Raw genomic sequence first — 230,686 nt, 5'->3', positions numbered from 1 at the left:
AACGCGTCGAGAAAAAATTGAAGGGTAAAGGCAGTTACCAACGCAAACCGAAATTCGTGAAATCCATATTTGAAAAGCCCGATGATAAAATGTCTCGTGTCAGAGATTTTATCATCGGGTTTTTCTTAATTAATAAACATGACATGCTAAATTAGAGGTGAATATGTCGGCAAACACAGAATTATTATTCAGCAATACATGGAATGTGCGTATCAGTGATCCGGGTGAAGAAGGTGCGCACAGCCATTTTTTCGAAACCGTTTATCTGACATTAGAAGCCCATGTGGACGGCGGAACGGTCAGTTACGAATTCACCCGAAAAGTGGAAAATGAAGTGAAAATCAACCGCACTTTTACGGAATTAAACGAACTTTTCATCTTTCTGGCGGATTATTTGGATCCGGTTTCATTGGGCAATTTAGGGGTGAAAATCGGGCAACTCGGTTTGGCGAAAGCTTAAGTCGGCGCTTATTCTGAAATATTCCCCGTAAAATCCTCCCGAAACGGAGGATTTGTACTATTCGAACTCACATTTCTCATCGGTACGGTATGGGATTTTGTCGTTTTTTCTTTTTATTTCTTATTTAAGATTCTGTATTTTCGAGAGAATGAAAATAATATGGGTAAACTTAGAAAATCCCTCTATATATTGACGGCGACGTTGCTGTCGGCGTGTAATTTAGTCACCTATCAACCGGTGGAAACTATCAGCCGGGTGAATGAACGGCAAGGATACCGTCTGCGTCCGGTAGTCGCGGAAAACACGCGGGACGGCAACCTGATTATAGTGATGTTTTCCGGCGGCGGTTCGCGTGCGGCGGCGTTAGGTTACGGCGTGTTGGAACAATTCAAAAATGCCGGTGTACGCCCGACGGCAAAAGGTATGACGTTGCTGGATAATATCGATTTGGTGTACGGCGTATCCGGCGGTTCCGTGCTGGCAAGTTATTTTGCACTGGAAGGACGGGAGGTCGTACCTAAATTCTCCGATAATTTTCTTAAGAAAAATTTTCAGCGCGAAGTCATCAGTCAGGTTTTCTCGGTATCCAATCTTCCCCGCTTGACTTCACCGCAATTCGGTCGGGGGGATTTATTGCAGGAACAGCTGAATATTACCCTTTATCACGGCAAAACCTTCGAGGATTTGGATAAAAACCGTAAAGGACCTTTTGCGGTAATTAGCGCAACGGATATGAATATGGGGCAAAAAATAACCTTTACCCAGGATGTGTTCGACGGTTTATGCTTGAATCTGAATGATTTGGAAATTGCCCGTGCGGTGGCGGCATCCAGTTCCGTACCTTTGGTTTTTGCTCCGTTAACGCTGAATAATTACGGCGGTAATTGTCATTTCGCTATGCCGAAAGAATTTGTTATGCGAGAAAAGACGGTTAACGGCTTGATTGTCAAAAATATTGAAGAAACCAAACATATGTTAACCCAATACCAAAATGCGCAGGAACGACCTTATATCCATTTGGTGGACGGCGGATTAACCGATAATCTGGGGCTGGCAAGTCTGCTGGATATGTCGGATGTACTGGGATTAGATCAAATGTATGAACATGTGCAGAAACTGAATTTGAAAAATATTGTGGTGATTAACGTGAATGCTCAAAACGAGGTTCGCAACGAAACGGATAAATCGGCGGATGTTCCGGGTATGAGCGAAGTGATTAATACTATAATTAATGTGCCGATTGACAATACTACACAAAATTCTCTGCGCCGATTCCGTGAGTTCACGGATAACTGGAACCGTTATAAAATGAAAAAACGCGGTCCGAAAGTATCGTTGCATTTCGTCGGGCTGAGCATGAAAGAGTTGCCTGAGGGAGAATTAAAACAAAAAGTCCTGAATATCGGCACGTCTTTTTATTTACCGAAATCCGATGTGGACGATTTACGCCGGGCTGCGCAAATTCTGTTACAAAATTCTGCGGAATATCGTGAAGCGCTGAGCGCATTACAATAATGTGCAAAGAGGAATATGTGCGGTTGGAAATTTATTGATTTTGCGCAATAGATCACAGTTTTTATAATGAAATACCCCATGATAGGTAATAAAAAAACAAGTGCACTGCCTTATAATTTGTAAACGATAATATAGGGATTCGGGTATTTTGGCAGAAACAATATTGCCTCGCCGTCAATTTTTGCGAGGAAAGTTTTTAACCGCATTGCAATCGGAAAGAGAGAAGACACAAGGTTTCAACGGTATACGGCCGCCTTGGGCGGTAGCGGAAACAGCATTTGTCGCAGAGTGCAGCCGTTGCGGCGATTGCGTGCGGTCATGCGAAACCGGCGTCTTAATCGTCGGTGCCGGCGGATTTCCCGAAATTGATTTTACCCGCTCGGAATGTACGTTTTGCGGACATTGCGCGACAGTATGCCGACAACCGGTTTTTCGCGCTTTGGACGAACCGGCTTGGCCGCATAAAATTGAAATTCAGTCATTTTGTCTGACATTTCGGGGGGTAGAATGCCGAGCCTGCGAAGATAACTGTGAAAGTCGCGCTATCCGTTTTAAGCGGGAAATAGGCGGTATCGCTAAACCGCAAGTGAATGTGCGAGCCTGTAACGGTTGCGGTGCCTGTTTGCGCGTTTGCCCGGTAAGTGCGGTCAAAATTTTAAAAGAATTAACAACCAATGAGTGATTTAAAAACAAGTGAAAACTGGTATGTGTGCAGTTTAGTCGTGCAGGCTAAACCGGTAAAACTGGAACAAGTTAAAGCGGATATTTTAAACATTCCGCACGCCGAGATCCACGGTGAAAAACCGGAAGAAGGTAAATTGATCGTAACACTGGAAAGCGATCAGCATTTAGCTTTATCCGATTTAATCAATGAAGTCAAAAATGTGAACGGAGTGATTGTCGTCTCACTGATTTCGAATTATATCGATGAATCGTAAATTTAATTTTTAATCTAAAATGTGGGAATAGTTATGGAACTTAATCGTAGAGATTTTATGAAAGCCAATGCGGCAATCGCTGCAGCCGCCGCCGCCGGAATCACGATTCCGGTAAAAAACGTACAGGCTGCGGATGACGGTATTCGCTGGGATAAAGCGCCGTGCCGTTATTGCGGAACCGGTTGTAGCGTGTTGGTCGGTACTAAAGACGGTCGTGTCGTGGCAACCCAAGGCGATCCGGATGCGGAAGTCAACCGCGGATTAAACTGCATTAAGGGTTATTTCCTGTCGAAAATCATGTACGGTGCCGACCGTGTTCAGCAACCGTTGCTGCGTATGAAAGACGGTAAATTTGATAAAGAAGGGGATTTCACACCGATTTCTTGGGAGCAAGCTTTCACCATCATGGCGGAAAAAATCAAAGACATTCTGAAGAAAAAAGAACCGAATGCGATAGGGATGTTTTCTTCCGGTCAAACCACCATTTACGAAGGCTATGCTAAAGTGAAATTATGGAAAGCCGGTCTGCGCTCCAACACTATCGATCCGAATGCCCGCCACTGTATGGCGTCTGCTGCGGTGGCATTTATGCGTACTTTCGGTATGGACGAACCGATGGGTTGTTATAACGATATCGAAAAAGCCGACACATTCGTACTTTGGGGATCGAACATGGCGGAAATGCACCCGATTTTATGGAGCCGTATTTCCGATCGCCGTTTGTCCGGAGATAACGTAAAAGTAGTCGTGATGTCTACTTACGAACACCGTTCCTTTGAACTGGCCGACACCCCGATTATCTTCAAACCGCAATCAGACTTGGCGATCTTAAATTATATCGCCAATTACATTATCCAAAACGATAAAGTCGACTGGGATTTCGTCAACAAACATACCAAATTCAAACGCGGGGAAACCAACATCGGTTACGGCTTACGTCCGGAACATCCGTTACAACAAGGGACTAATGCTAAAACAGCGGGTAAAATGTACGATTCCGATTTTGAAGAATTCAAAAAAATCGTTTCCGAATATACCTTGGATAAAGCTCATGAAATTTCCGGCGTACCGAAAGATCAGCTGGAAACGTTAGCGAAAATGTATGCGGATCCGGAACAAAATCTGGTTTCTTACTGGACTATGGGCTTCAACCAGCATACCCGCGGTGTTTGGGTGAACCAAATGATGTACAACGTGCACTTGCTTACCGGTAAAATTTCCAAACCGGGTTGCGGACCGTTTTCATTAACCGGCCAGCCTTCCGCTTGCGGTACGGCGCGTGAAGTAGGGACTTTTATTCACCGTTTGCCGGCGGATATGGTAGTGACCAATCCTAAACATGTCGCCAAAGCTGAAGAAATTTGGCAATTACCTGCGGGCACTATTCCGACGGTGCCGGGTTTCCATGCCGTAGCGCAAAGCCGTGCTTTGAAAGACGGTAAACTTAACTTTTTGTGGCAAATGTGTACTAACAATATGCAGGGCGGCCCGAATATTAATGAGGAAACGTTCCCCGGCTGGCGTAATCCGGAAAACTTTATTGTGGTTTCCGACCCTTATCCGTCCACCAGTGCGGTTGCCGCAGACTTGATTCTACCGACTTGTATGTGGGTGGAAAAAGAAGGCGGCTACGGTAACGCGGAACGCCGCACCCAGTTATGGCGCCAGCAAGTGAAGGGGCCGGGCGAATCCCGCTCCGACTTATGGCAAATCGTCGAATTCTCTAAATATTTCAAAACCGATGAAGTTTGGTCTGAAGAATTATTGGCCCAAAAGCCGGAATATCGTGGCAAAACGCTTTACGAAGTTTTGTATAAAAACGGTGAGGTGGACAAATTCCAAGTGCCGACAAACATTCCGGGTTACATCAATGATGAAGCGGATCATTTCGGTTTCTATCTGCAAAAAGGCTTATTCGAAGAATATGCAAGTTTCGGTCGCGGGCATGGCCACGATTTGGCTCCGTTTGATGTCTACCACCAAGTGCGCGGTTTACGTTGGCCGGTGGTTGACGGTAAAGAAACCTTATGGCGCTACCGTGAAGGTTACGATCCGTATGTAAAATCGGGTGAAGAAGTGGCATTCTACGGCAATCCGGATAATAAAGCTATTATCTTAGGCGTGCCTTATGAAGCACCGGCGGAAAGCCCGGATGAGGAATACGATTTATGGTTATGTACCGGTCGTGTGCTGGAACACTGGCATACCGGTACTATGACCCGTCGGGTACCGGAATTACACAAAGCGTTCCCGAATAACTTAGTATGGATGCACCCTACAGATGCGAAGAAACGCGGTCTTCGTCACGGTGACAAAGTGAAATTAATTACCCGCCGCGGCGAGATGATTTCCCACTTGGATACCCGTGGTCGTAATAAAACGCCGGAAGGCTTAATCTTTACCACTTTCTTTGATGCCGGTCAGTTAACCAATAAATTGACCTTGGATGCAACGGATCCTATTTCATTCGAAACGGATTATAAAAAATGCGCGGTTAAAGTCGTCAAAGCATAACAAAGTACGGTCGGAATTTTCTCTGTTTTTGTGAAAACCGACCGATTGAGGGGGCGTATTCGATACGTCCCGTAGGCTATCGACATTCGGTGGAACGTATATAGAAGAAGTACGTTGTTACCTGAAATATAGGAACTGCATATGAAATTGGATCCGAACCGTCGCCAATTCTTAAAGAATGTGACGAGAACCGCAGCCGGTGTTTGCGGAGTGGGTGTTATCCTCGGATTACAACAACATCAGGCAAATGCCAAAGAAGGTGTGGCGTTACGTCCGCCGGGCGCGTTGCCGGAGAAAGATTTTCTGGCGGCCTGCACCCGTTGCGGTCAGTGTGTGCAAGCTTGTCCTTACGATATGCTGCATTTGGCGAGTCTGCTTTCCCCCATGGAAGCCGGTACGCCTTATTTTGTAGCCCGTGACAAACCTTGTGAAATGTGCCCCGATATTCCTTGTATGAATGCCTGTCCGACGGGTGCGTTAAGTGAAGAACTGAAAGATATCGATGACGCCCGTATGGGACTGGCGGTATTGTTAGATCATGAAACCTGTCTGAACTGGCAAGGATTGCGTTGTGACGTGTGTTATCGTGTTTGTCCGTTGATTGACAAAGCCATTACTCTGGAAAACGTTCACAACGATCGTACCCATATCCATGCTAAGTTGATTCCGACCGTACATTCCGACGCTTGTACGGGATGCGGCAAATGCGAACAGGCTTGCGTGTTGGAAGAAGCTGCCATCAAAGTATTGCCGATGGATTTGGCAAAAGGCCTGTTGGGACGTCATTACCGTTTAGGCTGGCAGGAGAAACAAAATGCGGGCAAAGCTTTATTGGAAGAGCAGCACCCTGATGGTCTGCGTCCGTCTTTAGATGCGCGAATGCCGGAAGGATTGTCCGAACCGACATATCAACACATGAAAGTGAAACCGAATCAAAAAGTGGCGACGCCAAGTCGTGCCGCGGATGATTATGTTCCGCGTTCAACAACGGTTGATGCGCCGCAGCATTTCCCTGATTTAGAATTAAATACTAAGGGGGTGAAATAATGGCAATCACCAAAACGACCCCGAATAAACCCAAAAATGCGGGTTTGGAAGCGCGTCAGAAACTGGGCTGGTGGCATGCGTACCGTTTTTTGATTTTGCGTCGCTTAAGCCAGTTAAGCGTCATTCTGATGTTTTTGACCGGACCGCTTTGGAATGTCTGGATTTTAAAAGGTAACTACAGTTCCAGTATGTTGTTTGATGTAGTGCCGTTAACGGATCCGTTGATTACGGCAGAAAGTCTGGCGACCGGTTATTTACCGGAATGGACAACGATTATCGGCGCTTTAATTATTGTGCTGTTTTATGCCGTTGTCGCCAGCAAGGCTTTTTGCAGCTGGGTTTGTCCGATGAATATGGTAACGGATACTGCGGCATGGCTACGCCGTAAATTGGGGATTCGGCAAACGGCAAAACTTCCGCGTAATTTACGTTATGTTTTGTTAACCGTTATTTTGGCGGGAAGTGCCGTTTCCGGTACGTTACTGTGGGAATGGATTAATCCTGTAGCGGCGTTCGGACGTGTGTTTGTTTACGGACTGGGAGCGACCTTATGGCTGGTCGCGGTCGTATTTTTCTTCGATCTATTGGTTGTCGAACACGGTTGGTGCGGACATCTTTGCCCCATCGGTGCCGTTTACGGCTTGATCGGTTCGAAAAGTTTGATCAAGGTCAATGTGGTCGATCGCGCCCGTTGTGACCGTTGTATGGACTGTTACAATGTGTGTCCGGAACCGCAAGTGTTACGCTTACCGTTGCACGGTTCGGAGCACGACAGCCAAATTATACTGGAGAAAGATTGTATAACTTGCGGACGTTGTATTGACGTTTGCCCTGAAAATGTTTTTGCTTTTGGTTCCCGTTTCGAGAAGCAAGTGCATATAAAAAATATCGAATAACCTCTTCAGCAAAAGAGAATATAAAGAATTCTAAATTTAACGGAGTGATTTAATGATGAGAAAATATCTCGCCCTTATTTTGACCGCACTTGCGGGATTCGCGGTTGCCGAAACGCCCTCGTCAAACCTGACGATGGAGCAAATGCCGGAAAATGTCGCGCCTGCCTACACCAATCCGCAAAAAGACGTGGGCAATATTCCGACGACTTTCCCGCATCAACCGCCGTTGGTACCGCACAGTATTCGCGGTTTACAGGTGACTAAAAATGCCAACCAGTGTTTAGGCTGTCATTCGCCCGAAGTTTCGCCGACCACAGGCGCGCCGCGCGTACCGGAAAGCCATTTTTTGGATCGTGACGGTAAACGCACAGAAGGAACCTCTCCGCGCCGTTATTTCTGTTTACAATGCCACGTTCAACAAACCGACGTGAATCCGATTGTTCAGAATAAATTTGAAACTATTCGCAAAACGCAAGGTAAATAAGGAGCAAGGCAATGATCAAGAAATTCTGGAACTGGTTCCGTAGTCCGAGCAAAATGGCGGTCGGTGCGGTCGTATTATTATCTGCAATCGGCGGTATTCTTGCGTGGGGCGGTTTCAACGTCGGATTGGAACACACGAATACGGAAGAATTCTGTTCAAGCTGTCACATGAACGATGTGGTGCCGGAATACCGTCAAACGATTCACTATTCGAATCGCAGCGGGGTAAAAGCCATTTGTGCGGATTGCCACCTGCCTCATGAATTTATTCCGAAATGGACGCGTAAATTACAGGCCGCCGGCGAAGTGTACGCACATATTACCGGCAAGGTGGATACCAAAGAAAAATTCGAAGCGCATCGTTTGGAAATGGCTGAACGCGAATGGGCACGAATGAAAGCCAATAATTCGCAAGAATGCCGTAACTGTCATAATTTTGACGATATGGACTTCACGCAGCAGAAAAATGTGGCGCAGGAAATGCACGCCGCTGCGCAGGAACAGGGAAAAACCTGTATCGACTGTCACAAAGGTATCGCACACAATCTGCCTCATATGGAAAAAGTGCAAAAATCCTTCATTCCGGCAGATATGCTGGAAAAACAAGACGACGCTTCAAAAGCGAATTAATTTGAAGCGAAACGATAAAACTATAAAAAAATTGACCGCACTTTTGGTTGCGGTCTTTTTTTGTTCGCCGTTTTCCCCTAAACTATAAATTTTAATGAACATAAAATGTGATGGTTTATGCGTTTACTGATTATTATTTTGGCTTTTGTACTAATGCTGTTCCAGTATGATTTATGGTTTGGCAAGAACGGTTATTTGGATTACCAAGAAACCCAACAAGAAATCGCCGTTCATAAAGAAGAAAACACCAAATTATCACAACGCAATCAGGTGATTGCGGCGGAAATCAAAGATTTGAAGGACGGGGTTAACGCCATTCAGGAGCGCGCCCGTTTGCAATATGAAATGGTAAAACCAAACGAAACCTTTTATCGTATTACAAAAGAGCACAAATAATGACCGCACTTTCCCGGCAAATTGTTGCCGTCGTGCCGGCGGCGGGCGTGGGTAGCCGTATGCAGGCGGATAAACCCAAGCAATATCTGCATATTCACGGCAAAACGATTTTAGAGCATACCGTCGGCGCATTGTTAACTTATCCGCCGGTAAAATATGTGATTTTGGCGATCGCCGAGGATGATCCTTATATTCGCCGATTACCGCTGGTACGGGATGCGCGCATTCAAATTGTCGTTGGCGGCGAAACCCGTGCAGAGAGCGTATTAAACGGCTTGAAGGCTATTGAACATCCCGCCCGAGTTCAAGTGATGGTACATGATGCCGCTCGTCCCTGCATCACCCATGAAGATTTGGACAAATTATTGCGGATTAACGATGAAAACGGTGCTATTTTGGCTTTACCGGCAGTAGATACGATTAAAAGAGCCGATAAAAATCAACAAATTAGCCGAACTGAAGACCGCAATTTTATTTGGCTTGCACAAACGCCGCAGTGTTTTCGGGCGGAAGTGCTATGTCATGCGTTAGAACGGGCGCTGGCACAGGGACTCAATATTACGGATGAAGCTTCTGCGATGGAATCGGCGGGATTCCGACCGCACTTGGTGACGGGGCGTAGCGATAACATTAAGGTGACGCGTCCGGAAGATTTAGCCCTTGCCGAATTTTATTTAAGTCAACGAACTAACAGAGAAAACACGAATAAATAGGATAACGTTATGATTCGAATCGGTCATGGTTTCGATGTGCATGCTTTGGGTGAAGCGCGCCCATTAATTATCGGCGGAGTAAAAGTACCTTATCATACGGGGTTTATAGCGCACAGCGACGGTGATGTGGTGTTGCATGCGCTAACCGATGCTTTGCTCGGCGCCGTAGCATTGGGTGATATCGGTAAGTTGTTTCCCGATACGGATATGCAATTTAAAGATATAGATAGCCGGATCCTGTTGCGCGAAGCGTTTCGACGGGTAAAGGAAAAAGGTTATGCAGTCGGCAATGTGGATGTGACGATTATCGCTCAGGCACCTAAAATGCGTCCGTATATCGACGCTATGCGCGCGGTGATTGCGGAAGATTTGCAATGCGGTATTGATCAAGTTAATGTCAAAGCCACGACCACGGAAAAACTGGGGTTTACCGGACGGAGCGAGGGCATTGCAACCGAAGCCGTAGTGTTGTTAGTGAAGGCTTAGTTTTAATTTTCTTATTTTATAAAAAGGTTCAATATGCGTTGCACCTTAATCAATTGGTTATTTAGTCCAATTTAAGGTCTGAGCATGTCGAGCCTTTTTCCCATCAGTCGATAATTTATACTATTTCCTGGCTGTAAATCGATTTTTGTGATCGCTATTCCACAAAAGTGCGGTCGATATTGGCAAGGTTTTCAAATATTGATAGATTATGTCGCGTGAAATCTGTACAATCGCTGCCTAATTTTAAACAGACCCAAAGCCGCAAGGTGTAACAACGAGGCAACAAGATGTCAGAGAAAATCAATTTAATGGATTTAACCCGCCAACAAATGCGCGAGTTTTTTAAAGAATTGGGCGAAAAGCCGTTTCGGGCGGATCAATTGGTGAAGTGGATTTATCATTTCGGCGAAGACAATTTCGATAATATGACCAATATTAATAAGAAATTGCGTGAAAAATTGAAGCAAGTCGCTGAAATTAAAGCACCTGAAGTCGCGGTGGAACAGCGTTCTTCCGACGGAACCATTAAATGGGCTATGCAGGTGGGTGATCAGCAGGTGGAAACCGTTTATATTCCCGAAGCGGATCGCGCCACGTTGTGTGTTTCTTCACAAGTGGGTTGCGCCTTGGCCTGTACTTTCTGTTCGACGGCACAACAGGGATTTAATCGCAATCTGACCGTGTCGGAAATTATCGGACAGGTTTGGCGCGCCTCTAAAATCATCGGTAATTTCGGTGTAACCGGTATTCGCCCGATTACCAATGTGGTAATGATGGGCATGGGCGAACCTTTGCTGAATATGGCAAACGTAGTGCCTGCGATGGAAATTATGCTGGACGATTTCGCGTATGGTTTATCCAAACGCCGTGTGACGATTTCGACTTCGGGCGTTGTCCCCGCTTTAGATAAGCTGCCTGAGATGATCGATGTGGCGCTGGCGATCTCTTTGCATGCGCCGAACGATGAGTTACGCGATGAAATCGTACCGATTAATAAAAAATATAACATCAAAATGCTGATGGACAGCGTAAACCGTTATTTGAGCGTATCCAATGCCAATCACGGAAAAGTGACGATTGAATATGTTTTGCTGGATCACGTGAACGACGGTACGGAGCACGCGCATCAACTGGCGGACGTATTGAAAAATACGCCTTGTAAGATTAATCTGATTCCGTGGAATCCGTTCCCTGAAGCACCTTATGCCAAAAGTTCGAACAGCCGGGTAGATCGCTTCCAGAAAACCTTGATGGAATACGGTTTTACTGTAACTGTACGTAAAACCCGCGGCGATGATATTGATGCGGCATGCGGGCAGTTGGCGGGAGATGTGATTGACCGAACCAAGCGCACCGCACAGAAGAAACAATTCGGGCAGGTTATCGGCGTAGTCAATCAGTAAGCCTGCATAAGGAGAATGATATGAAACTTTGTAAATTTACACCGCATTTTTTGTTCTCCTTGTTTCTTTGCGCCTGCTCATCTTTACCGGATGAAGATTTTGATAAACAACAAGCGGCTAAAGCTCGGGTTGAATTGGCGTTGGGTTATCTTGCCCAGAATAATCCGATGCAGGCAAAATTAAATCTGGACAAGGCCTTAAATTACGCGCCGGATTATTATCTGGTGCATTCTGCACTGGCTTATTTTCATCATCAACAGGGCAACATCGAGCTGGCGGACAATGCATATCGTAAAGCGATTTCGTTGGATGACGATCAAGGCGACGTACATAATAATTACGGTACTTTTTTATGTTCCCTAGGCAAAGCCGAGCAGGGAATCGAACAATTCCGAAAAGCTTTATCCGCCAAGTATTATTATAATCAAACGGATACCTACGAGAATCTGGCAATTTGTGCTTATTCCGTGAAAAATCGTGCGGTTTATCAGGAAAGTATCGACTTATTACGTAAAATCTCACCGACACGAGCCGCGGAACTGGAGTCTCTACGGTTCTGATTTTTCTTTTTTCTGCGTAATAACGGTTGCAAAAGGTTTTTTTCGACTTTAAACTTTATCAGTTTTATTGTCTTTCATTTCAAAGAAATATTTATGGATACCGAAGAAAAAAACGTTGCCGCCCTTGGTGAACAATTCCGTCAAGCCCGTGAAAATTTAGGCTTGTCCCTTGAGGAGGCCGCTAAAAAATTAAATTTGCGTGTACAGGTACTGCAATTTATTGAAAATAATGAATTTGCACAAAAATCTATTCCGGCAACCTTCATGCAGGGGTATGTACGCAGTTATGCGAAATTGGTAAAATTGCCCGAAAGCATATGGAGAGGTGCGGTACCGAGTTTCGGTGATATGCCGAAAAACGATCTTAGTCGTGCCGCACGTATAGATAAAGCCATTAATCCCCATTCTTCTCATAATAACCGTTGGATTGGCTATTTTACGGCCATTATTCTTTTATTTGTCGCCGGTATGACGGCTCTTTGGTGGTGGGAAAACTATCAGCAGTCGAATAAAGAGCGTGAAACTTTAGTGCAAAATTATACGCCGGTAGAAACGACTTCCGTTCAATCGAAAGATCTTTTACCTGCTGTACAGGTACCGGTTAATCCGTCAGATACGGCGGCAGAAACGTTAATGCAATCTGAGCGGCCGACAGCTAGCACGATAGAATCCGGTACGGTTTCAACGGATACGAATAGTACGCAATCGTCGGTTGAGTCTTTGACGGCACAAAATAATGTCGAAAGTGCGGTGGAAAATTCCGATGATTCTCAACCTGCGGCAGCGCCTGTCGCGGCGGATGGCGATTTACAGATTGAAATCACTGCGGCAACTAGTTGGATTAGCGTAAAAGATGCGAAACGCAAAGTACTTGCCCAAAAAGAATATCGTCAAGGTGAAACCCTGAATTTTAAAGATGGTGCGCCTTATGCTGTCATCATCGGTGCGCCAAGCAATGTAAAAATTACCTATAAGGGCGAAAATTATCCGCTGAAAGTGGATGGTCGTGTCGCTAAATTTAAACTTCAATAACGATTATGTCAGCATTTAAACCAACCATTAAACGTCGTGAATCGACTAAAATTTACGTCGGTAATGTGCCGGTCGGCGGTGATGCGCCGATTGCCGTTCAGTCTATGACCAACACGCGTACCACCGATGTGGAAGCGACGGTAACGCAAATTAAAGCGTTAGAGCGAGTAGGTGCGGATATTATCCGTGTTTCCGTACCGACTATGGAAGCGGCGGAAGCGTTTAAATTAATTAAACAGCAAACCAAAGTACCGTTAGTGGCGGATATTCACTTTGATTACCGTATTGCCTTAAAAGTGGCTGAGTACGGCGTGGACTGCTTGCGCATTAACCCGGGTAATATTGGACGGGAAGATCGTATTCGAGCGGTGGTGGATTGTGCTAAAGATAAAAATATTCCGATTCGTATCGGCGTGAATGCCGGTTCGCTGGAAAGGGATTTGCAGGAAAAATACGGAGAGCCTACCCCGGAAGCTTTACTGGAAAGCGCATTACGCCATGTAGAGATCTTGGATCGTCTCAATTTTGATCAATTCAAAGTCAGTGTGAAGGCATCGGATGTGTTTTTAGCGGTGGAAAGTTACCGTTTATTGGCAAAAGCTATTAAACAGCCGTTGCATTTGGGTATTACCGAAGCGGGCGGCGCCCGTGCCGGCGCAGTAAAAAGTGCGGTGGGTTTGGGCATGCTTTTGGCGGAAGGGATCGGCGATACTTTGCGTGTTTCCTTGGCGGCGGATCCGGTGGAAGAAATCAAAGTGGGTTTTGATATTCTGAAATCATTGCGTATCCGTTCCCGCGGCATTAATTTTATTGCTTGCCCGACCTGCTCCCGTCAGGAGTTTGATGTTATCGGCACAGTAAACGAGCTTGAACAACGGCTCGAAGATATTATCACGCCGATGGACGTGTCGATTATCGGTTGTGTGGTGAATGGACCGGGCGAAGCTCTGGTTTCCGATTTGGGGGTGACCGGCGGGAATAAAAAGAGCGGTTATTATCTGAACGGCGAACGTCAGAAAGAACGCTTTGATAACGACGACATTGTGAACCAGCTGGAAGCCAGAATCCGATCGAAAGTGGCAATGCAGGAAAACCGTATTGAGGTGTCTCCGGTAGAATAAAGCCGGGTTGAGCGGCGAAACGGCACCGAATAATAGAATAGTATTAAATAGAATATAGGATAGAACGAAAACGTGGCAAATATTATTAAAGCAATTCGCGGAATGAATGATTGTTCCCCGACCGATTCACCGTTATGGCAATGGATTGAAGATAAGGTGCGTAATGTACTGGCGAGTTACGGTTACAGCGAAGTCCGTATGCCGATTGTGGAAAGTACGCCGCTGTTTGCGCGAGCTATCGGTGAAGTTACCGATGTGGTTTCCAAAGAAATGTATACGTTTTGGGACAACGACGAGCAACTGACGCTACGTCCGGAAGGCACGGCGGGGTGCGTGCGAGCGGCGATTGAAAACGGTTGGATTTATAATAACGAGCAACGATTGTGGTACATGGGACCGATGTTCCGTCATGAGCGTCCGCAGAAAGGTCGTTACCGTCAATTCCATCAGGCGGGAGTGGAAATTTTCGGGATTGCCAATCCTGAAATTGATGCGGAGCTGATTATTTTAACCGCTCGTCTGTGGAAAGAATTAGGCATTGAACAGCATGTTTCGTTACAACTGAATTCTATCGGTTCGTTGGCGGCACGTGCCGGTTATCGTACGGCGTTAGTGGCGTTTCTGGAAAACCATCAGGCTTTGATGAGCGATGAAGAGAAAGAACGTTTGTTAAAAAATCCGTTGCGGATTTTAGATACTAAAAACGAAGCTTTGCAGGAAGTATTAAACGATGCACCGAAATTGCTGGATTATCTGGATGACGAAAGCCGCCAACATTTTACGCAGCTTTGTGCGCTGCTGGATAACATGGGCGTGCAATATGAAATTAATCCGAAATTGGTAAGAGGACTGGATTACTACAATAAAACCGTATTTGAATGGGTGACGTCCGCTTTGGGTGCGCAAGGTACGGTTTGCGGCGGCGGTCGTTACGACGGTTTGGTCGAACAGCTGGGCGGACATGCTACCCAAGGGGTCGGTTTCGCTATGGGCTTGGAACGTTTAGTGTTATTGGTTCAGGAAGTAAATAAAAATATTTCCGTGCCAAATGCGGTGGATATTTATGTGGTTTTTTCAGGTGAAGGTACCACCCTGGCGGCTTTCCAAACCGCAGAAAAAATCCGTTCGGAATTACCGCACTTGCGTGTAATGACTCATTGTTCCGGCGGTAAATTCCAAAAACAATTCAAGCGGGCGGATAAGCTTGGCGCCAAACTGGCTTTGGTTATCGGCGAAAGTGAAGTGCAAACCGATCGAGTGGTGGTGAAAGATTTGTCCGGTGCAGTCGAACAACAAACTATTTCCGTAGTCGAACTTATTGACTATTTAAAACGCGTATTTTAAGGATTAAAAACATGGCTTATACCAGTTTAGAAGAACAAGAACTCAATGAAATTAAATCTTGGTGGAATGAAAACTATAAAAGTTTGATTGCTATTTTCGTTATCGCATTGGCAGGTGTCATCGGCTGGCGTTATTGGCAGGATTACCAAACCGTGAAGGCGCAGGAAATGTCGATGGCATACGAGCAAGCCATCAGTCACCAGGATGGTGCGAAAAAACAGACTCAGATTGATGCTTTTGTGCAAGCCAATGAGAAAACCGGTTACGCCGCATTGGCATTGCTGGAAAAAGCCAAAGACGCCGTGAATAAACAGGATTTTGCATCAGCGGCAGAGGTGTTGAAACAGGCGGCGTTTCATGCGCCGGAGCCGGTTTTAGCGGCAACGGCAAATATGCGCTTGGCGGAAGTACAATTTCAACAGAAAGATTTTGATGGCGCATTAGCCACATTGGCTCAGGTGAAAGAAACCGGTTTTGCTAATCCAAAAACATTACTGACTGCTGAAATTCAATTAGCCAAAGGTGATAAAGCGTCGGCAAAAGCCGGCTTTGAAGAAGTCTTAAAAAATGCCACGGCACTGGAACAGCAGGAAGCGCAAGTGCGGTTAAATAACTTATAGTTTTTCGCGAAAGACTTGATTGGTATCAGGTCTTTTTTATTGGTATCTGTTTATTGATAAAACCGATTAAACTGATTTATTCAATCGTTTTGCCTTTCTTTCATATTTTGGGCAGAATCAATCAAATTTTATGTAAATAGGAAATCTGTTATGACAAAACATTATGATTATTTATCCATTGGCGGTGGCAGCGGTGGGATCGCCTCGATTAACCGTGCGGCGAGCTATGGTAAAAAATGTGCTGTTATTGAAGCTAAATATTTGGGCGGAACCTGTGTAAATGTGGGGTGTGTGCCGAAAAAAGTGATGTTTTACGGTGCTCAGATTGCAGAAGCCATTCATCATTACGCGCCGGATTACGGGTTTGATGTGACAGTAAATCAATTTGATTTTGCCAAATTGGTAGAAAGCCGTCAGGCTTATATCGGTCGCATTCACACTTCATACAATAACGTATTGGCGAAAAATAATGTGGATGTTTTAAACGGTTTTGCAAAGTTTGTGGATGCTAAAACTGTCGAAGTGACTTACGCCGACGGTTCAAGCGAACAAGTGACGGCGGATCATATTCTGATTGCAACCGGCGGTCGCCCAACTATTCCGGCAGTGAAAGGCGCGGAATACGGTATTGATTCAAATGGTGTGTTCGCTTTAAAAGCGTTGCCTAAACGCGTAGCTGTGGTCGGTGCGGGTTATATCGCGGTGGAATTAGCCGGTGTGTTTAACAGTTTTAATGTGGAAACCCATTTGTTTGTCCGTAAACATGCGCCGTTACGTAATCAGGATCCGATGATTGTAGAAACCCTGCTGGAAGTGTTGGAGCAGGACGGTATTCGGTTACACACGCAGGCAATTCCGCAGGAAGTGGTGAAAAATACCGACGGTTCGCTCACCTTAAAATTGGAAGACGGGCGTGAAACGACGGTAGATTCCGTAGTATGGGCAATCGGTCGCGAACCGGCAACGGACGTGATTAATCTGCAAGCCGCCGGTGTGGAAACCAATGCCCGCGGGTTTGTGAAAGTGGATAAATATCAAAACACTACCGTAAAAGGTATTTATGCCGTGGGAGATATTATCGAAGGCGGTATCGAATTAACGCCTGTTGCGGTGGCTGCCGGTCGTCGTTTATCCGAACGTTTATTTAATAACAAACCGGATGAGCACTTGGATTATAATCTTGTTCCGACCGTAGTATTCAGTCATCCGCCAATCGGTACCGTCGGTTTAAGCGAACCGAAAGCCATTGAACAATACGGTGCGGAAAAGGTGAAAGTCTATAAATCCTCTTTTACGCCGATGTATTCCGCCGTGACTCAACATCGTCAGCCTTGCAGCATGAAACTGGTGTGCGTCGGCGCGGATGAAAAAGTAGTGGGATTGCACGGTATCGGTTTTGGTGTGGACGAAATGATTCAAGGCTTTGCCGTAGCGATTAAAATGGGGGCAACCAAAGCGGATTTAGATAATACGGTGGCTATTCACCCGACCGGTTCGGAAGAATTCGTCACCATGCGTTAATCGCAATAAAAATAGGCATAGAAGATTATGCCTATTTTTTTGTTTTTTTTCCGCCCAGTTCGGGATTGATGCAAAATTGCAGCTGTTTGATTTCCGGCTGCAGAATTTGAATATTCTGCAGTAATTCCTTTCGGCGAAATAAAAATCCCTGCCGAACGACTGCGCTTGCCGCTTCAATGATCAGCGTATCTTCAGTAAAATTTGCGACCCGGTATAAGCCCATAAACTGAGAAGGAAAAAGTTGTTGGATTTGTTGATTTAATTCATTGATAAACAAACCTTTTTTCATTACCTGCGCAAGGCTTGAAGTGTCCAGCAATTCTTTAATATTCATGACTTTTTGGTAGCGTTTTGTCCGTTCCATGCTTGATATTTCTCTTGTATAGCCCCATTTAAAGGAAAGTTTGAATAAACTTACGACATTGTAACGAATTTCCGTTATAATTTGACTACTTTTTTATGAGAACTTCGGAATGAAACTAACCAAAGGCAAACGTTATTTTTGGTCGCAATTGCTGTTCAGCATGATTGCGATGTTTGCTCTGCCTCAGGTTCAGCAGTGGCAACATGCCGAAGCTAATAATCCCACTTATCAAAATCAGTCGGTTCAACGGCAGATTGCCTGTGTCGCGCAGAATTTACAACAGAAACAGGCTCAGCAGCAGTTTTGGGCCGTATCGCCGATCGAATCGCAAAAACTTCTTGAATTTCGACCGCACTTTTCCGGCGCGGTATTCACTTTTCACGCACCGATTCGCGGTAGTCCCCGCATTTAATTGTCCGCCTTAAAAAATATAACGATATACGATAGGATAAACCGCCGTGCGGAGTCGTTATGCCGGTTTTTTCCTGAAAATAAGTACAGTCAAAAAACAGAGAAAATTATGTTAAGAACTATTGCAACGAAAATTTTTGGTAGCCGTAATGAGCGTATTTTGCGTCGCTTGAATAAAATTGTTAAAAAAATTAATGCTTTAGAACCTTCCTTTGAAGCCTTGAGCGATGATGAATTGAAAGCTAAAACCGATGAATTTCGTCAACGTTTAGCCAATGGCGAAACGCTGGAACAGTTGATGCCGGAGGCGTTTGCAACTGTGCGTGAAGCCAGTCGCCGGATATTAGGTATGCGTCATTTTGATGTACAGTTGGTCGGCGGTATGGTGCTGACCAACCGTAATATTGCGGAAATGCGTACCGGTGAAGGGAAAACCTTAACCGCAACCTTGCCTTGCTATTTGAATGCGTTAACCGGCAAAGGCGTGCATGTGGTGACGGTAAACGATTACTTGGCTCGTCGCGACGCGGAAACCAACCGTCCGTTATTTGAATTTTTGGGCATGAGCGTTGCGGTCAATGTGCCGGGGTTGGATCCGGAAGTGAAACGTGACGCCTACAAAGCGGATATTACTTATGCCACCAATAGCGAATTGGGTTTCGATTATCTGCGGGATAACCTGGCGCACTCGGCGCAGGAACGTTTTCAGCGTCCGTTGCATTACGCGTTAGTGGATGAAGTGGATTCCATTTTAATTGACGAAGCCCGCACTCCGTTGATTATATCCGGTCCTGCGGCAGACAGTTCGGAACTTTATATTGCCATCAATAAATTGATTCCTTCTTTGGTGGAACAGGAAAAAGAAGACAGCGATGAATTTCAGGGCAGCGGCGATTATTCCCTGGATTTAAAAAACAAACAGGCGAATTTAACGGAACGCGGCTTGGAAAAATGTGAAAACTGGCTGGTCGAGCAAGGTTTAATGCGGCCGGAAGACAGTCTGTATTCGGCCTCAAATTTAGGCTTGTTTCACCATATCTCGGCGGCATTGCGGGCTCACACATTATTCCAGCGCGATGTGGATTATGTGGTGAAAGACGGTGAAATCGTGATTGTGGACGAACATACCGGACGTACTATGGCGGGACGTCGCTGGTCAGACGGTTTACATCAGGCTATTGAGGCGAAAGAGGGTGTAAAAATTCAGGGCGAGAACCAAACCGTCGCCTCCATTACGTATCAGAATTTCTTCCGTTTATATGAAAAATTAGCCGGGATGACGGGGACAGCGGATACGGAAGCCTTTGAATTCCAACAAATTTATGGATTGGAAACTGTAGTGATTCCGACCAATCGACCAATGATTCGTGATGATAAAACGGATATCATGTTTGAAAACGAACAGTATAAATTTGACGCAATTATCGAAGATATTAAGGACTGTATCGCCCGCCATCAACCAGTATTAGTGGGGACGGCGTCTATTGAAAAATCCGAATTGCTCTCTGCTGCGTTGGATAAGGCTGGGATTGCACATAATGTGCTGAATGCCAAATTCCATGCGCAGGAAGCGGAAATTATCGCCAATGCGGGCTATCCGGGCGCAGTGACTATCGCTACCAACATGGCGGGACGCGGTACGGATATTGTCCTTGGCGGTAACTGGAAAGCGGAAGTGGCAAAACTGGAAAGTCCGACGGAAGAACAAATCGAAGCGATCAAAGTGGCATGGCAACAACGCCATGACGAAGTGATGCAGGCGGGCGGGCTACACATTATCGGTACGGAACGCCATGAATCCCGCCGGATCGATAACCAGCTGCGAGGACGTTCCGGTCGTCAGGGGGACCCGGGCTCTTCCCGTTTCTATCTTTCATTGGATGACGCCTTAATGCGTATTTATCTGAATGAAGGTAAGTTGAACATGATGCGTAAAATGTTCACTACTGCAGGTGAAGCGATGGAATCCAAATTACTGGCGAAAGTCATTGCCTCCGCGCAAGCGAAGGTAGAAGCGCACAACTTCGACGGACGTAAAAATCTGTTGCAATATGATGACGTGGCGAATGATCAGCGTCATGCCATTTATGAACAGCGTAACGTTTTGCTGGATAACGATGATATTTCCGAAACTATCGATGCAATCCGCGAAGACGTATTTAACAGCGTTATTGACGAATACATTCCGCCGCAATCCTTGGAAGAGCAATGGAAAATTCCTGAACTGGAAGAGCGCCTGCGTACCGACTTTACTTTGGACTTACCTGTCCGGCAATGGCTGGAAGATGATAATCAGCTGCATGAGGATACCTTGCGCGAACGCATTATTGATGCGGCGAAAGCGGAGTATCAACGTAAAGAAGAACTTGCCGGTTCGGAAAGTATGCGTAGTTTCGAAAAAGGTATTATGCTGCAAACGCTGGACGAACTCTGGAAAGAACATTTATCGGCGATGGATTATCTGCGCCAGGGTATTCATTTGCGCGGTTATGCTCAGAAAGATCCTAAGCAGGAATACAAAAAAGAGTCTTTCCAAATGTTTACGGAAATGCTGGATGCCTTAAAATTAAGCGTCATCCGCACCTTAAGCCGTGTTCGGGTGCGCACTCAGGAAGAGATAGAAGAAGCGGAACGTCAATATCAGGCGGCAATGGCGGCGCAACAGCAAGCCCGACAAGCACCGCTTCCGAACGCGCCGGCTTCATCCGAACCAACGCAAGGTAGTGAGTTATCGCCGGAAGAAAAAGTGGCGCGAGTTGCTGCGGAACGCCATATCGGGCGCAACGAACCTTGTCCGTGCGGTTCCGGTAAAAAATATAAATACTGCCACGGCAGTCGTGCCAAAGATCACGCCTAATCTTTGCATCAAGTGCGGTCAAAATTTTTGCGATTTTGACCGCACTTTCATATAAAGGTGGATATGATGAATAAAAAAATTGTCTCCGTTGCGGCGGGAATTATTCGTAATGAATTCGGACAGATTTATCTGACCCAACGTCTGGAAGGGCAGGATTTCGCCCAATCTCTAGAATTTCCCGGCGGCAAAGTGGATTCGGGCGAAACGCCGGAACAGGCGCTAAAACGGGAATTGGAAGAAGAGATCGGTATTATGGTGTTGGAGCCGGCATTGTATGAACAGTTTCTGTTCGAATATCCCAATAAAATTATCCACTTCTATTTCTATTTAGTTGAAGAATGGGTAGGCGAGCCTTTCGGTCGGGAAGGTCAAGAGGGATTTTGGACCGAACAATCCGATTTGGATGCCGGACAATTTCCGCCGGCAAACTTCAAATTGATTCAGCGTTTACTGGCGGAAAGCGAAGCGGATTAATAAACTTTTTTATTCGATACCGATCAATTTATGGGTTTGCAGGCTGAGTTGCCATTTAGGTCGGTTTGCCCGCTGATTGAGCTGACCGAGCAGCGTGACGGTTTCGTACAAATTCATTTTCCCATCCGTTTCACAAGGCGATAAATAATAGTGGTTCGCTTTGATCTTGTCTTCGATAAACGCACAAAATTTCAACACGTTTTCATCCGCTACAATGCGTACTTCATGAGCAAAAGAAATACACCGGGAGTGGTATTTTTCCCAATATAAACCTTTAGGACTGACGGCTATATAGTCGATTTGCGACGGAACCGTTTTTAATCCGTTGGTTTCAATGGCTAAAAAATAACCTTCCTGTTTTAGTTGTTCCAATAACAATGAAAGACGCGGCTGAATAGTGGGTTCGCCGCCGGTGATAATAATATTCTTGGCCGAAAACGACCGCACTTTTTGTATAATCTGTGAAAAAGTAAGTGCGGCGAATTCGTTGTAGGGCGTGTCGCACCAAGGACAGGCCAAATTGCATTTGCCGAACCGGATAAAAATGGCCGGCATGCCCGTATTCGCGCCTTCCCCTTGCAGGCTTTCGAAAATTTCCACGATAGGATAACTGTGGGTAGAGGCGATTACATTCATTCCCGATACTCGCAGAAAGAGGTGGGCGTTTCCCACAAACGGACAGCCGACAACGGCAATTCGGGTTTTAATCGGTTGAACATGAAACGTGCCATTTCTTCTGCTGTGGTGCGACTTGGAATACCGAAAGTTTTGGAGTTTAGTTCAGTCAGCAATGCGGCAATTTTGCATTCCCGTTCGCTGTTCGTATCGTAAATAAACGCATGATCCATCGGTTCTAGAATCAGGCTTTTAACGATTTCTTTCAAATCCGCAAAATCCATTACCATACCTTTTTTCGGACCTTGTCGGTAAAGCTCGCCGCTCACTTCTACTTGCAATTTATAGGTGTGGCCGTGCAGATTCTGACATTTGCCGTCATGACCGTCTAAAATATGTGCCATATCAAAACTGAATTCTTTTGAAACGCGAAACATAGTTACGCCTCCTTTGCCGTTAAAACGGATGATTTTTCGACCGCACTTTTTTGTGCTAAATATTGTTTCAATCCTTTTTCCCGCAACAAACAACTCGGGCAGGTGCCGCAGCCGCCTTCCACGCCCAGATAACAGGTGTGCGTATATTGACGAACGTAATCCAACGCGCCCAATTCATCGGCAAGCTGCCAGGTTTGCGCTTTGGTTAAGTACATTAACGGCGTGCGAATATTGAATTGGTAATCCATGGCAAGATTTAACGTTACATTCATGGATTTGATGAAAACGTTGCGACAATCGGGATAGCCGCTAAAATCGGTTTCGCATACGCCGGTGATAATATCCGTAATGCCTTGTCCTTTGGCATAGATGGCGGCATATAATAAAAACAGCGCATTGCGTCCGTCCACAAACGTGTTCGGCATACCGTTTTCATCTTGCTTGATTTGTGCATCGGACATCATTGCATTGGTCGTGATGGTTTTAATCACGGAGGTATCGATCAGCGTTTGTTTTACGCCGAGATCTTGGGCAATCCACTGCGCTTTCTGTAATTCAATGGCATGGCGTTGGCCGTATTGAAAGGTGACGGCTTCCACGTTATTGGGGCCGTAATCCCGGATTGCCTGAAGCAAACAGGTGGTAGAATCCTGTCCGCCGGAGAAGATAACAACCGCTTTACGGTTGCCGTTAGGATTTGAAATATTCATAGATTTCCTTAGTTTTTTTGCGTGGGAGGTTTGCGAACCACGATGAAAAGAGGCGTATTGTAGCGATTTTTGTAAAAACTTGCAAAAAATGACCGCACTACTACCGCATTCAGGGCTTTTCCGTTAAAATACGTGCAATTTTTATAGCACAATAAGGGAAGTAATTATGCGTTGGCAAGGTCGTGAACGAAGCACTAATATTGAAGATCGTCGCGGTTCGGGTTCGAGAGGCCTGGGCGGCGGCAAAAAAATGGGCGGAATCCTCGGGTTTATCGTGTTATTGATTGGTTCCTATTACGGCGTGGATTTGTCCGGATTAGTGGGATCATCAGGTATGGAGGGAATAGGCGGCGGTTCATCCTTAAGTAAGCAGGAAGAAGCGCATTTGGAAGAACTTTCCGCCGTTGTCTTGAAAGATACGGAAAATACCTGGCAAAGTTATTTCGCCGGTAGCGGACAACGTTATCAGGCGCCTACCATGGTTTGGTATAACGGCGGCACACCGACTTCTTGCGGTACGGGACAAGCGGCGATGGGCCCCTTTTATTGCCCGAGCGATCGTAAAGTCTATCTGGATCTGTCATTCTATAACGATATGAAAAATCAACTGGGCGCAGCGGGCGATACCGCTTTTGCTTACGTCATTGCGCATGAAGTGGGACACCACGTGCAAAATCTGCTCGGTATTCTGCCGAAAGTGACGGTGGCACAGCAGGCAAACAGCCGTGAAGCTAATGCGCTTTCCGTTAAATTGGAATTACAGGCGGACTGTTTCGCCGGTATTTGGGGGCATCAAGCCGCGAAGAACAAATTGCTTGAAACCGGCGATTTGGAAGAAGCCTTCAACGCCGCCGAAGCGGTCGGAGACGACCGTTTACAGAAACGCAGCCAAGGCTACGCCGTACCGGACAGTTTTACCCACGGAACTTCCGCACAACGTCTGGCATGGTTTAAACGCGGTTTGCAAAGCGGTGATCCGAAACAGTGCAATACCTTTGCGGAATAACTCGGTTAACCGTAAAAAATTAATCCTCCGACGTGAAAATATCGGAGGGTTTTTTTCGATGTTCATCAACCGCGTAAAGAAAAAATATGTATTTCGCTACTGAGTTGCAGGCGGTTCAACTAAGTTCTGTTCTGATTTTCCCTTAAAGCAAGCTTTTCCAGCCTGTTTTTTATCTTTCAAAACTTGAGCGCTAATGCTTAGTTTGTCAACGAAAACAACTATAAGGACAGCCATCATGTCTCTGAAAAAACAAGCAAAAAATCGATCTCACTTTAGCATTAAAGTGCCGCAGATTTTTAGCTTTTTTAATATCCGCCGTTATTGTCCTGCAATCCCTGAATAATCGCAATACCGGCGCTGGCACCGATACGTGTTGCACCGGCATTAATCATTGCTAACGTGGTTTGTGTATCGCGAATGCCGCCGGAGGCTTTGACGCCGATATTTTCTCCGACGGTTTGGCGCATTAATGCGACATCCGCAACGGTAGCGCCGCTTTTATTGAAACCGGTGGAGGTTTTGACAAAGCCGACGTTTAAATCGCGGCAGATTTCACAGGCGTGTACGATTTCTGCTTTCGTTAACAAGCAGGTTTCTAAAATGACTTTTAATAACGTTCCTCGACAGGCGTGTAAAACCTGTTCGATATCCGACCGCACTTCATCCCATTTGCCGGATTTGATTAGCCCCACATTAATGACCATGTCCACCTCTTGGGCGCCTGCTTTAATCGCTTCCTGCGCTTCAAAAGCTTTAACGGAAGAGAGATTTGCCCCCAGCGGGAAACCGACGACAGTACAGATTTTCACACCTGTACCGGTTAATTTTTGTTTTGCCAAAGGAATATAACCTGAATTGATACAAACCGACCGGAAATGATGAGCGACGGCTTCATCGCAAAGTTTAAGAATATCCTGTTCCGTTTTCTCGGTGGTGAGAGCAGTGTGATCGATGAATTTTGCTATTTCACGAGGTTGCATGATAAGGTCTCCGTTGTCTGTGTCTGTTTTGATTGAGATTATGATATAACAGAAAAACCCTTAAAAAAACAACCGCACTTTAGTTGCTAAAGTGCGGTCCGTTTTATCACTGTTTTTTAACGGCTTATTGTTTTGCCGCAATTTTACCGTCTTGATAATCCACCGTGACCGGTTTGCTTGGTAATAATTTACCGGACAGGATTTCGTTGGCTAACGGATTTTCGATTTCCTGCTGGATAGCCCGTTTTAACGGACGTGCGCCGTAAATCGGGTCGTAGCCCACTTCGCTGATGAAATCCAGTGCCGCATCGCTGAAGGAAATCTGATAACCGTGTTCTGCCATACGTTTTGCCAAACGAGCCAGTTGAATTTGGGCAATGGCTTTGATGTTTTCTTTGGCTAACGGATGGAAGACTACCGTTTCGTCAATACGGTTGATGAATTCCGGGCGGAAATGTTGTCCTACCACCGACATTACGATTTCTTTCATGCCTTCATAACCTAGGCTGCGGTTTTCCTGAATTAAATCGGAACCCAGATTAGAGGTCATAATAACCACTGTGTTGCGGAAATCCACGGTGCGGCCTTGTCCGTCGGTTAAACGTCCGTCGTCTAAAACCTGCAATAATATGTTGAACACATCGTGGTGCGCTTTTTCCACTTCATCTAATAAGATGACAGAGTATGGACGGCGGCGGACAGCTTCGGTTAAGTAACCGCCTTCTTCATAGCCCACATAACCCGGAGGCGCGCCGACTAAACGGGATACGCTGTGTTTTTCCATAAATTCGGACATATCGATACGTACCATGGCGTTTTCGTCGTCGAACATAAAGTTTGCCAAGGTTTTGCAAAGTTCGGTTTTACCTACCCCGGTCGGACCTAAGAACAGGAAAGAACCGATCGGGCGATTCGGATCGGATAATCCTGCCCGGCTACGACGAATGGCATTCGCCACCGCTTCAACCGCTTCGCTTTGTCCCACTACGCGTTTGTGCAATTCCTGTTCCATACGCAACAGTTTTTCTTTTTCACCTTCCATCATACGGGAAACCGGAATACCGGTGGCGCGGGAAAGCACTTCGGCGATTTCTTCGTCGGTAACGCGATAACGCAACAGTTTCATTTCCTTGCCTTCGGATTTATCGGCGTCGGCAAGTTGTTTTTCCAATGCCGGAATGGTACCGTACTGCAATTCGGACATCTTGTTCAAATCACCGGCTCGGCGCGCCTGTTCCATCTGGGTACGGGCATTTTCCAGTTCGGCTTTAATATGTTGCGTACCGGATAACGCGGCTTTTTCGCTTTTCCATACTTCTTCCAGTTCCGCGTATTCACGTTCTTTTTCCGCCAGTTCTTTTTCCAGCATTTCCAAACGCTTACGGCTGGCTTCGTCGTCCTCTTTCTTCAGCGCCTGTTGTTCCAGTTTTAACTGAATAATGCGGCGTTCCAGTTTATCCAACGGTAACGGTTTGCTGTCTATTTCCATCCGGATGCTGGATGCTGCTTCGTCGATTAAATCGATGGCTTTATCCGGCAGCTGGCGATCGGAAATGTAACGATGAGAAAGGGTCGCCGCCGCAACGATTGCCGGGTCGGTAATTTCCACGTGATGGTGTAATTCGTAACGTTCCTGTAAACCGCGCAAAATGGCGATGGTATCTTCTACGCTCGGTTCGCCCACGAATACTTTTTGGAAACGACGTTCCAACGCCGCATCTTTTTCGATGTATTGGCGGTATTCGTCTAAAGTAGTGGCGCCGACACAGTGCAATTCACCGCGGGCAAGGGATGGTTTCAGCAGGTTGCCCGCATCCATTGCGCCGTCTGTTTTACCTGCGCCCACCATTGTATGAATTTCGTCGATGAATAAAATCACCGAACCTTCTTCCTGTGCCAGTTCTTTTAACACGGCTTTCAACCGCTCTTCGAATTCACCGCGGTATTTGGCGCCGGCAATCAAGGCTCCCATATCTAAGGACAAAACACGTTTGCCTTTTAAGCCTTCCGGCACTTCACCGTTTACAATGCGTTGCGCCAAACCTTCTACAATGGCGGTTTTACCGACACCCGGTTCGCCGATTAGTACCGGATTGTTTTTGGTACGACGTTGCAGCACCTGAATAGCGCGACGGATTTCGTCGTCACGACCGATTACCGGGTCGAGCTTGCCGCTTTCCGCCCGTTCGGTTAAATCGATAGTGTATTTTTCCAGTGCCTGACGACTGTCTTCGGCATTTTGATCGTTCACGTTTTGCCCTCCGCGCACATGTTTAATGGCTGCCTCTAAACTTTCTTTTTTGGCACCGCACTTACGCAGTATTTCTGCCAGACTACCTTTTTCTTCGAATATGGCGAGTAAGAAAATTTCGCTGGAAATAAATTTATCGTGCTGGCGTTGTGCGATTTTGTCGCATAAGTTCAGTAAATTCACTAACTGGCGGGAAATCTGTACATCGCCTCCGTTACCGGAAACTTGCGGCAATTTGCTGATTTCCGCATTTAATTCGCTGCGCAACGTCGCCACATTAGCGCCGCTTGCCGTTAGAATCGGCGCAATGGAACCGTCTTGTTGATTCAAAAGTGCGGTCAACAAATGGGCGGGTTCTATAAATTGATTATCTTTTCCTAAAGCTAAGGATTGCGCTTCGCCTAAGGCTTGTTGGAATTTGGTGGTAAATTTATCGATGTTCATGTTTGCTCTCCTGAAAAGAGTGAATATTGTGTTTACGTTTATCTAAGTGAGAGCGGAATTTCGGATTTCAAGGGAAAAGTGAAAATATTTTATGTTAAATAAAAGAGGCAGCAGAAAACGAACGGTAGTCAGATACGAATAGTCGTTCGTTCTCAGGGAAAATTATGCTAATGCCGGCAACTCCGTCATTACCCAGCGGGGTTTAACATCGACTTCCAAACCGGAAGATTCACCCGCCTGTAAACGTAAGTGCCCGACATAAGCAATCATTGCGCCGTTGTCGGTACAGAATTGCGGAGAAGGATAGAATACTTTGCCACCTAATGCGTGCATTAATTGAGCGAGTCTGTGTCGCAGTTGTTTATTGGCGCTGACACCGCCGGCAATCACTAACGTATTGTAACCGGTTTGTTGCAAGGCACGTTTGCATTTGATTGCCAAGGTTTCTACTACAGCGGTCTGGAATGCGTGGGCAATATCCGCTTTGGTTTGTTCCGTCAGGTCGCCTTTCTGTTTGATTGTCTGACGAATCGTATTTGCCGCCGCGGTTTTTAAACCGGAAAAACTGAAATCCAAACCCGGTCGATCGGTCATCGGTTTCGGGAAAGTAAAGCGTCCTGCCGAACCTTTTTCCGCCAAGCGGGAAAGGGCGGCGCCGCCGGGATAGTCCAATCCTAACAGTTTCGCTGTTTTGTCGAAGGCTTCACCGGCGGCATCGTCGATGCTTTCGCCTAATAATTCGTATTTTCCTACGCCGTCAACCCGCACCAGTTGAGTGTGTCCGCCGGAAACCAGCAACGCGACGAAGGGAAAGTGCGGTCGGTTTTGCGGTGATTCCAGCATAGGCGCCAGCAGATGCCCCTCCATATGGTGTACGCTCACCGCCGGCACATTCCAGGCAAACGCCAGTGAACGCGCAATGGTTGCGCCCACCAATAATGCGCCGACTAATCCCGGCCCTGCCGTATAGGCAATACCGTCAATATCTTCGGCCGTGAGATCGGCTTCTTTTAATGCCGCCCGAATGAGCGGTGCGGTTTTACGGATATGATCGCGCGACGCCAATTCCGGCACTACGCCGCCGTAATCGGCGTGCAATGCAATTTGGGTATAAAGCTGATTTGCGATCAACCCTTGTTCCGAATCGTAAATGGCGACACCGGTTTCATCACAGGAAGTTTCAATACCTAATACTTTCATTCGATTCTCTTTTTTATACAAAAACTGGCGGGAATTCTACCGCACTTTTAGTCATTCTGCAGTATTTGATTTTTTTGACCGCACTTTCCCACCGCATTTTGATCTATTTCATGAAATCAGCCGATTAAGCGGTTTACGCCTTTGTTTAACTTTGTTAGAATCCGTAATCTAATTGAAACTGATTATCAATTAGACTTATTGTTTTTCTTATCTTTTAAAGGGTTCTCCATGCCGGCATTATTCGAATTTCTCAAAAATTACAGCGATTATATCATCCTCGGCTTATTAGGTTTAATGAGCTTTATTATGTTGTGGTTCGTGATCGAACGTTTTATCTTTTTAAGTAAAGTCAAAGTGAGTACGTACAGTAATATTCATTCGCTGGACATTGATTTAACCCGCCATTTAACCATTATTTCCACCATTGGCGCCAATGCACCTTATATCGGTTTATTGGGAACCGTAATCGGGATTTTATTAACTTTTTACGATTTAGGTACGTCTGCCGGCGATATTGACGCCGCCGCTATTATGCTGCATTTATCTTTAGCGTTAAAAGCCACGGCGGTGGGGATTTTGGTGGCCATTCCGTCTATGGTGTTTTACAGCGCTTTAGGGCGCAGAGTGGACGTGCAGCGTTTGAAATGGAAGGCGTTAAACAGCACCAAAAATATCGGTGCGTAACGGAGTCCGAATATGAAAAAATTTGATGAAATAAACATCATTCCTTTTATCGACATCATGCTGGTGCTGCTGGCAATCGTGTTGATTACGGCATCTTTTATTTCCCAGGGGAAAATTCAGGTGAACGTGCCGAAGGCGTCGCAAACCGTAGCGTTTAAGTCGGATGATTTGGCGAAATTATTAACCGTGAACGCGGAAGGTAAAATTTTCTTTAATGATCAACCGATAGAACAGGCGGCGTTGGAAAAAGAAATTGCCGCTTGGGATAAAGAACAAAAAGTGACATTGAAAGTGGACGCGGAATCTTCATTTCAGAATTTCGTTTCGATTACCGATTTAATGGCAAAAAATAACATTAAAAACGTCGCTATTGTAACAGTGAAAGATAAAGGTCAGTAAATGAAAGGTAATTCTTGGCTGGGTTTCATCGGTTCGGCGATTTTCCACGCGGGATTGGCGGTGGCGTTGTTTACGGCATTTAAGGATGAGGAAAGTGTCAACGGGCAAAGTGCGGAGGAAATTTCCACTAATATTTCTATGGAAATGCTGATGGCGACCACGGTGGAAAGCATTCCGTCGCAGCCGGAACCCGAGCCGGTAAAACAGGCGGAACCCGAACCGGAGAAAAAAGAAATGGTGGCGGATCCGACGTTGAAACCGAAACCGGAAAAACCAAAAGAAAAGCCGAAAGAAAAAGCAAAGGAAAAACCTAAAGAAAAACCGCCTGAAAAAAAACAAAAACCGGTGAAAAAAACGGTTAACGAGACGGCGCGAGCCGCCCCGAATCCGCAACCGAATGCCGTTGTGGCGGATCGCGTTCGTATGGGTAATGCTAATGTGAATTCGAAAGCGACCGCAACTTCAGCCAATGCCAACAGCAATAATGCAAATTTAACCGGCAGCGGGGCGAGTTCGTCGGAAGTGGCGGAATATAAATCCCGAATTCGCCGTGAAATCGAACGGCATAAAAAATATTCCCAGCGCGCCCGTATGATGCGTAAACAAGGTGTTGTGGTAGTGGCGTTTTCTATCGGTAACAACGGTGTTATCAGCGGAGCGCATATTGTTAAATCTTCCGGTACGGAGGATCTGGACAATTCCGCTTTAGCGGCGGTGAATGCCGCAAAATCCGTCGGTCCCAAACCTGCGGGTATGAGCAATGCCATCAGCGTGCCGATCAGCTTTAAAATTCAATAGGGTTTTTCATTGCGGAAAAATCGGCGTAGAATGTCAAGTGCGGTCAAAATCTTTCGAATTTTTGACCGCACTTTTTAGAGACCGCTTATTTTTCAGAAACGGTGGCGGCGTCGCCCGAAACAGCCGCAGGCTAGGCGTAAAACGCTGCGAATAACCGGCTCTATTAACAAGTTTTACAAGACCCTGATTATCGGAGTTTCTATGGTTGTCGGTCCTTTTATTAATGCGGGTGCCATTGTGTTGGGCGGTGTGTTGGGTGCGATGTTAGGCGGTCGGGTACCTGAACGGTTACGGACAAATTTAACATTATTGTTCGGATTATGTTCCATGGCGATGGGAATATCCATGGTGGCGAAAGTGCATAGTATGCCCGCCATGGTGCTTTCCGTGTTGCTGGGTACGATTATCGGAGAACTGATTTTATTGGAAAGCGGAATTAATCATTTGGCAGCGGGCGCCAAAGGTATTATGGAACGCATTTTCCCGACGAACGGCAGCCATCATTCCCATGAAGAATTTTTACAGAAATTTGTAGGTTTGTTGGTTTTATTGTCTTTCAGCGGAACGGGTATTTTCGGGGCCATGAACGAAGGTATTACTGGCGACGAAAGTATTCTGATCGTGAAAGCTTTTCTGGATTTCTTTACGGCTATTATTTTTGCCACCACTTTAGGCATTTCGGTTTCTATGTTGTTTGTGCCGCAGATTGCAGTGCAATTGATTCTGGCGTTCAGTGCTACGTTTTTGATTCCGTTGATTAGTGCGGAAATGCGGGCGGATTTTGCTGCAACCGGCGGGGTATTGATGGTAGCGACGGGGTTCCGTATTTGTGGAATTAAGAATTTTCAGGCGGGCAATATGTTGCCGGCATTATTTATTGCTATGCCGATTTCGGCCGTTTGGACAACGTTCTTTTGATGTGCAAACGGGTAATAAAAACGGGAACTTCAGTTCCCGTTCGGGTGTATTCGTCGAGTTATCGTGTTGCCCGTGCCGCCAGTAGCACGCCGGCGGTCACCGCTACGTTTAATCCTGTTTTCAGCGGATTGGCAAAACTCAAGTTCACTACTTCATCGCCGTTTTGCGCAAAGCCGGAAACATCACTTTCGCTTAACACAAAAACGGCTTTTTTCATCCGCATCAGTTTATTCATGCTTTTTGCCTGTTTGTCGGTGCTGGTGAAAATCACTTGATAGCCGGCCTGACGTAATTGTGCTAATGCCTGTTCCGTGTCATTTATTTGCAGAATGTTGACGAATTCCGCACCGCCCTCGGCAACGCGCATCGCATTGGCGGATTGTGTTAATTCCGGTTCGGCGGTAATCAGGGCTTTTACCCCGTATACCGCGCAAGTGCGGAGAATTCCGCCGATGTTTTGCGGGTTGCGGACGTTGTCAAGCAGTACGAGCGAATCTTCTTTTCGGGTAATATCCAGATAGCCTTTTAAAGTAAACGGATGACGTTTTTTTACCAGCATGCAAATGCCGCCATGGTGTTCCGTTCCGCTGACCCGTTCTAATTCTTCACGATCAACCACGTGATACACTTTTTTATTCGCCGCCAGATAACTGAACATTTCACCGGTTTTATGGGCGGTTTCCACCGTCGTCCATACGCGGATAATGCTTGCCGGACGTTGTGCAAATAAGGTGAAACAAGCATTTTCACCGAATACCTTCATTTCTTCCGCGCGATTTTTCTTGATTTTTTCCGGCGCACGCGGCGAAAGCGGTCCGGTTTTTTTCTTTTTAGTCTGGATGTCGCCGCCGGTAGATTTCGTTACCACTTTTACTTTGCCTAATTGAGTTTCTGTAATTTGCAGCGTTAATTCCGGAGTGTGGGCGGGGCGGTTTTCGGTACGCCCGTTACCCGATTTCGGTGAAAAGTGCGGTCGGTTTTTAGCAGGTTTTTGCTCAAAATCAAATTGCTGGCGACGACGGTTTGGTTGATTTTCCGCCATTCGGGTTGATGACCGCGGTGTGCGTCGCTCGCCGACGGAGCGTTCTTTAAAACGGTATTCGCCGGTAGCGGGTTGAAATTCGGGTTTGGTAAAGTTGCTCATTTACTGTCCTGTAACGTCAAAAATTTTAGGTATTATAACAAAAATATTGTAAACTAACCCATTAATTAAAAACGCAATTACGGCGTGAACAAAGAAAGAATATTATGTTTATTAATCGGATCAAACGGGCAAAACAGCACTTGCACAGCCTCGCGTATATCCCGCAAGCGGCGGCAGATATTGAGTTTCTGCATAGTGCGGCTCAATTTAAACAGACTATTATCGAATTAATTCGCCGCGCTAAAACGCGTATTTATGTGACCGCACTTTACTGGCAGCTGGATGAAGCCGGACAGCAGATTTTGGCGGAAATTTATCGGGCGAAAGCCGAAAATCCGGATTTAGATGTCAAAATTTTAGTAGATTGGCATCGGGCGCAACGTAATTTGCTTGGGGAGGCCAAAGGACGCACGAATGCGGATTGGTACAGTGAAGAGCGCGCTAAGCACGGAAATGACGCCATGTTTTTCGGTGTGCCGGTAAACGGACGGGAAGTATTCGGTGTGTTACATATTAAAGGTTTTGTTTTTGACGACACGGTACTTTACAGTGGCGCCAGTATTAACAATGTGTATCTGAATCAGCTGGGTAAATATCGTTATGATCGTTATCAAAAAATTAAAAATGCGCCTTTAGCGGATTCTTTTGTGCGGTTTATCCAACAATATTTTTTGAGCGCGGATTCCGTTTATGCCTTAGATGATGCGTCTCGTCCTAAAACTAAGGCGATTAAGCCGCAGATTAAAGTGTTTCGTAAGCAATTAAAACAGGCGAAATATACGGTTGATTCGCCGAACGCGACGGAATACGGCGAAGAATTAATGATAGCCCCTTTATTCGGTTTAGGCACAAAGCATAATGTGCTGAATCGGACTATCCAGGATTTATTCGTATTAGTGCAGGAGCGGCTGACGATTTGTACGCCGTATTTTAATTTTCCGCGTACGTTACAGGTAAAAATCCGGGATTTGTTGAATGACGGTAAAAAAGTGGAAATTATTGTCGGTGATAAAACCGCTAATGATTTTTATATTCCGCCGACCCAACAATTCCGTATGGCAGGCGCGTTACCATATTTATACGAACGAAATCTGCGAGCGTTCTGTAAGAAATTCGAACAGGATTTGAAGCATGGGCAGTTAACGGTACGATTATGGAAAGACGGCGATAATTCCTATCACTTAAAAGGCATTTGGGTGGATGACCAATATATTTTGTTGACCGGGAATAATTTGAATCCGCGCGCATGGCGTTTGGATGCCGAAAACGGTTTGTTGATTCAGGATCCTAAACAAGCATTGCAAACGCAAGTTGAGGCCGAATTAAATGAGATTCGCCAGCATACGAGCCGGGTAAATCATTATTCCGAATTGGAACAAATGGAACAATATCCGAGTGCCGTTCAGCGTTTGCTCAAGCGTTTTTCGCGGGTCAAAGCCGATCAAATCGTAAAGTGGATTTTATAGGCGTTACCGTAGGATACAACGGATACAGCGTTATCGTTAAAATAGCTTAAAAATGATGATAAATTATCCCGCTTTTTTACTCTGTTTGTTGTTTAAAACCGGGGTGATTGTCATATAAATGTTCTGTTGTTATCCGGTATTTGGTATTTGTCGCGGAATTATCAGAACTTTTCTAGACTTCATGTGAATATTTCTCTATAATCGACCGCACTTTTGAATGTGTATTCAACCGCCCCCATAGCTCAGCGGTCAGAGCAGACGACTCATAATCGTTTGGTCGCTGGTTCAAACCCAGCTGGGGGCACCATTTATAGATTTATCGGCCAAAAGTGAGAATTTCCCTTTGACTATTTTTAACTCACAAGGTAATATTCACGCCCTATGCAAAAGGTAAGACTACCCTTAACTGTTGATCCGGTTAAAGACGCTCAGCGCAGATTAGATTATGCGGGCTATTATGCCGCGAATCAGCTTGGTCGTTTGGCTGAATCAGTAGTGCAAGTGATCAGCGATGCACAGGTGACGTTATCGTTTTTCATTGATCCGCAAAAATTAGTGGTAATGAAGGGGCATGCGGAGGTTGATGTCGAATTAGAATGTCAGCGCTGTAATTCTTCATTCGTTCAAAAATTGGAATGTGATTTTTGTTACAGTCCGGTATCTAATTTAGATAAGATCGATGAGTTACCAGAGATTTATGAACCCATTGAGTTTAATGAATTCGGGGAAATAGATTTAATCGGTACGATTGAGGACGAACTGATGTTATGTCTGCCTATTGTTCCGATGCATTCATCTGAACACTGTGAAGTGTCCGCGCACGAACAGGTTTTTGGCGAATTGCCTGAAGAATCGGCAAAAAAACCGAACCCGTTCGCTGTATTAGCTAATTTAAAGCAAAAATAAATTAATTTAGGAGTATAGCCGATGGCTGTTCAACAAAACAAAAAATCTCGTTCACGTCGTGATATGCGTCGTTCACATGATGCGTTAACTACCGCTGCAGTATCAGTAGACAAAGCAAGTGGCGAAACTCATTTACGCCACCACGTTACTGCTGACGGTTATTACCGTGGTCGTAAAGTAATCAACAAGTAATTCCTTTTTTATTAAGGTATTCACTTGAGCCGTCTAACCCTTGCGTTAGATGTGATGGGCGGGGACATTGGTCCCCGTATTACTATCCCAGCATCCTTACAAGCATTGGAAAAAGATCCGATGCTGTCTTTACTTTTGTTTGGCGATAGCCGGCAAATCCAATCCGAACTAGATAAAGTTTCCGATAAAATTTCATCAGACGTCGGCGAACGTTTGGCGATTCGTCATGCCTCCCATGTGATAGATAATAATCAATCTGTTACCGAAGCTTTGCGCCATAGTAAAGGTACATCTATGCGTTTAGCCATAGAATCCGTACAGCGTGGGGAAGCGCAAGGCTGTGTGAGCGGCGGGAATACCGGTGCGTTAATGGGGTTGGCAAAAGTGATTTTGCAACCGTTAAAAGGTATTCAGCGTCCGGCTTTAGTATCGATATTACCTACGATTGATGGAAATCATTCAGTGATGCTCGATTTAGGCGCTAATATTGATTGTAATGCGGAAAATCTATACCAATTTGCCTTGATGGGTGCTATTTTTGCCGAAAATCAGTTAAACTTAGTTTTCCCGCGGGTTGCATTACTTAATATTGGCGTAGAGGCGATTAAGGGATATAAATCTATCCGCGAAGCTTCGGAAATGATTAAACAAAATACCGCACTTAACTATATCGGGTTTATCGAAGGCAATTATTTATTAAACGGAATTGCCGATGTGATTGTCAGTGACGGTTTTGCCGGTAATGTGGCGTTAAAAACTCTGGAAGGCGCCGCACAAAACGTGATCGGGTTACTAAAAGGGCATTCCCGCAATAATGTGTTAAAACCCTTATTCGGACGTTTAATGAAAATTCTGTTTCGGGATAGTTACCAGCGGTTGCGCAGTATTAATCCTGAACAGTATAACGGTGCGTCTTTAATCGGATTAACCTCCGTCGTAGTGAAAAGCCACGGCGGCGCCGGTATTAACGCTTTCTCTAATGCCGTTAAAGATGCCGCATTACAAGTGCGTCAACAAATTCCACAAAAAATTTTAGATGGTCTAAATAAATAAAATATTGTAATAATAACGAGAATGTTATGAATAGCAGAATTTTAGCAACCGGTAGTTATTTACCGACCCGAGTTCGTACTAATGCTGACTTGGAAAAGATGGTTGAAACCTCTGATGAATGGATTGTTACCCGTTCGGGGATTCGTGAACGCCGCCTGGCGGCAGAACATGAAACTGTTGCCACAATGGGCTTTGAAGCGGCAAAAAAAGCATTGGAAACAGCTAAAATTGATCCGAATGAGATCGAGCTTATTATTGTCGGTACAACCAGTAATTCCCATGCATATCCGAGTGCAGCCTGCCAGATTCAGGGAATGCTTAACATTAATGATGCTATTTCTTTCGATTTGGCGGCAGCTTGTACGGGGTTTGTCTATGCGCTAAGCGTGGCGGATCAATTTATTCGTGCCGGAACAGTGAAAAAAGCTTTAGTTATCGGTTCGGATTTAAACTCCCGAAATCTTGACGAAACGGATCGCAGTACTGTAATTTTATTTGGCGATGGTGCCGGTGCGATAGTTTTGGAAGCCAGCGAAGAAGAGGGGATTATTTCTACTCACTTGCATGCCGTAGCCGATAAAAATGATGTGTTAGTCCTTCCTCATGCGCAACGCAATGACGAAAAATCGGGTTACATCATGATGCAAGGAAATGAAACATTTAAATTAGCCGTACGTGAATTGTCAAATGTTGTAGAAGAAACCTTGGTCGCCAATAACTTAGATAAAAAAGATATCGACTGGTTGGTTCCTCATCAGGCTAATTTACGTATTATTGCCGCTACGGTAAAAAAATTGGATATGACACTTGAACAGGCTGTTGTTACATTGGACAAATATGCCAATACCAGCGCGGCTTCCGTACCGATTTCGTTGGATGAAGCTGTACGTGACGGGCGAATTCGACGTGGTCAGCTATTATTATTGGAAGCTTTCGGTGGCGGCTGGACTTGGGGCTCGGCATTAGTACGTTTCTAAATTAACGGATATTTATATTGGTGTGATTCAACATATGAGTACATATCATTTTCAGTATTAAAAGGATACAAAATGAAAAAATTCGCAATGGTATTTCCCGGTCAGGGATCTCAATCTGTCGGTATGTTAGCGGACTTAGCCGAACAATTTCCGGTTGTAACTGAGACCTTTAAACAAGCGTCAAACGTATTGGGCTATGATTTATGGGCGTTAGTGCAACAGGGACCGGCGGAAGAATTAAACAAAACATGGCAGACTCAGCCCGCACTTTTGACAGCTTCTGTGGCGATTTATCGTGTTTGGCAGCAACAATACCCGGATTTACAACCGGAATTGATGGCCGGACATAGCCTGGGCGAATATTCGGCTTTGGTTTGTTCCGGAGTGATTGATTTTGAAGACGCGGTTAAATTAGTGGAATTGCGAGGTAGATTAATGCAACAAGCCGTACCGGAAGGTGCAGGTGCTATGTACGCAATTATCGGTTTGGATAATGAGGCTATTATTAACGCATGTAAAAATGCAGAGCAGGGCGAAGTGGTGTCTGCTGTAAACTTTAATTCTCCGGGACAGGTTGTGATTGCCGGTAGTAAAAACGCGGTAGAGCGCGCAGCGACGGCCTGTAAAGAAGCCGGCGCGAAGCGCACCTTACCGTTATCCGTCAGCGTGCCGTCTCATTGTGCCTTAATGAAGCCGGCGGCGGATCAACTTGCGGTATCATTGGAAAGCGTTGCGGTAAAAAAACCTTTAACCTCGGTAATTAATAATGTTGATGTAAAAACCGAAAACGATGCGGAGGCAATCCGTACCGCATTAGTCCGTCAGCTTTACAGTCCGGTCCGTTGGACGGAAACCGTCGAAAAAATGGCGGCGCAAGGTATCGAAGTCTTAGTGGAAATTGGACCGGGTAAAGTTCTAACGGGCTTAGCCGGCCGTATTGTAAAAGGCCTTTCCGCTCAGGCGGTTAATGATGTGAAATCATTGACTGCAGTGGAAGAATTATTAGCGTGATACCGCTAGAACTTTTTATAAAATAACTGGTATAAATGACTTTGACGGTTAAACAGAGCTTTCAAAGTGCTCATTAAAACAGTGGGTTAGCAAGCCCATTCGACGAGAAGGAAGAAAAAATGCAAGGTAAAATCGCATTAGTAACAGGTGCAACCCGTGGAATAGGTAAAGCTATTGCTGAAGAATTAGCTGCAAAGGGCGTATTTGTTATCGGTACGGCAACGTCTGAAAAGGGCGCTGAAACTATTTCTGCTTATTTAGGCGAACAAGGGAAAGGTTTGGTGCTGAATGTCGCCGACAGTAATTCCATTGATTCCGTGCTGGAACAAATTAAGAAAGAACATGGCGATATCGATATTTTAGTTAATAATGCCGGCATTACGCGCGATAACTTATTAATGCGCATGAAAGACGATGAATGGTTTGATATTATTCAAACAAATCTGACCTCTGTTTATTATCTGTCAAAAGCTATGTTGCGTTCTATGATGAAAAAACGTTTTGGCCGTATCATTACTATCGGTTCGGTCGTGGGTTCAATGGGAAATCCGGGACAGTCCAATTATTGTGCGGCAAAAGCGGGTTTAATCGGTTTTAGTAAAGGTTTAGCAAAAGAAGTAGCTTCTCGCGGTATTACGGTTAATGTGGTTGCTCCGGGGTTTATCGCTACAGATATGACAGATGTGCTAACGGAAGAACAAAAATCCGGTATTTTAGCCAATGTACCGGCCGGACGTTTAGGTGAACCGAAGGATATTGCGAAAGCAGTTGCATTTTTAGCTTCTGAAGATGCAGGTTATGTTACCGGTACGACGTTGCATGTAAACGGCGGTTTATACATGGCATAATCCGAGAAAATTCCGGTGAAAGCATAGCCAAAATGAAAGGGATTTGCTAAAATCCGCAATGAGTATGTAATTCGTTTACGTATAGTCGGTTTTATTTAATCGGTGTTTTTAAAAAAGTGCGGTCGGATTTTTGCGGTTTTTACCTCTGAAAGAAATGGCTTGCAACTTTTGAAAAAATGCATACACTATCAACTCTATCGCATTGTGCGAGAACTACAATAGGAAACAAAAATGAGCATTGAAGAACGCGTAAAAAAAATCATTGTTGAACAACTTGGCGTTAAAGAAGAAGAAGTAAAATCCGAATCTTCATTCATTGAAGATTTAGGTGCGGATTCTTTAGACACAGTTGAATTGGTAATGGCTTTAGAAGAAGAATTCGATATCGAAATTCCTGATGAAGAAGCTGAAAAAATTACTACCGTTCAATCAGCGATTGATTACGTTCAAAACAATCAATAATTTTGAAATTAAGGCGACATTGCAGTCGCCTTAATTATTTTAAGGTTATTTCTTATTTTCCATTCTTTTAATTCGGTTTTAACATTTTTTTAACTCTTCTTTTTATTCAAATAAAATATTTAAAATTTGTTGACTTAGAACAATAATTGATTAAATACCGTTTATTGAGTAGTGAAATTAGTGCTACGATGTGCAGACCGTAATTAATAATAATGATCTTTGGAGTATGTATGGATTTTTTGATGAATCTAAGTGAAGGTACACAATTCACGATTCAACTTGCGATTGTGCTTATCTGTTTGTTTTATGGTGCGAGAAAAGGCGGTATTGCACTTGGGATGTTAGGTGGTGTCGGTTTAATCGTGTTAGTATTCGGTTTCGGCATTGAACCGGGTCAACCGGCGATTGCTGTTATGCTGACGATTCTTGCCGTGGTTGTGACTTCGGCTACATTACAAGCCAGTGGCGGCTTGGATGTTATGTTACAAATCGCCGAAAAAATGTTGCGCCGTAATCCTAAATATGTGAGTATTCTTGCTCCGTTTGTGACCTGTTTTTTAACAATTCTTTGCGGTACGGGGCATGTTGTTTATACAATGTTGCCAATTATTTACGATATTGCGATTAAAAATAACATTCGTCCGGAACGTCCGATGGCGGCAAGTTCCATTGCCTCCCAAATGGGGATTATTGCTTCCCCGGTTTCCGTTGCGGTTGTGACATTAACCGCTTTCTTAGTCAACGCTCAAACGCCGTTAGCCGGTTTCGACGGTTATCTTGATTTATTGAAAATTACAGTTCCTTCAACGCTTTGCGGTATTTTGGCAATCGGTATTTTCAGTTGGTTCCGCGGTAAAGATTTGGATAAGGATGAAGTTTTCCAAGAAAAACTTAAAGATCCGGAGTTCAAAAAATATGTTTACGGCGACAGTACTTCTTTATTAGGTAAAAAACTTCCGCGATCAAGCTGGAATGCCATGTGGATTTTCTTCGGCGCCATTTTAGTGGTTGCGCTGTTAGGTTATTTTAAAGAGTTACGTCCTGCTTTTGATAAAACCGTGCCGGCTCAAGTGGTTGAGGTTGTGTCGGCAGATCAAAGCGTGAAAAGTATTAACGTGGCAAACGGTAGAATCGTTGCTATGGCGCAAGACGGTAGAGTCGCTATTGACGTGAAAGAAAACAAAGGTAAAGTTAAAACGGCCTATAATGCGATTGAAATTTATGATGATAAAGGCGCGTTAACTCAAACCGTATCGACACAAGATAATAACGTCGTGATTTCTTCGGGAGATCAAACCGAAACTATCGCGAATGCATCAATCGTGCTAAAAGATACGATGAAGAAAAAAGCTAATCTGAGCATGGTTAATGTGATTCAAATTTTCATGTTATTAGCGGGTGCTTTAATCGTTATCTTTACGAAGACCGATCCGGGTAAAATCAGTAAAAATGAAATATTCCGTTCCGGTATGATTGCATTAGTTGCGGTATTCGGTATTTCCTGGATGGCGGAAACCATGTTTGCCGTTCATACTCCGATGATGAAAGCCGCACTCGGGGATATTGTAAAAGCGCATCCTTGGACCTATGCGGTGATGCTGCTATTAATTTCTAAATTTGTAAACTCACAGGCTGCCGCATTGGTTGCGTTCGTTCCGTTGGCATTAAGTATCGGCGTCGATCCGGCAATAATTCTTGCATTCGCGGCAGCTTGTTACGGTTACTATATTTTACCGACTTATCCGAGTGACTTGGCGGCGATTCAATTCGACCGTTCAGGTACGACCCGTATCGGTAAATTCGTAATTAACCACAGTTTCATTTTACCGGGATTAATCGGTGTGATTACATCATGTATCTTTGGTTATATCTTTACAGGCTTATACGGTTATCTTTAATCTATAGCGAAATACGAACGAAAAGTGCGGTCAAAATTTTTAAAGTTTTGATCTGACTTTAAATAAAATCTTAAATTACATATAAGGACTGGTTTCGATAATATATCGGACTCGGTCCTTTTAGTTTCAATTAAATGCATTGACGGTTGTCGTATTTAAGATAACCTTCCATCGCAACCGGGGCACCAGACTGTTAGGGATAAAATCGTTCCGTTTTTAATCGTTCGAGAAATTCTTCGCCACTGCATTATCCGAGCGTTTTCCTGTATGCGATAATCAAATATAAAATATACGTTATCTTTGAAAACTTTATCGGTTATATAATGTCGTAAATAACGTATTTTTTGCAAGTGAAAGGAAATATTTGATGAAACTTTTAAAAATAAGTATGGCACTGTTCAGCGCAGTTTTTTTCGGTAACGTATTTGCTTTGCCGCCATCACAAAATCCGTTAGGCGACAAACCTTTTGCCAACAAGGCGGCAGACGGTTACAACCTGGAATTCAATGATAAACAGTATACTGTTGAAACCGGGGAGGTGGATGGCAAAACGGTTAAATACCGTGCTTTTGAAAAAATAGTTTATGTAAAAAATCCTGTAGAACCTGATTATCAAACTATCAACTTTTATGTGCCTGAAGATTATTTTGCCGACAAAGAGATTAACGGATTTAATGCACAAACCGCACCGATTTTTCTACCTAATTCCATCGGCGGTTATATGCCGGCAATGGCGGCGACCGCCGCACAAAAAGGTATAGGCGGTAGAACCTCTACAATTTTGACCGCACTTTCTAAAGGTTATGTGGTAGCGAGCGTCGGTGCGCGCGGTCGTACCTTAGGTAAAACGGGTGCTTACACGGGAAAGGCTCCGGCAGTGATTGTAGATTTAAAAGCCGCCGTACGCTATCTTCATGCAAATAACGCCAAAATGCCCGGCGACGCCAACAAAATTATTTCCAACGGTACCAGCGCAGGCGGGGCCATGTCTGCCCTATTGGCGGCAAGTGGCGATAGTAACGATTATGCCGAATATCTTGATGAATTAGGTGCCGCAAACGCCAGCGATGCTATTTTTGCCGCTTCTGTTTATTGTCCTATTACCGATTTGGAACACGCCGACATGGCTTATGAATGGGAATTTAACGGGTTAAATCAATATGAGCGTATGGATATGTCGGAATTAAACGCCGAATCTTTCAATAATCGTTCCAAACCGATGAAAAAAACAGAAGGTACATTAAGTCCGGCGCAAGTCGCCGTTTCAAACGAATTAAAAGCACAATTTCCTGCCTATCTGAATTCATTAAATCTGAAAGATGAAAAGGGTAATGCGCTTAGTTTGGAGCAAGACGGTAGTGGTTCATTCAAGGATTTTATTAAATTTTATTTGATAGAATCGGCAAATAAGGCTATTACACAAGGAGCGGATTTATCACAAATCGGCTGGTTGAAATTTAACCGGAACAAAATTACCGATCTTGATTTCACCGGTTTCGTACATTCGAAAAAGCGAATGAAATTACCGCCGGCATTTGATGCTTTCGATTTAAGTTCCGCCGAAAATAATGAATTTGGCGACAGCAATATTAATAATAAACACTTCACGGTATATAGCTTAAAACGCAGTACGGTAAACGGTAAACTGGCAGATAGTGAAACGATAAAACTACTTAATGCGATGAATTATACGAATAACCGAAAAGCTGCCCGGCATTGGCGTATTCGGGCCGGTTCGGCGGATTATGACACTTCCCATGCTATTTCCGCTATATTAACGGTCAAACTACGTATGAGTGGAAAAAATGTTGATTATGCAATACCGTGGGCGATTCCGCATTCCGGCGATTACGATCTTGACGAATTATTCCAATGGATGGACGGCATAAGCAAGAAATAGTGAAACAGTGCGTCTTTTGTTTTTGGCATTTTTTCTTTTTTAAAGGGGGGCGTAAACGCCCGATTCCGCTTTCAGAATAAGAGCTACAACCGTAGCTCTTTCTTTTGGAATAGATTTTTTTGAGTGAGCCCTTTTGTAATGTTCTCTTTCGATTTTATTGACGGGAAATGGATTGGTTGCCGTAATATTGTTTTAAATAACGTACAATTTCATCACCTACCTGTGCGGTTGTCGCAGTGCCGCCTAAATCCGGCGTGAGTACGGATTTTTCCGTTAACACAAATTCAATGGCGTCCAGTAATCGTTCCGCCCATGGGGAATGTCCGAAGAAATCCAGCATTTGACTTGCCGACCAAACCGTAGCTAACGGATTCGCCAGTTGCTTACCGGCAATATCCGGCGCTGAACCGTGAATTGGTTCGAACATTGACGGATATCGGCGTTCAGGATTCAAATTTGCCCCGGCTGCCAATCCCATACCGCCGGAAATCGCCGCACCGAGATCCGTGAGAATATCACCGAATAGATTGCTGGTGACCACAATGTCAAAACGTTCGGGATGCGCCACCATTAACATAGCGGCGGCATCCACTAAATAAGAAGCGGTTCTGACATCCGGGTATTCTTTGCTTACCTGTTCGAAGATTTGATCCCAGAACACCATGGAATAATTTAACGCATTCCCCTTACTGATGCTGGTGACGGAACGGTTTTGTTTACGCCCTAATTCGAAAGCGTAACGGATAATCCGTTCACAGCCCACACGAGAGAACACACTGTCCTGAATCACTACTTCATGAGGTTTGTTTTTATAAAGCCAACTGCCGGAACCCGCGTATTCGCCTTCGCTGTTTTCCCGGATAAACAGCATATCAATATCTTTTTCCGTTTTGTTTTTTAACGGGCAAGGCGCACCTTTCAATAATTTAACCGGACGCACATTCACATATTGATCAAAACTTTTACGGATAGCCAGCAGCAATCCCTATAATGAAATATGATCAGGCACGCCGGGATAACCTACCGCACCTAAAAAAACGGCATCAAACTTACGTAATTGTTCAATGCCGTCTTCATCCATCATTTTGCCGGTTTGAGTATAAAATTCGCAGCCCCAGGGAAAATGCGTAAAATTAAATTGAATGTCCTTGTCTAATCGGGATACGCAGTTTAAAACTTTAATTCCCTCATTAATCACTTCCGGACCAATCCCGTCGCCGGCAACGACCGCAATATTATGTGCCATATCGATTCTCCTTTATTGATGATGTTTTCATCATAGTACAATCAGTGGAAAATGAAAGGAATTTATCGGAAAAGTGCGGTCGGATTGCCGTGCGTTTTTGAAAAATGAAATGCGTGAGCCGGATAGCAACTTCTTCCGCACGACAGAAACGATTAAGATTCGATTAAACCGGCTTTTAGCAGAAAATTATACACACCGTGTTCTTCAATGTGATCCGTTACGTAATCCGCTACGTTTTTTAATTGGGGATGAGCATTACCCATCGCCACACCGACACCGACCGTATTGAGCATTTCAATATCATTTAAACCGTCGCCGAACGCCATAACGTTATCCATGGATAAACCGAAATAATCAATTACTGCGCGAATTCCTCGTGCTTTAGACCCTTCCGCATCGAATAAATCCACGGAATCTTTATCCCAACGTACGACACGTAGTCCGTCTAAAATTTGTGCGTCTGCAACCAACTGATCCTGCGTTTCATCGTAAAACGGCAACAATTGGAAAACTTCATTGGATTTGAAGTAGTCTTTATCTACGATGTAATCCCGCAAAATAGGATCCAAGGCGGATTTTTGTTGCGGCGTGATGCCGGAAACAGCAATATTTTTATCCGACACAAAAGCATATTCAATACGGTGGGCATCAAAAAAATCTACTAACGTTTGAATTTTAGCAGTGGGAATGGTGTGTTTTTCGATGAAATGATCTTTATAGACGGCTAACTGACCGTTCATAGTGACAAATAGATCAATGGGTTCCTGCGCAAATAATGATCTGAGTTTTAACGGCAGACTGCAACGGGAACGCCCTGTGGCGATGGCGGGCATAATGTTGTTGGCTTTTAATTTACGGATAGCGGGTAAAACCGTATCTGGTAAGTAATCTTTATGTTTAACGATCAGCGTTTCGTCAATATCGAAAAAGACGATTTTAATCTTGTCGCGCAAGTTCGGTACCGCCATAATGACCTCGGATAATGATAAATTTAAGTGAGAATTTGCGTAATTCTACACTATTTTGCTATCGTTTAGGCAATAGAATCGGGTATTTAAAATCGACCGTATTGTCTTTTAAATCCGCATATTTCCCGGAGACACGTAAAGGCGTGTTTTTTGTTACGAAAAAACAATAAAATTTATAACATTTATGCTAGGATAACCTACTTTACGATTTCATTTTAGGAGGAAGGGTTTTGCGCTTTTTACGACGTTTTTTTCAATTAGAATCCTCTAGCGGAATTTTATTATTGATTTTTGCCATGTTAGCAATGTCTTTAGCGAATTCTTCGTTAAAGTCACATTATTTTAATTTTCTGGATATTCCTATAGTAATGCAGTTCGGTACATTCGCCATCGATAAAAGTTTGCTGCATTGGGTAAATGACGGCTTAATGGCTATTTTCTTCGTATTGGTCGGAATGGAAGTCAAACGGGAAATGTTGGAAGGCGCGTTGGCCAGCTATAGACAGGCGGTTTTCCCCGCGTTGGCCGCAGTCGGCGGTATGGTGGTACCGGCATTGATTTATGTTTTGATTACCCGTTCTTATGCCGAACTGAGTAACGGTTGGGCAATTCCTATGGCTACGGATATTGCTTTTGCGTTAGGTGTGGTGGCATTGCTTGGGGCGCGAGTTCCTTTACCGTTGAAAGTGTTTTTATTGGCGCTGGCGATTATAGACGACTTGGGTGCCATTGTCGTTATTGCATTATTTTTCTCCGAACAGCTTAGTGTGCCTGCATTGACGATTGCTGCTTTTTCTATTTTCGGATTATTGGTTTTAAACCGTATGAAGGTAGGTCACTTGTGCGGATATTTATTATTTGGCGGTATTTTATGGGCTTCGGTACTGAAATCCGGCGTACATGCAACATTGGCGGGCGTTATTATCGGATTTAGTATTCCGTTAAAAGATCGCCGGGGAAACCGTCTGTTGCATGCTTTCGAACATACTTTAGCCCCGTGGTGTTCTTTTCTTATTTTACCGTTATTTGCTTTTGCTAATGCGGGCGTTTCCCTCGGCAGTATCAATGTCGCCTCTGTTTTTTCTCCGTTACCGATGGGGATTGCGCTGGGTTTGTTATTAGGCAAACCGTTAGGCGTGTTCGGTTTTTGCTTTTTGGCGGTGAAACTACGATTGGCGAAATTACCGGAAGGCGTGGATTTCAAACAGATTCTGGCGGTAGCGGTATTGTGCGGCATCGGTTTTACGATGTCTATGTTCCTGTCCAGCCTGGCGTTCGGCGGAGAGAGTACAAGTACAATCAATACGCTTTCCCGCTTAGGCATTTTATTGGGTTCCGGTCTTTCCGCCGTGATCGGCTATTTGCTATTAAGAGCCTTTACTAAACCGGCAGAAAATTAATTTATATAAAAAACACGAGTTCAGGCTCGTGTTTTTACTATTTATTTGCGCTGTTTCTTCGTATCTTTATAAGAAAAGATTATAATAACAATTTTTCGTTTTCGGATTTTTCATGTCTTATTATACGTTGTGGGTGATAGCTTTCGGCTTGTCTATGGATGCGTTTGCGGTTTCTGTCGGCAAAGGGCTGACGCTGGCGGATTTCTGCTGGAAATTCACATTAAAAATTGCACTCTGTTTCGGTTTGTTTCAAGCGTGCATGCCGTTGCTGGGTTATTATGTGGGATCGCATTTCAGCGATTATATTAGCGAATTTGATCATTGGATTGCCTTTGCACTGTTGTGTGTGATCGGTATTAATATGATTAAAATGTCTGTTACGAATGAAAACAGTGACGACGACCCGTCCGATTTCAGTTTACGGCACTTGACCATGTTGGGAGTAGCGACCAGTATTGATGCGCTTGCGATGGGCGTTTCTTTTGCCTTTTTGAAAGTGAATATATGGACCGCGGCGGCGATAATCGGAATTACCACGACGATTCTTTCGCTATTCGGTGTCAAGGCGGGACATTGGCTTGGCGATAGAATTCATAAACAGGCAGAATTGTTAGGCGGTATCATTTTGATTGCGATGGGCGTAAAAGTTCTGATTGAGCACCGCGTTTTCGGCTAAAAGTATGAGAAAACCGACCGCACTTTTAAAGGGTGAATGATACTCGCAAAGTGCGGTCGTTTTTTTAATCGTTTTTATGCCGTTTAACCAACTGCGTCCAGTTGTAATAACCGTAAATGGAGTTGCAGAAGTACATAATATACATCACTAACAGCGGCAGGCTGGTTTCGCCCGTTTTGAAGTACATACCTATCCACAGTGCGATCGTAAGCGCATTCACGATAATCCATAATGCCCATTGTTCGCGATAACGCAACATCATCAGCACCTGCGCTACAATGGATACGATTACGGTGATACCGTCCAGTTCGGGAAATGCGCTGTCCAAATGAGTCAGCAATTTGATGTAACTATAAGTCCCGACTAACACTACGGCAATCACGATTAACCATTGTTTGAAGTTTAACGCTTTAGCGATAACTTCTTCCACGCCGGCGGTATTCACTGTATTTTTGCTGGTCATGTGTTTGCGCCATAAATAAAAACCGATGAATTGAACCGGCACATATACCAGCAAATTCAGTTGCATTTCGCCGTAAAGTTCGAAAGTGTAGGAAGTGTAAGCGTAAAGCGACACGCTGATAAGCCCGAATAAATAATTACTGATTTTGCCCTTCCCCACAAAAACCACACACAAAATCCCTGTGATAGCGGCGATGGTGGCAATCCAGCCGTCGGGTTGAATAGCAAAGATAACCAGTTGAATAGTCAGAAAAAAGCACAGCCACATGGCCTCGAATTTGGTCCAGCCGCCGAAGAATTCGTTTTTCAGTTTTGCGGTTAAGCTCATAACAAGCTCCTTTAGGTAGAACAGGGTAGGAATAAAAATCGATTGATTTTTGCACCGCACTTTTTTTATGTCAAGGATAAATTATATTTTTCTGAATTTAATTTGTTTTGAACGGTTATTTGTAAAGCATATTATACATAGAAAGCGGTTTGATTTTGTCGGAAGACCCGTTAAAATAGCCGCCTTTTTAATATTCAGTAGGTGAAAATTTATGGTGTTTGCGGTCGGTCAGCGTTGGATAAGTGAAAGTGAAAATAATCTGGGATTAGGCATTATCACCGAGGTGAATAGTCGCGCTGTCACGATTTTCTTCCCTGCCGCCGATGAAACGCGAATTTATGCCACGGCAAGCGCACCTTTAACCCGCGTAGTATTTAATGCGGGCGATATGATTACGCATCAGCAAGGATGGCAGGCACAGGTAACGGATATTATGGTCAATAATTTGACCGCACTTTATCTGGTCAGACGGACGGATAACGGTGAAGAAATCGTATTGAAGGAAATCGATCTGGCTCATCAAATCAACTTCAGTCAACCGCAGGATCGTCTGTTTACCGCCCAAATCGATCGCAGCGACCGTTTTGCCTTACGTTATCATGCGTTACGCCATCAGCAGGCGCAATTTAAATCGCCTTTACGCGGATTGCGCGGCATTCGGGCGGGATTAATTCCCCACCAGTTGCACATCGCTAAAGAAGTAGGACAACGTCTGCATCCCCGCGTATTACTGGCGGACGAAGTAGGTTTGGGGAAAACCATTGAAGCGGGCATGATTTTACAACAACAGATATTTGCCGGGCGTGCGGACAGGGTGTTGATTGTCGTACCGGAATCCCTGCAACATCAATGGCTGGTTGAAATGCTGCGCCGTTTCAATTTGCATTTTTCCTTATTTGACGAAGAACGGGCGGAGGATTTTGCCGCAACGGACGAGCAGGAAGAGTGCAATCCTTTCGACAGCGAAAACCTGATTATTTGTTCGCTGGATTGGCTGATTTCCCGACCTAAACGGAGAACACAGGCATTACAGACGCAATTCGATTTGCTGATTGTGGATGAAGCGCACCATCTGACATGGTCGCCGGAGGCGGCAAACCCGGAATATCAACTGGTCGAGTCTTTGACTAAGCAAATTCCCTCGGTATTGTTGTTAACGGCAACGCCGGAACAACTGGGTCAGGAAAGCCACTTCGCCCGTTTGAAATTATTGGATGCGGATCGTTTCTATGATTACGATGCCTTTGTTGCCGAACAGCGGCATTATCGACCGGTAGCCGATGCGGTGCAAACCTTGTTGGCGGAAAACCCCTTAAGTGCGGCGGAAAAAAACGCAATTTCCGATTTATTGGAAGAACAGGATCTGGAACCGCTGTTTAAAGCCTTGGACAGCCGGAACGAAGAGGAAAAAGCGACAGTTCGTCAGGAACTTATAGACAGTCTGATTGACCGCCACGGCACCAGTCGCGTGTTATTCCGCAATACGCGTCAGGGCGTGAAGGGGTTTCCCCGCAGGATTTATCGCCAAATCAATCTGCCGCTGCCGAAGCAATACATTAATGCCGTTAGAGTGGTTGGCCGGCTGGGAAAAAATCCCGAGGATGAATTGTTTTATCCGGAACGCCTGTTCCAGAATATGGATCAGAACGCTAAATGGTGGGATTTCGATCCTCGTGTAGAATGGTTAATCACTTTTTTGAAAAATCACCGTGCCGAAAAAGTACTGGTGATTTGTCGGCAGGCTCAAACAGCGGTTCAGCTGGAGCAGGCATTACGTGCGAAAGAGGGAATTCGCTGTGCCGTATTTCACGAGAGATTATCCATTATCGAGCGGGATCGTGCCGCCGCTTATTTTGCCGATCAGGAAAACGGTGCGCAGGTTCTGTTAAGTTCCGCGATCGGTTCCGAAGGGCGTAACTTTCAGTTCGCTTGCCGTTTGGTGTTATTCAATCTGCCGGAAAATCCCGATTTATTGGAACAATGTATCGGGCGGTTGGATCGTATCGGACAACGACGGGATATTCGGATTTACGTACCTTGTTTCGCGGATTCGCCGCAAGCGGTTTTGGCGGATTGGTTCCATCAAGGGCTCAACGCGTTTGAAGAAATCTGTCCTATGGGGATGGCGTTATTTGAAAAGTGCGGTCAAAATTTGCAGTATTTTTTACAAAATCCGACCGAATCGGCGGGGTTTGAAATGTTTCTGAAAAAAACCGCCGAACTGCGTTTACAGTTGAAAGCGGAATTGGAAAACGGTCGTGATCGCCTGTTGGAACTGAATTCGAATGGCGGTGAAGCGGCGCAACGGCTTGCCGAAGCCATTCGGGTGGAAGATAACGATACCGAACTGGTGAATTTTACTTTGAATTTGTTTGATATCATCGGCGTGGAACAAGAGGATTCGGGGGAGAAATCCATTGTGATTACTCCGACCGGTACGATGTTGGTGCCGGATTTCCCGGGATTGAAAGAAGAAGGCGTAACGGTCACTTTTGACCGAGAGCTGGCGTTAGCGCGGGAAGAATTGGAATTTCTTACCTGGGATCATCCCATGTTGCGTAACGGCATTGATTTGGTGGTTTCCGGCGATATCGGTAAAACGGCGGCGTCATTACTGGTGAACAATAAGTTACCGACGGGAACTTTGTTACTGGAACTGATTTATGTAGTGGAAAGCCAATCGCCGAAAGGCTTGCAGCTTAACCGTTTCTTACCGCCGACGCCGATACGTTTGTTGTTGGACGGTAAAGGTCAGGACTTGGCGGCGCAAGTCGGTTTTAACCGACTGGAGAAACAGTTGAAACCGATGGCTAAAAATATGGCGAGTAAAATGGTGAAAATGGTACGTCCGAATATCGAAAAAATGCTGTCTATGGCCGAACAACTGATGAGAGAACGGGCAAAAACGCTGATTGGCGATGCGCAACAACAGGCGGATTTCGTCCTAAGCCATGAACTTAATCGATTAAACGGACTGAAACGCGTAAATAAAAATATTCGCCAGGATGAAATCGACGGTTTGGAAAAGATTCGTATCCGGTCCTTATCGGAATTGGCGAAAGCAAGCTGGCGACTGGATTGTTTAAGGGTGATCGTGAGCAACCGAGCCTGATCTTTTGCGGGCATTTTTCAGTTTGTTGCCGAATAATGTTTTCAAGAATATTGAATACCTTTTAAATTTACCTTTTCTGTTTCTTCGTTTATTCAAAAAAAATAGATATTTTTAATTTTTTTCTATTTTAATGCGGTTTTTGATTGGAAATCATCAAAAAAAGAATAATAAATTGAAGAATCTTTAATGCCGTATATTTTTATTTCTGAAGGTATTGCAACCGTTTGTTTAAATCTGATATATCTAACGGCACGTCGGTCGGATATTTCCCTCCGTTTTGCCGGCGTAAACACAACATAATCTGATTAAAAGCGCTTATTACGGAGTGCAGCTCTATGAAAAAATTATTTAAACTTTCTCTTGTCGCCGGTATCGCTCTGGCTTCATTAAATGCCCATGCCGAAGAAAAATTCATTACTATCGGAACTGGCGGTCAAACCGGCGTGTATTATGTGGTCGGACAGTCTATTTGTCAGTTAGTGAACCGGGATACGGCTAAAACCGGCGTGAAATGTAATGCGCCCTCAACCGGTGCTTCGGTGGCGAACCTGAATGCTATCGCCGATCATCAAATGGATATGGGAATCGCACAGTCCGACTGGCAATATCATGCCTATAACGGTTCAAGTTCTTTTGAAGGCAAGAGAAACGAGAAATTACGTGCCGTTTTCTCACTTCATCCGGAACCGTTTACATTAATGGTGCGCGATGATTCCGGTATTCAGTCTTTTGACGATTTAAAAGGCAAACGTGTGAATGTGGGGGATCCGGGTTCCGGTACCCGCGCGACCATGAATGTGATTTTGGCGGCAAAGGGCTGGACCAATAAAAATTTCAAAGTGGCGTCCGAATTAAAACCGGCGGAAATGGCCTCCGTCATGTGCGATAACAACTTGGATGCGATTACCTATAACGTCGGTCATCCGAACGGTGCGCTGAAGGAAGCGGCGGCTTCCTGCGATTCTCATCTGGTTCCGGTAACGGGCGATGCGATCGACAAATTGGTGGCTGATCATTCCTACTATGCGAAAGCCGTCATTCCGGGCGGTTTATATAAAGGTACGGATAATCCGGTGGACACTTTCGGGGTGTATGCGACGTTAGTCACCTCCGAAGATGTGGAGGCGGATAAAGTTTATGCGGTAGTGAAGGCAGTGTTTGATAATTTTGACCGTTTCAAACGTTTGCATCCGGCTTTTGCCAACTTGAAGCAGGAAGAGATGATCACCAACGCGTTATCCGCACCTTTGCATGAAGGTGCCGTCCGTTATTACAAGGAACGTGGCTGGATTAAATAAAATCTCTCGTTTTTTTAACCGCACTTTTTCTTGATTTCGGCGCGCTGCGCGTAAGAATATCAACGTAAAAGTGCGGTCGTTTTTTTGTTATTTTTCTCCTGATCATCCGGATTTGTCCGAGAGGAGAATTAGCTTGGAAGGAATCCGTCTATGGCAATAAATGCATCAGAAAAAAAACCAATCGATTATGATGACTTGCAGGACATGGTTGCGTCAAATGATGCCGGAGGGCGTACGCCGCACGGTCTTGCCAAAAAAATCATTGTCGTCACCGCCATTTTGTGGTCTGTTTTTCAACTTTATTATACTTCGCCGGTGCCTTATTGGTTGCAGGAAGTGTTAACCCATCACGGTTGGGACATCAACGTCGTGGTGGACGACACCAAAGCGCGTTCCGTTCATTTGGCGTTTGCCTTGTTTCTTGCCTATCTGTCGTTTCCGGCGTTTGCCGGCTCGCCTAAGCAGCACATACCGACGCTTGACTGGATTTTCGCAGTGGGCGGCGCTTTTTTAGGGGCCTATTATCTGTTTTTCTACGAAGGTTTGGTGAAACGCTTCGGTGCGCCGAACCTGCAGGATATTATTGCGGGATGTTGCGGTGTCTTGTTATTACTGGAAGCCACCCGACGCAGTTTGGGCTTGCCGTTAGTAGTGATTGCCGTCGTATTTTTACTGTATAACTTTTTCGGGCAGTATTTACCGACGGATTGGATTATCAGCCATCGTTCCGGTTCATTGTCCCAAATTGTGAACCAGCAATGGATTACCACGGAAGGCGTATTCGGCGTGGCCTTGGGGGTATCGACCAAATATGTGTTTCTGTTCGTGCTGTTCGGCGCCTTATTGGACAAAGCGGGGGCAGGTAACTATTTCATTAAAACCGCTTTTGCTTATCTCGGACATTTAAACGGCGGACCGGCAAAAGCGGCGGTCGTTTCTTCCGCGTTAACCGGCCTGGTTTCGGGTTCTTCCATCGCCAATGTGGTGACAACCGGGACGTTCACTATTCCTATGATGAAACGGGTCGGGTTTACCCCGGAAAAAGCCGGTGCCGTCGAGGTGGCTTCTTCGGTGAACGGTCAGCTTATGCCGCCGGTTATGGGGGCGGCCGCATTCCTGATGATCGAATATGTCAATATGCCTTACAGCGAATTAATCGTTCATGCTTTTTTACCGGCATTTATTTCGTATTTGGCGTTGGTTTATATTGTACACCTTGAAGCCTGTAAAATGGGGCTGAAAGGATTGCCGAGAACGGATCCGCCGAAACCTTTGCTGATGGTATTGATTCGGATATTAGCGTCGTTTCTGGTGATCTGCATAACTTATTTTATTCTGGAATTTTGCTTCGGTTGGATCAAACGTGCCGTGCCTGATTTTTCTTTCCTGATTGTCAGCGTATTATTGTGTGCGGCGTATTTGTTGCTGATTCGTCGCGTCGCCCGCTTTCCGGATTTAGAGCCGGATGATCCGAATTCCAAAATAGCCGCTTTGCCGTCCGTGAAACCGACGGTTAACGCCGGACTGCATTATTTGCTACCGGTAGTGGTGTTGATGTGGTGTTTAATGATTGAACGCATGTCGCCGGGGTTATCCGCTTTCTGGGGAATTCTGGCGTTAGGTATGATTTTGGTGACGCAACGTCCGTTGCTTAGCCTGTTCCGAAAAAGTGACGAAAATCTGACCGCACTTTTGCGGCAAGGATTACAGGAACTGATCGACGGATTGGAAACCGGTGCGCGTAATATGATTGGTATCGGGATTGCCACCGCTACCGCCGGTATTATCGTCGGTGCGGTGTCGCTGACCGGATTCGGCGTACAACTGGCGAGTATTATCGAATACCTGTCCATGGGCAATATTTTGCTGATGTTAATTTTAGTTGCGGTGTTCAGTCTGATTCTCGGCATGGGATTGCCGACCACGGCGAATTATATCGTAGTATCTTCGTTAATGGCGTTGGTGATTATCGAGGTGGGTAAACAAAACGGACTTATCGTGCCGCTTATTGCCGTGCATTTATTTGTATTTTATTTCGGAATCATGGCGGACGTAACACCGCCCGTAGGACTGGCATCGTTTGCGGCGGCGGCCATTTCCGGCGGTAGCCCGATTAAAACGGGCGTTAACGCTTTTTATTATAGTCTACGCACCGCCGTGCTACCGTTCCTGTTTATTTTCAATACGGATTTATTGCTGATCGATGTGGGTTGGGCGAAAGGCATGTTGGTTTTTGCGGTGGCGATTATCGGAATTATGGCGTTTACCGCCGCCAGTATGGGATATTTTTTCCGTTTCAATAAACGTTGGGAAGCGTTGGCACTGTTATTCGCTGCGTTCATGCTGTTTCGGCCGGACTATTTTATGCAGTATATTTCGCCGACGGAGCGTTATATCGAACCGGTGAAATTGGTACAGGAAATCGGACAAACGCCGGTAGGACAAAATCTCACCATTAAAGTGGCGGGTGTGAATCCTTACGGTAAACCGATCGAATTCTATTCCCAACTCAGTGTGCCGGAAGGTAAAACCAGTGAGGAACGATTGGAAAATCTCGGTTTAACTTTGTTGGATACCGGTGAAAAAATTGAAGTTAACGGTATTGAAACGCCGAAAATCCTGATTGATAATGTCACCATTGATTCACCGGCTGCAAAAGCCGGCCTGAACTGGGATCAAACCATTATCGAAGTGGCGGTGCCGCAAAATTCCTTAGCCAAAGAGTGGATGTTTATTCCGGCCTTGCTATTGATTTTAGCGATTGCTTGGAACCAGCGTCGTCGTCCGGAATAGGAGATAAAAATGTATAAAAATTTACTGATAGCCATTGATTTAAATAATCTCGCGAGTGCGAAATATGTGGTCGATACTTGTTTGCAACTGACGGCGAACGAGGTTAATCCCGTGTATCGGGTGGTCACGATTATCGAACCTGTGGACGACAGTTTTATTTCCGCTTTTTTGCCGAAGAATTTTGATAAATCGGTGATGGAAGAAGCCTGCAAAGCTCTGCATGCCTTTACCGAAGCCAGTTTCCCGGCAGGAGCGAAAGTACAGCATATTGTGGCGCACGGTACGATTTATGAAGAAATCAACCGTATTGCGGAAGAGAAAAAGGTGGACCTCATCGTAATGCTTGCCAGCAGTAAACCTAATGCGCTAGGGCTCAGTACCAATACGGTGAAAGTGGCGCGGTTTTCGGATAAGCCGGTGTTGGTTTTGCGTTAGTCCGGGTACGGTCGAAAATTTATACGGATTTCCGACCGCACTTTTTATCGATTTTCATCAGAAATTTTCGATAAGCCGAGTTTAAAAGGAAATGTTCATGAGCAAAATAGCGAAATTTATCCTGTGGGCGGGATTGTCGTTAACGGCATTGTCGGCGCAGGCGAGAGACGGGGTGACAATCGGTACGGGAGGACAAACGGGCGTCTATTATGTGGCGGGGCAGTCCATTTGTCAGTTGGTGAACCGGCATACTGACTTTGCCTGCAAAGCGCCGTCTACCGGCGCATCGTTAGCCAATTTGGACGCCATTGCCGAACAATCGCTGGACATGGGGATTGTGCAGTCGGATTGGCAATATCATGCCTATCACGGTTCGGATGCGTTTGCCGGCAAAGCCAACCCGAAACTACGTGCGGTATTTTCCCTGCATGCGGAACCGTTCACCGTAATGGCGCGTGACGATGCTGAAATCACGATGTTCGACGACATCAGAGGTAAACGGGTAAATATCGGCGATGAGGGCTCCGGCACGCGCGCCACTATGAACGTTATTATGCGAATGAAAAATTGGACGAACGATGATTTCCGTATGCTTACGGAATTACAGCCGGGCGAGCTTGCCGAAGTGATTTGCCGCAATCATCTGGATGTGATTACTTACAGCGCGGGTAATCCGAACGGTACCTTCAAAGAAGCCGCCAACGAATGCGAAACCCATTTAGTGCCGGTTACCGGCGCTGAAATCGATAAGCTGGTGGCGGAGTATCCCTATTATGCCAAGGCTGTTATTCCGGCTAAAACCTATAAAGGCACGGATAAGCCGGTGGAGACCTTCGGTGTTTATGCTACGCTGGTGACGTCGGAAGATGTGGATGCGGATAAAGTTTATGCGGTAGTGAAAGCCGTGTTTGACAATTTCGACCGTTTCAAACGTACCCATCCGGTGTTTGCTCATCTCAGCCGGGAAGAGATGATTCGCAATGCCTTGTCGGCACCGTTACACCAAGGGGCCGAGCGTTATTATCGCGAACAGGGTTGGCTAAAATAATTCTGACGCTATAATGTCAGGCATTTTTATCACAATCGTGTTTTTCCGTGGGAAAGACACGATTTTACTTTTTCATCATATATGGCATTAATTGAATATCATCCTCCTAAAACGCCTTATTTGGATATCATTCACCATGATAATCACATTCTGGTCGTGAACAAGCCCAGCGGGTTATTGTCCGTGCCGGGCAATCAGCCGCAATATTATGACAGCGCCATGAGCCGCGTGAAGGAAAAATACGGATTCTGCGAACCCGCTCATCGGCTGGATATGGCTACCAGCGGTATTATTCTGTTTGCCATGAGCAAACTGGCGGACAGCGAACTGAAACGCCAGTTTCGCGAACGGCAAACGGAAAAGTTTTACCAGGCCGTGGTGTGGGGACATCCTAAACAGGATAGCGGTACGGTGAATCTGCCGCTGATTTGTGATTGGGAAAACCGCCCCCGTCAGCGCATAGATTTCAACGCAGGCAAAAGCGCGGTCACAAAATTTGAAGTTTTAGAACGCCTGCCTAATAACAGCACGCGGCTGAAGTTAACGCCGATTACCGGGCGTTCCCACCAGCTGCGATTGCATATGCTGGCATTAGGTCATCCTATTTTAGGTGATAAATTCTACGCCCATCCGCAGGCGAAAGCCATGGCGCCACGTTTATATCTGCATGCGGAAAGCCTGACGATTACACATCCCGTCACGGGCGAGGCGATGACTTTCCGTTGTCCCGCGGATTTTTAACTGCATGCGGACGGTTTAAAAACCCAACCGCCGAAGTTGTGCGATGACGGCGTCCGTTTGAATCTGCGCCATCAGATTGGGCGTTTTCAGCTTGGTTGCCCAAGGTAATTCGGCGGAAGGTTTGCCGAATTCTTTCCGGGCGTTTTGTTCGTAAACGGAAACCACGTTCGCTAAATTACGGTAAGGTCCTGTGCGCCAAGGGTTGTGATAGGCGTATAAACCGATAACCGGCGTGTCTGTCATAGTGGCGATGTGTGCCGGTCCGCTATCCGGCGCGATAAGCACATCCGCCAGTCCGATCAGCGCAACCAATTCCGCCAATGTGGTTTGTCCGCAAATATTGGTCGGCTGAAAATCGCAAAGTGCGGTGATTTTTTCCGTCATTTTGATTTCACGAGGTGCCGGCGAACCGCAAAGCACCACGTGCAGATTATGAGAATGAGCATAATTCGCTACCGCCGCGTACCCTTCCGCCAGCCAGTCTTTTTCCGCTTTACTTGAACAAGGTGCGATAACCAGATTTTTTTGATTTGCGCTCAAAAACGACCGCGCTTTTTCCTTGGCTTGTGACGGCAGAATTAATGACCAACGGGGCGTAAACGGCGGCACACCGATTTCCTGCGCGAACGCCATAAAGCCGTCGAGTACGTGGGGATTTTGCGGATCCCGGATACGGCGGTCTACAAAAAATTGTTGTCCTTCCCGGCTGCGTTTTTCACCAAAACCGATTTTATATTTTGCTTTAATACCCAAGGACAGTATGGACGCCCGCAATGCGGTTTGCATATTGAGTAGGGCATCAAATCTTTGGTTTTTCAGCTTTTTCCATAATGTAAACACTCCCTTCCAGCCGCTTTTTTTATCATACACTTCGAAATGGATACCTGTCGTGACAGCGGATAATAAGGCATTTTCCGCTTTACCGACGATCCAAGTGATGTTGCATTTCGGATAAAAGCGTTGAATTTCCTGTACCACGGCTAAAGCGTGAGTGACATCGCCGATAGCGGAAAGGCGCAGGATACAAAGGGAAGCGGGCGGATTCGCGGAAGTGAATAACGGTTTATGGAGCATACGGATTCCTAATGTTTTGCGGTTGGCGGTTATTTTAAAGTAGAATAACGCGATATGCTACAAGGAGTTGAAAATGCTCGAGATTAGACAAAATCATTGTTTTTATCTGTTTAATTGGGACGAACCCCGTCAGGATCAAACCCGTTTCTTTTCCCCCGAATTTTGGCGGCGGCAGGGACGTATCTCGGGGACGGCACAAGGGCGGGGAATTACGTGGTTTCTGCAGACCGTCGATTTGTTCGGCGTCAATGCCGCTTTGCGTCATTATTATCGCGGCGGTTTATGGGGAAAAATCAATCGGGATCGTTATACTTTCACATCCTTAGAGAATACACGCAGTTTTGCCGAATTTCGCTTACTGTCGCGTCTTCATCAGGCGGGAATGCCTGTGCCGAAGCCATTGGCGGCAAAAGTGGAAAAACTGTCGTTGGGCGGCTATCGTGCGGATATTTTGACGGAAAAGGTTGAAAATGCCCGTGATTTGACCGCACTTTTGCAAACCGAAAATTTGTCGGATGAGGCATGGCGACAAATCGGGAAACTGATTCGTCGTCTGCATGATTTGCAGATTTGTCATACGGACTTAAATGCGCACAATATTCTGGTTCAGCAGGTTAAAGAGCAGGAAAAATATTGGTTGTTGGACTTTGATAAGTGCGGTGAAAAATCAGGTGATTTTTGGAAAGCGCAAAATTTGGCGCGGTTGAAGCGTTCTTTTTTGAAAGAAGCGGCACGAATGGGGATTCGTTTCACCGAAGGGGACTGGAAAAACTTACTGAAAGGGTATCAAAATTGAATCCTTTCAGGCATTAAAAAACTCTACCGCGCAGGTAGAGTCTTAGAATTCGTCTGATCGAAGATTAGCCGTTAACTTCGTCTTTTAATGCTTTACCTGCTACGAATGCAGGGGCTTTTGATGCAGCGATTTTGATTTCTGCGCCGGTTTGCGGGTTACGACCGATACGTGCTTTACGTTCGTTCACTTTGAATGTACCAAAGCCGATTAATTGCACTGCATCACCTTTTTTCAAGCTTGCTGTGATTGCATCTAAAGTTGCTTCTAATGCTGCTTTTGCATCTTTTTTGGTTAAGCTTGCCGCACTTGCAATAGCATCAATTAAATCCGTTTTGTTCATAAATGTGTACCTTCTTTATTGTATTTGAACTTAGTTCTTTACCCGATTGAGAGTAAAGTCTTAACATTAAGTTATAACTGTTTGAACAGCAAGCATAGCTTAATCTAACTTTTCCCGAAAGCAAAGCGTAATTATGCAAAATTTTGTAAATTTTTTAGATTTTAATCCCGATATTTGAAACTCCGGTAATCCTAATTTCATTTTTCAGGTCTAAAATTACATGAATATCGCGTTCTTCACATTCGTTTAAGGTTCGGTAGATTTGCCATTGCACATCCAACTCGTCTGTAATTTCGACCGCATTTTTTAAATCTTGTTCATTAAAATTTCGATTTTCTTGCGTTTCCAGCATGGTAATGACGGTTTGAATAGACAACTGACTGATGCGAACCGCATGTTCCAGACAAAAGCCCGCGATCAGACCGTGCAGCAGTTCGGATAATGCTTCGCAGGCATCCAACGCGGGTACGATACCGAAAAATTCGTACTCATTCACATCGGGAATGATATTTTCTAATTTTTCCAGTTGATTTTCGAAATTAATTTTCGCACTTTTTACGGTGAGGAATTCCCACACCAGATTCAGAATATTTTGGTAAACTTTTGCATTTGCCTGTTGTTCGGTAACCTGACAGAACAACTGGTAATTAGGGTACATGCGTTCGCACAGACACGCCATAAAAGTGAGGTGTTGCCAGCTTTCAAAATGTTCCAGACGTTTATGAATCGGGTTTCTCATGATAATTCCTTATTTGTGATAAGCTTTGGAATATTCATGAACGGCATCCACGAAAATTTTCGGGTTTTCCACCGGCACATCCTGATGAATGCCGTGTCCTAAATTGAATACATGCCCGCTGCCGTTACCAAAATCCGCCAAAATCGACCGCACTTCCTGCCGAATACGTGCCGGCCGGGCATATAATACCGACGGGTCCATATTGCCCTGCAATGCTACTTTGTGACCGATTTTGGCTTTCGCTTCAGCTAAGTTGACCGTCCAATCCACACCGACGGCGTCACAACCGCTGTTTGCAATTTGTTCCAGCCACAGTCCGCCGCCTTTGGTGAAGAGGGTAATCGGTACTTTGCGTCCGTCGTTTTCGCGGATTAAACCGGCGACAATTTTTTGCATGTATTGCAGCGAGAAATCCGGATAGTCACGATGAGCCAGTACGCCGCCCCAGGTGTCGAAAATCATCACTGCCTGAGCGCCGGCTTTAATTTGGGCGTTCAGATATAAAATCACCGCATCGCTGACTTTATCCAATAATTTGTGTAAGGTTTGCGGATCAGCGTACATCATCTTTTTAATTTTAGTGAAGGCTTTGCTGGAACCGCCTTCCACCATGTAAGTAGCTAATGTCCACGGGCTGCCGGAAAAGCCGATTAACGGCACTTCGCCTTGCAATTCGCGACGAATGGTACGCACCGCGTTCATTACATATTGCAATTCCGTTTCGGGATCGGGTATCGGCAGATTTTCCACCATGGCGGCATTTTCGACGGGTCGGGCGAATTTCGGCCCTTCGCCGGCACCGAAGCTTAATCCGAGTCCCATCGCATCCGGCACGGTTAAAATATCGGAAAATAAAATGGCGGCATCCAAATCGTAACGACGCAACGGCTGTAACGTGACTTCACAGGCGAGTTCCGCATTGCGGCACAGCGACATAAAATCGCCCGCTTGCGCACGGGTAGCTTTGTATTCCGGCAGATAACGCCCGGCCTGACGCATCATCCATACCGGCGTGTAATCTACGGGTTCGCGCAGTAAGGCTCGGAGATAACGATCGTTTTTCAATTGGCTCATGCTGTTTCCTTCAAAATTTTCAAAAAAATGACCGCACTTTGCGGCAAAGTGCGGTCATTATAAAGGGAATTTTGAGGGTTGGCGATCTTATTCTTGCATTTACGCCTGACGGCAGATGTTTAACGTTGCGTTGATTAATTTTAACGCAATCGTTCCTTCCGGCGGGAGTTCGGGCAAGGGTTGATCACAATGGAACCAGCGGGCGTCGTTCAGTTCGTCCTCCTGCAAACGGATTTCTCCGCTGTCGTAATCCGCCAGAAAACCTACCATTTGTGAATTCGGGAAAGCCCAAGGCTGGCTACCGAAATAACGGATATTTTTTACTTTCAAACCGGTTTCTTCAAAGACTTCCCGTTCTACGGTTTGTTCGAAGCTTTCACCGATTTCCACAAACCCCGCCAATGTGGTGTACATGCCCGAACCGCCGTTTTTCGGCATGTGGCGGGTGTGATTTGCCAATAATATTTCTTTTCCTCTGCGCACGGCGACGATAATGGACGGGCAAATAACAGGATAAGTTCGGTAACCGCAGGCGTCATTTTGACATTGAACCGCCCATTCGTCGCGAGCCATTTCGGTTTGGTGACCGCATTTGCCGCAACGTCGGTGGGTTTTCAGGAAATAATTCAATTCCACTCCGCGGTTGAGCAGATAGAATTTTTCTTCGGGCAGACGCAGTAGCGAACGTAAAGCCGTCCATTCCCGTTGTTCGGCGGGATCTTCTTTCACCACGAATAAGGGATAGCCCTCCCATTCGCCGATTCGGGCGGCGTTACGATGAGTTAAATTTAACGATTCTGCCGTGCCGAAAGGTAAATTGTTATCGGGGAAATAAATATCCTGATTTACATGAATCAGCCAGAATCCACAATCCTGTATTTGAATAGCGTTCATAAAATCCTCATAAAACTGACCGCACTTTTTGAATTTCGGCGGGTATAAACGGGTATTTGTCTTGGGTAAAAGGTTGCGGCGGCAATCGTCCGTCGTCATTTATCCGGCAACTTTTACGGAAGATCAACAAATCGGACTATTATAGCCCTATTTTCATTCCGACTGAATCCTTTCAAATTTATTGGTGCTTAAATTTTAAATAAATATTATAATTGTTAAAAATTTGTTTAATTTATCTTTAATAGGAAACTTTATGAAAAATATTGTAATTGTCGGAGGCGGCGCCGGCGGATTAGAGCTGGCGACTTTCTTAGGGCATAAGCTGGGGCGTAAAAACCGCGCCAATGTTACTTTGGTGGATCGCAATCAAACCCATCTGTGGAAGCCGTTACTGCACGAGGTGGCAACCGGTGTGTTGGATGCGGAAACCGATGCCGTAAGCTATCGCGCCCATGCGTTTAATCATCATTTCAATTTCGAACAGGGTTCCATTGCACGGATAGACCGCACCAACAAATATGTGGAATTGGCGCCGGTTTACGGCAAAGAGGGCGATATGATCGTAGTGGCGCGTCGTATTCCTTACGATTACTTGGTGCTGGCTATCGGCAGTAAATCCAATGATTTTAAAACCAAAGGAGTGGCGGAAAACTGCATTTTCCTGGATTCGCCGGATCAGGCATTACGTTTCCAGCACAAAATGTTGGAATTATTCCTGAAGTTTTCCGAAAATAACGCTTTGGCGGAAATCGGCGAAGACGACAGCAAACAGTCTTTGGTTCAGGAAGGTAAAGTTAATATCGCAATCGTGGGCGGCGGCGCTACCGGCGTAGAATTATCCGCCGAACTGTTCAACGCTACCCGGCACTTGTCATCTTACGGTTACGGCAAAATCGACGCAGGGCATTTGCGGGTGACCCTGATTGAGGCGGGCGACCGTTTATTGCCGGCATTACCGCAACGCATTTCCGATTCGGTGCGTAAAGAACTGGAAGAATTAGGCATTACGGTGAAAACCGACACCATGATTACTGAAGCTACTAAAAACAGTTTGCTGACCAAAGACGGGGAAGAAATCAAAGCGGATTTAATGGTTTGGGCAGCGGGCGTACGGGTGTCCGCGATCACTCAGCAATTTGACGGCCTAGAATTAAACCGCATTAATCAAATCTGTGTCAAAAACAGTTTACAGACCACGGTGGACGACAGCATTTTCGCTATCGGCGATTGTGCGTTCCTGCTGCAAAAAGACGGCACACCCGTGCCGCCGCGAGGTCAGGCTGCGAACCAGATGGCAACGGTATGCGGACAAAATATTGTGGCGTTGTTCGATAATAAGCCGTTGAAAAATTTCAGTTATTTCGATAAAGGTTCATTAGTGTCCTTATCTAAATTCACCGCGTTAGGGAACATTACTACGGGCAAGAAAACCTCTATGACTATAGAAGGACGTCTGGCGCGGTTGGCGTATATTTCCCTGTATCGCCTGCATCAGCAAAAATTACACGGCTGTTTTAAAACCGGGCTAATCATTCTTATCGGACGTTTAAACCGTTTTATTCGTCCGTCGTTGAAACTGTATTAATTGACGTTGAAAACCGACCGCACTTTTATTGGCGTGCCATTTTTCGAAGTATGAAAAAAGTGCGGTTAAATTTTTGCTAATTTCTTGACGAATAAGGCTTTCGGGCGTATTATGCGCTCGATTTTTCTACTAGAGGACACACACTTTGGACAGTCACAGTCGATACCGACTTAAATTTTTCATGTAAGCTGTCGCCCGTCTTTCGACTTATCGGCGACAAGTTCGCGGATAAGCCTTTCCGCCTAAATTGGTATCCTTTTATTCGTTTTCCCGTCGGTATCGCCGGAAAAATGATTTTTGTTCACTTTGTTTGTTCATACCGTTCCCGAAGGAGTATGACAAAATGATTAATGCATTTGCACTTGAAAATGCACGTCTTACCCGTCTTGAGGAAGACAATGCCGCGCTTGATACGGCGATTTGGCTGGATTTATTGGAGCCGACTTTAGCAGAACGTGAAGAACTGCAGGAAGGCTTGGGACAAAGCTTGGCTTCGTTTTTGGAATTGGAAGACATTGAAGCGTCCGCCCGTTTTTTTGAAGATGAAGACGGTTTACATCTGCACTCGTTTTTTTATTGCGAAGACGAAAATGATTATGCGGATTTAGCCTCGGTGGCGTTTACCATCCGCGACGGTCGTCTATTCACTCTGCGTGATCGCGAATTGCCGGCGTTCCGTCTGTATCGAATGCGTTCGCGTTATCAGCGTTTGGACGAGTGTAACGCCTATGAAGTGCTGTTGGATTTGTTCGAAACCAAAATCGAGCAATTGGCGGACGTAATTGAAACCGGTTATGCGGATTTGGAAAAATTAAGCCGCGTGATTTTAGACGGCAAACAGGGCGAAGCTTTTGACGAAGCGTTAACCACGCTGACGGAACAGGAAGACACCGGTTCTAAAGTACGTATGTGTTTGATGGATACTCAACGCGCTTTGAGTTTTCTGGTGCGTAAAACCCGTCTGCCGGCTAACCAGCTGGAACAGGCGCGCGAGATTTTACGCGATATCGAATCTTTGCAACCGCACAATGATTCGCTATTTCAGAAAGTTAATTTTTTAATGCAGGCGGCGATGGGTTATATCAACATCGAGCAGAACAAAATTATGAAATTTTTCTCGGTGGTATCCGTGATGTTTTTACCGGCAACGCTGGTTGCTTCCACTTACGGAATGAACTTCGATTTTATGCCGGAACTGCATTTTAAATACGGTTATCCTATGGCAATCGGCTTAATGATAGCCGCCGCGCTGACACCGTATCTTTATTTCAAACGTAAAGGCTGGCTGTAATCCGAAGTGCGGTGAAAAATCATACGATTTTTGACCGCACCCGGCTTGAATTTTGCGAATACCGCCTCCATCTATCGCATTAGGTTTTAAAAAAGGAACGTTATGCAACTGAATTCCCTTCAATATTTATTAAATACCGCTATCGGTATTTACAGTCTGATCGTTATGTTGCGCATGTGGATGCAATACAGTCAGGCGGATTTTTATCACCCTATTTCGCAAGCTGTGGTGAAATGGACGGATCCGGTGTTGAATCCTCTGCGCAAAACCTTTAAAGCGCACAGAGGTATTGATATTGCCGCCTTAGTATTCGTGTTTGTGCTCGGAATGGTGAAATTGCCGTTATTGCTGATTCTGGGCGGCGACTGGACGATGGATTTCATCACTAATAATTTACTCGCCTTATTTTTACTCGGGGTGTTGAGTATCGTTCGCGCCTTCGGTGAAATGATTCTGTATGTTATTTTTATCGGTGCCGTTCTCAGTTGGTTCCGGCGCGGTAATGATTCGCTCAGTTATTTGCTGTATCAGTTGAGCGAACCCGTGCTGTCGCCGATTCGCCGGTTGTTGCCGAAAACCGGTATGATCGATTTTTCTCCCATGGTACTGGCGTTTATCCTGTTCTGGCTGAACCGCGTATTGTGGGATATTGCGCCGAGCGTTTGGCAATGGGCGTAAACGGATAGAAAGTGCGGTGAAAAAATGAAAGGTTTTTTGCGATGACCGCAGTAGAACAAACCGCAGACGGCATTCGTTTACGTATTATGTTACAGCCGAAAGCCAGTAAAGATGCGATTATCGGGTTACACGACGAGGAACTGAAAATTTCTATTACGGCACCGCCGGTGGACGGTGCTGCCAATGCGCATTTAATCAAATATCTCAGTAAAGCGTTTAAGGTGCCGAAAAGTGCCGTTCAATTGGAAAAAGGCGAACTCAACCGTCACAAACAAGTGTTCATTCCCGCACCCAAAATCATTCCCGAAGCGGTGCGACAGTTACTGGACAATCCTTGAGAAAGAGCATCATTATGATGCTTTTTTGTTATAATACGAATAAATTTCCGACCGCACCGTTAGCTTTTTATTGTTGGCGAGAGGGAAGCGGCGATAACTTTTTTAAGAAGGTATGAATGAAAGAAACGATTGTAGCGCAAGCTACGCCTATCGGACGCGGCGGCGTCGGTATTCTGCGGGTTTCCGGTCCGTTGGCGGCCGACGTGGCAAAAGCCGTCGTAGGCAAAGCACTGAAACCGCGCTTTGCCAATTATTTGCCGTTTAAGGATGAAGACGGTACGACGCTTGATCAGGGCATCGCACTATTTTTTCAATCGCCGAATTCGTTTACCGGAGAAGACATATTGGAATTGCAGGGGCACGGCGGGCAAGTGGTACTGGATTTACTGCTTAAACGCATCTTGCAGGTGAACGGTGTGCGTTTGGCGCGTCCGGGTGAATTTTCCGAACAGGCGTTCCTAAACGATAAATTGGATTTAGCTCAGGCGGAAGCCATTGCGGATTTAATCGACGCCAGTTCCGAGCAGGCGGCGCGTTCCGCACTGAAATCTTTGCAAGGCGAATTTTCCAATAAAGTCAATCAGCTGGTGGACGGCGTTATTTATTTGCGTACTTATGTGGAAGCCGCTATTGATTTTCCCGACGAAGAAATCGATTTTCTGGCAGACGGTAAAATCGAAGGGCATTTGAACGATATTATCGCTCAACTGGAGCGCGTCCGTTCGGAAGCCAAACAAGGTTCTATTTTGCGCGAAGGAATGAAAGTGGTGATTGCAGGGCGGCCGAATGCGGGTAAATCCAGTTTGTTAAATGCATTAGCGGGACGTGAAGCAGCGATTGTCACCGATATCGCCGGTACTACGCGTGATGTATTACGGGAACATATCCATATCGACGGCATGCCGTTGCATATCATCGATACCGCCGGTTTACGCGATGCCACGGACGAAGTGGAACGCATCGGTATTACCCGGGCGTGGAATGAGATCGAGCAGGCGGATCGTGTTTTATTAATGCTGGACAGTTCGGATCCGGATAGTCGACAACCGGAAAAAGTGCGGTCGGAATTTTTGGCAAAATTACCGTCGCATATTCCGGTGACGATTATTCGCAATAAAACGGATTTGAGCGGCGAGAATGAAGGGGTAACGCAGGAAAACGGTTTCACCGTAATTCGTTTGTCCGCGCAAACCCGGCAAGGTATTGATTTATTGCGCGAACACTTGAAGCAGTCCATGGGTTATCAAACCGGCACCGAAGGCGGTTTTCTGGCGCGTCGCCGTCATTTGGACGCCTTGGAAAAAGCCGCGTATCATTTACGGCAAGGGCATATACAACTGACGGAATTCCGTGCCGGCGAACTGCTGGCGGAGGAACTGCGTATGGTACAGTCCCACCTTAGCGAAATTACCGGGCAATTTACCTCCGATGACTTATTGAGTAATATTTTCAGTTCGTTCTGTATCGGTAAATAACGAATTAATTGAGTAAACAAAGCGAACAATATACGGTTTAACGGTGTACTGTTCGCTTTCTTTTTTGAATTCCGGCGATAGCCGGCGTTTAGAATAATTCGATTAATTGGACTAAATCCGAAATTTCCATGGTCGGTAATAGGGTGGCATCGTTGAATTCCCGTATGTTTTTATCGGACAGATTAACCCAACCCGCCTGACAGCCGGCCTGAACGGCGCCCTGTACGTCGGTGACCAGATCATCACCGATATGTAAGATTTCATGAGGCTGAATACCGAAATATTCGGCGGTTTGATGAAATAAATCCCGATGAGGTTTGGCTCTGCCTTGTAGACCGCCGCAAAAGACTACGTCAAATTGGTTAAAACCGACGCGGCTCGGCGAGACATTACCGTTGGTGATTACCGCCAGGCGATAACGTTGCTTAAGCAGATTGAGAACGGCCATACTTTTAGAGGGTATCGTAATTTTATGCCGCCATTGCAGGAAATGTTGAATCACGCCATAGGAAATATGTTTGATTTCCTCCGCATTTTTACCGTAGTGGGCGAGCATTTGCTGCATAGCCAATTTGCGCCAAGCCGTGACATCTTCGCATAAAACGGGTTCCTGCCGAGCGGCACGCTCTTTCCATGCCTGCCAAATTTCATCGTTCAATTCGCTAATTTGGCTGGCTTGACGTAGCCGCGACAGGAATTCATGATTAGCATTGCGAATGACCTCGCGGTTATCATAAAGCGTGTCATCCAAGTCGAAACTGATAACCTTAAACGGTTGCAAAGTGCGGTAAAATTTCATATTGTTTAACCTTTTCGTTTTGCGCGGGGATGCGCCTGATCGTACACATCCGTAAGATGTTTAAAATCCAAATGGGTATAAATTTGTGTGGTCGCCAGATTGCTGTGCCCCAGCAATTCCTGTACGGCGCGTAAATCGGCACTGGCTTCCAGCATATGGGTAGCGAAACTGTGGCGTAATTTGTGCGGGTTGAGATGAGTACTCAGCCCCTGTTTTACGCCCCAGATTTCCATTCGTTTTTGAATGGCGCGCGGCGTTAATCGTCCGCCCTGGGAACTGACGAATAATGCGTTATCTTTGGGATTAAACCGTAAGCGCACCTGCAGCCAATCCAGAACCGCGTCTAACGCTTGATGTCCTACCGGTAAAATACGCTCTTTCGAACCTTTTCCCAGTACGCGCACTTCGCGGGATTGCAGATTCACATGGTTGAGATCCAATCCGTGCAGCTCCGATAAGCGTAAACCCGAGCTGTACATCAGTTCCAACATGGCACGATCGCGGATATCGATCGGTTCGTTACTGCGATTATCCAGTAGTTTGCCGATCTGCTCCTGATCGATATTTTTCGGCAAATACTTTCCCTGTTTGGGGGCGGAAATACCGGTGGCGGGGTTGACTTTCAGTTCTTCCTGAACGACTAAATAAGCAAGGAACTGACGCAGTGCCGATAAACGCAACGCTAAACTTTTTTCATGCAAACCGGCTTTACGGCTTTCCGCCAGAATAAAACGCACGACACTAGGCGTCACCTGCTGCCATGAACGGATGCCGTTTTGCGTCAGCAACTCGGTGACCGCCGACAGCTGGCGCCGGTAGTTAGTCAGCGTGTACGGGCTAAGCCGGCGTTCTATGCGCAGAAAATCATAGTATTTTTGAAGGGCGTTTTGCATAGTGAATTCTACCTCGATGACGCTTATTCTAGAACAAAATCCGGCAAGAAAAAACATTAAAAACACGATAAAAAACGACCGCACTTTTTCCTTAAGAATAAGTGCGGTCTGATTTTATGACGTTTTATACCGCGGCGGTTTACAGATCGTCGATGACCAGATAAATTTTCGCCACCGGACCGTGCACGCCCACGACTTTAATGAGTTCAATATCCGCAGTGGAACTCGGACCGGCAATGATATTGATGCAGGAGGGCATACGTTCGCCGTTTTGCGCTTTTTCATGCAATATTTGGGCAAGTTGTGCGACGCGCGGCAGCACGGTACTTTTACGTACGACCACAATAGATTTTTCCGGTAACAGACTAACGGCGCGACCGCGGTCTTTTTCCGAAAACAGGACAATCCCGCCGGTTTCGGTTAATCCGTATTCGGCGTAAACGATACCGATATTGGCTTTTTCCGCCTGCGTCAGATTATTATCCGCCGCTTCCGGCGACCACAGATGAGTGGTATAACGTTTTTGTACCGCGGGAGTGATACCAAGCGCGGTCAATCTTTCGTCATTATTGATCACCAATTCGCCGCCGCCGTATTTTTCGCACAACTCGAGGATTTTTTCCGCCGCATTGGCTTCCGTGGCTTCTACCACGTCTACCATCATCACCTTGGCAAAATCCATAAATGCCCGGCAGCGTTCGGTTTGGTTCAGCTCGGTTAATCGGGTGGCGGCATAATTGTTTACTAACGGCGGCATAGGCTCCGCTTCGGTTTGACGCGGACGTCCCATGCGCTGCGCCAGTTTGTCTAAAAACGTATCGCGATTTTGAATAGCCATTAATTTTTCTCCCGATTTGCAAACCATGAACGGAAACTTTCGCCTTCAGGTTGCGGTAAATCCCGTGCTTTTGTCCATTCGGCCAAGGCGCCGGCTTGAACCGCCGCTTTGCCGTTTTTAATCAATTTGCCGGCCAGTTTTGCGCCGATTTTTACGCCGGTATCCCAAATGGCGGGGTGAGCGTTGGCAAAGTTGAACCCTTTGATAGAAAGGCGTTCCGCCAGTGGTGTCATGCCGCTTTGAGCGATGTTTTCGCGATGACGCAGAATTAATTGCGCCAACGGAATTTTAACCGGACAGACGCTGTTGCAGCCCGAACAGAGGGAACAGGCATAAGGTAACTCTTTAAAATCTTTGTAGCCGCCCAGTAACGGAGAAATCACCGCACCGATCGGACCGGGGTAAATAGAACCGTATCCGTGACCGCCGATTTGACGATATGCCGGACAAGTGTTTAAACAGGCGCCGCAACGAATGCAACGCAACACTTCTTTAAATTCGCTTTCCAGAATTTTGGAACGACCGTTATCTACGATGACCAAATGAAAATCTTCCGGACCGTCCGTTTCGCCTTCAAGACGCGGACCGGTCAGCCAGGTGTTATAACCTGTTAATTTTGCTCCTACCGCACTACGGCACAGCATGGTGATTAACACGTCCACTTCTTTAAAAGTCGGGGCGATACGTTCCATTCCCATCACGGCAATGTGGGTTTTCGGTACGGTGGTGGCTAACCGTAAATTCCCTTCGTTAGTGACCAGACAAAGGGAACCGGTTTCCGCTACTGCGAAGTTACAACCGCTGATACCGATGTCGGCTTGCAGAAAATCCTGACGAATCACTTTACGCACGAATGCCGTCATTTCTTCCGGCGTTTCGGTGCCCTGATAACCTAATTTTTCCTGCAAGTCTTTGCGGATTTGATGGCGGTCTTTATGAATTGCCGGCACCACAATGTGGGAAGGTTTATCGCCGGCAATTTGCAGTAAATATTCGCCTAAATCGGTTTCCACCACTTTAATGCCTTCCGCTTCCAATACATGGTTCATTCCGATTTCTTCCGTTACCATGGATTTGGATTTTACGATTTTTTTGGCGTTTTTTTCCAGGGCGATTTTGCGGATGTAATCCGTAGCTTCTTCTGCGGTTTCGGCAAAGAAAACGTGCCCGCCGTTTTGCGAGACTTTTTCGCTTAATTGGTATAGATAGGCATCTAAATTCGCCAATACATGGTTACGAATTTGTTTTGCCGCATCGCGCCATTCTTCCCAATGCCCGAGTTCGTCCACCATTTTCTGACGGTTTGCACCGATGGTTTCCTGGGCTTTAACCACGGCATGACGCATAATTTCATTATGAACCTGTTGTTCAACACGCTCTTTAAACGGGAGTTCGCTGGTTTTTAATGACATTTTAATTTTCTCCCTTTTCGTTTTGCATTAATACTTCGGCAATATGCATCACTTTCACCGTTTTACCTTCACGGCTTAAACGCCCGGCAATGTTCATTAAGCAACTGACATCCGCACCGACTAAATAATCCGGCTCCGCTTCGCTGATATTCACCACTTTTTCCGTAACCATTTCACCGGAAATTTCCGCCATTTTAACCGAGAATGTACCGCCGAACCCGCAACAGGTCTGTTGGTTGTGAATCGGAAGTAATTGCAAGCCTTTCACGTTTTGCAATAAGGTCAGCGGTTCTTGCACGATGCCGAGTTTACGGGTCAGACTACAGGAAGGGTGATAAACCGCTTTGCCGGTTAGGGTAGCGCCGACATTTTCCACTTTTAATACGTTCACGATGAAATCCGTAATGTCATAGAAACGGTCCGCCACTTTTTGCGCACGAGCCGCCCAGTCCGGTTCGCCGAAACGTCCGAAATATTCGGGATAATTTTTAACGGCATAAACGCAGGAGCCTGCCGGCGCCACGATAGGGTAGTCATTGACTTCAAAGGTTTCTATCAGACTTTTCATGCCGGGAATCGCTTGTTTGGCATAACCGCTATTAATGGCGGGTTGGCCGCAACATCCCTGTTTTTCAAGAAACACGACATGGCAGCCGAGTTTTTCCAGCAACAGCACCGAATTTTTGCCGACCCCGCCTTTGACGATATCCGCAATACAGGTGACGAAGAAATTGACGTTCATATTCACTCCAAAAAATAAATCGGCACAGGCCTTGTGCCGAGAAAAATAACGTATCGTTACAGGTTAAAGAATAACGGTAGTACAAATAATGCGACCAGTGCGGCAATAACACCATAAATAAACATCGGAATGACGGTTTGTTTGATGATGTTACCTTCCTGATTGTCAATATTTAATACGGAAGATACCGCTACGATATTATTGATACAAACCATATTACCCATGGCGCCGCCCACCGATTGTAAAGCAAGTACAAGTACGGTGGATAATCCGGTCAGTTCTGCGGTAGAAAGTTGTACGCTACCGAAAGTCAGGTTGGAAACCGTATTGGAACCGGAAAAGAACGAACCGACCGCACCGAGATAAGAAGAGAACCAGGTCCAGTGTTCGCCGGTGGTTTCCGCAAAGGTTTTACCGATGGTTTTTACCATGGAACCGTCTCCGCCGACCAACATTAAATTTACCATGATCAATGCCCCGACCAATGCGATAAACGGATTTTTACTTTGGCGCAAACTGACGGCGAAAATTTCCCGGGTTTGACGACATGACATAGAAAACAGCGGAATGGCGATCAATACGGTGACAATAAACGGAATCAACGCAGGAACGTAAAGCAGCTTGTAACTTACGCTGACCGGCGTGTCAAAAATATTTTTTAATGAGAACACCAAGCCGCGACTGACTTCGAAATCCCCGAGCGACCCGATACGGGTAACGAACCAGGTCGTTGTGTCGTTCATCCATGCTTTGAACGGTAACTGCTGGATACGGGTGATGATTAAAATGGCAATAAGCATAGCCGTCGGCAATAGCGCTTTTGCCACTTGACCGGCGGGTACCGTATTGCCGTCCAGCGTATTCTCCGCTTTCGTCAATCCAATCCCCCGGTTAGCGACAATAACGGAAATCAACAAACCGATGGCGCCGCCGACCAACGCAGGGAATTCATAATTGATTTGAGCAATCAGGAAATATGGCACCACACAGGCGAAAATACTGATATAGATAAATGCGAGATTTTGACGGATTTCCTTCCAGCTCACCAATATGCGTAATGCCAAAAGCGGGATGACGATTGCGGCGAAACTATGGATTAGAGCCGTCATGGAGCCGATTTGCAGGATTTGATCATCGCTTAATTTCAATGGACCGAAACCGAACCAAGTCGGCGTTCCCACTGCGCCGAAAGATACCGGCACGGAGTTCATGATCAAGGCTAAGACGGCGACTTTAATCGGGTTAAACCCCAAGCCCACTAAAATAGGGGCGGCGATGGCGGCCGGCGTACCGAAACCGCTGGCTCCTTCAATCATAAAAGTAAATGCCCAACCGATAATCATTAATTGTGCGACCGGATTCGGATTAATGCTGCCCAACCAACGGCGCAATACATTGGTGACCCCTGACATTTCGGAAAATTTATTAAACAAAATGGCTCCGAAAATAACGGTGATTGGCGTTTGCACGGCAACGATACTGGCCGTGACATTGGCGCTGATAGTTGCAATATCGGTACCGAAATAGGCAAGATGAATCATCAAGACGACCACGGCTATCCAGGGTAATGCCACGTAAGAGGGCAATGCGTTACGTTTTACCATGAGATAAATTAAAAGAATGATGGGAAAAATACTGAGAGCAAATGCCATGATAAGATCCTTTTTTGAGAACAACGAAGGCATTGTATTGAAAAAATGTTAAAAAAATAGCCTTGATTTGTAAAATTTTGATGAAGATCACAAAAAAATTTGTAACATTAGTGCAAGCTCACTCTATCTAGGTAGATTTTGAATTGACTGTTAATGAAAGTGCGGTCAAAAAAAAAACAACAGTTTTTGGGCGGCGAAAAGCAGCTGTATAAATATTCGCAGTTATACGGTGCTTTTAAATAAATTTCATACTTTTTCCCGGTTCATTAACCAACGGTGCAGATGTAAGTCCACAATATCAATCAGATGTTTTAAAAAAGCGGTATTCTGTCCCTGATAAAATTGTGCGGCGTCGCGTGAGGTAAATAACAACAGGGCGCTGGCGTGATGACGATTACTGCTTGTACCGAGCAGGCAACAGGCGAGAGAACCGATAGGCAATTCCTCCGGTAAAAACAATAAACTTTTTTCTTTACCGGACAACTCGCCTAAATAGATATTCTTTAATCCCATCCGTTCTAACCGAATAATTTCGAATGCTTTTCTGTCCACCCAGTATTGTTCCGGAACTTCATCGGTTTTTATCCAATGATCCTGAAACAGTAAAATTTTAGCTTGCTGTAAATCGTATTGTCGCGCCCAATCGTTAATTTTCCGTACGCCGTCGAGGAAATGTTCGGTATGGGATAATTGCTGTTGTAACGGCATTAACCCCAAAAAAATATCCTGATTTTGGTGCGCAAGTCCTTCGAAAACGGCCAGTTCCCGTTCCAGTTCCTTAATCTTTGCCCGTTGGCGTTCCAATTGCATTTCTACCAAAGACAACGTTCCTTTTTGCTGATGGGGAATCTGCAACGTATCCAGCAATTCCAGATGACGGTCAAAAAAGTGCGGATGATTTTTCAGATATTTTACGATTTCTTGTTCTGTTTCGTTCATTTGAGAGAAAAATACCGAGCTTTCACTCGGTATACCTTGTTAAAGTTTAATAACGCCGTCATAGATATGGGTGGCGTCACCGGTCATATAGAGCGGATGACCCTCGCCGTCCCATTCGATAATGAGCGAACCGCCGGGTAAATCCACTTGTACCGGCGAGTCAAGCAACCCCTGCATAATGCCGACAGCCGCCGCCGCACAGGCGCCGCTGCCGCAAGCCTGGGTTTCGCCTGCACCGCGTTCGTATACGCGCAGTTTAATGTGGTGACGGTCGATCACCTGCATAAACCCGGCATTGACACGTTCGGGAAAACGTTCGTGACTTTCCAGTAACGGACCTAATTGCGCTACATTTGCCGTTTTAATATCTTCCACTTGTATCACGCAATGCGGATTTCCCATGGATACCGCACCGCATAATACCGTTTGTATATCCGTACGCAAAATGTAGTTTTTCTCAAATTTGTTGGCATTAAACGGGATTTTTGCCGGTTCCCAGATAGGTTCGCCCATATTGACGCGAATCTGTCCGTCGTCTTTGACGGTGAGCACCATTCTGCCTTTCGCCGTACTGACGGCGATATCTTTTTTATTGGTCAGCCCTTTTAATGTGACAAAACGGGCGAAGCAACGGGCACCGTTACCGCATTGCGCCACTTCGCTGCCGTCCGCATTAAAGATACGGTAATGGAAATCCAATTCGGGATCGTAAGGCGGTTCCACCAGTAATAGTTGGTCAAAACCGATACCCCGATGGCGATCGGCAAGTTTTTTTATTACTTCTTCCGGAAAGAAGACGTTTTGCGTGACGGCATCGACCACTACAAAGTCGTTGCCGAGTCCGTGCATTTTGGAAAAGTGCATTTTTCCGTCCTAAATATAAAAGTCAAGATGCGTTTCATTATAGTGTGCTATTGAATTTGAGTAAATACGGCTTCTATCGCAAAAGAAAATGACAGCAATTAGGGGTTATGCTATATTTCATGCAATTTTGTAAGCGGAAAAGTGCGGTCGAAAAACGCCATATTTTGTGTCGTTTAACGGCGATTATCGGATTTAGACTGTGATTGTCGCTAATGAACGCTCTGTTTAGGGGTTATTAATAAATTTGAATAAAATGAAAGAACTGAACTCAAACAATATTCCGAAGCACGTGGCTATCATCATGGACGGTAACGGGCGTTGGGCGAAACAGCAGGGTAAAATCCGGGTTTTCGGACATTCTAACGGTGTAAAAGCCGTACGCCGTTCCGTGGCTTATGCGTTGCGCACCGGCGTGCAGGTACTGACTTTATATGCGTTCAGCAGTGAAAACTGGAACCGGCCCGAGGCCGAAGTTTCCGCTTTGATGACATTATTTATGCAGGCTCTGGATCGCGAAGCGAAAAAACTGCATAAAAATAATATTAAATTGCAGGTATTGGGAGATAAATCCGGTTTCAGCGAAAAGTTACAGGAAAAAATCGAGAAAGCGGAAAAATTAACGGAAAACAATACGGCGTTAATTATGAATGTCGCGGCTAACTACGGCGGTTGCTGGGATATCGTACAAGCGACGAAGAAACTGGCGGCGCAAACTAAAGAAGGCAAGCTTGAAGTCGACGATATTACGGAAGAACTTTTCCAACGAAACTTGGTCACAAAAGAGCAGCCGATGGTCGATTTACTGATTCGAACCAGCGGCGAACAACGCATCAGTAATTTTTTACTTTGGCAGATTGCCTACGCGGAACTTTATTTTTCTGATGTGCTTTGGCCGGATTTCGACGAAAAAGAATTTAATCGTGCAATTTTTACATTTCAACAACGCGAACGCCGTTTCGGCTGTTCGGAATAAAGGAGCCAGATTTTGCTAAAAGAACGTGTTTTATCGGCGATTGTGTTGATTGCCATCGTTTGTGCCGCATTATTTCTTTTTTCCCCTTTCTACTTTGCTCTGACGTTAGGTGCGATTGTCGTACTCGGCGTATGGGAATGGACGCAGTTTCCCCGTTTTAATCACAGTGTCTGGCGTTTTTCTTTAACGGCGATTGCTTCGGCTTTTCTGTTTTTATGGCTTTACAGCCAGGCGTCCTATTTAAATGCGGGAAAAGTTTTCTCCGGTTATGCGCAACCGATTTTATTGTCCGCCGTAATTTGGTGGCTTATCGCATTTCTGTTTGTCGTCAGTTATCCTAAATCCGCCGCAGTTTGGCGGAAATCCGTTATTTTGCAGTTGTTCTTCGCTTTTTTTACGTTAGTTCCGTTCTTAGTCGGTGTGCTGAAATTACGTTTGGAACAATATACCGCGGACAGTACTCACGGTATTCTATTACTACTTTATGTTTTTGGTTTGGTGTGGGCGGCGGACAGCGGCGCCTATTTCACCGGTCGTAAATTCGGTAAACATAAGTTGGCGCCGAAAGTTTCGCCGGGCAAAACTTGGCAGGGCGTTCTCGGCGGATTAATCACCGCCTGTATTTTGGCGGCGTTATTTATTCATTTCGTCGGCGGCAGTCTGTTTACGCACGGAACCTTGCCGAGTTTGACCGCACTTTCTGTGGCGACGGTTGCAGTATCCGTCTTAGGCGATTTAACCGAAAGTATGTTTAAACGGGAAAGTGGCATTAAAGACAGCGGCAATTTAATTCCGGGACATGGCGGGGTGTTGGATCGAATCGATAGTCTGACAGCGGCGACGCCGTTTTTCGCCTATTTCTATTTCTTCGTTTTATAAGGCGGGATAATGTCGTTTTTGTGGTCACTGATTTCATTCATTATTGTCATTTGCATACTTGTGTTTGTGCACGAGTACGGGCATTTCTGGGCGGCGCGAAAGTGCGGTGTTAAAGTACACCGTTTTTCCATCGGCTTCGGCAAAGTGTTATGGCGACGTAACGATAAATTCGGTACGGAATTTGCCGTTTCCGCCGTCCCTTTAGGCGGCTATGTGAAAATGTTGGATGAACGTAATGAAGAGGTTCCGCCGGAACTGAAACCGCAAGCTTTCAACAGTAAAACCGTATTGCAGCGGGCGTTTATCATTGCTGCCGGTCCGCTGGCGAATTTCCTGTTTGCCGTGTTGGCGTATTGGGTGATTTACGCGGTCGGTATTCCTTCGGTGAAGCCGGTTATCGCCGAGATTAAACCGAATTCCGTCGCTGCGGCGGCACAACTTCGACCGGACAGCCAAATTCTTGCCGTAGACGGTGAAGACGCTCCGGATTGGGAAACTATCAATATGCTGCTGGCAAGCAAATTAGGTAACGATTCCGTCACCTTAACCGTAACGCCTTTCGGTGAAAATCAGCCGCGGGATAGTGTGTTGAATTTGCGTAATTGGTCGTTTAACCCGGAAAAAGAATCGGCGTTTCGCGCTTTAGGCATTCAACCGGTCAGTAATAAAGCTAATAATGTATTATCCAATGTAGTGGACGGCTCGCCGGCGGAGCGGGCAGGATTAAAAGTCGGGGATATATTATTGCAACAGGACGGTTCTCCTGTAATTTGGTCCGATTTGGTGGCGCAAATTCAGACGGGACGGTTGATTTCTCTGCAGGTCGAACGGGAAGGCGAACGCCATACCGTTTCTTTCACGCCGATGGAAAAAGACGGCGGGTATTTTGCCGGCATAGCGCCGACTTTTGAGCCGGTGAATGAAAAGTATCGTACCGAATTAAAATATGATATTCTTGACGCACTTAAAAAAGGCGTTGAAAAGACAGTCCAATTATCTTGGTTAACGATTAAGGTAATCGGTAAATTATTTACCGGCGATCTGTCGTTGAATAACCTCAGCGGGCCGATTTCCATTGCTCAGGGAGCCGGCTTGTCGGCCAGTATAGGTCTGGTTTATTACCTAAGTTTTATGGCGTTGATCAGCGTAAATCTCGGTGTGATGAATTTGTTCCCGCTGCCGGTATTAGACGGCGGGCATTTGGTCTTTCTGGCGGCCGAGGGTATTAAAGGTAAACCCGTTTCGGAAAAAGTCCAGGATTTTTGTTATCGGATCGGCGCGGTGTTGCTTCTGATGCTGACCGTATTCGCTTTATTTAACGATTTCTTACGTTTATAAAAAACGTGAAAAATATAACCGCACTTTTATAGGTGATAAAAACAATGAAAAAACTTTTAGTAGCTAGTTTGTTATTCGGCTCTGCCGGTGCGCACGCAGCGCCATTCGTTGTGCAGGATATTCGGGTTGACGGCGTGCAATCGGGGGCGGAAGGGAAAGTTCTTGCGGGATTACCCGTGCAGGTCGGTAAGCGGGTAACGGATTCCGATATTGCAAATGCGGTAAAAACGCTTTATTTGCGCGGTTATGACAATGTACAGGCGAGCCGGGACGGCAATACTTTACTTATTTCCGTCACGCAGCATCCGATTATTGCGGATATTACGCTTGCCGGCAATGACTCAATTCCTTCCGAAGCGTTGAAAGAAAATTTAAATAACAACGGATTGAAAGTGGGCGAAGTACTTAACCGTGAAAAATTAAATGCTTTTGCTCAAAGTTTAGAAGAACATTACTATTCGACCGGCCGTTATAATGCGAAAGTCGAACCCGTGGTGAATAACCTGCCTAATAACCGCGCGGAAGTCAAATTACAAATCACCGAAAACGATGTGGCAAAATTGAAAGAAATTGCTTTTGACGGCAATAATGCTTTCGACAGCGATACCTTACGGGAACAAATGGAATTAAGCGAAGATGCCTGGTATAAATTATTCGGAGCGAAATTCACCACCGAAGATATGAACAAAGATCTTCAAACCTTAACGGATTATTACCAGAATCGCGGTTATGCAAAAGCCCGCGTGACGCCCGACGTTAAACTAAATGATGAAAAAACCGAAGTCCGCCTAGGTCTAAAAGTTGACGAAGGCGACCGTTATACCCTGAAAAGCGCACGTATCGTCGGCGATGTGGGCGGTATGCAGAACGAACTGCAACCGTTGGTTAACAGTCTGCATCTTAATGAAGAATTGCGGCGTAATGAAATTACCGATGTCGAACAGAATATTAAAAATAAACTGGCGGAACAGGGATACGCCATGGCGCAAGTGAATATCAGCCCGTCTTTGGACGAAGAAAATAAAACGGCGGATATTACTTATGTGGTGGATGCCGGACGTCGTTATTCCGTACGCCAAATCCGTTTTGAAGGCAATACCGTCAGTGCGGACAGCACCCTGCGTCAGGAAATGCGGCAACAGGAAGGAACATGGTTATCTTCTCAACTGGTGGAATTGGGTAAAACCCGTTTGGATCGTACCGGCTTTTATGAAACCGTAGAATACCGTAACGAACCGGTGGAAGGTTCGGATGATGAAGTAGACGTCATCTATAAAGTGAAAGAGCGGAATACGGGGAGTATCAACTTCGGTATCGGTTACGGTACGGAAAGCGGTTTAAGCTATCAAGCCAGCGTTAAGCAGGATAATTTCCTGGGAATGGGATCGTCTATCAGTTTGGGCGGTTCCCGCAACGATTACGGTACCAGTGTGGATTTATCCTATAACGAGCCCTATTTCACCAAAGACGGTGTAAGTCTGGGCGGAAACGTGTTCTATCAAACCTATGATAACTCGGACACGGACGATAACGTGGCATCTTATAAACGTAAAACTTACGGGCTGAATTTAACTCTCGGTTTCCCGGTTAACGAAAATAACGCTTATTATATCGGTGTGGGTTATGCCTATAACAAACTGAGTAATATCTCGCCGGAATATACCCGTAATTTGTACCGTGAATCCATGGGCTATGATTCATGGAGATTCACATCCCACGACTATACGGTTTCCGCAGGTTGGAATTACAACAGCTTAAACCGCGGTTATTTCCCGACCAAAGGGGTGAAAGCCACCATCGGCGGAAGCATTACCGCACCGGGTTCGGACAACAAATTCTATAAATTAAGTGCGGAAGCGACGGGTTATTATCCGTTAAACCGCGAACAGTCGTGGGTGCTTTCCGGTCGAGCATCGGCCGCTTATGCCAACGGGTTAAGCGGTAAACGTTTACCGTTCTACCAAAATTATAATCTGGGCGGTATCGGAACAGTCCGCGGTTTCTCTTACGGTGGTTTCGGGCCGCAGGCGATTTACTGGCGACCTTCAACCGAAGCTTTTGATTATGTCAACGGGGACGTTATCGGCGGTAATGCGATGGCGACGGCAAGTGTGGAATTAATCGTGCCGACCCCGTTTGTAGCCGACAAAAACCAAAACAGCGTGCGTACTTCATTATTTGTAGATGCGGGGAGTTTGTGGAATACCAAATGGAGCGATGCGGATAAAGCCAGATTCCCGAATTTACCGGATTACGGCGATCCGACGCGTATTCGCGCTTCCGCCGGTGTAGCGTTCCAATGGCAGTCACCGATCGGACCATTGGTGTTCTCTTATGCCAAACCGATCAAAAAATATGACGAAGACGATGTAGAACAATTCCAGTTCAGCATTGGCGGTTCGTTCTAATTCCGATGAACTAATTAAAGGTTTGTCAGTCGAAATAAATATCCGTGTCCGTCCGCAACGGACACGACATTAATTAACCATCAACCAAGGAAATTTATACAATGAAAACTGTCGTAAAAGCAACCGCACTTTCTTTAGCTTTAGCATTCGCTTCTTCCGCTGCCGTTGCGGCGGAAAATATTGCATTCTTAAATGCCGGCGTAGTTTTCCAGAATCATCCGGATCGCCCTGCTATCGCTAAAAAATTAGACGAACAATTCAAAGGCGAAGCCGACAAATTAGCGGCAAGTAAAAAAGCAATCGATGCCAAAATTAGTTCGCTGCAAAAAGAAGCGAAAAATTTACGCAGTGCGGATATCAAAAAACGCGAAGACGAAATCAATAAATTAATGCGCGAGCAAGATGAAAAAGCGCGAAAATTCCAACAAAAAACGCAACAGGTCGAACGTGAAGAAACCGCTAAATTGTTAGAAACTATTCAAAAAGCTACGAACAAATTCGCAAAAGAAAAAGGTTATACCTATGTGCTTGACGCTAATTCGGTAGTTTATGCGTCAGACGGCAAAGACATTACCGAAGACGTATTAACTGCCGTAGGCGGTAAATTACCGACCGAATCGAAAGACGGTAAACCGGCAGATGCTCCTAAAGCTGAATAATCAGTAAAAGGAAGTCTTTGAATGCGTTCTTATACTTTACAAGAATTAGCAGACCAAATCGGCGGTGCCACTCGTGGTAACGCCGATGTCGTTGTTAATAGTATTGCGCCTTTAGATAAGGCAAGCGGTGAACATTTAACTTTTATTTCCAATGTGAAATACCGGCCGTATTTATCACAGGCACAAGCGGGAATTCTGGTGGTGTCGCCGGCTGACGTGGAATTTTGTGCCGATAATGCTAATTTGATTATTGTGGAAAATCCTTATGTGGCGTATGCTCGATTGGCGCAATATATGGATAACGCACCGAAAGCGGCAGTTAATATAGCACCGAGTGCGGTCATTTCTGAAACCGTTTTATTGGGACAGAACGTGTCCGTCGGTGCTAATGCGGTAATTGAAGCGGGTGCGGTAATCGGCGATAACGCCGTGATTGGAGCGGGTTGTTTTATCGGTCAGAATGTCAAAATCGGTAAAAATACCCAACTTTGGGCAAATGTCAGTATTTATCACGAAGTGGAAATCGGCGAAGATTGCCTGATTCAATCCGGTGCGGTTATTGGCAGTGACGGTTTCGGTTATGCCAATGAGCGTGGCCAATGGATTAAAATTCCGCAAACCGGTCGCGTAATTATCGGCAACCGAGTGGAAATCGGTGCCTGCACCTGTATTGATCGCGGTGCATTGGACGATACGGTGATTGAAGATAATGTGATTATCGATAACCTTTGCCAAATCGCCCATAATGTACATATCGGCACGGGAACGGCGGTTGCCGGCGGCGTTATTATGGCGGGCAGTTTAACTGTCGGTCGTTATTGCCAAATAGGCGGCGCAAGCGTGATTAACGGCCATATGTCGATTTGTGATCAGGCGATTGTGACGGGAATGGGAATGGTTATGCGCCCGATTGACAAACCGGGTATTTATTCTTCAGGTATTCCGTTGCAACCGAATAAAGAATGGCGCAAAACCGCAGCCTTAACTATGGACATTGATAAAATGAACAAGCGGTTAAAAGCGGTTGAGAAAAAACTTGCCGAATAACGGTCTAAAAAACAGATTAATTTTGAACGCACTTTCGGGTGCGTTTTGTTATTTCTTGTAAATCAAATAAATTCGTACTTCCTGCTATCACATGACATATCTCTCTGTATTTTTGCTATTCTTCTTTGATGCCTGCGGCAAATTATTATTTTGTTATTATGTCTTTTAGCCAGTTTTATTTCCATGAAGTATAATTACACTTTCAATGTATAAAAGTGTATAACGTAAAAATATATTGCCTATTGATGTTTTTATCGCATTGCATTGAATAAACGTCAGCATTCGCTGACGTTTAATGTTATATGATTTCTTTCGGCACTTTAAACACGGCTTTTCGCACGGTATCGGGTTGCTTTACCATACATAGCGCTTGATGCGGTTCTCCCGGATAAAATGTAACGAAATCGCCAGCACGTAACAGGATACTATTAGTTAGCACAGGATTATCTAAAATATATAAATCAGGTTTCTTTTCGACCGCACTTTCTCCAATAGCATTGGTTAAGCTGTAGTTAATGATTTCTTCACCTTTCAAAATTAATTGAATATCAAGGTAATTTTCGTGAAACTCAGTATGGCGTGTTTCCGCCGGTGAAGTTTGGAAATCGCCTACATTACAAAACCATTTTGTGCCGTCGGGTTGGTATTTACCGTCGGGTAGCACCTGTAATTTTTCTAAGGTGAATTCAGGGTGCGATAAGATCTCACAGAGTGATTTTGGCAATGTCGCCAACTGTAAAATATTCATATTTCCGGCAATCATAATATCCTCCTATAAAAGAATGCCATTCAAAGGAATGGCATTCTTCGTGATTAAGCTTTTTTAACCCAAGATTCATCAACGCATACATATTTGATTGCCATACGATAGAATGTGTAGGCAATATGTAATTTACCATCTAAACCTTGTTTTATACTCGGATAAGAAAGTTCACGGTTAAGTTGTTCTCTTGAGTTATTCGACATGCAATAACCGTCGCCTTCGTCTAAATTACGAATATAAGGCCAGGTTGCACCGTTATCGGTTGAGATTGCCAATGACATAGGTGCCCGAGGAGCACCCCAAAAAGCGTTACGTTGTCCTTCGACTAGTTCGGCCTCTTTTTTCTGTTCTTTGCTTTCATCTTCGATTTCATCATAAAGCGAAAGACGACGTTCTTTGGCATCTTTTGCGCTGGAATTATTGAAAACCAAAGCAATATCGCCATTATCAAGAACATCAGCTTGAATTGAAGCATTATTATTTGGTAGCGGTAACGTTTTCGGTTCTGACCAGGTTTCACCGTTGTCAGTAGAACGGCTTTCATAAATATAATCGGCCCAGCGGCTACGATAAAGAGCATATAAGCTACCGTCTTTCAGTTTCAGAATGTTCATATGCACACAGCCCGTACTATTCGGTACATCGACGGAACGCCATGTCTTACCTTTGTCGCTTGAAATCATAACCGCACTTGTATCATAACTACCGACCCATTTTTCGCCCGGGCGTGCAATACAATAGAATACCGGTAACAGCCAATTGCCATTATCTAATACTACAATCGGTTGGCGAATGAATACACCTTTGTTCGGATCTTCCAATAAGACTTCAATAGGTCCCCAGGTTTCGCCGAAGTCGGTTGATTTGCGATAACGAACTATTGCTGTATCCTGGTTTCCTGAGATTTGAGCAGTGTATAAAATCCATAACACATTGTCAGGATCTAAGAAAAATACGGGATTTTGTTCTGAACGAGTAGGGTCGTCAGACAGTTTTACTGCAGGTGTCCATGTATCGGAGCCTTTTTTCAACCGGGAAAAATAGGCTGAAATGTCAGAGATTCCTTCTTGTGTCCCACCAAACCAAGTACAGAGCAAATCACCGTTTGGAAGCGGGAATAAATTTGCTGCGTGATTTTGCACACATTCTGTCGGTAAATAAGCATCTTTTCGAGCGGTATCATTTGGATTAACAATGACCTTACCCGATAAGTCTAATTTGATAATTTCTTCTGTCATTTTTTATCTCCTGAAAGTTATTCTTGAGCGGTAGGGGTAGATTTTGTAAACGGTGCAATAATAAATTTATCTAATATCATAATGATAGCAGGGCAAGCTAATGCGATATACATATTGTTAATTCCCCAAGGGTCGCCTAAATAGAACCAGACTGAGGTTACCACACAAGATAAAATCAAGGCGGCATTTGCAGCACGAGTACTATTTAAGAACGGCATGTAGAATGCAATCATTGCAACCACCGTAATTGATAAGCGAATGGCACGCGTAAAGAATGAGAGTTTCAGTACTTCCGGGAAAGCCAAAACAAGGACTAGTGGAGCAAAACCGATAACTAATGAAATTACACGGGTTACTTTAAATTCTTGTTCCGGTGTCGGGTTACGATAAGGCACATAAAAGTCTTTTACGATCAATGATGAAATCGCTAATGCTACAGTACTGACACTGATGAATATTGAGGCGACTAATGAAGTTGTTACGATACCTGCCATAACGGGATTCATATCCTGAATAAATACAGGTAACGCATATAAACTTTGAATATCAGGGTGTAAGAATTTTGCAGCTACGCCGATAATAGCAATGGCTAAAGCGATCGGGATACATAAGAAAAATGCGTAATAACAAGCGCGTTTTGCCGAAGCTACGTCTTTAGTTGAAGAGATTGCTTGAATAACATATTGTGTACAGAAAATTGCACCGATAGTACCAATTAACCAAGCAACAATCGTACTTAAAGTAATGGAACCGCCCCCGCTGAGATCCCAATAATATTCAGGCATTGTATCAAACATAGGTTTGAAACCGCCTGTCATATATAAGGCAGTACCTAGAATAAACAAGACACCGAAATATTTGATTGCACTGTGTATAACAGTAACATAGGCAACACCTTTCATACCGCCAAATGCAAAATAAAATGTACTTACAATTGCAGTAATTAATGCAGCAACGGGTAAGGTGATTTTTAATACCGTAGAGATTGCTGCTGCACCACTGATATAGTTACCGACGTTCACAAGAATTAGTGCATAAATCATAATGAGCGAAATGATATTTTTAGTGGACGTACCGTATTTTTGTGCGATAGCGCCTGAAATAGTAATCTGTCCGGAGGTATAGATTTTTTTCACTAAAATCCAACCGAAAAGTAGGAAACCGACTGCGGCGCCGAGCACAGACCACGATGCGGAAATACCGTTATCAAATGCGGATTGTGAGGTGCCGATAGTCGATTTTGCACCGATATATTCGGTCATTAACAGAACCCCGACAATCCATGCCGGAACAGCCTTGGAACCTTCCATAAAGTCGCTCGTATTTTTACTTCTTAAAGCATAAGTAAGCCAAGATGTACCGAGAATATAAAGAATTACAATCGATATAATTATAATGGTAGATGTTGTGTCGAAATAGTGCATAATTTTCACCTTTAAATGATTAAATGTTATTGCCTAACAATAATTATTTACTCCTGTTCGCTATAAACCTTATTCAATAAATTGAATAACGACGATGAGATTTCGCATAGATTTGGAGTTTAAAAATCTCTGTGATTGAAATAAATCACTCAAAGGTGATTATAAGAAATTTTAGTAGGTAAAAATGAGATCTAAATCACATTTTTGGGAAAAAATGATTAAATTAAATCAATGTGATTAATTGTATTCTTTTTTAAGAGATAGGTATAAACACTACAATGATGAGCCTCCACATACTGTCAACTCCTGTCCGGTAATCATATCAGCATAAGAAGATATTAAATAAAGAACTAATTGAGCTATTTCACTTAGCTCAATTAGTCGTCCAAATAATGGGAGGATAGGTTTACTTTCTGCTCGACTGGGATTTATGTGCATTGGAGTATTTGTTGCCGCGGGAGAAATAACATTAACAGTGATTTTTCGGTGAGCCAGTTCTTTTGCCCAACTTCTAGCCATAGCAACTAATGCTGCTTTAGTTGCAGCATATTGACACCTTTTGAAGTTCTACTTCCTAATAAAATAATTCTACCGGAATCCGATAGTTTGGGGATTAATTGGTTTACTAATATCTCTCAGCACCATGTACATTAATCTGCCAAATTCGAGTACTTAACGATAAATCTAGATTTCCAATTTTGCCTGACGCCATGATTCCTGCTGCATGAATTATGGCGTCAATATTTTTAAAATTATCAAGGATTGTAATGAAGGTATTTTCATTTGTTAAATCAATAGAATAATGCGTGAAATGTTTATGAGTAATATCGGGCTTAGTTCTACTAAGCCCGATAATTGTCCAATTTTGGTCAAGCAATAGCAATGCTATTGCATTGCCAATGCCTGAACTGACACCTGTAATTACAGCTGTTTTCATATTTTAGTCCAATAATTATTGATGTTTAACTGTGTGATGTAAGCGTTTTAGAACAATTGCGTGTTCCGGTTTTCCAACACCATGCGGACATCACAAGGGCTGCTCCTAAACCTGATAGCCACATTAAATTACCTGAATTTTCAAAAACAATACATAAACTAATTGCTAAGAAAATAATTCGTTCAACCCAATTAAGGTTACGTTTTAACCAACCTTGTAAAAATACCGCCCAACAAAATGTTGCAACTAGCATTCCTGCAAATGCGAATAAAATCATACCTATACTTCCTTGCCATAGTACTACAGGGTCGGTGACAAAACTGAATGGAATTAGGAAGATTACAAGCGAGTAAGTGAAAGCAATAAAACCCGTCTTTGATGAATCGGCATTACCAATTGCAGCTGCGGCATAAGAACATAGTGCGACAGGAGGGGTAACCATTGAAAGTACGCAATAATACATAATAAACATATTGGCTGCTAAACGATCCACTCCCATATCAGTTAATGCAGGAGCGAAAATAATCGCACCAATGATATATGCTGCGACAGTTGGTAATCCCATGCCCATAATGATACAACCCAAGATTATCATTAATAATGAAAGATAAAGATTACTTTGCCCCACCTCACTTAAAATTTCTACGAATTTAAAAGCAAGATTAGATTGGGTTGCGATAACCATAATAATTCCAACAGAAGCCAAAGGCACAGATACCCAAGCCATCTGTTTTGCAGTGTCCACAATCATCGGAAAAATTTTTTTGAGATTGTATCGAGTGTTTTTGCGGAATAATGGGACTATTAAGGCTACAACTGAACCTACAAATGCGGCATATGGGGCTGAAAACCCTAATATTAATGAAACAACAAGTAATAAAGGTGAAATCAAAAGGTGTAAACGAGGCATAATAGGTTCAATTTGCAAATCTTTTGCAGAAATATTTCCAACCCCTGTTTTTCTTGCTCTTAAGTCAACGACGACAAATAGCGCGAAATAGAATGCAATTGCAGGAATTAATCCTGCTGCGGCAATTTCAGCATAAGGAACACCAAGCATATCGGCCATAACGAATGCCGCGATTCCCATAATTGGAGGCATTAATTGACCGCCTGTTGAGGCAATAGCTTCTGTTGCAGCAGCTTGTTCCGTGGTATAACCTGAACGTTTCATGATAGGAATAGTTAGAACACCTGTTGAGGTTGTATTGGCAACCGCAGAACTACTGACCATACCAAATAGACAAGAACCTAATAACGACATTTTTGCTGCACCACCTTTTAATGGTGATGTTGCTTTCATAGCGAGATCAATAAATACGCTCCCCCCTCCGGTCATTGTAAATACGCTACCAAACATCACAAAATAGAAGACGAAATTTACCGCAGTACTTGATGTAATACCGAATAACCCTTCGGTTTGCATACTAATTAATTCAGTAAGAGTTTCTAAATTAAAACCTTCAAAAGCCGTCCATCCTGGAAAATAAGGTCCCCAATAACCATATAAAAGAAAGATTAGTACAACTGATAATAGTGAGAATCCAACACAACGTCTTACTGCTTCAAATAAGGCAAAAATACCTGCTAGAAATGCAAATTTATCAATAAATAAAACTTCATCAATCATTTCTAGTCTTGATTCTAATCTTGGAGTTTCACTGTAATAATGCCAACAAATGTATAGCGATAGTACAATTAATGTAGTATTAATTATGTATCCTATATATTTTAGAGCTGGATTTTCAAAATCTAATGGCTTAAAACAAAAAACTAATGCTGTAGCCATATAGACATGTACGCTTGCTTGAGTAAATGGAGATAACGGAAAAAAGAATTGTTGCAGTAAAAATGCGACATATACAGTACCTAATAAAGCCGCAAATCCTTTTAATATACGATTGTAAGTCATAATTTAGTTCCCCAATAGGGTCCGCGAATAAGAAATCGGCAGACCCGTAATAAGTAGTTTATTTAATCCATCCTTGTTCACGGAAGTATTTTGCAGCACCTGGATGTAATTCAAATAAATTTGGATTCTTTGCGATCTCTTCTGGTTTCCAGAATTTTAATGGTGGATGCGCTTCTTTTAACTTTTGTTGACTTTCAACAAGTGCTTTCGTGATGTCATATACTGTTTCTTCTGGTACTTTTGCATTACTCACAAAAACAGTTGCGCTTACCGGATTTATATAATCTTTATCTTGCCCTTTGTAAGTACCGGCCGGCATAGTACCTGTAGGCAATCCGACTTTCGCTAATTTTTCAAGGACTGTCTCATCATACGGGATGTAAACCATATCATTAGTTAATGTAATTTCAGTCAAGTTAGGATGCATAGCTGGTACATTATCAATGTAGGCATCAATGGTATTATCTCGTAACATTTGACTTGCCTGCCCGCTGCTAATTTGGATAACTTTTCCTTGTTTTTTCATCGTTTCAAAATCTGTACCTAATGCTTTAAAAATAAAGTCTGCGATAATAGGAACTTGTGAACCGGTTGGTTTTGTTGCAATTACAACTTTATCAGCGTTAATCAGTTTTTCTAAAGTGTCATTACCAGTGCTCTCAACCCAACTTTTTCTTGCTACGATAATGGTATAAGCTTCTTGCATATTATCGAAAACAAGGCGTAAGTCTTTATTGGCTTTATTTTTATAAATCTCTGTCATGCCTTCTTTTGCCCATACAATGGCATTTGAGGTAGCAAATCCAAAGGTCGCTTTATTATCATTTACTACAACAGGGTTTGTCATACCACCACCGCGTGGAATAACCTTTACTTTATACTCGTTATTCGAATATTCAGGAACCAAACGGTTAAAAGTGGTTGCGTATGTGTACCAACCGTTACCTGGTGGTTGACTAATTACCGATGTTTCCATAGTTGCTTGCGCCATATTCGAAAAACACAGTGCTGCGATTGCAATTTTTAGTGTTTGATGTAATTTAACCATAATATAAATCCTCTGAATGTTAAGAAGGATGGGATACAAGAAGCATACTATAATAATGATTGTATTTAATCATTCGAGTTGAATGATAGCGTAATTTGAATTCATAAAATGTGATGAAGATCGCAAATATAGAAAAAATGATTAAATTCAATCATGGTGACGTAAAAAAATAGCAACTGAGAAGTCGCTATTCACATTATAGGAAGTTAAATTAGAAATTAGATGATTCTTTTATAAATTTCTATAATATCCGCTTTTGTCATAACTTTCGGATTATTATCAAGCAAACGTTTTACAGTTAAAGCCGAGTCAGCTAACTGACTTAACGTTTCTTCTGTAATACCGACTGCGTTTAAATCACATTTGATATTAAGATCGCGAATTAAGGCATAAAATTCTTCAATTAATTTTTCTGCCGCTTGACGTTGTGTACAATTTTGCACATCTAACCCCATTGCTTTTGCAATATTTGCAAATTTTTCTTCGCAAGCATCAAGATTGAATTTCATCACATCAGGCAATAAAATCGCATTTGATAAGCCATGTGGAATATGATATTTCCCGCCTAACGGATAAGAAAGTGCATGGATTGCAACTGTGCTGGATGTTGCAATTGATGCGCCGCCAAAATAAGAACCCAGCAACATATCTTCACGAGCTTGTAGATTTTTACCGTCTTTATATGCAGTGCGAATACTACGTCCGATTAATTCCACGGCTTTTAATGCGAAGGTATCACTGAACGGGCTCGCTTTTTTAGAAATATAGCATTCTACAGCGTGACAAAGTGCATCAATACCTGTATTGGCCGTAATATGAGGCGGTAAACCAATAGTCATTTGGGGATCTAGAATGACACAATTCGGTAGCATTTTTTCATCTACGATACCCACCTTTAATTCACGCTCAGGAATGAGTACGATTGAGTTTGGTGTTGCTTCCGAACCCGTACCGGATGTAGTCGGTACCATAACGGTTGGAATGCCACGGTTTTTGAATTTTGCTTTACCATCCACAACATCTTGTAATTCGACATCATTATTCAGCAAGATAGCAACTAATTTTGCGGTATCCATTGCACTACCGCCACCAATACCGATTACCATGTGAGCGTTAGTATTTTTGGCGTGTTGATAAATTTGATTAACTTGAGCTAATGGCGGTTCAGGCGGTGTATCACTGATTACTTGCACATTAATGCCTGCGTTTTCAAGAATGGTTTTAGGCTCATTAATTAAGCCAGCAGCGAAAACACCTGGGTCTGTAATAATAATGACATTTTCTGTGTTATAACTTTTTACAACATCTGCAATTTGCTGAATACTTCCAACACCACCAATTATTTTATTAGTATGAGATAAAGAATAAGTTGACATAAATTGTTACCAAGTGAATTTTTAATTAATCATATAATTTAAATACGTCTTGCAATGCTTGATCAATTACCGCATTTGCACAGTTTGAAGGCTCGCGAGCAGGTCCTACATTGTGACCACGTAATTGCACAGCACGTTTGACTACTGAATTTGGATTACCCATTTGCATAACGTTTCGGAATGCGCGGATTTTTTTCTGAGCTTCGTTGGCGTTTTTAAAATCCCCCTGTTTCCAGTATTCATAAATAGAGACCATGAGTTCAGGGAAAACATTTGAACAACCGCTAATTGCACCGGTACCGCCAGCAAGTAATGTCCAAAGGATTAATGAATCGCTACCCGCCATAACATTAATGTTAGTAACGGTATTTTCAATATATTTCAATGTGTTATCGAAATTTCCACTACTATCTTTGATACCGATAATATTGCTATTTTCTTCGGCAAGTTTTTTCACCGTTTTATAGTCAATATTATTACCTGAACGAGCCGGAATGTTGTACATCAAAATTGGTGCGTTGACATTTTGGGCAACGGAATTGAAGTGACGATATAAATCATCTTGATTAACAGAAACAAAGTATGGTGAAATCACTGAAAGTACATCTACTCCGAGATCTAATACTTTATTAGAGAATTCAATGGTTTCTTTCGTTGTAATGCAACCTGTGCCGGCATAAACCGGAACCCGACCGTTTACTGCTTCAATGGCAACTTTTATAATTTCCAATTTTTCGCTTTGACTGAAAGCATAGAATTCACCGTTAGTCCCCAATGGGAAAATACCATGAATACCGGCTTTAATGAGATAATCAATAAATTCTTTATAGGCTTCTGGATTAAATTTCTCGTTTTCATCTAATGCGGTGAGCACTGGGGCGACAACACCTTTGGGTTTAAACATAATAATCTCCTGATTAATTTATTGATTTTCATACTTAATGCTAGCCATTTTTGCGCCGAGGTATAACGCCTCGGTCATACTGCGGCTATCAGCAATACCTTGACCTGCAATCTGGAATGCGGTGCCGTGATCAACAGAAGTCCGGATAAACGGTAAACCGGTCGTAACGTTAACTCCGCTGTCGAAACCGATGAGTTTTAAAGGGATATGACCTTGATCGTGATACATCACCACAACCATATCAAATTCATCTAAATTAGCTGCACGGTGGAAGACGGTGTCCGGCGGAATAGGGCCGACAGCGTTTATACCTTTGGCTTGCGCTTCTTTTACGGCGGGAAGAATTTCTTCTTCATCTTCAGTGCCGAATAAACCGTGTTCGCCTGCGTGAGCATTGAAGCCGGCTACGGCAATGCGCGGTTCTTTGAAACCGAGCATTTTGGTGTATTCCTGAGCAAGTTCAATTACGGTTAACACACGTTCTTTTTTGATTAAATCGCAGGCTTGACGCATTGAAACGTGGGTAGTGACGTGAATTACATTTAATTTATCACTGGTCAACATCATGGAAAAATCTTTGGTATTGCTGAGCTGCGCTAAAATTTCGGTATGACCCGGAAACATTTTACCGCCCGCATGTAAGGCCTCTTTGTTCAAAGGGGCGGTCACAATGGCATGAATTTTTCCTTTTAAGGTTAAATCAACGGCACGTTCAATAAATTCATAAGCGGCTTTGCCGGCTCGGGCATCGACTTTTGAGAAGGGTAAATCCGCAGGTAAATTATCTAAATCAATGACATCGATATAACCGAATTCACTTTGATAATGGTCAATATCTTCCACTTTCCGTAATTTGAGAGACGATTTCACGATAGGCAATGCCCGCTGCATGATTTTTAAATCACCGATAACAACAGGATGAGCCAAATCATAAATCCGTTTATCCGCCAGTGCTTTAATAATCACTTCAGGACCGATACCTGCGCCATCGCCCATAGTGACACCTAAAATTGGTTTCATTGAAAACTCCTTAATTCTCTATAAAATCAATGACTTTTGATAAATTTTCGGTCTGAACCGAAGCCCGGGTAGTTTACTATGCTGATTTTTTCTGAAAACTTCGCCAAGTGCGGTCCGATTTTGTATTAGTTTTTGATTTAATACGATTACGACATTTCCCGCACCTTCCGTACTATCGGTTTTGATGAAAATATGATGATTTTGAGTATTTTCAATCGCTACCGCTCGGATAGGGTATTCGCGAATTATAATTTCCGCATTTCCCCCGAAGACATCCGTAAATATCTCCTTTAACCAATTGTACGCCGGGACATTTGCAGCGGTGAACTTATCGGGGAGAATTAAAACCGCCGTTTTATTTTTCGTTATCTTGTAATTACGGTAGAGTATATCGTTTATTTTCGGAATAAATTGTGATCTGCGTCACAAATTAATGATTTTTTTAAATCTTATGATTTTATTTAATCACTTCGTGCGGGGCAAAGTACATACGTAATTTGTGTAATGCTGCTTTTTACAGAGACTGCAAATTTAAAATATGAATCGGGGGTTCTCCGCAAACGGCGGAAATTAACCCTAGTCAATTTGGTTGTAAGCTTGTAGAATAACCGGCTAATTTAATCTATTACGTTCTTAATGAATTCAGAAAATGACACAGAAATTACATATTAAAACCTGGGGCTGTCAAATGAACGAGTACGACAGCGCCAAAATCGCCGATTTGTTGCTCAGCACCCACGGCTTGGAATTGACGGAAGAGGCGGAACAGGCGGACGTGTTGCTGTTGAATACCTGTTCGATTCGTGAAAAAGCGCAGGAAAAAGTGTTTTCCCAGTTGGGGCGTTGGAAAACCTGGAAAAACGAAAAACCGGGTTTAATCATCGGCGTGGGCGGTTGCGTCGCGTCCCAGGAAGGCGAACATATTCGTGAACGAGCCCCGTTCGTAGATATTATTTTCGGACCGCAAACTTTGCATCGTTTGCCCGAGATGATTAACCAGATTCGAGGCGGAAAAAGTTCGGTGGTGGACGTCAGTTTCCCGGAAATCGAAAAATTCGATTGTCTGCCCGAGCCGAAAGCGGAAGGTCCGACGGCATTCGTTTCGATTATGGAAGGTTGTAACAAATACTGTACTTATTGTGTGGTGCCTTATACCCGTGGTGAAGAAGTCAGCCGTCCGTTGGATGATGTGTTGTTTGAGGTAGCGCAGTTGGCGGATCAGGGCGTACGCGAAATCAATTTGCTGGGGCAAAATGTAAACGCTTATCGCGGTCCGACTCATGACGGCGGTATTTGTACGTTTGCCGAATTGTTGCGTTTGGTGGCATCCATCGACGGCATTGACCGTTTGCGCTTTACTACCAGTCATCCGATTGAATTTACCGACGATATTATCGATGTGTATGCGGATACGCCGGAATTGGTGAGTTTTTTGCATTTGCCGGTACAGTCGGGGGCCGATCGTATTTTAACCATGATGAAACGCGGTCATACGGCGTTGGAATATAAATCCATTATCCGCAAATTACGTAAAGTGCGTCCGGATATTCAAATCAGTTCGGATTTTATCGTCGGCTTCCCGGGGGAAACCAATGAAGAATTCGAACAAACTATGAATTTGATTGCCGATGTGAATTTCGATATGAGTTTCAGTTTTGTGTATTCCGCCCGTCCGGGAACGCCGGCGGCGGATATGCCGGATGATGTCAGTGAAGAAGAGAAAAAACAGCGTTTATATCTGCTTCAGCAACGGATTAACAATCAGGCGGCGAAATTCAGCCGTGCCATGCTTGGTACCGAACAACGCGTGTTAGTGGAAGGACCGTCCAAGAAAGATATTATGGAATTGACCGGTCGCACGGAAAATAACCGTATTGTGAATTTCAAAGGTACGCCGGATATGATTGGTAAATTCGTGGATATTCAAATCACCGATGTGTTTACCAATTCCCTGCGCGGCGATGTGATTCGTACCGAAGATGAAATGGGGTTACGCGTAGAACAGTCGCCGCAATCCGTTATCCGACGTACCCGCAAAGAAGACGAATTGGGTGTCGGAAAATACGTCGCTTAATCTTTTTCATAAAAAAATATGGTATTTTTGACCGCACTTTACCTAAAGCGCGGTCATTTTTTATGGTAATTTGTTATAAAACATAGCAAAGCATTATTTCTTATTCGTATTAGACCTGCGTATAATGGCTTAATCGGAATTTTAACGAATAGTTATAATGAACTGGCAATATATTGGGGACGCCGTCCCGAGATTTATCGATGCGACCTTACTGACGCTGCATTTATCCCTTTGGAGCATTATTTTGTCGATTATTGTCGGCATGCTGTGCGCGGTCGCGCTTGTCCATAAAATCCGCGGATTACAATGGATGGTGAAAGCCTATATTGAACTTTCACGCAATACGCCGTTGCTGATTCAGGTATTTTTCCTTTATTTCGGTTTATCCAAAATCGGTATCAGACTGGACGGTTTCACCTGCGGGATTATCGGCTTGGCTTTTTTGGGCGGCAGTTATATGGCGGAAGCTTTTCGCGCCGGTTTAGAAGCGGTTTCCAAAGGGCAAATCGAAAGCGCACTGAGTTTGGGATTAACCCCGCAGCAAGCTTTTCGTTATGTGATTTTTCCGCAAGCGTTTGCGATTTCAACGCCGGCTATCGGTGCCAACTGTCTATTTCTTATGAAAGAAACTTCGGTTATCAGTGCTATTGCGGTGGCGGAATTGATGTTTTTGGCGAAAGATATTATCGGCATGGATTACAAAACCAACGAAGCGTTGTTTTTACTGGTGATATTTTATTTGATTATTCTGCTGCCGGTTTCCGTTTATATCCGTTATTTGGAACGTCGTTTACGCCGCGCAAAATATGGAGCATAACATGGGATTAGGCATTCTTTTTCAGGGCGCGAATTTCGAGCGGCTGCTCGGCGGACTGGGCGTGACGGCGGAGATCGCTTTCGTGTCGGTTTTCTTTGCCTGTATTCTCGGCGTGTTATTAGGCATGCTGATGACCGCTCATAACAAAATTATCCGTTTTCTGTGTCAGTTTTATTTGGAAGTGGTGCGGATTATTCCGTTGTTGGTGCTGCTGTTTTTAGTCTATTTCGGTTTTGCCAAATGGTTTAATGTACATCTGGACGGCGTTTTGGTGTGCATTGTGGTGTTTGTATTTTGGGGGACGGCGGAAATGGGCGATTTGGTTCGCGGGGCGCTGACCTCCATTGAAAAACATCAGATTGAAGCGTCTTATGCATTGGGTTTAACCAAAATGCAGACGTTCATTTATATTTTGTTGCCGCAAAGCCTGAAACGGGTGACGCCGGGCGCTATCAACCTGTTCACCCGCATGGTGAAAACCAGTTCGTTGGCGATGTTGATCGGTGTTTTGGAGGTCATTAAAGTCGGGCAGCAGATTATTGAAACCTCGTTATTTACGGATCCGTCGGCGGCATTGTGGATTTACGGCGTGATTTTCGCCCTGTATTTTATAATTTGTTATCCGTTATCGTTGTTTTCAAAATATTTGGAAAGCCGTTGGGAAAATTAAAGATTATGGCATTGCTTGAAATTAAAAAATTAGTCAAAAATTACGGCGCAGTGACCGCACTTAACGGCATTGATTTATCCGTAAGAAAAGGTGAAGTCGTGGTGATTTTAGGACCTTCCGGTTGCGGCAAAAGCACTTTATTACGTTGCATTAACGGGTTAGAGGAAATCCAAAGCGGCGAATTGACACTGCAGAACTACGGCAAACTGGGTAAAGATATTTCCTGGGTGGACGCGCGTCAGCATATCGGCATGGTGTTTCAGAGTTATGAACTGTTTTCCCATATGTCGGTAATCGACAACATTTTACTCGGTCCGATGAAAGTACAAAAACGTAAACGGGAAGATGTGGAAAAACAGGCGGACGAATTACTGAAACGGGTGGGTTTGTATGATCGCAAAAACGCTTATCCGCGCGAATTGTCCGGCGGACAAAAACAACGTATCGCCATTGTACGTTCGTTGTGTATGAATCCGGAGATCATGCTGTTCGACGAAGTCACCGCAGCGCTGGATCCTGAAATGGTACGCGAAGTGCTGGATGTGATTTTGGGTTTGGCGAAAGAGGGCATGACCATGCTGATTGTGACCCACGAAATGGGTTTTGCCCGTCAAGTGGCGGATCGCGTTGTGTTTATGGATAAAGGCGAGATTATCGAACAGGAAATCCCGAAATACTTTTTCACCAATCCGAGAACGGATCGGGCTAAGGCATTTCTGAACATTTTAAATTATGAATCAAGAGGAACGGATTATGAACAAAACATTTAAAAAACTGACCGCACTTTTCGCTTCGCTATTATTGGCTGCGGGCGTGACGGCCTGTAATGATCAGAGCGATAGTAAATCGGCAAACGGTGATGCGGCGAAAACTTCCGCCGTAGAACGCATTAAACAAGCGGATAAAATCCGTATCGGCGTATTCAGCGATAAACCGCCTTTCGGTTATGTAGATAAAGACGGTAAAAATCAGGGATTTGACGTGGAGATCGCCAAAGCTTTAACCAAAGATTTATTAGGTGATGAAAACAAAGTGGAATTCGTACTGGTGGAAGCGGCGAACCGTGCGGAATATTTGCTCTCTAATAAAATAGACATTACTTTGGCAAATTTCACGGTGACGCCGGCCCGACAGGAAGTGGTAGCTTTCGCCGAACCTTATATGAAAGTAGCGTTGGGCGTGGTTTCCAAAGACGGTGCGGTGATAACCGACGTGAAACAGCTGGAAGGCAAAACTCTGTTAGTGAATAAAGGTACTACCGCAGATGCTTATTTCAGCAAAAATTTCCCGCAAATCAAATTGTTGAAATTCGAACAAAACACTGAAACGTTTGAAGCGCTGCGCGACGGTCGCGGCGACGCGCTTGCCCACGATAACGCTTTATTGTTCGCATGGGCGAAAGAAAATCCGGGCTTTACCGTCGGTGTGAAAGAACTGGGTGACCTTGACTTTATTGCCGGAGCGGTGCGCAAAGAAGACAAAGATTTATTGGAATGGTTAAATGCCGAAATGGAAAAACTGGGTAAAGAAGGCGTACTGCAACAGGCGTACGATAAAGTATTAGCGCCGGTTTACGGCGACAGTATTAAAGCTTCCGATATTGTGGTCGAATATAAATAATTGATCTTAAAAGTAAAAAGTGCGGTTAAATTTAACCGCACTTTTTAACTGTAGCGAAATAGCCTAATCGGTGATAAAGTACGGACATTTGTACAGTTATCGCATTTTGCGTTAAGTCTGTTTAACATGGAAGGATATTTATGAATTTACGGCATATTATTAAACAAAATCATCTTGAATTGTTATTCCAACAGGGGTCTTTCGGGCTGGAAAAAGAGAGCCAGCGCGTCCGTCACGACGGTTCGGTGGTGACATCCGCCCACCCGAAGGCTTTCGGTAACCGCTCTTTTCATCCGTATATACAAACGGATTTTGCCGAAAGCCAGCTTGAATTGATTACACCGCCGAATAAGAAACTGGAAGATACGTTTCGTTGGCTGCAAACTATCCATGAAGTGGTATGGCGAACCTTGCCGGAAGACGAATTCATCTTTCCCCTGAGCATGCCTGCGGGTTTGCCGCCGGAAAAAGACATTAAAGTCGCCCAACTGGATAATTCTGTTGATGTGGCATACCGCGAACATTTAGTGAAATCTTACGGTGCCTACAAGCAAATGGTAAGCGGAATTCATTATAATTTTCAGCTTGATCCCGCGTTGATTGAGGCCTTATTCAAGGCACAGAGCGATTGTCGAAGTGCGGTGGAATTTCAGAACAGTTTATATCTGAAAATGGCAAAAAATTTCCTGCGCTATCAATGGATTCTGTTGTATTTGTTATCCGCTACTCCGACGGTGGACGCCAATTACTTCAGAGAGGGAACAGCGCTGAAACCGAATCAATATGTGCGCAGCCTGCGTTCCAGTCAATACGGGTATGTCAATGCGCCTGAAATCGTGGTGTCTTTCGACAGCATTCCCCAATATGTGGAAACCCTTGAGCACTGGGTGAATTCGGGCAAATTGATTGCGGAAAAAGAATTTTATTCCAATGTACGTTTGCGCGGGGCGAAAAAAGCCCGCGAATTTTTGCATACGGGGATCCAATATCTGGAATTCCGTTTATTCGATTTAAATCCGTTCGAACCGTACGGCATGAGCTTACATGATGCGCAATTTATCCACTATTTTATCCTGTTGATGATTTGGCTGGATGAAACGGCGGATCAAGCCGGCGTAGAATTAGGAAAAGCGCGTTTGCTGGAAGTCGCGTTTGAAGACCCGCGTCAGGAAACCGTTTATCGCGACGAAGGCGAACGGATTTTGAATGCTTTAATTACCATGTTAAAAGACCTCGGCACAGATGAAAATGCGGTGAAAAGCGCACAGGAAAAACTGAGCCAGTTTGCTTATCCGGAACGAACGCTGTGCGCCCGGTTGGTTGCCGCCATCGAACAAGCCGGCGGCTATCAAAAACTGGGGGCGGAATTGGCGCAGCGTAATAAAGCGCAGGCTTTCGAACGTTTTTACGCCCTGACCGCTTTCGATAATATGGAATTGTCTACGCAGGCTTTAATGTTTGATGCGATTCAAAAAGGGTTACAAATGGAAATTCTGGATGAAAACGATCAGTTTCTGCGTCTGCAATTCGGCGAGCATTTCGAATACGTGAAAAACGGCAACATGACAAGCCGCGACAGCTACATTTCGCCGCTTATTATGGAAAATAAAGTGGTGACTAAAAAAGTATTGGATAAAGCCGGATTCAACGTACCGAAAAGTCTGGAATTCACTACCCTTGAACAAGCGGTGGCAAGTTACAGCCTGTTTGAAGGGCGCGCTGTGGTGATTAAACCGAAATCCACCAATTACGGCTTAGGCATCACCATTTTTCAACAGGGCGTGCATGATCGCGACGATTTCGCCAAAGCCGTTGAAATCGCGTTCCGTGAAGATAAAGAAGTGATGGTGGAAGATTATTTGAGCGGTACGGAATACCGGTTTTTCGTGTTGGGCGATGAAACCCTTGCGGTATTGCTGCGCGTGCCGGCGAATGTCGTGGGTGACGGTGTACGCACGGTGGCGGAACTGGTTGCGGCGAAAAACGATCATCCGTTACGTGGCGACGGCAGCCGTACTCCGCTGAAAAAAATCACGTTAGGCGAGATTGAACGGTTGCAGCTTAAAGAGCAAGGTTTGACCGTCGACAGCGTGCCGGCCGAAGGGCTGCTTGTACAACTTCGGGCAAACTCTAATATCAGCACCGGCGGCGATAGTATCGACATGACGGATGAAATGCATCCGAGCTATAAAGCGCTTGCCGTAGACATTACCAAAGCCATGGGGGCGGCGGTTTGCGGTGTGGATCTTATTATTCCGGATTTGAATAAGCCGGCGGAAAACCGCTTATCGTCTTGGGGAGTTATCGAAGCTAATTTCAATCCGATGATGATGATGCACATTTTCCCATATCAAGGAAAATCCAGACGTTTGACGCAGAATGTGATTAAGATGCTGTTTCCGGAATTATTAAATGCATGACGAAGAACGCTAGATAAAATTAGAGCCCCGTCTGAGATGCCTGAGCGAAGAAAAGCATCGAAGTCGGGGTGTGCTTTCTTTTGCCTACTTTGCTTTGCATAAGCAAAGAAAAGTAGGTCGCCCATCGGGCGAAACTCGATTTTAAAATTAAGTAGGAAGAGATTTTGCATACCAAATATAAACAAGAATTTACTCTAGAACCCACCGATAATGCACGGCTTCAATCACTTTGCGGTGCGTTCGACGATAATCTTAAGTTGATTGAAAAAGAATTTAATCTTGAAATTTCCCGACGGGATTTTCATTTCAGTATTCAATCGCATGATGAACAGCCGAAGTCCCACCATGAGAAATTGATTAAAAGCGCGGTTAAATTAATTCGGGATTTGTATGTGGAAACCGCGCCGATTAAGGGCAAGATCAAGGAATTGGATTTGGAAGACGTTCATATAGCGATTCAGGAAAGCCGCATGCTGAAACAAGTGGAAACGGGTGAACGGTCGGAAAGTAAAGTGTATAGCACAACCATTAAAACCAAACGCGGATTAATTAAGCCGCGCGGTAAAAATCAGATCGAATATCTGCATAATATTTTAACGCACGACATCAGTTTCGGTATCGGACCGGCGGGAACGGGAAAGACTTTTCTCGCCGTGGCGGCAGCGGTAGAAGCCTTAGAACGTCAGGAAATCCGTCGTATTCTGTTAACCCGCCCGGCGGTGGAAGCAGGAGAAAAATTAGGTTTCTTACCGGGCGATTTGGGTTCTAAAATCGAACCTTATCTGCGTCCGTTATATGATGCGTTATTTGAAATGCTGGGTTTCGAACGGGTGGAAAAACTGATGGAACGTAACGTAATAGAAATTGCCCCTCTTGCCTATATGCGCGGGCGCACGTTAAACGATAGTTTTATTATTCTCGATGAAAGCCAAAACACCACGGTAGAACAAATGAAAATGTTTCTCACCCGTATCGGTTTTAATTCCAAAGCGGTGATCACCGGCGACGTAACCCAAGTGGACTTACCGCGCAGCCAGAAATCGGGTTTGAAACATGCCGTCGAAGTGTTGTCCGACGTCGCCGAACTCAGTTTTAATTATTTCGACAGCCAAGACATCGTTCGCCATCCGGTGGTTGCCAAAGTGGTGCAAGCCTATGAAAAATGGGAAGCGGAAGACGAAGTACGTAAGCGGAAGCTTGTCGAGCAGCGAAAATTAGAAAAGGATAAAGAAAATGATATATTTTAATAAACCTAAAAAAATAAATTGGGATTTGAAGTCAGTAAAATCTGACTATAAAGCGAAGATATATTGTTCTGGCAGTGAAATGTGGCAATTTTCTAATGCGGCAGCCGTAGAGGTTTTAATTGTTGATCAGTAAAGTTCTTTAGTTACATTTGATTTTTCTAAACGAGAAGATGAGAAAGGTATTTTAGATCCAAATCTTGAACCGAATTCCGGGGTGAAAGTTTATACCGAAAGATTTGATATCGTTACTTTTCCTTTTCTTTTGATTATTTAGTTGATGTTGTTGAGAGAATCATGATGAAGGGCGTGATTATTGATTTACAAATTGTTAGTGAAGACCAAACTAATTTACCGACTCCCGAACAATTTACTCAATGGGCGACGGCGGCCGTGCGGGCGGAAGCGCTTGAACCGGAAATCACCATTCGTATTGTGGACGAAGCGGAAAGTCACGATTTGAATCTGACTTATCGCGGCAAAGATCGTCCGACCAATGTGTTGTCGTTTCCGTTTGAATGTCCCGAGGAAGTGGAATTGCCGCTGCTCGGCGATTTGGTCATTTGCCGTCAGGTTGTGGAACGGGAAGCGGAACAACAGGGCAAGCCGTTACCGGCGCACTGGGCGCACATGGTGGTGCATGGCTGTTTGCATTTGCTCGGTTATGATCACATTGAAGACGATGAAGCCGTTGAAATGGAAAGTCTGGAAACGCAGATTATGACGGAACTAGGCTTTGAAGACCCGTATTCTTACGATGAAATATGATGATGTTGTCACGCCGTCTAACCTTAAAATTCGACCAAACTCCGCCGCACTTTCCCTCCGATTTAAAGGAAAGTGCGGTCGTTTTATCGACTGAAAATTTCAGTAAAGCCAAAAATTTGCTGGGACAGGAGTTTGATTGGATTTTGTATGACGGCAGAGCCGCATTGAATTTGGACGCTTTAGCCATTGCCGTCGGCACATTAAAAGCCGGCGGAGAGCTGGTTTTATGGTTAGACAAAACTCAGCGGATTGATTTGGACAGTCGGCGTTGGTCCGGTGCGGAACAAGGGATTGAGACCCCGAACTTTTATCGTCATTTTTATCATTTACTTGCACAATATAACCGGAATGAATTACAGACGTCCTGCACCGATCACCACGTAGAACGGGATTTATGCGATATTCCCGGACAGGTAACGGTTCAACAAGAAAAAATCATTAACCGAATTTTGCGGCAAAAATCCGATTTGTATATCATTACCGCTAAACGCGGACGCGGGAAATCCGCCTTGGCAGGAATGTTGCTCAATCGAATCGGGCATAAATGTTACGTGACGGCGCCGAATAGAAGTGCGGTCAAAATTTTGCAGGATTTTGCGGACGAAAGGTTGGATTTTATCGCACCGGATGATCTCATTCGACAAATCAACGCGAATTTTAACCGGTTCGCCGAAGATTGGTTGGTCATCGATGAAGCGGCGATGATACCTTTATCGTCGTTATTTCAACTGGTTTCAACGTTTAAACATATCGTTATTACCACCACCATTCACAGTTACGAAGGCACGGGACGGGGGTTTTTACTGAAATTCCTGACAAATCTTCACCGCACTTTTCAGCATTTTCAGTTAACCCGTCCTATGCGTTGGCGGGAAGATGACAAGCTGGAACCTTTTATCGACGAATTGCTATTGCTGGAATGTGAAGATAACCTTGTTCAGCCGGATTTTTCGATGCAAAGTGCGGTGAAAATCCGACAAGTTTTTCAGCCGGAAATTGTTGACCGAATCCGGGATTTTTACGGTTTGCTGACTTTGGCGCATTACCGCACTTCGCCGTCTGATTTGCGTCGCTTGTTTGATGCGCCGAAACAGCAATTCTGGCTGGCGGAAACGGATTCCGCTTTGTTGGGCGGCGTGTGGCTGGTGGAAGAAGGCTTGCGGGATGAAACCTTAATTCGGGATGTTTGCGCCGGATTACGTCGGCCTAAAGGAAATTTAGCGGTGCAGAAATTGGCCCATCATCAGAATGTTCCCGAATTTCTTACGCTGAAATCGTTGAGGATTTCCCGTATTGCGGTACAACCTGATTGGCAACGGCACGGATTGGGGCGGCAGTTAGTTGCGGGCTTATTACAACATGCGAATGCGGATTTTGTTTCCGTCAGTTTTGGCTACACGCCGGAATTGGCGTATTTCTGGCAAAAGTGCGGTTTTATTTTAGTGTATATCGGGGAAAGCCGGGAGGCGAGCAGCGGTTGTTATTCAGCGATTATGCTGCAAGGAATATCTGCCGTCGGCATAGAATTGGTTCGGCGTGCGGAGTCGGATTTTAAGCGTAATTTTCCGCTCGGTTTTCACCCGTTGCGTAAGCTTTTTGATTTTCCGTACTGCTGGCGATATACCCTTCAGGATGAAGTTTCGCTGAAAAATTTTGCGGAAAATCACCGCACTTTAGCGGCGACGGTTCCGGCAATCCGGCGTAAAATGACATCGCTCGATTGGCGGGATTATCCGGTTTTGAATGATTTCTGCCGGACGGGGAAAGCGGATACCACCGGCTGGGGCGGTAAGAAAAACTGGCTTACCCAATGCCGCAGTGAAGTGAAAAAAATGTTGAATTCCGATTGATTCATTCATAATATAAATCAGCAGTCGGCACGGGAGGCGAAGATGAGCGAACAAAAACAGTCAAAAAACTGGTTTAAGTCTTTACTGGATAAATATAATCGATTTTGCCGCGAATCCGGTTTGGATTCGGGAGCCTGCCGCAGTTGTACGCCGATCGTTAAAACCGATGAGCAGGGAAATATTGTCAAAACCCCGGCGAAACCATCCGAATAAATGGAACTGGATCACATTTTTTGTTTTTTCTGTTTAAAGATCATTAAAATCTCATTTACTTCTTTTTAACCTCTTCATACAATACGCGTGGTTTTTATTTCTCTCTACTATCTAAGGATATTCGTATGTTGTGGTTTTTTATCTGCGTGACGATTTTACTTCTGGGTTATTTCCTTTACAGTAAAGTTGTCGAAAAAATTTTTGTGATTAATCCGGCACGTAAAACACCCGCCTATTCTATGGGCGACGGTGTGGACTATGTGCCGATGTCAAAAAATAAAATCTGGCTGATTCAGTTATTGAATATTGCTGGTACGGGGCCGATTTTCGGTCCGATTTTGGGTGCGTTATACGGGCCTTCCGCTATGCTTTGGATTGTCTTCGGTTGCGTATTTGGCGGTGCGGTACACGATTATTTCAGCGGTATGCTGAGTATTCGCAACGGCGGTGCCAATATTCCTTTCTTGGCGGGGAAATATCTCGGGCGCCCGGCAAAACATTTTATGAATTTCATTGCGATTTTACTGCTTTTGTTGGTTGGAGTGGTATTCGTGGCGAGCCCGGCCTCGCTGTTAACCAATATCACCGGTGATATCATGAATTCCGGCGGTGTCGGTGCGGCGGCGGTAAGTGATGCGAGCGGCGTAAGCAATACCAATACTCTGATGATGTGGACGGGAATTATCTTCGTTTATTACATCATTGCCACATTGGTGCCGATCGATAAAATTATCGGTCGGGTTTACCCGATTTTCGGCGCTTTATTGATGTTTATGACATTGGGTATGTTATTCGGTTTATTATTCGAAGGTATTCCGTTCTTCCGTACCATTACGGCGGAACTGGGCCATGAGGTTACTTTGGCGGATTTCCTTGCCAACTTACATCCGAAAGAGGGGACGCCGCTTTGGCCGTTATTATTCGTCACCATTGCCTGCGGTGCGGTTTCAGGTTTCCATGCGACCCAATCTCCGTTAATGGCACGTTGTACGCAAAACGAAAAAGAAGGTCGTTTCATTTTCTATGGCGCAATGATCGGTGAAGGTATAATCGCGTTAATTTGGTGTATGGTGGGTCTAAGTTTCTACGATGATCAGGCTTCATTGCTTGAGGCTTTAAAAGGTACACCGTCTAAAGTGGTCTATGATTCGGCCATAGGTATGCTTGGCGTATTCGGCGGTATCTTGGCGGTATTAGGTGTGGTGGTATTGCCGATTACCTCCGGCGATACCGCGTTTCGTGCGGCACGTTTGTTAATTGCGGATTTTTTCAAATTTGAGCAACGTTCGTTAATAAAACGTTTGGTCATTGCGATTCCGTTATTTATTATCGGTTTCTGGGTATCCACCGTGGACTTCCAAGTGTTATGGCGTTATTTCGGCTGGGCTAACCAAACGACGGCGATGGTGATGTTATGGACCGCATCCGCTTACTTGTTCCGTCATCAAAAATTCCATTGGATTACGACGATTCCGGCCATCTTTATGACTTTGGTTTGTGCAACCTATATTGCCAATGCTCAAATCGGTTTCGGTTTGTCTTATGACGTATCCGTTTGGGTCGGTATCGCAGCCACTATTGTTGCGTTGATTTCTTTCTTTGTATTCTTAAAACCGATTCCTAAAGATCAACAGGAAAACGATTAATCTCATAAAATTTCTCTGAAATTGACCGCACTTTATGCAAATAAAGTGCGGTTTTTTTATCCGTAGTTTTTTTGCGGATTTTTCTTTTCCCGTATTAATTGCTTGCAACTTCATCAATCAATCTATAGAATGGCAAATAAGTGGTAAAAAGTGGCGTTTTGTGGAGATATTTGGATCTTATCTCCAGGCTCTGCGTAAAAGATTAACAGGTGAGATTTTCGAGGTATCCATGTTTCGTGGCGCTTCAGCGATAAATTTAGATGCAAAGGGACGTTTAGCGATCCCGACGCGTTATCGCCCGGAAATCTTGGAGCAAAACCAAGGGCAATTGGTTTGTACCGTGGATATTCGCCAGCCTTGCTTACTGCTTTACCCTTTATCCGAATGGGAAATGATTGAACAAAAGTTGTTATCACTGGCAAATTTTGATCCTGCCTTGCGCAGCTTACAGCGTGTCATGTTGGGGTATGCCACCGAATGTGCGCTTGACGGTGCGGGTCGGATTTTGTTGAGTGAACCGTTACGCCAGCGGGCAAAATTAGAAAAAAATATCATGTTGGTGGGACAACTTAATAAATTTGAAATTTGGTCGGAGTCCGAATGGAACGCCCAAATCGAACAGGACATGGTTTTAGGATCCAGCTCAGAATTCGCTTTGTCCGACGCATTAAAAACGCTGTCATTATAAATTCAACAACAGCGGCACTAGCAAACTAGCATAATGGCTAGATAAAAAAGATAAACGGCGAGTCATCGCCGATTTATCTCATCTGACGTTCATTAATATGTTCGTTATTTAATTTTTAAAATTTATTCTATTTTTGGTTTATTATGAGCGAGCGCAATACTTTTTCTCATCCTGAACATACTACTGTTTTACTTCATGAAGCAGTGCAGGGTTTGGCGTTGAAAGAACAAGGTATTTATATTGACGGCACCTTCGGGCGCGGCGGTCATTCGCGCTTAATCCTTTCCCGGCTTTCTCCGAACGGACGTCTTATCGCCGTTGATCGCGATCCCCTCGCTATTGTCGAAGCGGAAAAAATTCAAGATCCGCGTTTCCAAATTGAACACAACAGTTTTTCCGCTATTCCTGAAATTTGTGCAAAGTACGGTTTAACCGGCAAAGTTGACGGGATTTTACTCGACCTCGGTGTTTCCTCCCCTCAGTTGGATGATGCACAACGCGGTTTCAGCTTTATGAAGGACGGCCCGTTGGATATGCGCATGGATACCACAAAAGGGCTGTCCGCGTCGGAATGGCTGGCGCAAGTTAGCGAACGGGATTTAGCTTGGGTACTTAAAACGTTCGGTGAAGAACGTTTCGCTAAACGTATTGCCGCAGCGATTGTGAATTACAACAAAAGTGCGGTGGAAAAGAACGAAGAAATTCTTAATCGTACTTTACAGCTGGCGGAACTGATTTCCAGCGCCGTTCCTTTCAAAGACAAACATAAACACCCGGCAACCCGTACTTTTCAGGCAATCCGCATCTTCCTTAATTCGGAATTAGACGAACTGGAAAGTGTTCTGCAATCGGCGCTTACCGTTCTTGCCCCGCAGGGGCGTTTATCCGTTATCAGTTTTCATTCGCTGGAAGACCGGATGGTGAAACATTTCATGCGTAAACAAAGTCGGGGAGAGGATATTCCGAAAGGTTTACCGTTGCGTGAAGAGCAAATTCAGCGTAACCGCACACTGAAAACCATCGGCAAAGCCATTCAACCGAGCGAACGGGAAATTGCCGTGAATCCCCGTTCACGCAGTGCGGTATTAAGAATAGCGGAGAAATTGTAATGTCGGATCAACCGTTATTAAACAGTGAACGTTATCCGTTGCAGGATTTAATTATTCAAGACTTATGCGAATTAAATAAAACCGTTGTCGCATTGATTTTAGCGATAACTTGTACGGCCGTCAGTACTGTGTGGATCACCCATCAAACACGTATGCTGGTGGCGGAAAAAGGCGAATTAGTGTTTGAAAAACAAGCACTTGAAAACGAGTTTGTTAACTTAAAACTGGAAGAAACTACACTAAGCGATAACACCCGCATTGAAGCGATTTCGACGGTGAAACTAGGAATGAAACGTGTAGAGCCTGAACAAGAAGTGGTGATTTTAGAGTAATGGTCAAATTTAATTCAACACGCCAACGCGCTAACCCTAAAAAAGCGGTGAAAAAACCGATAGTTTCTTCATCTGCGGGTGGCGGCGCCAAATTAAATAAACCCAAAGTAACGTATGAAAAGAGTTTCTTAAAAGCGCGCTATCTTTGGGTGGTGGGGTTCGTTTGTTTCGGGTTGTTTGCATTAATCGCCCGTGCGGCTTTCGTGCAAACGATCAATGTGGAAACCTTCAGTAATGAAGCGGATAAACGTTCGTTGCGTACATTAACCATTGAATCGGCCCGCGGTTCGATTTTAGACCGCAACGGACAAATGCTTTCCGTAAGCGTACCGATGCATGCGATTACCATCGATCCGAAAGTTATTTTAGACGAAAATTCCTTGCAGGATCGTGAACGCTGGACTGCTTTGGCGGACAGTTTAGGTCTGCGTTATAAAGATATTGCAGCAAAAATTCAGTCTAAACCCCGTTCTCGCTTTGAATATCTAGCCCGTCAGGTATCACCGAGCGTAGCCGAATACGTGAAAAAATTAAAAATTCGCGGCGTGATGTTAGTGAACGATTTCCGTCGTTTTTATCCGCGGGCGGAAGAAACCGCACATTTAATCGGTTTTACCGATGTAGACAATAAAGGTATCGAAGGCATCGAAAAAAGCTTCAATTCTTTATTACTGGGCAAAGCCGGTTCGCGCACTTATCGGAAAGATAAGCGCGGTAAAATCGTTGAAGAAATCGCCGATATAAAAAAATACGAAGCGCATAATGTGACATTGAGTATTGATGAAAAACTGCAATCTATGGTTTATCGCGAAATTAAACGCGCGGTCGCGGAAAATAACGCGACATCAGGTACCGCCGTGTTAGTTGATGTGCGTACGGGAGAAGTGTTAGCGATGGTTAACGCACCTTCCTACAACCCGAACAAACGCAGAGGCGTATCGGAAGATTTAATGCGGAATAAAGCCGTAACCGACACTTTTGAACCGGGTTCTACGGTAAAACCTTTCGTAGTTTTGACCGCACTTCAACGCGGTGCGGTACGACGTGATGAAATAATCAATACCGGGCCGTTGGTTTTAAACGGGCACCAAATTCGCGACGTTGCACCGCGCAATCAGCAAACTTTAGACGAAATCCTGGAAAATTCATCAAACCGCGGGGTGAGCCGGCTGGCATTGCGTATGCCTCCGTCAGCGTTAATGGAAACCTATCAAAATGCAGGATTGGGCAAATCGACGAATTTAGGTCTAGGCGGTGAACAGGCGGGTTATTTGAATGCTCACCGCAAACGTTGGGCGGATATTGAGCGCGCAAATGTAGCGTACGGTTACGGTATTAACGCAACACCGTTGCAAATTGCACGCGCTTATGTCACTTTAGGCAGTTTCGGTATTTACCGTCCGTTATCGATTACCAAAGTTGATCCGCCGGTTATCGGTAATCGCGTATTTTCGGAAAAGATTACCCGTGATGTAGTCGGCATGATGGAAAAAGTGGCGGTGAAGAATAAACGCGCCATGGTAGAAGGTTACCGCGTCGCGATTAAAACCGGTACGGCGAAAAAACTGGAAAAAGGCCGTTACGTGGATAAATACATGGCATATACCGCCGGACTTGCACCGGCGACGGATCCGCGTTTCGCTTTGGTGATTTTAATCGATGATCCGAAAGCCGGACAATATTACGGCGGTGCCGTGTCCGCACCGGTATTCTCCAGCATTATGGGTTATGCTTTAAGAGCCTATAATATTACACCGGATGCCGAACCTACCGGTCAAAATGCGAAAATCACAAGACGTGTGATACGCTTAAGTCAACAGTCTAAAGTGGATTCGCAATCGTCAACCCAACAACAGAATTAGTAAAAACGATGAAAAATTTGACCGCACTTTTGGGGCTTAACAGCCCCGAATTAGATGGTATTCGATTTACAGAAATGTGTTTAGACAGCCGCTCAGTTAAGACTGGCTGTCTTTTCGTTGCAATAAAAGGTCACAATGTCGACGGCAGACGTTTTATTCCCGTCGCAATCGAGCGCCACGCCGCCGCAGTATTGGCGGAATGCGATAATGAAAGCGAACATTTGCAAGTGCGTTTCGAACGCAATATTCCCGTTATTTCCTATTTCAACCTTCCCGAACATCTATCGGAAATCGCCGATAAATTTTATGACGGCCCGTCTCAACGTTTGATATTAACCGGCGTCACCGGTACGAACGGCAAAACCACCGTTTCTCAGTTATTGGCGCAATGGGCGCGGATTTTAGGCAACATACCCGCCGTAATGGGAACCGTCGGCAACGGTTTGTTAGGACAGCTGCAGTCCGCCGCCAACACGACGGGTTCGGCGATTGAAGTGCAATCTTCATTAGCCCGCTTTATCGAACAAGGTGCGGATTTTGCCGCGATTGAAGTGTCATCGCACGGATTGGTACAAAAACGCATTGAAGCATTAAAATTTACAGCGGTTATTTTTACCAATTTAAGTCGTGATCATCTGGATTATCACGGCAGTATGACGGCTTATGCGGACGCCAAAAAGCGGTTGTTTACCGCATTGCCGTCAAAATATCAAATTATTAATGCGGACGATGAAGTCGGTCGGACTTGGTTGCAGGAATTACCGCGTGCTGTAGCGGTTAGTTGTAACCCCGATTTTCAGCCTCAGCAAAAAAACTGGCTGAAAGCGACCGCACTTTCCTTCACCGGTGACGGTGCCGAGATTAAATTTGCTTCCAGCTGGGGCGACGGTGTGTTGGCAAGCCGGCTAATCGGTGCTTTTAATGTGAGCAACTTATTGTTGGTGTTGGCAACATTGCTGTGTTTGGGGTATCCTTTGCAGACTTTGATACGTACGGTTTCGCAACTTCGCGGGGTTTGCGGACGGATGGAAATGCTCAAAGCGGTACATAAGCCAACGGTAATTGTGGATTATGCCCATACGCCGGATGCTTTGGAAAAAGCTTTGCAAGCCGCACGTACTCATTGTCGAGGTAAACTATGGTGCATTTTCGGTTGCGGCGGCGAACGTGATAACGGCAAGCGTCCGATGATGGCGCAAATAGCCGAAAGTCTTGCCGATCGGGTTATTGTCACTGACGACAACCCGCGAACGGAAGATCCGGAAAAAATTGTGGCGGATATTACGGCCGGATTCGCCCGTTTAAAAAACGTGCAAATTATTCACGCCCGGGAAGCGGCTATTTGCGCGGCGATTCAAAGTGCGGCGGAAAATGATGTTATTTTAATTGCCGGTAAAGGCCATGAAGATTATCAAATCGTCGGAAAAGAAAAACGTTATTTTTCCGATCAGGAAACAGCGAAGAAATATTTATAAATGATTAGTTTACAGACAAAAAAACTGGCTGAAATTTTAAACGGCAGATTAATTGGCGATGAAACGGTAACCGTGGAGACGGTGAGTACGGATAGCCGGCGAGTGACTCAAAACGGTTTGTTTTTTGCTTTAAAAGGCGAAAAATTTGATGCCCATGATTATTTAGTGTCTGCGGTAGAGCAGGGAAATACGGCGGTTGTGGTAGAACATGCCTGCGAGGTTAATGTGCCGCAAATTGTGGTCGCCGATACCCGTTTGGCGTTAGGACATTTGGCTCAATGGCTGAAATCGGAGCTGAATCCATTAACCGTCGCGATAACCGGGTCTTCGGGTAAAACCACGGTAAAAGAGATGACCGCATCGATTTTGCAACAAACGGCACGGAAAAGTGCGGTCAAAAATACAGAAGTTTTTTTTACCGGCTCAAATCATGGGAAAGCGAATTTTGCGGACGCCGTTTTGTTTACGCAGGGAAATTTCAACAATGACATCGGAGTGCCGTTAACCTTACTTCGTCTGCAGCCCGAACACCGCTTTGCCGTGATCGAATTGGGCGCGAATCATGCCGGTGAAATTGATTATACGACGAAATTAGTGCGTCCTGACGTAGCCTTGATTAACAATGTTGCGGCGGCGCATTTGGAAGGTTTCGGTTCGCTGGACGGCGTGGCGCGGGCGAAAGGGGAGATTTACCGGGGATTGTCCGAAGACGGCATTGCCGTTGTGAATTCGGATTGTCACTACCTGTCGTTATGGGACAAAGAAATCGCCGGACATCGAATGCAGTCCTTTTCCGCTACGAACCCGGAGGCGGATTATTGGGCGGAGAACATTCGGATGACGGAATCCGGATCCGCTTTTACATTACACAGCCCTGACGGTTCGATTGATATCAGTCTGCCGTATTTAGGCGCACATAATATCGACAATGCCTTAGCGGCAACGGCTTTAGCTATGAATGTCGGTGCCGAATTGTGCGACGTGAAAGCCGGCTTGGAACAGCGTTCGCCGGTGAAAGGGCGGTTGTTTCCTATTGAACCGTGTAACAATCTATTATTGTTGGACGATACCTATAACGCCAATGTAGATTCTTTGAAATCGGCAATTGGCGTGCTAAAAAATTATGAAGCATTTCGTATTTTAGCTGTGGGGGACATGGCGGAATTAGGGGAAAACAGTCGGGAATGTCACCGGCAAGTGGCGAATTACGCTAAAAGTGCGAATTTGGATTGCGTTGCCTGTTTCGGAGCGGAAACCGCTGTGATTGCCCAAGCTTGTAACGGCACTCATTTTACCGATAAAACCGTTATGGCGAATTATCTCGCTGCCGTTATTGATGAAAAACTTAAAAATAATCAACGGGTTGTGTTGTTGGCAAAAGGATCTCGCAGTCAAAAAATGGAAGATGTGATTGCAATTTTAAAGCGAAAATTTGAAGGATAATCAAAAATGTTAGTCTGGCTAGCTTCTTTTTTAGAGCAGTATTTTAGTAGTTTTCATGTGATTTCTTATTTAACGGTACGCGCTGTTTTATCATTGTTAACCGCTTTGCTGTTGTCGTTATGGATCGGCCCGAAAATGATCCTTCGCCTTCAGATTTTCAAATTCGGTCAGGAAGTGCGTAATGACGGGCCGGAGAGCCATTTTCAGAAACGCGGTACGCCGACTATGGGCGGAATCATGATTCTTGCGACGATTACCGCCAGTTCTTTGCTGTGGGGCGATTTGTCCAATCCGTATATCTGGTGTAGTTTATTTGTATTATTGGGATATGGCGCTATCGGTTTTGTGGATGATTACCGTAAAATCAAGTATAAAAATACCGACGGTTTGATTGCACGCTGGAAATATTTTTGGTTATCCGTAGTGGCGTTTATTGCCGTATTTACTATGTATATGATCGGTAAGGATACTGATGCGACGCGTTTGGTGGTACCTTTCTTTAAGGACATTATGCCGCAACTGGGATTGTTTTATATAGTGTTGGCTTATTTTGTGATTGTCGGTACCAGTAATGCCGTGAATTTAACCGACGGTCTGGACGGTTTGGCGATTATGCCGACGGTTTTTGTTGCCGGTGCATTTGCGATTATCGCTTGGGCGACCGGAAACGTCGAAATCTCCAAATATCTTTATATTCCTTATGTCAGTTATACTTCCGAATTGGTGATTTTTTGTACCGCTATTGTCGGCGCCGGTTTAGGATTTCTGTGGTTTAATACTTATCCGGCGCAAGTTTTTATGGGTGATGTCGGTTCGCTGGCATTGGGCGGTGCGTTAGGCGTCATTGCCGTATTGGTTCGTCAGGAATTTCTATTGGTGATCATGGGCGGCGTATTCGTCATGGAAACCGTATCGGTTATTCTGCAGGTGGGATCCTACAAATTACGCAAAAAACGTATTTTCCGCATGGCGCCGATTCATCATCACTACGAGCTGAAAGGCTGGCCGGAACCGCGCGTGATTATCCGTTTTTGGATTATCTCGTTAATGTTGGTATTGCTTGGGTTGGTTACGCTTAAACTTCGTTGATTCCGGGTTAAGTTAAAACATTGTTAGGTATTCCCATATGGCAGAATATAAAAATAAAAAAATCACCGTTATCGGGCTGGGTAAAACAGGATTATCCTGCGTGGATTTTTTGTTGAAAAAACAAGCGGATGTGCGCGTTATTGATACCCGTACGAATCCTGCGGGTGCGGATCAACTGCATCCTAACGTTCCTTTACATAAGGGAAATTTGAATCAGGACTGGCTGAACGATAGCGATATGATTGTTATCAGTCCCGGTTTGGCGGTAAAAACACCGGAAATTCAGACCGCACTTTCCGCCGGTATCGAAGTTGTCGGCGATATAGAATTATTTTGCCGTGAAGCCAATATCCAAGCTAAGCCCGTGGTAGCGATTACCGGTTCCAACGGCAAAAGTACCGTTACGACGTTGGTGGCGGAAATGGCGAAAGCGGACGGTTTACGTGCGGGTATGGGCGGCAATATCGGTATTCCTGCCTTGTCTTTATTGGACGCGGAATATGATTTGTATGTACTTGAATTATCCAGTTTCCAGTTGGAAACCACATTCGGCTTGCGGGCAAGGGCGGCAACGGTATTAAATGTTACGGAAGATCACATGAACCGTTATGCGGATTTGGAAGATTACCGTCAGGCAAAACTGAAAATTTATGCGAATGCGGAAACCGCTGTGATTAATGCGGAAGATTCGCTGACCCAAGATAACAAACAGCGCGCAAAACGTCAGTTCAGTTTCGGTGAAAGTCATGCGGATTATTGGCTGAAAACGGAAAACGGCAAACAATACTTAATGGCAGGGCGGGAAGTGGTTTTACCGTGCGATGAAGTGAAGATTTCCGGTCGGCATAATTATATGAACGCGTTAGCGTCGATTGCGCTGGCACAGGCCGTCGGCGTGAAAACCCACGGAATTCGGACCGCACTTCGTACTTTTACCGGTTTGGATCACCGTTTTCAATTAGCCCATTTAGCCAACGGCGTGCGCTGGATTAACGATTCTAAAGCGACCAATGTAGGCAGTACCGTAGCGGCGTTAACCGGTTTATATTTAGAAGGCAATTTACATTTATTGTTGGGCGGTGACGGCAAAGGTGCGGATTTCAGCGAGTTGGAAAAATTAGTTAATAAACCTGAAATTTTCTGTTACTGTTTCGGGCAGGACGGTGCGGCATTAGCGAAATTGTCTGCTCGAAGTCAGTTGTTTGAAACCATGGAACAAGCGGTTAATGCGTTACGCCCTGCGTTAAAATCCGGGGATATGGTATTGTTATCGCCTGCTTGTGCCAGCTTGGATCAATTTGCTTCATTTGAAAAACGCGGGGATGAATTTACTCGTTTAGCTAAATTATAGGATTAGTGCGCAAATGCGGTTTTTAACAAAATTCAAAGAAAATATGCAGCGTTGGACGACCATTACGCCGAATAATTTATTGTATGACCGTACATTGTTGTGGTTATTCGTGATTTTGTTGTTCATCGGTTTTATTATGGTGACGTCCGCTTCAATTCCGGTAGGAACACGAATTGAGAATAATCCTTTCCATTTTGCGGTTCGTGATGCGTTATATGTTTTTTTATCTTTCGTTACGTTTTACATTTTTCTGAAAATTCCCATGGAAAAGTGGGAAGATCGTTATTTTCTGGTTTTCTTTATTGCGATTCTGCTGCTGTTGGCGGTTGCTATTCCGGGGATCGGCAAAACTATTAACGGAGCGCGTCGTTGGATTCCTATGGGGATCTTTAATTTTCAGCCTGCGGAATTTGCCAAGTTGGCGCTTATTTGTTTCCTTTCCAGTTATTTTACCCGTCGTTATGACGAAGTACGGTCAAAAAAACTCAGCGCGTTTAAACCGTTGCTGGTGATGGGACTGTTCGGTGTCTTGTTGTTACTGCAGCCGGACTTGGGCAGTACGGTGGTACTGTTTGTGATTACTTTCGGTTTGCTGTTTATTGCCGGTGCGCACATTATGCAGTTTGTAGGGTTAATCGGTATCGGCGCGTTTCTATTCGTAGTGTTAGTGCTGTCTTCCGCTTATCGTATGAAACGTATTACCGGCTTTATGGATCCGTTTAAAGACCCTTATGGTACAGGGTTTCAGCTTTCCAATTCTCTTATGGCATTCGGACGGGGCGAATTCACCGGTGAAGGATTAGGCAATTCCATTCAAAAATTAGAATATCTGCCTGAAGCTCATACGGACTTTGTAATGGCGGTCGTAGGTGAAGAATTCGGTTTTTTGGGCATTGCCGTCATCGTCTTTTTACTTTCTGCGCTGGTATTCCGTGCGATGAAAATCGGACGCGAATCCTTACAGTTAGAGCAACGTTTTAAAGGTTTTTTTGCTTTTGGTATCAGTTTTTGGATTTTCTTTCAGGGATTCGTTAATTTAGGCATGGCGTTAGGGTTATTGCCGACCAAAGGCTTGACTTTTCCGTTAGTCAGTTATGGTGGTTCCAGTTTAATCATTATGACAATCAGTATTGCGGTGTTGATTCGAATTGATCATGAAAACCGCTTAATGCGCGGCGGGCATGCGCGGTTACGAGATGATTAAACGAAAAAAGAGATAACTATGAATAAAAAATTATTGATAATGGCCGGCGGTACCGGCGGACATGTATTTCCGGCCATTGCCGTCGCACAACAATTACAACAACAAGGTTGGGAAATTCAATGGCTTGGCACGGCGGACAGAATGGAAGCTCAACTGGTGCCGAAACACGGAATTAAAATTAATTTTATCCAGATTTCAGGTTTGCGCGGTAAAGGCTTGTTTGCCTTATTTAAAGCGCCTTTTGCCATATTTCGGGCTGTAATGCAGGCGCGTAAAATTATTAAACAATATCGGCCGAATGCGGTGCTTGGGATGGGCGGTTATGTTTCCGGTCCGGGCGGCATCGCCGCGAAATTATGTGGCGTCCCCGTTATTTTACATGAACAAAATGCCGTAGCGGGATTAACCAATGTATGGCTGTCCAAAATTGCCGAACGTACATTACAGGCATTTCCTTCCGCATTTCCGCGGGCGGAAGTGGTGGGGAATCCTGTACGTCAATCTTTATATGCCCAGCCTTTACCGGAACAGCGTTATGCCGAACGTAGCGGAAAATTGCGTGTACTGGTTGTGGGCGGTAGTCAGGGGGCACAGGTGTTAAATCAAAACGTACCGCCGATGGTTGCGCGCTTAGCGGAAAAATTGGATGCGCGTCATCAGGTGGGCGCAGGAAATGTGGAAAAAGTGACCGCGCTTTATCAAAAATTAGGTGTAGATACACAAAGTGCGGTCAAAATTACGGAATTTATTGACGATATGGCGGCGGCTTACGCTTGGGCGGATTTAGTGATTTGTCGCTCGGGTGCTTTAACAGTGTGCGAATTGGCCGCTGTCGGTACGCCTGCTGTTTTTGTTCCCTTTCAACATAAAGATCGTCAACAACTCTTGAATGCAAAATATTTAGCTGATGTAGGTGCCGCAAAAATCATCGAACAGACGGATCTGAGTCCCGAAGTTTTGGTAAACTTGGTAAGTAATTTGGATCGCAAAATTTTATACAATATGGCGGTGAAAGCAAAATCTATGGCTACACCGTTAGCTGCAAAGCGTGTGGCTGATGTGATTATTGAAAATGCTAATTAGGATCCGGAACGGTTGCCTTGTGGCTTAAAATGAACGGGCCGGGCCGCCTTGAATAACAAGTCCGATTAACAGGTTTTACAAGCCCTAATACAATGAGATAAGAATAATGAAAAAAAGACAGGATAAAATCAGACAAATGGTTCCAAGTATGCGCCGCGTACATCAAATCCATTTTGTGGGGATTGGCGGCGCAGGGATGGGCGGTATTGCCGAAGTGCTTTTAAACGAAGGTTATGATATTACCGGTTCCGATATTGCGGAAAATGCCGTAACCGGTCGTTTGTCTTCATTGGGAGGCAAAATTTTTATCGGCCATGCCGCGACAAATGTTGAAAATGCCAGTGTAGTGGTGGTGTCGAGTGCTATCAAACCGGATAACGTCGAAGTAGTTGCCGCTCATGAAAAACGTATTCCGGTTATCCAGCGCGCCCAAATGTTGGCGGAACTGATGCGTTTCCGTCATGGTATCGCCATAGCCGGTACTCACGGTAAAACCACTACGACAGCCATGATTTCGATGATTTATACCCAAGCGGGATTAGATCCGACCTTTGTAAACGGCGGGCTGGTAAAATCGGCGGGAACGAACGCCTATCTCGGTGCAAGCCGTTATTTGATTGCCGAGGCAGACGAAAGTGATGCTTCATTTCTGCATTTACAGCCGATGGTATCCGTGGTGACAAATATCGAACCGGATCATATGGATACTTATCACGGTGATTTCGATGAAATGAAGCGTACTTATGTGAACTTTTTACATAATTTGCCGTTCTATGGTTTAGCCGTGATGTGTGCGGATGATGCGGTATTGATGGAATTGGTACCGCAGGTGGGGCGCCAGGTAATTACCTACGGATTCAGCGAAAAAGCGGACTATCGGATTGAAAATTACGAACAAACGGGTTTTCAGGGACATTATGATGTAATTACGCCGGCAGGCGAACGTATTCATATTCTGTTAAACGTACCGGGTAAACATAATGCGTTGAACGCTACGGCAGCATTAGTCGTAGCGAAAGAAGAAGGCATCGGAAACGATGCGATTTTAGCCGCACTCGCCGATTTCCAAGGCGCAGGGCGTCGTTTCGATCAACTCGGTGAATTTATCCGTCCGAACGGTAAAGTGATGTTGGTGGATGATTACGGACATCATCCGACAGAAGTCGGCGTAACTATTCAGGCGGCACGTTCAGGCTGGGAAAACCGACGTGTGGTGATGGTTTTCCAACCGCATCGTTACAGTCGGACCCGCGATCTTTTTGATGATTTTGTCCGCGTACTTTCGCAAGTCGATGTACTTATTTTGCTTGATGTATATCCGGCGGGCGAGCAACCGATTGCCGGTGCGGATAGCCGATCATTAGCGCGTTCTATCCGCAATTTAGGTAAAGTGGATCCGATTTTTGTAGCGGATCACGGGCAATTACCGGAAGTGGTTGATCAAATTATTCAGGACGGCGATTTAATTTTGGCGCAAGGTGCAGGAAATGTCAGCCGTTTATCCCGTAATTTGGTAGAACACTGGACGAAGGCGTAATGCCGTTAGTACAGGTTTAAACCGTGCTTTGATATAACTAAACGATATTGCATAAGCTAATAGGTTATGCAGAGTTGGACAGAAAAATGAAATCATTAAAACAACAAAAAATAGCCGTATTATTAGGCGGAACTGCATCCGAACGTGAAGTCTCTCTAAATTCGGGCGCTGCGGTATTGGACGCATTGCGTTCGCAAGGTTACGACGCACATCCGGTCGATCCGAAAGATATGCCTGTCGCAGATTTGAAACAACAGGGGTTTGAGCGCGTATTTAATATTTTACACGGACGCGGAGGCGAAGACGGTGTGATTCAGGGCGTTCTGGAACAGATCGGTTTGCCGTATACCGGTTGCGGCGTGATGACTTCCGCGCTGACAATGGATAAAATGCGTACTAAAATGTTGTGGAAAGGCTTCGGTTTACCGATTGCCGATATGGAAATAGTGACCAAAAACACCGCACTTTCCTTAGAACCGCAAGCAATTGTAGCGCGTTTAGGATTGCCGTTGATGGTGAAACCGTCCCGAGAAGGTTCAAGTGTCGGTTTAACCAAGGTGGATTCGGCGGATAAATTGAAAAGTGCGGTGGATTTAGCCTTAAAATTTGATGATATCGTCTTGATTGAAGAATGGTTATCCGGCGATGAATTAACCGTACCCGTATTAGGTGATGAGGTATTGCCCGCTGTACAAATTGTGCCGGAAGGCGAGTTTTACGATTATAATGCAAAATATATTTCCGATAATACCCGATATATTTGCCCGATGCCCATGAGCGACGAACGTTGGGATGAATTGAAAAACTTAGTTAAACGCGCTTATGAAGCGGTGGGTTGTCGCGGTTGGAGCCGTATTGACGTCATGACGGACTCGGAAGGGAATTTCCGCTTAATTGAAGTGAATACTACGCCGGGTATGACAAGCCACAGTCTATTCCCGAAATCGGCGGCAACGGTAGGATATTCCTTTGAAAAACTGGTCGAGAAAATTTTGGAGCTTAGCGTTTAATGGCAGTGATCAAACGCAAAAACACAGTAAAAAAAGTAAGAGCGCATGACTTTAGGACACGTAGCCTGATTCAAGTGAAGCCCTTGCTTGTGTTATTATGCGTTGGCATATTGTATTATGCATATTCAAATTGGCAGAATTGGTTGGAAAAATTAGACGATAAACCGATCAGTTCTTTTGCTTTATTGGGGACCCCGCAGTTCACTTCGAATACGGATGTGCGAGATCTCATCATCAAAATGGGCGATTTGAAAGGTTTTTTCGGACAAGATGTGGACAAAGTGAGGGAACAAATAGAGTCAATGCCCTGGGTGAAAGGTGCGGTAGTACGTAAAATCTGGCCGGACAGACTGAGTATCGTTGTGTCTGAATATACACCGATTGCCTATTGGAATGAAGATCAGTTTCTTTCCGGTGACGGTACGGTTTTTAGATTGCCGCCGGAAAAATTAAAGCGAAAAGATATGCCGCGTTTATTCGGACCGGATTACCAAAGTACGGTGGTCTGGGAAGCTTGGAATAAAATTTTCAACGAACTGAAAACGAAAAATTTAAAGTTAAAATCCGTGGCTATTGATGAACGCGGTTCTTGGGATATCACCTTGGATAACGATATTACCTTAAAATTAGGGCGCGGCGAATGGAAATCGAAAATCGATCGCTTTGTCACGATTTATCCACAGATTGAAATACCCGAAAATAAACGTATTAATTACGTGGATTTACGTTATAAAGTCGGGGCGGCAGTGAATTTTATAGATATAAATTAGGCGAAATAACATGGCAAAAATTGTGGAATCAAAAACTATTGTGGGGTTAGAAGTCGGTACGACCAAAGTAGTTGCGGTCGTAGGCGAAGTGCTGCCTGACGGGGTGGTGAATGTGCTGGGCGTGGGAAGCAGCCCGTCAAAAGGGATCGATAAAGGCAGTATTACGGATTTATCTGCTGTCGTAAGTTCTATTCAGCGGGCTATCGAAAATGCGGAATCGGTAGCGGATTGCCAGATCGTATCCGTGACATTGGCTATCACCGGAGAACATATTCAAAGCTTCAACGAAAGTGGTTTCGTACCTATTGCCAATGGAGAAGTGACGCAAGACGAAATTGATTCCGCTATGCATACGGCCAGTTCGGTAAAATTACCGGACGGGTTATCGTTATTGCATGTTATTCCGCAAGAGTTTGCCGTAGATAAGCAACATAACATTAAAAGTCCGCTCGGTTTACAAGGTGTACGTCTGAAAGCGCAGGCTCATTTGATCGGCTGTCAGCAGGCATGGTTGACCAATTTACAAAAGGCAGTGGAGAGTTGCGGGTTAAAAGTCGATGATGTGGTATTTTCCGGTTTGGCTTCGACTTATTCCGTCTTAACCGAAGACGAAAAAGATCTTGGCGTTTGCATGATTGACTTCGGCGGCGGTTCCATGGATATTATGGTTTATACTAACGGTGCATTGCGCTACAGCAAAGTAGTGCCTTACGGCGGTAACGATATTACGGATTTTGTCGCACAAAGTTTAACCACTTCACGTAATGAGGCGGAAAGTATTAAAATTAATTACGGAAGTGCGCTTAACCCGTCGCAAGAATTAGTTGAACATTTTGCTAAGACGAAGGTCGAAGTAGCAGGACTGGGCGGAACCTCGTCCCGCACATTTACAAAAGCGCAAATAGTCGACGTGACCTCTAAATGTTATGGTGATTTATTAAAAGTCGTACAAAACGAGTTGATCAACTTACGTAACGACTTGACCGTAAAAGGTATTAAACACGATTTGATTGCCGGTGTCGTGTTAACCGGCGGAGGTGCGCAGATGGAAGATGTCGCAAAATGCGCAACGGATATTTTCGGATTGCATGTGAGAGTCGGTAGTCCGTTGAATATTACGGGATTGACGGATTATGTAAACAAACCGCAATATGCCACGGTGCTAGGATTATTACAGTATACCCATCATAATGATGAAGAAACCAAACCGATCTTTGGCAGTGTGAATGATGAAGATAGTATTTTAGGCTCAATTTGGAGTAAAATTAAAAAAATTGGCAATAAAGTGCGGTCAGAATTTTGATATTTTGTGATTTTCATCTACAATAGGCAGAATTTCAGAATAATTTATGTGCTAGCCCTGTTAGCATTGACGGAGAGTATAAATGTTTGAACCTGTACAATATGATTTTGATGATGAAGTTGGTCGTACGCTGATCAAAGTAGTTGGTGTCGGCGGCGGCGGCGGTAATGCTGTAAACCATATGGTTGAGCAAATGGTTCAACTGGGCGGTGAATTTGTGGGCGAAAGCATCTACACCAATGATGAACATGGTGAGATCATTTTCTACGCCATCAATACTGATGCTCAAGCATTACGCAAAAGTAAGGTTCAACAAACAGTTCAAATCGGGGCGGAAACAACCCGAGGTCTTGGAGCCGGTGCAAATCCGAATATCGGACAAAAAGCGGCGGAAGAGGATAAAGATGCAATCCGTGCAATGTTAGAAGGCGCAGATATGGTATTCATCGCAACAGGTATGGGCGGCGGTACCGGTACAGGGGCTGCACCGATCGTTGCACAGATTGCAAAAGAATTGGGTATTCTCACCGTAGCAGTTGTGACAAAACCGTTCTCTTTCGAAGGGAAAAAACGGATGTCATTTGCAGAACAGGGTATTAAAGCACTTTCTCAATATGTTGATTCGTTGATCGTAATTCCGAATGAGAAACTGAAAAAAGTTTTACCGAAAGGCGCATCGCTATTGGATGCTTTTGCAGCGGTTAACAATGTATTGCGTAATGCGGTAACCGGTATTTCCGATATGATTACGACGCCGGGTATGGTAAACGTGGATTTCGCGGATGTACGTGCGGTAATGTCTGAAATGGGACGTGCCATGATGGGTACGGGGATTGCTCAAGGTGAAAAAGACAGCGGGCGTGCAGAAAAAGCGGCTAATGAAGCGGTGGCAAGCCCGTTATTGGAAGATGTGGATTTAACCGGAGCTCGCGGTGTTATTGTCAATATTTTGTCCGGTTTAGATTTAACCTTAGACGAATACGAAACAATCGGCGACACCATTAAATCTTTCGCTTCGGATGAAGCGACAGTGATTGTCGGTACCAGTTTGAACCCGGAAATGACGGATGAAATTCGCGTGACTATCGTGGCGACAGGTATCGGTGCGAATGAAGAACCGACTGCGCAATTAGCGCCGGTTGCCCGTACTGTACAAGGTTCGACTGCAGCTGTCCAACCTAATACCGAAAATGTTGCTCAGACTCAGTCTGAACAGACACCGGCTCGTCCTACGCAATTAGGAAATAACAACGATTTATTTAAACCTGCGTTTTTACGCGGGAATAACCAATAATTATGTTAATTCATAATCTCGAAGGTTATGTAAGAGAAAATCTATGATTAAACAAAGAACATTAAAACAAGGCATCAAAGTAACGGGTGTGGGTCTACATAGCGGCAATAAAGTGACGCTAAACTTACGCCCGGCGGCAGCCAATACTGGTGTTGTTTATTGCCGTACCGATTTGAATCCGCCGGTCTCATTTCCGGCTGATGCTAAAGCTGTGCGTGATACGATGCTTTGTACTGCGTTAGTAAATGACGAAGGCGTGCGTATTTCCACTGTTGAGCATTTGAACGCGGCGTTGGCTGGTTTAGGCATCGATAACATTATTATTGAAGTGGATGCGCCTGAAATTCCGATTATGGACGGTAGCGCAAGCCCGTTCGTTTACTTGCTTTTAGATGCGGGTATTGAAGAACAGGACGCCCCGAAAAAATTTATTCGCGTGAAGAAAAAAGTACGTGTTGAGGACGGCGATAAATGGGCGGAAATTTTACCTTATAACGGTTTCCGTTTGAATTTTACGATTGATTTTAATCATCCGGCAATCACAAAAAATTTAAGCACTTATACGCTTGATTTTTCGGCACAGAAATTCGTGCAACAAATCAGCCGTGCGAGAACTTTTGCTTTTATGAAAGATATTGAATATCTTCAGTCGCAAGGTTTGGCCCTGGGCGGAAGTTTGGATAACGCCATAGTGTTAGACAACTACCGTGTATTAAACGAAGAGGGTTTGCGTTTTAAAGACGAATTGGTTCGACACAAAATGTTAGACTCTATCGGTGATTTATTCATGTGCGGTTACAACATGATTGGTGAGTTTAAGGCTTATAAATCCGGTCATGGGTTAAATAACAAGTTGCTTCGTGCTTTGTTGGAAGATCAGGAGGCCTGGGAATTCGCGACATTTGAAGATAAAGAGAAAGTCCCGCAAGGTTATACTGTGGGCGCACAGGTTCTCATTTAAGATTAATTAAAGGAAAAAGCTATACTGAAGAGTATGGCTTTTTTTGTCTAAAACATTATTGGAAAATGGCTATGAAAAATTCACTTATTTTGACCGCACTTTCGTGTGCATTATGTTCGGCTGCCGTGATGGCATATGAACAAGACAAAACCTATCAGTTCACGGTTTTACACACCAACGATTTACACGGACATTTCTGGCAAAACGATAAGGGTGAATTCGGATTGGCAGCTCAAAAAACATTAGTGGATCGCATTAAAAAAGAGGTGGAAGAAAAAGGCGGAGCGGTTATTGTGCTGAACGCAGGCGATGTGAATACGGGGATTCCGGAATCGGATTTGCAGGATGCACGTCCGGATTTAGAGGGGATGAATGCGATCGGCTACGAAGCGATGACATTAGGGAATCATGAATTCGATTATCCGTTACAATTGCTCGACATGCAGGAAAAATGGGCGAAATTCCCCTTCTTAGGCGCCAATGTTTATAACGCAAAAACCGGAACACCTTTGGTTAAACCTTATATTTTGTTGGATAAAGCAGGGTTAAAAGTAGCGGTAGTCGGTTTGACGACGGAAGATACCGCAAAGTTGGGCAATCCGCAGTATATGAATCTGGTTCGTTTTGATGATCCGACCGCTACTGCAAAGAAAGTATTAGCGGAACTGGATAAAAATGAGAAACCTGATGTCAGAATCGCTTTGACCCATATGGGGTACTATTATGACGGTCAATTCGGTTCCAATGCGCCGGGGGATGTCTCCATGGCTCGAAAATTGGATAAATCCGCTTTTGATATGATTATTGGAGGACATAGTCATGATACGGTTTGTATTGATGATAAAGGCGTGTGGATTAAAGATTATCAACCGGGGCAACCTTGTCAGCCGGATTATCAAAACGGAACATGGATAATGCAGGCCGGTGAATGGGGAAAATTTTTAGGCCGGGCTGATTTTGAATTTAAAAATGGTGAAACTAAATTAGTGAATTATCAGCTGATCCCTGTAAATTTGAAAGAAAAAATTAAAACTGAGGACGGAAAAACGGAATATCGTTATTACACGGAAGAAATTCCACAAGATCCTGCCGTTTTAGCTTTGCTAAAAACTTATCAAGACAAGGGAGATAAGCTGCTTAATGTGAAAGTTGGCAAAACCAAAGGTAAACTGGAGGGGGATCGTGCCGTCGTGCGGTTTAAGCAAACTAATCTCGGACGCTTGGCAGCCGAAGTTCAACGCCAAAAAACCGGTGCGGATGTGGGGATTGTGAATTCTGGCGTGGTGCGTGATTCTATTGCCGACGGCGATGTCAGCTACCGTGATATTCTTAAAGTGCTACCTTTCGGTAATGCGGTGAGTTATGTGGATTTCAGCGGTAAGGAACTACAGGATTACCTGAATGTTGTGGCATTAAAAGAAGTGGATTCCGGCGGTTATCCGCAATTTTCCGGGGATATTAGCATGGTAACGGATTTCACCAGTAAAAAGGTTCACGATATCAAAATTAAAGGGGAGCTCTTGGATTTTACGAAAACATATCGTCTTTCCGTGCCGAATTACAGCGCGGCGGGTGGCGACGGTTATCCGGTAATTACTTCGCATCCGACTTATGTAGATACCGGTTTTATTGATGCCGATGTTATGAAAGAGTATTTTCAGAAAAATTCTCCCGTTGATGCGACAAAATTTGAACCGAAAGGCGAAATTATTTATCGATAATCCTATGCTATAATCGGCTAAATTTATTTTAAAGGACAATCTATGGCTCTTGATTTATCGGAAATCCGCCAACAAATTACCCAAATCGATCGCAGTTTGTTAAAACTGTTGTCGGAGCGACATCGTCTGGCTTTTGAGGTAGCGCGCAGTAAAGAATTAACCCAAAAACCGTTGCGCGATGAAGAACGTGAACAACACTTGTTACAGGAGTTGATCACCTTTGCGGAAAATCAGAATTATCAATTGGAGCCACAATACATTATGCAAATTTTCCAGCGCATTATCGAAGACTCAGTGGTGACGCAACAAGTTTATTTGCAGAATAAGCTCAATCAACAACGGGAAAGTTCGATTCACATTGCGTTTTTGGGCAAGCGCGGTTCTTATTCCAATTTAGCCTCACGCAGTTATGCAAATCGTTATAATAAACAACTGGTCGAACTCAGTTGCGCTTCTTTTGATCAGATTTTCGAAAAAGTGCGGTCGGGCGAAGCGGATTTTGGTGTTTTACCGTTGGAAAATACCACCTCCGGTTCCATCAATGACGTATACGATTTACTTCAGCATACGGATTTATCATTGGTAGGCGAATTAGCTTACCCGATTAAACACTGCGTATTAGTGACGGATCAAACCGATCTGAATCAAATCGACACGCTTTACAGCCATCCGCAGGTGATTCAGCAATGCAACCGATTTATTCGCAGTCTAAACCGGGTACATATCGAGTATTGCGAAAGCAGTTCCCATGCTATGCAGCTGGTGGCAGGTTTGAATAAACCGAATATCGCGGCGTTAGGTAACGAAGACGGCGGAAAATTGTATGGACTGCGCGTACTGAAAACCGATATTGCGAATCAGCCGAATAATATCACACGTTTTATCGTCGTTGCGCGCGAACCGCTTTGCGTATCACCGCAAATCAGCACGAAAACGCTGTTGTTGATGACGACCGGTCAACAGGCGGGTTCATTAGTGGATGCTTTATTGGTGTTCAAAAAACATCAGATTAACATGACAAAATTGGAATCCCGTCCGATTTACGGTAAACCTTGGGAGGAAATGTTTTATCTGGAAATTGAAGCGAATATTAATCATCCCGATACCAAACAGGCATTGGAAGAATTAAAACGACACAGCTCTTTTCTGAAGGTTTTGGGGTGCTACCCGAGTGAAATCGTGAAGCCGGTAGATGTGAGTTAGCGGAAAAATACAACATTGTAATGTATGGTAAGTGCGGTCGAAAAATAATTAATTTTCCGACCGCACTTTTTCTTTATCTTATCCTGCAAATTCAAAACATAATTTCATTTAAAATGTGATCAAGATCTCAAATATGAAACAATTAAATAAAAAACTAAACAGAGAATGATAGAATACATTTATTCAGTCAGTTTAACTTAACTGCCAATAGATCCAATTAATCTTTATACGGAGATTTAGTTATGAAATTGAACAAATTTATTCTGTCCGCTCTATGTACCGCGTTACCTTTATTTTCGGTTTCTACCAATGCGCTTGCCGCTAAGGTCACCTTAAAACTGGCTCATAATTTAGAACAATCTCATGTGATTCATAAAGCATTGGATCACATGGCAAAAGAAGTGCAGGAAAAATCGAATGGTGAATTAAAAATTCGTATTTATCCAAATAGACAAATGGGTGATGCAAGAGAAACCATTGAATTATTGCAAAATGATGCATTAGATATGACTAAAGCAAATTCCAGTGAGCTAGAGCCTTTTGTAAAAGAGATGGCCGTCTTTACTTGTCCGTATTTATTCAATGGTGATGAGCACTTTAAAAAAGTTTTATATGGTGAAGCTGGTAAAAGCATAACAGATAAAACCCAAAAAAGTGGTTTTACGGTCATTTCGTCCTATGTCGGCGGTTCTCGTAATTTTTATACGAAAAAACCGATTTATTCTCCGGCTGATTTAAAGGGATTGAAAATTCGTGTGATCTCTACACCGACGACAAACCGCATTATTGAGTTACTGGGCGGTTCTCCGGTTCCGGTTCCTTTGGGTGAAGTGTATACTGCGCTGCAACAAGGTGTGATTGACGGTGCGGAAAATAATATTCCGTCTTATACATCGACCCGGCATGTAGAAGTAGCAAAATATTTTACTGAAGATCAGCATACCAGTATGCCTGATTATCTCATCATTGCGAATAAAGTATGGGATAAACTTGATGAAAATCAACGTAATATTTTGCAGGAGGCCGCAAAAAATTCTGAGATTTACCAACAAAAATTATGGGATGAAGAAACAGTTCGGTCCCGTCAGGAAGCTGAAAAACTTGGCACAACTTTCATTCAGGTTGATAAACAACCATTCCGTGATGCATTAAAACCTCTTTATGAAGACTTTAAAAATAACCCTGTCTTTTCAAAGGTAATTGCTGATATTGAAGCAGTAGCTCAATAATGAATTAAATTCCCCTTATATACGAATCTATAAGGGGATTTTTAATTAAATCAAATTGATGATTTTAAATGTTCAACGTTCTTATTCATTTGGAGTGCTCTATGCTATTTGAGAAACTCAAAAAACCAGTTGATTCATTTATCTCAACTTTTGCCATCATTGTGATGATCTTACTGGTTATCTGCGTAACATGGCAGGTATTCAGCCGGTATGTCCTGCAGATTCCCAGCACCATAACTGACGAAATTGCCCGTTTCAGTATGATTTGGGTAGGATTACTGGGGGCCGCCTATACCGTCGGCTTACAAAAACATTTATCCATTGATTTATTTACACACAATCTTCCTCCCCGCAAAAAAGCCATGAACGGTATTTTTATTAATCTTTGCATTATCGGTTTTTCTCTAGGTGTAATGATTTTTGGTGGTTTTACGCTGGTTTCAAATGTTTATTCTTCCGGCCAACTTTCACCGTCCATGCAGATCCCGATGGCTTATGTTTATATCGCCTTACCGCTAAGTGGTATTTTAATGCTGTTTTACAGTCTGTTATTCCTGTTTGATAACCTGAATTCACTAAAGGAGCATAACTGATGGAAGCCTTATTATCTTGGGAATGGTTTATTCCCGCCGTTATGTTTATCTCTTTCTTTGTATTGGTATTTATGGGCGTGCCTATTTCATTTTCTATCGGAATAGCCACTATCGCCTCAGCGGCGCTCATGCTGCCTTTCAATACCACATTAATCGTGGCGGGACAAAAAATAGCTACCGGTCTGGACAGTTTCTCGTTACTTGCCATCCCTTTCTTTATCTTGGCCGGTTCCCTAATGAACAGCGGCGGAATTGCCACCCGTTTAATTAACTTTTCACAAGTATTAGTCGGACGCATTCCGGGCTCGTTAGGACATACCAATGTAATGGCGAATATGATGTTCGGTTCCATTTCAGGCTCCGCCGTAGCCGCCGCTGCCGCGGTAGGTGGAACTATGGCCCCGTTACAGGCAAAAGCCGGTTATGACCCCGCCTATTCTGCTGCAATTAACGTATCGTCCTGTATTTCCGGATTATTGATTCCGCCGTCCAATGTAATGATTGTTTATGCTTTGACAGCAGGTGGAATTTCTGTCGCCACCTTATTTATGGCAGGTTACGTACCGGGTATCCTTATGGGCTTAGGGATTATGGTGATGAATTTCATCATTGCGAAAAAACGCCGTTATCCAGTATCAGACAAACCGAAATTTGCCGATGTTGTGAAATATACTTTGGATGCTATTCCGAGTTTATTAATGGTCGTCGTCGTAATGGGCGGGATTTTAGGCGGTGTATTTACTGCAACAGAAGCTTCCGCTATTGCCGTGGTTTACACCTTCGTATTGTCCGTATTGATTTATCGGGAAATTAAATTAACCGCGTTACCGAAAATTATTTTGGATGCCATCGTCACCACCTCTATCGTATTGTTCCTCATCGGCGTATCGGTTGCTATGTCTTGGGCGATGACTAACGCCGACATTCCTTACATGGTAAATGATTTATTAATCAGCGTATCGGATAATCTTATTGTCATTTTATTGATTATCAATGTGTTATTGCTGGTTATCGGTATTTTTATGGACATGACGCCGGCGGTCTTAATCTTTACCCCAATCTTTTTGCCGATCGTAAAAGATTTAGGCATGGATCCCGTTCACTTTGGAATTATGATGATTTTCAATCTCTGCATCGGCTTATGTACACCGCCGGTAGGAAGCGCACTGTTTGTCGGTTGTTCCGTATCAGGGGTGAAATTACAGGATTTAATCAAACCGATGTTACCTTTCTTTGCCGTCTTGGTCATCTCATTATTGCTTGTAACGTATGTACCGCAATTATCGTTATTCCTGCCTCGTTTGTTAGGACTTTAAACTCAATAAAAACGCCTTTATAGGATTAGACCGAAAAGGCGTTTTAGTATATACGGAGTTATTTTTCAGTATCAGGTAATTTCCTGATCATAATGAAATAATAAATGCACTTTCTTATATAGAATCCGTTAAGCTTTTTTCAAAAACTCGGATTTTAATGAGAACGGTTGCCCGTCGATTTTGCAGTCTACGTCGTGATCACCGTCCGTTAAGCGGATATTTTTTGCTTTAGTGCCTTTTTTCAGCACAATAGACGAACCCTTCACCTTCAAATCTTTAATTAAAATGACATCGTCTCCGTCTTGTAAGACATTACCGTTGCTGTCTTTCCAGACTTTTTCTTCGCTTTCTTCCGCCGCTTCTTCGCCGGACCATTCGTATGCGCAATCCGGGCAAACGAAATTGATGCTGTCGTGGTACACGTATTCACTTTGGCATTTCGGGCATTTAGGCATTTGATCCATGGTGTTTCCTTGTTGCTGTGTAAACTTGGAGGGCGAGTATAGCAAAAAACGGACGGAAAATCGACCGCACTTTTCGTCATCCGTAATATGATTTGTCTAGCCATTGCGTGTAAAATGTGCTAATTTTTGTTCGTCAATCCGACGGAAATTTTAAATCTCATTATGGCAGACGAACACTCGAATAACGTTACTCAATTAGAGCCGACACAGAAAAAATCTTTTTTTGAATCACTTTTCGGTCGTTTTTTTCAAGGCGAACTGAAAAACCGGGAAGAACTGGTGGAAGTGATTCGTGATTCCGAACAAAACGAACTTATCGATCAAAATACCCGCGAAATGATTGAAGGCGTAATGGAAATTGCCGAATTGCGCGTACGCGATATTATGATTCCCCGCTCGCAAATTGTGTTTATCGACGATACGCAGGATTTAGAGGGCTGTTTGGACATTATCATTGAAACCGCCCATTCGCGTTTTCCGGTTATTGCCGATGAACGCGATAACGTACAAGGTATTCTACATGCCAAGGATTTGTTGAAATTTCTGCGGGAAAAACCGGAAGAATTCGATTTGAAACAGTTGCTGCGTCCGGTGGTGATAGTGCCGGAAAGTAAACGCGTGGATCGTATGCTGAAGGAATTTCGTTCCGAACGTTTCCATATGGCGATTGTAGTGGATGAGTTCGGTGCGATTTCGGGACTGGTTACGATCGAGGATATTCTGGAACAAATCGTCGGTGATATTGAAGATGAATTCGACGAAGAAGAAATTATTGCCGATATCCGTCAGTTGTCCCGTCACACTTATGCTGTGCGGGCGTTAACGGATATTGATGATTTCAATGAACAATTCAAGACGCATTTTGCCGATGAAGAAGTCGACACCATCGGCGGCGTCATTATGCAGGCATTCGGTTATTTGCCGAAGCGGGGCGAAGAAATTACGCTGGAAAATATCCGGTTTAAAGTCACTTCAGCCGACAGTCGCCGTATTATTCAGTTACGTGTTACCGTGACGGATGAACAGTTGGCGGATATTGAAAAGCCGGAAGAAACGTCGGAAGACTAAAAAATTTAGATATTATGGGCTGTTTATGAAAGATAAGCGGACCCTGATTATTCGGTTGGTGGATTCGCTGAAATCCAGCAACCGTTTTGTATTTATTGGATTTGTATGAAAAATTTATTGCCCTATTTTATTGCGTTAATCTCGGGTATGCTCGGCGTTTTCGCTTTTTCCCCTTATGATTATTGGGTTTGCGCCTATGTTTCGTTGCTCGGTTTGCTGTATGCGGCAAAAACAGCGAAAAAATCCACCGCACTTCGGGCGACTTTTCTGTGGGGAATGGGCTTTTTCAGCATCGGTGTCAGTTGGCTGCATGTAAGCATTCATCAATTCGGCGGTTCGCCTTTATGGCTGAGCTATATTTTAGTGCTGTTGCTGGCGGCGTACTTATCTTTATATCCCGTTTTATTCACCTATCTGATCCAACGTTTCAATGTGCGTTCCGCAGTGATGTTCCCCGTGCTATGGACATTCACGGAATTTTTGCGCGGTTGGGTGTTTACCGGTTTTCCGTGGTTGCAGTTCGGTTACACCCAAATCGATACGCCCTTTGCCGGTATCGCACCGATTTTCGGCGTGAGCGGATTAACCTTCTTTGTGATGTGGGGAAGTGCGGTCATTTTTACGATGATTTCTGCGCTGCGGACTTCCCCCCGTAAAATTAACGTCGCTTTGGCAAACGGCATATTGCTTGTTGCGGTCGGCGGATTAGCCGCATTCAGTTCGAGAGTGAATTACGTTAAACCGGTTGAAGAAAAAGCCATGACCATCACGCTGGCGCAAGGCAACATCGAACAAAATCTGAAATGGGATCCGGCCTATCTGGATGCCACTTTGAAAATTTACGGACGCCTGATTAGCGAACGGCTCGGCAAATCGGATTTGATTATCCTGCCGGAAAGCGCATTGCCGGCATTGGAAAACCGCATTCAGTCGTTTTTTGATGAATTGAAGCAGGCGGTGAAAGACAGCAAAACCGACGTGATGATTGGTTCGGTGTATCAGGATGAACAAAGCGGGAAATTGTTCAATTCCATCGTGCTGGTGAACGAACGATATCAACCGGAAACCGCACCGCGTTATAACAAACATCACTTAGTGCCTTTCGGCGAATATGTGCCGCTGGAAACCGTGTTGCGTCCGCTCGGTTCGGTATTTAATCTGCCGATGTCGGCCTTTCGTCAAGGTGCGGAAATTCAGCCTTCGCTGCCGGTGAAAGATCATCGTTTCAGTGCGGCAATTTGCTATGAAATTATTTTGGGTCATCAGCTACAGGAAAATCTGAAAAAGGATACGGATTTTCTGTTAACCGTTTCTAATGATGCTTGGTTCGGCGACAGCCATGGTCCTTGGCAGCATTTGCAAATGGCACGGATGCGGGCATTGGAATTGGGTAAACCGTTAATTCGCGCTACTAATACGGGCATCTCGGTATTTGTTGACGCGCAAGGTAAAATTATCAACCGGGCACCGCAATTCGAGGAAACGGTACTAACGGCGCGTATTGCACCGACGGAGGGCGTAACGCCTTATGCGGCCTTAGGCGACAAACCGCTTTATGCACTTGCCGCGTTGTTGTTGCTAATGCGCGTTCTGGGGGAATGGATAAAACGAAAAATGTTGAAAAATATTCATCCTGCCTGAAAACGAAAATCCCGAAACTCAATCGGTTTCGGGATTTTTACCGTCTGCTTATTATCGGGCACGGAATATGATTCGGCCTTTGGTTAAATCGTAAGGCGTCATTTCTACTGTAACTTTATCGCCCGTTAAAATACGGATATAGTTTTTGCGCATTTTACCGGAAATGTGAGCCGTTAAAACATGACCGTTTTCAAGTTCCACACGGAACATTGTGTTTGGCAAGGTTTCTAAAATAGTGCCTTGCATTTCAATGCTGTCTTCTTTAGCCATTCGCTATTAAGTCCTTTGTTTTAAGTAATATGAAGTAAAAACGGCGTGATTATACTCGCTAAACCGCGAGACTGAAAGGATTTTTGTGTGATTTTTCTACAACTATGCTATGTTTAACGATATTTAACATCTTTTTAACGACAAAATTTCATGGATAATAGAGAAAATATGAAAACTGTCCGAGAAATCATTACCGCCGCGCATTGGGGCGGATTAAAAGTCACGCTGGAAGACGGTATCATTACTGGTTCCGGTACGGCATTTTCTGCCGAACAGGAAAATGCGCTGCAAACCGTTGTCGCCGAACAGGTTTACAGCCCGAACAGAGTGCGTTTTCCCATGGTTAGAAAAGGTTTTTTTGATGGGAATTGTAACCGCACTTTACGCGGGCGAGACCAATGGATTCGGTTATCCTGGACGCAAGCGTTGGATTTGGTTCACAAAGAACTGATGCGGGTACGTCAAAGTTACGGTGCACAAAGCATTTTCGGCGGTTCTTACGGCTGGAAAAGTTCCGGTGCGTTACATTCTTCACGTACGTTATTACACCGTTATCTCAATCTTACCGGTGGCTTTGTCAACAGTTTCAGTGATTATTCCACCGCCGCCGCCCAACAAATTCTGCCTTATGTGGTGGGCGGGAACGAAGTTTATGAGCAAACTTCCGGTTGGGAGACGGTGCTGGAGAATTCGGATATTATCGTGCTGTGGAGCGCGAACCCTGTCACGACATTGTGTAATAGCTGGACGGCGACGGATCAGCAGGGTATAGCTTATTTTCAGCGTGCGCAACAAGCGGGTAAGCGGATTATCTGTATCGATCCCGTTCGCTCGCAAAGTTGTGAGCGGTTAAAAGCCGAATGGTTGCCTATTCGTGCGGGTACCGATGTAGCGTTAATGTTAGGCATGGCACATACCTTAGTACAGGAAGAATTGCTGGAGCGCGATTTTTTGCATACGCATACCCAAGGTTACGAAGTTTTTGAAGCTTATTTGCTGGGAAAAAACGACAATCAACCAAAAACCGCACAATGGGCAAGCGGGATTTGCGGTGTACCGGCAACCCAAATTCAACAGCTTGCGCGCGATTTTTCCCGCCGTCGCACCATATTGATGGCGGGGTGGGGAATGCAGCGGCAGAAACACGGTGAACAGCCGGCGTGGATGTTGGTCGTGCTGGCGGCTATGCTGGGGCAAATCGGCTTACCGGGCGGCGGTTTCAGTTTTAGTCATGTTAACGGTAATGGAGGCGTGGCCCGCTCTCAAGCGGGCGTATTGGGTAAAATCAGCGAAAAATCGGCGAATTTTCCACCGCACTTTGCGGCATCCATTCCCGTGTCCCGATTAACGGATGCGTTGTTGCATCCGTGTAAAACCATTGCTTTCAACGGCGGACAGATAACCTATCCAGATATTAAACTGATTTATTGGGCGGGCGGCAATCCGGTGTCGCAACAGCATGATCTCAATCTTGTGGTTCAGGCTTGGCAACGGCCGGAATGTATTATCGTTAACGAAATCAACTGGACGCCGACCGCTAAAATGGCGGACATCGTATTGCCCGTCACCACCAGTTTTGAACGCAACGATTTAACCCTGTCCGGTTCTTTTTCCGGGCAGCATTTATTTCCGATGAAACAAGTGATAGCGCCGCAATTCGAGGCAAAAAACGATTACGACATTTTTCTTGAGCTGGCGAAAAGAGCGGGTGTCGCCGAACAGTTCGGTGAAGGAAAAAGCGAGTTTGATTGGTTGCGGAATTTTTATTCGTCGCTGCAAAAGTGCGGTCAGAATGTGCCGAGTTTTGAGGCGTTTTGGCAGGCCAATCGGCCCTTTGTTTTCTCTACCGAAGAATCGGTTAAACATTGGGTAAAATACGCGGATTTCCGCCGTGATCCTCAGGCTTATCCGCTTAATACGGCGTCGGGAAAAATTGAAATTTATTCGGAAGCCGTGGCGGCGATGGGCTATGACGATTGCCAAGGGCATCCGATGTGGTTTGAACCGGAAGAATATACGAAACATTGCGACGCGCACTATCCGTTAACGTTAGTGACACCTCATTCGCCTTATCGTCTGCACAGTCAGTTAGCGCATACCTCATTGCGCCAACAATACGCATTAAACGGGCGCGAACCGGCTTGGATTCATCCGATAGATGCCGCGCTATATGGGATTGAGCACGGCGATATGGTGCGTATCGAAAGCCCGCGCGGTCAGGTGATCGTCGCGGCTCATGTGACGGAATCCGTGCGACAGGGGGTGATCGCCCTGTATCAGGGTGCGTGGTATGACCCGTCGAATCCGGGCGAAACGAAAAACAATTTGTGTAAAAACGGTTGTGCCAACGTGTTGACTTCGGACGAGTGTTCATCTCCGCTTTCTCAGGGCAATGCGCCGAATAGCTGTGTCGTTCGGGTGACGAAATTTACCGGAGATATTCCCGCAATTACGGCATTTTCCCCGCCGGATACGGTTTAAATTTTCAGCTAAACGGATAAAAAACATCCTTCATTTTGACCGCCCTTTTACACACAAAGTGCGGTCATTTTTGCGTCGTTTTTGATTTTTTTCAATACGAAAAATTGAAATGAAGACAAGGCAAAACTTTTTGATCTTGATCCTGTTTTTGTCTTTTTTCGGTTGCCTGAAATCGGGATAACAGAGTATATTGGTCTACTATATCTACCCCTATTGGGGTGGAGAATTTATCTTTATGACATGGAGTGATTTATGGCGAAACGAAAAGTTTCTCTCATCGGCGGATTGGTGCTGGTGGGCTTGGGCGCGGCGGTAGTATTGGGCGTTCAAAAGATACTGAAAGAAAACGGGCAAACCTGTATCGACTGTCATAAAGGTATTGCTCATTTCCTGCCGGAAGAGAAAAACGATAACAACGGTAGTGCGGAGTTGGCTAAACACGGCGGTCAACTTTCCGGGGAAAATAAGCTGTTATATGCTTTAACCATCAGTACGGCGAAGTCAACTAACGGCGGTGAAGTGCGGTTAATGCCGTTTGCCGAATTGGCGGACTGGAAAAGCGACGGTGAAAATGTGGCGGCAACCCTTCACGGTTGGCAACAGGTCGGCGCGGAAAGCGTGCTTTATACGGAATTGGGGCAGCGGATTACCATGGCGATACTGGATGATGATGCAAAAGCCGGTGTTTTGGTCAAAAACAAAGTGCATGATTCCGTCACCGATTCGGAATGGCTGGAAGTTTTTCTAGATGTGAACGTACCGAAAAGTGCGGTCACTTCCGACCTGAATTCGCTCAATGTTTTCGGTAAAAATCTGAATGAAACCCATTGCGGCGGATGTCATGCGCCGATTACGGCGGAACATTATACGGCAAATCAATGGATTGGCATGGTGAATTCAATGAAAGACCGGACTTCTTTAACTAAAGATCAGGTGCGCGCGTTAACTATTTATTTACAGCGCAACGCAAAATAAGGATGGAAAAAATGAAAGAAAAAATTAACCAAAAACGTCGCGATTTCTTGAAAAGTTCCTCTTTAGGTGTGGCAGGCGCAACGCTGACCGGCGGCAGTTTAACCGCTAATTTGGCACTGGCGAAAGACACGGCGGAATCGCAAACCGTGGTAACGGCCGCCCATTGGGGACCGCTCGGCGTAGTGGTGGAAAACGGTAAAGTGGTAAAATCCGGTGCGGCGATTCCGCCTGCGATCGAAAACGAGTTGCAATCTGTTGTCGCGGATCAGCTCTATAGCGAAGCCCGGGTGAAATATCCGATGGTGCGCAAAGGTTATTTAGAAGGGAATGGCGACCGCACTTTGCGCGGACGTGACGAATGGGTCCGCGTTTCCTGGGAGCAGGCATTCGAGCTCGTGGCGAAGGAAATGAAACGGGTGCGGGAGAAATACGGCGCAAGGGGGATTTTCGCCGGTTCTTACGGTTGGTACAGCTCCGGCGCTTTGCATGCCGCCCGTACGTTATTACACCGCTATATGAATGTTACCGGCGGTTTTGTCGGTACGAAAGGAGATTATTCTACCGGCGCCGCACAAGTTATTATGCCCCATGTAGTGGGAACGATTGAGGTGTACGAACAGCAAACCAGCTGGGAAGTGTTGCTGGAAAGTACCGACATTATCGTATTATGGGGAGCGAACCCGTTGACAACCATGCGTATCGCATGGACTTCAACGGATCAAAAAGGAATCGAATATTTCAAAAAATTCAAACAGACCGACAAACGGATTATCTGTATTGACCCGGTTCGAAACGAAAGCTGCGAATATCTGGGGGCAGAATGGATCCCGGTCAATACCGGAACGGATGTGCCGTTAATGTTGGGAATCGCTCACACTTTAGTCAGCGAAGATAAACACGATAAAGCCTTTTTGCAAAAATACACCCGCGGTTATGATAAATTTGAAGAATATCTATTGGGTAAAACGGACGGTCAGGTAAAAAATGCCGAATGGGCAAGCGGCATTTGCGGTGTGTCGGCAGATGTGATTAAAACGTTGGCTCATGACTTCAGTACAAAACGTACCATGCTGATGGGCGGTTGGGGCATGCAACGGCAACGTCACGGCGAACAGAGTCACTGGATGATGGTGACGTTAGCGGCTATGATTGGTCAAATCGGTTTGCCGGGCGGCGGTTTCGGTCTGAGTTATCATTATTCGAACGGCGGAGTTCCGACTACCACCGGCGGGGTGTTGGGATCCATTACGGCCAATCCGTCTGTCGCAGCGGGAGCAAAAACCTGGTTGGACGAAACATCGCAATATTCTTTCCCGTTGGCGCGTTTAACGGATGCCCTGTTAAATCCGGGGAAAACGATTCAATATAACGGTTCGGAAATAACCTATCCCGAAATCAAGTTGATTTACTGGTGCGGCGGCAATCCGTACAGCCATCATCAGGATACCAATTTAATGGTGAAAGCCTGGCAGAAACCGGACACGATTATTGTCAATGAAATAAACTGGACGGCGACGGCTCGTATGGCGGATATTGTTCTGCCGGCAACCACCAGCTATGAGCGTAACGATCTGACTATGTCCGGCGATTATTCGATGCTGAATATATTTCCGATGAAACAGGTTGTGGAACCTCAGTTTGAAGCAAAAAACGATTTTGATATATTCGCCGAATTGGCAAAACGTGCCGGCGTAGAAGAACAGTTCACCGAAGGCAAGACGGAAATGCAATGGCTGAAAGATTTTTATCAAACCGCTTTTACCGCAGCGCGTAATGCCAGTGTCACTATGCCGAAATTCGAACAATTCTGGCAGGAAAATAAACCGATTACTTTTGAAGCGTCGGAAAAAGCGAAAAAATGGGTACGTTACGAAGAATTCAGGGAAGATCCGTTGCTCAATCCGTTGGGTACGCCATCGGGTAAAATTGAGATTTTCTCCGAAACTATCGCTAAAATGAATTATGACGATTGCAAAGGTTATCCGAGCTGGATGGAACCGGAAGAATATGCCGGTAATGTTACGGCGGAATATCCGTTGGCTTTAGTCACTCCGCATCCGTACTACCGTTTGCACAGCCAACTTGCCCATACTTCACTGCGCCAGAAATATGCCGTTAAGGATCGCGAACCGGTGTTGATTCATCCGGATGACGCGAAATCCCGCAGTATTGCCGACGGCGACGTAGTACGTATTGAAAGTCCGCGCGGGCAAGTGCTGGCGGGCGCCGTGGTTACCGATGGCGTGATAAAAGGTACAATCGCACTGCACGAAGGCGCATGGTATGACCCGTTGAACCCGGGCGAAACGGAAAAGCCGCTGTGCAAAAACGGTTGCGCTAACGTGTTAACCCGTGACGAAGGTACGTCAAAGCTGGCGCAAGGTAATTCGCCGAATACCTGTATCGTTCAAATCGAGAAGTATCGGGGCGAGGTGCCGGAAGTAACGGTATTCAAGCAGCCTAAAACGGTAAAATCTTAAAGAAAACCGACCGCACTTTGATCGCGGTCTTTTTTATATTTGAGTAAAATTCACTGTAAAGTGCGGTTATTTTTTGGTACATTATGCACAATTTTTTCCAAACTTAAAAATTAAGCGCAGTTTAATCGAAATTTAACGGAATTCTTATGTTATTTAAAAAAATTCGCGGATTATTTTCAAATGATCTTTCTATCGATTTAGGTACGGCGAACACCCTGATTTATGTGAAGGGCCAAGGCATTGTATTGGACGAACCTTCGGTGGTAGCAATCCGTCAGGGACGCGGCGGCAATAAAAGTATCGCGGCGGTCGGTAAAGATGCAAAATTAATGTTAGGCCGTACATCAAACAACATTACGGCTATTCGCCCGATGAAAGACGGCGTAATTGCCGATTTTTCGGTGACTGAAAAAATGTTGCAACATTTCATCAAACAAGTTCACAGCAGCAACTTCCTGCGTCCGAGTCCGCGCGTCGTCATCTGCGTGCCGGCGGGAGCGACGCAAGTAGAGCGTCGTGCGATTAAAGAATCCGCTTTTGGCGCGGGTGCACGCGAAGTGCATTTGATTGTTGAACCGATGGCGGCGGCGATCGGGGCGAAATTACCGGTTTCTACACCGACGGGTTCGATGGTCATCGATATTGGCGGCGGTACGACGGAAATTGCGGTTATCGCATTAAACGGCGTAGCCTATTCTTCTTCCGTACGGATCGGCGGGGATAAATTCGACGAAGCGATTATTGCTTATGTGCGTCGTACCTTCGGTTCGTTGATCGGTGAATCTACGGCGGAGCATATTAAACATGCTATCGGTACCGCCTATATTCAGGAAGACGATGAAATTTTAGAGATGGAAGTGTTTGGCAGTAACCTGGCGGAAGGCGTACCGCGCGCCTTTACCCTGACTTCTCGAGATGTACTGGAAGCTATCCAACAACCGCTGGAAGGCATCGTCAGAGCGATGAGAACCGCATTGGAGGAATGTAAGCCGGAACATGCGGCGGATATTTATGCGCACGGTATGGTATTAACCGGCGGAGGTGCGTTGTTACGTAACATCGATATTTTATTAGCCAAGGAATCGGGGGTGCCGGTCGTTATTGCCGATGATCCGCTGACTTGTGTGGCGCGTGGCGGCGGTGAAACATTGGAAATGATCGATCAATACGGCGCAGATATTTTTAGCGAAGACTAATATTTTTCTTATAATAAAAAGTGCGGTTAAATTTGACCGCACTTTTTATCTGTTTTTGTGATTTAATGAAACCTATTTTCAGCAAAGCCTCACCCTTAGGGTTGCGTTTATTTTTTGCCGTTGCGGCATCAATTACGCTGATTCTGACGGACGGGCAGACAAATACCATGATCAAAGCCCGCAGTTTTATGGAAACCGCGGTCGGGGGATTGTATTATATTGCCAATACACCGCGTACGGTACTGGATAATGTATCGGAGAATCTGGTGGATACCGGCAAACTGCAAATTGAGAATAAAGTATTGAAAGAACAGTTGCGCGAAAAAAACGCGGACTTGTTATTGTTGGATCAACTTAAGGTAGAGAATCAACGTTTGCGTTTATTACTCAATTCGCCGTTACGTAAGGATGAATATAAAAAAATCGGTGAAATTCTGACCGCAGAAACCGATCGTTACCGCCAGCAGGTGGTGATTAATCAGGGCGGAGAAGACGGTGCTTATGTAGGCCAACCGGTAATTGATGAAAAAGGTGTCGTAGGGCAGATTATTTCCGTCGGTGAAAAAAGCAGCCGGGTATTGTTGATTAGCGATGTGACGCACTCTATTCCCGTTCAGGTTTTACGCAATGATGTGCGGGTGATTGCCAGCGGTTCGGGGCGTACCGATGAATTGACATTGGATAACGTACCTCGTTCCGTGGATATTGTGAAAGGCGACTTATTAGTGACATCCGGTCTGGGCGGACGTTTTCCGGAAGGGTATCCGGTCGCGGTGGTGGAAAGCGTGTCGCGCGACGGTTCCAATTATTTTGCCACGGTAACGGCGAGTCCGTTAGCGTCGCTTGAACGTTTACGTTATGTGTTATTGGTGTGGAGTAACGAAGAATTACATAAATTCCAGGCCAGTTCGCCTGAAGATGTGCGTAATACGGTACAACAGCGTTTAGCCAATAAAGAACGCGGCGTCGATACGAAAAAGGCTTTAGTGACGGAAGGCAACGAAAATACCAAAGAAAACATTGAAAAAGACGATATTTCGATGCCTGAAAATTTACCGGAAATGAACAGTAACGATCATCAGCTTTCGCCTGAAATACAGGAACACAGAGAAGAAGATTAATGAACGGACGATTTTTGTTACAGGTTATCGGACTGGTAGCGGTTTTTGTGGTGGCTTTAGTGCTTGAAATCGCACCTTGGCCGAGCGGTTTCCAAAGTTTCAAACCCTCTTGGCTGATTCTGATTTTAACTTATTGGATTCTGGCATTACCGGCGACGGTAAATGTCGGTACGGCATTTGTGCTGGGCATTATTTGGGATTTGGTGATCGGTTCTATTTTAGGCGTACACGGCTTAGTCCTTTCCGTTTTTGCTTATTTTGTTGCGCGTTATCATCAAATTCTCGGCAATTTATCTCTCTGGCAGCAAAGTCTGTTGATGATGATCGCCGTTTTTGTTATTCGATTTAGTATTTTTCTGGTGGAATTGTTTATTCACAGTGCGGTATTCGATTGGAAAGATATCTTCGGCGCATTGATTACCGGCGCATTATGGCCGTGGGGATTTTTATTATTACGTAAAATGCGTCGCCAACTAGGTTTGTATTGAGGTTTTAAAAATTAGGTATGATACATGGAAGAAAAGGTTGCCGTTATTACTTCCGGTATTAGAAGGAAAAGCCTTGGGCAACAGAATAGTTTCGGAGACATAAGTGCGGTCAAAAAACTCAGGATTTTTTGACCGCACTTTTTATAAGAAAGAATTAACGTAAGAACGCGGGAATTTTTTTCTCGTATGCCGCAATCGCATCTTCATGTTGCAAGGTTAAGCCGATGTTATCCAAGCCTTCCAACAGACAATGGCGACGGAATTCGTCTAACTCAAAATGATAGACTTTGTCACCCACAGTGACGGTTTTCGCTTCTAAATCCACATGAATCTGTTTGCCCGGATTAGCCCACACCCAGTGAAAAATTTCGTCGACTTCTTGTTCGCTTAATTTAATCGGTAACATATGATTGTTTAAGCTGTTGTTGTAAAAAATATCCGCAAAGCTTGGCGCGATCATCACTTTGAAACCGTAATCTGCCAGCGCCCAAGGCGCATGTTCGCGGGAAGAACCGCAACCTAAGTTTTTACGCGCTAAAAGAATTGTTGCGCCTTGGTATTGCGGGAAATTCAACACGAATTCCGGATTCGGACGGGTTTCTTCCGCATCAAGATAACGCCATTCGTGGAATAAATGCTTGCCGAAGCCTACGCGGGTGATGGCTTGTAGAAATTGTTTCGGAATAATTGCGTCGGTATCTACGTTCGCGGCGTCCAATGGAACAACCAAGCCTGAATGTTGTTTTAATCCTGCCATGTTTATCTGTCCTGTTTTGTAGGGTGGGTATGCTTACCCACCTTTGCGAGTTTGTTTATATTTTGGGGTGGGCTGGCATGCCCGCCCTGCTAGTTTAATTTTATCGTACGAATATCAACGAATTTCCCGAACACCGCCGCCGCCGCCGCCATTGCCGGGCTGACTAAATGAGTGCGACCGTTACGGCCTTGGCGACCTTCAAAGTTTCGATTTGAAGTGGAAGCGCAACGTTCCCATTCGCCTAAGCGGTCGTCGTTCATACCCAGGCACATTGAACAGCCCGGATTGCGCCATTCCGCACCTGCGGCGATAAAGATTTTGTCCAGCCCTTCTTTTTCCGCTTGTTCTTTCACTAATCCGGACCCCGGAACCACAAGCACTCGTTTCACGTTATCCGCTTTTTTACGGCCTTTCATCACTGCGGCGGCGGCACGTAAATCTTCAATACGCGAGTTGGTACAGGAGCCGATAAATACTTGATCTACCGGCACATCTTTTAAATCGGTATTGGCTTGTAAACCGATATAGGCCAGCGCTTTTTCTGCCGATGTTTTGGTCACGGGATCGCTCATTTCTGCCGGGTTCGGTACCAGTTGATCAATTGCGATAACTTGGCCGGGGTTGGTTCCCCACGTTACTTGCGGTGCGATATCTTTTGCTTCTAATACGACCACGGTATCGAATTGCGCATCGTCGTCGGATTTTAAGGTTTTCCAATATTCGATTGCGTCATCCCAATCTTTACCTTTTGGCGCATGCGGACGATCTTTTAAGTATTCAAACGTGGTTTCGTCAGGTGCAATCAGACCAGCTTTAGCACCGAATTCAATTGCCATATTACATACCGTCATACGGCCTTCCATCGAAAGATCGCGAATCGCTTCGCCGCAGAATTCCACTACGTGACCGGTGCCGCCCGCCATAGTGGTTTTACCGATAATCGCCAACACGATGTCTTTTGCCGTGATACCCGGGTTCACTTTACCGCGCACTTCCACTTTCATATTTTTTGCGCGGGCTTGTTTTAAGGTTTGAGTGGCAAGTACGTGCTCCACTTCGGAGGTTCCGATACCGAAAGCCAATGCGCCGAATGCACCGTGAGTGGCGGTGTGAGAGTCGCCGCATACGATCGTCATACCCGGTAAAGTCAAGCCTTGTTCAGGCCCCATTACGTGTACGATACCTTGTTGTTTAGTATTCATATCGAATAATTCGATACCTGTGGCTTTACAGTTTTTGTCCAATTCCAACACTTGAATTTTGGCCTGACCTTCAAGCAGATTCACATCGCGCACTTGAGTTGAAATGCTGTGATCCATGGTACCGAATGTTTTATTCACTTGGCGTACTTGACGTCCTGCTACGCGCAAACCGTCGAACGCTTGCGGTGAGGTTACTTCGTGAATCAAATGACGGTTAATGTAAAGAATCGGCGTTTCGCCTTCCGCTTCGTACACCACATGTGCATCAAACAATTTTTGGTAAAGTGTTTTTCCCATTGTTCACTCCGATTGGTAGGGTGGGCATGCCAGCCCACCAATAAATTCGTTAAAGTTAGGGAGGGCTTGCCAGCCCACCGAATTTGCAAAATTAGTCGAAAAATGACCGCACTTTTATTGGAGGGCTGGCAAGCCCATCCTACGGATTAGATCGCATTCGCAATCAATGTACCCATTTCTGCAGTTGAAACAGGTGTTGAATTATCCGCTAAATCACCCGTGCGATAACCTGCCGCCAATACGCTTTGTACCGCATTTTCGATGGCATCTGCCGCTTCGTTTAAATTAAAACTGTAACGCAACATCATGGCCGCGGAAAGAATTTGCGCAATCGGATTGGCAATGTTTTTACCTGCGATATCCGGGGCGCTACCGCCTGCCGGTTCGTATAATCCGAATTCTTCCTCGTTTAAACTTGCGGAAGGCAACATCCCCATTGAACCGGTGATCATCGCCGCTTCGTCAGAAATAATATCGCCGAAAATGTTTGAACAAAGCAATATATCGAAACTTTCCGGTGCTTTGATTAATTGCATCGTAGCATTGTCGATATACATATTTTCAACGGTTACTTCCGGATATTCTTTGGCAATTTCCGCCACGGTTTCGCGCCATAAAATTGAGGCTTGCAGTACGTTCGCTTTATCCACCGAGGTGACGTGTTTGCGGCGTTTCATTGCCGCTTCAAATGCCGCGCGGGCAATGCGCTCGATTTCGAATTTGTAGTAGACCTCGGTGTCGAATGCTTTAGTTTGTGAACCTTCGCCTTCACGGCCTTTAGGCTGACCGAAATAAATACCGCCGGTTAATTCGCGTACTACTACCATATCGAACCCTTTCGCCGCAATATCTGCACGTAACGGACAGAATTTTTCTAAGCCTTTATATAATGTTGCCGGGCGCAAATTGCAGAATAACTTGAAATGTTTACGCAACGGTAATAAGGCGCCGCGTTCCGGCTGTCGATCCGGCGGCAGATGCGTCCATTTCGGTCCGCCTACCGAACCGAATAAAATTGCGTCTGCATCATCACAGCCTTTTAAGGTTTCCGCCGGTAACGGTTCGCCTTTTGCATCAATTGCCGCTCCGCCGACCAGGTATTCGCTGAAATTTAATTTAAAGCCGTATTTTGCCTGTACTTTGTCTAATACTTTAATGGCTTCCGCCATGACTTCAGGACCGATACCGTCTCCCGGGAGAACGGCTACGTTGTATGTTGTCATTTACATTTCCTATACTTGTTAAAATTCGTTTAATTTTGACCGCACTTTTAATCTCCGCGATCTTTTGAGTTTCCCCTAATCCCTCTTTACAAAAGAGGGGAATGCCATTTTCACAAATAAATGGTTTTTCCTCATCAGTCCCCTTGTTTAATAAAGCGGGGACTTGGGGAAATTTTAAGAATTAACGCTTTAAATCTTTCGTTAAATCCGCGACTTTTTGCGAACGGTAAATGGCATTGATAGCATGAACTAATGCCAGTGCCGAGGACTCGACTATATCCGTTGCCAAGCCCACTCCGTGGAATTTTCGACCTTGATATTCTACCACAATATCCACTTGTCCGAGAGCTTCGGCGCCTTCGCCTTTTGCTGTGAGATTGTAATGAGACATTTTCAAGTCCATACCTACAATTTGCATAATGGCGTTATACACTGCATCCACCGGTCCGTTTCCGCCGTTTGAAGTTTGATTAATGCGTTTGCCGTCCAATTCTACTTGAACAAATGCCGATGCGGGAAGCGTGCTGATGGTTTGCGATGTGATAACGTCCAACTTCAAACGATCTTCATCCCCTTGCTGCATATCGATAAAGGCAAGCGCTTCTAAATCGTAATCGAATACCTGACCTTTTTTATCCGCCAGTTTCAAGAATGCGTCGTATAATTTATCCAAATCGTAATCCTGCTCGGTGTAACCCATATCCGCCATATGGCCTTTCACCGCCGCACGGCCGGAACGAGCGGTTAAATTCAATTTCTCTTTTTTCAGACCGATAGTTTCGGGCGACATAATTTCGTAGGTATTTTTGTTCTTCAGCATACCGTCTTGGTGAATACCCGATGAATGAGAAAACGCATTTTCGCCCACGATAGCTTTGTTCGGTTGAATCGGCATATTACAAATTTGGCTGACCATTTGGCTGACACGGTGAATTTCCTGAGTGTTAATGCGGGTGTCTACACCAAATAAATCCTGACGGGTTTTTATTCCCATCACGACTTCTTCAAGGGCGGTATTTCCCGCTCGTTCGCCGATACCGTTGACGGTACATTCGATTTGGCGCGCACCGTTTAATACTGCGGTTAATGAATTGCCCGTCGCCATACCCAAATCGTTATGGCAGTGAACGGAAACTATCGCTTTGTCGATATTCGGTACGCGGTTCATTACCTGATGAATGATATTGCCGTATTCCGTCGGTAAGCAGAAACCTACGGTATCAGGAATATTCACAGTGGTTGCGCCCGCATCGATAGCGGCTTCAACCACCCGGCAAATATTGTCAATTCCCGTACGTCCGGCGTCTTCGCAAGAAAATTCTACATCGTCGGTGTATTGGCGGGCGCGTTTTACCGCGGCGACCGCCATTTCCACCACATCATCGAAAGAACGCTTTAATTTGGCTTCTACGTGTAACGCAGAGGTGGCGATAAAGGTATGAATACGGAAACGTTGCGCCGCTTTCAAGGCTTCCGCCGCCGCATCGATATCTTTGTTCACCGCCCGGGAAAGTCCGCAAACAATACTGTTTTTTACGTGTTGCGCGATGGTTTGTACGGATTCGAAATCTCCTGCAGAGGAAACCGGGAATCCCACTTCCATTACGTCTACGCCCAAACGTTCCAATGCTAAGGCGATCTGCAATTTTTCTTTTACGGTTAAACTTGCTTTTAATGCTTGTTCGCCATCACGCAAAGTGGTGTCGAAAATAATGACGCGATCTTGAGCCATATTAATGTCCTTGCTAAATATGAAAAAACCCGCTTAAAGTGCGGGTAAATTTGGAAGTTTTTCGAATGTATGCTGCATTTCTTTCGTCCACAACTTAACCGCACAAAAACTGTGATAATCGTAAGTTAAGTAGTAGAGAAACAAAGTAGAACATAGAAAACCCTGTAAATGTAATTGAATTGCGGTCAATCTTACTGATTTAAATAGCACTGTCAATGGTTTTTTTAGATAAATATTTGTTTTTTAATGGGTTTTAGGTAGATGTTTGAAATTAATGTGCTGAATATTGTTGTTTTTTTAGTATAAAATACTAAATTAACGGAGAAGTAAAGCGTTTATCCCTGAGTTTCCGGCGTTTTACCGATTATCGATATTTCATCTGAAAAATAAAACTTTCCGCCTGACAACAGAATATAAATTTCGTTTTGAGGTGAAATCGATCATCTTGTGAAGAAAGCTTACTTTGAATTACGCAAGGTTCGGTTCTATCTTACGGGCTATAGCCGTTAGCCGGTTCAGCTCTTGCCGCGCTTCGTTTTCTGTGGTGAAAATCTGTTGGAAATCGACCGCACTTTCGCTGCCGTCGAAGAATTCTGTGGTTTTCTTCTTAGAACAGCCGCTGTTTTCCAGAATTTTTTGTTGTAGCGTTTGGGTCATGTTTTTCTCCTGTTACTGGATATATTCTAACCCGTTGTTACGCTTTTTCCCAACGGGTGTTAATTAACTGGTCGGATCAGCTTCGAATATAATAAATAAATTTGCACCGGATTTCAGCTTTATTTAGAATCCGGCTGTTTTTTTAAGCGGGTGTAATCCAGGGAACCGATTTAATGAATAAATTTGTTGTAAAAATGCTGACAACTTCAGCGTTAGCCCTTTGTGCCGGCGCGGTTCACGCAGCGGCTTTTCAGTTGCAGGAAGTGACGACGGCGGGTTTAGGGCGGGCTTACGCCGGTGAAGCGGCGATTGCCGGTAATGCGGGCGTAGTGGCGACCAATCCGGCGTTAATGAGTCAATTTAAACGCCCCGAAATTTCAATGGGCGGCATTTGGGTGAACCCAGGCGTTAATATTGAAGGCGACATCGGCGTACCGGCAATGGGATACCGCATAGATGCCGGTTATTCCGACGCTATTGTAAGTAAATTATTGCCTAATGCTTATTGGATTTATCCTATTGACGATAAATTTTCCGTGGGCGGCGGAGTCAATGTCAATTACGGATTGGCAACCGAATATAATGCGGATTATAACGCCGGTTTAATGGGCGGTACGACGGATTTAACCACTATAAATCTGAACCTGAGCGGGGCGTACCGTTTAAATGATCATTGGAGTTTTGGCGTAGGGGTGGACGTAGTTTATGCCGAAGCGAAGTTATCACGTCGGGTCGGTGGTCTGGCACCTTTATTAAACGCCCGTTTGGCGATGGCGGGTATGCCGGCGACCGTTTCGTCGACGGATTTTGTAACGGATCTGAAAGGAGATGACTGGGGAATCGGTTATAACGCCGGTGTGACATATCAAATCAATCCGAATCACCGTTTCGGTTTAGCTTATCATTCTAAAGTGAAAATTAAATTTGACGGTACGATTGAAAATGATTTGCCTGCCGGCATGGGCGGATTAACCGAACGTGACGGAACGGTTAATTTAAATTTACCGGATTATTGGGAGTTTTCCGGTTATCACAAGATCGCTTCGAACTGGGCGGTGCATTATAGCTATAAACTAACCAAATGGCGTCGTGTACAAACGTTGCAGGCTTATACCGATTCGGGTGTTCAGGTATTTGATAAAACCGAACATTTCGGTGATACTTCCCGCGTTGCCTTAGGCACCACTTATGATATAAACGATAAGTTAACATTGCGTGCCGGTATCGCTCATGACGAAGGGGCTGCGGGGCGTAAATCTTCGATATCCATTCCGGATACGCATCGCATGTGGTACAGCGTGGGCGCCACTTATCAGTTTACGCCGGAACTTTCCGTCGATGTGGCATACGCCTATGTACGCGGTAAAACCCGTACCTTTACGGAGGTGGAAAATATACGCGGGATTTCGGTGGAAGGTAACTACAAAGTACGTTCGCAAGTAAATCTTTACGGTTTGAACTTAAACTATCGTTTCTAATTTGTTTCCTTTATAATCGGGCGTAAGTTTTTTACGCCCTTTTATTTTATGAAACCGATTTATTATTGTTATTTTTCCTCGCCCGTGGGATGTTTGCTGCTGCTGGAGCAAGAGGGTAGGCTGACCAATCTGGATTGCGAAGCGGAACAAACGACGCCGAATCCCAAATGGATCCTTGATGAAAACCGCCCGCTCTTTGATGACGTGAAAGCGGCGTTAACCCGCTATTTTCAAGGTGAAAAAGAAACTTTTGCGCAGATTCCGCTGGCGCCGCAGGGAACGGAGTTTCAGCAATCCGTATGGACGGCGTTGCGGACTATTCCGTTGGGGGAAACCGCTACTTACGGCAGCGTTGCGCAGGCGATCGATAACCCGAAAGCCGTGCGCGCCGTGGGCGGGGCGGTAGGCAGCAATCCCATCAGTATTATTATTCCCTGCCATCGGGTGCTGGGTAAGAACCGTCAGTTGACCGGTTTCGGCGGCGGATTGCCGGTGAAACGGTTTTTACTGAATTTGGAAGGTATCGGCTATGTAGATAAAGGCGTGGAATACGTAAAACAGAAACTGTTGAAAAAGTATAAAATCTGAATGACGGATTTTAAAAAGCAAAAACTCACGAAATTTTGACCGCACTTTATGAAAATCACCAGCCCTTCTTCAGAAACCGAACTGTTTAATCGTGCGAAATCCATTGCGGGTTTAACGCTGGGGGAACTGGCGGCGGAACTTAATGTTTCCGTGCCGGCGGATTTGAAGCGCAATAAAGGCTGGGTAGGGCAATTACTGGAAACTGCGCTGGGCGCCGAAGCGGGGAGTAAACCCGAACAGGATTTCTCTCATCTCGGTATTGAGCTCAAAACCATTCCCATCAATAGACAGGGGTATCCCTTGGAAACCACTTTTGTCAGTCTTGCTCCGTTGGTACAAAATTCGGGCGTTAACTGGGCGCATTCGCACGTTAAACACAAATTATCCAAAGTATTATGGATCCCCGTACAGGGCGAACGACAGATTCCCTTGGCTGAACGTTATATCGGTGCGCCGTTGTTATGGCAACCCAATACGGAACAGGAAGCTCGTCTCCGTCGCGATTGGGAAGAATTGATGGATTACATTGTATTGGGCAAAATTCATCAAATTAACGCAACGCTGGGCGAGGTGTTACAACTGCGTCCGAAAGGCGCCAATAACAAAGCCCGGACGCAAGGTATCGGACAACGGGGCGAGCTTATCGAAACCCTACCGTTGGGTTTTTATTTGCGCAAAGAATTTACCGCCGAAATTCTGCAACATTTTTTCGCCGCCTGATTGCATTTTTTTACCAACCGGATATGATCGCGGGCTTCACTGTTTATTATATTCGCGTTTGGCACATTTTTTTGTGCGGTTAAATACCGAAGCAAACAATTCAATCGAATCAATACGGGAAAACCTATGAACCATCTCCTTTATTCTGTAGAAGATAAACCGCCTTTCGGGCTGAGTTTGTTACTTGCCGCGCAACATTTATTAGCCGCATTGGGCGGTATTATCGCCGTGCCTTTGGTGATCGGTAATGTCCTGAAACTGCCGACACCGGATACCATTACCTTAGTGAATGCGGCATTATTAGTATCGGGAATCGTGACGATTGTACAATGTCGCGGTTTGGGACCTATCGGTATTCGTCTGCCGAGCGTAATGGGAACGAGTTTTACCTTTGTTGCCGCCGCATTGGCGATTGGTTTCAGCGAATACGGTATTTCGGGGATTCTGGGTGCGTCCTTGGTGGGATCTTTGGTGATGATTGTGGGAAGTTTTTTTATGCCGTCGATTCGTAAACTGTTTCCGCCGGTAGTGACGGGAACGGTGGTCATGATGATCGGGTTAAGTCTGATTCCCGTAGCGGTGGACTGGTTTGCCGGCGGTCAGCGCGGTGACGCCGATTATGCGACGCCCGCTAATCTGATGATGGCGAGTTTTGTACTGGTGCTTGTTATTGTGTTGGTGCAATGGGGTAAAGGCATTTTCTCTGCGGCGGCTATTGTCATCGGTATGATGACGGGATATGTGGCGGCGTTATCGCTAGGTTGGGTGAGTTTCGACGGTGTAAAAAACGCCGACGTTTTTGCCGTGCCGCAACCGTTACATTTCGGTCTGTCTTTCCCTCTCTCCGGTATTATCGGTATGTCTATCGCTTATCTGGTGACGATTGTGGAATCCAGCGGTAACTTTTTGGCTTTAGGAAACGCCACGCAAACGGAAATCACCGGCAAACATTTGCGGGGCGGTGTATTGGCGGACGGGTTGGGCTCCGCTTTGGCGGCAATTATGTCGACTACGCCGTTTTCCTCATTTTCACAAAATATCGGTGTGATTTCTTTAACCGGCGTTGCCAGCCGTTATGTAGTAGCGTTAACCGGCGTATTATTGGTATTGGCGGGATTGTTTCCGGTATTCGGTGCGCTGATTGTGTCGATTCCGTTACCGGTATTGGGCGGCGCAGGGTTAATGATGTTTGCCATGATTATTGCGGCGGGTATTCAAATGTTGGATACGGTGGAACGCAGCCGTCGCAACGGACTGATTATTGCGATTTCCATCGGTTGCGGATTAGCCGTAACTACTCGTCCGGAATTATTGGATAAATTACCGCACTTCTTTAAAGAAGTGTTGGGGTCTGGCATTACGGTGGGATCGTTGCTTGCCATTATTCTGAACCTGATTTTGCCGGAAGAAAAAACATCTCAGGCGCAGGAATAATATAAAGAGAAACGCCCGTCGGATGCACCTGACGGGCGTTTAGTTATTCGTCAGCAATAAATTGGAATCTGGTGTGTTGCCGATAATGTTCGCCGGCTTTTAGCATACCGCCGTACCGCTGCCATTCCGGATGGTTCGGCGTATCGGGCAATGCCTGGGTTTCAAGCGCGATACCCTGATAATCCTGATATATACCGCCCGAGCGGGTCGGCACGCCTGTCAGATAATTTCCGGTATACACTTGCAATGCCGCTTGCGATGTACTGATTTTTAACTGTAGCGAACCGTCAGGTGCGGTCAAAATCGCCGCAGTTTTTGTTGCGGAGTCATTGAGCAGAAATGCGTGATCATATCCTTTTGTTGCCAGTTGTTCTTCCTGCAGGAAATCCTGTTTGATTGATTTTGGTTGGCGAAAATCGAAACTGGTTTCCCCGACATTTTTTAACGGCGCATTGGGAATACCTTCACTGTCTACGGGCAAAAATTGTATCGCGTTCAGCTGTAAAATATGCGTGCGCACATCACAGCCTTCACCGGCATTTTGTAAATTGAAATAGGCGTGATTGGTCAGATTGAGCGGTGTATCCTGATCGCATTTCGCTTCGTAGCTGACATTCAATCCGTTGTCGTCATCCAACTCATAGTGCGCGGTTACCTGCACATTACCGGGAAAGCCTTGGTCGCCGTCCTTCGAAAGCAGGGAAAAACGCACGAAATTTTGCCCGCACTTTTCGACCGTCCAGCGGCGTTTATCGAATCCCGAACCGCCGTGCAACTGATGCTTTCCCTGATTTGCCGTCAAAACGAACGTCCGTCCGTTTACTTGGAACCGACTATCGGCGATGCGGTTGGCGTAACGCCCGATACTGGCACCCAAGTAAGCGGTTTGTTTCGGATAATCTTCCGCTTTGCAGCCCAGCAACACTTCCCGTAGTTGTCCGTGAACCGGCACTTTGCAGGAAATCCACGTGGCGCCCCAGTCCATGATTTGAACCGTCATACCCTTGGCATTTTTAAGGGTAATAATTTGAAAAGGCGCGTTATCCGGTGCAAGTGCGGTAGTTTTTTCTAACATTGATGCACCCCTTGTGATGCCGTGCAGACGTAAAAACTCTCTTTCAAGCCTGTCCGTTTTTCATAGTTTTCTGCAATAATCTGACGCACTGCGTCTACTTTGTCTTTCGGTGCCAAACCAACGATACAGCCGCCGAACCCGCCGCCGGTCATGCGCGCACCGCCGGATTTGCCGATTACCGATTGCGCCAGTTCCACCAGATAATCGATTTCCGGTGTGGTGATTTCGAAATCGTCCCGCATGGATACGTGCGATGCGTTCATTAATTCGCCTAATCGGGAAATATCACTGTGATTCAGGGCATACGCCGCATCCAGTACCCGTTGGTTTTCCGTCACGATATGACGGGCGCGTTTAGCCGTGTCGGGGTCAAGTGCGGTCAATTCCGCCTCTCTTTTTTGGAATTGTTCTATAGACACGTCGCGCAACGCTTTCACGCCGAAAAATTTTGCCGCCGTCTCGCATTGTTGCCGGCGGGTATTGTATTCCCCGGTGACTAAATCGTGTTTCACATGGGAATTTACAATCATCACGGCGATGTCTTCCGGTACCGGCGTCGGTACGGTTTCGAGAGAACGGCAGTCAATCATCAGCAAATGATCCGCCTGACCTAAGGCGGAAATCAGTTGATCCATATTGCCGCAATTCGCGCCGACGAAGCGGTTTTCCGCTTTTTGCCCGATAAGCGCGATATCCGTGTTATTGAGCGGCAAATCGCCCAGTAATTGACAAAATTTTCCCACGGCCACTTCCAGTGATGCGGATGAACTTAATCCCGATGACAACGGCACATCGCCGCTGATAACCAAATCCGCTCCTTGTCGGAACTCGGGGCAACGTTCCTGTACGAATTTCACCACACCGCGCACATAACCCGTCCATTTTTTGGAGGGATTCGGGATGATCGGTTGATCCAAACGAAATTCATCAAATTCATCTAAATCCGCTGCATAGACGTTGAACCGGTGATCATCCCGTTTAGCGCCGCTGATCGCCGTACCGTAATTAATGGCGCACGGCATCACGAATCCGTCGTTGTAATCGGTGTGCTCGCCGATAATATTGACGCGACCGGGCGCATAAACATTAAGAGTAGGAGATTTTTGGTATTTTTGTCGGAATAGTTGTTTTGATTGTGATTTTGGGTGCATAAAATATCCTTTTTATGTTTGGGATTTCGTCCCGCGGGACGACCTACTTTTCTTTGCTCGTGCAAAGCAAAGTAGGCAAAAGAAACACGCCCTCGTTTTGCCTTGTTTCCTGAAAATCATAAAATTTGTAGAAAATCTTGTTTGTCTGAGCGTAGCGAGTTTACAAGATTTTCGTTAAACAAATTTTATGATTTTCAGGCGGCAAAAAGGGGGATTGCCGACACGCTAAAATTATAGTTTTTTGTCGATTATAAAAAACGTTCAAAATTTTGACCGCACTTAATTATGGTAATGCGTCAATGGGGTCCCCGTCTGAGGTGCCTGAGCGACTTGAAATTTTCAGAAAAATAAGTTTGTTTGAGCGTAGCGAGTTTACTTATTTTTCGTAAAGAAAATTTCAACTAAGCGAAGAACCGCACCGAAGTCGGGGTGCACTTTCTTTTGTATACTTTTCTTTGTACAAGCAAAGAAAAGTATGTTTACCTTTGGCGAAGCAAAGAAAGTAAGAATATTTACCGTAGTTTATAATGAACCTCACTTAATTCCCGTAATCTTGCCGCCGCTTGTTCCGCGGTTAAATCCCGTTGGCTTTCGCCCAGCATTTCATAACCCACCATAAATTTGCGTACGGTGGCCGATCTTAATAGCGGCGGGTAAAAATGAGCGTGCAGTTGCCAGTGTTCGTTATCTTCGGCGTTGAACGGAGCGGCGTGGAACCCCATAGAATACGGAAAGCTGGTTTCGAATAAGTTATCGTATTTGGTGGTTAGTTTTTTCAGTATTACCGCTAGATCCTGAGCTTGCCGTTCGGATAATTCGGTTAATCGCTTCACGTGACTTTTTGGCAACAACAAAGTTTCAAACGGCCAGACCGCCCAATACGGTACCACGGCGAGCCAGTGTTCGGTTTCCACCACAATGCGTTCTTTTTTTTCCAGTTCCCGCTTGGCGTAATCCATCAACATAACGGAACCTTGTCGTTGGTAATATTTTCGTTGATTGATGTCTTCCCGTGCTACTTCGTTCGGTAAAAAACTGTTTGCCCAGATTTGTCCGTGGGGGTGCGGATTGGAACAACCCATTGCGGCACCTTTATTTTCGAAAATCTGTACCCATGGATAGGTTTGTCCGAGTTCCTGCAGCTGTTGTTGCCAGACTTTAATTACTTCGGTGATTTCATTAACGGTTAATAAAGGCAAAGTTTTGCTGTGATCCGGTGAAAAACAGACGACGCGACTTTCACCGCGGGCGGGAGCCGTGCAAAAAAGCGGATCCTCATCTTGTTCCGGCATCGGCGTATCCTGCAGTAAGGCGGAAAAGTCGTTGCGGAATACATAAGGTTGTCGGTAATCGGGATTAGGTTCGCCGGTGATCCGCTTATTACCCGGACAGAGATAACAGTGCGGATCATAAGTCGGTTTTTGTTCTTCGTTGACTTTTTCCTGTTGACCTTGCCAAGGACGTTTGGCGCGATGGGGAGAGACGAGCACCCATTGATCCGTTAACGGGTTATAACGGCGGTGCGGGTGTTCCGTAGGGTCGAATAACGTAGTCATTGTGCCACTCCTTACAACTTGACTGTAAATGTTAACGTTATTGGTTATTCAATTTTGAAACGCCGTAAGAATACCATAATAAAATTTTTGCTTTGTGATCTGAATCACATTTTTATAAATAGCTGAAAGGGTTAATGTGAAATTGTGAGGTTGATCACGGTATTTTGCTGCTTTAACCGTTATATTCTCGCCAGCTGCAGGACGCAGCATTTTTAGGGTTTGTTGATAGGAACGTTTTTATGAAAGATAAACGGTTCCTGATAACTGTGTTATCGCATAGCCTCGGGCTGAGTGAAAAACGCCGTGAAGCACCCCTATGGATAAATTTGATTCTACTAACTGGAGAAGTAGCATTATGAAAAAATTAGGTCTAAGTGCAGTTGCATTGGCTGTTGGTCTAGTTGCCGGTATGAGTACCGCTCAAGCCGAAACCAAAATCGGTGTCACGATTTATAAATACGACGATAATTTCATGGCGTTAATGCGTAAAGAAATCAACAAGGAAGCAGAACAATTAAAAGATGTGAGATTGTTGATGAATGATTCTCAAAATGCCCAATCCATTCAAAACGACCAAGTGGACGTCTTAATATCCAAAGGCGTCAAAGCCTTAGCCATTAATCTGGTCGACCCTTCAGCCGCCCCAACTATTATCGGTAAAGCCAAACCGGATGATATTCCGGTGGTATTCTTTAATAAAGATCCTGGTGAAAAAGCGTTGGCAAAATACGATAAAGCCTATTATGTGGGGACTGATCCGAAAGAATCCGGCTTGATTCAGGGCGATTTGATTGCCAAACAATGGAAAGCCAATCCGGCATTAGACTTAAATAAAGACGGTAAAATTCAATATGTATTATTAAAAGGAGAGCCTGGACACCCGGATGCGGAGGCCCGTACTAAATACGTAATTGAAAAACTAAACGAATTAGGTATTCAAACCGAACAATTGTTTATGGATACCGGTATGTGGGATGCCGCGATGGCGAAAGATAAAACCGACGCTTGGTTATCCAGCGCTAGAGCCAACGAAATTGAAATGATTATTTCCAATAACGACGGTATGGCGATGGGCGCGTTGGAAGCCGTAAAAGCGCACGGTAAGAAATTACCGATTTTCGGTGTAGACGCCTTACCTGAAGTTCTGCAACTAATCAAGAAAGGCGATATCGCAGGTACTGTGTTAAATGACGGCGCCGGTCAAGGTAAAGCGGTAGTTCAGTTAGCCAATAACTTAGGACAGGGTAAAGATGCTGCGGAAGGAACCGAGTGGAAAGTGGAAAATAAGGTGGTTCGTATTCCTTACGTTGGCGTAGATAAAGACAATTTATCCGAATTTTTGAAATAATCGTACTGTGGGCACGTGTAACACGGAGTTATACGTGCCTGATTTTTATCATAATTTGTGGGGTGATGTATGACAGCACAAAGTAGTCAGGAAGTGCTACTCACAATGCCCAACGTTAGCAAGTCATTTCCGGGGGTGAAAGCCCTAGACCATGCCAACCTCTCCGTAAAATCTCATAGTGTTCATGCCTTAATGGGGGAGAACGGGGCTGGAAAATCAACTTTACTTAAATGCCTGTTCGGAATTTACGCTAAAGATGAAGGCGAAATTTTATTTTTAGGCAAACCCGTCAATTTTAAAACATCGAAAGAAGCCTTGGAAAACGGGATTTCCATGGTACATCAGGAATTAAACTTAGTCCGTCAGCGCAGTGTCATGGATAATCTCTGGTTAGGGCGTTATCCGTTAAAAGGCGTTTTTGTCGATCACAACAAAATGTATAACGACACCAAGGCGATTTTTGACGAATTAGGTATCGAGGTGGATCCGCGGGAAAAAGTGGCAAATCTTTCCGTTTCTCAGATGCAGATGATTGAAATTGCGAAAGCATTCTCTTATCAGGCCAGAATTGTGATTATGGACGAACCGACGTCGTCTCTTTCCGAAAAAGAAGTGGAGCATCTGTTTAAAATCATCGAAAAACTGAAAAACCGCGGTTGCGGTATTATTTATATTTCCCACAAAATGGATGAAATATTCAAAATTTGTGACGAAATCACTATTCTGCGCGACGGTCAATGGGTGAATACCGTCAATGTGAATGATACGACTATGGAGCAGGTCGTGGCGATGATGGTGGGACGCGAGTTAACCCAGCGCTTCCCTGAAAAAACCAATACGCCGAAAGAGGTGATTCTGGAGGTAGAACACTTAACGGCCCTTAATCAGCCGTCTATTCAGGATGTCAGTTTCCAATTGCGCAAAGGAGAAATTCTCGGTATTGCCGGCTTAGTGGGCGCCAAACGGACGGATATCGTGGAGACCGTTTTCGGTGTACGGGAACGTCGGGGCGGTACCGTAAAATTACACGGAAAAACCATGCATAATCGAACCGCACTTGAAGCCATCAATAACGGTTTTGCACTCGTTACCGAAGAACGCCGTTCTACCGGAATTTATGCGAATTTGAGTATTGAATTCAATTCTCTGATTTCCAACATGAAAGCTTACATGACGAAGTGGGGGTTATTGAGCAATAAAAAAATGAAAAGCGACACCCAGTGGGTGATCGATGCCATGAATGTGAAAACACCCTCGCACCGAACTACTATCGGTTCGCTTTCCGGCGGCAATCAGCAGAAAGTTATCATCGGACGTTGGCTGTTGACACAACCGGAAATTCTGATGTTGGACGAACCGACCCGAGGTATCGACGTCGGTGCCAAATTCGAAATTTATCAATTAATTATGCAGCTGGCACAAAAGGATAAAGGCATCATTATGATTTCCTCCGAAATGCCCGAATTATTAGGGATTACCGACCGGATCTTAGTGATGAGCAACGGACGTGTCGCAGGTATTGTAGAAACGGCAAAAACTTCGCAGGAAGAAATTTTGCAACTGGCAGCTAAGTATTTATAGAAGGAACGTTGTATGGCTGGTCAAAAAAATAAAACATGGGATTTTTTCAAACAAAATGCCATTTATTTCGTATTACTTATTTTATTGGGGGTCATTATTGCGCAAGACCCTTCATTCTTAAATCTGATGAATTTCAGTAATATTCTGACCCAATCTTCCGTACGTTTAATCATTGCGTTAGGGATTGCGGGGTTATTGGTGGTACAGGGAACCGATTTGTCCGCCGGTCGTCAGGTAGGGTTAGCGGCGGTGGTGGCCGCTACCATGTTGCAGGCGATGGATAATATGAACCGCGTATTCCCGGATCTACCGGAAATGCCGATTTTCGTGGTTATTTTAGTGGTATGTGCCGTCGGTGCGGTTATCGGATTAATCAACGGCTTTATCGTCTCCGTGTTAAACGTTACGCCGTTTATTGCCACCATGGGCACCATGATTATCGTATACGGTTTCAACTCTTTGTATTATGATGCCGTGGGCGGTTCGCCGATCGCCGGTTTCAGCGAAAACTTTTCCGCTTTCGCGCAGGGCTTCTTCCGTTTCGGTTCGTTTAAGTTATCGTATATTACGATTTACGCCATCATCGCCACAATCATTATGTGGATTTTATGGAACAAAACCCGCTTCGGTAAAAATATTTTCGCCATCGGCGGTAACCCGGAAGCGGCGCGTGTTTCCGGAGTGAACGTTACCCGCAACCTGTTAGTCATTTATACCTTGGCGGGCATGTTCTACGCTTTCGGCGGTATGCTGGAAGCCGGACGTATCGGTTCCGCTACCAACAATTTAGGTTTCATGTACGAATTGGACGCCATTGCCGCCTGTGTGGTGGGCGGTGTTTCCTTCGCCGGCGGCGTGGGCACCATTATCGGAGTGGTCACCGGGGTATTGATTTTTACCGTCATTAACTACGGATTAACCTATATCGGCGTAAATCCTTACTGGCAATACATCATCAAAGGTTCGATTATCATCCTGGCAGTGGCAATCGACAGCCTGAAATATGCGAAGAAAAAATAGCTAAAAACAGGCAGGAAACCGATCGCACTTTTAAAGTGCGGTCGGTTTTTTGGTAATTGTTACGGTTGAATCGGTCAACCTCTACTCATTTCCCGCGAAATAACGTATAATTCAGGAAATTTTCTCTCTTCATTCTTAAAAAATAATTAAGGATCCCATTGTGACAACTGAAAACCGTACTCCAAGAATTATCGAAGCAAAAGAAATCATGACGCTGTTACCGCACCGTTTTCCTTTCCTGTTAGTAGACCGTGTCGTGGATTTTCAAGAAGGCGAATGGTTGAAAGCCATTAAAAACATTTCAGTCAATGAGCCGTGTTTTACCGGACATTTCCCGAATGAACCGATTTTACCCGGCGTATTAATTCTTGAAGCGTTGGCGCAATCTATGGGGCTTTTAGCATTCAAAACCCATGAAATTCAAGGGGGCGAATTATTTTATTTCGCCGGTATCGACGATGCGCGTTTCAAACGTCCGGTATTGCCGGGTGATCAAATGGAACTCTACGTAGAAGTCATTAAAGAACGGCGCGGTATTACGTCTTTTATCGGACGCGCTACGGTTAACGGCGAAGTCGCCTGCGAAGCTAAATTAATGTGCGCCCGTCGCTAGTAAGGAGCCAAAATGATCCATTCAACGGCAAAAATTCATCCTTCAGCTATCGTTGAAGAGGGTGCTAAAATCGGCGAAAACGCGATTATCGGTCCGTTTTGCGTCGTAGAAAAAGATGCGGAAATTGGCAAAGGCACAATTCTGTATTCACACGTCGTGGTGCGCGGTATCACCAAAATCGGTGAAGATAACCGTATTTACCAGGGCGCAAGCATCGGTGAAATCAATCAGGATTTAAAATATCAGGGCGAAGCGACCCGTACGGTAATCGGCAACCGTAACCGCATTCGCGAGAACGTGACCATTCACCGCGGCACGGCGCAAGGCGGATGGGTCACAAATATCGGTGACGACAACCTGTTTATGGTGAACGCGCATGTTGCCCATGACTGCCAAATTAAAAATCGTTGTATTTTAGCCAACAATGCCACATTGGCGGGGCACGTGGAATTGGACGATTTCGTCATTGTGGGCGGTATGTCGGCAATCCACCAATTCGTCATCGTCGGTGCTCACGTTATGTTAGGCGGCGGTTCCATGGTCAGTCAGGACGTGCCGCCGTACGTGATGGCGCAAGGTAACCACGCCCGCCCGTTCGGTGTGAATATCGAAGGCTTAAAACGTCGCGGTTTCGACAAACCGACGTTGCATGCCATTCGTAACGTTTACAAGCTGATTTACCGCAGCGGACGTACCCTGGAAGAAGTGATGCCGGAAATCGAAACTTACGCCCAGACGGAAAGTGCGGTGAGTTTTTTCTTAGATTTCTTCGCCCGTTCGACCCGTGGTATTATCCGTTAAGTAAAAGGGTAAACAATCGAACCGCACTTCAAAAAAGTGCGGTTATTTTTTAGGATATTTTTATGGAACAACGGAAGCAAAATCATCTCACCGTCGCCTTAGTCGCCGGCGAAGTGTCGGGTGATATTTTAGGCGCCGGATTAATTCGAGAGCTGAAACGGATATACCCGAATGCGCGGTTTATCGGTATTGCCGGGCCACAAATGTCGGCTCAGGGCTGTGAAACTTTGGTAGATATGGAAGAAATCGCCGTAATGGGATTGGTTGAAATCCTGAAACATCTACCGCGGCTGTTAAAAATCCGTAAATTGGTCGTGGAACGTATGCTGGCGGAGAAACCCGATATTTTTATCGGTATTGATGCGCCGGATTTCAACCTGTATGTAGAAGATAAACTGAAAGCGCAGGGCATTAAAACCATTCATTACGTCAGCCCTTCCGTTTGGGCCTGGCGTCAGAAACGGGTTTTTAAAATCGCCAAAGCGACTAATCTGGTTTTGGCGTTTTTGCCTTTCGAAAAAGCCTTTTATGACCGTTTCAATGTACCCTGTCGTTTTATCGGTCACACTATGGCGGATGCCGTGCCGTTGCAACCGAATCGCGCGCAAGCCTGCGGACAGTTGGGATTGGACGCAGCCGGACGTTACGTGGCGATTTTAGCGGGGAGTCGCAGTTCGGAATTGGAATTTCTGGCGGCGCCTTTTTTACAAACCGCCCAACTGTTAAAAAATGCGCATCCCGATATACAATTTCTGGTGCCGTTGATTAACGAAAAACGGCGTCGCCAGTTTGAAGCGGTAAAAGCGCGGGTTGCCCCCGATTTACCTTTAATTTTACTGGACGGTCAGGCCCGGCAGGCAATGATTGCGGCGGACGCCACCTTGCTGGCGTCGGGAACGGCCGCTTTAGAATGTATGTTGTGTAAATCGCCGATGGTAGTGGGATACCGCATGAAACCGTTTACTTATTTTTTAGCCAAACGTTTGGTTAAAACGAACTACATTTCGCTGCCGAATTTATTGGCGAACGAAATGTTGGTGCCGGAAATGATTCAGGATGATTGTACGCCGCAGAAATTAGCGCAGAAAATGGAGATTTATCTGGGAGAAAGTGCGGTCAAAAATCGCACAGTTTTAATTCAACGCTTTACCGAACTGCACCGCCAAATCCGTTGTGGCGCCGATAAACAGGCGGCTCAAGCGGTAGTTGATGTGCTGAACGGTACGATTTAATACGGAGAGGAAATATGTCCGAATTTGAATATCCGCAAGGTTATGGGCTGATTGCAGGCGTTGACGAAGTGGGACGAGGTCCGTTAGTGGGGGCGGTGGTCACCGCTGCGGTAATTCTGGATCCGAATAACCCTATCTCCGGGCTGGCGGACAGTAAAAAACTAAGTGAAAAGAAACGCCTTGTTTTGGCTGCGGAAATTAAGGAAAAAGCCCTGGCCTGGTCGCTGGGGCGGGCTGAAGCGGAAGAGATCGACGAACTTAATATTCTGCATGCCACCATGCTTGCCATGCGCCGGGCGGTCAAATCGCTTAAAATTTTACCGCATTTGGTATTGGTGGACGGTAATCGTGTACCGGAACTGGATATGCCGGCGCAGGCGATTATCAAGGGCGACGGTAAAGTGGCGGAAATCAGCGCGGCCTCTATTCTTGCCAAAGTAGCGCGGGATCAGGAAATGGAAACGTTGGATAAGCAGTTTCCGCAATATGAATTCGCCAAGCACAAAGGTTATCCTACCAAAGTCCATCTGGAAAAGCTGATGCGGTTCGGCGCGTTGCCGCAGCACCGGCGCAGTTTCGCACCGGTTCGCAAAGCGATAGAAGAGTTTAATAGAACACAGTAAAAAATAAGGAAAAATATGACCGCACTTTATCAAGATAAAAAATTAAAAATCGGCTTGGTTTCCGTATCGGATCGCGCCTCTCAGGGGGTGTATGCGGATCAGGGCATTCCGGCACTGCAAAGCTGGCTGGAAGCGGCATTGACGGAAAAATTCGAAGTGGAAACCCGATTAATTCCCGACGAACAAGAGAAAATCGAGCAAACTCTGATTGAGCTGGTGGACGAACGGCAATGTCATTTGGTGTTAACTACCGGCGGCACCGGACCGGCAAAACGGGACGTGACGCCGGATGCGACGCTGGCGATTGCGGATCGCGAAATGCCGGGATTCGGCGAGCAAATGCGTCAGGTCAGTCTGCATTTTGTGCCGACCGCTATTTTATCCCGCCAAGTGGGCGTCATTCGTAAAAACAGCCTGATTCTCAATTTACCGGGACAACCGAAAGCCATTAAAGAAACATTGGAAGGCGTGAAAGATGTTGACGGCAATACATTGGTAAAAGGCATTTTTGCCGCCGTCCCCTACTGTCTGCAACTGATTGACGGTATTTATATCGATACCGAACCTGAAGTCATCGAAAGCTTCAGACCGAAATCCGCCCGCCGTTAAAGTGCGGTCGGAATGCACGTTATTTTTCGACGTATCAGAAGGAAATGAAGATGAAAAAAATTGAAGCAATTATTAAACCCTTTAAATTGGATGATGTGCGCGAGGCTTTGTCCGATATCGGTATTGCCGGTATGACGGTGACGGAAGTGCGCGGATTCGGACGACAGAAAGGGCATACGGAATTGTATCGCGGCGCGGAATATATGGTGGATTTTCTGCCGAAAGTGAAGGTGGAAATTATTATTGCCGACGATCAACTGGAGCAATGCATCGAAACCATTATCGATACGGCGCAAACCGGTAAAATCGGTGACGGAAAAATCTTTGTGTATGATGTGGAACGTGTGATTCGGATTCGTACGGGTGAAGAAAACGAAGAAGCGATTTAATGACTATTTTTTATTAACGGGAACACTATGATGAAAAAATTTTTTGCTTTACTGGGCGTTTTTACCTTAATTTTCGGCGTTGCCGCTTGTGACGGCGGTTCCAATGTAAAAGCCGAAATGGGACGGATGTCGGTTGCCATGAATAAAATAAGCGACGCCGCTTCCGCGCAGGAATTCCATCGGGCGGCGGCAAGTTTGCGTGAAGCCTCCGTGCAATCAATGAATAAAAAACCGTCAAAAATTAAAACCGATGATGAATTTAAGGATTATCAGGCGGGTATGCAGCAATTTATTGATGCGCTGGATCGGGCGGATCAATTGGCGGATGACGATTTAGACGAGGCGAAAAAAGCCACGCAGCGTCTTTTCGAATTAAAATCTGAATACCACAGATTATATAAATAACAAAATAATGTATGAACCGCGCGGATTAGCGTTTGTTTATGAGTTAAACAAGCCATAAAGTGCGGTTGATTTTTTCGGAGTTTTTTGATGACAAAGCCTTCTTCCTTACTGTCTTATCTGGTTGCCATGGCTTCGCTGGTGATTATTTTTGCCGGTATTAAGCTGTCGGCGGAAATTGTGGTGCAGTTTTTATTGGCGTTATTTATTTCGATTGTCTGTTCGCCGGTTATTAAATTTATGACATATCGCCGTGTGCCGCACTGGTTGGCGATTGCCTTGCTGTTTGTGTTGATTTCCTTGGCGTTTTTCTTTCTGGTCGGGTTGATTAACGGTACCGTGCAGGAATTCAGCCGCTCTATGCCGCAATATCGGGAGCTTATGCTGGAACGTCTTCATTCTGTTCAGGCGTTAGCGGTTCGTTTGCATATTCCTTTTGATTTCGATGCTTCCCGTATTCAGCAGCAGTTTGATCCGAACGTATTGATGAACTTCGCCAGCCACTTATTACTGAATTTTTCCAATGTGGTATCGAGCGCTTTCGTATTGATTCTCGTGGTGATTTTTATGTTGTTGGAAGCGCCTACGGCAAAGCGAAAACTGGCGATTGCTTTCAGCAGCAATCGGCGGGAACAGAATCGGGAAGAACAGCATTTGGATCGCGTATTACAGGGAATTATCAGTTATTTGGGGGTTAAAACGCTGGTAAGTACGCTTACGGGGTTTTGTGTTTGGTTATTGCTTGAATTGATGGGCGTACAGTATGCGGTGTTGTGGGCGACCTTGAGTTTTTTATTTAATTATATTCCTAATATCGGTTCTATTATTGCGGCCATACCGATTATTGTGCAGACATTATTACTGAACGGCTTTTCTGTGGGATTCGCTGTCGCCGCCGGTGTGATTGCCGTTAATATGGTAATCGGTAATGTGCTGGAACCCAAACTGATGGGTAAAAAATTAGGGTTGTCCACTCTGGTGGTCTTTCTGTCTCTTTTATTCTGGGGCTGGTTGCTGGGAACCGTCGGTATGTTGCTGTCGGTACCATTAACCATGGCATGTAAAATCGCCCTGGAATCCAGTCCGGGTACGTCGCGTTATGCCGTATTGCTGGGAGATGAATTGCCGGCAGAAAAAGAATAACATCAAAAAAACGCCGAATGTCCGATTCGGCGTTTTTTACATCATCTATTAACGAAAAATATTGCGATTTCTGACCGCACTTTTTTTCAGTTGACTTAGCAAAATCAGACCTAAAGCGACGGCATAAAAGCCGAAAATGAAAATTAACCATTGCGGCATAGTAAAGCCCATGAAAGTCCAGTTGATTTCACTGCACAATCCGGTCGGGTGAAAGAGCGCCGGCAGCCATTTATCCAACGGAAGCGTTTCAGGAAACTGCACAAACACCGGACATTGATCCCAAGGATTGGGATGCAGTTGATAACCCACATGTTTAATAGAAAACAGCAAACCTTTAATCGCTCCCCATAATCCGACGGCAAGAGCGAGCAGACGGAAAATTAAAAATTGAGGCGCAATGAAACCGATAATGCCGGCGAAGACAACGCCGAACAGCGCGACCCGCTCGTAAACGCACATAACGCACGGGTCGAGTTTCAAACCGTATTGAAAGTAAAGTGCGGCCAATTCCAAGCAGATTGCCGAAACGAACAACAATAACCAGGATGACCGTTCTATTGAAATACGTTTTAAATAACCGAACATCACGCCTCCTTTATTAAATGAATTAATGGCCGAAAACCGAAGTCATCGGAATATGCGGCGATTCAATCAGCCCAACCTGTGCCAGCCATTGCGTCATACCTGGCAGCACATATTCCACCGCCAATAACCCCACAATACTTAATACGATGGTATAAGGCAGCGCCATATAAACCATGCGCCCGTAAGATAAACGAATTAACGGCGAAATGGATGAGGTGAGCAAGAACAGGAATGCAGCCTGACCATTCGGTGTCGCCACAGACGGTAAGTTGGTACCGGTGTTGATTGCCACGGAAATCATTTCAAACTGGTACGGTGAGATCGCACCGGCGGTTAAAGCGTTTTTCGCTTCGTTGATATAAACCGTTGCGACGAAAACGTTATCGGAAATGGCGGATAGTACCCCGTTGAAAATATAGAACAGCAATAACTGTACGGATTCCGAAGCGTTCAGAACCAATTCGATAACCGGTGCGAATAGGTGTTGATCGATGATGACGGCAACCACGGAAAAGAATACAACCAATAAAGAAAGGAAGGGTAAACTTTCCTGGAAAGCACGACCGATAGCGTGTTCATCCGTAATGCCGCAATAAGCGGTGGTAAGGATGATTACGGTTAAACCGATTAATCCTACCGACGCCAAATGAAACGCCAAACCGATGATCAACCAGATACCGACGAAAACCTGCACACCCAATTTAACGCGATCCTGTGTAGTCATTTGCTCCTCGTGAGCGCGGTCGAATTTTGCCAATACCCCCCAAACTTTACGCGGAAGTTTTTCGCCGTAACCGCATAAACGGAGGCGTTCTACCGTAATGCAGGTCACGACGCCCGAAATTAATGTCAGAAGGGTGACGGGCGACATTCGGAAAAAGAATTCCTTGAATCCCCAGCCGGCCTGTTCGGCAATAATTAGGTTTTGCGGTTCGCCCACTAATGTCATCACGCCGCCTAATGCGGTGCCGACTGCCGCATGCATCATCAAACTGCGCAGAAATGCGCGGAACTGTTCTAAAGTTTCCATATTTTGTTTGATTTTGGCATCGTTGGTAATGTCGGAAGGATCATTGAACGTACCGCCGGATGCCACTTTGTGATAAACACCGTAAAAACCCATCGCAACACTGATGATTACAGCGATTACCGTTAATGCGTCCAAGAAGGCGGAAAGGAATGCGGCGGTTAAACAGAATGCTAATGATAGTGTGAGTTTGGAACGGATTCGTAATAATAACTTTGTGAATGCGTAAAGCAGTAACTGCTTCATGAAGTAGATTCCCGCCACCATAAACATTAACAACAGAATAACTTCGAAATTTGCCAAAATTTCCGCTTTAACATGTTCGGGACTGGTCATGCCTATGGTTACGGCTTCCAACGCCAACATACCGCCGGGCTGTAACGGATAACATTTTAATGCCATAGCCAGAGTGAAAATGAACTCCGCTACCAGCAACCAACCTGCAATAAACGGATGAAACCAGAAGATAAAGGGATTGATGACTAAAAAGACGCCTATCGTTACTTTATACCAATCCGGGCTGTTTCCCAAAAAGTTATTCATAAATGCTTGAATGTACTTCATCTGTTTGTCCTTAGGAAAATATAGCTTTCATTGTCCTGCTGTTTTGTGGATAATAGGCTTATTATTTTACAGGGAATTGCCCAAAATTACCAGTAAAAATTTAATTTATTCTTTTAATTTTTTTGATTTTAAATTTTCCCTTGATATTTATGAATGATTTTACATCCATTCTAAAAGCACGCAGTCCTGCGGCGCTCGCTGAAGAATATATTATCAAGAGTATTTGGAATAATACTTTTCCACCCGGCACCGATTTACCGGCCGAACGGGATCTGGCTGAAAAAATAGGGGTGACTCGGACAACTTTGCGCGAAGTGTTGCAACGTTTGGCTCGTGATGGTTGGTTACATATTCAACATGGCAAACCGACACGGGTAAATAACGTGTGGGAAACCTCCGGGTTAAATATTATTGAAGTTTTAATTCGCTTGGACAGCGTGCAATCGCCGCTGTTAATCGCCAATGTACTCTCCGCACGCACCAATCTGGCGACTATTTATATGCCGCGCGCTTTTAAATACTTTCCGACGGAATCGTTTGCGCTGTTTGACGAACTGGAATCTTTAGAGGATACCGTCGAAGCTTACGTCGCATTCGATTATAAAGTTTATCGCGATTTAACCTTTATTTCGAAAAATCCGATTTACGGTTTGGTATTAAACAGTTTGCGTAATCTGTATATGCGGGTCGGCACGCTGTATTTTTCCAATGCTAAGGCTCGCGCTTTAGCCATGAAATTCTATAAAGAATTAGTGATTTTGGCAAAAACCAAACAATTTGAAGTGATTCCCGCTTTAATCCGTCAATACGGCAAAGAAAGCGGTGTGCTTTATGCGGAAATTCAAGACGATATGACATTATTAATGAATAAATAAAATAACCGTCGTCTTCTTTCCCGGGTACCGATTATTTAATTTAACGGGGATAAGAACCGCGTTCGATAATAATTCCTACGTTACGGGCTTGTGATACCGCTTTCGGTTTACTTAATTTCAGCCGTAACCAGGAAATATTAAATTTTTGTCGGAGTTGCTCCGCCACTTCGTTCGCGACGCGTTCGATTAACAGAAACGGTTTTGATTGTACATAGCTGACAACGAAATCGCTGACTTCCGCATAATTCAGACAATTGGCGACATTATCGGTTTCCGCCGCTTTTCGGCTGTCCCATGTCATTTCAAGATCAAAAACCAACGGTTGTTTAATTTGTTGTTCCCAATCATATACGCCGATTTGGGCAAAAACGGTGAGCCCTTCAATAAAAATACGATCATTCATTTTGCATTTAATAAAATATATAAAAATTTGGTAGGCGTATGCTATCAAGTTTGGATACAATAAACAAAACTATTCTTTATCTCACAGGAATTATTCATCATTATGAGCCTTTTTGCCCTTTGCTATATGTTTGCCGCTTATTTACTGGGCTCGATTTCCAGCGCAGTTATCGTGTGTCGCCTTGCCGGTTTGCCGGATCCTCGCCGACACGGTTCGCATAATCCGGGTGCAACCAACGTATTGCGTATCGGCGGGCGTTGGGCGGCACTGGCGGTATTTGTTTTTGACGTATTAAAAGGCATGATTCCCGTCTGGTGCGGTTATTATTTAGGATTAACTCAGTTCGAATTAGGCATGGTGGCATTAGGCGCTTGTCTCGGTCACATTTTTCCCATCTTTTTTAAATTCAGAGGCGGTAAAGGGGTTGCCACCGCATTCGGTGCTATCGCACCTATCGGTTGGGGCGTAATGGCTACTATGCTGGGTACTTGGGTTTTGGTGTTTGTGATTAGCGGTTATTCTTCGTTAAGTGCGGTGATTTCCGCTTTACTTGTACCGTTATATGTGTGGTGGTTCCGCCCCGAATTTACCTTCCCCGTCGCACTTGTCTGCTGTCTGCTTGTGTATCGTCATCATGATAATATTCAACGTCTCTGGCGCGGTCAGGAAGACCGTATTTGGGGCAAAAAATCGAACAAAAAATAAGCGGCGCCGTGTGGGGAAAAGTTATCTGCTGCTTCAAATTATGCAAGAGATTCAAGCGGTAGATGCAAATGTTCACATTATTTATATCAATAAAGAAGATCTCGCTTTCAGCCATATTACCAATGCCGAAACGTTGAATGAATTTGTGCGTGGTGAGAAGAAGAGCGATCAAAAAAACTACGTTTTTATTGATGAAATTCAAGATTATAAACAAGAATGGCTTGATTTAATCATAAATTATTTCTCTCACAAAGATACTGAAATAGTCGTATTTGGGGATGAAAAACAGAATATCTATGATAGAGAGCTAGATGAAAACAAAGAAATTAAAACGACAGGAATTTCGGGGCAATGGAATAGATCTTTAAAAAATCTTTTAGGTTTAAACATGATATTGGTTATTTAGCTATTGAGCTTTAGAAAGAATTTCTTGGTAATAAATATGGACTGGATGAAATGTTACTAGCTCAACGAGAGTTTGATTTCGCTCCTTCCATTATTGAATATCATGAAATAAGTAAATTAGTGAAAATTAAAGATCTTATTTTTGATTTTCTCAAAAAACACGATATCCATTCAAATGATATTGCTATTTTAGGAGATCTAAATGTTGCGAGAGCTTGATTTTGCAATTAGATCTGAATATCACGAAGAAACCATAACAACCTTTGAAACCAAGGAAGAGTATGAAGAACTCAGAAAACAAGGCTTATTAGAAACAAGAGATAATGTTGATCAAATTAGAAGAGCTAAAAAAACTGGATTTTGGCTAAATGCTGGAATGATGAAATTATCCACCGTACATAGTTTTAAAGGATGAAATTCATACATTATTTTTATTAATTGATGATAAATCAACTAATGAATTAGTATATACGGGAATAACTAGGACTAGGCAAAATATTGTAATAATAAACTTAGGCAATTCTGAATTTAGTCATTTTTTTAAAGCCAAAATAGTTCAATAATAAAAACGCCGTCTGAAACCCATTTTCAGACGGCATTCTATAGTGGGCATAGCTAACAAAAGATACGGTGTTTCTTTATGCCGTCTGAAAAACAAAACGGTGGGCTGGCAAGCCACCCTGCGTTTACTATATGTGTGGCGGTTCCGTCCCGAATTTACCTTCCCCGTCGCACTTGTCCGCTGTCTGCTTGTGTATCGTCGCCATGATAATATTCAACGTCTCTGGCGCGGTCAGGAAGAGCGAATCTGGGGCAAAAAATCAAATAAAAAATAAGAGCAAAAACGACCGCACTTTTACGTACGTTAAGTGCTTTAAGATGCTTATGAACAAAGTTAACTTATTAAAAATCATCGTAATTTTAATTTATCTGCTAAGCCCTGTTGATATTTTACCCGAAGCGGTTTTAGGTCCTTTGGGATTGGTGGATGATGCGGCGGCGATTATATTGTTGATTCGGCTTTTGATGAAAACGTGACGGCGAATAAAAAATCCCGGTTTGTCCGAGATTTTTTATTCGCATATCATTGGATTAAAACGGAATATCGTCGTCAAAATTATCCATTGGCGGTTCCGGCTGAGCTGCCGGTTTAGGTGCGGTTTGTTGACGCGGAGCCGATGAACGGGAATATTGTTGTGGCGCTGTGTTTTGCGGTGCAAAATCACCGCCTTGGCTGTTGCGGCTGTCCAGCATTTGCATGACATCGCCCTGAATTTCAGTGGTGTAGCGATCCTGCCCGTTTTGATCCTGCCATTTACGCGTACGTAAACGGCCCTCCACGTAAATTTGCGAGCCTTTGCGTAAATATTCGCCTACGATTTCCGCTTGACGGCGGTAGAATACGATACGGTGCCATTCCGTCACTTCACGACGTTCGCCGGTATTACGATCGTTCCAGCTTTCACTGGTCGCTACGCTGATATTGGCAACGGCTTCTCCGTTTGGCATGGTGCGAATTTCAGGGTCGTTTCCTAAACGACCAACGATGATAACTTTATTAACGCCTGCCATGATTTTCTCCTAAATATTCTTTTTAAAAGTGCGGTCTATTCTGCCTGAATTTCAAAAAAAGATCTATAAATTTTCACTGAATATTTTAACAGATTTAAAAATATGAGATAATCATTCCAATTTTTTGGTATTGATTTTAACTGGACTAAAAATGGATCAAATCGACATTCGGGGAGCGCGTACTCACAACTTAAAAAATATCAATCTCACCATTCCCCGCGACAAACTTATCGTCATCACCGGGTTATCCGGCTCGGGAAAATCCTCGCTGGCTTTTGATACTCTATATGCGGAAGGACAGCGGCGTTACGTGGAAAGTCTGTCCGCTTATGCCCGTCAGTTTTTATCATTAATGGAAAAGCCGGATGTAGACAGTATTGAAGGGCTGTCACCGGCAATTTCCATCGAACAAAAATCCACCTCGCATAATCCCCGTTCTACGGTGGGAACCGTGACGGAAATTCACGATTATTTGCGTTTACTGTTTGCCCGGGTGGGTGAGCCGCGTTGTCCTCACCATAATGTACCGTTAGCGGCGCAAACCATCTCGCAAATGGTGGATAAAGTACTGAGCTTGCCGGAAGAAAGCCGTATGATGTTGTTGGCGCCGGTAGTGAAAGCGCGTAAGGGCGAACATGTTAAAATATTAGAACAGATTGCCGCGCAGGGGTATATCCGTGCCCGAATTGACGGCGAAATTTGTGATCTGTCCGATCCGCCGAAGCTGGAATTACAGAAAAAACACAGCATAGAAGTCGTGGTGGATCGATTCAAAGTGCGGTCGGATTTAGCTACAAGATTAGCGGAATCTTTTGAAACGACGCTGGAATTATCCGGCGGTACGGCGGTGGTGGCCTCAATGGACGATTCGAAAGCGGAAGAATTGGTTTTTTCCGCTAATTTCGCCTGCCCGCATTGCGGTTATTCCGTGCCGGAACTGGAACCGCGCCTGTTTTCGTTTAACAACCCCGCCGGCGCTTGCCCGACCTGCGACGGTTTGGGCGTCGAACAGTATTTTGACGAAGCGCGTGTAGTGCAACACCCGGGGATTTCTCTGGCAAGCGGAGCGGTGAAGGGCTGGGATCGCCGTAATTTCTATTATTATCAAATGATGAAATCCCTGAGCAGCCATTACCATTTTGACCTTGAAGCGCCTTTCGAGAGTTTACCGAAAAAAATACGCGACATTGTGTTGTACGGTTCCGGCAATGAGGAAATCGAATTCGTTTATTTGAACGATCGCGGCGATAGCGTGGTGCGTCGCCATCCTTTCGAAGGTATTTTGAATAACATGACGCGTCGTTACAAAGAAACGGAATCCATGTCCGTACGGGAAGAATTGGCGAAAAACATCAGTACCCGTCCTTGTAAGGATTGCTGCGGGTCCCGTTTACGGCCTGAAGCCCGCCATGTGTACATCGGACAAACCAACCTGCCGGATATTGCGGAAATGAGTATCGGCGATGCGCTGGCGTTTTTTGAAAAAATGGCGTTAGCGGGACAAAAAGCCCAAATTGCGGAAAAAATTCTGAAAGAAATTAAAGAACGTTTGTCGTTTCTGGTTAATGTGGGGCTGAATTATCTTTCTCTTTCCCGCTCGGCGGAAACCCTTTCCGGCGGTGAAGCGCAACGTATTCGTTTAGCCAGTCAAATCGGGGCGGGGTTGGTAGGCGTCATGTACGTACTGGACGAACCGTCTATCGGATTGCACCAACGGGATAACGAACGCTTGCTCAACACCTTGATTCATTTGCGCAATTTAGGGAATACCGTGATTGTGGTGGAACATGACGAAGACGCCATTCGAGCGGCAGATCATATTATCGATATCGGTCCGGGCGCCGGTGTGCACGGCGGTGAGATTATCGCGCAGGGTAACGCCGAACAAATTATGGCGAACCCGAATTCCGTTACGGGTCAATTCCTGTCAGGCAAAGAAAAAATCGAAATTCCGTCAAAACGGACCGCACTTAACAAGAAGAAAATTCTGCGCTTGAACGGCGCGACGGGAAATAATCTGAAATCCGTTAATCTGGAAATTCCGGTGGGGCTGTTTACCTGTATTACGGGCGTGTCGGGTTCGGGCAAATCCACTTTAATTAACGATACTTTATTTCCGTTGGCGCAAAACGCGCTGAATCGGGCGGATAACATTGATTTTGCGCCGTATAAATCTATTGAAGGACTGGAACATTTCGATAAAGTCATTAATATCGACCAAAGCCCGATCGGACGCACGCCGCGTTCCAATCCGGCGACGTACACCGGTTTGTTTACGCCGATTCGCGAATTATTTGCCGGCGTACCGGAATCCCGGGCGCGCGGTTATAACCCGGGACGTTTCAGTTTTAACGTGCGGGGCGGACGCTGTGAAGCCTGTCAGGGCGACGGTGTTATCAAAGTGGAAATGCACTTTCTGCCGGACGTTTATGTACCGTGCGACCAATGTAAAGGAAAACGCTATAACCGTGAAACCTTGGAAATCCGTTATAAAGGTAAAACTATTCACCAAGTGCTGGATATGACGGTGGAAGAAGCGCGCGAATTTTTTGATGCGATTCCCGCCATTGCGCGTAAATTACAAACGCTGATGGACGTGGGCTTGTCTTATATCCGTCTCGGTCAGTCTTCCACTACGCTTTCCGGCGGTGAAGCCCAGCGGGTAAAATTAGCTACCGAGTTATCGAAGCGCGATACGGGCAAAACTCTTTATGTGCTGGACGAACCGACTACCGGCTTACATTTCGCCGATATCAAGCAGTTGCTGGAAGTGTTGCATCGTTTGCGTGATCAGGGCAATACTATCGTGGTGATCGAACATAATCTGGATGTGATAAAAACCGCCGACTGGATAGTGGATCTCGGTCCGGAAGGCGGTAACGGCGGCGGTGAAATTATCGCCACCGGTACACCGGAACAAGTGGCAAAAGATCCGCATTCGCACACGGCACGTTTTTTAAACCCGATGTTGACGCAGTAATAACAGGGTTTTGTTTGCCATTGAAACGAAGGCGGTGAAATGACGACGATAATAAAAAACGTCGTTGTTGGTGACCGCACTTTTATTTCCGGCGGACAACCGGCGAAAGAACGGCCGTCATCACTTAATCAATCAAAAGAAGAAATATTATGCAAAGCAAACCGACTTTAGACACGATTTTATCCCATCGTTCCATTCGTCAATTCACAGATCAACCGATTTCCGAAGAAACATTCGTACAGTTAATCGACGCCGCCCGCCGGGCCTCTTCTTCAAATAATCTGCAGTGCGTCACCATTATTCGGGTAACGGATCGCACTATCCGCCAAACTTTACGGGAGGCTTCCGGTATGGCGTATGTAACGGAATGCGCGGAATTTTTGGTATTTTGCATCGATTTCAATAAACATCGCCGACTCGACCCTGAAGCTCAACTGGATTGGGCGGAAGTCAGCGTTATCGGTGCAGTGGATACGGGAATTATGGCGCAAAATGTGTTGCTGGCGGCGGAATCTCTCGGCTTAGGCGGAGTGTATATCGGCGCATTGCGTAACGGCATTGAAACGGCGGCGAAGGCGTTAAATCTGCCGGAATTCTGCGTGCCGTTAGTAGGAATGTGTCTGGGCTATCCGGCACAGGAGCCGGGGTTAAAACCCCGTCTGCCACGTCCGTTGATGTGTCATGAAAACCGTTATCAGCCGCTGGATGAAAGCGTTCTGGCGGATTATAACGCCGAAATGGCGGCGTATTATCAGGCGCGTACCGGTGAACCTCAGCAATGGCAGGACGCTATTCACCGCACCTTGGATCATGCCGTACGTCCGCAAATTTTGCCGTTCTTCCAACAACAGGGATTCCTGAAACGTTAAATGTTTCGACCGCACTTTATATATCGATTCGTATAAAGTGCGGTCGTTTTTTTATAAGTTTTTTACATATTGCCCTGTTAATTCGGGTAAGCGCGTCTCTTTCCGGTAATTTTACCGCATATAGGTTTTCATCCGCGTAAACCTCAGCTTTAATCTTGCCGGATTTATGCGTATAATACCGCATTATTTTGGCTTTAAACTCTCTGAACGGATTTTCACTCAATGCAATTGATTCGCGGCATGCGCAATCTGCAACAAAATTTTGAACATTGTGCGTTAACCATTGGTAATTTTGACGGCGTGCATCTCGGACATCAGGCGGTATTGCGGCATTTGCGTGAAAAAGCGGACAGTCTGAATCTGCCTGTGGTCGTCATGTTATTTGAACCGCAACCGCGGGAATATTTTCAGGGCGAGCGGGCGCCGGCACGCTTAATGCGGTTGCGCGATAAACTGCATTATTTGGATGAGGCCGGCGTAGATTTTGTAATTTGCGTAAAATTCGACCGCACTTTTGCGACATTAACCGCGGAAGAGTTTATTTGCCAATGGTTGGTGCGCAAGCTGAACGTCAGCTTTTTGAGCATCGGCGACGATTTCCGTTTCGGCGCTAATCGGGAAGGGGATTTTACCTTGTTGCAACAATCGGGTTCGAAATTCGGTTTTACGGTGGAAGATAACAGCACCTTTCATTTGTGTGAACAGCGAATCAGCAGCACGGCGATTCGCACCGCTTTAGCGGACGATAATCTCGCTTTAGCGGAAAGTCTGCTCGGACGACCTTACCGTATTTTCGGCAAAGTGGTGCACGGGAAAAAATTGGGTCGTACCATCGGTTTTCCGACGGCAAATATCCGTTTGCAACGACAAGTTAATCCGGTGAAAGGCGTATATGCGGTGAAAGTCCGGTGTGAAGCCGATGTACGGGGTGAAAAGTGCGGTCGGATTTTCGAAGGAATTGCGAATATCGGACAACGCCCGACGGTGGATGGGGTGAAACAATTACTTGAAGTGCATCTGTTTGATTTTAATAGTGATTTATACGGACAAACCATTTCGGTGGAGTTCTGTAAAAAAATCCGCAACGAAGTGAAATTTCCGTCACTGGACGCACTGCAAGCACAAATCCGGCAAGACGCTTTAACGGCGAAAGATTATTTTAAACAGAACGGTTGATTCTGCTATTTCAATAACAAGATTTTTTATTTACAACGGTACGAAAAAATGTCTGGAACTAACGACTATAAAAATACTTTAAACCTGCCTGCGACAGGTTTTCCGATGCGCGGGGATTTGGCAAAACGCGAACCTGCGATGTTAAAAAACTGGTATGACAAAAACCTCTATCAGAAAATCCGCGCTTATTCAAAAGGCAAAAAATCGTTCATTTTGCATGACGGTCCTCCTTATGCCAACGGTAATATTCATATCGGTCACGCTGTAAATAAAATTTTAAAAGACATTATTATTAAATCCAAAACCGCTCTGGGTTTTGACAGTCCGTATATCCCGGGTTGGGATTGTCACGGTTTGCCGATTGAATTAAAAGTGGAAGCTTTGGTAGGCAAGCCGAATCAGAAAATCTCGGCGGCGGAATTTCGTGAAGAATGCCGTAAATATGCCCGCGAACAGGTGGAAGGTCAGAAAAAAGACTTCATTCGTTTAGGCGTATTGGGCGATTGGGATAATCCGTATTTGACCATGAATTTCGACACCGAAGCGAACATTATTCGCGCCTTCGGAAAAGCGGTGGCGAACGGGCATTTATATAAAGGCTCGAAACCTGTTCACTGGTGTTTGGATTGTGCGTCGTCATTGGCGGAAGCGGAAGTGGAATATGAAGACCGCACTTCACCGTCCATTTATGTGCGTTTTGCCGCGGCGGACGAAAGTGCGGTGGAAAATAAGTTTGTTTTAATGGAAAAAGGACAAGGCAAATTATCCGCCGTTATCTGGACGACCACGCCTTGGACGTTACCGTCCAATAAAGCCATTTCGCTTAATTCCGAATTGGAATATCAAATCGTTCAGTTTGCTGATGAACGTCTGATTTTAGCGGCGGATCTCGTAGAAAGCGTGGCTCAGGCGGTCGGCGTTGAAAACTGGAAAGTGTTGGGTTCTGCCAAAGGTTCCGATTTGGAATTATTGCAATTTAAACATCCGTTCTACGATTACGAGGTACCGTTTATTCTGGGCGATCACGTTACGCTTGACGGGGGAACGGGTTTGGTTCACACCGCGCCGGATCACGGTCAGGACGACTATGCGGTTTCCCGTAAATATAATATCGGCATGGCGGGACTTGTGGGTAACGACGGTAAATTCGTTTCCTCAACGCCGTTCTTTGCAGGTTTGGGGGTGTTTGAATCCAACGGTAAAGTGCTGGAAAAATTAGAAGAAACGGGTGCGTTGCTGAAATTGGAAAAAATCCGCCACAGTTATCCGCATTGCTGGCGTCACAAAACGCCGATTATCTTCCGTGCCACGCCACAATGGTTTATCGGTATGGACACGCAAGGTTTGCGCCGACAGGCATTGTCTGAAATTAAAAACGTACGCTGGATTCCAGACTGGGGTCAGGCGCGTATCGAAAACATGGTGGAAAACCGTCCGGACTGGTGTATTTCCCGTCAACGTACCTGGGGCGTGCCGGTGGCGTTATTTATCCATAACGAAACCGAGCAGCTTCATCCGCGTACGGTTGAACTGATTGAAGAAGTAGCGAAATTAGTCGAGCAAAAAGGCATTCAGGCTTGGTGGGATTTGGATCCGAAAGATTTATTAGGCGACGATGCCGCCGATTACAGCAAAGTGCCGGACACTCTGGACGTATGGTTCGATTCGGGATCCACTTATTATAGCGTGGTGAAATCCCGTCCTGAATTTAACGGCAATGAAGCGGATATGTACCTTGAAGGTTCCGACCAACACCGCGGTTGGTTTATGTCTTCGTTAATGCTTTCTACCGCGACGGATAACCAAGCGCCGTACAAACAGGTGTTGACCCACGGTTTCACGGTGGACGGTCAGGGCCGTAAAATGTCGAAATCCATCGGTAATATCGTGACGCCGCAAGAAGTTATGGACAAATTCGGCGGCGATATTTTACGGTTATGGGTGGCGTCGACGGACTATACCGGCGAAATGACCGTTTCAGACGAAATTTTAAAACGTGCGGCGGACAGCTATCGTCGTATCCGTAATACTGCCCGTTTCTTGCTGGCGAACTTAAACGGTTTCGATCCGAAACGTGATGCGGTAAAACCGGAAGAGATGATTTCTCTGGATCGCTGGGCGGTGGATTGTGCATTGCGGGCGCAAAAGGAAATTAAAGAGGCGTACGATAATTATCAATTCCACACCGTGGTACAACGATTGATGAAATTCTGTTCTATCGAAATGGGTTCATTCTATTTGGATATTATCAAAGACCGCCAATACACCACCAAAGCGGACAGTCTTGCCCGTCGCAGCTGCCAAACCGCTTTATGGCATATCGCCGAAGCCTTGGTTCGCTGGATGGCACCGATTCTTTCATTTACCGCAGATGAAATTTGGGGGTATTTACCGGGCGAACACGGCGAATTCGTCTTTACCGAAGAGTTCTATGAAGGCTTATTCGCGCTGGATGCCGACGAAGAACTCGACGATGCTTACTGGCAACAGGTGATTACCGTGCGTAACGAAGTCAACCGCGTGCTTGAACAAGCCCGCAACGACAAAGTGATCGGCGGCGGTCTGGAAGCGGAAGTGACTATTTTTGCCAACGATGAATACAGCGCATTGCTTAATAAATTAGGCAATGAATTGCGTTTTGTGACGATTACTTCCAAAGCCGAAGTGAAAACATTAACCGATGCCGATGTAACGGAAGGGGAAGTGCAAGGCTTGGCCATTAAAGCTATCCGTTCCGCTAACCATAAATGCCCTCGCTGCTGGCATTACTCCGACAGCAAAGACGAAAATGCACTGTGTTCGCGCTGTGAAGAAAACGTCAACGGCAGCGGTGAAGTCCGTCATTTTGCTTAATTAAACTAAAAAGTGCGGTTGAATCTGACCGCACTTTTGTCTGGGCCCCGTCTGAGATGCCTGAGCAGCTTGAATTTTTTAGGAAAATTTCAACAAAGCGAAGAAAAGCATTGAAGCCGGGGCGTGTTTCTTTTGCTTTCTTTGTTTTGCACACGCAAAGCAAAGGAAGTCGCCGTTAGGCGAAAGCTGATCTTAACGGACAAAGAATTTATGAAAAAAAAATCAGGTTTATCATTTCTCTGGCTAAGTGCGGTCGCTTTTGTCATCGATTTGCTCACAAAATATCTCGTGACGCAGAATTTTGAATTGTATGAAAGCGTCAACATTTTACCCGTATTTAATTTAACTTACGCCAGAAATACCGGTGCGGCCTTTAGTTTTTTGGCGGAACACGGCGGTTGGCAGAAATATTTTTTCATTGCGCTGGCATTGATTATTTCCGCTGTGTTGGTGTATTTATTACGTAAAAACAGCGCGCGGCAAAAGTTGCAAAATTCCGCTTATGCACTGATTATCGGCGGAGCGCTTGCCAATATGGCGGATCGCGCGTATCACGGTTTTGTGGTGGATTTCTTCGATTTTTACTGGCGGGAATGGCATTATCCCGTATTCAATGTGGCGGATATCGCCATTTGCGTCGGCGTGGGATTGTTGATTTTGGATAGCTTTAAAAACGGTGAGAAAAAGGCGAACGAACAATGAAAATTATTTTAGCCAATCCGCGCGGATTTTGTGCCGGCGTGGATCGTGCCATCAGCATTGTGGAATTAGCTCTGGAAATTCATGGTGCGCCGATTTATGTACGCCATGAAGTGGTGCATAACCGCTTTGTGGTAAACGGTTTACGTGAGCGCGGAGCTGTTTTTGTGGAGGAATTGGATGAAGTACCGGACGGCGCCATTGTGATTTTTTCCGCCCACGGCGTGTCTCAGGCAGTGCGTCAGGAAGCGAAACGGCGTAATTTGAAAGTGTTCGACGCCACTTGCCCGTTGGTGACGAAAGTGCATATGCAAGTGGCGCGCGCCAGCCGTAAGGGGACCAAAGCGATTTTAATCGGTCACGAAGGTCATCCCGAGGTGCAGGGCACGATGGGACAATACGATAATCGGGACGGCGGTATTTTTCTGGTTGAAAACGTAGAAGATATTGCAAAACTGCATTTGCGTGATGACGACGACTTAACCTTTATGACGCAAACGACGTTGTCCATCGACGATACGGCGGATGTAATCGAAGCGTTAAAACAAAAATACCCAAATATTCAGGGACCGCGCAAAAACGATATTTGTTATGCTACCACCAACCGCCAGCAGGCTGTACGGGATTTGGCGGAACAATGCGATTTAGTCATCGTGATCGGTTCTAAAAATTCCTCCAATTCCAACCGGTTGGCGGAACTGGCTAACCGCATGGGGACGCCGGCAAAACTGTTGGACGACGCGAATGACGTGGATCCCGCCTGGTTGGAAAATGTGGACATCATTGGCGTCACGGCCGGTGCTTCGGCGCCGGAAGTGCTGGTTCAATCCGTGGTTTCCCGTTTAAAAGAATTGGGCGTGGATACCGTCGAGGAGTTGACAGGCTGCGAAGAAAATATGTTTTTTGAAGTGCCGAAAGAACTGCGGATTAACGAAGCGCATTAAACGCCGGGGTTAAAAACCTCGATATTTTTGACCGCACTTTAAGGGCTGTTTATGAAGATTAAACGGTCCTTTTATTTTATCTGCCGATTAATTTTGCGATCCGGATTCCAAAAGTGCGGTCGGATTGTTGCCGATTTCTGCCTTTCCTTTCAAAGTATGGTCGTTGAGAATACTCAACACAACTTAGAAGGAAAATTTATGAAGGTATTAAAAACATTATTGCTATCCGGTTTGATGATGGGATCTTTAGCGGGCAACTTTGCGTTAGCGGCGGAACAGAACGGGGCGCCGGAAGCCGATGTGAAACAGACACAACCCGTAGCGGAACCCCAAAGCGTGGCTGCTGATAAACTCAATATCAACAGCGCGACGGCAAGTGAAATTTCCAAATCTTTAATCGGAATCGGTGCGAAAAAAGCGGAAGCTATCGTACAATATCGTGAAAAACACGGTAATTTCACTGAGGCGGAACAACTGCTAGAAGTGCAGGGAATCGGTAAAGCAACGCTGGATAAAAACCGGGATCGCCTTAGTTTTTAATTTATCGCTTAATCGAATCTGCGGCATAGGAATATGCCGCTTTTTTGTTATAATGATTTCATTTTTGGGTATGAAAAAATCAAATTTTCGTATTCGCGTAACGAGGATAATAAATATGAAACAAAAAATCGTTTTGGCGACCGGTAATCAGGGCAAAGTGAAAGAAATGGCGGATGTACTGGCTGATTTCGGTTTTGAAGTGATAGCGCAAACGGATTTAGGCATCGAAAGTCCGGAGGAAACCGGTTTGACTTTTGTGGAAAATGCCGTTTTGAAAGCCCGTTATGCGGCGAAGGCCTCGGGTTTGCCCGCCATTGCGGATGACAGCGGCTTGGTTGTGCCGGCATTAAACGGCGCACCGGGTTTGTATTCCGCCCGTTATGCGGGGGTGGACGGTGATGAGGCGGATGCCTTAAACCGCCAAAAATTATTGCGCGAAATGGCGAATCTTACGGATGAGGGCCGTCAGGCTAAATTCGTCAGTTGTATCGTTTTATTACGACACGAAACCGATCCGACTCCTGTTATCGCGGAAGGCGAATGCCCGGGAATGATTATTCATGAAGAAAAAGGCGACAACGGTTTTGGTTACGATAGCCTGTTCTTCAGCCCGGAAAAGGGTTGTACTTTTGCGGAACTGGAAACGGCGGAGAAGAAAAAAATTTCGCATCGCGCCCGCGCTTTGGCGGTATTGAAAGAAAAACTTTCAAAATAATCAAATGGCTGAAATGACCGAATTAACGTTACCGCCGCTCAGTCTTTACGTACACATTCCGTGGTGCGTGCAGAAGTGTCCTTATTGCGATTTTAATTCTCACGGACAAAAAGGCGAGATTCCCGAGCGGGATTATGTGCGCCATCTGTTGACGGATTTGCGCCAGGATTTGACACGTTATGCGGCGAGCGTGAATGGACGGGCGTTACAGAGTATTTTTATCGGCGGCGGTACGCCGAGTTTATTTTCGGCGGAAAATATCGGCGAATTGTTGCACGGCATTCGGGCGCAAATTGCGTTTGCCGATAATATTGAAATTACCCTTGAAGCGAATCCGGGGACGGCGGAAGCGGAACGTTTTCGCGGTTATGTTAATGCCGGCGTTAATCGTATTTCCATGGGCATTCAAAGCTTTTCCGATGAAAAACTGAAGATATTAGGCCGTATTCATAATTCGGCGGAAGCTAAAAGTGCGGTCGGTTTTGCGCAAGATTTGTTAGGGCGGGGACTGAAAAGTTTTAATCTCGATTTAATGCACGGCTTGCCGAATCAAACCGTGCAACAGGCGCTGGACGATTTGCGTCGGGCGATTGTATTGAATCCGCCGCATCTGTCTTGGTATCAACTCACTATCGAACCCAATACGCTGTTCGCTTATCGTCCGCCGGCATTACCTGACGACGATCTCTTGTGGGATATTTTCGAACAGGGACATCAGTTGCTGACGGCGGCGGGTTATCAGCAGTATGAAACGTCCGCTTATGCCAAACCGGGCTTTCAATGCCGCCATAATTTGAATTACTGGCGTTTCGGCGACTATCTTGCTATCGGTTGCGGCGCGCACGGTAAACTCGGTTTTACCGACGGACGCATCGTGCGTTACAGTAAAACCAAGCATCCGAAAGGTTATTTACGCGGCGAATATCTTTTTAACGAAAAAAACGTGCCGGAATCCGACCGCGCTTTTGAATTTTTTATGAATCGTTTTCGCCTGCTGGAACCGGTACCGAAAGCGGAATTGAAACAATTTACCGGCTTATCGCAAAGTGCGGTGAAAGATGATATCGAGTGGGCGGTAGCACAAAAATATTTAACGGAAACCGACCGCACTTGGCAAATCAGCGAACACGGCAAACTGTTTCTGAACGAATTGTTGCAACGATTCCTGCCGGATGAGTAAAGCGGATTTTCACAAACCGAGGCAGGGGAAAAGGCAATCTTGCGGTAAAAGATTTATTGATTAACCTATTTAAAAACATGAGAAAATGATTTAAGCGAATAAATTTTTACCGCTTGAACAATGAATTTCTGACAGATTACGCTTGTTTCGTGATCTGTTTGGTATTAGAGTATAGCAATCGTTTGCCTATCAGCAAATAAAAGGATAAGTTATGGATCAACTCGAAATGAAAAAAATGGCTGCTCAAGCCGCATTACAATTTGTGCAACCCGATAGTATCGTCGGGGTCGGCAGCGGTTCTACCGTAAATTGTTTCATTGAAGCGCTGGGTGCAATGCGGGATCAAATCAAAGGTGCGGTGGCGGCATCCAAAGCGTCGGAGGAATTGCTGCGCAAACAGGGCATTGAAGTGTTCAGTGCCAATGATGTGTCGAGTTTGGATATTTACGTGGACGGTGCGGACGAAATCAATCCGCAGAAAATGATGATCAAAGGCGGCGGAGCGGCGTTAACCCGCGAGAAAATCGTAGCGTCGCTGACCAAAAATTTTATCTGTATTGTGGACAGTTCAAAACAGGTGGACGTGCTGGGTTCCACATTTCCGTTACCGGTGGAAGTGATTCCTATGGCGCGTTCTCAAGTGGCACGTAAACTGGTCGCATTAGGCGGTTCGCCGGAATGGCGTCAGGGGGTGGTGACGGATAACGGCAATGTCATTTTAGACGTACATAATTTCCCGATTATGAATCCGCCGGAAATGGAAAAGGAATTGAATAACGTGGCGGGCGTGGTGACAAACGGCATTTTCGCCTTGAATGCGGCGAATACCGTGATTGTCGGCACGCCTGAAGGTGCGAAAATCATCAAATAATTGAAAAACGCCGCTTTTTTTGACCGCCCTTCAGGAAAATCGTTTATAAAACGATAAACGGCGCCTATAACGAATACAAACACAATCATAAGGAAAAACTATGACGGCAAAAGTCTCTCTGGATAAATCAAAGATTAAGTTCTTACTGCTGGAAGGCGTACATCAAAATGCGTTGGACGTATTGCATGACGCAGGTTATACCAATATTGAATATCACAAAAAAGCGTTGGAACCGGAAGAGTTAAAAGAAGCGATTAAAGACGCGCATTTCATCGGTTTACGGTCGCGTACCAATTTAACGGCGGACATCCTCGAACATGCGCCGAAACTGATTGCTATCGGTTGTTTCTGCATCGGTACCAACCAAGTGGCATTGGATGCCGCCAAAGAAAAAGGCATTCCGGTGTTTAACGCACCGTTTTCCAATACCCGTTCCGTGGCGGAATTGGTGCTGGCGGAAATCATTCTGTTAATGCGTAATATACCTAAAGCCAATATGGAAGTGCATCGCGGCGAGTGGAATAAATCGGCGGATGGCTCGCATGAAGTGCGCGGCAAAAAACTGGGGATTATCGGTTACGGTCACATCGGTTCGCAATTAAGTATTATTGCGGAATCTTTGGGCATGAACGTCTTTTTCTATGATGTGGAAACCAAATTGCCGCTGGGTAACGCACAACAGGTAAACTCTTTGGAACAGTTGCTTGGCGGCTGTGATGTGATTTCATTGCACGTACCGGAAAACGCCTCGACTAAGAATCTGATGAGCGCGGAGCGTATCGCACAATTGAAACCCGGTAGCGTTCTGATTAATGCGGCACGCGGAACCGTAGTGGATGTGGACGCTTTGGCCGCGGCATTGGAATCCGGCAAAGTGCACGGCGCGGCAGTGGATGTGTTCCCGAAAGAACCGGCATCTGCGGCAGAAACTTTCGAATCGCCGTTGCGTAAATTCGATAATGTCATTTTAACGCCGCATGTGGGCGGTTCGACTGCCGAAGCGCAGGAAAATATCGGTACGGAAGTCGCGTTAAAATTCGTGAAATATTCGGACAACGGTTCTACGCTGTCTGCCGTGAATTTCCCGGAAGTTTCCTTACCGGAACAAAATACCGGCAAAGCCAAACGTTTATTGCACATCCACCGCAACAAACCGGGTATTTTAAACAAAATCAACCAAGTGTTTGTGGACGCCGATGTGAATATCGCCGCGCAGTTCCTGCAAACGGATCCGACCATCGGGTATGTGGTAATTGACGTGGAAACGGAAAATACCGATGATTTGTTAACCAAACTGAAAGAAATCGACGGCACCATTCGTGCCCGCGTGCTGTTTTAACGTTTCGGGTATTATTTCAGTATGAAAGTGCGGTCGATTTGACCGCACTTTTTTCTTTTCTCTATTGTTCTATGTTAAAATCCCCCAAATTTTAAACTGTGAATTTTGCTATGAAAAAATTTCTTTCTTTTATTCTGACCTTACTGATGATTGCGGCAGCTGTAGGGCTTTGGGGTTATTATCAGATTCGACAAGTGTTGCAACAACCGATAACGGCGCAACCTGATCAGCTGTTAACTTTAGAACGAGGTACTACCGGAAAAAAACTTGCCGGTTTGTTCGAGCGGGAACAATTGCTGGAAAATGCCGCTTGGCTGCCTTGGGCATTAAAATTCCAACCGAATCTGAATAATGTGAAAGCCGGCACCTATTCTTTGAACGGAGTGAAAACCGTAGAAGAGTTGCTGCAGCTTTTGAATTCGGGCAAAGAAGTGCAATTCAGTATTCGTTTTACTGACGGTGAAACCTGGAAGCAGGTAAAAAAATCTTTGGAAAACGCACCGCACTTAAAACGGATTTTTGATTATCAGAACGAAAATCTCGAACGGGAAATTTTTAGCGAATTCGCTGCGGACGATACCGCTTCCGCCATGAATAATATGTTAACGGGCCAACAAAAGCTGGAAGGCTGGATTTATCCCGACACTTACAATTATGTACCGAATTCCACCGATGCGGCATTGTTAAAGCGGGCTGTAGACAAAATGACGAAAACGTTGGATAAAGCCTGGGCGGAACGGGATGCGGATTTACCGCTGGAAACGCCGTACCAAATGCTGATTCTGGCGTCTATAGTGGAAAAAGAAAGCGGATTGCTGGCGGAGCGCGGTAAAATTGCGTCGGTATTCATGAATCGGTTAAAAAACAAAATGCGGTTACAAACGGATCCTACCGTAATTTACGGTATGGGGGACGCTTATGCGGGCAATATTCGCAAAAAAGATCTGGAGACCGAAACGGAATATAATACTTATGTGATTGAAGGATTACCGCCGACCCCGATCGCCAATCCGAGCGAAAGTGCGTTAATGGCGGTCGCGCATCCGGATAAAACGGATTATCTGTACTTCGTGGCGGACGGTAGCGGCGGACATAAATTCAGCCGTAATCTGGCCGAACATAATCGGGCGGTACAGGAATATTTACGCTGGTATCGCCAAAATAAAAAATAATCGTAACGCCGGGAGCAACCCGACGTTCACGTTGTCCAAGATAATATCTTATCGGTGGACGTTCCACTTTGCGAAAGAATTAATTATGAAAGGAAAATTCATTGTGCTGGAAGGCCTGGAAGGCGCAGGCAAGACTACGGCGTTACACACGGTGGTGGAGCAACTGCGTTCGCTCGGTATCACGGATTTGGTGTTTACGCGCGAGCCTGGCGGTACGCCTTTGGCGGAAAAATTACGTCAGCTGATTAAACACGAAACGGAAGAACCGGTGACGGATAAAGCGGAGCTTTTAATGTTGTATGCCGCACGTATCCAGCTGGTGGAAAACGTGATCAAACCGGCATTGGCGGCAGGGAAATGGGTGATCGGCGATCGCCATGATTTGTCGTCGCAAGCCTATCAGGGTGGCGGACGCGGATTGGACCGTCATTTTATGCAAACGCTGAAAGACAGTGTATTGGGCGGTTTCGAACCGGATTTCACTCTTTATTTGGATATTGAGCCAGCCGAGGGGCTGGCGCGCGCGCGCGGACGGGGCGAATTGGATCGTATCGAACAGGCGGGGTTGGATTTTTTCAACCGCACCAGAACGCGTTATTTGGAATTGGTTCGCGATAATCCGAAAGCCGTCGTCATTAACGCCCGGCAAAATATCGAACGGGTGACGGCAGATATTCAAAGTGCGGTCAAAAAATTCGTAGAATCTCAACATGGCTAATCTTTATCCCTGGCTGACGCCGATTTATCATCATATCACCGCGGCTTTTCAGCAAGGTCACGGACATCATGCTTTATTGTTTAAAGCGGACGAAGGTTTGGGTGCGGAAACTTTGGTGCGTGCGACGGCGCAATTTTTGTTATGCCGAGCGTCGCAGCAGGTAGAAAAACCTTGCGAACAATGTCATGCCTGTTATTTGTTTCGGGCGGGTAATCACCCGGATTTTCATGTACTGGCGTCTGTTGATAACAAAGATATCGGCGTTGATCAGGTGCGTGAAATTAATGAGATTATCAGCCGGCATGCACAGCAAGGCGGTAATAAAGTCGTGCATTTACAGGGGGCGGAACGGTTAACGGAAGCGGCCGCCAATGCATTGTTGAAAACACTGGAAGAGCCGCCCGAAAATACGTATTTTTTATTACAAACGGACGTAAACGCCTCATTATTGGCGACGATTTACAGTCGTTGTCAGGCTTGGATGATTACCGTTCCGTCGCAAGAGGTGGCCTTGGCATGGTTACGGGCGCAGTCTTCGATTGCACTGTCCGAACAAAAAACGGATGAAATTTCGACCGCACTTCGCATTAATTACGGACGACCGTTATTGGCGCGGCAGGCGTTGGAACAAGGGTTAATCGCAAAACGCCACGAATTTTTACGGGCATTTTGGTTGTTTTATCAACGTCGTTCGCCGTTGGAATTATTGCCGATGTTCGATAAATCGCTGATTTTGCAGCAAACGGAATGGATGGCTGCATTTTTAGCCGATGCCTTAAAGGATAAATTGGATATTCGGGACGGTTGGCAGTGTCAGGATTTGGTTCGCGGTGTCCGCCAATTCAGTGAAAAACAAAGCGTACAAGGATTGCTGAAAGCCAATGAGATTATGCGGCAGGTGCGATCGGATCTAACCCGGATTACGGCGGCGAATCAGGAACTGATTCTGTTAGACGGACTCACCCGCCTGATTACGGATGTTTTTGAAAAATAATAGTCTGTCCGAAGTCGGATTTCAGGCGGATTAAGTAAAGGAAGGATTATGTTTATTGTCGACAGCCATTGCCATTTGGATGCATTGGATTATGAGAAACGACATGAAAATGTGGATGATGTGGTAGAAAAAGCGCGGTTGCGCGGTGTGCGACATTTATTGAATATCGGCGTTACCTTAAGCCGTTTTGAGAAACAGCGCGAAATGCTGGCGCATTTGGATAATGTTTCGCTGGCTTGCGGCGTGCATCCGTTGGATTTGGATGACGAACCTTATGATCACGCGCGCTTATTGGAGTTAGCCGTGCATCCGAAAGTGGTGGCGATTGGTGAAATCGGGCTGGATTATTATTACAGCGTTGACAATAAAACTTTGCAACAAACCGTTTTTGCCCGGCAAATTCAGGCGGCGAATCAATTAAATAAGCCGGTTATTATTCATACGCGCGATGCCGGCGAGGATACCGTTGCCTTGCTGCGGGAAAATCAGGCGCAAAAGTGCGGCGGCGTGATCCACTGTTTCACCGAAACCGCAGAGTTTGCCGAAAAGGCTTTAGGCTTGGGCTTTTATATTTCCTGTTCCGGTATCGTGACATTTAAGAATGCGGAAGACATCCGTGATGTAATCCGTGACGTGCCGCTCGAACGTCTGCTGGTGGAAACCGACAGTCCGTATCTGGCGCCGGTGCCTTATCGCGGCAAGGAAAATCAACCGGCGTATACGCGGGAAGTATGTGAGTATGTAGCGGCGTTAAAAGGCGTTTCCGCACAGGAATTTGCCCGCATTACGACGGAAAATTTCGAACGTTTGTTTAAAATTAAGGTTCATTAATTGTTTGCTTCCTCAGGAGCGGTAAAAAATCTGCCGTTTTTTGACCGCACTTTGACGGAATCATTTCTCTGAGAGAGGGATAGAAAATGCGTAAAGTTATCAAATATTTTTTAATCACCGTTGTGGTATTGTTTCACGCGGTGCTGTTTGCGGGTATTCATTTTGTTTTTCCCCATTATGAAACCACGCGTGTAACCGGCGTGGAAGTGAAACGTGTGGATAAAGACGGTCCGATTACCAAAGCGAATCCGCAGGACGGACCGACCCGCGACGTATATTACATTTATACCCAACGTGCGGACGAACTTAAACCGACGGTTTACCGTAACGAAGATACCCGGTGGGGATTTCCGTTCTATTTCAAATTTGATTCCGCCGTACAACAGGCGCGCGCTTCCGGCTTTGCTCAAAACAAAAAAATGGTGGAAGTGAAATATTACGGCTGGAATATTGTGATGTTTAACGAATTCCGCAATGTAATTTCTATGAAAGAAGTGACGGAAGAACAAGGATCACATCCGATTTTAAGCTATGTTTTCTATTTGCTCGGATTACTGTCCATGATTATCTCCATTCAATTCATACGCGGTTGGTTTGACAGCGAAACGGTGTAATGAGAAGGCGACATGGGACTATTTGAAGCTATCGCCATTATTTTGCTGTTGATTGCCGTAAGTGCGGTTATTTCTTCGGCCGAAATTTCTCTTGCCGGTTCGCGGCGCCTGAAATTACAGGCACTGGCGCATGACGGTAATACGAAAGCCGAACAGCTGCTTAAACTGCAGGCGAAACCGGGACGTTTCATCACTGTGGTGCAAATCGGATTGAATATGGTCGCCATTTTGTCGGGAGTAATCGGTGAGAGTGCGTTAAATCCTTATATTGCGGAGATGTTGCGTGCGCATACGCATCTATCCGACGGCACCGTGTTAGTCATCGCTTCGTGGTCGGCTTTCGCTGCGGTTACGTTTTTATTCATTTTGATTGCGGACTTGATTCCCAAACGATTCGCCATGACATATCCTGAAACGGTGGCGTTGAAAACCGTCACTATTATGCAGGCCTGTATTTTTGTGTTCGGTCCGTTGGTATGGATTTTTGATATGCTTGCCAATGCCGTTTTCCGCCTGTTGCGTATATCCACCGTACGTGAAGACGGCATGACGCCGGAAGATATTGTGGCGGTGGTGGAAGCGGGCGCAGAATCCGGCGTATTGAAAGCGCAGGAACATTATTTGATCGAAAATATTTTCGACATGCAGCAACGTACCGTCACCTCTACCATGACTACTCGCGAAAACATCGTGTTTTTAGACCGCACTTTTGCTCGTGCCGAAGTGCTGGAAACCTTGAGTTCGGACAGTCACTCCAAATTACCGGTCTGCGACGGCGGACTGGATAAAATTCTGGGCTATGTGGAATCCCATGATTTGCTGAGTTATTATCTCAAAGGCGAAGACAATATTTCCTTGACGGACAACCGCTTATTGCGCAAACCGGTGTTTATTCCGGACACGCTTTCGCTGTATGAAGTGTTGGAATCGTTTAAATCCGCCGGTGAAGATTTCGCAGTGATTGTCAATGAATATGCTTTGGTCGTGGGAATTGTAACGTTAAACGACGTGATGAGTATTGTCATGGGGGAGCTGGTTTCCAATGAAGAGGAACAAATTGTCCGTCGCGATGAAACCTCATGGCTGATTGAGGGCGCAACACCGCTGGAAGATGTAATGCGTGCGCTGGATATTGAAGAATTTCCCGATTGGGAAAATTACGAAACCATTGCCGGTTTTATGATGTACATGCTGCGAAAAATTCCGAAAAAAACGGATTTTGTATTGTACGATAACTATAAATTCGAAATTATCGATACCGACAATTTCAAAATAGACCAATTACTGGTGTCGTTGAGAACCGGTTTAGAATAACGTTAGTATGGCGCGGATTTTTCGTGCCGAAATTTTATCAGAAGGATAATGTGATGACGCAACCCCGTTTTGTTCATCTTCGTACGCATAGCGATTTTTCTATGATTGACGGAATCGCCAAGGTAAAACCGTTGGTGAAGGCTTGTGTCCGGGAAGATATGGTGGCGATGGGATTGACGGATTTCACTAACTTCTGCGGCTTGGTTAAGTTTTACGGTGAAGCGTTAAGTGCCGGTATCAAACCTATTGTCGGTGCCGATGTACTGGTAAGCAGTGCGTTGTGCGGCGACGAACGGTTCGAATTGACATTGCTTGCTAAAAATAACGAAGGTTATAAAAATATCACGCTATTGCTGTCCAAGGCTTATCAGCGCGGTTATGACGATTTACCTTATATTGATCGGGATTGGCTGATTGAACATAAAGAAGGATTGATTATTCTGTCCGGCGGGCGTAGAGGGGACATCGGGCAAAAATTACTGAAAGATAAGTTTGCCGATGCGGAAAGTGCGCTCGGATTTTATCAGAAATTTTTTCCGAACCATTTTTATATCAGTCTTGCCCGAGTGGGACATTACGACGAAGAACGTTATATCCGCGCCGCCATGGATTTAGCGAAAAAACACCGTATTCCGTTAGTGGCCACCAATGATGTGGTCTTTTTGAAAACGGAAGATTTTGAAGCCCACGAAATTCGAGTGGCGATCCACGACGGTTATACCTTGGACGATCCTAAACGCCCGCAGTTGTACACTCCGCAACAGTATTTTCGTTCCGAACAGGAAATGTGCGAACTTTTTGCCGATATCCCGACCGCACTTGAAAATACCTTACTGATTGCGCAGCGCTGTAATGTCACTATTCGCTTAGGGCAATATTTCCTGCCACAATTTCCGACGGGCGAACTTTCAACTGAGGATTATTTGGTCAAGCGTGCGAAAGACGGTTTGGAAGAACGGCTGGAATTTTTATTTCCCGATCCTAAAGTGCGGTCGGAAAACCGACGGAAATATGACGAGCGGTTGGAAACGGAATTAGGTGTGATTAACCAAATGGGTTTCCCAGGCTACTTTTTGATTGTGATGGAATTTATTCAGTGGTCGAAGGATAACGGCGTGCCGGTGGGGCCGGGGCGCGGTTCCGGTGCGGGATCTTTGGTAGCGTATGCATTGAAAATTACCGATTTGGATCCGCTTGAATTCGATTTACTGTTCGAACGTTTCCTGAATCCCGAACGGGTTTCTATGCCCGACTTTGATGTGGATTTTTGTATGGAAGGACGCGATCGTGTTATTGATCATGTGGCGGAAACTTACGGGCGCAGCGCAGTATCGCAGATCATTACTTTCGGTACTATGGCGGCAAAAGCCGTTATTCGGGATGTAGGGCGCGTGCTGGGACATGCGTACGGCTTCGTCGATCGTATTTCTAAATTGGTGCCGCCGGATCCGGGAATGACGCTGGCGAAAGCTTTCGATATGGAACCGAAATTACAAGAGGCTTACGATAGCGATGAAGAAGTAAAAGAGCTTATCGACATGGCGCGTAAATTGGAAGGAGTAACGCGTAATGCCGGTAAGCATGCGGGCGGCGTGGTGATTTCGCCGACGAAGATTACGGATTTTTCGCCGCTGTATTGCGATAGCGAAGGACGTCATCCGGTCACGCATTTCGATAAAAACGATGTGGAATATGCCGGTTTGGTCAAATTCGACTTTTTAGGCTTGCGTACGCTGACCATTATCAAATGGGCGTTAGAAATGATTAATGCCCGAATGGTACGGGAAGGTAAGCCGGAAGTTCGCATAGAAAGTATTCCGCTGGATGATCCGGAATCTTTCAAACTATTACTCAATTCGGAAACGACTGCCGTTTTTCAGTTGGAATCGCGCGGTATGAAAGATTTGATTAAGCGTCTGCAACCGGACTGTTTTGAAGACATTATCGCGTTGGTGGCGCTATTCCGTCCCGGTCCGTTGCAGTCCGGTATGGTGGATAATTTTATCGACCGCAAACACGGACGGGAAGAAGTGTCGTATCCCGATGCGGAATATCAGCACATTTCCTTGAAACCGATTCTTGAATCGACTTACGGCGTCATTTTGTATCAGGAACAAGTGATGCAGATTGCCCAGGTGTTAGCGGGTTATACGCTGGGCGGTGCGGATTTGTTACGTCGTGCTATGGGTAAGAAAAAACCGGAAGAAATGGCGAAACAACGTTCTGTATTTGAGGAAGGGGCGGTTAAGAACGGTATCGACGGTAAGCTCGCCATGAAGATTTTCGATTTGGTAGAAAAATTTGCAGGCTACGGTTTTAATAAATCCCATTCAGCCGCCTACGCGTTGGTTTCTTACCAAACGCTTTGGTTGAAAGCCCATTTTCCGGCGGAATTTATGGCGGCAGTGATGACGTCGGAAATGGATAATACCGATAAAATCGTCGGTTTGTACGACGAATGTTTACGCATGGGATTAAAAGTGACGCCGCCGGATATCAATACCGGTAAACATCATTTCAGTGTAAATGATCACGGTGAAATCGTGTACGGTATCGGCGCCATCAAAGGCGTGGGCGAAGGTCCGATCGAAGCGTTGGTGAAAGCCCGCAACGAAGGCGGTATTTTTAAAGATTTGTTTGATTTATGTGCACGGGTAGATTTAAAACAAATTAATCGCCGCACTTTTGAAAGTCTGATTAAATCCGGCGCTTTCGATAAGCTCGGTCCGCACCGGGCTGCATTGGCAAAAAATCTGGAAGACGCATTGCAGTCTTCCAATCAGTTTGCTAAGGATGAAGCTATAGGGCAGGCGGATATGTTCGGCGTGTTAACCGCCGGGCATGAAGAGGTGGAGCGCAAATACGCCAATACGCCGCGCTGGACGGAAAAACAGATTCTGGACGGTGAACGGGAAACGTTAGGATTGTATTTAAGCAGTCACCCGATCAGTCGTTATCTGAAAGAATTATCGCATTACACGCCGAATCGGTTGAAAGATTTAGTACCGAATCAGCGTGGACAAATGACCACAGCCTGCGGATTGATCGTCAGTTCCCGTTTTGCGGTGACGAAAAAAGGCAGTCGTTTAGGCATTGCCAGTCTGGATGACCGTTCCGGACGATTGGATATTACGCTTTTTGCGGAAGCCTTGGATAATTACGCCGAGAAACTGCAGAAAGATGCGATTGTCGTTGTTCGGGGGCAGGTAAGTTTTGATGATTTCACTCAGGGACTACGTATGTCCGTGCGCGAACTGACGACTTTGGACGAAGCCCGTTCCCAATACGCCAAAAGTTTGGCAATCAGTTTAAAACAGGAGCAAATTACGCCGCAGTTTATCCGTAAATTTAAAACGGCAATCGAACCGTTTAACGACGGAACCATGCCGATCAATGTTTATTACGACAGCCCGCAGGGCAGAGCATTGCTCAAACTCGGGGTGCAATGGTATATTAAACCTACCGATGATCTTCTTTCCGCTTTAGTGGAAATGTTGGGCGAAAGTGCGGTGGAATTAGAATTTGAATAGACTCATGTTGCAGTTATCGTTGCCGCTTCATCAACTGGACGGCGAGACCTTTGCTAATTTTTACGGTAATAATAATTTATTGTTGCTTGATTCGTTGCGCAAGAATAGTACTCGGTTGCGGCAACAATTTTTTTATATTTGGGGAGAAGAAGGCTGCGGCAAAAGCCATTTGCTGAAAGCGGCGACTCATCAATTTTTTGGGGAAAACCGCACCGCACTTTATGTGCCGTTGGCAAAGTCCGTTTATTTTTCGCCCGCCGTACTGGATAATTTAGAACAACAGGAATTAGTCTGTCTGGATGATTTACAATGCGTTATCGGGAATGAAGAATGGGAAGTGGCGGTTTTTGATTTATTCAACCGTATAAAAGAACACGGCAAAACTTTGTTGATAGTGAGTGCCAATCAGTCGCCGAACAGCTTGCCCGTTCAATTACCGGATTTAGCTTCGCGTTTGAGCTGGGGAGAAATTTATCAGTTGCATGCACTTGATGATCAGCAAAAAATTACCGCTCTTCAGCAGAATGCCCGTCAACGCGGTATCGAGCTGCCGGACGAAACGGCGAGTTTCCTGATTAAGCGGTTAGATCGCAATATGCATAATTTGTTTGCCGTGCTAGATCAATTAGATAAGGCATCGCTGCAAGCGCAACGCAAGCTCACGATACCTTTTGTGAAAGAAACTTTAGGTTTGTAACCTGATTAGTTGTACAGACGGATTGGCTACAGACGCGTTTTTTCCCCGCCTAAATCGTCCAGCAGGTTTTCCGTCAATGCGGTTAATTCGCCCGTCATCAGAATAAAATCCGCATCAAAACGCTGAGCATAATCTTCTTTCAGAATGTCGTCATTTTTTTCGCGGATATTATCGGCGAATTTCAAGCGTTTTAAGGTCCCGTCATCATTTAAAACAAAACTTAAATGCGTTTCCCAATCCAGCGCTAACTTGGTAATGAATTTGCCTTTTTCTAAATGAGATAAGATTTCTTCGCTATCCAAAGGTTGGTTTTTGCAGCGGATGATACCTTTATCGTCCGCCGCTTTAAGTTCCGCTTCTTCAAGTGCGGTCAAATATTGCGGCATTTCATTTCGTGCGATCCAGTTTGTCATCATCAACGCCGGTTCGTTAGCAAAAGCGAGCGGTACCACCGGTAGCGAGCCTAATGATTTACGCAATAACGCCAATACATCTTCCGCCCGTTTGCTCGACGCCGCGTCGATATAAATTAAATTCGTTTCCGTATTAATCCAAATTGCCGTTTGCTGATTTTTACTGAATGCGCGCGGTAGCAGTACGGAAACCACATCGTCTTTCAGCGCCTGTTTTTCGGTTTTTTTCAGTTTACGGTTTTCTTTCTGTTCCAGTTCATCGATTCGATTGTCTAATTCCCGTTTCACAACGTGGCTCGGAATGATTTTCTCTTCTTTATGCGCCACCAATAAAATCTGCTTCCCTACGGAAAAGTGCAGCAATTCAGCCCCCCGCAACGGTGTTGACCAACCGAATCTGCTCATATCCGACTGTCCGCACGGATGATAGGCATTTTGCGTCAAATTCTGCTGTAATGCTTCTTCAGACCAATCCAGCTTTTTTGTCAGGCGATAAATCATCGCATTTTTAAACCAATACATAACAATCCTTTTTAATGGAAAAGTGCGGTAGATTTTAACATAGTTTTTATTATGATAACGTCTCGGCTTTCGTATTAAATTTATGCGCAAACCTTCAGGTTTTATTTTTGTGAAAAATGAGTTAGGCAACGGCACTAAAAAAACATTCGGAATAATTCAAATTTGTGCATTATTACAATGTTTATTTGCGGTAAATTGCCTAAACTGCTAATTAAATTATGATTACTCATTCTTCAGAGGAAACTTGCTATGAATCAACAATACGTGCCGAACAAATTTTTACAAAGATTACGCGCCGGTGAAAAACTCATCGGTTGCTGGAGTGCTTTAGGCAGTCCGATTACGATGGAGGTTCTCGGTTTGGCGGGATTCGATTGGATTTTATTCGACGGCGAACATGCGCCGAATGATGTGCTTTCGTTTATTCCGCAATTAATGGCGGTAAAAGACAGTTCCAGCATGCCGATCGTGCGGGTTCCTACAAATGAACCGGTCATTATTAAGCGCGTATTGGATATCGGTTTTTATAATATTTTAGTACCTTATGTCGAAACCGAAGAACAAGCAATGAATGCGGTTTCGGCAACCCGCTATCCGCCGGAAGGTATCCGGGGCGTTTCCGTTAGTCACCGTAATAACGGTTATGCCACTATTCCCGATTATTTTAAAGTGATCAATGATAATATCGGCGTGATCGTACAGATTGAAAATCAGAAAGGCGTCGATAATGTAGATAAAATTGCCGCTGTAGAAGGTGTTGATTGTATATTTGTCGGACCGGGCGATTTATCGGCGGCATTGGGTTATTTAGGTCAACCGAATCATCCGGAAGTACAAAAAGTCATTCAACATATCTTTGCTACGGCGAAAAAATACGGTAAACCTTGCGGTATTTTGGCTCCGGTTGAAGCTGATGCCAGACGTTATCTGGAATGGGGTGCCACGTTTGTTGCCGTGGGCAGCGATTTGGGTATTTTCCGCGCTGCTACGCAAGCATTAAGTGATAAATATAAAGACTAACTAATATTAAAACGTAATATGACTAAGAGAGAGGAGAACATTATGAAAATCGGATTTATCGGTCTTGGTATTATGGGTAAACCAATGAGTAAAAATCTGCTCAAAGCGGGTTATTCTTTGGTTGTGACGGATTTTAACAAATCTGCGGTAGACGAATTGGTCGCTGCGGGCGCAGAAGCCGCGGCAAATTCAAAAGAAGTCGCTTCAAAATCAGATGTCATTATCACGATGTTACCTAATTCACCGCATGTTAAATCGGCTGTTTTAGGTGAAAACGGTATGCTCGAAGGCGCTAAACCGGGAGCGGTTTTAATTGATATGAGTTCTATCGCTCCATTAGCAAGCCGGGAAATTTATGCCGAATTAGAGAAAAAAGGTATTGATATGCTTGATGCGCCGGTGAGCGGCGGTGAACCGAAAGCCATCGACGGTACTTTATCCGTAATGGTCGGCGGTAAAAAAGAGGTATTCGATAAATATTACGATGTGATGAAAGCTATGGCGGGTTCGGTGGTTTATACCGGCGAAATCGGTGCGGGTAACGTAACCAAACTGGCGAATCAAGTGATCGTAGCATTAAATATTGCCGCTATGTCTGAAGCCTTTATGCTGGCGACAAAAGCCGGTGTGGATCCTGAATTGGTTTATCAAGCGATTCGGGGCGGTTTGGCCGGTAGTACCGTATTGGACGCAAAAGCGCCGATGGTGCTGGATCGCAATTTCAAACCGGGTTTCCGTATCGATCTGCATATTAAAGATTTGGCAAATGCGTTAGAGACTTCTCGCGGTGTCGGTGCCAATGTTCCGTTAACTTCTGTGGTTATGGAAATGATGCAGGCATTACGTTCTGCGGGTGATGATCAATTGGATCACAGCGCATTGGCCCGCTATTATGAACGTCTGACCGGTACCGAGATCAAACGGTTCTAGCCGTTCTTTAATTGGGGTGTTACGCACCCCGATTTTAATTGAGTTGTGACCTTATTTAAAATCGCAAAATCAGCTGTTTTGGGACGTTTACTATTTTAAATATGGTTATTCGTACGGAGCAAAGGGATATGAAAATTGTTATTGCACCTGATTCTTACAAAGAAAGCCTTTCGGCAATGGACGTGGCAAATACCATTGAACGGGGATTTAAATCTGTTTTTCCCGATGCGGATTATATAAAAATTCCTGTTGCGGACGGTGGGGAAGGAACGGTAGATACTATGATCGACGCTATGCACGGGCAAAAAATAACGCTGAACGCTATTGATGCGCTGGGTGAGCCGCAACCCGCGTTTTTCGGTATTTCGGCGGATAAACGAACGGCGTTTATTGAAGTCGCGGCCGCTTGCGGGCTTGAACAGGTACCGACGGATAAAAGAAATCCGTTGATAACCACTACTTACGGCGTCGGTGAGTTAATTCTGGCGGCGTTAGATTTAGGTACCCAACATTTTATTATCGGCTTGGGCGGAAGCGCCACGAATGACGGCGGAGTAGGCATGTTACAGGCATTAGGGGTAAAATTCCTTGATTCCGCCGGTAAATCCTTAGGCTATGGCGGGGCGGAATTAGCCCGGCTGAATAAAATCGATATATCGGGTTTGGATCTACGTTTGAAAGACTGCCGTTTTGATATCGCTTGTGATGTTACTAACCCTTTGGTAGGCGAAAAAGGAGCTTCTGCAGTATTCGGGCCGCAAAAAGGGGCGACAGCGGAAATGGTAAATACCTTGGATTCCGCTTTATCTCATTACGGAGATATTGTAGAACGGGATCTCGGCATACCGGTAAAAAATTTAGCCGGCGCGGGTGCGGCCGGTGGACTGGGTGCGGCATTTGCAGGTTTTTTACGCGGTTCGCTAAAAAGCGGGATCGGGATTATCGCTAAACTGTTGGATCTTGAAGGTAAAATGCGGAATGCCGATTTAGTTATTACCGGAGAAGGTCGCATCGATTATCAGAGTGTTAATGGTAAAGTACCCGTAGGTGTTGCCGCCGTCGCGAAAAAATTTAATCTTCCCGTTATTTGTATTGCGGGTAGTTTAGGCAAAGATGTTGAAGCCGTGTATGATTCCGGTATCGATGCCGTATTCAGCGTATTAACTAAGGTTTGTACTTTGTCGGAAGCGCTTTCTGAAGCCGAGCAGAATTTAGAAATCACGGCACGCAATATTGCGGCGACTTTAAAAATGAAATTGTCATAAGAGAGTATCTGTATGCCGGTTTACCTGTTAGATGAAAAATTAGCGCAAAAAATTGTTCAACGAACCATGGAGATTATTGATTGTAATATCAATATCATGGATGCTAAGGGCAAAATTATCGCCAGCGGCGATCTGAATCGAATAGGTGAAGTACATGACGGCGCTTTGTTGGCTTTATCGCAGGGACGTATTGTTGATATTGACGAAGCGGTAATTCATAGTTTACACGGCGTGAGACCGGGAGTGAATCTTCCTTTACGTGTCGACGGCGAAATTGTCGGCGTCATCGGATTAACCGGCGAACCCACCAGTCTAAAAGAATTTGGTAAACTGGTATGTATGACGGCGGAAATGATGCTGGAGCAAGCCCGTTTATTCAATGTACTGGCTCAGGATACCCGTTTAAAAGAAGAGTTGATTTTAAATTTAATTGATTCCGATACCGTCACACAAAGCATGGTGGAATGGGCGAGCCGACTCGGAGTGGATTTATCGGTACCCCGTGTTGCCTGTATTATTGAAGTGGACAGTGCGATTTTAGGGATAAGCCGGGCACGGGAAGAATTGCAAAATCTTCAGCAGCTCTTAAAAGTACCTGATCGAAATAATCTTATCGCCATTCTTTCCTTGACGGAATTGGTGATTTTAAAACCGGCGTTTAATTCTTTCGGACGTTGGGATTCATCGTATCAGCTTGAGCGTATCCAACAATTGCTGGAGCGGGTAAACGAAGATGTCCGAAGTTGCATCAGAATTTCCCTGGGCAATTATTTTCCGACGGAAAACGGTATCTCACTTTCCTATCATACAGCCAAAACCACCTTAAAAATCGGCAAATCCCGTTTACCGAAACAACGTGTTTATAATTATCAGGAGCTTATTTTGCCCGTTTTGCTTAATCAACTTAAAGACGGCTGGCAAAAAGAAGAACTGGAGCGTCCGCTGAAAAAACTGAAATTGGCGGACAATAATCATGTTTTGGTTAAGACTTTATTTGCCTGGTTTGAAAATAATATGCAAACCATTGCTACGGCAAAAGCGCTGTATATTCACCGTAATACCCTTGAGTATCGTTTAAATAAAATATCCGATTTAACCGGATTAAATCTAAACAGCACGGATGCCCGATTTTTGCTCTATATGGCGTTACACGTCGTTTCTTAGCTTTTTTATTCTCAGCATAAAAAATGACCGCAAGTGCGGTCGTTTTTTTCATCGTTTTTTATCAGGTCACCGGGGCCGGATTGAAGACGGAGAGTTGATTGTATAACCCCCATTTGTCCGACCAGGTTTTTTTACGCCCGCTCGCCACTTCGATAATTTCATGAAATATCCGCCAGCCTACTTGTTCGATAGTTTCTTTTCCGGTAGCGATGGTGCCGGTATCAATATCCATTAAATCGAACCAGCGCTCGGCAAGATCGGTCCGGGTCGCCAGTTTAATTACCGGTACCGCTTTAAGACCGTAAGGCGTGCCCCGTCCGGTGGTGAATAGCTGAACGGTAATACCGGACGCCAGTTGTTGGGTACCGCAAACGAAATCGCTGGCCGGTGTCGCGGCGTAAATCAAACCCTTCTTGGTCGGCCGCTGGCCCGGTGAAAGCACTTCGACAATATTACTTGAGCCTGATTTAGCAATAGAACCCAAAGCTTTTTCTACTACATTAGCCAAACCGCCTTTTTTATTGCCAGGCGACGGATTCGCGCTACGGTCCGTCTGTCCCATGGCAAGATATTCGTCATACCATTTCATTTCTTCAAGCAGACGTTTGCCCACTTCGACGGTTTCCGCCCGCGGCGTTAACAAATGAATGGCATCGCGTACTTCCGTAACTTCGGAAAACATAAAGGTCGCCCCGGCGCGAATCAATAGGTCGGCGGCAAATCCGACCGCAGGATTGGCTGTAACGCCGGAAAACGCATCACTGCCGCCGCATTGTCCGCCTACTACCAAATCGGAAACCGGGCAGGTTTCGCGTTTACGTTGATTCAGTTTTTCCAGATGTTTTCGGGCGGTATCGAGAATGTCCTTCACCATAGATTCGAATCCGACGTGCTTTTCGTCCTGCAAACTGGTGACGGTAGCGTCTTGCAACTCAATCGGATAAGTATCGACCGTACCTTCCAGTAAGCGTTGCGGTTGTAATTTTTCACAACCTAGACCGATAACCATGATTTCACCGCCGAAGTTCGGATTTAACGCAATGTTGTGGAGAGTACGAATCGGCACGATAGCTGCAGGTGCGTTAATGGCGACACCGCAACCGTAAAGGTGATTTAATCCGACGACGCCGTCTACGTTCGGATAATGCGGTAATAATTCTTTTTCGATAAGGTTAACGACATAATCCACTACACCGGCAACGCAATGGACACTGGTGGTAATTCCCAGCATATTTTTGGTGCCTACACTGCCGTCTTTATTGCGATAACCTTCGAACGTATAGCCTTCCAACGGTTCGAGTTTCGGTGCTTTGCGCGTGGCTAACGGTAGCGTTTCCAGCGGTGGTGCTTTCGGTAGAACCACCATTGATTCCTCAATCCAGGCACCCCGTTTAATGTCTTTTACGGCAAAACCGATAATTTCGCCGTAGCGAATAATTTCCCCGTCTTTGGCAATATCGGTCAGGGCAACTTTATGCCCTTGCGGAATATGTTCGATTAAGGTTAAACCGTCGTCGAATTGCGCACCGGCAGGTAAGCCGTTACTGTTTACAATAATGGCGACATTGTCATCGGAGTGCACTTTGATATAAAGCGGTTTTTGTTGCGTAGTCATCATTAATCCCCACAATTAAAAATAAATAAATCCATACCAATGTAATTTATCCTGTACGATAAAACATTATGCAAATGCCTATTTTGAGGTTGGATTTATAGGGATTTATTGACAATTATGACAAACGGTTTTTGATAAAAGTGCGGTTAAATTTGGTAAAGTGTTAACCAATTCCCTAAAAACTTAAAGAGTCGGATAAATGGGAAAAACGTTTGAAAATTTGACCGCACTTTTTTGCTTTTGTAGCCGATTTAGGCGCCTCGGGTTTCAACATAGAGAGCATATAAAGAATGGCCCGAAGCCATAAATACGCGGTTGCGTTTCGGTCCGCCGAAACAGAGGTTTGCACAGCGTTCGGGCAGATGAATATGAGCAATTTGTTTTCCTTGCGGATTAATGACGATGACGCCGTCCATATCGGCGGATGAGGCGTTTTTACTATTGGTAATGCTGCCCCAACCGGCCCAGATATTACCGTCTTCATCTATCGCCAGTCCGTCTAGGGTGCCGTTTTCTCCACCGTCAAAAAAATGGCTTTTATTGCTTAATGTTCCGTTCGCTTGCACGTTGTAGCGGAAAATTTCACGCTGGTTTGGCGTTTCGGAGAAACGTCCGACGATATATAAATATTTTTCATCCGGCGAAAAGGCGATACCGTTCGGCATAAGTAAATCATCTAATACGCGCTCTAATTTTTCCGTTTCAGGCGCAATACGATACACCGCAGTCGGCTGTTCGGCTTTGGCTTTTTCTCCTTCATAATGGCCGTTAATACCAAAAGCAGGATCGGTAAACCAGATCACACCATTGGATTGTACGGCAATATCGTTTGGCGAATTAAGCGGTTTTCCGTCAAACCTGTCTGCCAACACGGTAATCGAACCGTCATATTCGGTACGGGTCAAACGTCGGGTTAAATGTTCGCACGCCAGCAACCGTCCTTGTTTATCACGCGCCAGCCCGTTTGAGTAATTCGCATGTTCTCTGAAAACGGTAGTTTGCCCGCTAATTTGGTCGTAACGCATAATGCGGTTGTTCGGAATATCCGAGAATAATAAACATTGACTATCACCGAACCATACGGGGCCTTCGGCCCATCTAAATCCGGTCGCTAAGCGTTCAACACTGGCAGAATAAAGACGGTATTGGTTAAATGAGGGATCTAAGACCTCAATAAGCGGATCGGGATAGCGAGGGCTGAGTACTGCTTCATCGGTAAAATTTTGGTTTGCTCGGGCAAAACTCATTCCTGTTACGGACAATAATGTACCGCCTATAATCGTACGCAATACGTTTCGGCGCGAGCGATCGATAGCACTATCATAATGCATTACAGTAGGTTGATTGGTGTCGTTCATAACTGCCTCCGTATAATAAGTAACCGTCACATTCATTAGTATAAAAGTAAAAGGGGGAAGGCTTGTATTTAGAAATTGACAAAATTCAGATTATTAACCTGCATGACTTTTGAGCAATTGCACAAGTGGAGATACCGTTTTTTACAAGTGCGGTCATGAAAATAAAAGATTTTCCGACCGCACTTTTACCGGAATGCTGTTATACGATGTCTAAATGTTGTCGACGCGTCGGGCCTGGAAAAGCGTTATTCAGGCGCGAGAGTTGCTCCGGTGAGAGTTTCATTTCTAAACAAGCGAGATTTTCTTTCATGTGTTGTACTTGTCCCGCTTTCGGAATGGCAATCATATTCGGTTGGGCCAATACGAACGCCAGCAACACTTGATACGGTGTACAATCCAGCTCCTTTGCTACCGTATTTACAACGGAATTATCGATTAAACTGCGTTGCAGTGCACCAGCCTGCGCCAGAGGACAATATGCTACCGTCGGAATAGAATGTTTATCCTGATAAGGTTTAAGCACATATTCGATACCGCGCGATCCCAAATGAAACAGCACTTCGTTTACCTGACAATGTTTTCCTGCCGGTAATTCCGACAATTCCTGCATATCTTCCAGATCAAAATTAGAAACGCCCCATGCTTTAATTTTGCCTTTGGCTTTGAGCTTTTCCAGTTCTTCGACGGTTTCTGCCAACGGCGTGACACCACGCCAATGATACAGATACATATCCAAGTAATCGGTATTCAGGGCTTTTAGGGAATTGTCACAGGCGCGCTCCATATTGCGTTTATTGGCGTTATTAGGCAAGACTTTGGAAAGCAGGTAAACCGATTCGCGTGTATAAGGCGAAATCGCTTCACCGACTAACCGTTCAGCGCGTCCGTTGCCATACATTTCGGCCGTATCAATGAGATTAATACCGTGTTCGATTCCGTAACGTAATGCAGCGATTTCTTCCTGACGATAACGTTGGTTATCGCCCATAAACCAAGTTCCCATGCCAAGTGCGGTCAGTTTATCGCCGTTTTTTAACGTGATTTTTTTCATGATTTTCTCCGTTTCAGTAAAAAGTGCGGTAATTTTGACCGCACTTTTTTATTTTTATTATTAACGTACCATAGCGGGACGTTTGCGATCGAATTTCCAGCCGGGGTAGTAGAATTGCATCGGAATAGCGTCATTACGCGCGCCGTTCGGTAATTTCTTGTGCAGCTCGTGAGCTTTGAGAACGTTATCCATATTAAGTTCGATACCTAAACCCGGTTTGTCATTGAGTTTAATTTTGCCGTCTTTGATTTCTAACGGATTTTTTGTTAAATAAAAATCCCCTTCTTGCCAGATCCAATGGGTATCCAAGGCGGTAGGATTACCCGGCGCGGCGGCGCCTACGTGACTGAACATGGCTAAAGAAATATCAAAGTGGTTGTTAGAATGACAGCCCCATGTCAATCCCCATTCATTACAGAGTTGAGCTACTCGACTGGCGCCGGTTAATGTCCAGAAATGCGGATCGGCAAGAGGAATATCCACCGATTGCAGCATAATCGCATGGCACATTTCCCGCCAGTTGGTCGCGATCATATTGGTGGCGGTCGGGATACCCGTTCTGCGGCGGAATTCCGCCATGATTTCACGACCGGAATAGCCGTTTTCGCCGATACAAGGGTCTTCGGCATAGGTTAAAACATCATTCAGCCCTTTACAAAGCTGAATGGCTTCGTCTAACGACCAGCAACCGTTCGGATCCAGAGTGATGCGGGCGTCCGGGAAATGTTTTTTCAGTTCGATAACGGTATCGATTTCCTTCGAACCTTCAAAAACACCGCCTTTCAGTTTGAAATCTTTAAAACCGTAACGATCCTTGGATGCCGCCGCGAGTTCTATTACCGCTTGGGTATCCATGGCTTTTTTACGGCGAATATCGTACCACTCATGTTTACCTGTAACAGGTTGTTGATACGGTAAATCGGTGATTTTATCATCGCCTACGTAAAATAAATATCCTAATACCGTGACTTCGTCGCGTTGTTTACCCGGGCCTAATAATTCCGCTACCGGTACGCCGAGAAATTGTCCCATTAAATCAAGCAGAGCGGCTTCCAGTGCGGCGACGGCGTTAACGCGAAGTTCGAAAGTCCAGGCGCCTTTACCGAAGGTATCATAGTCCGCATCTAAATAGCCGTTATGCATATCGTTGACGATTTTGTTCAGAATGGAAATAGGGCGCCCGACAACATGAGGAATGGCTTCTGTTAACGCATTTTCGATCGTTGCGCCGCCCGGGGCTTCACCTACGCCGGTATGGCCGGAATTGTCGGTTAAAATAACGATATTTCGAGTAAAATAAGGACTGTGCGCGCCGCCGACATTCATTAACATACTATCGTGACCGGCCACAGGAATAACTTTCATATCGGTAATAACGGGAACGGATTGTGTACTCATAAATAAATTTCCTTTTATATGAAGTGCGGTGAAAACTGCATAAATTTTGACCGCACTTTTTGTTGGCTTTTAACTTGTGTGCATCGGTTTCTTGATTTGACGGTATATGGATAGCACCACGCTTGCGGCGGCTAATAGCAAGAATGCCAAGGCGATAGGGTGCTGGAATAATTCGGAAATATCACCGTTTGCATATTGCAGACCGCGACGTAAATTGGTTTCCAGTGCGTTTTCGAGAATAAAACCCAGAATAAACGGCGGTGCCGGAATATCGAATTTAGACAGGCTTAAACCGATAATACCGAATAACAGCAGACTCCACATATCGAAAATACGGTTGTTTAATGCGTACGCGCCGATTAAACAAAGAACAATGATGATCGGCATTAAAATATAAGAGGGAATTTCCAGGATTTTGACAAAGAAACGCATACAGGCGTACATAATTAACGCCATTAAGAAAGAGGATACGATCATCGATGCGAAGATGTGATAAACCACTTCGCCGTTGGTTTGGAATAGCAACGGTCCGGGCTGTAAACCGTGTAACATAAAACCGCCGAGTAAAATAGCCGTGGCGCCGTCTCCCGGAATACCTAACGTAAGTAACGGTATCATGGCGCCTCCGATAGAGGAGTTATTGCTGGCTTCGGTGGAAATAATCCCCTCAGGAATACCTGTACCGAATTTCTCCGGTGTTTTGCTTACGTTTTTGGTGACGGAATAAGCAATGATATTGCTGCTTGAAGCGCCGATGCCGGGTAAGATACCGATACCCAATCCAATAAGTGATGAACGAACGAGATTGACGATTTGATTTTTTATTTCGCTTAAACGAAAACCTAGCAGTCCCTGCATTTTATAGTTCCGGATTTTACCGGCACTTTGTTTGCCGTCGCCCGAAGACAAAACTTCGCTGATGGCATATAAACCGACTAATACGGCGAGGAGGTTAAAGCCGGATGACAAATCGACGGAACCGAAAGTAAAACGTTGGGCGCTGTCTATTGAGGATAAACCTACTGTTGCGAACATCATGCCGAATAAGGCGCTTAATAATCCTTTTGTCATCGATTTGCCGGATAAGGACGAAATCAATGTCAGCGCGAATAATGTGACGCTGAAATATTCCCACGGTCCGAATTTAATGGTTAAAGCCGCCAGTACGGGACTGAGAATTATCATTGCGAAAATACCGATAACAGTACCGATAAGCGAAGCGAAAATGCCTAACCCCAGCGCTTTACCCGCTTCGCCTTTACGGGCCATTGGAACGCCTTCGAAAGTTGTGGCGATGGAGGATGGCGTGCCGGGAATATTGAGCAGAATAGCCGAAATCAAACCGCCCGAGATACCGCCGATATAAATTGCGGTAAGCATGGATAATCCGTTACCGCTGCTCATGGCATAGGTAATGGGTAAAAACATCGAGAGTGCGGCAACGGTAGTTAAGCCGGGTAACGAGCCGAAAATAATGCCGATACTTACGCCTAACGCAATAAAGGCGATACTTAGCGGATCACCGAAGACCGCACCGAATCCTGAATTGAGCATTTCTAACATAGGGATACTCCTAACCTAAAATACCGACAGGTAAAAACAAGGTGAGGTATTTACTGAATACGTAATAGATTGAAACGGTAAATACTATAGATAATACAATAATGAACAATATCCATTTTTTGCGTTTTTCTGCCGGAAGGAGAACAATAGATTGCAAAATTAAATAGGTAATACTTGAAACAATAAAGCCGGCATCTTGATAACAGGCGATATACAAGCTCAGTAACGCTAAAGAGAGGACTAATTTAATCGGAAATTTTTTCGTTTGTTCCGCTGTAAGCGCCGGGGTTTCAAGCGATTTTGTTTTTCGCCAGTTGCTCAGGGTGGTGATAAATAATACAACGCTGAGAAACAGCATTAAACCGCCGATAATATTGGGAATGGTTTTGGAATCCGGTCCTTGTTGTCCGAATGGGCTGAAAACGGAAATGCTTTGCGCATGATAGAGATAGCTTATGGCAAGCACAGCAAAAAAGATGCTGACGGCAAGATCTTTTTTTATTTTGGGATTCATGTGACATCTCCTGTAGGGGGAAGAATACATGAACGATCGATCGGGTTCCGATCGATCGTTAACACAACGTTATTTTTTACCTTGTAGTAAGTCTTTGATTGCGAGCAATTCGTCGCGTTCTCGATTCCAGGTCGCAATCGTATCGGCTGTATTCAAATAAACCGGTTTTTGGAAGAAACCTTCGATTTCTTTTTGATATTCTTTGTTTTCATTGATGATTTTGCCTGTCGCGGCAGAAAGTTTTTCAATGATTTCAGGATTGGTACCTTTTGGGAAGAACAGGGTATTGTAATAATAATAACCGGCCGGAACTTTTGATTCGCGTAATGTCGGAATATTTACCAGTTTATCGTGCTTACTGCGTTCATTGCTGACATTGGCGATATATTTGAACTGACCTTTATCCACATAATCCTGAACCATATTGAACGGCATTGGAATAATATCGACGTGTTTTCCTAAAAGAAGCGGTAAACGTTCACCGGAACCGCCGGATGAGACAACATTAAGTTGTGCACCCGCTTGTTGTAATCCGATAGCAATCCATAAGGTTGATGCGCCTGTATTTACGGCAAGTTTATATTTGCCGGGGTTTTTCTGCGATTCGGCAATCAGCTCTTCAACGTTATTAAACGGTGCGTCCGCGTTAACCACTAATACTTCATCGGCCGCACTGGAGAAGATGCAGCACGGATCAAAATCTTTAAAACCGAAATTAACCATACCTGAGGCTTCGGCAATATTTAAAGAAAGCTGGGTGACTAATACATTATAACCGTCCGGTTTCATATCTTTTACCTGTGCGGCTGCGATAGAACCGCCGCTACCGGCAATATTACTCACAACAAACGGCTGTCCGAGTTCTTTGGTTAAGTGTTTGGCAAGAGCGCGGGCGTTATAATCGGAGTTTCCGCCCGCAGCGAACGCAACAATAAGGTTTACCGGGCGTTTAGGCCAATCTACATCGGCAGAAGCCGAAGTCGAAAAAACGGCAACGGCAGTGGTGAATGCCGCAAGTGTCGTATTAAGTTTGAATTTTTTCATCTTGATATCTCCCAAGAGTTAATGGATAGAGAAATTAATAACATTATAGAAATTGTGTTTTTTTGAGTATTCGATATTTCTGAGAAAATATAACTTTTTTAGCGGAAAGATTTGTGCAAATGCAATATGTCGTGTGACGGAGTTCACAATTTTTACAAAATTTACAATGGAGAATGGCGGATTTTAGTGAAAAATAAAGGGAACATAAGTTCCCTTTCAGATGATTTTACGTCGTCTTACATAAACATATTAAAAATCAAGACAAGTGCTAAACAAGAGAAGGCGCCGATAAAGGAAACCATTGTTTTAGCCATAAATTGGTCTTTAACTTCTTTTAAACCGTATAAACCGTTGAATACCCAGAATCCGCTGTCATTGAAGTAGCTGAAGGATACGGCGCCGGCACAGGTCGACATCGCGACCAGTGTAGGATTTAAGCCTAATTGCGGCACAAGCGGGGCGGCCAAGGTGGCGGCGGTGATTAACGCAACGGTGGCGCTACCCAGAGCAATACGCATGAGTGCGGCAATAACGAAAGGAATCAGAATCCCCGGAATGCCGACGGTTAAAACCGCTTCCCCTAAAGCGTTACCGATACCGGCATCACGCACAACATAACCTAAGGCTCCGCCTGCGCCGGTGATGAATAAAATCATACCGGTTGATTTTACACCGTCTTCAATAGCTTTGTTGGTTTCTTCTTTGGAAAGACGACGACCTAAACCGTAAAGTGCGATTAAAAGACCGATAATCAATGCAATGATTGGGTGACCGGCAATTTTTAAGAAACTGGCGAAGCCGCTTTCGATTTCTAAGAAATTAACGGTGGTATTGCCTAAAATCAGAATTAAAGGAATCAGAATCGGTGAAAATGACAACCATGCGCCCGGCAGTTTTTTGTCTTTATAAATTTGTTCGAGATTTTCAATGGATTTGATGTATTCTTCTTTAAATTCCTTACGTTCAAAATCGGTACCGTCTTCATTCGGAATTTGGTAGATTTTTTTACCGAGCCATTTTGCATACAGTGTAGACATTACTAAGGTCGGAACCGTTAAGATTAAGCCCCAAATAATCATCATACCCATATCGATATCCAAAATACCGGCAACGGCTAACGGACCCGGAGTAGGCGGAATGAATACGTGTGCTAATTGTAAACCTGTGGCCATCGCTAAACCGAGCGCAATCACACTTTTTCCGGTCATGCGGGATAAGGATTTAGCAAGCGGGGTTAAAATAATTAAGCCGGAATCGGCAAAAACAGGAATAGCCACTACATAACCCGTTAAGGCTAATGCCCATTCTTCTTTGGCTTTACCGATTAATTTGATAATGGAGAACGCCATTTGTTCGGCGGCTCCCGATTTCTCTAAAATCGCTCCCATCATGACGCCGATGCCGATAATAATACCGGTACTACCCAAGGTACTGCCGAATCCCTTCGTAACCGAGCTGATCACTTCGGCGAAAGGCAATCCGCCGATCAGACCGGTGGTTAATGAAGCGAGGATTAAAGCAACAAAAACGTGAATTCTTGTTTTCATCGCCAATATTAGAAGAAGCGCAATACCGATCGCCAAACCGACGAGCATTTGCGACATACTTGCTGCAGTTTCCATTTGTTCACTCCTTTACAGAGAATAAATTTAAGTGTGATTTAAAATGGACAAGAGTACAGGTTGAAATTTCATCGGATATCTTTCGGCAAGTGTTACGTTGAACGTTCAACCTGTATATTGTTATTTAAAATCGGTATTATGCGCTTAACGCACTAAGCAAGGCTTTTTGTTATCGAATTTCCAGCCCGGAATTAAGAATTGCATTGCCATAGCATCGTCACGAGCGCCTAACCCCATCGATTTATAGAGTTCGTTGGCTTTCATCACCTGATCCATATCTAACTCCACGCCAAGACCCGGTTTTTTCGGTACTTCGACCAATCCGCCTTTGATTTGGAACGGTTCTTTGGTTAAACGTTGGTTGCCTTCTTGCCAGATCCAGTGAGTATCGATTGCCGTAATGTCGCCCGGTGCGGCAGCGGCGACATGAGTGAACATCGCCAGAGAAATATCAAAGTGATTATTGGAGTGAGAACCCCAGGTTAAGCCCCATTCATGGCACATTTGCGCCACGCGGATAGAACCCTGCATAGTCCAGAAATGCGGATCGGCTAACGGAATATCTACGGATTGTAATGAAATCGTGTGCCCCATTTGACGCCAGTCGGTGGCAATCATATTAGTGGCGGTCGGCAGACCCGTCGCACGACGGAATTCCGCCATAATTTCACGACCGGAATACCCTTGTTCCGCACCGCACGGGTCTTCCGCATAGGCAAGAACGCCTTTTAACTGTTTACCGATTTTAACGGCTTCGTCCAGCGACCATGCCCCGTTCGGGTCGAGAGTGATACGGGCATCCGGAAAACGTTTTGCCAGCGCGGTGACAGCTTCGGCTTCTTCGAAACCGTCTAAAACGCCGCCTTTCAGTTTAAAATCGTTAAAACCGTATTTTTCATAAGCCGCTTCGGCAAGACGTACGACGGATTCCGGCGTCATCGCTTCTTCATGACGGACACGATACCAGTCGCACGGATCATTTTCCTGGTTTTGATAGGCGAGAGTGGTTTTTTTACGATCACCGATAAAGAATAAATAGCCCAGCATTTCAACGGCATCGCGTTGCTGACCGTCGCCCAATAATGATGCTACGGTAACGCCTAAGAATTGACCTAACAAATCCAGCATGGCGGCTTCAATAGCCGTTACGACATGAATGGTGGTGCGCAAATCGAAAGTTTGCAGGCCACGACCGCCGGCATCGTGATCATTAAAGGTTTGACGCACGGTATTCATCACGTTTTTGTATTCGCCGAGGGTTTTACCGATGACTAAAGGTTTTGCATCTTCCAATGTTTGACGAATTTTTTCCCCGCCGGGTACTTCACCGACCCCGGTATTGCCGCTGTTGTCTTTTAAAATCACGATATTACGGGTGAAATAAGGACTGTGCGCACCGCTCAGGTTCAATAACATACTGTCATGACCGGCAACCGGAATCACTTGCATTTCTGTAATAATTGGCGTGCTCATAATAAACCTCTTGTTGTTTGACTAAATTGTAAATTGAATTCTTTAATTGCAGCAGTACGGTAAAAATTCCGCATTTTCTGACCGCACTTTGACGAAGAATTAACACTTTAGAGCAGGACGTTTTATGATGATTCCCACTCTCGAATACATGATTCGGGAAACTGATAGCAGTATATTTAAACCTTTGCATTTTATAATTAGAGAATATCCCAAATGCACGATTTATAATTCAAATATGTTTAGGCATGCGCACAACCGGAAGTGATCTTGCTCACAAAAATGAAATTATTTTGGCAATAAAAAGAGTGACGAAATGACTAAAATGTCTTGGCTGGTTATAAATGATAATTTCCGATATAACGATAACGTTGATCGAAAAATCGTAGATAAAGTGCGGTCGGATATGGAAGCGTTTATTTGTGACTATATTAAATCCCGAACGCCGACTATTTGAAAGATAAACGGATCCTAATACGAAATAGCAAAATCGACTTAAAATTCAGAAGAAAGAGAGGAAGAATATGGAGGCGTGTCCCGGAGTCGAACCGAGCTACATGGATTTGCAATCCAGTGCATAACCGCTTTGCTAACACGCCGTGAGGTTTGGATAATAAAAAAACACCTGAACGGTGTCATTTAATCAATGATATTCAAATGGTGCCCGAGGCCAGACTTGAACTGGCACGCCTCGAAAGGCGAGGGATTTTAAATCCCTTGCGTCTACCGATTCCGCCACTCGGGCATAACGCATTTTTAAATTGGAGCGGGAAACGAGGCTCGAACTCGCGACCCCAACCTTGGCAAGGTTGTGCTCTACCAACTGAGCTATTCCCGCTTTATATCAGCTTGCTGCCGTTAACGGAAGTGCATTCTACGGATTTTCAATTTAGTGTCAACCGATATTTTTAAAAAAGATAAAAAACGCTGCCGATTGATTATAAAAAAGGCAATTCTGACTGAAAGAATATAAAAAGCAGGTAAAATATTTTGTCTTTTATTTAATGTGAAAATCTTCCTTTTATCCGACCGCACTTTGTGCCACAATGCGCAAATCCGTATTTAAATATAATTTAAAAAGATGTAGGTAAATTGAATGACGAAATATGCTCTAGATACGCTTTTAGCCCAAGCGGGAAACCGAACGGATCCCCGCACCGGTGCGGTTTCCACGCCGATTTTTCTTTCAACGGCTTACGGTCACCAGGGTATCGGAGAAAGCACGGGGTATGATTATAGCCGTACGAAAAATCCGACCCGCACCGTTTTGGAAGAAACCATGGCGAAATTAGACGGCGGCGATCGCGGTTTTGCCTTTGCTTCCGGTATGGCGGCGATTCAGGTATTGATGAGCTTATTTAACGCGCCGGACGAATGGATTGTCTCCGCTGACGTATACGGCGGCACTTATCGTTTATTGGATTATTGTTATAAAAATAATCATAGCGTAAAACCTGTTTACGTGAATACCGCTTCCACGGAGGCGATTGAAGCGGCAATCACCGCAAATACCAAGGCGATTTTTGTGGAAACCCCGTCTAACCCGTTAATGGAAGAATGTGATGTCGCCGCTATTGCAAAGGTGGCGAAGAAACATAATTTATTGTTAATTGTAGACAACACCTTTTTAACGCCGGTGTTGTTCCGGCCGATGGACTTGGGAGCGGATATAACCCTTTACAGCGCTACCAAATATATTGCCGGGCATAATGATGTGTTAGCCGGTTTAATTGTTGCGAAAGGGCAGGAATTATGCGACAGATTGTTTTATATTCAAAACGGTGCGGGCGCCGTGCTTTCGCCGTTTGATTCCTGGTTGACTATCCGCGGATTGAAAACCCTGTCGTTACGCGTGATGCGTCATCAGGAAAATGCGCGGGATATTGCTGAATTTTTGCGTCAACAACCGCAGGTAAAAGATGTGTTATATCCGAATAAAGGCGGTATGCTGTCGTTCCGTTTACAGGATGAAAATTGGGTGAATCCGTTTTTAAAAGCCATTCGGTTAATTACGTTTGCCGAAAGCCTGGGCGGAACGGAAAGTTTCATTACGTATCCGTCTACTCAGACCCATATGGATATTCCCGAGGCGGAACGTATTGCCCGCGGCGTAACGAACGATTTGTTGCGTTTTTCCGTCGGCTTGGAAGACGTAGCGGATATTAAGGCGGATTTATCGCAGGCATTTGCTCGATTAAAATAAGATTTCGCAAATCGTAACGATTGATTGACCGGAAGTGCGGTTAAAATTACACTCGTTTTTACTAAAAGAGCGGGACTCTTGAAATTCACTGATTTGCTCCCCATATTGAAAGGGAACAAACAATATAATTAAAGGATAAAACATATGGCAGAAGTATTTCATTCAACAGATGCGTCTTTTGAAGCGGACGTATTAAAAGCGGACGTACCGGTATTATTGGATTTTTGGGCACCTTGGTGCGGTCCTTGCCGCATGGTCGGTCCGATCTTGGAAGAGTTGGCGGCGGAATACGGTGACAAAGTCAAAATCGTTAAAATTAATATCGACGAAAACCAAGGTACGCCGGCACAATTCGGGGTACGTAGCATTCCGACTTTATTGCTGTTTAAAGACGGCAAAGTGGTAGGCACTCAAGTAGGCGCATTACCAAAAAATCAGTTGGCAAATTTTGTTAACCAAGCACTTTAATTGCACCTTTCTTTCAAAATCCCGGCATTGTCCGGGATTTTTTTGTCTCTGAAATTTTCATCATAGGTTTAAAAGTTGATTTAAATCAAATAAATCCCATTTAAATGATTTTGAGAATGATTTTCATTGAACTTAATTTTGATTTTTCAATAGAATTATTGACGATTTGTTATTTCTAGATTGTTTTTTTGTAAAAATGCCCGGTTTCAACTTTTTTATTTTATTGTTTTTATTTTTTCTTCCTATATCCGCCCACGCGACAGAAATTGCAGTCATAACAGAGCAAAACACGCCTGAACGTAATGTAATGGAAGCCAAACCCAAATCTATTGCAAATGTAGAAAAATTACCCGAAACATCGTTAGCTATCGACAAAAAAACGGGACGAGGGGGGGCACGAAATATTCATACGGATAAAAATTTAGCCGAGTATGCGTTAAATAAAGCGATTGAACGGGGCCATCCGAATATGATTGAAAAAGCGTTAAAAATTTACCGCACTTTTCCTAATCTAGATCCAATTTTGGTTAAATTTGCCGAAGCCAAAATAGCAAAAGCGCGTCAAGATTATTCCGTGGCAATCCGTTTATTCCGCGAGATTATCGCAGAGCGTGCGGATCTCAACCCGGTACGCATCGAATTAGCGATTGTTTTGTTTTTAGACAAACAGGACAGTGCCGCTAAGGCGCAGTTTGAAAAAGCCTTGAGTGACGAAAGCACTCCGCCGGATATTGTCCGGCTGATTAATCTTTATCTGGAGGCGCTGAATAAACGCGATACATGGCAATTCAATGTGAATGCAGGATATATGCGGGAAGAAAATGTCAATAACGTGTCCGATTCCCTTTATATTGAAAATACGGCGTTTAAAAAAGGCGACTCCATGTTGCCGCAAAAAGCTCACGGCATTCAATTTTACGTAGGATTCGAACGCGATTTCAATTTAATGTATTCCCATTATCTCCACATCGAAAATCTTACCTATGGTAAAGCCTATTGGGACAATAACGATTACACCGATATTACCAACCGCACATATCTCGGCTATCGTCATAAATCCGCCAAAACCGCCTGGTCCGTTCTGCCATTTTACGAACGTCAATGGTATGCCACGCACCGTTATAAGAAAGCGACCGGAGTACGGGGAGAATTAAATCATTGGTTGAACCGAAACTGGCAAATATCCACCGCGCTTGAATACGGCAAAGAACAATATCATCGAAACGCTTTGCTGGACGGTAATAACAAATTAGCTTCCGCTACTTTGGTTTGGTTGCGTACGCCGCGGCAATATTTCTATTTCGGCGGCGATTACAGTTTTCAACGCGCTCAGGCACGTCACTACGGCTATGATTTAAAAACCGCACGTATCGGTTGGGGACAAGAATGGGAACGGGGTATTTCGACCCGTCTGGGCTTTGCCGTTTCAAAGCGTGAGTATAAAGCCGACCATGTGCTGGGCAACGTATTTTATTTCAGCAAACCGCGGGAAGACGATATTTACAACATCAACGCCTCCTTATGGAAACGCGATTGGCATTTATGGGGTATTACGCCCAAACTTCGTTTCAACTGGAAAAAACAACGCAGCAACTTTGACAGCCTTTATTCGTACATAGATCGCAGCATAACAGTTTCGGTTGAGAAAACTTTTTAATTACTTTTTTAACTAATAGGATCAATTTATGAGCAAATTTACAAATGTTGCGCTGGCGCTTTTAATGTCATTGGGGATCGGGGCTTGTTCTTCAAGTACCGGCGACTCGTCATCAACCTCCGGCTCCGTTACGGCATCCACTACCCCGACAAATACCTATACTGCATCGACCTCGGAGGATGATTCGGCGTCAGACGCTGGCGGTTCGACTTCAAACAATGACGGTTCGGCGTCAGACGATGGCGACTCGACTTCGGATGATACGGCTACGCTAAGTCAAATTATTGTAGGTACAAATCCAAGCGCTTCGGATTCCGCATCTGCAGCCTACAACTATATCAACAATGATACGGATACGTTGCTTTCCGCAATTGCTTCCGTCGGTACATCGACGCTGAGCGCCAGCTGTTCAAGCAGTTCCAGCGGCGCCTGTTCAAGCGCCAATAAATCTCAGGGGGAGGTAATGATTGCCAAAACCCAAAGCTATTCAAGTTATGCGGTAATTCGTGAAGATTATAACGCTGAAGATGTTCCGGCTAACTCTTATGTCGCGGTAAATACCAATCCGACATCGGCGGCGAATTTATCATCCGCATTAAACGCGACTTATTCGGGACAGGCAACTTATAGCGTCAAAAATAGAGCGAATGCGTTAACGCGCGATTTTACTATGACGGTAACGGATTCGACTGTGAGCGGTTCTGTCTACACAACGGCAACGAACGGAAACACGACGACTTGGGTAACGTTTAATGACGGAACGATTTCGGTCGATACCGGAGCGATTACATTTAGCGGCACCGCAACATTTAAAGAAAGCACTTTTGGCGTAACGGACGGTACTTACCAAGGATCATTTGCCGGTGAAAATGCGGAAGAAGTGGTGGGTACGTTTGAATCTAACGAATCGACGGATTCCGGATCGGTACAAGGCGCATTTGCAGGGACTAAAGACTGATATTTTTAGAAGTGCGGTCGTTTTTAACCGTGTTTTACCCGTTTAACCTAAGGAGCATATTATGCAAAAAACAAAACTCGCTTTATTATTTGCCGGTATTTTCGCTATGCCGGCAACGGCACATGCGGAAGAGACGGAAATATCCACTAGTGAAGATTTAGGTATCGAAACTTTAGAAACAATTGTTGTACAAGATACGTCTTTTAGCCAACAAATCGGTACGCAAAAAATTACCGAAGCGCAAATTAAACGCCGCCCTTCAACCAACGGCAATATCACGGAGCTGTTAAAAAGCAATCCGACCGTCGCATTTTCAAATCAGGCGGAAACATCAATAGGTGCGGGTGAAATTAAACCTGAAGAAATTTCATTCCACGGTGAAAAATTTTATAACAATAACTTTACTGTCGACGGTATTACCAATAACGATAATATGAATCCTGCCAGCGGTAATGCGACTTTGAATGCGCAAAACGGTATGGAGGTGTATGAGTTGCCTTCCGAGGGTTCCCAATCTATGTGGATTGATTCGTCATTATTGAAATCCGTAGAAGCATTCGACAGTAATGTTTCAGCCAAATACGGTAACTTTACCGGCGGGGTGGTCAATGCGGAAATTAAAGATCCCGAGTTTGATAAGCAGCACGGTCGTATTTCTTACCGCACTACCCGGGGCAGTTGGGCTAAATTCCATGTTCAGGACAAAAATGTCGATGATTTCTATAAGGCGAATCGTTACGACTTTCAGCCGGAATTTACCAAAAATATTTATTCCGTTTCGGTAAGTCAGCCGTTAAGCGAAAACACGTCGTTACTTTTCTCATATAACAGAACGGAATCGGATATTAAATATTTGCATCCTTATCTTTATTATACGGATAATCCGCTCGGTTATGTGACGGAAACGCAAAAACGGGTCAATGAAACCTATTTATTAAAAGGCGTTCATATTGCTGAAAACGGTGATATTTGGAAAGCTACATTTATGTATTCGCCGCATAAATCCAAATCATTCAAACCTAATGTTGTGGGGGGGGGGTATTCAAATAATGGCGGCGGTTACAATTTCAATCTTACTTGGGATAAAGAATACGATAACCTTAAGATGAACACTGTTTTTTCTTATAAACGGGTCGGCAATGAAATCGAACATGATGTCGATACCTATCGTCGTTACGTCTCGACCGGAGCGTCGGGCGGAACGATCGACTGGCGTAGTAATTCAAGCGGTTATGCATTGTACGGCGGTTACGGTTCTTATAAAACGCAAAAAGATACTTACACGATAAAACAGAATTATAGTCTGAAGGAATTCGATTTAGGCGATACAAGCCATAAATTAATATTTGGCTGGTCTGCCGAATTGGCGCAGGCAAAATACAAACGAGATCATGAAGCGTGGCAATATTACTACGAATCGGCCAATATCAGCTGTAACGGTATGAACGAATGTATCGAGGGAGAACAATATGCCACTTCGGCCCAGGCTTATGCGGCAAAGAATGTGAAAGTAAACGACAGTAGTTATGCCGCATATATTGAAGATCGCATAAAATGGAAAAATGTGGATTTAAATCTTGGTGCCCGGGTAGACTACAACCAATATTTGAAAAATGTGAATGTAGCGCCGCGGATTTCCATTAACTATGATGTGTTTAGTGACGGTAATACCAATATTTTCGGCGGTTATAACCGTTATTATGCAAATTCGATGCTTGCTTATAAACTCCGCGAAGGTATCGGTAACCGAGACCGCTGGTATCGTAATGCAAGTACCAATTATGTATGGACGCTGAGAGCGTCGGGGACGAGTTATCCGTACGCAACTTCGGATCTGGAAACGCCTTATAGCGACGAGTTTGTTCTTGGCGTAGGTCAGAAAATGTGGGGAATCGATACCGTGTTAAAATGGGTTCACCGTAACGGACGTGATCAATTTACACGCAAAACTATTAATGGTTATTACACACTAACCAATGACGGCTGGAGTAAAAACGATAATATAACCCTAAGTTTTGATAAAATCGGCGAATATAAATTTAAATATGCCAATATGGATTGGGGACTATCGTTTCGTTACAATAAAAACGAAACAAGCGGCAGCAATTACGATGCAAATGCAACATATTTCGACAACGAGTATGCCGTATATAACGGTCGGTTGATCCAAGCCGACGATTTACCGAGCAATGATTATAATTCAAAATGGGCGGCAACTTTAAATGTGAATACGGAATTTCCGAGTATCCGTTTAACCTGGGATCAGCGTTTAAGTTGGGTCGGCGCTTATGATTATATTAAAGCAACATCCACCTCGATAAACTGTCAATACAGTAACTATCAATCTATTTGCGGTTCTTTATACGGTCAAGATATCGATGCGACCGTATACGAAGATGCGAGTATCGGCAGTCAATTGCTATTAGATTGGCGCTTCGCTTACAAGCAACCGATTACGAAAGATCAATATATAGAAATTACGTTAGACGTAAACAACGTATTGGACAGTAAGGCAAAAGCTTCATCCTCCGGGTCGACCATTTACTACAAAATGGGTCGCAATTTCTGGCTCGGCGCAAGCTATAACTGGTAATTTACATTTATTCATGTGAAAAAGTGCGGAGAAATCGACCGCGCTTTTTTAATGAAACGAAAAAGGAATTCAAAGTGCGGTTAAAAAATCCATTATTTTCGGTGTTATTTTTAATATTGAGTATCCGGGTCGGAGCGGAAATTTCGACGCCTATTCAAGGAAAACTGGATAACGGATTGCGTTATACCTTATTGCCGTTACACGAAGAAAAAGGGCATGTGGAAATCCGCATGAAAGTTAATGCGGGGGCGGTGGATCAGAAAGACCATCAGCACGGAGTGGCGCACATGGTAGAACACTCAGTATTTCACCAATCCGAGAAATATCCCGATGTGATGGCCCATTTGCACCGTAACAATTGGGTGCGCGGTAAAAATTATAATGCCGTGACGACAATGGACAGTACGACCTATATGCTTACGCCGCCGGTTCAGGCTAATCTGGAGCAGGGATTGGACGCTTTACAACAAATGCTGTTCCGTGCCAAGTTAACCCAAAAGGATTTGGACGGCGAACGTAAAGTTATTATGGAAGAATGGCGACAGGGACTGGGTGTCGGTTCGGCGATGAATCAACAACGTTCGTCCGCTATCCGAGCCGATTCCCGTTATGTCCGTTCGCCGGTTATCGGTACGGAACAAGCCATAGCCGGCATGCCGGCCGCCGAACTGCAGGATTTTTATCGTACTTGGTATGTGCCGAACAATATGCAACTGCTGATTATGGGAGATTTTGAAGCCGAACGGGCGAAATCTTTAATTAAGCAATATTTCGGCGATGAAAAAGCAAAAAATTTACCGTCACGGGATTACCTGGAACCCGTTCTGAAAGATCGTATTTTGATGTCGAAAGTACAGGACCCCCGTAGCGGTGTGAGTCAGGTCGCCTTTGTATTCCGTGTGGACGAAAGCCGTAGCAAGGGGCAATCCGAGCGGGCCCGTTACGAACGGATGGTGGATCGCCTTGCGCTGGCCGCCGTCACGCAACGCATTCGCAATGAGAGCATGGTGAAAAACAATCTGCCTAAAGGCGTGGAAAGTCTGGTGGTACGAAAATCCGATATCGGTCGGAAAACGGCGGCGGTGGCGATTTTTGCAAGCGTGGATAAAACATCCCATAAAGCGGGATTAGAACGGATTCTGACCGAAATCGAACGTTTGAAACGTTATCCGATTACGGCGGACGAATTGGCGAAACAAAAAGAAACGGTTCAGGCTCAGGTGGATAATGCTAAAAAAAATAAAGGAGATCGCGATTTTCAAGGTTGGCTGCGGGCAATGATGGATTCCGTATTGCAGGATAAGCCTTATTTGCCCCAAACGGAAATAGCGGCACTCACTCAACCGATTTTAGAGAAAATTTCCGTGGCGGACATTAATGCGCGGATTCGCTTCTGGTTAAACGCCGAAGATCGTATTGTGCAGTATCAACCGCCCCGTAACGAGCAACTGACATTAACGGTTGCGGATGTAACCGCGTTGCAAGCGACGGTTTCCGGGGCGGAAATCATGCCGCCGACGCCGGAAAAAGAGATTACGCCAATGGCGTTGAACAGTGTCGATACACAAGGTACGGTCAAAAAAACGACTGTTTTTAAGGCGCAAAATGTACAGCATTGGCAACTGTCCAACGGCGATAAAGTCGTGTGGCTGAAATTGCCGTTAGCCCGACAACGTACGTATTTTAAAGCTGTCAGCCGAGCCGGGTTTAAGTCGGAAGGACTGGGGGAGTGGCAGAGCCAGATTGCCGCTCAGCTGATTGCGCAAAATGCGCCGTTTGATTGGGAAACCGAGCAACTGAACCGGTGGAAAGAACTGTCTAAAGTGGGATTATCCATTAACCAGACCGAAACCAAGCTGATTTTTGACGGTACGGCGGATAATGAGCATTTGCAGGATTTATTCCGTTTGTTTTACGCTTATGAAACGGAAACCCAGGTCAAAGACGGGCTGGATGAGATAAAAGAACAATTCGCCCGCAGTTTGGATTTACAAAACCGACACAGTGATGAAAATGTCCGTTTGAAAGCGTTAACCAAATTACGGTACAGTGTGGAATCGACCGATGCGTTGCCGGATCATGTCGCATTAACAGCTTTATCGGAACAGGATTTAAATGCTTGCTGGGAAAAAATGGTTGCGGTACCTGTCACATACTACATCGTTAATAATATGGACGAAACGGCGTTAAAAAAACTGGTGACGCAGTATCTTGCCGTGCCTCGAGGTAAACCGTTGAAATCCGGCAGAATACTTCCTACGCCGGGGAAAAATACGGTGGAATTGGCGCAGAATTTAGATCCGAAAGCGGAAGTGACGTTCTGGATGTTTACGCCCCGCCCGTGGCAGGGCAAAGATGCCGTGCGGGTGGCGTTATTACGCAGTATTGCGACCAATAAACTGAAACAGGCGCTACGCGATCAGGCCTTAGGCGTATACAGTTTACGTTTTGAAAGCATGCTGAATCCGGAATCGGCACGTATCGAAAGCGAATTGAAATTCACCACGGAACCGTCCAAGGTGCGGGATTTGCTGGAAAAGGCCCGAGCGGTGTTAAAAAATCTGCCGTCGGCTATTACGGAAGAAGACGTAACAACCGCCAAATCGCAATTTGAACAAAGGGAAAAAGCCCGCCGAAAAGAAGTGTTTACTTGGATGAACCGATTGATTTTGAGCGAGGAGCAATTCGGCCATCCTGAATATCTCACGGAGATGCAGGGATTGACGCAAGAAATCACATTGCAAAAAATCAAAGAAATGGCGTCGAATATTTATCACGAAAATAATCAGAAAACCTATATTCTATTACCGAAAAGCGAAAAATAGCTCAAAAGTGCGGTCAAAACCGACCGCACTTTTTTTATTACAACGCGGTATCCGAAAAGACACCGGGTTTAATTTGGTATTTTACGCTGGCATAAGCCGGGGTAGCGTTTTTGATTGTCCCAGACGTGATCAATGGTCATTTGGTTTTTGTCGTATTGCAGAATATGCAGATTTACGCTTTCGCCGGAATTGGAACTTTCCTTCAGATTTTCAAAGAATAACGATTCGTACTCTTTTAATTGCGGCTCTTCATCCAAGCGTTTTTCTGTCTGGCTGGGGTGAATGCGCCCGAAAGAATAATCGGTGCTGATTTCCGACAGGACATTGTCTTTTAATTGCCAACGACCGGTATGTTTGCTTTCGTAAGCGAAATGGTTATTCACAAACAGCAAACCGGTGCCAACGGTAGAACCGTCCGCTTGAAAGTCTAGGCTGTCCAACGATTGAATATGCAAATCATCGTAAATAATTTTACATTGCCATTCGCCGATGATGTCTTGTTTGGAAACGCTCGGATTTTTGACCGCCGTTTCCGACAAAATAACATTGCCGTAAGCGGATTGGACTGCAATAGCGGTTAACAGCCATAATGCGAATTTTTTGCTCATTTTGCTTGCTCCCGTAATTTTTTCAAAACGGCTTTCATTTTATCGTCTAACGGTGCGTTTAGACGCAGGGGTTCGCCGGTTTTCGGGTGTTCGAAACGAATGTTTGCGGCATGCAGAAATAAACGGTTCAGTCCCAACGCCGCCATACCGGCATCAAAGTTTCTATCGCCGTATTTATCGTCCATAGCTATAGGATGTCCGGCATATTGGGCGTGCACACGGATTTGATGGGTTCTGCCGGTGACGGGAGACGCCTTTACCAACGTGGCGTCAGCATAACGCTCTTCAACGGAAAATCGGGTTTCCGAGGGTTTGCCTTGCTCGCTCACCCGAACCATGCGTTCGCCGCCGGATAGTTCGTTTTTCAGCAGAGGCGCTTTCACCGCTTTAACATGGGATTGCCATTGCCCGCGCACTAACGCCAAATAATCTTTCTGCACGGTTTTAAGACGTAACTGTTCGTGTAAATTGCGCAAAACGGAACGTTTTTTCGCCACCAGTAAAATACCCGATGTATCGCGATCCAGACGGTGAACCAGTTCTAAAAAACGCGCATGCGGACGTAATGCGCGCAAGCCCTCGATTACCCCGAAGCTTAAACCGCTGCCGCCGTGTACCGCAATACCGGAAGGTTTGTTGAGTACCAGCAGACAATCGTCTTCAAAAATAATCTGCTGTTCCAGTTGCGCTACTTTGTTGAGTTTGGTTGAAACCGGTGTCTCTTTTTCCGAAATGCGTACCGGTGGCACGCGTATGATGTCGCCCGCCTGAAGCTTATATTCGGGTTTAATCCGCCCTTTGTTTACGCGCACTTCGCCTTTGCGCACAATGCGGTAAATCAGACTTTTCGGCACGCCTTTTAATTTGGCGAGCAAAAAATTGTCGATCCGCTGACCGGCTTCGTCATCGGAAATCTGCAGCATTTTAACGGAGACGTTAATGACTTTGTCGTTCATATTCGTATTTATTAGTGAAAATCAGGCGGATTCTAGCATAAAAGCCGCCCGAATTGAATGATCGAAATAGCGGGAACACAACTGAAATGCCTTGCTTAAAACCGCCTTTTCGCCCATAATAGTACAAATTTTTGTCCGTCTAAAAGTGCGGTCGAAAATTTATCCGTTTTTGTTAGGGCAGACTTAATGCGGATGTGTTGGAAAATAGTCGTAAGACATTAATACCTAACAAGTTTTATGTAATTAAATCACCGATTCGGCAAAGTTTTTGATTATTGCCGACATCATCAATGCACCCAGCTGGATGACCGTCGCGAAGACGGGCGGAAGCGACAAACACGAGGTCGATGGTGACGTGAGCGCAAACAGGATGCGAAACGGGCGGCAATTCGTTAAGACGAAGATTCGCCGGTATTTGCAGTCCGCAGATACGCAAAGTGCGGTCGGATTTAATTGAATTTTGACAAAAATAAAAAATAACAGAGAAATTTTTACAAATGAAAAGAATGTTAATTAATGCGACTCAAAAAGAAGAGTTGCGTGTAGCGTTGGTCGACGGCCAGCATTTATTTGATTTGGATATCGAAAGTCCGGGTCATGAGCAGAAAAAAGCCAATATCTACAAAGGCCGTATTACCCGCGTAGAACCGAGTCTTGAGGCTGCATTCGTAGACTACGGCGCCGAACGTCACGGTTTTCTGCCGTTAAAAGAAATTGCCCGCGAATATTTTCCGGCTGATTACGTTTATAACGGACGCCCGAACATCAAAGATGTGATTAAAGAGGGGCAGGAAGTCATTGTTCAGGTGAACAAAGAAGAACGCGGCAATAAAGGTGCGGCGTTAACGACTTTTGTTTCCCTGGCCGGTAGTTATTTGGTCATTATGCCGAATAATCCTCGTGCGGGCGGGATTTCCCGTCGTATCGAAGGCGACGAACGTATTGAGTTAAAAGAAGCGTTAAGTTCGTTAGACGTACCGGAAGGCGTGGGTTTAATCGTTCGTACGGCAGGCGTGGGTAAATCATCGGAAGAATTGCAGTGGGACTTGAAAGTGTTACTGCATCACTGGGAAGCCATCAAACAGGTTTCGGAAAACCGTCCGGCACCGTTCCTGATTCATCAGGAAAGTGATGTTATTGTCCGTGCTATCCGCGATTATTTGCGGCGCGACATCGGCGAAATTTTAGTGGACAGCCCGAAAATTTACGAAAAAGCGAAAGCACATATCAAACTTGTGCGTCCGGATTTCATTAACCGAATTAAGCTTTATCAGGGTGAAGTACCTTTATTCAGCCATTATCAAATCGAATCTCAGATTGAATCGGCGTTCCAGCGGGAAGTTCGTTTGCCTTCCGGCGGTTCTATCGTAATTGACGCCACCGAAGCGTTGATTGCCATCGATATTAATTCCGCACGCTCAACCCGCGGCGGCGATATTGAAGAAACCGCATTAAATACCAACCTTGAAGCGGCGGATGAAATCGCCCGTCAGCTACGTTTACGCGACTTAGGCGGTTTAGTGGTGATTGATTTCATCGATATGACGCCGGTTCGCCACCAACGAGAGGTGGAAAATCGTATGCGTGAAGCGGTTCGTCAGGATAGAGCCCGTATTCAGATTAGCCGTATTTCCCGTTTCGGTTTGCTGGAAATGTCACGCCAGCGTTTAAGTCCGTCGTTAGGCGAATCTTCCAGCCATATTTGTCCGCGTTGCCAAGGAACGGGTAAAGTACGCGATAACGAAAGTTTATCACTTTCTATTTTACGTTTGATTGAAGAAGAGGCGCTGAAAGAAAACAGTAAACAGGTACAATGCATCGTACCGGTTCAAATCGCTTCTTACTTGCTGAATGAGAAACGTAAGGCTATTCGCAGCATTGAAAAACGTCATAATGTAGATATTGTAGTCGCGCCGAATGAAGCGATGGAAACGCCTCATTTCAGCGTTTTCCGTTTACGTGACGGCGAAGAAGCGAATGTTTTAAGTTATCACCTGCCAAAATTACATGAAGTGCAAGAAGATGTGTTTGTTGCGGAAGAAAGTCTGATTTCCCGCAATATCGAAACGGCGGCGGTAACGGCAGAAAATATGGCGGAAAGCGCGGTCTTGTCTATGACTATTCCCGAAGCCGCGCCGGTTATCGAAGCTAAAAAAGAAGCGGAATCGTCTTTATTTGCGCGCATTGTTGCGGCCATTAAGAAGTTATTTACGACGGCGCCGGAAGCGGAAAAAGTCGAAGAACAACCGGTTGTCACCCGTAATAACCGTAATAATCGTCGTGAACGTAATAATGAACGCAATAACGAACGCCGTAATAGTCGTCGTTCACGAGCGGAACGTAATACGGCGAGAAATAACGATACCGCAGCGGAAAAGCCGGAAACTCCGTCACGCAACGAGCGTTCGAATGAACGTAATAATCGACGTAACGCCCGCCGTGCCGCTTTGACGGATGAGACGTCGGCAAATGCGGGAACAGCGGAAGCCGTTGAGACGTCCGAAGAAAAATCACCTGCGCCCCGTCAACCGAGAGAACGCCGCGAACGTCGCGATTTGCGTAAAAAAGTCCGTGTCAGCAATGAAACGGTAGAGCAACAGGCGGTCGAAGAGGTTTCTGCCGTAGCGGAAGAAACGGTAACGGAACA

206 protein-coding genes, 4 tRNA genes, 5 pseudogenes and 1 riboswitch (2 of these 216 cut by a window edge) are annotated in these 230,686 nt (G+C 45.1%); of the genes and pseudogenes, 151 read left to right on the top strand and 64 right to left on the bottom strand.

Annotated elements, in window-relative coordinates; genetic code table 11:
• The 20 genes from ASUC_RS10560 to gorA form a co-directional block, all read left to right on the top strand.
• A protein-coding gene (locus tag ASUC_RS10560) for an alternative ribosome-rescue factor A (RefSeq protein ID WP_012073765.1) crosses the window boundary here: on the top strand, positions 1-155 show its 3' portion. It extends 139 nt beyond the left edge of the window; 155 of the gene's 294 nt are visible here — the last part of the coding sequence; the start codon falls outside the window, past its left edge; the stop codon is at positions 153-155.
• 8 nt (positions 156-163) lie between these two features.
• Positions 164-460 (top strand): DUF5377 domain-containing protein, encoded by a 297-nt coding sequence (locus ASUC_RS10555; protein WP_012073764.1) that lies wholly within the window; start codon positions 164-166, stop codon positions 458-460.
• 159 nt (positions 461-619) lie between these two features.
• Positions 620-1,975, top strand: a complete 1,356-nt coding sequence (locus ASUC_RS10550; protein ID WP_012073763.1) for a patatin-like phospholipase family protein — start codon at positions 620-622, stop codon at positions 1,973-1,975.
• A 148-nt stretch (positions 1,976-2,123) separates the two neighbouring features.
• On the top strand, positions 2,124-2,657 hold the full coding sequence (napF, locus tag ASUC_RS10545; RefSeq protein WP_012073762.1) for a ferredoxin-type protein NapF: 534 nt from the start codon (positions 2,124-2,126) through the stop codon (positions 2,655-2,657).
• Positions 2,650-2,913: a chaperone NapD gene (locus ASUC_RS10540; RefSeq protein WP_012073761.1), complete on the top strand. Its 264-nt coding sequence runs from the start codon at positions 2,650-2,652 to the stop codon at positions 2,911-2,913. Before napF ends, ASUC_RS10540 begins: the two co-directional genes overlap by 8 nt.
• A gap of 33 nt (positions 2,914-2,946) precedes the next feature.
• Positions 2,947-5,427 carry a nitrate reductase catalytic subunit NapA gene (gene napA / locus ASUC_RS10535; protein ID WP_012073760.1) on the top strand — a complete coding sequence of 827 codons (2,481 nt, stop codon included), beginning with the start codon at positions 2,947-2,949 and terminating at the stop codon, positions 5,425-5,427.
• Between the two features lie 141 nt (positions 5,428-5,568).
• Positions 5,569-6,474: a ferredoxin-type protein NapG gene (napG, locus tag ASUC_RS10530; RefSeq protein ID WP_012073759.1), complete on the top strand. Its 906-nt coding sequence runs from the start codon at positions 5,569-5,571 to the stop codon at positions 6,472-6,474.
• Positions 6,474-7,370 carry a quinol dehydrogenase ferredoxin subunit NapH gene (gene napH, locus ASUC_RS10525; protein ID WP_012073758.1) on the top strand — a complete coding sequence of 299 codons (897 nt, stop codon included), beginning with the start codon at positions 6,474-6,476 and terminating at the stop codon, positions 7,368-7,370. The genes napG and napH overlap by 1 nt, the downstream gene beginning before the upstream one ends.
• 55 nt (positions 7,371-7,425) lie before the next feature.
• Positions 7,426-7,854 (top strand): nitrate reductase cytochrome c-type subunit, encoded by a 429-nt coding sequence (locus ASUC_RS10520; RefSeq protein WP_041834825.1) that lies wholly within the window; start codon positions 7,426-7,428, stop codon positions 7,852-7,854.
• Between the two features lie 11 nt (positions 7,855-7,865).
• Positions 7,866-8,483: a NapC/NirT family cytochrome c gene (locus ASUC_RS10515; RefSeq protein ID WP_012073756.1), complete on the top strand. Its 618-nt coding sequence runs from the start codon at positions 7,866-7,868 to the stop codon at positions 8,481-8,483.
• 117 nt (positions 8,484-8,600) lie between these two features.
• Positions 8,601-8,879: a cell division protein FtsB gene (gene ftsB / locus ASUC_RS10510; RefSeq protein WP_012073755.1), complete on the top strand. Its 279-nt coding sequence runs from the start codon at positions 8,601-8,603 to the stop codon at positions 8,877-8,879.
• A complete protein-coding gene (gene ispD, locus ASUC_RS10505; RefSeq protein ID WP_012073754.1) occupies positions 8,879-9,592 on the top strand; it encodes a 2-C-methyl-D-erythritol 4-phosphate cytidylyltransferase in 714 nt (237 codons plus the stop codon). The genes ftsB and ispD overlap by 1 nt, the downstream gene beginning before the upstream one ends.
• A 9-nt stretch (positions 9,593-9,601) precedes the next feature.
• Positions 9,602-10,078, top strand: coding sequence for a 2-C-methyl-D-erythritol 2,4-cyclodiphosphate synthase (gene ispF / locus ASUC_RS10500; protein WP_012073753.1), 477 nt, complete (start codon positions 9,602-9,604; stop codon positions 10,076-10,078).
• Between the two features lie 287 nt (positions 10,079-10,365).
• Entirely contained in the window at positions 10,366-11,481 is a 1,116-nt protein-coding gene (locus ASUC_RS10495) for a bifunctional tRNA (adenosine(37)-C2)-methyltransferase TrmG/ribosomal RNA large subunit methyltransferase RlmN (protein WP_012073752.1), read from the top strand.
• Positions 11,482-11,501: 20 nt separating this feature from the next.
• On the top strand, positions 11,502-12,041 hold the full coding sequence (gene pilW / locus ASUC_RS10490) for a type IV pilus biogenesis/stability protein PilW (RefSeq protein ID WP_012073751.1): 540 nt from the start codon (positions 11,502-11,504) through the stop codon (positions 12,039-12,041).
• Between the two features lie 93 nt (positions 12,042-12,134).
• Positions 12,135-13,073, top strand: a complete 939-nt coding sequence (locus tag ASUC_RS10485) for a RodZ domain-containing protein (RefSeq protein ID WP_012073750.1) — start codon at positions 12,135-12,137, stop codon at positions 13,071-13,073.
• 5 nt (positions 13,074-13,078) lie between these two features.
• Complete coding sequence (gene ispG / locus ASUC_RS10480; protein ID WP_012073749.1) at positions 13,079-14,194, top strand: flavodoxin-dependent (E)-4-hydroxy-3-methylbut-2-enyl-diphosphate synthase; 1,116 nt, start codon at positions 13,079-13,081, stop codon at positions 14,192-14,194.
• Between the two features lie 72 nt (positions 14,195-14,266).
• On the top strand, positions 14,267-15,538 hold the full coding sequence (gene hisS, locus ASUC_RS10475; protein ID WP_012073748.1) for a histidine--tRNA ligase: 1,272 nt from the start codon (positions 14,267-14,269) through the stop codon (positions 15,536-15,538).
• Positions 15,539-15,549: 11 nt separating this feature from the next.
• The gene (locus ASUC_RS10470) at positions 15,550-16,158 is read left to right on the top strand and encodes a YfgM family protein (protein ID WP_012073747.1); all 609 of its coding nucleotides are present in this window, start codon (positions 15,550-15,552) and stop codon (positions 16,156-16,158) included.
• A 150-nt stretch (positions 16,159-16,308) separates the two neighbouring features.
• Complete coding sequence (gene gorA / locus ASUC_RS10465; protein ID WP_012073746.1) at positions 16,309-17,679, top strand: glutathione-disulfide reductase; 1,371 nt, start codon at positions 16,309-16,311, stop codon at positions 17,677-17,679.
• A gap of 31 nt (positions 17,680-17,710) precedes the next feature.
• Here the strand turns inward: gorA and ASUC_RS10460 are convergent, their stop codons facing one another.
• Positions 17,711-18,043, bottom strand: coding sequence for a DciA family protein (locus tag ASUC_RS10460; protein WP_012073745.1), 333 nt, complete (start codon positions 18,041-18,043; stop codon positions 17,711-17,713).
• Between the two features lie 109 nt (positions 18,044-18,152).
• Between ASUC_RS10460 and secM the strand changes: the two genes are divergently transcribed.
• The 3 genes from secM (at position 18,153) to mutT (ending at position 21,785) form a co-directional block, all read left to right on the top strand.
• Entirely contained in the window at positions 18,153-18,455 is a 303-nt protein-coding gene (gene secM / locus ASUC_RS10455) for a secA translation cis-regulator SecM (protein WP_012073744.1), read from the top strand.
• Between the two features lie 108 nt (positions 18,456-18,563).
• The gene (gene secA / locus ASUC_RS10450; RefSeq protein WP_012073743.1) at positions 18,564-21,311 is read left to right on the top strand and encodes a preprotein translocase subunit SecA; all 2,748 of its coding nucleotides are present in this window, start codon (positions 18,564-18,566) and stop codon (positions 21,309-21,311) included.
• 66 nt (positions 21,312-21,377) lie between these two features.
• Positions 21,378-21,785, top strand: a complete 408-nt coding sequence (mutT, locus tag ASUC_RS10445) for an 8-oxo-dGTP diphosphatase MutT (RefSeq protein WP_012073742.1) — start codon at positions 21,378-21,380, stop codon at positions 21,783-21,785.
• A gap of 9 nt (positions 21,786-21,794) precedes the next feature.
• On the opposite strand, the gene ASUC_RS10440 is transcribed toward mutT, so the two are convergent.
• Genes ASUC_RS10440 through queC form a run of 3 tightly spaced genes read right to left on the bottom strand, consistent with a single transcriptional unit; the run spans position 21,795 to position 23,547 of the window.
• Entirely contained in the window at positions 21,795-22,421 is a 627-nt protein-coding gene (locus ASUC_RS10440) for a 7-carboxy-7-deazaguanine synthase QueE (RefSeq protein ID WP_012073741.1), read from the bottom strand.
• Complete coding sequence (gene queD, locus ASUC_RS10435; protein WP_012073740.1) at positions 22,418-22,837, bottom strand: 6-carboxytetrahydropterin synthase QueD; 420 nt, start codon at positions 22,835-22,837, stop codon at positions 22,418-22,420. Before queD ends, ASUC_RS10440 begins: the two co-directional genes overlap by 4 nt.
• Positions 22,838-22,839: 2 nt before the next feature.
• Complete coding sequence (queC, locus tag ASUC_RS10430; RefSeq protein ID WP_012073739.1) at positions 22,840-23,547, bottom strand: 7-cyano-7-deazaguanine synthase QueC; 708 nt, start codon at positions 23,545-23,547, stop codon at positions 22,840-22,842.
• 2 nt (positions 23,548-23,549) lie between these two features.
• A riboswitch (PreQ1 riboswitch) is annotated at positions 23,550-23,594 on the bottom strand.
• A gap of 119 nt (positions 23,595-23,713) precedes the next feature.
• Here queC and ypfJ point away from each other — a divergent pair.
• Positions 23,714-24,553, top strand: a complete 840-nt coding sequence (gene ypfJ / locus ASUC_RS10425; RefSeq protein ID WP_012073738.1) for a KPN_02809 family neutral zinc metallopeptidase — start codon at positions 23,714-23,716, stop codon at positions 24,551-24,553.
• Positions 24,554-24,858: 305 nt separating this feature from the next.
• On the opposite strand, the gene deoC is transcribed toward ypfJ, so the two are convergent.
• From deoC to tsaD, 3 genes are all read right to left on the bottom strand, one after another.
• Positions 24,859-25,533, bottom strand: coding sequence for a deoxyribose-phosphate aldolase (gene deoC / locus ASUC_RS10420; protein ID WP_012073737.1), 675 nt, complete (start codon positions 25,531-25,533; stop codon positions 24,859-24,861).
• 124 nt (positions 25,534-25,657) lie between these two features.
• Entirely contained in the window at positions 25,658-28,228 is a 2,571-nt protein-coding gene (gene clpB / locus ASUC_RS10415; RefSeq protein ID WP_012073736.1) for an ATP-dependent chaperone ClpB, read from the bottom strand.
• 162 nt (positions 28,229-28,390) lie between these two features.
• Complete coding sequence (gene tsaD, locus ASUC_RS10410; protein ID WP_012073735.1) at positions 28,391-29,428, bottom strand: tRNA (adenosine(37)-N6)-threonylcarbamoyltransferase complex transferase subunit TsaD; 1,038 nt, start codon at positions 29,426-29,428, stop codon at positions 28,391-28,393.
• 228 nt (positions 29,429-29,656) lie between these two features.
• On the opposite strand from tsaD, the gene exbB reads away from it, so the two are divergent.
• The 4 genes from exbB (at position 29,657) to ASUC_RS10390 (ending at position 32,227) form a co-directional block, all read left to right on the top strand.
• Positions 29,657-30,112 carry a TonB-system energizer ExbB gene (gene exbB / locus ASUC_RS10405; protein WP_012073734.1) on the top strand — a complete coding sequence of 152 codons (456 nt, stop codon included), beginning with the start codon at positions 29,657-29,659 and terminating at the stop codon, positions 30,110-30,112.
• 12 nt (positions 30,113-30,124) lie between these two features.
• Entirely contained in the window at positions 30,125-30,511 is a 387-nt protein-coding gene (gene exbD, locus ASUC_RS10400) for a TonB system transport protein ExbD (RefSeq protein ID WP_012073733.1), read from the top strand.
• On the top strand, positions 30,512-31,309 hold the full coding sequence (locus ASUC_RS10395) for an energy transducer TonB (protein WP_012073732.1): 798 nt from the start codon (positions 30,512-30,514) through the stop codon (positions 31,307-31,309).
• Positions 31,310-31,510: 201 nt separating this feature from the next.
• Positions 31,511-32,227 (top strand): DUF554 domain-containing protein, encoded by a 717-nt coding sequence (locus ASUC_RS10390; protein ID WP_012073731.1) that lies wholly within the window; start codon positions 31,511-31,513, stop codon positions 32,225-32,227.
• Positions 32,228-32,285: 58 nt separating this feature from the next.
• Here the strand turns inward: ASUC_RS10390 and ASUC_RS10385 are convergent, their stop codons facing one another.
• Entirely contained in the window at positions 32,286-33,371 is a 1,086-nt protein-coding gene (locus ASUC_RS10385; RefSeq protein ID WP_012073730.1) for a TrmH family RNA methyltransferase, read from the bottom strand.
• A 104-nt stretch (positions 33,372-33,475) separates the two neighbouring features.
• On the opposite strand from ASUC_RS10385, the gene pssA reads away from it, so the two are divergent.
• The 11 genes from pssA (at position 33,476) to ASUC_RS10330 (ending at position 44,084) form a co-directional block, all read left to right on the top strand.
• On the top strand, positions 33,476-34,837 hold the full coding sequence (gene pssA, locus ASUC_RS10380; protein ID WP_012073729.1) for a CDP-diacylglycerol--serine O-phosphatidyltransferase: 1,362 nt from the start codon (positions 33,476-33,478) through the stop codon (positions 34,835-34,837).
• Between the two features lie 231 nt (positions 34,838-35,068).
• Positions 35,069-35,144, top strand: a tRNA-Ile gene (locus ASUC_RS10375).
• 74 nt (positions 35,145-35,218) lie between these two features.
• Positions 35,219-35,743, top strand: a complete 525-nt coding sequence (gene yceD / locus ASUC_RS10370) for a 23S rRNA accumulation protein YceD (protein WP_012073728.1) — start codon at positions 35,219-35,221, stop codon at positions 35,741-35,743.
• Positions 35,744-35,764: 21 nt separating this feature from the next.
• Positions 35,765-35,935, top strand: coding sequence for a 50S ribosomal protein L32 (gene rpmF / locus ASUC_RS10365; protein WP_005544470.1), 171 nt, complete (start codon positions 35,765-35,767; stop codon positions 35,933-35,935).
• Positions 35,936-35,959: 24 nt separating this feature from the next.
• Complete coding sequence (gene plsX / locus ASUC_RS10360) at positions 35,960-36,988, top strand: phosphate acyltransferase PlsX (protein ID WP_012073727.1); 1,029 nt, start codon at positions 35,960-35,962, stop codon at positions 36,986-36,988.
• A 26-nt stretch (positions 36,989-37,014) separates the two neighbouring features.
• Positions 37,015-37,965 carry a beta-ketoacyl-ACP synthase III gene (locus ASUC_RS10355; protein WP_012073726.1) on the top strand — a complete coding sequence of 317 codons (951 nt, stop codon included), beginning with the start codon at positions 37,015-37,017 and terminating at the stop codon, positions 37,963-37,965.
• A gap of 72 nt (positions 37,966-38,037) precedes the next feature.
• Positions 38,038-38,976, top strand: a complete 939-nt coding sequence (fabD, locus tag ASUC_RS10350; RefSeq protein WP_012073725.1) for an ACP S-malonyltransferase — start codon at positions 38,038-38,040, stop codon at positions 38,974-38,976.
• A gap of 119 nt (positions 38,977-39,095) precedes the next feature.
• Entirely contained in the window at positions 39,096-39,824 is a 729-nt protein-coding gene (gene fabG / locus ASUC_RS10345; protein WP_012073724.1) for a 3-oxoacyl-ACP reductase FabG, read from the top strand.
• A 231-nt stretch (positions 39,825-40,055) separates the two neighbouring features.
• On the top strand, positions 40,056-40,286 hold the full coding sequence (acpP, locus tag ASUC_RS10340; RefSeq protein ID WP_012073723.1) for an acyl carrier protein: 231 nt from the start codon (positions 40,056-40,058) through the stop codon (positions 40,284-40,286).
• Between the two features lie 230 nt (positions 40,287-40,516).
• The gene (locus tag ASUC_RS10335; RefSeq protein WP_012073722.1) at positions 40,517-42,184 is read left to right on the top strand and encodes an anaerobic C4-dicarboxylate transporter; all 1,668 of its coding nucleotides are present in this window, start codon (positions 40,517-40,519) and stop codon (positions 42,182-42,184) included.
• Between the two features lie 367 nt (positions 42,185-42,551).
• On the top strand, positions 42,552-44,084 hold the full coding sequence (locus tag ASUC_RS10330) for a subtype B tannase (protein ID WP_012073721.1): 1,533 nt from the start codon (positions 42,552-42,554) through the stop codon (positions 44,082-44,084).
• 154 nt (positions 44,085-44,238) lie between these two features.
• Here ASUC_RS10330 and ASUC_RS10325 read toward each other — a convergent pair.
• Together ASUC_RS10325 and ASUC_RS10320 are read right to left on the bottom strand one after the other, a co-directional pair.
• Positions 44,239-45,330: pseudogene (locus ASUC_RS10325) on the bottom strand (tartrate dehydrogenase).
• 152 nt (positions 45,331-45,482) lie between these two features.
• Complete coding sequence (locus ASUC_RS10320; RefSeq protein WP_012073720.1) at positions 45,483-46,298, bottom strand: Cof-type HAD-IIB family hydrolase; 816 nt, start codon at positions 46,296-46,298, stop codon at positions 45,483-45,485.
• 230 nt (positions 46,299-46,528) lie between these two features.
• On the opposite strand from ASUC_RS10320, the gene nhaA reads away from it, so the two are divergent.
• Entirely contained in the window at positions 46,529-47,698 is a 1,170-nt protein-coding gene (gene nhaA, locus ASUC_RS10315; RefSeq protein WP_012073719.1) for a Na+/H+ antiporter NhaA, read from the top strand.
• A gap of 112 nt (positions 47,699-47,810) precedes the next feature.
• Entirely contained in the window at positions 47,811-48,374 is a 564-nt protein-coding gene (locus ASUC_RS10310; protein ID WP_012073718.1) for a manganese efflux pump MntP, read from the top strand.
• A gap of 64 nt (positions 48,375-48,438) precedes the next feature.
• On the opposite strand, the gene pnuC is transcribed toward ASUC_RS10310, so the two are convergent.
• Positions 48,439-49,164, bottom strand: coding sequence for a nicotinamide riboside transporter PnuC (gene pnuC, locus ASUC_RS10305; protein WP_012073717.1), 726 nt, complete (start codon positions 49,162-49,164; stop codon positions 48,439-48,441).
• 211 nt (positions 49,165-49,375) lie between these two features.
• On the opposite strand from pnuC, the gene rapA reads away from it, so the two are divergent.
• The 6 genes from rapA to rluA all read left to right on the top strand — a co-directional run bounded on the left by rapA (position 49,376) and on the right by rluA (position 58,591).
• Positions 49,376-52,276 (top strand): RNA polymerase-associated protein RapA, encoded by a 2,901-nt coding sequence (gene rapA, locus ASUC_RS10300; RefSeq protein WP_012073716.1) that lies wholly within the window; start codon positions 49,376-49,378, stop codon positions 52,274-52,276.
• Positions 52,277-52,611: 335 nt separating this feature from the next.
• A complete protein-coding gene (locus ASUC_RS10295; protein WP_012073715.1) occupies positions 52,612-53,574 on the top strand; it encodes a TAXI family TRAP transporter solute-binding subunit in 963 nt (320 codons plus the stop codon).
• 150 nt (positions 53,575-53,724) lie between these two features.
• Complete coding sequence (locus ASUC_RS10290; protein WP_012073714.1) at positions 53,725-56,367, top strand: TRAP transporter permease; 2,643 nt, start codon at positions 53,725-53,727, stop codon at positions 56,365-56,367.
• Between the two features lie 9 nt (positions 56,368-56,376).
• Entirely contained in the window at positions 56,377-56,802 is a 426-nt protein-coding gene (locus ASUC_RS10285; RefSeq protein WP_012073713.1) for a universal stress protein, read from the top strand.
• 97 nt (positions 56,803-56,899) lie between these two features.
• Complete coding sequence (locus tag ASUC_RS10280) at positions 56,900-57,850, top strand: TAXI family TRAP transporter solute-binding subunit (protein ID WP_012073712.1); 951 nt, start codon at positions 56,900-56,902, stop codon at positions 57,848-57,850.
• A gap of 81 nt (positions 57,851-57,931) precedes the next feature.
• The gene (gene rluA / locus ASUC_RS10275) at positions 57,932-58,591 is read left to right on the top strand and encodes a bifunctional tRNA pseudouridine(32) synthase/23S rRNA pseudouridine(746) synthase RluA (protein ID WP_012073711.1); all 660 of its coding nucleotides are present in this window, start codon (positions 57,932-57,934) and stop codon (positions 58,589-58,591) included.
• A gap of 15 nt (positions 58,592-58,606) precedes the next feature.
• Here rluA and ASUC_RS10270 read toward each other — a convergent pair whose 3' ends face one another.
• The gene (locus ASUC_RS10270) at positions 58,607-59,665 is read right to left on the bottom strand and encodes a glycosyltransferase family 9 protein (RefSeq protein WP_012073710.1); all 1,059 of its coding nucleotides are present in this window, start codon (positions 59,663-59,665) and stop codon (positions 58,607-58,609) included.
• Between the two features lie 73 nt (positions 59,666-59,738).
• On the opposite strand from ASUC_RS10270, the gene ASUC_RS10265 reads away from it, so the two are divergent.
• A complete protein-coding gene (locus tag ASUC_RS10265; protein ID WP_012073709.1) occupies positions 59,739-60,461 on the top strand; it encodes a 3-deoxy-D-manno-octulosonic acid kinase in 723 nt (240 codons plus the stop codon).
• Positions 60,462-60,525: 64 nt separating this feature from the next.
• Here the strand turns inward: ASUC_RS10265 and ASUC_RS10260 are convergent, their stop codons facing one another.
• The 4 genes from ASUC_RS10260 to nudC form a co-directional block, all read right to left on the bottom strand.
• Entirely contained in the window at positions 60,526-60,801 is a 276-nt protein-coding gene (locus ASUC_RS10260; protein WP_012073708.1) for an HU family DNA-binding protein, read from the bottom strand.
• A gap of 154 nt (positions 60,802-60,955) precedes the next feature.
• Positions 60,956-61,540 (bottom strand): YjaG family protein, encoded by a 585-nt coding sequence (locus ASUC_RS10255; protein ID WP_012073707.1) that lies wholly within the window; start codon positions 61,538-61,540, stop codon positions 60,956-60,958.
• A gap of 9 nt (positions 61,541-61,549) precedes the next feature.
• Positions 61,550-62,614 carry a uroporphyrinogen decarboxylase gene (gene hemE, locus ASUC_RS10250; RefSeq protein WP_012073706.1) on the bottom strand — a complete coding sequence of 355 codons (1,065 nt, stop codon included), beginning with the start codon at positions 62,612-62,614 and terminating at the stop codon, positions 61,550-61,552.
• A 99-nt stretch (positions 62,615-62,713) separates the two neighbouring features.
• A complete protein-coding gene (gene nudC / locus ASUC_RS10245; RefSeq protein ID WP_012073705.1) occupies positions 62,714-63,508 on the bottom strand; it encodes an NAD(+) diphosphatase in 795 nt (264 codons plus the stop codon).
• Between the two features lie 253 nt (positions 63,509-63,761).
• On the opposite strand from nudC, the gene ASUC_RS10240 reads away from it, so the two are divergent.
• The 5 genes from ASUC_RS10240 to mnmE all read left to right on the top strand — a co-directional run bounded on the left by ASUC_RS10240 (position 63,762) and on the right by mnmE (position 68,875).
• Complete coding sequence (locus ASUC_RS10240; RefSeq protein ID WP_012073704.1) at positions 63,762-65,093, top strand: NAD(P)/FAD-dependent oxidoreductase; 1,332 nt, start codon at positions 63,762-63,764, stop codon at positions 65,091-65,093.
• Between the two features lie 343 nt (positions 65,094-65,436).
• On the top strand, positions 65,437-66,384 hold the full coding sequence (gene corA / locus ASUC_RS10235) for a magnesium/cobalt transporter CorA (protein ID WP_012073703.1): 948 nt from the start codon (positions 65,437-65,439) through the stop codon (positions 66,382-66,384).
• A 102-nt stretch (positions 66,385-66,486) separates the two neighbouring features.
• A complete protein-coding gene (locus tag ASUC_RS10230) occupies positions 66,487-67,062 on the top strand; it encodes a YggT family protein (RefSeq protein ID WP_012073702.1) in 576 nt (191 codons plus the stop codon).
• A gap of 41 nt (positions 67,063-67,103) precedes the next feature.
• Positions 67,104-67,400: a DUF167 family protein YggU gene (gene yggU / locus ASUC_RS10225; RefSeq protein ID WP_012073701.1), complete on the top strand. Its 297-nt coding sequence runs from the start codon at positions 67,104-67,106 to the stop codon at positions 67,398-67,400.
• A 116-nt stretch (positions 67,401-67,516) separates the two neighbouring features.
• A complete protein-coding gene (gene mnmE / locus ASUC_RS10220; RefSeq protein WP_012073700.1) occupies positions 67,517-68,875 on the top strand; it encodes a tRNA uridine-5-carboxymethylaminomethyl(34) synthesis GTPase MnmE in 1,359 nt (452 codons plus the stop codon).
• Between the two features lie 88 nt (positions 68,876-68,963).
• Here the strand turns inward: mnmE and ASUC_RS10215 are convergent, their stop codons facing one another.
• From ASUC_RS10215 to dapF, 8 genes are all read right to left on the bottom strand, one after another.
• Positions 68,964-69,674: an HAD-IA family hydrolase gene (locus ASUC_RS10215; RefSeq protein WP_012073699.1), complete on the bottom strand. Its 711-nt coding sequence runs from the start codon at positions 69,672-69,674 to the stop codon at positions 68,964-68,966.
• 5 nt (positions 69,675-69,679) lie between these two features.
• Positions 69,680-70,567 carry a tyrosine recombinase XerC gene (gene xerC, locus ASUC_RS10210; RefSeq protein WP_012073698.1) on the bottom strand — a complete coding sequence of 296 codons (888 nt, stop codon included), beginning with the start codon at positions 70,565-70,567 and terminating at the stop codon, positions 69,680-69,682.
• Positions 70,568-70,706: 139 nt separating this feature from the next.
• Positions 70,707-71,405: a LutC/YkgG family protein gene (locus tag ASUC_RS10205; RefSeq protein WP_012073697.1), complete on the bottom strand. Its 699-nt coding sequence runs from the start codon at positions 71,403-71,405 to the stop codon at positions 70,707-70,709.
• Positions 71,405-72,817: a LutB/LldF family L-lactate oxidation iron-sulfur protein gene (locus tag ASUC_RS10200; RefSeq protein WP_012073696.1), complete on the bottom strand. Its 1,413-nt coding sequence runs from the start codon at positions 72,815-72,817 to the stop codon at positions 71,405-71,407. The genes ASUC_RS10205 and ASUC_RS10200 overlap by 1 nt, the downstream gene beginning before the upstream one ends.
• A 1-nt stretch (position 72,818) precedes the next feature.
• On the bottom strand, positions 72,819-73,559 hold the full coding sequence (locus ASUC_RS10195) for a (Fe-S)-binding protein (RefSeq protein ID WP_012073695.1): 741 nt from the start codon (positions 73,557-73,559) through the stop codon (positions 72,819-72,821).
• Between the two features lie 56 nt (positions 73,560-73,615).
• Complete coding sequence (locus ASUC_RS10190; RefSeq protein ID WP_012073694.1) at positions 73,616-75,211, bottom strand: lactate permease LctP family transporter; 1,596 nt, start codon at positions 75,209-75,211, stop codon at positions 73,616-73,618.
• Positions 75,212-75,457: 246 nt separating this feature from the next.
• Positions 75,458-76,150: a DUF484 domain-containing protein gene (locus ASUC_RS10185; protein WP_012073693.1), complete on the bottom strand. Its 693-nt coding sequence runs from the start codon at positions 76,148-76,150 to the stop codon at positions 75,458-75,460.
• Between the two features lie 39 nt (positions 76,151-76,189).
• Entirely contained in the window at positions 76,190-77,014 is an 825-nt protein-coding gene (dapF, locus tag ASUC_RS10180; RefSeq protein WP_012073692.1) for a diaminopimelate epimerase, read from the bottom strand.
• 253 nt (positions 77,015-77,267) lie between these two features.
• Here dapF and uppS point away from each other — a divergent pair, with 253 nt between their 5' ends.
• The 6 genes from uppS (at position 77,268) to lpxD (ending at position 84,318) form a co-directional block, all read left to right on the top strand.
• The gene (gene uppS / locus ASUC_RS10175; protein WP_012073691.1) at positions 77,268-77,987 is read left to right on the top strand and encodes a polyprenyl diphosphate synthase; all 720 of its coding nucleotides are present in this window, start codon (positions 77,268-77,270) and stop codon (positions 77,985-77,987) included.
• A gap of 12 nt (positions 77,988-77,999) precedes the next feature.
• The gene (locus ASUC_RS10170; protein ID WP_012073690.1) at positions 78,000-78,866 is read left to right on the top strand and encodes a phosphatidate cytidylyltransferase; all 867 of its coding nucleotides are present in this window, start codon (positions 78,000-78,002) and stop codon (positions 78,864-78,866) included.
• A gap of 9 nt (positions 78,867-78,875) precedes the next feature.
• Positions 78,876-80,204 (top strand): sigma E protease regulator RseP, encoded by a 1,329-nt coding sequence (gene rseP / locus ASUC_RS10165; RefSeq protein WP_012073689.1) that lies wholly within the window; start codon positions 78,876-78,878, stop codon positions 80,202-80,204.
• A gap of 44 nt (positions 80,205-80,248) precedes the next feature.
• On the top strand, positions 80,249-82,612 hold the full coding sequence (bamA, locus tag ASUC_RS10160) for an outer membrane protein assembly factor BamA (RefSeq protein ID WP_012073688.1): 2,364 nt from the start codon (positions 80,249-80,251) through the stop codon (positions 82,610-82,612).
• A 101-nt stretch (positions 82,613-82,713) separates the two neighbouring features.
• The gene (locus ASUC_RS10155; protein ID WP_012073687.1) at positions 82,714-83,271 is read left to right on the top strand and encodes an OmpH family outer membrane protein; all 558 of its coding nucleotides are present in this window, start codon (positions 82,714-82,716) and stop codon (positions 83,269-83,271) included.
• Positions 83,272-83,292: 21 nt separating this feature from the next.
• Entirely contained in the window at positions 83,293-84,318 is a 1,026-nt protein-coding gene (gene lpxD, locus ASUC_RS10150; RefSeq protein WP_012073686.1) for a UDP-3-O-(3-hydroxymyristoyl)glucosamine N-acyltransferase, read from the top strand.
• A 298-nt stretch (positions 84,319-84,616) separates the two neighbouring features.
• Here lpxD and ASUC_RS10145 read toward each other — a convergent pair whose 3' ends face one another.
• The 10 genes and pseudogenes from ASUC_RS10145 to pdxA all read right to left on the bottom strand — a co-directional run bounded on the left by ASUC_RS10145 (position 84,617) and on the right by pdxA (position 94,940).
• Positions 84,617-85,081, bottom strand: a complete 465-nt coding sequence (locus ASUC_RS10145; RefSeq protein ID WP_012073685.1) for a YhcH/YjgK/YiaL family protein — start codon at positions 85,079-85,081, stop codon at positions 84,617-84,619.
• A 50-nt stretch (positions 85,082-85,131) separates the two neighbouring features.
• Complete coding sequence (locus ASUC_RS10140) at positions 85,132-86,319, bottom strand: sialidase family protein (RefSeq protein WP_012073684.1); 1,188 nt, start codon at positions 86,317-86,319, stop codon at positions 85,132-85,134.
• Positions 86,320-86,336: 17 nt separating this feature from the next.
• Positions 86,337-87,743, bottom strand: coding sequence for a sodium:solute symporter family protein (locus ASUC_RS10135; protein ID WP_012073683.1), 1,407 nt, complete (start codon positions 87,741-87,743; stop codon positions 86,337-86,339).
• A gap of 273 nt (positions 87,744-88,016) precedes the next feature.
• Positions 88,017-88,289 (bottom strand): annotated as a pseudogene (locus ASUC_RS11415) (SDR family NAD(P)-dependent oxidoreductase); the annotation flags it as partial.
• Positions 88,290-88,368: 79 nt separating this feature from the next.
• Positions 88,369-88,680: an SDR family NAD(P)-dependent oxidoreductase gene (locus ASUC_RS11320; protein ID WP_049752197.1), complete on the bottom strand. Its 312-nt coding sequence runs from the start codon at positions 88,678-88,680 to the stop codon at positions 88,369-88,371.
• A gap of 25 nt (positions 88,681-88,705) precedes the next feature.
• Positions 88,706-90,592, bottom strand: a complete 1,887-nt coding sequence (locus ASUC_RS10125) for a TRAP transporter permease (protein ID WP_012073682.1) — start codon at positions 90,590-90,592, stop codon at positions 88,706-88,708.
• Positions 90,593-90,650: 58 nt separating this feature from the next.
• The gene (locus ASUC_RS10120) at positions 90,651-91,640 is read right to left on the bottom strand and encodes a TAXI family TRAP transporter solute-binding subunit (RefSeq protein WP_012073681.1); all 990 of its coding nucleotides are present in this window, start codon (positions 91,638-91,640) and stop codon (positions 90,651-90,653) included.
• 218 nt (positions 91,641-91,858) lie between these two features.
• Positions 91,859-93,016: an iron-containing alcohol dehydrogenase gene (locus tag ASUC_RS10115; protein ID WP_012073680.1), complete on the bottom strand. Its 1,158-nt coding sequence runs from the start codon at positions 93,014-93,016 to the stop codon at positions 91,859-91,861.
• A gap of 25 nt (positions 93,017-93,041) precedes the next feature.
• A complete protein-coding gene (gene dapA, locus ASUC_RS10110) occupies positions 93,042-93,920 on the bottom strand; it encodes a 4-hydroxy-tetrahydrodipicolinate synthase (protein WP_012073679.1) in 879 nt (292 codons plus the stop codon).
• A gap of 18 nt (positions 93,921-93,938) precedes the next feature.
• Positions 93,939-94,940 carry a 4-hydroxythreonine-4-phosphate dehydrogenase PdxA gene (pdxA, locus tag ASUC_RS10105; protein WP_012073678.1) on the bottom strand — a complete coding sequence of 334 codons (1,002 nt, stop codon included), beginning with the start codon at positions 94,938-94,940 and terminating at the stop codon, positions 93,939-93,941.
• 649 nt (positions 94,941-95,589) lie between these two features.
• Between pdxA and miaB the strand changes: the two genes are divergently transcribed.
• The 32 genes from miaB (at position 95,590) to ASUC_RS09950 (ending at position 132,835) form a co-directional block, all read left to right on the top strand.
• Complete coding sequence (miaB, locus tag ASUC_RS10100; RefSeq protein ID WP_012073677.1) at positions 95,590-97,014, top strand: tRNA (N6-isopentenyl adenosine(37)-C2)-methylthiotransferase MiaB; 1,425 nt, start codon at positions 95,590-95,592, stop codon at positions 97,012-97,014.
• A 157-nt stretch (positions 97,015-97,171) separates the two neighbouring features.
• Positions 97,172-97,831, top strand: a complete 660-nt coding sequence (locus tag ASUC_RS10095) for an amino acid ABC transporter permease (protein ID WP_012073676.1) — start codon at positions 97,172-97,174, stop codon at positions 97,829-97,831.
• Position 97,832: 1 nt separating this feature from the next.
• Positions 97,833-98,501, top strand: a complete 669-nt coding sequence (locus ASUC_RS10090; protein ID WP_012073675.1) for an amino acid ABC transporter permease — start codon at positions 97,833-97,835, stop codon at positions 98,499-98,501.
• A gap of 5 nt (positions 98,502-98,506) precedes the next feature.
• Positions 98,507-99,271: an amino acid ABC transporter ATP-binding protein gene (locus ASUC_RS10085; protein ID WP_012073674.1), complete on the top strand. Its 765-nt coding sequence runs from the start codon at positions 98,507-98,509 to the stop codon at positions 99,269-99,271.
• Positions 99,255-100,121 carry a cysteine ABC transporter substrate-binding protein gene (locus tag ASUC_RS10080; RefSeq protein ID WP_012073673.1) on the top strand — a complete coding sequence of 289 codons (867 nt, stop codon included), beginning with the start codon at positions 99,255-99,257 and terminating at the stop codon, positions 100,119-100,121. The genes ASUC_RS10085 and ASUC_RS10080 overlap by 17 nt, the downstream gene beginning before the upstream one ends.
• Positions 100,122-100,261: 140 nt before the next feature.
• Complete coding sequence (gshAB, locus tag ASUC_RS10075; protein ID WP_012073672.1) at positions 100,262-102,541, top strand: bifunctional glutamate--cysteine ligase GshA/glutathione synthetase GshB; 2,280 nt, start codon at positions 100,262-100,264, stop codon at positions 102,539-102,541.
• Positions 102,542-102,705: 164 nt separating this feature from the next.
• Complete coding sequence (locus tag ASUC_RS10070; RefSeq protein WP_012073671.1) at positions 102,706-103,788, top strand: PhoH family protein; 1,083 nt, start codon at positions 102,706-102,708, stop codon at positions 103,786-103,788.
• A 297-nt stretch (positions 103,789-104,085) separates the two neighbouring features.
• Positions 104,086-104,553, top strand: coding sequence for an rRNA maturation RNase YbeY (ybeY, locus tag ASUC_RS10065; protein WP_041834670.1), 468 nt, complete (start codon positions 104,086-104,088; stop codon positions 104,551-104,553).
• Positions 104,550-106,403, top strand: coding sequence for a tRNA(Met) cytidine acetyltransferase TmcA (locus ASUC_RS10060; protein WP_012073669.1), 1,854 nt, complete (start codon positions 104,550-104,552; stop codon positions 106,401-106,403). Before ybeY ends, ASUC_RS10060 begins: the two co-directional genes overlap by 4 nt.
• A gap of 42 nt (positions 106,404-106,445) precedes the next feature.
• Positions 106,446-106,616 carry a DUF5363 domain-containing protein gene (locus tag ASUC_RS11315; RefSeq protein ID WP_012073668.1) on the top strand — a complete coding sequence of 57 codons (171 nt, stop codon included), beginning with the start codon at positions 106,446-106,448 and terminating at the stop codon, positions 106,614-106,616.
• A 125-nt stretch (positions 106,617-106,741) separates the two neighbouring features.
• Entirely contained in the window at positions 106,742-108,262 is a 1,521-nt protein-coding gene (locus tag ASUC_RS10055; protein ID WP_012073667.1) for a carbon starvation CstA family protein, read from the top strand.
• A gap of 229 nt (positions 108,263-108,491) precedes the next feature.
• Entirely contained in the window at positions 108,492-108,950 is a 459-nt protein-coding gene (gene mraZ, locus ASUC_RS10050; RefSeq protein ID WP_012073666.1) for a division/cell wall cluster transcriptional repressor MraZ, read from the top strand.
• Between the two features lie 143 nt (positions 108,951-109,093).
• The gene (gene rsmH / locus ASUC_RS10045; protein WP_012073665.1) at positions 109,094-110,059 is read left to right on the top strand and encodes a 16S rRNA (cytosine(1402)-N(4))-methyltransferase RsmH; all 966 of its coding nucleotides are present in this window, start codon (positions 109,094-109,096) and stop codon (positions 110,057-110,059) included.
• A complete protein-coding gene (gene ftsL, locus ASUC_RS10040; RefSeq protein ID WP_012073664.1) occupies positions 110,059-110,391 on the top strand; it encodes a cell division protein FtsL in 333 nt (110 codons plus the stop codon). Before rsmH ends, ftsL begins: the two co-directional genes overlap by 1 nt.
• The gene (ftsI, locus tag ASUC_RS10035) at positions 110,391-112,253 is read left to right on the top strand and encodes a peptidoglycan glycosyltransferase FtsI (RefSeq protein WP_012073663.1); all 1,863 of its coding nucleotides are present in this window, start codon (positions 110,391-110,393) and stop codon (positions 112,251-112,253) included. The genes ftsL and ftsI overlap by 1 nt, the downstream gene beginning before the upstream one ends.
• An 8-nt stretch (positions 112,254-112,261) precedes the next feature.
• A complete protein-coding gene (murE, locus tag ASUC_RS10030; protein ID WP_012073662.1) occupies positions 112,262-113,728 on the top strand; it encodes a UDP-N-acetylmuramoyl-L-alanyl-D-glutamate--2,6-diaminopimelate ligase in 1,467 nt (488 codons plus the stop codon).
• Positions 113,729-115,171, top strand: coding sequence for a UDP-N-acetylmuramoyl-tripeptide--D-alanyl-D-alanine ligase (locus tag ASUC_RS10025; protein WP_012073661.1), 1,443 nt, complete (start codon positions 113,729-113,731; stop codon positions 115,169-115,171).
• A 6-nt stretch (positions 115,172-115,177) separates the two neighbouring features.
• Positions 115,178-116,260, top strand: coding sequence for a phospho-N-acetylmuramoyl-pentapeptide-transferase (gene mraY, locus ASUC_RS10020; protein ID WP_012073660.1), 1,083 nt, complete (start codon positions 115,178-115,180; stop codon positions 116,258-116,260).
• 37 nt (positions 116,261-116,297) lie between these two features.
• Complete coding sequence (gene murD, locus ASUC_RS10015; protein ID WP_012073659.1) at positions 116,298-117,611, top strand: UDP-N-acetylmuramoyl-L-alanine--D-glutamate ligase; 1,314 nt, start codon at positions 116,298-116,300, stop codon at positions 117,609-117,611.
• Between the two features lie 13 nt (positions 117,612-117,624).
• Positions 117,625-118,815, top strand: a complete 1,191-nt coding sequence (ftsW, locus tag ASUC_RS10010) for a putative lipid II flippase FtsW (protein WP_012073658.1) — start codon at positions 117,625-117,627, stop codon at positions 118,813-118,815.
• 18 nt (positions 118,816-118,833) lie between these two features.
• Positions 118,834-119,898: an undecaprenyldiphospho-muramoylpentapeptide beta-N-acetylglucosaminyltransferase gene (gene murG / locus ASUC_RS10005; protein ID WP_012073657.1), complete on the top strand. Its 1,065-nt coding sequence runs from the start codon at positions 118,834-118,836 to the stop codon at positions 119,896-119,898.
• A gap of 106 nt (positions 119,899-120,004) precedes the next feature.
• Positions 120,005-121,435 (top strand): UDP-N-acetylmuramate--L-alanine ligase, encoded by a 1,431-nt coding sequence (gene murC, locus ASUC_RS10000; RefSeq protein WP_012073656.1) that lies wholly within the window; start codon positions 120,005-120,007, stop codon positions 121,433-121,435.
• An 86-nt stretch (positions 121,436-121,521) separates the two neighbouring features.
• The gene (locus ASUC_RS09995; protein WP_012073655.1) at positions 121,522-122,445 is read left to right on the top strand and encodes a D-alanine--D-alanine ligase; all 924 of its coding nucleotides are present in this window, start codon (positions 121,522-121,524) and stop codon (positions 122,443-122,445) included.
• A complete protein-coding gene (locus ASUC_RS09990; RefSeq protein ID WP_012073654.1) occupies positions 122,445-123,215 on the top strand; it encodes a cell division protein FtsQ/DivIB in 771 nt (256 codons plus the stop codon). Before ASUC_RS09995 ends, ASUC_RS09990 begins: the two co-directional genes overlap by 1 nt.
• Before the next feature lie 10 nt (positions 123,216-123,225).
• Entirely contained in the window at positions 123,226-124,518 is a 1,293-nt protein-coding gene (gene ftsA, locus ASUC_RS09985; protein WP_012073653.1) for a cell division protein FtsA, read from the top strand.
• Between the two features lie 82 nt (positions 124,519-124,600).
• Entirely contained in the window at positions 124,601-125,812 is a 1,212-nt protein-coding gene (ftsZ, locus tag ASUC_RS09980; RefSeq protein WP_012073652.1) for a cell division protein FtsZ, read from the top strand.
• A 43-nt stretch (positions 125,813-125,855) separates the two neighbouring features.
• Positions 125,856-126,773 carry a UDP-3-O-acyl-N-acetylglucosamine deacetylase gene (gene lpxC, locus ASUC_RS09975; protein WP_012073651.1) on the top strand — a complete coding sequence of 306 codons (918 nt, stop codon included), beginning with the start codon at positions 125,856-125,858 and terminating at the stop codon, positions 126,771-126,773.
• Positions 126,774-126,838: 65 nt separating this feature from the next.
• Positions 126,839-128,494, top strand: a complete 1,656-nt coding sequence (gene ushA, locus ASUC_RS09970; protein ID WP_012073650.1) for a bifunctional UDP-sugar hydrolase/5'-nucleotidase UshA — start codon at positions 126,839-126,841, stop codon at positions 128,492-128,494.
• 42 nt (positions 128,495-128,536) lie between these two features.
• Positions 128,537-129,697, top strand: coding sequence for a chorismate mutase (locus ASUC_RS09965; protein WP_012073649.1), 1,161 nt, complete (start codon positions 128,537-128,539; stop codon positions 129,695-129,697).
• A 242-nt stretch (positions 129,698-129,939) separates the two neighbouring features.
• Positions 129,940-130,926 (top strand): TRAP transporter substrate-binding protein, encoded by a 987-nt coding sequence (locus tag ASUC_RS09960; protein WP_012073648.1) that lies wholly within the window; start codon positions 129,940-129,942, stop codon positions 130,924-130,926.
• A 101-nt stretch (positions 130,927-131,027) separates the two neighbouring features.
• On the top strand, positions 131,028-131,519 hold the full coding sequence (locus tag ASUC_RS09955) for a TRAP transporter small permease (protein WP_012073647.1): 492 nt from the start codon (positions 131,028-131,030) through the stop codon (positions 131,517-131,519).
• A complete protein-coding gene (locus ASUC_RS09950; RefSeq protein ID WP_012073646.1) occupies positions 131,519-132,835 on the top strand; it encodes a TRAP transporter large permease in 1,317 nt (438 codons plus the stop codon). The genes ASUC_RS09955 and ASUC_RS09950 overlap by 1 nt, the downstream gene beginning before the upstream one ends.
• A gap of 128 nt (positions 132,836-132,963) precedes the next feature.
• Here ASUC_RS09950 and ASUC_RS09945 read toward each other — a convergent pair whose 3' ends face one another.
• The gene (locus ASUC_RS09945) at positions 132,964-133,299 is read right to left on the bottom strand and encodes a zinc ribbon domain-containing protein YjdM (RefSeq protein ID WP_012073645.1); all 336 of its coding nucleotides are present in this window, start codon (positions 133,297-133,299) and stop codon (positions 132,964-132,966) included.
• 162 nt (positions 133,300-133,461) lie between these two features.
• Here ASUC_RS09945 and corC point away from each other — a divergent pair, with 162 nt between their 5' ends.
• Together corC and lnt are read left to right on the top strand one after the other, a co-directional pair.
• The gene (gene corC / locus ASUC_RS09940) at positions 133,462-134,367 is read left to right on the top strand and encodes a CNNM family magnesium/cobalt transport protein CorC (RefSeq protein WP_012073644.1); all 906 of its coding nucleotides are present in this window, start codon (positions 133,462-133,464) and stop codon (positions 134,365-134,367) included.
• Positions 134,368-134,472: 105 nt separating this feature from the next.
• Positions 134,473-136,008, top strand: coding sequence for an apolipoprotein N-acyltransferase (lnt, locus tag ASUC_RS09935; RefSeq protein WP_012073643.1), 1,536 nt, complete (start codon positions 134,473-134,475; stop codon positions 136,006-136,008).
• A gap of 51 nt (positions 136,009-136,059) precedes the next feature.
• Here the strand turns inward: lnt and infA are convergent, their stop codons facing one another.
• Complete coding sequence (gene infA / locus ASUC_RS09930) at positions 136,060-136,278, bottom strand: translation initiation factor IF-1 (RefSeq protein ID WP_012073642.1); 219 nt, start codon at positions 136,276-136,278, stop codon at positions 136,060-136,062.
• Between the two features lie 168 nt (positions 136,279-136,446).
• On the opposite strand from infA, the gene ASUC_RS09925 reads away from it, so the two are divergent.
• The 6 genes and pseudogenes from ASUC_RS09925 to mreD all read left to right on the top strand — a co-directional run bounded on the left by ASUC_RS09925 (position 136,447) and on the right by mreD (position 145,019).
• Positions 136,447-138,759, top strand: coding sequence for a molybdopterin guanine dinucleotide-containing S/N-oxide reductase (locus tag ASUC_RS09925; protein WP_245822064.1), 2,313 nt, complete (start codon positions 136,447-136,449; stop codon positions 138,757-138,759).
• A gap of 324 nt (positions 138,760-139,083) precedes the next feature.
• A pseudogene (locus tag ASUC_RS09920) lies at positions 139,084-139,734 on the top strand (NapC/NirT family cytochrome c); the annotation flags it as partial.
• A gap of 11 nt (positions 139,735-139,745) precedes the next feature.
• Positions 139,746-142,214: a trimethylamine-N-oxide reductase TorA gene (torA, locus tag ASUC_RS09915; RefSeq protein ID WP_012073639.1), complete on the top strand. Its 2,469-nt coding sequence runs from the start codon at positions 139,746-139,748 to the stop codon at positions 142,212-142,214.
• Between the two features lie 146 nt (positions 142,215-142,360).
• A complete protein-coding gene (locus tag ASUC_RS09910; protein WP_012073638.1) occupies positions 142,361-143,410 on the top strand; it encodes a rod shape-determining protein in 1,050 nt (349 codons plus the stop codon).
• A 65-nt stretch (positions 143,411-143,475) separates the two neighbouring features.
• Complete coding sequence (gene mreC, locus ASUC_RS09905) at positions 143,476-144,531, top strand: rod shape-determining protein MreC (RefSeq protein ID WP_012073637.1); 1,056 nt, start codon at positions 143,476-143,478, stop codon at positions 144,529-144,531.
• A complete protein-coding gene (gene mreD / locus ASUC_RS09900) occupies positions 144,531-145,019 on the top strand; it encodes a rod shape-determining protein MreD (protein WP_012073636.1) in 489 nt (162 codons plus the stop codon). The genes mreC and mreD overlap by 1 nt, the downstream gene beginning before the upstream one ends.
• A gap of 154 nt (positions 145,020-145,173) precedes the next feature.
• Here the strand turns inward: mreD and leuD are convergent, their stop codons facing one another.
• The 6 genes from leuD to ASUC_RS09875 all read right to left on the bottom strand — a co-directional run bounded on the left by leuD (position 145,174) and on the right by ASUC_RS09875 (position 150,887).
• Complete coding sequence (gene leuD, locus ASUC_RS09895) at positions 145,174-145,776, bottom strand: 3-isopropylmalate dehydratase small subunit (protein WP_012073635.1); 603 nt, start codon at positions 145,774-145,776, stop codon at positions 145,174-145,176.
• Positions 145,777-145,865: 89 nt separating this feature from the next.
• Positions 145,866-147,275: a 3-isopropylmalate dehydratase large subunit gene (leuC, locus tag ASUC_RS09890; protein WP_012073634.1), complete on the bottom strand. Its 1,410-nt coding sequence runs from the start codon at positions 147,273-147,275 to the stop codon at positions 145,866-145,868.
• A gap of 146 nt (positions 147,276-147,421) precedes the next feature.
• Positions 147,422-148,498: a 3-isopropylmalate dehydrogenase gene (leuB, locus tag ASUC_RS09885; protein WP_012073633.1), complete on the bottom strand. Its 1,077-nt coding sequence runs from the start codon at positions 148,496-148,498 to the stop codon at positions 147,422-147,424.
• Between the two features lie 181 nt (positions 148,499-148,679).
• Positions 148,680-150,230, bottom strand: a complete 1,551-nt coding sequence (gene leuA / locus ASUC_RS09880) for a 2-isopropylmalate synthase (RefSeq protein WP_012073632.1) — start codon at positions 150,228-150,230, stop codon at positions 148,680-148,682.
• A gap of 364 nt (positions 150,231-150,594) precedes the next feature.
• Positions 150,595-150,699, bottom strand: a complete 105-nt coding sequence (locus ASUC_RS11410) for a DUF406 family protein (protein ID WP_083757709.1) — start codon at positions 150,697-150,699, stop codon at positions 150,595-150,597.
• Positions 150,699-150,887 carry a hypothetical protein gene (locus tag ASUC_RS09875; RefSeq protein ID WP_041834669.1) on the bottom strand — a complete coding sequence of 63 codons (189 nt, stop codon included), beginning with the start codon at positions 150,885-150,887 and terminating at the stop codon, positions 150,699-150,701. The genes ASUC_RS11410 and ASUC_RS09875 overlap by 1 nt, the downstream gene beginning before the upstream one ends.
• Before the next feature lie 173 nt (positions 150,888-151,060).
• On the opposite strand from ASUC_RS09875, the gene ASUC_RS09870 reads away from it, so the two are divergent.
• From ASUC_RS09870 to ASUC_RS09855, 4 genes are all read left to right on the top strand, one after another.
• The gene (locus ASUC_RS09870) at positions 151,061-152,365 is read left to right on the top strand and encodes a porin (RefSeq protein ID WP_012073631.1); all 1,305 of its coding nucleotides are present in this window, start codon (positions 151,061-151,063) and stop codon (positions 152,363-152,365) included.
• A gap of 48 nt (positions 152,366-152,413) precedes the next feature.
• Entirely contained in the window at positions 152,414-152,953 is a 540-nt protein-coding gene (locus ASUC_RS09865; protein WP_012073630.1) for a methylated-DNA--[protein]-cysteine S-methyltransferase, read from the top strand.
• 48 nt (positions 152,954-153,001) lie between these two features.
• A complete protein-coding gene (gene mutH / locus ASUC_RS09860) occupies positions 153,002-153,673 on the top strand; it encodes a DNA mismatch repair endonuclease MutH (RefSeq protein WP_012073629.1) in 672 nt (223 codons plus the stop codon).
• A 126-nt stretch (positions 153,674-153,799) separates the two neighbouring features.
• Positions 153,800-155,107 carry a nucleobase:cation symporter-2 family protein gene (locus ASUC_RS09855; RefSeq protein WP_012073628.1) on the top strand — a complete coding sequence of 436 codons (1,308 nt, stop codon included), beginning with the start codon at positions 153,800-153,802 and terminating at the stop codon, positions 155,105-155,107.
• Between the two features lie 43 nt (positions 155,108-155,150).
• Here ASUC_RS09855 and galM read toward each other — a convergent pair whose 3' ends face one another.
• From galM to galT, 3 genes are all read right to left on the bottom strand, one after another.
• Positions 155,151-156,182: a galactose-1-epimerase gene (gene galM / locus ASUC_RS09850; RefSeq protein ID WP_012073627.1), complete on the bottom strand. Its 1,032-nt coding sequence runs from the start codon at positions 156,180-156,182 to the stop codon at positions 155,151-155,153.
• The gene (gene galK, locus ASUC_RS09845) at positions 156,176-157,333 is read right to left on the bottom strand and encodes a galactokinase (protein WP_012073626.1); all 1,158 of its coding nucleotides are present in this window, start codon (positions 157,331-157,333) and stop codon (positions 156,176-156,178) included. Before galK ends, galM begins: the two co-directional genes overlap by 7 nt.
• 512 nt (positions 157,334-157,845) lie before the next feature.
• Complete coding sequence (gene galT, locus ASUC_RS09840; RefSeq protein ID WP_012073625.1) at positions 157,846-158,889, bottom strand: galactose-1-phosphate uridylyltransferase; 1,044 nt, start codon at positions 158,887-158,889, stop codon at positions 157,846-157,848.
• Between the two features lie 355 nt (positions 158,890-159,244).
• On the opposite strand from galT, the gene mglB reads away from it, so the two are divergent.
• The 11 genes from mglB (at position 159,245) to ASUC_RS09785 (ending at position 168,650) form a co-directional block, all read left to right on the top strand.
• Positions 159,245-160,237 carry a galactose/glucose ABC transporter substrate-binding protein MglB gene (gene mglB / locus ASUC_RS09835; RefSeq protein ID WP_012073624.1) on the top strand — a complete coding sequence of 331 codons (993 nt, stop codon included), beginning with the start codon at positions 159,245-159,247 and terminating at the stop codon, positions 160,235-160,237.
• Between the two features lie 69 nt (positions 160,238-160,306).
• Entirely contained in the window at positions 160,307-161,818 is a 1,512-nt protein-coding gene (gene mglA, locus ASUC_RS09830; protein ID WP_012073623.1) for a galactose/methyl galactoside ABC transporter ATP-binding protein MglA, read from the top strand.
• Between the two features lie 12 nt (positions 161,819-161,830).
• Positions 161,831-162,838 carry a galactose/methyl galactoside ABC transporter permease MglC gene (gene mglC, locus ASUC_RS09825; protein WP_012073622.1) on the top strand — a complete coding sequence of 336 codons (1,008 nt, stop codon included), beginning with the start codon at positions 161,831-161,833 and terminating at the stop codon, positions 162,836-162,838.
• Between the two features lie 160 nt (positions 162,839-162,998).
• Positions 162,999-163,451: a 3-hydroxyacyl-ACP dehydratase FabZ gene (gene fabZ / locus ASUC_RS09820; protein WP_012073621.1), complete on the top strand. Its 453-nt coding sequence runs from the start codon at positions 162,999-163,001 to the stop codon at positions 163,449-163,451.
• 12 nt (positions 163,452-163,463) lie between these two features.
• Positions 163,464-164,252, top strand: coding sequence for an acyl-ACP--UDP-N-acetylglucosamine O-acyltransferase (lpxA, locus tag ASUC_RS09815; protein WP_012073620.1), 789 nt, complete (start codon positions 163,464-163,466; stop codon positions 164,250-164,252).
• A 62-nt stretch (positions 164,253-164,314) separates the two neighbouring features.
• Positions 164,315-165,484: a lipid-A-disaccharide synthase gene (lpxB, locus tag ASUC_RS09810; protein WP_012073619.1), complete on the top strand. Its 1,170-nt coding sequence runs from the start codon at positions 164,315-164,317 to the stop codon at positions 165,482-165,484.
• A gap of 14 nt (positions 165,485-165,498) precedes the next feature.
• Positions 165,499-166,107 carry a ribonuclease HII gene (gene rnhB, locus ASUC_RS09805; protein ID WP_012073618.1) on the top strand — a complete coding sequence of 203 codons (609 nt, stop codon included), beginning with the start codon at positions 165,499-165,501 and terminating at the stop codon, positions 166,105-166,107.
• A 15-nt stretch (positions 166,108-166,122) separates the two neighbouring features.
• Positions 166,123-166,716, top strand: a complete 594-nt coding sequence (mog, locus tag ASUC_RS09800; protein ID WP_012073617.1) for a molybdopterin adenylyltransferase — start codon at positions 166,123-166,125, stop codon at positions 166,714-166,716.
• 50 nt (positions 166,717-166,766) lie between these two features.
• Positions 166,767-167,105 carry a nitrogen regulatory protein P-II gene (gene glnB, locus ASUC_RS09795; protein WP_012073616.1) on the top strand — a complete coding sequence of 113 codons (339 nt, stop codon included), beginning with the start codon at positions 166,767-166,769 and terminating at the stop codon, positions 167,103-167,105.
• Between the two features lie 27 nt (positions 167,106-167,132).
• The gene (locus tag ASUC_RS09790) at positions 167,133-167,510 is read left to right on the top strand and encodes a cytochrome b562 (protein ID WP_012073615.1); all 378 of its coding nucleotides are present in this window, start codon (positions 167,133-167,135) and stop codon (positions 167,508-167,510) included.
• 87 nt (positions 167,511-167,597) lie between these two features.
• Entirely contained in the window at positions 167,598-168,650 is a 1,053-nt protein-coding gene (locus tag ASUC_RS09785) for an AI-2E family transporter (RefSeq protein ID WP_012073614.1), read from the top strand.
• Positions 168,651-168,698: 48 nt separating this feature from the next.
• Here the strand turns inward: ASUC_RS09785 and dsbB are convergent, their stop codons facing one another.
• Entirely contained in the window at positions 168,699-169,235 is a 537-nt protein-coding gene (dsbB, locus tag ASUC_RS09780; RefSeq protein WP_012073613.1) for a disulfide bond formation protein DsbB, read from the bottom strand.
• A 22-nt stretch (positions 169,236-169,257) separates the two neighbouring features.
• Positions 169,258-170,826, bottom strand: a complete 1,569-nt coding sequence (gene nhaB, locus ASUC_RS09775; protein WP_012073612.1) for a sodium/proton antiporter NhaB — start codon at positions 170,824-170,826, stop codon at positions 169,258-169,260.
• Between the two features lie 149 nt (positions 170,827-170,975).
• On the opposite strand from nhaB, the gene fadR reads away from it, so the two are divergent.
• Positions 170,976-171,701, top strand: a complete 726-nt coding sequence (gene fadR, locus ASUC_RS09770; RefSeq protein ID WP_012073611.1) for a fatty acid metabolism transcriptional regulator FadR — start codon at positions 170,976-170,978, stop codon at positions 171,699-171,701.
• Positions 171,702-171,741: 40 nt separating this feature from the next.
• Here the strand turns inward: fadR and folB are convergent, their stop codons facing one another.
• The gene (folB, locus tag ASUC_RS09765) at positions 171,742-172,104 is read right to left on the bottom strand and encodes a dihydroneopterin aldolase (protein WP_012073610.1); all 363 of its coding nucleotides are present in this window, start codon (positions 172,102-172,104) and stop codon (positions 171,742-171,744) included.
• 102 nt (positions 172,105-172,206) lie between these two features.
• Between folB and plsY the strand changes: the two genes are divergently transcribed.
• The 5 genes and pseudogenes from plsY to ASUC_RS11190 all read left to right on the top strand — a co-directional run bounded on the left by plsY (position 172,207) and on the right by ASUC_RS11190 (position 174,252).
• A complete protein-coding gene (plsY, locus tag ASUC_RS09760) occupies positions 172,207-172,809 on the top strand; it encodes a glycerol-3-phosphate 1-O-acyltransferase PlsY (RefSeq protein ID WP_012073609.1) in 603 nt (200 codons plus the stop codon).
• 1 nt (position 172,810) lies between these two features.
• Positions 172,811-173,215: pseudogene (locus tag ASUC_RS11380) on the top strand (AAA family ATPase); the annotation flags it as partial.
• 201 nt (positions 173,216-173,416) lie between these two features.
• Complete coding sequence (locus tag ASUC_RS11375; protein WP_172435793.1) at positions 173,417-173,629, top strand: hypothetical protein; 213 nt, start codon at positions 173,417-173,419, stop codon at positions 173,627-173,629.
• A 259-nt stretch (positions 173,630-173,888) separates the two neighbouring features.
• Positions 173,889-174,050: pseudogene (locus ASUC_RS11195) on the top strand (glycerol-3-phosphate 1-O-acyltransferase PlsY); the annotation flags it as partial.
• 49 nt (positions 174,051-174,099) lie between these two features.
• The gene (locus tag ASUC_RS11190; RefSeq protein ID WP_083757698.1) at positions 174,100-174,252 is read left to right on the top strand and encodes a DUF1232 domain-containing protein; all 153 of its coding nucleotides are present in this window, start codon (positions 174,100-174,102) and stop codon (positions 174,250-174,252) included.
• A gap of 54 nt (positions 174,253-174,306) precedes the next feature.
• Here the strand turns inward: ASUC_RS11190 and ASUC_RS09745 are convergent, their stop codons facing one another.
• Positions 174,307-174,786, bottom strand: a complete 480-nt coding sequence (locus tag ASUC_RS09745; protein WP_012073608.1) for a single-stranded DNA-binding protein — start codon at positions 174,784-174,786, stop codon at positions 174,307-174,309.
• A gap of 151 nt (positions 174,787-174,937) precedes the next feature.
• On the opposite strand from ASUC_RS09745, the gene uvrA reads away from it, so the two are divergent.
• The 19 genes from uvrA to hda all read left to right on the top strand — a co-directional run bounded on the left by uvrA (position 174,938) and on the right by hda (position 198,822).
• Positions 174,938-177,766 carry an excinuclease ABC subunit UvrA gene (gene uvrA / locus ASUC_RS09740; protein ID WP_012073607.1) on the top strand — a complete coding sequence of 943 codons (2,829 nt, stop codon included), beginning with the start codon at positions 174,938-174,940 and terminating at the stop codon, positions 177,764-177,766.
• A gap of 149 nt (positions 177,767-177,915) precedes the next feature.
• Complete coding sequence (gene nfsA, locus ASUC_RS09735) at positions 177,916-178,635, top strand: oxygen-insensitive NADPH nitroreductase (protein WP_012073606.1); 720 nt, start codon at positions 177,916-177,918, stop codon at positions 178,633-178,635.
• A gap of 222 nt (positions 178,636-178,857) precedes the next feature.
• On the top strand, positions 178,858-179,811 hold the full coding sequence (gene ribF, locus ASUC_RS09730; protein WP_012073605.1) for a bifunctional riboflavin kinase/FAD synthetase: 954 nt from the start codon (positions 178,858-178,860) through the stop codon (positions 179,809-179,811).
• A gap of 48 nt (positions 179,812-179,859) precedes the next feature.
• Positions 179,860-182,664 (top strand): isoleucine--tRNA ligase, encoded by a 2,805-nt coding sequence (ileS, locus tag ASUC_RS09725; protein WP_041834667.1) that lies wholly within the window; start codon positions 179,860-179,862, stop codon positions 182,662-182,664.
• A 210-nt stretch (positions 182,665-182,874) separates the two neighbouring features.
• On the top strand, positions 182,875-183,366 hold the full coding sequence (lspA, locus tag ASUC_RS09720) for a signal peptidase II (RefSeq protein WP_012073603.1): 492 nt from the start codon (positions 182,875-182,877) through the stop codon (positions 183,364-183,366).
• Positions 183,363-184,307, top strand: a complete 945-nt coding sequence (gene ispH, locus ASUC_RS09715; protein ID WP_012073602.1) for a 4-hydroxy-3-methylbut-2-enyl diphosphate reductase — start codon at positions 183,363-183,365, stop codon at positions 184,305-184,307. The genes lspA and ispH overlap by 4 nt, the downstream gene beginning before the upstream one ends.
• Before the next feature lie 198 nt (positions 184,308-184,505).
• On the top strand, positions 184,506-184,847 hold the full coding sequence (locus ASUC_RS09710) for a helix-hairpin-helix domain-containing protein (RefSeq protein WP_012073601.1): 342 nt from the start codon (positions 184,506-184,508) through the stop codon (positions 184,845-184,847).
• A 115-nt stretch (positions 184,848-184,962) separates the two neighbouring features.
• Positions 184,963-185,562 carry an RdgB/HAM1 family non-canonical purine NTP pyrophosphatase gene (gene rdgB, locus ASUC_RS09705; RefSeq protein WP_012073600.1) on the top strand — a complete coding sequence of 200 codons (600 nt, stop codon included), beginning with the start codon at positions 184,963-184,965 and terminating at the stop codon, positions 185,560-185,562.
• Positions 185,563-185,575: 13 nt separating this feature from the next.
• Positions 185,576-186,742 (top strand): radical SAM family heme chaperone HemW, encoded by a 1,167-nt coding sequence (gene hemW, locus ASUC_RS09700; RefSeq protein WP_404799676.1) that lies wholly within the window; start codon positions 185,576-185,578, stop codon positions 186,740-186,742.
• 211 nt (positions 186,743-186,953) lie between these two features.
• Positions 186,954-187,613, top strand: a complete 660-nt coding sequence (gene rpiA / locus ASUC_RS09695) for a ribose-5-phosphate isomerase RpiA (protein ID WP_012073598.1) — start codon at positions 186,954-186,956, stop codon at positions 187,611-187,613.
• A gap of 100 nt (positions 187,614-187,713) precedes the next feature.
• Entirely contained in the window at positions 187,714-188,952 is a 1,239-nt protein-coding gene (serA, locus tag ASUC_RS09690) for a phosphoglycerate dehydrogenase (RefSeq protein WP_012073597.1), read from the top strand.
• A 110-nt stretch (positions 188,953-189,062) separates the two neighbouring features.
• Complete coding sequence (mltG, locus tag ASUC_RS09685) at positions 189,063-190,124, top strand: endolytic transglycosylase MltG (protein WP_012073596.1); 1,062 nt, start codon at positions 189,063-189,065, stop codon at positions 190,122-190,124.
• 85 nt (positions 190,125-190,209) lie between these two features.
• The gene (gene tmk / locus ASUC_RS09680) at positions 190,210-190,842 is read left to right on the top strand and encodes a dTMP kinase (RefSeq protein ID WP_012073595.1); all 633 of its coding nucleotides are present in this window, start codon (positions 190,210-190,212) and stop codon (positions 190,840-190,842) included.
• On the top strand, positions 190,835-191,836 hold the full coding sequence (locus tag ASUC_RS09675; protein ID WP_012073594.1) for a DNA polymerase III subunit delta': 1,002 nt from the start codon (positions 190,835-190,837) through the stop codon (positions 191,834-191,836). The genes tmk and ASUC_RS09675 overlap by 8 nt, the downstream gene beginning before the upstream one ends.
• 48 nt (positions 191,837-191,884) lie before the next feature.
• Complete coding sequence (locus ASUC_RS09670) at positions 191,885-192,667, top strand: TatD family hydrolase (protein ID WP_012073593.1); 783 nt, start codon at positions 191,885-191,887, stop codon at positions 192,665-192,667.
• A gap of 86 nt (positions 192,668-192,753) precedes the next feature.
• Positions 192,754-193,281 carry a DUF1523 family protein gene (locus ASUC_RS09665; protein ID WP_012073592.1) on the top strand — a complete coding sequence of 176 codons (528 nt, stop codon included), beginning with the start codon at positions 192,754-192,756 and terminating at the stop codon, positions 193,279-193,281.
• 12 nt (positions 193,282-193,293) lie between these two features.
• Positions 193,294-194,595 (top strand): hemolysin family protein, encoded by a 1,302-nt coding sequence (locus ASUC_RS09660; RefSeq protein WP_012073591.1) that lies wholly within the window; start codon positions 193,294-193,296, stop codon positions 194,593-194,595.
• A gap of 53 nt (positions 194,596-194,648) precedes the next feature.
• Positions 194,649-198,125: a DNA polymerase III subunit alpha gene (gene dnaE / locus ASUC_RS09655; protein WP_012073590.1), complete on the top strand. Its 3,477-nt coding sequence runs from the start codon at positions 194,649-194,651 to the stop codon at positions 198,123-198,125.
• Positions 198,126-198,129: 4 nt separating this feature from the next.
• Positions 198,130-198,822, top strand: a complete 693-nt coding sequence (hda, locus tag ASUC_RS09650) for a DnaA inactivator Hda (protein ID WP_012073589.1) — start codon at positions 198,130-198,132, stop codon at positions 198,820-198,822.
• A 26-nt stretch (positions 198,823-198,848) separates the two neighbouring features.
• Here the strand turns inward: hda and rdgC are convergent, their stop codons facing one another.
• On the bottom strand, positions 198,849-199,757 hold the full coding sequence (gene rdgC, locus ASUC_RS09645; protein ID WP_012073588.1) for a recombination-associated protein RdgC: 909 nt from the start codon (positions 199,755-199,757) through the stop codon (positions 198,849-198,851).
• A 249-nt stretch (positions 199,758-200,006) separates the two neighbouring features.
• Here rdgC and garL point away from each other — a divergent pair, with 249 nt between their 5' ends.
• The 4 genes from garL (at position 200,007) to ASUC_RS09625 (ending at position 204,136) form a co-directional block, all read left to right on the top strand.
• The gene (garL, locus tag ASUC_RS09640) at positions 200,007-200,777 is read left to right on the top strand and encodes a 2-dehydro-3-deoxyglucarate aldolase (protein ID WP_012073587.1); all 771 of its coding nucleotides are present in this window, start codon (positions 200,007-200,009) and stop codon (positions 200,775-200,777) included.
• 18 nt (positions 200,778-200,795) lie between these two features.
• Entirely contained in the window at positions 200,796-201,707 is a 912-nt protein-coding gene (garR, locus tag ASUC_RS09635) for a 2-hydroxy-3-oxopropionate reductase (protein ID WP_083757697.1), read from the top strand.
• 128 nt (positions 201,708-201,835) lie between these two features.
• Positions 201,836-202,972 carry a glycerate kinase gene (locus ASUC_RS09630; RefSeq protein WP_012073585.1) on the top strand — a complete coding sequence of 379 codons (1,137 nt, stop codon included), beginning with the start codon at positions 201,836-201,838 and terminating at the stop codon, positions 202,970-202,972.
• A gap of 12 nt (positions 202,973-202,984) precedes the next feature.
• On the top strand, positions 202,985-204,136 hold the full coding sequence (locus tag ASUC_RS09625) for a CdaR family transcriptional regulator (protein WP_012073584.1): 1,152 nt from the start codon (positions 202,985-202,987) through the stop codon (positions 204,134-204,136).
• Between the two features lie 61 nt (positions 204,137-204,197).
• Here ASUC_RS09625 and garD read toward each other — a convergent pair whose 3' ends face one another.
• From garD to gudD, 9 genes are all read right to left on the bottom strand, one after another.
• Entirely contained in the window at positions 204,198-205,754 is a 1,557-nt protein-coding gene (gene garD / locus ASUC_RS09620) for a galactarate dehydratase (protein WP_012073583.1), read from the bottom strand.
• A 248-nt stretch (positions 205,755-206,002) separates the two neighbouring features.
• Positions 206,003-207,109, bottom strand: coding sequence for an SMP-30/gluconolactonase/LRE family protein (locus tag ASUC_RS09615; protein ID WP_012073582.1), 1,107 nt, complete (start codon positions 207,107-207,109; stop codon positions 206,003-206,005).
• 199 nt (positions 207,110-207,308) lie between these two features.
• Complete coding sequence (locus tag ASUC_RS09610; RefSeq protein ID WP_012073581.1) at positions 207,309-208,160, bottom strand: aldo/keto reductase; 852 nt, start codon at positions 208,158-208,160, stop codon at positions 207,309-207,311.
• Positions 208,161-208,220: 60 nt separating this feature from the next.
• On the bottom strand, positions 208,221-209,558 hold the full coding sequence (locus tag ASUC_RS09605; protein ID WP_012073580.1) for an enolase C-terminal domain-like protein: 1,338 nt from the start codon (positions 209,556-209,558) through the stop codon (positions 208,221-208,223).
• A gap of 69 nt (positions 209,559-209,627) precedes the next feature.
• Positions 209,628-211,121: a tripartite tricarboxylate transporter permease gene (locus tag ASUC_RS09600; protein WP_012073579.1), complete on the bottom strand. Its 1,494-nt coding sequence runs from the start codon at positions 211,119-211,121 to the stop codon at positions 209,628-209,630.
• A gap of 10 nt (positions 211,122-211,131) precedes the next feature.
• Entirely contained in the window at positions 211,132-211,635 is a 504-nt protein-coding gene (locus tag ASUC_RS11025; RefSeq protein WP_012073578.1) for a tripartite tricarboxylate transporter TctB family protein, read from the bottom strand.
• Between the two features lie 69 nt (positions 211,636-211,704).
• Complete coding sequence (locus tag ASUC_RS09590; protein WP_012073577.1) at positions 211,705-212,679, bottom strand: tripartite tricarboxylate transporter substrate binding protein; 975 nt, start codon at positions 212,677-212,679, stop codon at positions 211,705-211,707.
• Positions 212,680-212,915: 236 nt separating this feature from the next.
• Positions 212,916-214,301 carry a GntP family permease gene (locus ASUC_RS09585; protein WP_012073576.1) on the bottom strand — a complete coding sequence of 462 codons (1,386 nt, stop codon included), beginning with the start codon at positions 214,299-214,301 and terminating at the stop codon, positions 212,916-212,918.
• A gap of 144 nt (positions 214,302-214,445) precedes the next feature.
• Positions 214,446-215,774 (bottom strand): glucarate dehydratase, encoded by a 1,329-nt coding sequence (gene gudD / locus ASUC_RS09580; RefSeq protein ID WP_012073575.1) that lies wholly within the window; start codon positions 215,772-215,774, stop codon positions 214,446-214,448.
• A gap of 313 nt (positions 215,775-216,087) precedes the next feature.
• On the opposite strand from gudD, the gene ASUC_RS11260 reads away from it, so the two are divergent.
• A complete protein-coding gene (locus ASUC_RS11260; RefSeq protein ID WP_156770518.1) occupies positions 216,088-216,228 on the top strand; it encodes a hypothetical protein in 141 nt (46 codons plus the stop codon).
• A 68-nt stretch (positions 216,229-216,296) separates the two neighbouring features.
• Here ASUC_RS11260 and ASUC_RS09575 read toward each other — a convergent pair.
• The 3 genes from ASUC_RS09575 to ASUC_RS09565 all read right to left on the bottom strand — a co-directional run bounded on the left by ASUC_RS09575 (position 216,297) and on the right by ASUC_RS09565 (position 216,609).
• Positions 216,297-216,370 (bottom strand) — tRNA-Cys (locus ASUC_RS09575).
• Positions 216,371-216,429: 59 nt separating this feature from the next.
• A tRNA-Leu gene (locus tag ASUC_RS09570) sits at positions 216,430-216,516 on the bottom strand.
• Positions 216,517-216,533: 17 nt separating this feature from the next.
• Positions 216,534-216,609 (bottom strand) — tRNA-Gly (locus tag ASUC_RS09565).
• 258 nt (positions 216,610-216,867) lie between these two features.
• On the opposite strand from ASUC_RS09565, the gene ASUC_RS09560 reads away from it, so the two are divergent.
• From ASUC_RS09560 to ASUC_RS09535, 6 genes are all read left to right on the top strand, one after another.
• The gene (locus tag ASUC_RS09560; protein WP_012073574.1) at positions 216,868-217,974 is read left to right on the top strand and encodes a methionine biosynthesis PLP-dependent protein; all 1,107 of its coding nucleotides are present in this window, start codon (positions 216,868-216,870) and stop codon (positions 217,972-217,974) included.
• Positions 217,975-218,118: 144 nt separating this feature from the next.
• The gene (gene trxA / locus ASUC_RS09555) at positions 218,119-218,442 is read left to right on the top strand and encodes a thioredoxin (RefSeq protein ID WP_012073573.1); all 324 of its coding nucleotides are present in this window, start codon (positions 218,119-218,121) and stop codon (positions 218,440-218,442) included.
• Positions 218,443-218,749: 307 nt separating this feature from the next.
• On the top strand, positions 218,750-220,099 hold the full coding sequence (locus tag ASUC_RS09550) for a surface lipoprotein assembly modifier (protein WP_172435794.1): 1,350 nt from the start codon (positions 218,750-218,752) through the stop codon (positions 220,097-220,099).
• Positions 220,100-220,127: 28 nt separating this feature from the next.
• Positions 220,128-221,057 carry a transferrin-binding protein-like solute binding protein gene (locus tag ASUC_RS09545; protein WP_012073571.1) on the top strand — a complete coding sequence of 310 codons (930 nt, stop codon included), beginning with the start codon at positions 220,128-220,130 and terminating at the stop codon, positions 221,055-221,057.
• A 61-nt stretch (positions 221,058-221,118) separates the two neighbouring features.
• Positions 221,119-223,650 (top strand): TonB-dependent receptor plug domain-containing protein, encoded by a 2,532-nt coding sequence (locus tag ASUC_RS09540; protein WP_012073570.1) that lies wholly within the window; start codon positions 221,119-221,121, stop codon positions 223,648-223,650.
• A gap of 116 nt (positions 223,651-223,766) precedes the next feature.
• Positions 223,767-226,475, top strand: coding sequence for a M16 family metallopeptidase (locus tag ASUC_RS09535; RefSeq protein WP_318248750.1), 2,709 nt, complete (start codon positions 223,767-223,769; stop codon positions 226,473-226,475).
• A 68-nt stretch (positions 226,476-226,543) separates the two neighbouring features.
• Here ASUC_RS09535 and ASUC_RS09530 read toward each other — a convergent pair whose 3' ends face one another.
• Both ASUC_RS09530 and rluC read right to left on the bottom strand, forming a co-directional pair.
• Positions 226,544-227,083 (bottom strand): hypothetical protein, encoded by a 540-nt coding sequence (locus tag ASUC_RS09530; protein ID WP_012073568.1) that lies wholly within the window; start codon positions 227,081-227,083, stop codon positions 226,544-226,546.
• Positions 227,080-228,039: a 23S rRNA pseudouridine(955/2504/2580) synthase RluC gene (rluC, locus tag ASUC_RS09525; RefSeq protein ID WP_012073567.1), complete on the bottom strand. Its 960-nt coding sequence runs from the start codon at positions 228,037-228,039 to the stop codon at positions 227,080-227,082. Before rluC ends, ASUC_RS09530 begins: the two co-directional genes overlap by 4 nt.
• Positions 228,040-228,536: 497 nt before the next feature.
• Here rluC and rne point away from each other — a divergent pair, with 497 nt between their 5' ends.
• A protein-coding gene (gene rne / locus ASUC_RS09515) for a ribonuclease E (RefSeq protein WP_012073566.1) crosses the window boundary here: on the top strand, positions 228,537-230,686 show its 5' portion. 739 nt of this gene lie beyond the right edge of the window; only the first 2,150 of its 2,889 coding nucleotides appear in the window; the start codon lies at positions 228,537-228,539; its stop codon lies beyond the right edge, outside the window.

Origin of the sequence: Actinobacillus succinogenes 130Z (assembly GCF_000017245.1) — a bacterium.
GTDB classification, from domain to species: Bacteria; Pseudomonadota; Gammaproteobacteria; order Enterobacterales; family Pasteurellaceae; genus Exercitatus; species Exercitatus succinogenes.
This window is presented reverse-complemented; position numbering and strand designations above follow the sequence as displayed.

What these genes read in the sequence shown, in the direction of transcription:
- ASUC_RS10555 (WP_012073764.1), top strand. Translation starts at nt 164, where the DNA reads ATGTCGGCAAACACAGAATTATTATTCAGCAATACATGGAATGTGCGT.
- ASUC_RS10550 (WP_012073763.1), top strand. Translation starts at nt 620, where the DNA reads ATGGGTAAACTTAGAAAATCCCTCTATATATTGACGGCGACGTTGCTG.
- ASUC_RS10540 (WP_012073761.1), top strand. Translation starts at nt 2,650, where the DNA reads ATGAGTGATTTAAAAACAAGTGAAAACTGGTATGTGTGCAGTTTAGTC.
- napA (WP_012073760.1), top strand. Translation starts at nt 2,947, where the DNA reads ATGGAACTTAATCGTAGAGATTTTATGAAAGCCAATGCGGCAATCGCT.
- napG (WP_012073759.1), top strand. Translation starts at nt 5,569, where the DNA reads ATGAAATTGGATCCGAACCGTCGCCAATTCTTAAAGAATGTGACGAGA.
- napH (WP_012073758.1), top strand. Translation starts at nt 6,474, where the DNA reads ATGGCAATCACCAAAACGACCCCGAATAAACCCAAAAATGCGGGTTTG.
- ASUC_RS10520 (WP_041834825.1), top strand. Translation starts at nt 7,426, where the DNA reads ATGAGAAAATATCTCGCCCTTATTTTGACCGCACTTGCGGGATTCGCG.
- ASUC_RS10515 (WP_012073756.1), top strand. Translation starts at nt 7,866, where the DNA reads ATGATCAAGAAATTCTGGAACTGGTTCCGTAGTCCGAGCAAAATGGCG.
- ftsB (WP_012073755.1), top strand. Translation starts at nt 8,601, where the DNA reads ATGCGTTTACTGATTATTATTTTGGCTTTTGTACTAATGCTGTTCCAG.
- ispD (WP_012073754.1), top strand. Translation starts at nt 8,879, where the DNA reads ATGACCGCACTTTCCCGGCAAATTGTTGCCGTCGTGCCGGCGGCGGGC.
- ispF (WP_012073753.1), top strand. Translation starts at nt 9,602, where the DNA reads ATGATTCGAATCGGTCATGGTTTCGATGTGCATGCTTTGGGTGAAGCG.
- ASUC_RS10495 (WP_012073752.1), top strand. Translation starts at nt 10,366, where the DNA reads ATGTCAGAGAAAATCAATTTAATGGATTTAACCCGCCAACAAATGCGC.
- pilW (WP_012073751.1), top strand. Translation starts at nt 11,502, where the DNA reads ATGAAACTTTGTAAATTTACACCGCATTTTTTGTTCTCCTTGTTTCTT.
- ASUC_RS10485 (WP_012073750.1), top strand. Translation starts at nt 12,135, where the DNA reads ATGGATACCGAAGAAAAAAACGTTGCCGCCCTTGGTGAACAATTCCGT.
- ispG (WP_012073749.1), top strand. Translation starts at nt 13,079, where the DNA reads ATGTCAGCATTTAAACCAACCATTAAACGTCGTGAATCGACTAAAATT.
- ASUC_RS10470 (WP_012073747.1), top strand. Translation starts at nt 15,550, where the DNA reads ATGGCTTATACCAGTTTAGAAGAACAAGAACTCAATGAAATTAAATCT.
- gorA (WP_012073746.1), top strand. Translation starts at nt 16,309, where the DNA reads ATGACAAAACATTATGATTATTTATCCATTGGCGGTGGCAGCGGTGGG.
- ASUC_RS10460 (WP_012073745.1), bottom strand. Translation starts at nt 18,043, where the DNA reads ATGGAACGGACAAAACGCTACCAAAAAGTCATGAATATTAAAGAATTG.
- secM (WP_012073744.1), top strand. Translation starts at nt 18,153, where the DNA reads ATGAAACTAACCAAAGGCAAACGTTATTTTTGGTCGCAATTGCTGTTC.
- secA (WP_012073743.1), top strand. Translation starts at nt 18,564, where the DNA reads ATGTTAAGAACTATTGCAACGAAAATTTTTGGTAGCCGTAATGAGCGT.
- mutT (WP_012073742.1), top strand. Translation starts at nt 21,378, where the DNA reads ATGAATAAAAAAATTGTCTCCGTTGCGGCGGGAATTATTCGTAATGAA.
- ASUC_RS10440 (WP_012073741.1), bottom strand. Translation starts at nt 22,421, where the DNA reads ATGAATGTAATCGCCTCTACCCACAGTTATCCTATCGTGGAAATTTTC.
- queD (WP_012073740.1), bottom strand. Translation starts at nt 22,837, where the DNA reads ATGTTTCGCGTTTCAAAAGAATTCAGTTTTGATATGGCACATATTTTA.
- queC (WP_012073739.1), bottom strand. Translation starts at nt 23,547, where the DNA reads ATGAATATTTCAAATCCTAACGGCAACCGTAAAGCGGTTGTTATCTTC.
- ypfJ (WP_012073738.1), top strand. Translation starts at nt 23,714, where the DNA reads ATGCGTTGGCAAGGTCGTGAACGAAGCACTAATATTGAAGATCGTCGC.
- deoC (WP_012073737.1), bottom strand. Translation starts at nt 25,533, where the DNA reads ATGCAACCTCGTGAAATAGCAAAATTCATCGATCACACTGCTCTCACC.
- clpB (WP_012073736.1), bottom strand. Translation starts at nt 28,228, where the DNA reads ATGAACATCGATAAATTTACCACCAAATTCCAACAAGCCTTAGGCGAA.
- tsaD (WP_012073735.1), bottom strand. Translation starts at nt 29,428, where the DNA reads ATGAAAGTATTAGGTATTGAAACTTCCTGTGATGAAACCGGTGTCGCC.
- exbB (WP_012073734.1), top strand. Translation starts at nt 29,657, where the DNA reads ATGCCGGCATTATTCGAATTTCTCAAAAATTACAGCGATTATATCATC.
- exbD (WP_012073733.1), top strand. Translation starts at nt 30,125, where the DNA reads ATGAAAAAATTTGATGAAATAAACATCATTCCTTTTATCGACATCATG.
- ASUC_RS10395 (WP_012073732.1), top strand. Translation starts at nt 30,512, where the DNA reads ATGAAAGGTAATTCTTGGCTGGGTTTCATCGGTTCGGCGATTTTCCAC.
- ASUC_RS10390 (WP_012073731.1), top strand. Translation starts at nt 31,511, where the DNA reads ATGGTTGTCGGTCCTTTTATTAATGCGGGTGCCATTGTGTTGGGCGGT.
- ASUC_RS10385 (WP_012073730.1), bottom strand. Translation starts at nt 33,371, where the DNA reads ATGAGCAACTTTACCAAACCCGAATTTCAACCCGCTACCGGCGAATAC.
- pssA (WP_012073729.1), top strand. Translation starts at nt 33,476, where the DNA reads ATGTTTATTAATCGGATCAAACGGGCAAAACAGCACTTGCACAGCCTC.
- yceD (WP_012073728.1), top strand. Translation starts at nt 35,219, where the DNA reads ATGCAAAAGGTAAGACTACCCTTAACTGTTGATCCGGTTAAAGACGCT.
- rpmF (WP_005544470.1), top strand. Translation starts at nt 35,765, where the DNA reads ATGGCTGTTCAACAAAACAAAAAATCTCGTTCACGTCGTGATATGCGT.
- ASUC_RS10355 (WP_012073726.1), top strand. Translation starts at nt 37,015, where the DNA reads ATGAATAGCAGAATTTTAGCAACCGGTAGTTATTTACCGACCCGAGTT.
- fabD (WP_012073725.1), top strand. Translation starts at nt 38,038, where the DNA reads ATGAAAAAATTCGCAATGGTATTTCCCGGTCAGGGATCTCAATCTGTC.
- fabG (WP_012073724.1), top strand. Translation starts at nt 39,096, where the DNA reads ATGCAAGGTAAAATCGCATTAGTAACAGGTGCAACCCGTGGAATAGGT.
- acpP (WP_012073723.1), top strand. Translation starts at nt 40,056, where the DNA reads ATGAGCATTGAAGAACGCGTAAAAAAAATCATTGTTGAACAACTTGGC.
- ASUC_RS10335 (WP_012073722.1), top strand. Translation starts at nt 40,517, where the DNA reads ATGGATTTTTTGATGAATCTAAGTGAAGGTACACAATTCACGATTCAA.
- ASUC_RS10330 (WP_012073721.1), top strand. Translation starts at nt 42,552, where the DNA reads ATGAAACTTTTAAAAATAAGTATGGCACTGTTCAGCGCAGTTTTTTTC.
- ASUC_RS10320 (WP_012073720.1), bottom strand. Translation starts at nt 46,298, where the DNA reads ATGGCGGTACCGAACTTGCGCGACAAGATTAAAATCGTCTTTTTCGAT.
- ASUC_RS10310 (WP_012073718.1), top strand. Translation starts at nt 47,811, where the DNA reads ATGTCTTATTATACGTTGTGGGTGATAGCTTTCGGCTTGTCTATGGAT.
- pnuC (WP_012073717.1), bottom strand. Translation starts at nt 49,164, where the DNA reads ATGAGCTTAACCGCAAAACTGAAAAACGAATTCTTCGGCGGCTGGACC.
- rapA (WP_012073716.1), top strand. Translation starts at nt 49,376, where the DNA reads ATGGTGTTTGCGGTCGGTCAGCGTTGGATAAGTGAAAGTGAAAATAAT.
- ASUC_RS10295 (WP_012073715.1), top strand. Translation starts at nt 52,612, where the DNA reads ATGAAAAAATTATTTAAACTTTCTCTTGTCGCCGGTATCGCTCTGGCT.
- ASUC_RS10290 (WP_012073714.1), top strand. Translation starts at nt 53,725, where the DNA reads ATGGCAATAAATGCATCAGAAAAAAAACCAATCGATTATGATGACTTG.
- ASUC_RS10285 (WP_012073713.1), top strand. Translation starts at nt 56,377, where the DNA reads ATGTATAAAAATTTACTGATAGCCATTGATTTAAATAATCTCGCGAGT.
- ASUC_RS10280 (WP_012073712.1), top strand. Translation starts at nt 56,900, where the DNA reads ATGAGCAAAATAGCGAAATTTATCCTGTGGGCGGGATTGTCGTTAACG.
- rluA (WP_012073711.1), top strand. Translation starts at nt 57,932, where the DNA reads ATGGCATTAATTGAATATCATCCTCCTAAAACGCCTTATTTGGATATC.
- ASUC_RS10270 (WP_012073710.1), bottom strand. Translation starts at nt 59,665, where the DNA reads ATGCTCCATAAACCGTTATTCACTTCCGCGAATCCGCCCGCTTCCCTT.
- ASUC_RS10265 (WP_012073709.1), top strand. Translation starts at nt 59,739, where the DNA reads ATGCTCGAGATTAGACAAAATCATTGTTTTTATCTGTTTAATTGGGAC.
- ASUC_RS10260 (WP_012073708.1), bottom strand. Translation starts at nt 60,801, where the DNA reads ATGAACAAAACGGATTTAATTGATGCTATTGCAAGTGCGGCAAGCTTA.
- ASUC_RS10255 (WP_012073707.1), bottom strand. Translation starts at nt 61,540, where the DNA reads ATGAGAAACCCGATTCATAAACGTCTGGAACATTTTGAAAGCTGGCAA.
- hemE (WP_012073706.1), bottom strand. Translation starts at nt 62,614, where the DNA reads ATGAGCCAATTGAAAAACGATCGTTATCTCCGAGCCTTACTGCGCGAA.
- nudC (WP_012073705.1), bottom strand. Translation starts at nt 63,508, where the DNA reads ATGAACGCTATTCAAATACAGGATTGTGGATTCTGGCTGATTCATGTA.
- ASUC_RS10240 (WP_012073704.1), top strand. Translation starts at nt 63,762, where the DNA reads ATGAAAAATATTGTAATTGTCGGAGGCGGCGCCGGCGGATTAGAGCTG.
- corA (WP_012073703.1), top strand. Translation starts at nt 65,437, where the DNA reads ATGATTAATGCATTTGCACTTGAAAATGCACGTCTTACCCGTCTTGAG.
- ASUC_RS10230 (WP_012073702.1), top strand. Translation starts at nt 66,487, where the DNA reads ATGCAACTGAATTCCCTTCAATATTTATTAAATACCGCTATCGGTATT.
- yggU (WP_012073701.1), top strand. Translation starts at nt 67,104, where the DNA reads ATGACCGCAGTAGAACAAACCGCAGACGGCATTCGTTTACGTATTATG.
- mnmE (WP_012073700.1), top strand. Translation starts at nt 67,517, where the DNA reads ATGAAAGAAACGATTGTAGCGCAAGCTACGCCTATCGGACGCGGCGGC.
- ASUC_RS10215 (WP_012073699.1), bottom strand. Translation starts at nt 69,674, where the DNA reads ATGAAATTTTACCGCACTTTGCAACCGTTTAAGGTTATCAGTTTCGAC.
- xerC (WP_012073698.1), bottom strand. Translation starts at nt 70,567, where the DNA reads ATGCAAAACGCCCTTCAAAAATACTATGATTTTCTGCGCATAGAACGC.
- ASUC_RS10205 (WP_012073697.1), bottom strand. Translation starts at nt 71,405, where the DNA reads ATGGCTATTCAAAATCGCGATACGTTTTTAGACAAACTGGCGCAGCGC.
- ASUC_RS10200 (WP_012073696.1), bottom strand. Translation starts at nt 72,817, where the DNA reads ATGTCATTAAAAACCAGCGAACTCCCGTTTAAAGAGCGTGTTGAACAA.
- ASUC_RS10195 (WP_012073695.1), bottom strand. Translation starts at nt 73,559, where the DNA reads ATGAACGTCAATTTCTTCGTCACCTGTATTGCGGATATCGTCAAAGGC.
- ASUC_RS10190 (WP_012073694.1), bottom strand. Translation starts at nt 75,211, where the DNA reads ATGGCATTTGCTCTCAGTATTTTTCCCATCATTCTTTTAATTTATCTC.
- ASUC_RS10185 (WP_012073693.1), bottom strand. Translation starts at nt 76,150, where the DNA reads ATGAACGAAACAGAACAAGAAATCGTAAAATATCTGAAAAATCATCCG.
- dapF (WP_012073692.1), bottom strand. Translation starts at nt 77,014, where the DNA reads ATGCACTTTTCCAAAATGCACGGACTCGGCAACGACTTTGTAGTGGTC.
- uppS (WP_012073691.1), top strand. Translation starts at nt 77,268, where the DNA reads ATGAAAGAACTGAACTCAAACAATATTCCGAAGCACGTGGCTATCATC.
- rseP (WP_012073689.1), top strand. Translation starts at nt 78,876, where the DNA reads ATGTCGTTTTTGTGGTCACTGATTTCATTCATTATTGTCATTTGCATA.
- bamA (WP_012073688.1), top strand. Translation starts at nt 80,249, where the DNA reads ATGAAAAAACTTTTAGTAGCTAGTTTGTTATTCGGCTCTGCCGGTGCG.
- ASUC_RS10155 (WP_012073687.1), top strand. Translation starts at nt 82,714, where the DNA reads ATGAAAACTGTCGTAAAAGCAACCGCACTTTCTTTAGCTTTAGCATTC.
- lpxD (WP_012073686.1), top strand. Translation starts at nt 83,293, where the DNA reads ATGCGTTCTTATACTTTACAAGAATTAGCAGACCAAATCGGCGGTGCC.
- ASUC_RS10145 (WP_012073685.1), bottom strand. Translation starts at nt 85,081, where the DNA reads ATGATTGCCGGAAATATGAATATTTTACAGTTGGCGACATTGCCAAAA.
- ASUC_RS10140 (WP_012073684.1), bottom strand. Translation starts at nt 86,319, where the DNA reads ATGACAGAAGAAATTATCAAATTAGACTTATCGGGTAAGGTCATTGTT.
- ASUC_RS10135 (WP_012073683.1), bottom strand. Translation starts at nt 87,743, where the DNA reads ATGCACTATTTCGACACAACATCTACCATTATAATTATATCGATTGTA.
- ASUC_RS11320 (WP_049752197.1), bottom strand. Translation starts at nt 88,680, where the DNA reads ATGAAAACAGCTGTAATTACAGGTGTCAGTTCAGGCATTGGCAATGCA.
- ASUC_RS10125 (WP_012073682.1), bottom strand. Translation starts at nt 90,592, where the DNA reads ATGACTTACAATCGTATATTAAAAGGATTTGCGGCTTTATTAGGTACT.
- ASUC_RS10120 (WP_012073681.1), bottom strand. Translation starts at nt 91,640, where the DNA reads ATGGTTAAATTACATCAAACACTAAAAATTGCAATCGCAGCACTGTGT.
- ASUC_RS10115 (WP_012073680.1), bottom strand. Translation starts at nt 93,016, where the DNA reads ATGTCAACTTATTCTTTATCTCATACTAATAAAATAATTGGTGGTGTT.
- dapA (WP_012073679.1), bottom strand. Translation starts at nt 93,920, where the DNA reads ATGTTTAAACCCAAAGGTGTTGTCGCCCCAGTGCTCACCGCATTAGAT.
- pdxA (WP_012073678.1), bottom strand. Translation starts at nt 94,940, where the DNA reads ATGAAACCAATTTTAGGTGTCACTATGGGCGATGGCGCAGGTATCGGT.
- miaB (WP_012073677.1), top strand. Translation starts at nt 95,590, where the DNA reads ATGACACAGAAATTACATATTAAAACCTGGGGCTGTCAAATGAACGAG.
- ASUC_RS10095 (WP_012073676.1), top strand. Translation starts at nt 97,172, where the DNA reads ATGAACTGGCAATATATTGGGGACGCCGTCCCGAGATTTATCGATGCG.
- ASUC_RS10090 (WP_012073675.1), top strand. Translation starts at nt 97,833, where the DNA reads ATGGGATTAGGCATTCTTTTTCAGGGCGCGAATTTCGAGCGGCTGCTC.
- ASUC_RS10085 (WP_012073674.1), top strand. Translation starts at nt 98,507, where the DNA reads ATGGCATTGCTTGAAATTAAAAAATTAGTCAAAAATTACGGCGCAGTG.
- ASUC_RS10080 (WP_012073673.1), top strand. Translation starts at nt 99,255, where the DNA reads ATGAACAAAACATTTAAAAAACTGACCGCACTTTTCGCTTCGCTATTA.
- gshAB (WP_012073672.1), top strand. Translation starts at nt 100,262, where the DNA reads ATGAATTTACGGCATATTATTAAACAAAATCATCTTGAATTGTTATTC.
- ybeY (WP_041834670.1), top strand. Translation starts at nt 104,086, where the DNA reads ATGAAGGGCGTGATTATTGATTTACAAATTGTTAGTGAAGACCAAACT.
- ASUC_RS10060 (WP_012073669.1), top strand. Translation starts at nt 104,550, where the DNA reads ATGATGATGTTGTCACGCCGTCTAACCTTAAAATTCGACCAAACTCCG.
- ASUC_RS11315 (WP_012073668.1), top strand. Translation starts at nt 106,446, where the DNA reads ATGAGCGAACAAAAACAGTCAAAAAACTGGTTTAAGTCTTTACTGGAT.
- ASUC_RS10055 (WP_012073667.1), top strand. Translation starts at nt 106,742, where the DNA reads ATGTTGTGGTTTTTTATCTGCGTGACGATTTTACTTCTGGGTTATTTC.
- mraZ (WP_012073666.1), top strand. Translation starts at nt 108,492, where the DNA reads ATGTTTCGTGGCGCTTCAGCGATAAATTTAGATGCAAAGGGACGTTTA.
- rsmH (WP_012073665.1), top strand. Translation starts at nt 109,094, where the DNA reads ATGAGCGAGCGCAATACTTTTTCTCATCCTGAACATACTACTGTTTTA.
- ftsL (WP_012073664.1), top strand. Translation starts at nt 110,059, where the DNA reads ATGTCGGATCAACCGTTATTAAACAGTGAACGTTATCCGTTGCAGGAT.
- ftsI (WP_012073663.1), top strand. Translation starts at nt 110,391, where the DNA reads ATGGTCAAATTTAATTCAACACGCCAACGCGCTAACCCTAAAAAAGCG.
- murE (WP_012073662.1), top strand. Translation starts at nt 112,262, where the DNA reads ATGAAAAATTTGACCGCACTTTTGGGGCTTAACAGCCCCGAATTAGAT.
- ASUC_RS10025 (WP_012073661.1), top strand. Translation starts at nt 113,729, where the DNA reads ATGATTAGTTTACAGACAAAAAAACTGGCTGAAATTTTAAACGGCAGA.
- mraY (WP_012073660.1), top strand. Translation starts at nt 115,178, where the DNA reads ATGTTAGTCTGGCTAGCTTCTTTTTTAGAGCAGTATTTTAGTAGTTTT.
- murD (WP_012073659.1), top strand. Translation starts at nt 116,298, where the DNA reads ATGGCAGAATATAAAAATAAAAAAATCACCGTTATCGGGCTGGGTAAA.
- ftsW (WP_012073658.1), top strand. Translation starts at nt 117,625, where the DNA reads ATGCGGTTTTTAACAAAATTCAAAGAAAATATGCAGCGTTGGACGACC.
- murG (WP_012073657.1), top strand. Translation starts at nt 118,834, where the DNA reads ATGAATAAAAAATTATTGATAATGGCCGGCGGTACCGGCGGACATGTA.
- murC (WP_012073656.1), top strand. Translation starts at nt 120,005, where the DNA reads ATGAAAAAAAGACAGGATAAAATCAGACAAATGGTTCCAAGTATGCGC.
- ASUC_RS09995 (WP_012073655.1), top strand. Translation starts at nt 121,522, where the DNA reads ATGAAATCATTAAAACAACAAAAAATAGCCGTATTATTAGGCGGAACT.
- ASUC_RS09990 (WP_012073654.1), top strand. Translation starts at nt 122,445, where the DNA reads ATGGCAGTGATCAAACGCAAAAACACAGTAAAAAAAGTAAGAGCGCAT.
- ftsA (WP_012073653.1), top strand. Translation starts at nt 123,226, where the DNA reads ATGGCAAAAATTGTGGAATCAAAAACTATTGTGGGGTTAGAAGTCGGT.
- ftsZ (WP_012073652.1), top strand. Translation starts at nt 124,601, where the DNA reads ATGTTTGAACCTGTACAATATGATTTTGATGATGAAGTTGGTCGTACG.
- lpxC (WP_012073651.1), top strand. Translation starts at nt 125,856, where the DNA reads ATGATTAAACAAAGAACATTAAAACAAGGCATCAAAGTAACGGGTGTG.
- ushA (WP_012073650.1), top strand. Translation starts at nt 126,839, where the DNA reads ATGGCTATGAAAAATTCACTTATTTTGACCGCACTTTCGTGTGCATTA.
- ASUC_RS09965 (WP_012073649.1), top strand. Translation starts at nt 128,537, where the DNA reads ATGGCTCTTGATTTATCGGAAATCCGCCAACAAATTACCCAAATCGAT.
- ASUC_RS09960 (WP_012073648.1), top strand. Translation starts at nt 129,940, where the DNA reads ATGAAATTGAACAAATTTATTCTGTCCGCTCTATGTACCGCGTTACCT.
- ASUC_RS09955 (WP_012073647.1), top strand. Translation starts at nt 131,028, where the DNA reads ATGCTATTTGAGAAACTCAAAAAACCAGTTGATTCATTTATCTCAACT.
- ASUC_RS09950 (WP_012073646.1), top strand. Translation starts at nt 131,519, where the DNA reads ATGGAAGCCTTATTATCTTGGGAATGGTTTATTCCCGCCGTTATGTTT.
- ASUC_RS09945 (WP_012073645.1), bottom strand. Translation starts at nt 133,299, where the DNA reads ATGGATCAAATGCCTAAATGCCCGAAATGCCAAAGTGAATACGTGTAC.
- corC (WP_012073644.1), top strand. Translation starts at nt 133,462, where the DNA reads ATGGCAGACGAACACTCGAATAACGTTACTCAATTAGAGCCGACACAG.
- lnt (WP_012073643.1), top strand. Translation starts at nt 134,473, where the DNA reads ATGAAAAATTTATTGCCCTATTTTATTGCGTTAATCTCGGGTATGCTC.
- infA (WP_012073642.1), bottom strand. Translation starts at nt 136,278, where the DNA reads ATGGCTAAAGAAGACAGCATTGAAATGCAAGGCACTATTTTAGAAACC.
- ASUC_RS09925 (WP_245822064.1), top strand. Translation starts at nt 136,447, where the DNA reads ATGAAAACTGTCCGAGAAATCATTACCGCCGCGCATTGGGGCGGATTA.
- torA (WP_012073639.1), top strand. Translation starts at nt 139,746, where the DNA reads ATGAAAGAAAAAATTAACCAAAAACGTCGCGATTTCTTGAAAAGTTCC.
- ASUC_RS09910 (WP_012073638.1), top strand. Translation starts at nt 142,361, where the DNA reads ATGTTATTTAAAAAAATTCGCGGATTATTTTCAAATGATCTTTCTATC.
- mreC (WP_012073637.1), top strand. Translation starts at nt 143,476, where the DNA reads ATGAAACCTATTTTCAGCAAAGCCTCACCCTTAGGGTTGCGTTTATTT.
- mreD (WP_012073636.1), top strand. Translation starts at nt 144,531, where the DNA reads ATGAACGGACGATTTTTGTTACAGGTTATCGGACTGGTAGCGGTTTTT.
- leuD (WP_012073635.1), bottom strand. Translation starts at nt 145,776, where the DNA reads ATGGCAGGATTAAAACAACATTCAGGCTTGGTTGTTCCATTGGACGCC.
- leuC (WP_012073634.1), bottom strand. Translation starts at nt 147,275, where the DNA reads ATGGGAAAAACACTTTACCAAAAATTGTTTGATGCACATGTGGTGTAC.
- leuB (WP_012073633.1), bottom strand. Translation starts at nt 148,498, where the DNA reads ATGACAACATACAACGTAGCCGTTCTCCCGGGAGACGGTATCGGTCCT.
- leuA (WP_012073632.1), bottom strand. Translation starts at nt 150,230, where the DNA reads ATGGCTCAAGATCGCGTCATTATTTTCGACACCACTTTGCGTGATGGC.
- ASUC_RS09875 (WP_041834669.1), bottom strand. Translation starts at nt 150,887, where the DNA reads ATGACCCAAACGCTACAACAAAAAATTCTGGAAAACAGCGGCTGTTCT.
- ASUC_RS09870 (WP_012073631.1), top strand. Translation starts at nt 151,061, where the DNA reads ATGAATAAATTTGTTGTAAAAATGCTGACAACTTCAGCGTTAGCCCTT.
- ASUC_RS09865 (WP_012073630.1), top strand. Translation starts at nt 152,414, where the DNA reads ATGAAACCGATTTATTATTGTTATTTTTCCTCGCCCGTGGGATGTTTG.
- mutH (WP_012073629.1), top strand. Translation starts at nt 153,002, where the DNA reads ATGAAAATCACCAGCCCTTCTTCAGAAACCGAACTGTTTAATCGTGCG.
- ASUC_RS09855 (WP_012073628.1), top strand. Translation starts at nt 153,800, where the DNA reads ATGAACCATCTCCTTTATTCTGTAGAAGATAAACCGCCTTTCGGGCTG.
- galM (WP_012073627.1), bottom strand. Translation starts at nt 156,182, where the DNA reads ATGTTAGAAAAAACTACCGCACTTGCACCGGATAACGCGCCTTTTCAA.
- galK (WP_012073626.1), bottom strand. Translation starts at nt 157,333, where the DNA reads ATGCACCCAAAATCACAATCAAAACAACTATTCCGACAAAAATACCAA.
- galT (WP_012073625.1), bottom strand. Translation starts at nt 158,889, where the DNA reads ATGACTACGTTATTCGACCCTACGGAACACCCGCACCGCCGTTATAAC.
- mglB (WP_012073624.1), top strand. Translation starts at nt 159,245, where the DNA reads ATGAAAAAATTAGGTCTAAGTGCAGTTGCATTGGCTGTTGGTCTAGTT.
- mglA (WP_012073623.1), top strand. Translation starts at nt 160,307, where the DNA reads ATGACAGCACAAAGTAGTCAGGAAGTGCTACTCACAATGCCCAACGTT.
- mglC (WP_012073622.1), top strand. Translation starts at nt 161,831, where the DNA reads ATGGCTGGTCAAAAAAATAAAACATGGGATTTTTTCAAACAAAATGCC.
- lpxA (WP_012073620.1), top strand. Translation starts at nt 163,464, where the DNA reads ATGATCCATTCAACGGCAAAAATTCATCCTTCAGCTATCGTTGAAGAG.
- lpxB (WP_012073619.1), top strand. Translation starts at nt 164,315, where the DNA reads ATGGAACAACGGAAGCAAAATCATCTCACCGTCGCCTTAGTCGCCGGC.
- rnhB (WP_012073618.1), top strand. Translation starts at nt 165,499, where the DNA reads ATGTCCGAATTTGAATATCCGCAAGGTTATGGGCTGATTGCAGGCGTT.
- mog (WP_012073617.1), top strand. Translation starts at nt 166,123, where the DNA reads ATGACCGCACTTTATCAAGATAAAAAATTAAAAATCGGCTTGGTTTCC.
- glnB (WP_012073616.1), top strand. Translation starts at nt 166,767, where the DNA reads ATGAAAAAAATTGAAGCAATTATTAAACCCTTTAAATTGGATGATGTG.
- ASUC_RS09790 (WP_012073615.1), top strand. Translation starts at nt 167,133, where the DNA reads ATGATGAAAAAATTTTTTGCTTTACTGGGCGTTTTTACCTTAATTTTC.
- ASUC_RS09785 (WP_012073614.1), top strand. Translation starts at nt 167,598, where the DNA reads ATGACAAAGCCTTCTTCCTTACTGTCTTATCTGGTTGCCATGGCTTCG.
- dsbB (WP_012073613.1), bottom strand. Translation starts at nt 169,235, where the DNA reads ATGTTCGGTTATTTAAAACGTATTTCAATAGAACGGTCATCCTGGTTA.
- nhaB (WP_012073612.1), bottom strand. Translation starts at nt 170,826, where the DNA reads ATGAAGTACATTCAAGCATTTATGAATAACTTTTTGGGAAACAGCCCG.
- fadR (WP_012073611.1), top strand. Translation starts at nt 170,976, where the DNA reads ATGAATGATTTTACATCCATTCTAAAAGCACGCAGTCCTGCGGCGCTC.
- folB (WP_012073610.1), bottom strand. Translation starts at nt 172,104, where the DNA reads ATGAATGATCGTATTTTTATTGAAGGGCTCACCGTTTTTGCCCAAATC.
- plsY (WP_012073609.1), top strand. Translation starts at nt 172,207, where the DNA reads ATGAGCCTTTTTGCCCTTTGCTATATGTTTGCCGCTTATTTACTGGGC.
- ASUC_RS11375 (WP_172435793.1), top strand. Translation starts at nt 173,417, where the DNA reads ATGTTGCGAGAGCTTGATTTTGCAATTAGATCTGAATATCACGAAGAA.
- ASUC_RS11190 (WP_083757698.1), top strand. Translation starts at nt 174,100, where the DNA reads ATGAACAAAGTTAACTTATTAAAAATCATCGTAATTTTAATTTATCTG.
- ASUC_RS09745 (WP_012073608.1), bottom strand. Translation starts at nt 174,786, where the DNA reads ATGGCAGGCGTTAATAAAGTTATCATCGTTGGTCGTTTAGGAAACGAC.
- uvrA (WP_012073607.1), top strand. Translation starts at nt 174,938, where the DNA reads ATGGATCAAATCGACATTCGGGGAGCGCGTACTCACAACTTAAAAAAT.
- nfsA (WP_012073606.1), top strand. Translation starts at nt 177,916, where the DNA reads ATGCAAAGCAAACCGACTTTAGACACGATTTTATCCCATCGTTCCATT.
- ribF (WP_012073605.1), top strand. Translation starts at nt 178,858, where the DNA reads ATGCAATTGATTCGCGGCATGCGCAATCTGCAACAAAATTTTGAACAT.
- ileS (WP_041834667.1), top strand. Translation starts at nt 179,860, where the DNA reads ATGTCTGGAACTAACGACTATAAAAATACTTTAAACCTGCCTGCGACA.
- lspA (WP_012073603.1), top strand. Translation starts at nt 182,875, where the DNA reads ATGAAAAAAAAATCAGGTTTATCATTTCTCTGGCTAAGTGCGGTCGCT.
- ispH (WP_012073602.1), top strand. Translation starts at nt 183,363, where the DNA reads ATGAAAATTATTTTAGCCAATCCGCGCGGATTTTGTGCCGGCGTGGAT.
- ASUC_RS09710 (WP_012073601.1), top strand. Translation starts at nt 184,506, where the DNA reads ATGAAGGTATTAAAAACATTATTGCTATCCGGTTTGATGATGGGATCT.
- rdgB (WP_012073600.1), top strand. Translation starts at nt 184,963, where the DNA reads ATGAAACAAAAAATCGTTTTGGCGACCGGTAATCAGGGCAAAGTGAAA.
- hemW (WP_404799676.1), top strand. Translation starts at nt 185,576, where the DNA reads ATGACCGAATTAACGTTACCGCCGCTCAGTCTTTACGTACACATTCCG.
- rpiA (WP_012073598.1), top strand. Translation starts at nt 186,954, where the DNA reads ATGGATCAACTCGAAATGAAAAAAATGGCTGCTCAAGCCGCATTACAA.
- serA (WP_012073597.1), top strand. Translation starts at nt 187,714, where the DNA reads ATGACGGCAAAAGTCTCTCTGGATAAATCAAAGATTAAGTTCTTACTG.
- mltG (WP_012073596.1), top strand. Translation starts at nt 189,063, where the DNA reads ATGAAAAAATTTCTTTCTTTTATTCTGACCTTACTGATGATTGCGGCA.
- tmk (WP_012073595.1), top strand. Translation starts at nt 190,210, where the DNA reads ATGAAAGGAAAATTCATTGTGCTGGAAGGCCTGGAAGGCGCAGGCAAG.
- ASUC_RS09675 (WP_012073594.1), top strand. Translation starts at nt 190,835, where the DNA reads ATGGCTAATCTTTATCCCTGGCTGACGCCGATTTATCATCATATCACC.
- ASUC_RS09670 (WP_012073593.1), top strand. Translation starts at nt 191,885, where the DNA reads ATGTTTATTGTCGACAGCCATTGCCATTTGGATGCATTGGATTATGAG.
- ASUC_RS09665 (WP_012073592.1), top strand. Translation starts at nt 192,754, where the DNA reads ATGCGTAAAGTTATCAAATATTTTTTAATCACCGTTGTGGTATTGTTT.
- ASUC_RS09660 (WP_012073591.1), top strand. Translation starts at nt 193,294, where the DNA reads ATGGGACTATTTGAAGCTATCGCCATTATTTTGCTGTTGATTGCCGTA.
- dnaE (WP_012073590.1), top strand. Translation starts at nt 194,649, where the DNA reads ATGACGCAACCCCGTTTTGTTCATCTTCGTACGCATAGCGATTTTTCT.
- hda (WP_012073589.1), top strand. Translation starts at nt 198,130, where the DNA reads ATGTTGCAGTTATCGTTGCCGCTTCATCAACTGGACGGCGAGACCTTT.
- rdgC (WP_012073588.1), bottom strand. Translation starts at nt 199,757, where the DNA reads ATGTATTGGTTTAAAAATGCGATGATTTATCGCCTGACAAAAAAGCTG.
- garL (WP_012073587.1), top strand. Translation starts at nt 200,007, where the DNA reads ATGAATCAACAATACGTGCCGAACAAATTTTTACAAAGATTACGCGCC.
- garR (WP_083757697.1), top strand. Translation starts at nt 200,796, where the DNA reads ATGACTAAGAGAGAGGAGAACATTATGAAAATCGGATTTATCGGTCTT.
- ASUC_RS09630 (WP_012073585.1), top strand. Translation starts at nt 201,836, where the DNA reads ATGAAAATTGTTATTGCACCTGATTCTTACAAAGAAAGCCTTTCGGCA.
- ASUC_RS09625 (WP_012073584.1), top strand. Translation starts at nt 202,985, where the DNA reads ATGCCGGTTTACCTGTTAGATGAAAAATTAGCGCAAAAAATTGTTCAA.
- garD (WP_012073583.1), bottom strand. Translation starts at nt 205,754, where the DNA reads ATGATGACTACGCAACAAAAACCGCTTTATATCAAAGTGCACTCCGAT.
- ASUC_RS09615 (WP_012073582.1), bottom strand. Translation starts at nt 207,109, where the DNA reads ATGAACGACACCAATCAACCTACTGTAATGCATTATGATAGTGCTATC.
- ASUC_RS09610 (WP_012073581.1), bottom strand. Translation starts at nt 208,160, where the DNA reads ATGAAAAAAATCACGTTAAAAAACGGCGATAAACTGACCGCACTTGGC.
- ASUC_RS09605 (WP_012073580.1), bottom strand. Translation starts at nt 209,558, where the DNA reads ATGAGTACACAATCCGTTCCCGTTATTACCGATATGAAAGTTATTCCT.
- ASUC_RS09600 (WP_012073579.1), bottom strand. Translation starts at nt 211,121, where the DNA reads ATGTTAGAAATGCTCAATTCAGGATTCGGTGCGGTCTTCGGTGATCCG.
- ASUC_RS11025 (WP_012073578.1), bottom strand. Translation starts at nt 211,635, where the DNA reads ATGAATCCCAAAATAAAAAAAGATCTTGCCGTCAGCATCTTTTTTGCT.
- ASUC_RS09590 (WP_012073577.1), bottom strand. Translation starts at nt 212,679, where the DNA reads ATGAAAAAATTCAAACTTAATACGACACTTGCGGCATTCACCACTGCC.
- ASUC_RS09585 (WP_012073576.1), bottom strand. Translation starts at nt 214,301, where the DNA reads ATGGAAACTGCAGCAAGTATGTCGCAAATGCTCGTCGGTTTGGCGATC.
- gudD (WP_012073575.1), bottom strand. Translation starts at nt 215,774, where the DNA reads ATGAGCACGCCAATTATTACAGAAATGCAAGTGATTCCGGTTGCCGGT.
- ASUC_RS11260 (WP_156770518.1), top strand. Translation starts at nt 216,088, where the DNA reads ATGACTAAAATGTCTTGGCTGGTTATAAATGATAATTTCCGATATAAC.
- ASUC_RS09560 (WP_012073574.1), top strand. Translation starts at nt 216,868, where the DNA reads ATGACGAAATATGCTCTAGATACGCTTTTAGCCCAAGCGGGAAACCGA.
- trxA (WP_012073573.1), top strand. Translation starts at nt 218,119, where the DNA reads ATGGCAGAAGTATTTCATTCAACAGATGCGTCTTTTGAAGCGGACGTA.
- ASUC_RS09550 (WP_172435794.1), top strand. Translation starts at nt 218,750, where the DNA reads ATGGAAGCCAAACCCAAATCTATTGCAAATGTAGAAAAATTACCCGAA.
- ASUC_RS09545 (WP_012073571.1), top strand. Translation starts at nt 220,128, where the DNA reads ATGAGCAAATTTACAAATGTTGCGCTGGCGCTTTTAATGTCATTGGGG.
- ASUC_RS09540 (WP_012073570.1), top strand. Translation starts at nt 221,119, where the DNA reads ATGCAAAAAACAAAACTCGCTTTATTATTTGCCGGTATTTTCGCTATG.
- ASUC_RS09530 (WP_012073568.1), bottom strand. Translation starts at nt 227,083, where the DNA reads ATGAGCAAAAAATTCGCATTATGGCTGTTAACCGCTATTGCAGTCCAA.
- rluC (WP_012073567.1), bottom strand. Translation starts at nt 228,039, where the DNA reads ATGAACGACAAAGTCATTAACGTCTCCGTTAAAATGCTGCAGATTTCC.